The organism is Luteibacter sp. NPDC104163 (assembly GCF_055584245.1).
Map to the genome: position 1 here is coordinate 1 of NZ_JBVJMK010000005.1, position 230,686 is coordinate 230,686.

A 230,686-nucleotide genomic window follows, 5' to 3' on the forward strand; every position below is an offset into this window, starting at 1 on the left:
GTTTACTTTGTTTTTGACCAATGTGGTTGTTTGCACCCATGTTTTTTGGGTCGCTTGGTTTTGGGGGGGGGGGGGGGGGGGGGGGGGGGCTGGCCGCCCCCCCCCCCCGCCCCCACCCCCGCTCCCACAATCAGGTCTTCCCACAACCACGTCTTCTCACCATCAGGTCTTCTACAGTTCTGCCTTTAGTGTGTGGAAGGGGTGGTCGAGGCGGATGCCATCGGCGTCCCAGGTGGTCGCGGGCTTGCCATCGACGGTCACGCTCTTCGGTTTCGTCCGGCCTGGCCAGAACACCCGCACTGCCGTCCCCGCGCGGATGCCCTTGTCGAGCGTCACGGTGAGCGTATCGCCCTGGCGGCGCGCGGACAGGTTGAGCACGCCGTACGCGACAGGCAGTTTCGAAACCTTCAGGCCGGTGCCCGCCACCCATGACGGCGGTGCGCCCGGCAGCAGGTACAGGCCGTCGTCCGCCTCGCGCATCAGCATGCCGAAGATCAGCCGGGCATATTCGGCGCCGATCCACGTGTGCGGCATGTCGCCGAGGTAACCCGGGTGGCGCAGGCGCGAATGGACGACCTCGGCCCACATGTTCCACTCGGGCGGCCGCCGGTCACGCACGATGGTGCCGAGGAGCTCCGCGGCGTCCGCGGGCCGGTCCAGGTAGACATAGGTCAGGACATTGCGCAGTTCGTAAGGCGTGTACGCGAAGAGTTCGCCCGGCTGCTCGCGCTTGCGCACGTCGGCCAGGTAGCGGTCGAACGTCGTGACCAGAGCGTCATGCGGCAGCACGTCCATCTGCCCGGCGGGATCGAGGGCGATCGAAATACTGGTCGGGTCACCGTCGCCGAGGTCAGCCGCCGCCGGGATCGTGTCCACGCCTTTCCACGCCATGGTGGCGCGGATCGAGGCACCGACGGACTCACGCAGCGCCGCATATTGCGTGCGCGCATACGCGGCCAGTTCCTTGTCGCCCCACCGGTCGGCGAGCCAGGCACCATCGTGCCAGCCCTTCAGGGCCCACCAGTCGTCCCAGTAGCTATGCGTCGGGCTCGAATAGCCCTCGTGGCTGATCGAAGGGGCGATGATGCCGTGGAAACGCTGCGGGGCAGGCTGGTCGGCGAGGTAGCCGGGCACCATCGTGCGCTCGCGCAGCTCCTGCATGAAGTGCATCGCGGCGCGCACCTTGGGCAGGTAAGGGCGAACCGCCTCGGGCCCGCCACCGAAGCGGGCGACGTCGGCGACCAGGTTGATGAATTCGCCCTGGCTGTCGTACTCGATATCCGAGCCAAACCCGCGGTTGACCGTGCCATCCGCGTTGAGGATCGGCGAGACCAGCCCGTTCTCGTGCACCGCATGGCTGGCGTACCAGTCCAGGTAATCGCGGGCCGTCTTCACTTCACCCATGCGCAGCAGGATCGAAGCGGTGGCGGCGCCGTCGCGGATGAACGAGCGGTTGTAGTTGCGCGGGCCCGCCTGCATCGCATGGCCCGTCTGGTTCACCAGCATGTACGCGGCTTGCGAGCGCAGGATGTCGACCAGCGTTTCGTCGGGCAAGGAAAGGCCGACGCTGCCCAGGCGTGCCTGCCATTCGGCGGAGACGTTGCCGGCAAGTGCGTCGAACGCAGCCGCGGTGATCCGCGTGCTGTCGATCGCGGGTGGTTCGGGAAGCGATCCATCGGCATTCGCCGGCGTCGTGCCCAGTGGGAAAGCCACGACGACGTCGCGGGTTTCACCCGGCGCGAGATGCACGTCGTAGGCGAGCGCCCCCGCGGCGAGGCCCTGCGGATCCTGCACTGATACAGCCTGTGGCAGCTGGTTCGCGGCGATGGCCGAGGTGATCTCCGTGGCGCCGTGGTCACCGAAAGGTGCGGCGCCCATCGCGTCGGGCTTGCCCAGCGGCACCAGCAGCGTGCGGCCGTTCACATCCACCTTGGCGGCGCCAACGCTGAGCGAGCGGATGGGCGACGGGCCGCCGTTCTGCCAGGGCGGATTCACCTGGATCGGCCGCACCACGAGGAACAGGCGGCCATCGATCGCCGTCGTCCCCTGGTTCGCCAGGCGGTGACGGAGCAGGATGACGGGTTGGGCGCCGTCCTGCACGGCGAAGGTTTCCGCCGTCACGGCGAGCCCGGGCGCGGCCGTCCAGCCCACCGATGGCATCGGCTTCCACCGGTCGCGCAACGCATGCGTCCGCTCACTGTTATCCGCGATGCTCGCCTTACCATCCGTACCGCGCCAGATCGCCTGGACCAGCGGGCCGCCCTTGAACGGCTCGATGTCGCCGTACTCATCGAAGATGGCCTTCTGCAGGCCCGCTGGCACGCCAACGTCCGTCCAGTACACCTGCTGCATGTGCAGCGACGACGGGAACAGCGCGGCGTTCGCACGCGACGCAGCGATCTGGTATCGCTTCATCGGTGTCATCACCCGTGGGGGTGCAAGGAAGCGGAGGCGCGCGATCGTCGGCTCACTGCTCCCCGTATCGAGGGCGAGACGCAGCATGGTCGCCTTGAACGGCGCATCGGCCGCCAGGTAGGACACCTCGCCAGCGTTGCCCGGGTCGCTATCGATCGTCTTCCATGCGCCGGACGCATCCTTCGCCTGCAGCGTGGCCGCCGGGCGTGGCCCGGTCCACGTCACCTCGATGCCAGCGATGTCGAGCGGGCGCGGCAGGCGGATATCGACCTCGCGCTTCGCGCCGGTTCCACCGACCTTGCGTGGGTGTCCGTCCGCCCAGAGCGAGGCGGCATCGCCGTCGCCGGCAAGGCCCGTGACCTGCGCGGCATCGCTGGCGGCGATCGGTTCGAATTCGAACACCGAGACGCCCCAGTCCGCGGTACGCGCCGGTGCGGCCAGGCGCACGTAACGCGCATCTTCCGCCGGGAAAACGAGGTATTCCTCGCCGCCGGGTGAGTCCGTGACCGTGTAGACCGGATGGAAGGCCTTGCCGTCGGTCGACACCTGGATCGAGTAGGAGGCGGCGAATCCGCTATCCCAATGGATGCGGACGCCACCGACGCGCGCCACCTTGCCCAGGTCCACCTGGAACCACTGGCCGGGGCTGAAGGATCCGCCCCAGCGGGTCGTTTCATCGCCATCGATCGCATGGGCGGGTGCGAGGGCGGGAACCTGCTGGGAGGAACTGCTCGCCTGCCAGCTGCTGCGTCCCGGCAGGCTGGCGGAAAGTGCGGGCGTCGCAAGCAGGGCCGCGACGGAGAAGCAAAGCATCAAACGCATGGGGTACCTCCGGGGAGGTTTCACAGCCTAATCACGTAACGCGATGAAACACAGCCCTCGCGCGTGATGGGGTTCTCGCTCAGCGCCGCGTGCCGTACACGCCGTCGAGCACCGGCTTTGCGGTGAACCCCGCCTTCTCGAGGCGCGCAGCGACTTCGCTGGGCACATCCCGACCCGTGGTCAGCTTGTTCGGGCTGCCGGTGTAATGGAACAGCCGGCCGCCGCGCCGGAGCACACGCGCCAGTTCGTTATAGAACACCTGCGAATAGAGTTCACCGGCGATGCCGAAGCGCGGCGGGTCATGCAGGATGGCATCGACCGAGGCGTCCGCCAGAGCCGTGATCCGTTCGGACACATCGCCGTGGGTCAGCTCGAGCCGCCCGCCCGCGCTAGCGGCGTCGGGGTCGGGCGACCACGGGTTGATCGTGCGCAACCACAGCACATCCGGGTTTTTCTCGAACGACACCATCCGCGCGACGCCGGCGTCGAGGCAGCAGGCGGCGAAATAACCGAGCCCGCCACAGGTATCAAGCACGATCTTGCCGCGCGGCTCAACCAGTGCGACCTTGCGCCGTGCGTCGTCGAGCGGTGATTCCTTCGAGGTGGGCAGCATCTTGATGCCATCGATCTCGAAGGTCGGCACGCCCCATTCGGTGGGAACGAGCTTGATCAGCGAGCCCGAGAAGCGCGACACCGGCTCAAAGGACGAGCCGTCCCATGCGTAGATGGTCCGGGCCTTCACCTTGCCCGGGTACGGATACGTTTCGCCGCGCCAGGTCCAGCCGCTGTCATCCAGCGTGGCCGTGCCGTCACTGCGGCCGAGGTCGAGCGATCCCTGCCACGTGCCGGCGCCGGCCTTATGCGCGGCAAGCAGGGCCTGGGCCGTGGGTTCGGTAAGCAGGGGGCCGGTGTAGTGCGCCAAGGGAGTGCCAGGAAGGAAGCCAGCCATGCATGATAGCTGGCCCGGACTGGCCACGCCGCCGGTCAGGCCGACGGGTGCGGGTGCCCGTGGAACACGGCTTCGATATTGTGCCCGTCGGGATCCAGGACGAATCCGCCGTAATACCCCTCGTGGTAATGCGAGCGCGGCCCCGGCGGGCCGTTGTCGCGGCCACCGTGGGCCAGCGCCGCTTCGTGGAAAGCGTGGACGAGCTGGCGGGACGCCACCCGGAATGCCACGTGCACCGGCGGGCGATTCGGCTCGCCCTTGTAAATCCAGAAATCCGACTTGCCGCCTTCGCCGAAGCCCGCGACATCCGTGCGGCCGGTCACCGTCGCGGGGAATATCGCCAGCAGTTCATACCCGATCGAGGCGAGCACCTTCTCGTAGAAGGTCTTGCTGCGTTCGAAATCGCTGACGGTCACGCCAGTGTGGTCGATCATCGGGCTTCTCCTGCGGAAGGGGCAGGGCCGGACTGTAGCGCAAGTCAGGTGCCGCAGGTGTCGGTCGTGTTGAGCTTGGTGCCAGCCGAGGCGCCGAAGGCACTGATGCCGATGCGCGAGCCCGGCACGCGGGTCGTGTTCTGCCCCGGGAGCGCGCTACCGGTGGTGACGGCGCAGAGGATGAAATACATGGGCTGCGTGGCGTTGGTCCGCGTCCCGACCGGCTCTAGCTGGCCCTGCTGGCCGAAGGTGACCACGCCGGTATCGAACGCGCGCGCGGACACCTGGTTGAGCGCCGTCCCCACGCGCAACAAGGCCATGCCCTTGGACGTGTCAGTCGTGTAGACATCCGTCGCCGTGGTGGTCGCCACCGGGTGCGCGTAGACCAGCCAGCCCGTTTCGTAGGTTTTCGTGCCGGCGCACGTAGCGCCATCCGAGCTCGCGCATACCGAGACATAGGTCGCGCGCAACACGGCCTCGGAGCGCGCATAGTCGATGGCCGCCTGGAGGTTATCGGTCGCGCTGCGCAGGCGATGCTTCTGGATCGTGGTACGGAACGAAGGCACGGCGATCGCCACGAGCATGGCGCCGATCACCAGCGCCACCATCAGCTCCACGAGCGAGAAGCCGCGCGCTTTCACCAGCAACTCCCGTTCGACGTGATTCCGGACTGGCCCTTGACGCCCGTGTTGGTGATCGTCAGCGAGGCGCACGCGTCCTTCTCCTGCGCGCCGCCCTTTACGGGCGCGGCGGTCGCCGTGAAGCCCTGCGCAGCGAACGTGTTCACCGTGCTGACTGCCACGGTGGCCTTGTAGTAGCCGCTATCGGAAACCGCGGTCGTGGTCGTGGAGAAGCCGATGGTCTGCAGGTCCGCGTACTTGTTCTGCTGGGCGTAATAACGCTCCTCGGCGTTGGCGATCGCCATCAGCAGCTTCTGCCCATCCGCCCGTCGCGCACGAAAGCCGTAGCGGTTGTACTGCGGGTAGGCGATGGCGGCGAGGATGGCCATCACGGCCAGCGTGATCATCAGTTCGACCAGGGTGAAGCCGCGCCGGCGCGGGCGGTAGAAGGGCATGTCAGTTCTCGCTGTTCAGGACGCGCCATCCGCGGCGGCGCGCGGTGGGAATCGCATTGCTTGGGGTATTGCCACCGATCGCCGTCGGCTGGCCCGGGATGTACGAGCGGCCGCCGGAAAGGCTGGCCGCCGTGCTGAGCGCGCCCGAGGTCGCCGCACCCGTGACCCGTGCGCCCGCGAGGGTGAAGCCGTTGCCGAGGTTGTACGACGAGGTGCCGATCGACGCACCGTACGCGGCACCGCCGGTGGTGCCGTCGACCGACAGCACGGAGCCCGAGCTCGATGTCGTGCAGGGATCATTGGCCGTGGGGATGAGCGTGCTGAACGTCACCGTGCCGGAGCTGGCATCCAGTGCAGGCGTGACGACGACGCGCTCACCGGCTGGATTGTTCAGGCTGATGGTCCAGCCCGATTTCGTGGTGGGCACGGCGTTGCTGGTGAGGCCGATGGCGCCGGTCGTCGCATCCACCGACATCGTCTGTGCCACCAGCGAGGCCACGCCGATCGGCGTTGTCACGTTCGCCCCGGGGTCGCGGACGCCATAGATCGCCTGCGCCGTGGTGTCCGCGGTATCCGCGGTACTCAGGAACCGGCCGGTGCCGAACACCACCATGAAATAGGCGGAATTGGGATCGGCCACCAGCCGTGGCGCGGTGGTGATCGACTGGGCATTCGCCGTGGCCGGCTTGAACAGCAGGCTCACGCCTTGTGACTGCGTCGTGCTGCTCAGCGAGGCATTGGAGAGATCGATGCGCCACAGGTTGCCATCGAGGTCGCCGGCAAACGCGACGTCCGCGACCTGGTCACCATCGTAGTCGCCCAGCGTGGGCGTGGTCAGTCCGTGGCTCGTGGTCGCGCCAGCCCCCGTCGGCGTGCGGATCTCCTTGAGCAGCGTGCCGGTCTGCGCGTCCAGGATGAAAAGCGAACTGTACGCGTTGCTCGCGGCCGTCACGGTACTGTCGTCGGGGAAGTAGCCGCCAGGAACGAGGACCACCCAGCGGCCGACCGTCTTGTTGGTATCCGCATTGCTCCACGCGATGCGCGCAATGACCGGCGTGCCGAAGGTGTATCCGAGGTTGGCCGGTGTACCGGCGGTGGACACGCTATCGCTGTTGAACTCCCACAGGACCTTCGACGCGACCGCGGTGGGCGTACCGAGTGTCGTTGCGGTCGGGTCGGTGATATCGATGCCGAACACGCCGCGGCCACCGTAACGCAGCGAACCGACGAGCAGCGTATGCCAGCCCTTGGTCGTGTTGTTCGTCATATTGGCCGCATTGAAGAACACGTCCCCGGTCACCGGGCTACCGTCGACAGTGGGAGTGAACGTGTAGCCTTTGAGCTTGCTCTGGGCTGGCAGGTTCGGGTAAACGCTCGCAGGCACATAAGCCCACATCTCACGGCCTGGTGTCGCGTTGGCGTCGCTGGCCAGGCGCGCATCGAACGCGTGCAGCATGCCGTCGTTCGCGCCGACGTAGACCATGGCCGGGCGCGCTGCCCACTTGGTGAGGAACGCGAGATAGCTGTCGGTGCTGACCGCCGCGGCCTCGGGTGAGCCCGTGGGGAAGCTGTCGCTGTAGTTGCCGGTGGGCTGCGCCACGTAAGCCGGCTGCGATCCGAAGACCGCCCCCATGATCGAGCCGCGCGTACGGAAGGTGCTGCCTTCGCCGGTCCGCGTGCCACTGAGCCAGGCGACGCGCTGCTGGCCGAGCGTATCGGTGGTTGCCGTGGAACCCGTGCCATCGGTCGAGTTCAGGATCGCCTTTTCGTTCGTGCTCAGGTTCGCCCATGCGAAGGGCGTGCCGGTGCCCGTGCCCGGCCCCGTGCTGGTGGCGATGAGGCGGGGATCGCTGGCAAGGGCGCGTTTGTCCAGGGTATCGGCGGTGGTCCACAACGTGGCGCCGACGACACCCGCGGCGCTGACGGTCTTCGCCTGCAAGGTACCGCCCCAGGTCGTCGTGTCGTAGCCCGCGTAATAGGCGACGGCATTGGCGGTCAGCACGTTCGTGCTCAGGCTCAGCGTCAGCGCGGTCGAACTGCTCGCGATCACCGAGGAGAGGATGCTGCTCAGGCTGTTCACCAGCGACGTCGGATCGGCAGCGCTGAAGTAACCGCCACGGCTGTTGACGGCCGCATGCCAGGTGTCATCGATGTTGACGGCGCCACCACTGGTATCCGGCGTCGGCCACGGCTTCGTGCCCTTGCGTAGTGCGGTGTAATCGGCATCGTAAGCCAGCGTGCCGGAGATACCCATGGTCACCATGTATTGCGACATATGCTGCCAGGTGGCCGGGTCATTCGAGGGGTTGAAGTAGACCTCAGGCGTCGCACCCGGCTTGGTCGGGTCCACCGTGGCGCTGGTGGCGGTCACGCCGGTCGTCAGGTCGGGCCAGTACGCCGGCACGTTGTTGGTGAGGTCGGTGCGCAGGTCGGTCGCCCAGTAAGCGAAGGCGATATCGGCGAGTGACGGCGACGTCGTGCCGCTCTGGTTCCAGTAAATCTTCGAGTTGTTGTCGGTGATCGAATACGCGACGTTGTCCGGCAGCGTGATGGACTTGTTGTCCGGCGGGGTTACCGTGCCTGGCGAATCGCCGTTCCAGTACCCGTCGGTCACCAGCATGTGGAAGTTCTTGCGGCATGCCAGTTCGCCCGGCGTGCTGGTACTGCCGTTCCAGTACGGATCCTGCGCGGTCGGCGTGGTCGTGCTCAGCTTGCGCTTGAAGAATTCGCCGGCCGCGATCGTGGCGACGCGGGTCGGCGTGCCGCCGCTTGCAGGTACGCCATAGATCCAGTTCATGAACTGGCTCCGCCAGCACGTGTCCGACGTGCTGGCGGCGGTGCAGCTGCTGCCGTTCGCCAGTTCGAGGATCTTGCTGGATGTAGCGAGCGGCCCGTAGGGCAGGCCGGCGTAAAGCAGGGCGCTGGTGTAATAGCTGCCGCTCCCGGACTGGCTTTGCAGCGTCTGCCAGCTCACCCGGACTGCATTATCCGCAATGGCGCCGAACACGCGGCCCACCGCCGCGCGTGCATTGAAATTGCGGGTGCGGTAGTAGCTGTACCAGATGGCGAAGTTGGCCTGGGTGGCGGCCGATTCGTTGGCGACCAGGTGGTACGTGCACTTGCTCTCGTCGGTGCCGTTGGTGCAGACGTAGTAGAAGGCACCGGTATCGTAGGTGGTGACCTTGTTGATGCCCGTGCCCGTGGTCTTCGATCCACGCACGTTGGTCGGTATCTCGAGGACACCACAGTTGATGTTGCTGCTGTACCAGCCAGGTTCATTCGCATCGCGCGGGCAGGGCGAGTTGCCGGCGAGGGTATTGGTCAGGAAATTCGTGCTGAATGCGCTGCCGAGGTTAACGGTGACCGGATCCTTGTACACCGAGGCGCCCAGCAAGCCGCCCGACGGGGACCAGCACTTCTTGCTGAGCGTGTTGGCGCAGTAGCCGTCGCGCCACGCGGCCGCGAAGGTCGGCGTGCCCAGTGGCTGCCCGAAGGCATCCGGAGGCACGACATAGGTGACCGTCGGATCGAAATAGATCGGGTTGCCACCGGCGGAGTAGTAGTACTTCTTGTCGTACGAGCTATCCATCGCGTCCGGAATGGACGTCGAGTTCATCGAGCCGGAATCGTCGAAGGTCACCACGATGTTTGGCGCCACCTTCGAGGTGACGCCGGGCGGCGTACGGCTCAGGGTCACGGTGCCGGCCTGCGCCGCCGTGCCTATGAGCAGCGTCGCGAGGCAGGAGAGCAGGGCGCGCCAGGAAAAGGAGGGGCGAGGCATGGCGGTGTCCTTCAGCTCAGCGTGCACGCGAGGAGGTTGGGCGTGACGAAGGTGGACTCGACGACGCGGATGCTGTTCGGGCCCCCGCCGGTGGCGCGGGCGGTGATGCGGTAAAGGTAGAAGCGCGCGGTCGTACTGCCGCCGGACCCGGCTTCAACGGCCCGGCTGGTGGTATTCGGCGGCGCGCGGTCCTGGCCGAGCAGCTCGACGATATACCGGGGGTTCGCGGCGAGCTGGGCACTCGCCAGCGTCGCGTCGGTCGGCGTGGCCATGTAATTGATCGCGACGGCGGCACCCTTGTACTCGGTCGCGCCATCGGTAACCCAGGTGGACGCGTTGCGGAACGCAGTGGCCTTGGCGCTTACCGTCGCGGGGTTGCTGGAGTTGTAGCAGCCCAGGCTGGTATCACCGGAGAAGATCCGCCATTCGACGCCGCGAAGGGCGCTCTCGGCCGCCCAGTCGGCCTGCTGCGCGTTGCGCAGGGCACCCGCGAGGCGCTCCTGCAGCAGTGACCGGCTCGAGCTGGTGATGGCGACGATCGTCAGCAGCAGCAGGAAGATCAGGGCGATGACGAGGACGGCGCCGCGTTCCTTCTTCATGGGTTGTAGTTCCTCACCGAGACCAGCGTGGTGAACTCGCGACGCAGCATGTGGTTATCGAAACCCTGCTGGCTCGGCTTGACGACGCGCTTGGTGTCGTCGGGCGATGAGAGCCCGGTAATCGCGGTATCGCCGTAATACTGGTATTGCATGTCACCGCTGTTCAGGGCGTATAGCGGTTTCTGTCCATCCATCAGCAGGTGCACTTCGATGCTCTGCACGGAACGCCAGAGGCAACCGGGGTCCGTCCCCAGCGTGCCCGGGCTGGACGATGCGCAACTGGTCGCGCTGTCGATGTCGGCGGCCGAACGGAAGCTGGTGTTACCGGTGGCGTCCATCACGCCATAGAGGAAGTCAAGTCGCTCGACGCCGCGCACGACCTCCGAGCTGACACCGTTGAGTCGGCGCATCAGCGCACCGGTCTTGTTGCCGTTGTTATCGTCGACGACCTGCAGGTAGTAGGTGACGGTCTGGTAGTCGCGGTTGAAATCGAAAAGGCGCGGCGAGACGCCCGTCGGTTGCGACAGGGTGGTGTAGTTGGAATCCGCGGTGACGGTGGTGCCCGATACCTTCGCGCTGAACACCTGGGAGGCATTGCAATCGGCAAGCATCATCAGGTCGCCGCTCTTGATATCGCCGGCTGGCGGCTCACCCGTCTTCGGAGACAGGGAGATGCTTGTCACGACCTGCGAGGCGGTGGTCATCTTGCTGCCCGTCCCATCGAGGGTCCAGCCGCGCGTACCGTTGAGGTAGCGGATGGTAAGGATGTCGCTGCCCAACACGCGGTTGCCGGTCGCGGTGCCCTGGGCCGGGATCACCCCCGTGCTGGTCGAGGGACCCTTGGGATCCACCGGCGTGCAGGCCGTGGCGGTGCAGTCGTAGCCGCGCATGCCGTACCACGAGGGCAGGATGAACGGCGCGGTTGGCGCCGCGGGGTAGGTGTTCGTTCCACTCGTCGCGCCCCAGGACGTCGTCACATCCTGCATGGCGGATTGCAGCGTGGCACCGGAGAGGATGACCTTCGGCGCGCGCAGGTAGCGATCAAGGGTCAGGGCGCCATTGGACAGCGCCGCCGAAGCGCCACCCATGTTCGAACAGTACTGCGCGTTCGCCATGCGCAGGTCATTGGTGAGCGCGGTGATGGCGAACCGGCCGCCCTCCTGGAGCCGCGCGAGTTGCGCCTGCACCAGGCTGCTGCTGGACGTGGTCGTGAAGATGTTGACGATCCCTATCGCGACCAGGATGCCGAGCGCCATGGCCACCATCAGTTCGATGAGGGACATGCCACTGGCTGGTCGGCGGCGGGTGGCCTTGCACTGGTTCATGGCTGGAAATTCCAGGCGTACGTGCGGGTCACCACGCTACCCGTGCCGGCGCCACTGTTGGATGCCGTCGCGGTGCTGTTATCGGTGGCGGATCGCTCGATCCAGGTGATCTTCATAACGCAGTTGCCAGCGTAGGGTGGCCGCATCTGCAACTGCGTGGCATTGGCCGTGACGCCTTTCGTGCAGGCGATGGAAGCGCCCGGGTTGGGCAGAAAGGTCTTCAGCTGCGCGCTCCACTGGGCCTGGTCACGCTTGGCGAGCTGAGCCGGCGTACACGCGGCGGCCTTCGTACAATCCTGGGTGACGGTGAGCGGATAGCTCGTGGAATCGTAATTACCCGACCAGACACCAAGTGGGTTGGCCCGCATGCGATCCGCCATGCCCATGGCGACGAATTCCGCCTGCGTGCGCAGGTAACCCATCTGGTTGGATCGGAATGAGATAATCAGAAGACCCGCGAGTCCGACCACGCCGATGCCGAACACCAAAACCGCTATGAGCACTTCGATCAGGGAGGCGCCGGTGGCTCTGCCTCGTGATGACATACAACCCCTTGCTTGCTTGTGTGTTCTTTGCATAACGCCCCCGAGCAGGCACCGAGGCGGCGAGCGCATGGTATCGATCGTCGGGTTTCATCATCCTGCACGGAATGGGTGCGAATGCTGCAAATCCGGCATTTCAAAGGCCGCTGATTACAACGTAACGCGATTAGCGTGATCAAAACATCACAAATGTGATTCGCATGTCTTTCACACGCGCTTGATTCAACGATTACATCAGCCGCGCGTTGACGCGACACGCGTCGATAGTTGCTACGACATGCATAGGATGAAGCAACAAATGATTACGAAATATCTCATTCGCAAAGCGACACCCGATGATCGTGCGCCGCTGCTTGCACTCTGGTTACGCTCGGTACGCGCGACTCATGCCTTCCTGTCTGAAGCGGACATCGAAGCACTCGTGCCCGCCGTGCGCGATGGTGCGCTTGTCGCGCTGGAGGTCTGGGTGCTGCACGGTGAAGAGGGCACGCCGGTTGGTTTCATGGGCCTGGACGGCCCGAAACTCGAGGCGCTTTTCATCGATCCGGACTACGCCGGCAAGGGCGGCGGTTCACGGTTGCTCGCACATGCGCGCGCGCTCAAGGGCGCGCTGACAGTGGACGTAAATGAGCAGAATCCTGCGGCGCTGGCTTTCTATCTTGCGCGCGGGTTCGTCGTCACCGGACGTTCCGAGACCGATGGCGACGGCAGGCCGTTCCCGCTACTGCATTTGCAGGAGGCGTAATAGGAACAAGACTTATTGTGGGAGCGCGCTTGCGCGCGATAAGCCAAAACAAATCGCGCGCAAGCGCGCTCCCACAGGGTTTCGTCTCGCGTATTACTCGAGGCCGGTCCAGCGATGCCGCTCGGCCATGGCCAGGGCCAGCTTCGGGCTGCGGCGGGCGACGCGCTCGTTCTTCTCGCGTTCGGCGCGGATCGCCGGCCACGCGGCAAGGTAGTCCGCGAGTACCTGCGGATCGCAAACGTAGCGCTGGAGCGTCTCGGGATTCGCCGAGCGCAGTGCCACCGCGCCGTTGTAGCCGCCGAAGCCCTGGGTGGCGCAAATCGCGCCGCCGTTGGCGTTGCCCGGCGAGGGCTCCGCCTGCAGGTGGAAGTGCCCGGCGACTTCCGCCAGATCCGGATCGATGCGGCGCAGGGTCGGTACGCCCGGTGCCTTCTGGCCCAGCACGTACTGCAGCGCCTGCGACATCGCCTTCAGGCCGGTCTCGCCCATGGTGTGGCCGTCACCGACGGCCTTGGGGGTACCGACGAACAGCTTCGGCAGCTCGCCCTCGCGCTTCTGGCGCTCGGCGGCGCCACGCAGGCCCGCCAGGGCGGTGCCCAGGTCGGTCTTGGAGTTCGTGCGCGTACCGGTCGCGTGCGCAGCCAGGTACTGGAAATCGTCGACGGTGTAGCCGTGGGCCTGATAGGCCATGTCCAGCGCCTGCACCAGGGCGTTCTCGCCGCCGAAACCGACGCCGGCGAAGTGGGCCTTGCCGCCGGCCTCGCCGCTGGTGCCCCAGCCGACGATGATCGAGGTGATGTCGAGCTGGTTGCGCAGGGCGAACTCCAGCGTCGTCACGAGCAGGCCGGAGCCGCCGTGGCCGACCACCGTACCGTCGGCATCGATATCGAACGGCGCGAGCGAGTCGTGCACGCTGCGTTCGGAACCGTCGCCGTGCGCCGCGTTCTTGGTGGCCAGCTTTTCGCCGGTCATGAGCGCGCCGCCGCCGAAGGCCTCGAGGATGCCGTAGCGCGGCTGCAGCGCGGCGTCAGCCGCGGTGAGCAGCACGAGCTGCGGGCGCTGGAAGCCGGGGTAATCGAACAGCAGCTGCGGCGCGATGTCCGACAGCGCGATGAGGCTGGAGGCGCAGGCACCGACCGCCGTGGCGGGCGCCTGCGGCACGCGCATGAAGCCGACATCGTCAGACTTCAGCGACTCGCGCAGATCCGGATTCTTCAGGACGCGGCTGATGCTGTAGGAGGGCGAGAGCATCGTCGACACCAGCGCCGGGCCGTGCGAGCCCAGCGAATGGGCCAGGCGCACCGCGAAGGTGTCCTTGGGGATGCCGCCTTCAGGAAGCGGTGCATCCGGGCGCAGCCACTGGCCCAGGGCGTCGTCGCCACCGAACGCGGTGGCGGAGGCCACGCGGAAACCAAAAGGATTCGGCACGATCTCGGACAGCGGACGCGGCAGGCCAGCCAGCGCGCCCAGCGCGCCGTAGGCAAAGAGCTGGGCCTGGAGGGAGGGGCTCAGCAGCGGATCGTTCTGGAACAGGCCATGCATTTCCTTCAGACCCGACGCGCGGATGTCTTCGTAGCGCAGGCCGGCCAGGCGGCGCAGGCCCACGGTCTCGAGGTCGTGCGGCAGCGGCGCGGCGATATCGGTGACGACGCGCGGCGCGAGATCACGCACGCCTGGCACGTGCCGGATGCCCATGTTGGCGCGCAGTTCGGCACCATGCAGGCGCTTGAGTTCCGCCAGCGACACCGGCTGGCCGGCGTGTTCACCGGTGGCCCAGCGCATGCCCTCGGAGGCATCCACCGTTTCGGGGTCGAGCTCCACCAGGCCAGCGTCGAACGCGGCCAGCGCCAGGAATTCCTCGGATTGGGCCACGAGGGCCTGGTAGGTTTCGGTCGAGCCCACGGCGGAGAGGGTGCAGGCAGTACCGACCGTCACGAGGACCTGGTCGCTTCTCAGGGAGCTTTTCGACATTGCGCGTGGGTATCCGAACAGATCAAACGGGAATTATAGGCGGAGTGACCGCTTCCGGCGTGGTGTCCGGCAATACTACCGGGTAAAAATCCATGGGCGCCATCGTGGGCGCCATCTGCCCACCGATGTTAGGGTGGGCCAGTCCATATGGAAGGGGTGCCGGAACGTGTCCATGCGTACGCCTGCATTTGTACTGCTGATGCTTCTTTCCACCCCGGTCCTTGCCCAGGCGCCGGGCTCCCCATCAACCGGTCACCGTACCGAGGCCACGTCCATGATCGTCAGCCAGAGCCTTACCGATGTTGCGACGACGGTTGCCCGCGTACGGGCGACGCTCGAGAAACTGAAGGTGCCGGTGTTCGCCACCTTCGACCATGCGGCGAATGCGAAGGAAGCCGGTTTGGAACTGCGGCCGACGACCGTGCTCGTCTTCGGGAACCCTGCGGTCGGCACGCACCTGATGCAGGACCAGCAGGCGATCGCGCTCGACCTGCCGCTGCGCCTGGCGGTCTGGGAGGATGCGCAGGGACATACCCAGGTGGGCTATCACGATGTTCGGCGAATGGCGGACGAATATCATGTGACCGACCACGAAACGGTCGACAAGCTCACCGGCTTCATGGCGAATCTGGTCAAAAACGCCACGGCTGGTACGAATTGATCAGAGCCGGGGCGTTGCCTTGCGTTGGTAAGTGCACTGCATAACGCCCATCGCGCGCAAGCGCGCTCCCACGGGGCTTCGTCGGCCTTGTGGGAGCGCGCTTGCGCGCGATGGACTCAACCGCCGCCGAACGCCCACGATTCATGAAACGCCCCAACTGTAACGTTCGGGTTTCCATGACAATCCGCCGACACCGTAGCCGTTACTCTCTCAAGGCGTGCGATACCCACACACCCGCCGGCATGAGGGCAGCGCCTTGGTTACGACCCACGATCTGAACGTCTCCCGCCGCGGCTTCCTGAAGCTCACGGCCGTCTCCGCCACCCTGGTTGCCACGCCGCCGCTGGTCGCAAAGGCCGCCGCACCCGCTGCCGTCAGGCCGCCGGCCATGCAGAAGGTCGCGTTCGAGGTCAACGGCAAGGAGACCAGCCTCACGCTCGACACCCGCACCACCTTGCTCGATGCCTTGCGCGAGCACATGCACCTCACCGGCACGAAGAAGGGCTGCGACCACGGCCAGTGTGGCGCCTGCACGGTCCTGCTCGATGGTAGGCGTATCAACAGCTGCCTCACGCTCGCGGTCATGCACCCCGGGGCGAAGATCACGACGATCGAGGGGCTCGGCACGCCGGACAAGCTGCACCCACTACAGGCTGCCTTCGTCAAACACGATGGTTACCAGTGCGGCTACTGCACGCCGGGCCAGATCTGCAGCGCGGTGGGCGCGCTCGACGAAATCAAGCGGGATATCCCCAGCCACGTAACGGCCGATATCACCCGCAAGGCCAGCTTCAGCGCGCCCGAACTGCGCGAGCGGATGAGTGGGAACATCTGTCGTTGCGGTGCCTACTCGAACATCGTCGAGGCGGTCAGCGAGTACGCGGGGGCCAAGGCATGAAGCCCTTCACCTATGAGCGTGCGACGTCACCCGCCCAGGCTGCAGCGGCTGCGGCGCGCGAACCGAAGACAAAATTCATTGCCGGTGGCACGAACCTCCTCGACCTGATGAAGATCGAAGTGGAGGCACCCGACCACCTGGTGGATATCAATGGCCTGGGGCTCGATAGCATCGAAGCCACCGCGGACGGTGGCCTTCGCATCGGGGCGCTGGTGCGGAACACCGATCTGGCCGCTGACAGCCGCGTGCGCCGTGACTATGGCTTGCTCACGCGTGCCCTGGTTGCGGGAGCGTCCGGCCAGCTGCGCAACAAGGCGACGACAGCTGGCAATCTCCTGCAGCGGACCCGTTGCCCGTATTTCTACGACACGCACCAAGCCTGCAACAAACGCCTCCCGGGCAGCGGCTGCGCAGCCGTCGGCGGATTCAGTCGTTCGCATGCCATCGTTGGCGTCAGCAACGCGTGCATCGCCGTGCACCCGAGCGACATGGCGGTCGCGATGCGCGCCCTCGATGCCACCGTTGAAACGGTGCAGCCCGATGGAAAGACCCGCCGCATCGCGCTGGCCGAGTTCTACAAACTCCCCGGCGCCACGCCGCACATCGAGAACGTGCTTGCGCCGGCGGAACTCATCACCGCGGTGACCTTGCCGAGGCCCGTCGGTGGCACGCACATCTACCATAAGGTGCGCGACCGGGCGTCCTACGCATTCGCACTGGTCTCCGTCGCCGCGATCATCCAGCCCGATGGTTCGGGCAGGGTAGCGCTGGGCGGCGTCGCGCCGATGCCCTGGCGGACCGAAGCGGCCGATGCGCGCATGGGTGATGGCGCGAAGGCCGTGACCTCGGTGCTGCTCGCCCAGGCGAAGACCACCCCGCAAAATGCCATGAAGGTACCGCTGGTCGAGCGCACGCTCGCGGCGGTCCTGGCGGAAGCGAGGAGCTGACCATGAAGTTCGACACCCCCGCCACCGTCAACCCCATCGACCGCCTCAAGGTCGTCGGCAAGCCCCAGGATCGCATCGACGGCCCGCTCAAGACCACCGGCACCGCCCGCTACGCCTATGAGCAGCACGAGGCCGCCCCCGCCCATGCCTACGGCTACATCGTGCCCGCCACGATCGGCAAGGGCCGCGTCCTGTCGATCGATACCGCACGCGCGAAGGCCTCGCCAGGCGTGCTCGCTATCGTTACCGCGAAGGAGGCGGGCAAGCTCCAGAAGGGCAAGTACAACACGGCGAACCTGCTCGGCGGCCCCGATGTGCAGCATTACCACCAGGCGCTCGCCGTCGTGGTCGCGGAGACCTTCGAACAGGCCCGTTCCGCCGCTGCGCTCGTTCGCGTGGATTACGCTCGCGGGCCCGGCATGTTCGACCTGGCTGCGGCGAAGGCCAGCGCGGTGAAACCCGCCGACGGCGACCCCGACACGGCCGTGGGCGACTTCGCGGGCGCCTATGCGGCGGCTGCGGTGAAGCTCGATGCTACGTACACGACGCCCGACCAGTCGCACGCCATGATGGAGCCGCATGCGTCGATCGCCGCGTGGAACGGTGACAAGCTGACGGTCTGGACCGCGAACCAGATGATCAACTGGAGCAAGAACGATCTCGCGACGACGCTCGGCCTGCCGCCGGACAACGTGCGGTTGATATCGCCTTATATCGGCGGCGGCTTCGGTGGCAAGCTCTTCGTTCGCTCCGACGCCGTCCTCGCCGCGCTGGGTGCGAAGGCCTCGGGCCGGCCGGTCGCCGTCGCGCTGCCACGCCCCGTGATGTTCAACAACACGACGCACCGCCCGGCGACGATCCAGCGCATCCGCATTGGCGCGACGCCCGAGGGCAAGATCACCGCCATCGGGCACGAGAGCTGGTCCGGTGACCTTCCCGGCGGCGGCCCCGAGACGGCCGTCAACCAGACGCGCCTGTTGTACGCCGGCCCGAATCGCATGACCGCCATGCGGCTTGCGACGCTTGACCTTCCCGAAGGGAATGCCATGCGCGCGCCAGGCGAAGCGCCCGGCCTGATGGCGCTGGAAATCGCCATGGATGAGCTCGCCGAGAAACTGAAACTCGACCCCGTGGACTTCAGGGTGCTCAACGACACGCAGGTCGACCCGGAGAAGCCCGAGCGGCCGTTCTCACAGCGCAACTTCGTGCAATGCATGCGCGATGGCGCGAAGCGCTTCGGCTGGGAACAGCGCTCCGCAGCGCCGGGCGCACGACGCGATGGCCGGTGGCTGGTGGGAATGGGTGTCGCTTCCGCCTTCCGCAACAACCTGGTGATGAAGTCCGCGGCACGGGTGCGGCTAGGTAAGGACGGCCGCGCGACGGTGGAAACCGACATGACGGATATCGGTACGGGCAGCTATACGATCATCGCGCAGACCGCCGCGGAGATGCTCGGCTTACCGCTCTCGGCGGTGACGGTATCGCTGGGCGACTCCTCGTTCCCCATATCCGCAGGCTCCGGTGGACAATGGGGCGGGAACAGTTCGACCGCGGGCGTGTATGCCGCGTGCGTCAAGCTGCGCGAGGCCATTGCCGGCAAACTCGGGCTCGATCCGGCTGCGGCGGTATTCGAGGAGGGAAGGGTGTCGGCCGGCGGCAAGAGCGTGCCGTTGGCGAAGGCCTCCGCCGATGGGGAACTCATAGGCGAAGACACCATGGAGTACGGCGACCTGGAAAAGAAGTTCCAGCAGTCGACGTTCGGCGCCCATTTCGTCGAGGTGGGCGTGGACTCGGCGACGGGTGAAATCCGGGTGCGGCGCATGCTCGCCGTATGCGCCGCCGGCCGTATCCTCAACCCGAAAGCCGCGCGCAGCCAGGTGATCGGTGCCATGACCATGGGCGTCGGCGCGGCCTTGATGGAGGAGCTGGTGGTCGATAAACGGCTGGGCTTCTTCGTCAACCACGATCTCGCAGGATACGAAGTGCCGGTCCATGCGGACATTCCGCACCAGGAGGTCGTGTTCCTCGACGAGGCCGATCCTGTGTCGTCCCCGCTGAAGGCCAAGGGTGTCGGCGAACTGGGTATCTGCGGCGTGGCCGCCGCCGTCGCCAACGCCGTGTATAACGCCACGGGTGTCCGCGTGCGTGACTACCCGGTCACGCTGGACAAGCTGCTGGATAAGCTCCCGGCCGTATGAAGTCCTATGGCGAATTACGTGAACTGGCAACGGCATGGCGCGCGCTCGGGGATTCCCCCGAAGCGCGTGCCGCGCTGGTAACGATCCTGCGGACCTCAGGCTCTACGTTCCGGCGGGTCGGTGCCGCGATGTTCGTGCGTGACGACGGTAGCGTCATCAACCCGCTCGCAGGCGGCTGCCCGCAGCGCGAGCTGGTCGCGCGTTCGCTGGATGTCATGCGCGAGGACCGCATCGCGTACGTGGCGTACAACGCGGAGCAGGGGCTCGACCTGCTGCTCGAAGCGGGCTGTGGTGGCGAGCTGGAAGTCGCGATCGAACCGTTGCGACACGGGGTGCCGGGATTTCTCCGCCAGCTGGACGCGATGCTCGCCTCAAGCCGGGCCTTCCACATGATCACGCACTTTCCCGGACCGGATGCCCCCGGACACGCGACGCGCTCGCTGGCCCTTGCTGACGTCGCGGACGCGCCCGTCGCCCGGGACGGCGCTACGAGCGCGGAGACGGCGGGCGGCATCCGCCTCGTCGAAACGTTCGACGCCCCGGTGTCGCTGGTCGTCGCGGGCGCCTCCCACGAAGCGCTTGAGTTGGTCAGCGCGGCCGCGCATCTCGGCTGGCGTGGCGTACTCGTCGACACCTCCGCGGAGCGCCTGGCGGCGATGCCTGTCGCCGCGGCTGGCTGGGAGACCATCGCCGTGCCGCCGGATCGACTGACCGCCGTCGTGCGCATGCACGCGTCCACCGCCGTGGTCAGCATGACCCACAACCTGGAACAGGACGTTGCCTACCTCCGCGCCGGGCTCGCGTGCGGCGCGTTCTACCTCGGCGCCCTGGGTTCACAGCAACGCGCCCGCACAATCGCAAGGGCCATCGCGTCCGAGGCGCTCCGCGTACCGGCCGGCCTGGATATCGGCTCGAACACCAGCCGCGAAATCGCGCTATCCATCGTCGCCGAAATCATGGCCGCCCGGCATGCACGCGATGGCCGCGCGCTAAGCCGCAGCGGCGGCCCCATCCACTAACCCCTGGAATCTGTGGGAGCGCGCTTGCGCGCGATCAAGGCCGCCGACCGCCGCCAACCCGTTAGACTGGCCCGGAACGATCGCCACTCCATGGCCGGGGGAAATGCATGAAGACTTCTGGAACTACCGCGTTGCTCCTGGCCGGGTGCCTCGCGGCGCTGAGCCTTCTCGCTACACCGGCCTTGGCCGGAGACGCACCGGCGCAGGGCACGGCTGACCGCGCGTCCATGCAAACCATGCAGATCCCCAGCCACGGCGACCTGCTCAACGCGCTGGTCTATGTCGCGGAAGGTCCGGGGCCGCACCCCGTGGTCATCCTGCTCCACGGCTTCCCGGGCAACGAGCGGAACCTCGACCTAGCCCAGGACATGCGCCGGGCAGGGTGGGATGTCCTTTACTTCAACTACCGCGGATCATGGGGCACACCGGGCGACTTCTCGTTCGCGCACTGCATCGAGGACGTGGCATCCGCGCTCGCCTACCTGCGCAAGCCGGAGAACGCCGCGAAGCTGCGCCTGGATCCGGCGAAGATGGTCCTCGTCGGTCACAGCATGGGCGGCTTCATGGCCACCCAGGGCGCCGCGGCAGATCCGGCCATCAAGGGCATCGCCCTGATCTCCGGCGCCGACATGGCCGGCATGTTCCAGCAGGTGCGTGCGAAAGAGCCCACGGCCGCCAGCGCGGTGAAGAAGGTGGGCGCATCGCTGGCCGAAGAAGGCCTCGCGCCGCTGCACGGCGTTACACCGAATGGCCTCGCGCAAGAACTGTCGGATCATGCTTCGGGTTGGATCTTTCCCTCGACAGCAAAGGCTCTGGGGAACCGACCGGTCTTCGTCATCACGTCGGATGATGGTCTCGCACCGCTCGCGGACGCTTACATCGAGGCGCTAAAGAAAGCCGGTGACAGCCAGGTCACGACTTTGCATCTTCCGACCGATCACTCCTATTCCGACCAGCGCACCGAGCTATCACAGGCGTTGCTGAAGTGGCTGGCGACGCTGAAGTAGTGTCCGCCGCTGTCCGCGCCCATGTGTCCGCGGACAGCGACACCTTGTAGGAGCGCGCTTGCGCGCGATCGCGCGCAAGCGCGCTCCTACAGGGGAATGGAGTGGCACGAAACTTGATTGCCATGGTGCGGGAACGGGGGAAAAGGGACGGTATGTGGGGACACTATGTGGCACTGGCCTTGCGCAGCACGAAGCGCAGCAAGGCCCTGACGGCGCTCGTCGTCATCCTTCTGGCGTTCGGAGTCGCGGCCTGCATGGTCTCGTACGCGGTCCTGCGCGCAACCAACAGCGATCCCATTCCCACCCGCTCGTCGATGCTTTACGTGCCGCAGATCGACAATGCGGGTCCCGGGCATGCAGAGCCCGGGCGACTCCCGGACATGCTGAGTTACCCCGACGCGATGGCCCTATGGGGTGAGGGAAAGGCGAAGCGACAGACGCTGGTGCTTCCTACGAAGTGGGCCGTCGAATCGGATGACAGGACGAAGCCCGGCTGGTCGATGACCGGCGACGCGGTCACCGCGGACTTCTTTCCGATGTTCGACATCCCGTTCCTGTTCGGCGGCGCGTGGTCCGCCGACGACGATCACCGCCATGCCTCACTCGTCGTGATCAGCCGCGCGCTGAATGACCAGCTGTTCGGCGGTCGCAACAGCGTGGGGCATGCGATTCGCCTCGACGGGCAGGCGTTCCAGGTCGCCGGTGTCCTGAATGACTGGAGTCCGAAACCGCGCTTTTTCGACGTGGCGGCCCGCTCGACCCACGATGCCTACGACGACGTCGGCGACGTCTATATCCCGTTCACGCGCGCCACCGACATGAAGAAGGACATTCGCTTCCCGAACTGTCCGACGGATAGCTCGCCCGATCCCGCGACCGCCTGGGATGCGTACCTGCACAGCGAATGCCAGCGCATTGCCGCGTGGGTCGAACTCCCGACCGCCGCGGATGTAGCGAGCTACCGCGACTTTCTCCACGGTTATGCGCGCGAGCAGCAGCAGCTTGGACGGTTCGCCTGGTCCCCGGAGGTCGACCTTCACGACCTGATGGGCTGGATGGACTACCAGCGCGTGACCCCGCCGGCGGCCTCGTTGTCGATCCTGGTCTCCGTGAGCTTCCTGCTCATCGTGCTGGTCAATGTCGTGGGTCTCATGCTGGCTCGGTTCATGCGCCGGGCACCGGAGATCGGCATTCGCCGTGCGCTGGGTGCGTCGCGCGCATCGGTCTATCGCCAGTTCCTGATCGAGGGCGCGAGCATCGGCCTCGCCGGTGGCGTGCTTGGCGTGACCCTGACGCTGCTGGGCTTGTGGGGCATCGGCGGCCTGTTCGAACCAAGGATTGCCCGCCTGGTCCATGCCGATGCATCGCTGGTGGGGCTCACCCTGCTGCTTTCGGTCGCGGCCACTGTCGTGGCCGCCCTCTATCCCACCTGGCGTGCCGCGCAGACCGAGCCTGCATGGCAGATCAAAGTCAATCCGTGAGGTCGGCGCCATGGCACTAGGAAGGGCACTCATGCAGATGCGGCCGATTATCGCGGCGCTAGGCCGGCACAAGGTGGCGACCTGGCTCATCATCCTGCAGGTGGCCTTGACGCTGGCGGTCACGACGAACGCGTTGTACATCGTCGCGACACGCGTCGTGCATTTCTCACGCGTGACCGGCACCGATGAGACGCACATCTTCACGATCCGCAACGGCTGGAAAAGTGGGTTGGCTGCGACCGATGTCGAAGCGCATGTCCGGGCCGACCTGCAGACGTTGCGTAACGTCACGGGCGTGAGGGACGTGTTCGCCAGCCAGACGTACCCGTTGGCCGGCGCGAACGGGATCATCCTGGCTGGGTTGAAGCTGGAGCGCGACCAGACCGCACAGCCACCGCGTGGGGTCGTTTACCTCGCGGATGATCATGCCATCGATACCCTGGGCGTGACGCTGGAGGAAGGGCGGAACTTCCACCGCGAGGAGATCGGCAGCCTCGGCCCGGACGACAAGCCAGCGGCGGCCGGCATCATCATCACTCGCTTCCTTGCCGACAAGCTGTTCCCTGCGGGTGGCGCGCTCGGCAAGACGGTGTATTTGCCGGGTGGGCCGTCGGTCATCATCGGTATCGTCAAGCAGCTGCAGTCACCGCTACGGGCCTCCGCCACGCTTGATCAGGCGAGCATCCTGCTGCCAGCGCTTCCACGTGATCCCGAGGGCCTGGTGTATCTGGTACGAGCCGCAACGCCTGAGTTGGCACCCGTGATGGATGCCACATTGAAATCGCTGGAAGGGCATGGCGGCGATCGCATCATCGACGCGCAGCATGGCATCGTCAGCATGCCGCAGGCTCGCGAAGACGCTTACGACTCGGATCGCAGCGTGGCGATGTTGTTGAGCGCGGTATGTGGCCTGCTGCTGCTTGCTACGGCCGGTGGCATCGTGGGGCTAAGCAGCTTCTGGGTCAGCCAGCGGCGCACCCAGGTCGGCATTCGCCGCTCGCTCGGCGCCACTCGCGGCGACATCCTGCGTTACTTCCACGCTGAGAATTTCCTGATCGTGGGCGGCGGGGTCGGCCTCGGCCTTGTCCTGGCGGTGCTTGGCAACATCGGGCTGATGAAGGTCTATCCGCTGCAGTTAATGCCGCTGTACGTGCCTGTGCTTGGCGCCGTGGGGCTGTGGGTCCTTGGTCAGCTTGCGGTATGGGGGCCAGCCGTCCACGCGGCGAAGGTACCCCCGGTCGAGGCCATTCGCAGCAGCTGATCAGTGCGACGGCGTACGTGCCTTCACGCCGCTCACCGCTACGAGCCCCGCCACGATGAACGCCATGCCCAGCCACTCGTTGGCTTTCGGCGCCTCATGCAGCACGGCCCACGCCATCAGCACGCTCAGGACGGGAACCGCGAGCGACGATACGGAGGCCACCGCGGTCGGCAGCTTGCGTACGACCAGCAGCCACAGGGTCCATGCGAGGCTCGTCGCCAGCACCACGGAATAGGCGAGGCCGGCGATGAACTCCGCGCTCCACTCGATCGGGCGCTGCGGCACGAGGAAGGCGACGATACCGAGGCCCGCGGCACCGAACGCCATCTGCCATGCGGTGAAGGTCAGCGGATCGGGCGCGTGGCGCAGGAACATCTGCTTGCTGGTCACGGTGCCCAATGCCCAGCACATCCCGCCCACCAGCGCGAACAGCGTGCTTACCGGATTACCGAGCCCGTGCCACGGGGCGATGACGCAGGTGAGGCCGACGGCAGCCAGCGCGAGACCGATCCAGTGTCGTGCGACGGGACGCTCGCCCAGGATCGCCCACGCGAGCAGCACGGCCCAGAACGGCATGGCATAGGCGAGCAGTACGACGCGGCCGGTGCCGCCCGCGGTCAGCGCGAACTGGCCCAGCCCCTGGAAGGCCGCGGTCTGCGCGAGTCCGGTGACGATCGTGCCCGCCAGCGGCGTCGGCGCGAGCGGGCGCCGCATCACGATGAGCACCACGAACAGCAGCGCGGCGCCCATGGCATAGCGCATCGCGGAGAAGTCGAACGGCCCCGCGTAACGCAGCACCAGCTTCATCACGATCCAGCTGAACGCCCAGATCACGACGGTTGCGCCCAGCGCGGTCATGGCGCCCGCGGACGCCTTGCCTTCGTTCATGCCTGCTGACCCACCGAACCAAACGCACATAGTCGCGCATTACCGGAGGCGAGTGCACGTTCTTGCGGCTCGTAGCGCAGGGCCTGTCCGTCGTGATCAACCCGCCGGGCAGGCCGACCGCTTCGGCTGCATCGCATGGAATTCAATCGACAGGCCGAGATCGTCGGTGGTCGGGGCCAGCACCGATTCCCCGCCAGGCCCTTGGTAGGTGTCGAGCTTCCGCTCGTACCCACGTTCCACCCACCGCTGTGCGCGCCCGAGATCGCTGACCCCGAGGCTCACGCCCAGGACGCGCGGGCCACCATGGGTCATGGCATCCGACGCGAGGCCGGCACCGTCAGGCTGTAGTGCGTAAAGCGCCGTCGGCCCCACCGGCACGCAGAAGCCCTTCGCGCCCACGGCGGGCAGTTTCACCGGCACGGCGTGGCCGAAGCCCATCGTTTCCAGCTGCTTGCGATCCGCATCCGCATCGCCCGATACGAGCCAGATGGACGAGAGTTCTCGTGCGCCATTGGGGTGCTCGCGCGTCACGCGGTAGTCCTCCTTGTTCGCCGGATCGAACTGGTCGGGTGCGTAGTCGGCGGCATAGTCGATGAAGAAGGTATTGCTCGAGAGCGGCGGCTTGTCGAGATCGAAGGCGAACAGGTGCCAGCCGGGCCGCGCGCTATCGGGGCCGGAAAAAACCTGGGTGACGGGGTAATGCAGTGCCTGCAACGCGCCGCGCAGCGTATCCAGCGATGAGGTGCGGAAGCCAAACGTACGCGAACCGGGCCCACCTTTAAGGGCCTGCTGGTCTTCCTTCATGCCGGGATCGAACGTGGGATCCGGCTTCGTGATGCCGAGCAACTCGATGAAGCTCGTATCGGCGAAGCGGATGTAGCGATTCGCGACGCCGCCGGGATCGCGCCCCGGACGCACCTGGAAACCGAGTTTCACCGCCATCACCGAGGTGGCCTGGTCGATACCCTTGCCCCACAGCAGGACGTGGTCCAGCCGCGTGGTGGGTGCGACAGGCGCGGCGGCGTGTGCGTCGGCCGCGGCCAGGCACAGCAGGCTTGCCGAAATAAGCGAGATAAGGCGCATTCGAATCCTCAGGCCAGTGGTGTTCGGGTGCGCTCATTTACCGGCGCCGGGGCTACCACCCGCAAGGACAATTTCCGGGCGAAAACAGCCAGCGGCGCACCGGTTGATCAGGCGCCCGCGCTTCGGCGCAGGTCCTGCGGCGAGGTGCCGAACGCGCGCACGAACGCGCGACGCATCCGGCTCGCATCGCCGAAACCGGTGGAGCTCGCGATGTGCTCCAGGTGCAGGTGGCTGGTTTCCACGGCAATGCGAGCTGCCTCGAGGCGAAGCCCCTCGACCACCTTCGCCGGCGTCGCGCCGATTTCGGCGGCGAACGCACGCGCGAAGTTGCGTGGACTCATCGCCGCGCGCTCGGCCAGCCGCTCGATCGGCATTGGTTCGGCGAGCCGCGCTTGCATCCAGCCGATGAGGTCCCCGAAGCGACCGGTGCGGCCGCCTTGTTCCACCAGCACCGAGTACTGCGACTGGCCGGCATGCCTGCGCTGGTGCACGACGAGCTGTTGCGCGGTACGCCGTGCGATGCCCGGACCCAGGTCGTCCTCGACCAGCGCAAGCGCGAGGTCGATCCCGGCGGAGATGCCCGCCGAGGTCCAGACCTTGCCATCGCGGATGAACATCCGGTCCGCATCGAGCCGTACCTGCGGATACCGCAGGCGGAAACGTTCCGCGGCGGCCCAATGCGTCGTTGCCAGCCGGCCGTCGAGCAATCCGGATTCCGCGAGGAAGAACGCGCCCGAGCAGACACCGGCTGCGCGTCGCCAGCCATCGCCGGCGAGGACGGCGGCGATGCCGGGCTGGCCGGCTTCCACCTGGGCCAGGTTGCCGCCCGCGACGATCACGGTATCGAAGCGTCCGCCGTCCAGCGGCTCCGCAGTGAGGCTCACGCCGGACGAGCTGCGGATCACGCCGCCACCGGGCGCCACCACCCGGATGGCGTAACTCTCCGGGCGGAAACGTTCGGCCATCTCGAACACGGCGATGGGACCCGCTGCGTCCAGCAGCTGGAATCCGGGGAACACGACGATGGCGATATCGCGGCGCATGCGCGGAAGGTGGCGCATGCGGGTCGCGGGCGTCAACCCAACTTAAGGGCCCCAAGTTAGGGGCTGGCCGTGCGCAATCTGGGGGATATCCCCGATGGCCGGAAAGGCCCGTCTACGTAGATTGGACTCGCAGCCCGCCGTTGGGCTGCCCCCCACGGAGAACCTCCCATGCCTCGTTATATCGTTGAACGCGCTTTCCCCGGTGGCCTCGATCTGCCCACCAATGAGACCGGCGACCGGATGTGCCGGAACATCGTCCGCACCAATGCCGAGGAAGGCGTCACCTGGGTGCACTCCTACGTGAGCATGGACCGCACCCGCACGTACTGCCTGTACGACGCCCCGACCCCCGAGGCGATCCGCGAGGTCGCGCGGCGGAACCAGCTGCCGGTCGGCAGCATCACCGAGGTCTCGGTGCTGGACCCGTACTTCTACCTCGGGGTGGGCCACTCGGGGAACGCATCGGCGGCACGCTCGCGGCTGCGTACCCCCTGGCTCCCTTTCAGCTACCTCGCTGCCTGAGGCATGAACGTGCAAAGGCCGCATGCGGCTTCACTTGGCCGGAACCTGCCTGGTGCCAGAATAGGGCAGGTTCCGGGGAGCCTGTACGGTGGAACTCATCGAACGCGATTACGCCCTGCAACGCCTGCACGAAGCGGTCGGGCGCGCAGGGCAGGGGTCGGGACTCACGGTCCTGGTCAGCGGCGAGGCGGGCATCGGCAAGACGGCCCTCGTCCGCAGGCTCGTGCGCGATCGGGCCGTGGATGGTGACCGGGTCCTCTGGGGCAGTTGCGAAGCGCTGTTCTCCCCACGCCCGCTGGGCCCGATCTATGACATGGCCAGCGCCTTCGACGCGGATGTGCACGACATGCTGGGCGTCGATGGCCATCGCGCACGGCTGTTCAGCGCCGTCCTGGGCGACCTGCAGCAATCAGCACGCACGACCCTGCTGGTCCTGGAAGACCTGCATTGGGCCGATACCGCGACGCTCGATCTCGTCAAATACCTCGCGCGGCGGATCCACCCGTTGCGCGCCATGCTCCTGCTTACCTATCGCGACGATGAAGTCGGTGACAAGCATCCGCTGAAGCTCGTCCTCGGCGACCTGCCTGCGGATGCGGTGGTGCGGATTCCCCTGTGGCCGCTCTCGGAGGAAGGCGTGGCCAGCATGGCGCGCGAGTCCGGCTGCGTCCCTGACGGCATTTTCGCGACCACCGCGGGCAACCCGTTCTTCGTCACCGAGGTGCTGCGCGCCGATGGCGTGCCGGCGAGCGTGCGCGATGCGGTGCTCGCCCGTGCTGCCAGGCAGACGCCTGCCGTCCGTGCGCTGCTCGACATGGTGGCGATCGTGCCCGCGCGCATCGATGTCGCAACCATCGATGCTGTCCTCGCGCCATTGGCCGAAGACGTCGCGGCGGCGCTCGCGTCGGGCCTGGTTACCGTCAGCGACGGCTGGTACGCGTACCGCCATGAGCTGGCGCGTATCGCAATGGAGGATGCGCTCCCGGCGCCACACGCGACGACCCTGCATGCGTGCATGCTCGCCCACCTCGAGGTGGAAGAAGACGTACCCACGGCGCGGCTGGTCCACCACGCGGCCGGCGCGGGCGATGTCGCGGCCGTCCTGAAATACGCGCCCGTCGCGGCCGCCGAGGCGCTCTCGCACAACTCGCATTGCGAAGCGGCGAAGCTCTACGGCGTCGCGCTGGCCCACGGCGCCTCGCTGTCACCCGCGCTACAGGCGGATCTGCTCGCCCGGCGCTCTTACCAGTGCTATCTCACCGACCAGTCCGAAGAGGCGATGGCCGCCAGCCTGCGCGCGCTCGCGATCTGGCGCGAACTGGGCGACCTCACGCAGGAGGGGCGCACGCTGCGCTGGCTGTCGCGCCTGCACTGGTTCGCCGGTTGCAACCGCGAGGCCGAGGCCCATGCGGACCAGGCCATCGCACTGCTGGAGCCGCTCGCCGAAGACAGCGAGTTCGCCTGGGCGCTGAGTAACCGCTCGCAACTGGACATGCTCGCTGGCCGCACGGGCGAGGCAGTCGCATGGGGAACCAGGGCGATCGAACTGGCGAAGCGCATCGGCGACACCGAAGCGCTCAGCCACGCCATGAACAACGTCGGGACCGCGATGTACGCACGCGGCGACGACGAAGGCCGCACCCTGCTCGAGGAGAGCCTGGCGATCGCACTCGAGCATGGCTACGCCGAGCAGGTCGCCCGGGCCTACGTGAACCTCTGTTCCACCGAAGTCACCGTGCGTGCCTATGACCGCGCGATGCTTACCATCGACGACGCGAATCGATACTTCGCCGATCGGGACCTCGACGCGTGGGCCAATTACACCCTCGCCTGGAAGGCGCGTGTCGACTTCGAGCAGGGCCGTTGGGATGAAGCCGCGCGCCTCTCAAGCCAGTTGATCGTTCGCGATGCGGTCGCGCCGGTCACGCGCATTCCTGCCATGGCCGTGCTCGCACGCATTCGCCAGCGGCGCGGCGACTCGGGTGCCGACGCGCTGCTCGATGAGGCACGTGGCCTTTCAAGCGACACCGGCGAACTGCAGCGCATGGGCCCCGTCGCCACCGCGCGGGCGGAGGCCGCCTGGCTCCGCGGCGAAACGCGGCTGGACGACGCGTGGGTGCGCGAAGTGTGCGAGATGGCCCAGGGCGTGGGCGACCGCCGCGAACTCGCCGAGCTCAGCTTCTGGTGCTGGAAGCTGGGCGAAACACCGGGCCCCCAGCAGGTGGCCGATGACCCCTACGCATTGCAGTGCGCCGGTGACTGGCAGGCCGCGGCCGATGCGTGGGAACGCCTCGGCTGCCCGTACATGCGGGCGATGGCCCTGTGGGATGGCGACGAGGGCGACAAGCTCACCGCGCTGGCGATCTTCGAGGCACTCGGCGCCACAGCCACGATCAAGCTCTGCCGCGAGCGCCTGCGGCAAGCCGGCGTACGCGGCGTCACCCGTGGGCCGAGGGCCGCCACGGTCGCCAACGCCGCCGGCCTCACGACCCGCGAGATGCACGTCATGGGCCTGCTCGCGAAAGGCCTGTCGAACGCCGAGATCGCCCAACACATCGTCCGCTCCGAGAAAACCGTGGAACACCACATCTCCGCGATCCTCCGCAAGCTGGATGTATGTTCCCGCGGCGAAGCCGTAGCCATGGCGAGCCGCCTGGGCCTCCTCACCGACCGCTAACCCCCCACTTGTGGGAGCGCGCTTGCGCGCGATGTCGCCGCGACAACCAACCCCCATCCACCACACTACGCATACTGCGCAACCCCATTCCCAAACGACCAGTTCTCCTTCGCCGTTTCCACCAGGTTGATCAGCACATCCTCCGGCCGCAGCCCGGGGCTGGCCGTCAACTGCTCAACCACTGCCGCGTAAAACGCTTTCTTCTGCGGAATCCCTCGGGTGTTGTTGCAGGTGACCTGGATCATGACCAGGTCATCGGTGCGATGGATGCCCAGGTAATCCGGGTCATAGTCGAACTCCTCGGCATCGTGTTGGTGCACGACGATGAACCGGTCCGCCTCCGGCACCTGGAAGCTCTGGTGCATGGCGGTGTAAATGCCGTCACGAATAGCCTTGATGTGCGCGGCTGGCTTGCCGCGACGAAGATCGATGCGAACGAGTGGCATGTAAGCGTCCTCGGAATGGGTCACATTTGGTTGGGTTGGGAGATGTGGCCGACTGCATAGGCGTCGGCCATCGGAATGCTTCGCGCATCCTGGGGATCGCGCCATAGCGCAAACCGCAACAGCGTCCACTGGCCAGGATCGAATGCCGACACCGCCGCCTCGGCACCTTGGGCAAGCACGTTCTCAATGTACGCCTGCTCGGCGTCGCGGAGCGTCGCCAGATCGGTCCGTGGCGAAATCGTCGTGACGTCCTGAGTGGCGTGAGTGGCGACTGAAAGATCGTGGTTGAACCTGGCCTGCCATACCGACCAGGTCCGCACTGTGGGACGCCCGAACGAAGCCACGACACCAGCGAATCCCGGGCCGCTCAGGAAATCGCTCATGCCTTCCGGCTGCCGCCATATGTAGAACGGTGCGTAGACATTCTGGCTCCCGGGCACCGAGGGATCATGGTTACCGTGCAGGTAGGCCTTGAAGGCAAGGCCACTGAGCTGGTCGGTGAGGTGGCCACGCTCGGCGATGCGACGGCGGATGATCGCCATGTCGTAGTCGGCGGGCAGGGGAATGCGGTACTGCATGGCGATCACGTCGTGAACTCCGGGCGCCGCAGGGCGGCTTGACGGGTACAGCTTAGGCTCGGATGATCGTTCTGAAAATCGGAAAGTTCTGGATTAACGATCCCGAAAATCAGGACTGTAAGCATGAGCCGTCTCACCTTCGATCTCGATGTGATCCGCAGCTTCGTCACGGGCGTCGAACTGGGCAGCTTCGCCAAGGCGGCCGAACGGCTGGGCCGGTCGACCTCCGCGGTAAGCGCCCAGCTGAAGCGCCTGGAAGACCAGATGGACGCGCCACTCCTGAAGAAATCCGGTCGGGGCCTGGCCCTCACTGAATCCGGCGAAATCATGCTGGCGTACGGGCGGCGGCTGCTCGAGCTGAATGACGAAGCGGCCACCGCGATGCAGGGCGCGCACCTCGCCGGGCGCGTACGCCTCGGCCTGCAGGAAGACTTCGGCGAGAGCGTCTTGCCCGAGGTGCTTGGGCTGTTCCGCCGCGCGCATCCGCGTCTCCAGTTCGAGGTGGTCCTGGCCCGCAACACCGCGCTCCTGGATGCGTTGCGAGGCGGCCGTCTCGATATGGCCCTCGCCTGGGAAACGGAAGGGAACCCGATCCGCGGCGAACACATCACCACGTTGCCGATGCGCTGGATCGCTGCGCGAGACGTCCCCTTGCCCAATGCGGGCGAACCGACGCCCCTCGTCGTGCTCGACGCGCCGTGCCTCATGCGCGCGGCGGCGATCGATGCACTCGATTACGCGAACCGCCCGTGGCGCATCGCATTTACCAGCCCAAGCCTCGCGGGCACGTGGGCGGCGGTGAAGGCAGGCTGGGGCCTCAGTGTCCGGACCCCGCTTGGCCTTCCCCCAGGGTTGCAGGCGCTGGATGCAGGCACACATGGCCTTCCGGCACTTCCCACGCTGGGCCTTGCGCTTTATTCCGGAGGGGGCGAGAAAAATCCCGCGGCGGATCGACTGGCGGCGCTCATCAAGGAGAGGTTGGGCGATGTCTTGGGCGCGCTCGGTCTTTCCGGCGCCACGTCGGCGGCCATTACGAACAGTCAGTGAGGTGGACGATTCATGGTTCAAGCGTTTGCAGGCGCCATACCCCGGCTCGAGACCGAACGTCTTCTGCTACGCGAATATCGCGCGGAGGATTTCGACGGGTTCGCGGAACACACCGCTGATGCGGAAAGCATGGTCCATCTGTCGGTGAAGGATCGCCAGACCGCTTGGCGCATCTTTGGATCGCATGCCGGCCTGTGGCTATTGCACGGGGCAGGGTGGTGGGCGGTCGAGTTGCGGGAAACCGGGCAGGTGGTCGGCACCGTGGGCGCATTCTTCCGCGAGCAATCCACGGAGATGGAAATCGGCTGGAATACGTATCGTGAGTTCTGGGGGCGCGGCTTCGCGAGAGAGGCTGCCGCGGCGATGGTCGAGCACGCGTTCAGCGCACGGCAGGAGCCGCATGTGCATGCGCTCATCTCAGCGGGCAATCTCTCGTCGATACGTGTCGCGGAGCGGCTAGGCCTCACGTACCGGGAGGAAACCTCGCTGTACGGGAAGGTGATCGGCAAATACGTGCTTGATCACCGGTGACGCACTGAGTCGAGCCGGCTGCTTCAGCTATCCCGCCCGCTGACCTCAACCCACTGCGCACGCCACGCCGGCGCCTCGAACGGATCCGAGAAGTACTGCGTTTCGTGCGCGACCTTGTCGTCCCTGAACTCCATGATGCTGACGGTGAAGGCGACTTTCCCCTGGTAATGGATCTGGTACTCGGTCACCCAGACCGAGCCGTCGCCCGTGATCGCGCGAATCTGGAAGCCTGAAGGCTTGCCGGGATGATGGCCACGCAGTGCCTGCAAGTTAGCCCGGCCGCGAATCACCTCGCCGGACTGCGGGTACTCGCACACCGCGTCCTCATGGTAGATCGCATGCTCGGCCGCGAGATCGCCCGCGGCTGACGCAGCCCAGTGCTGATCGAGTGCCTGGCGGATGGCCTGCTCATCGCTCATATCAGGAGCATGATTGACTTACTGGCTGTCGTATTGGAGGGAATGGCCCCCTGCCCAAGCAGGCCCGGTACCCCTGCCAGTCCAGGCCTACAACCTAAGCGATAGGCGTTTGGTTCTAGGTAGTTTCAGCCATGACGATCGACATTCACTGGCGCATGCTTCCATCCGCACCTGCCACGGGAGTCGTCGCATGCCTGCGCCTTTCCAACGCCTGTCCATTGCCGAGTTCGCTGAACTCCTTTCCCGATTTCCCTTCACTCGGCGCATCACCGAAGTGCACATGCACCACACGTGGCGACCGAACCATGCACAATTCCGCGGCCACGATTCCATCGTAGCGATGTGGCGCTTTCATACGGAAGAGCGACATTTCTCCGATATCGCCCAGCACGTGACGATCGATCCGGAGGGCTGTATCTGGACGGGCCGGAACTGGAACCAGCCGCCGGCAAGTGCGACCGGATTCAACGGAAACGTCCACAACGGGCCATTCATGTTCGAAACTGTGGGGGATTTCGACCGGGGTATGGATACCCTGACCGGAGCACAGCGCGACGCAGTCCTGGACGTGATCCGCCTGGTACAGGTGAAGTTTGGCCTCCAGCCGGATCAACTGCGCTTCCATAATCAGATGTCCGCCAAGAGCTGTCCGGGAACCGGTATCGACAGGCAAGCCTTTCTCCAGGACGTGGCCGCCCACGCGCCCCCTGTGCATCCATCCGGCCAGCGCAGTACAGCCTCAGGCCCCTTTGCGGCTTCCTACCTTGCGTCCAACGACGCCGTGGATCGCGCCCTGGAACTGCTTACCCAGCCATCCGTCGGACGGCTGGTTGACTCGCCCGATGCCGAACTTCACTACGGTGACGGGGCGCGAGACACGGCGCCACAAGGCGGCGCAACTCGTGGCCCGGACGATAAGCTCAGTCCGGACGAAATTGAGGAGCTAAGGCCACACGTCGTAAACCTCCGCATGGGAACATTCTCGGCCGATGGTTTGATGACTACGACCCAGGGCGACGTGGACGCGCTGTTCGATACACATCTTGCGCGGTGGGTGCGCGCCCATGCGTCCGCCGAAGGGCGCGCTCGCGTGGTCTTCTATGCACATGGCGGCCTGGTCAAGGAATCTGCGGCACTGGCCTGGGCCAACAGGACGCGACAATGGTGGCTGGACAACGACGTCTATCCCATTTTCTTCATCTGGGAAACCGGTCTCTTCGAGACGCTGGCTGATCTCTTATTCAAGGCGCACGGTCGGGCAACCGCCGGACGACGCGACCTGGCGGACTGGATAACCGATCCCGCGATCGAAGCACTGGCGCGTGCTCTGCAGGCGCCGCGAATATGGGGCGCGATGAAGGCATCGGCAGCGCTCGCCAGCGCGGAAGGTGGAGGCGCCCGCTATGTGGCCCAGCGGGTGGGCCAATTCATCAAAGAGCACCCGGACCTGGTCGAGCTCCATGGCGTCGGTCACAGCGCGGGTTCGATCTTCCAGTGCCAGTTTCTGCCGGTGTGCGCGGAGAATGGAGTCAAGTTCAAGACGCTGCAGTTCCTCGCGCCCGCCATCACTTGCGAGGATTTCAAGCGTTACACGACCAGCATGGCAGCCTCGGGCGCACCGCTGCCATTCTTGACGATGTATACGATGAGCCGGACATGGGAGCGAGCGGACAACTGCGCCACCATCTATCGCAAGTCATTGCTTTATCTTGTGTCCGAAGCATGTGAGCCGCAGCCGACGACCCCCATCCTTGGCATGGAGGATTTCTTGCGCAAGGACCCGGCGCTGCGGGGTTACTTTGGGCTGGGGAAGGCATCGACGCAAGGAGAGGTGGTATGGTCAAAGACTATCCTCGATTCCGGACGGAGTGCTTCCTGTTCGACATCGCACGGCGGGTTCGACGATGACCCGGCCACAATGGGCAGCGTCGCGCGACGCATCTGCGACATCCAGTCCACGGTACCGGTACCTCCATTCCCGCCCGAGCCCTCGGGCCGTGGTGCACGCGACTGGGCCACGGAAGTCGATTGGCCAGAACCGTTTGATAGGGAGCCGACTCCGTCATCTCCCGTCACCCCCGGCACAGCGAACGGCTTTACCTCGGCGCCGGCTTCGTCCATGGTCTGGAAGGGGCAGCGCCGGGCGGTCTGTTTCGGGATCAACCGATATCCCACCGCGCCGCTCAGCGGCTGCGTCAAGGATGCTCAGGACTGGCACGCAACCTTGACCTCCCTGGGTTTTGACGCGGGGAGAGCGCCGATCAACGAACTCGAGGCGACGCGCGCACGCATGGTCGATGAGCTGTCCTCGCTGATCGCGCGAAGCCGGGCCGGCGACACCCTGGTGTTCCAGTATTCCGGCCACGGCACCCAGGTGGACGACCTCGACGGAGACGAGGCAAGCGGCGATTCACCAGGCCTGGATGAAGCGCTGTGTCCTATCGATTTCGATCAGGGCCATTTCCTGATCGACGACGATATCGCCGAGCAGATCGCCCTGTTGCCGGCGGGCGTGCAACTCACCTTCCTGCTGGATTGCTGCCACTCAGGCACGGGGACGCGTTTTGCCGCCAGGTCCACGCCGGCTTTGCCCGCAGGCGGTGTTGCCCGCTATATCGTGCCGACCGAGGCGCAGTTGCAGAGCCATCGTACGTTCCGCGACCAGATCAGCTCCGGCTTCAAGGGGCGCGCGTCCTCCTCCCCAGCGTCCGCTGTGGGCATGCGCGAGGTATCGTTCGCTGCCTGCCGCTCAAAGGAAGTGGCCTGGGAAAGCGGGGGACAGGGCGAGTTCACCCGTTGCGCGCATGCGGTCCTCAAGAATGGTGGCGCACAAGGCCTGACCAATGCCGGCTTCCTGGAGGCCGTGCTAAAAGCCTTTGGTTCAGGAGCGCGGCAACATCCCCAGCTCGATTGTGACGTGGCCCAGCGTGATGCCCGCTGGCTAGGCGTCTGAGCCATGCGATCGCCCCTTGACGGTTGGGTGGCCGGAAAGGATCGACCATTCGCCCATGGGCAGCTCGGCCGTCGTTATCAACTGGGAAAGCGCATCGGTCAGCAGGTGGTCGGTGCCTATCAGCCCGTTCCCGGCGATCCACTGGTGCGCCACCTGCGAATCTTTGCCATTGATCCCGCAGCGGCATCGCTCGAAGGCAAGATGGCCACCGCAGGCGTTCTCTTCGAGCCATTGCTTCCCGGACCAACCGGTCGCCTTATCGAAGTCGACTCAAGCGACGATCGCAGCGGCTCGTGCTATGTTCGGGCGGACCTGGACGACCACGCCATCCTGCTCTCCAATGGCATTTCGCCTACGGAGTCAGATCCCCGGTTCCACGCGCAGATGACCTATGCGGTGGCTAGCCTCACGCACGCAACATTTCGGCGGGCACTGGGCCGTCAGATCGCGTGGCCGTTCGGATCACGCGATGGCTTGCCGCCGCGGCTACGCATCCGTCCGTTTGCGGACGAGTGTGAGAACGCATGGTACGACCCATCCGATGGGACGTTGAACTTTGGTTACTTCCATGCCGCCGACAGGATCGCTTCCGGCAGGATCCTGCCGAAGGGAATCATCTTCACTGCGCTCTCGCACGACATCGTGGCGCACGAGATGTCGCATGCCATGCTGGATGCACTCCGAACGCACTTCTCGGAACCCAGCAGTACGGACATGACGGGGTTCCACGAGGGTTTCGCCGACCTGGTCGCGCTATTCCAGCACTACCAGTATCCCGATCCGCTGCGCGCTGCACTGGTTTCATGCCGGTGTAGGCTGCGTGGCGCCGAATACCTCCACAGTATCGGTCAGCAGTTCGGTCGGGCGCAGGGCGGGAGCGCAGCACTGAGGAGCGCGATCGACACGGACGCGCCGCAGCAGTATGCGGAGAACATGGAGGCCCATGATATGGGTCGACTTTTGCTGGCGGCTGTATTCGACGCCTTTGTGAACGTCTTCGATCGCAAGGTTGCCCCCCTCATTCGCATCGCGAGCCAGGGCACGGGGGTGCTTCCCGAGGGGCAGCTGCCCGAGGGGCTGCTCACCGAGCTGGCGCGTAAGGCCGCCGAGGTGGCCCGACAGTTCCTTTCGATGCTGATCCGGGCAGTCGATTACCTCCCGCCTGTGGACGTGCGGCTTGGGGAATACCTGCGCGCGATCATCACGGCCGATACAGTCCTGGTGCCGCAGGATAACTGGGACTATCGAGGCGCGCTCATCGATGCCTTTCGGCAGCGAGGCATCTATCCGCGCGATGTCGCAAGCCTTAATGAGGATTCCCTGCTTTGGAATAGCCCGGACGTTGCGCTGGAGCGACTCAAGTCACTCAGCTTCTCCAGGATTCGTTTCTCTGGCGATCCGGGCCTGCCTGTTTCGCCTGGCGAACATATCGCGCAAGCGTGTGAGCTTGGCGAATACGTGACTCGTTCGCCTTCGCATTACCGGGCCTTTGGACTTGCCGAACCTGATGACCCCGCCTTGGGTGGTGACACCGTGTCGCTGCCGGTGATCGAGTCCATTCGAACCTTGCGTCGTCCTGGCCCGGATGACCGTATCGTTTTCGATACCGTGGCCGAGGTTGTCCAGGTGCGTAACGTCAAGCCGCGCGGAATGATGCCCGGGTATGAGCTGCGTGGGGGTGCCACGATCATACTGAACTCACTAGGTGAGCCGCGCTACGTCATTCGAAAGGGCGTGCTTGGCGCGGGCCGCACGGCGAGGCGCGAAACCTACCTGACGAGCCCGCAAGGCCAGCTTTTCTGGCGTGTCCAGGGGCATAGACATGTATTGAAGGGCAGCATGTTCCTCGGGCTCTGCGCACCTCGCGAGAGATAGGACGGCGGTCGAGAATAAGGTTCACTTCGGCGATGGTGCTATCGGCCGCTTGTTGCAGCGCAACTTGCATCGATCGATTGCAAGCTGAACTGAGTTGCGACGCAGGAGATGGCCACGTCGATGCGCAGCCATCTCCTCGATCGGCTTGGTTCGGATTACTTCGGCGTCAGGTGGAACAGGCCACCCGGCTGTGCATCCTGCAGGATCCACAGCGAACCATCCGGTGCTTCCTCAACATCGCGGATGCGCTTGCCGAGGTCCCAGCGCTGGACGGCGGTGGCGCCGCCCTTGCCATCAAACGTGACGCGGATGAGCCCCATGCTGACGAGGCCGCTGATCAGGGCGCTGCCCTTCCACTTCGGGAACAGTGTGCCCTTGTAGAACATGAGGTTGCCCGGCGCGATCACCGGCACCCAGTAAATCACCGGCTTCACCAGATCCGGGCGGGTGTCAGGGCTGGGGATTGGCACGCCGTCGTAGTTCATGCCGTACGAAACCAGCGGCCAGCCGTAGTTCTTGCCACGTTCGACCAGGTTCAGCTCGTCACCGCCGCGCGGGCCGTGCTCGAGTTCCCACAAGCGGCCATCCGGCCCGAAGGCGAGGCCGTACGGGGTGCGGAAGCCGGTGGCCCAGATCTCGGCGGGTGCCAGGTTGGGGCCCGGGAACGTGTAGGTGCTGACGACCGGAGCCGTCTTCGCCGCCTCGGTATTCTTCGGCGGATCGATCAACGGCACCGAGCGAGCGCCTTCCTTGCCGGCCCCGGGATTACCTGGCGCGGGTTTACCGTCCAGGGTCAGCCGCACGATCTTGCCCAGCGTCTGGTCCGGATCCTGGGCGGGCGTGAAGCGCTGGCGGTCGCCGACGGTCAGGAAGATGTACTTGCCGTCGGGCGAGAAGGCGATCTGGGCGCCGGCCTGGCCGCCCTTGCCAGTCGGCAACTGGCGCCAGAGCACTTCGAAGTTCTCGAGCTTCGCCTGGTTGCCTTCCGTGACGAGCTGCCCCCGGCCCATGGCCAGACCGCCACCGTAGTCGCCGGGCGCCACGTAGGTCAGGTACACGTTGTGGTCGCGGGCGTAGTGCGGCGAAAGGAACACACCAAGCATGCCGTTCTGGCCGCCGAAATCCACCGGCGGCACGCCCTGGACCTCGGTCTTGGCGCCCTGCGGGGTCACCAGCTGCAGGCGGCCCACCTTCTCGGTGATCAGCATGCGGCTATCGGGCAGGAAGGCGATGCGCCAGGGCAGGTCGAACGTGGCGACCTGCGTCACGTTGAAGGGCAGGTCGGGATCGGACTTCTGATCGCCTGCGTTGGTCTGCGCGTGGGCGGCGCTCGTCAGCAGGGCCGCGACGAGGACTCCGTTCACCAACTTCTTCATCGGCATGATTTCCTTCCGTTCTAGGGACCCCTCACATCGTAGCGGTCCGTGAAGCCTTTCTGTGTGACGGTTTCTTAAGGATTGCGCAGCCCTGTTGCCGGCCGCCACCGCGTCAGGCCCGGACGGGATGCGAAGGGCGGAGGTTCGCCAGAAATGCGGACACGGCCGAGGCGACTCGTTCAGGCGTGTCGTAGGGCATACCATGACCCGCGCCGGGCAGCAGCTCCACGCTCAGCAACGCATTGGAGGCCTGGAGTTCGCTGGCTGTTTCGAGCGATACTACGCCACGTTCGCCGATCAACAGCAGGGTCGGCACGCAGAGCTCACGGACCAGCTCTCGCCAGTCCGGGTTGGGAGGGGTGAGCACTTCAAAGGCGTCCGGACTGGTACTTAAGCGCGCGTCGACCAGATATTCGATCAGCTCAGCACTACGTCCCGGGTGCTTTTTTCGCGCCTCGGCCAACAGGCTTTCCCTGCTCGACTCGATCGACTTGCGGTGCTCCGCCGAAACATCGCTTTCGAACACCTCTCGCTGCCATGCCGGGCTGATAAACGTGGGATCGATCAGCACCAGTGCAGTAAGGCTCGAGCCCAGGGCACGAGCCGCCACCGCTGCGGTCAGCCCGCCCATGGAATGCCCTACGAGCACGGACGCTTTCAGCGCCAGGGCGCCGAGGAGGCCGACGACGTCGCCGGCCAGGTCGTCATACGCGTAACCGTATGCCGGGGCAGACGACCCGCCGTGACCGCGCGCATCTGGAAGGAGGATGTCGTACCCGTGCAGCATGCGGGCCATCGGCAAGAGGCAGCCGCCGCTTCCCATCAGGCCGTGCAGGGCGACGAGCGGTAGCTTAGTGCCACCCGAGCGCCAGAAATTGATATGCAAGTCGTTGACGACGCATGCGCCGCGCTGCCAGTTCTGGCCTGTTTCTGGTGGGGTCATCGGTAAATCATGTCATACAGGGCCCCGGGCTGGGCGAGTGGCCCATGTCGCCCCATGCACGTAACACTGACAAGCCCTCCACCGGGCAGGGCGAACGATCAAGGCTCTGTCCGGGAGGACACCGCCATGAACCTGCGCAGCTTGACGATCCTGCTCTTCGTACCGGCCATTGCATGGGCCCAGTCGTCCTTCGACGACGTACGCAACCAGCGGTCCACTGACCCGTTTGCTGTCAGCGCGTGTCGTGACAGCGTTGCTACCGAGGTGCGGTCGCGGCAGCCGATGGCGGGAAATGTGCAGGTTACCGATGCGGATGCTTCGTCAGCGGGCTCGACGAGGACGGATGTTTCCGGGAAGGGAACGTTTAGTGGCACCGCAGGGGCGGCGCATGACTTCACCTTCAGGTGCAGCTATGACTTGCAGAAGCAGGCGACGACGAATGTGTCGGTAATCCTCTAGTTTCCTCCGTGGCCAACGCCTTCGTACCCGCCGAGAGATGAGCGAACCCGATCTCCTCGCGCAGAGTTCCTGGCCCGACATATCGCCCCGAAAGCGGAGCGGACTCCCGAAGGCTTGCGTGCGATCGACATCGACTATAGTTTCAACGTATCGTTACGGCAGTTCACCACGGCAGCAGAACTCAGGCATGCGATCGAGTCCTAGCACGTAGGTGGTGAGTGGCCATCTGTCTGGGGAATGGCCGTGGTCTTGGACTTACTCGTGAACACCATCGCGACTGACTTACGATCAAGGAAGACATGAATATCATCCCGAATCTAGTACTGGTCGTGGCCATTTCGGCACTGACTGGCTGTGCTGCGTCCGCTTACAAACCCCCTACGCAAGGTCCGTCCGCACGACTGCGTATCGTCGACTCACAGGTTGGGTGGCGTGGGAACCTGAAGACCATGATCTACCCTTCCGGGCAGTGTGACGCGCCGGGTTCTCTGGGTATGGTGGGTGGTATCGGGCGTTTGGGCACCCCTGCGACTTTAGGCATGCCAGATAATCCTGGGATCGACCCCAAGGATGCGCTGGAACGCGTCATCCCAGCCGGGCATCCCATCCTCCTCACCTTCTTTCTCAATAGCATGGATGGCACATGCATCACGACCGGGCGGCTCACTCCCAGGGAGGGTGCGAACTACCAGGTCGATGTCAAACTGAGTGCCATTGGTTGCAGCATTAAAATTGCCGCAATTGGGGTATCCAAAGGTGAGATATTCGAACTTTCAAAAGACGGGCTTCAACAAGCACCTTTGTGCACGAAGGGCTTCTAATTGTCATGGATTGGGGGGATGAGGGATGAAGAGACTGCTTTTGGTATCAGCGATGGTCGGCGCTCTTGCCGGCTGCGCCCACGCACTTCCGTACGACACCGACCCTTTTGCCGAGGCTCGCAGCGAGGCGCCGGCCAAGGCGACCATTGTCGTAGCGGCGGATGATCGCGCAATGTATGGCGCGGGCTGGTGGAAGAACGTCAAGGTCGATGACAAGAAGGTCGGTGATCTGCGTGACCAGACCTACGTACGCGCGAATATTACGCCTGGAACCCATGTGATCGAAGTGGCCTTTCCGCCGCTAACGATGACGGCTTCTCCCGTTTCAGTTCAGGGCGATTTCAAGGCGAATATGACGTATTACTTCATATGGGAAACGAGACCGGGTGGCGATGTAACCTTCTCCCGGCTTCGTCCTTTGATGCCAGCGGAAGGGCACGCCACCCTGGTCGGGAAGAAGGACAGAACCAAGGGAGCCTGAGCGTCCGGCCCGCGTAAAACTGCGCCACGGCCCCCAGGAGGTCGACGACCTGCTTTGAAGCAGCCACTGTCGTCGAGTCGGTTCCTTCCGCTACCGTGCACGCGATGACCGAGGGGCCGATACTCCTAGAGCGCACCGCCGCCGTGGCGGGCGACGTTCGTAGCTACCTGACCAGAGCCCGGTCGATAGTCCTGGCGGGAGAGCGCGGGGCCGGGGCCGCTGCAGAGGTGGAGGCCGCTAACGGTTCCAAGCACGACAGCCGTTGATACGTCGTTGGCGAGCGGTCCTGATGCTTCTGCGATTCGTGCCCGTGTCCTGAACAACATTGCTGGCAGTCAGGCTGCGCGAGCCTTCCAGTATGAGGTCATACAGCCAATTCCTGGCGTAACGCAGGCCAAGGCATTGCCTTGGTTTGGGCAGCCTGGCAGGGGTACCCAGTTCCAGGTTCCAAATTCTTACAGTGGTAGTTGAAGAACGGATATTTGAAGGTGATTCATCCATGACGCGCGATCAGTTGATATCTAAGCTTTCCGAGCTTGGTGTGCGCCCAAATAGCTATTCATTGGGAGCTCTTCGCAAGAACGAGTGTGTTTCTGTTGTTGAGGACGGCGATAAATGGAAGGTCTATTACGTAGAACGTGATAAGCCCGATGAGCTCGCATCTTTCAATGCGGTGGATGCTGCTTATGACTTCGTGTACACCACGTTTTGCCAATGGCTCGGCGTAGAGGCAACGAGCTGATGACTGTGTCGGAAACGCCTGTCTTGTGCGGGCGTTTCTTTTTATGATGCGCTCGGGTTCATCGATGGAGTAGCGGTGCGTCGATCACCGAAGATCCGCTTGTGGAGCGTGTCTTGCAGGCTGTCGATATGACGCGCCCCGCGGTTTTGTTTGCCCCGGAACCGATGCCGTCTCGGACCCGTTGTACGGCGATTTGCTCGCGCACCTCGACGCCGACCTGACCGATCATCCTTCACTTGAGGACATGTTGCGGAAGGCCGTTGTCATGCTCAAGGGGCGTTGACAGCGTCGTCGACCGCGGTCATGCGAACTCTCCCGTCAGTGCTTGCTTCGACAGCGCGTCATAGTTGACGTGACCGTCCCGGCTCCGGCACATAAAGCGTACACACCCCCGCAACAAGCAGGCTAATCCCACCTAGCCCAAGCGCCCAGATCGGCTGGTTGTGGAAGCACAACCGCAGCAACATCCCCAGGATGCTTGCGGCGAGTACCTGCGGAATCACGATGAAGAAATTGAAGATCCCCATGTAGACGCCCATCTTCGCCGTCGGCAGGTGATCGGAAAGCAGCGCGTACGGAAGCGAGAGAATCGAAGCCCACGCAAAGCCGACGCCTACCATGGAAGCCAGCAGCCACCGTGGATCGCGGATGTACAGGAACGAGAGCAGGCCGGCGCCGCCGAGGCACAGATTCACGAGGTGGCTCATGCGCAACCCCCACCGGCGAACCATCAGCGGGATGACGACGGCCGCCAACGCACCGAAGCCATTGTAGGCGGCGAATAGCACGCCCACCCAGTTGGCGCCTTCGTTATAGAGCGCGGAGCCCGTGTCGGACGTGCCATAAATCGTCTGTGTCACACCTGCCGTCGCGTAGATCCACATGCCGAACAGCGCGAACCACGAGAACAGCTGCACACCGGCCATCCGGCGCATCGCCTCAGGCATGCCGTACAGATCGCCAATCACCTCGCGCAGCATTCCGTGGCTGGTCGTGCGGCTCAGCCAGGTCAGCAGCAGGCCGAACGCGATCAGGCCGCCGGCAAGCAGGTAGACCTCTTTCTCCAGCGAAAAATATCGGATCGCGCACAGCACCACGACACCGGCCAGCATGAGCACGCGTCCAGGCGTAACGGCTCGCGATACGTCGACCGGCGGCCGCTCGGGCACGGCATCGGCGAACGAACGTAGCTGCGCCGGCGTGTACTCGCGGGTGGTGAACATGGTCCAGAGCACCGCACCAAGGAGCACCGCGCCGCCCACGTAAAAGGCGTACTTCACCGTGTCCGGGATGCCACCGTCGGCTGCCACGTTGGCGACGCCGAGGCGTGCCAGACCCCACGGCAACAGGGAAGCGACCACCGCACCGGCGCCGATGAAGAAGCTTTGCATCGCGAAGCCGGCCGGGCTCTGCTGCGTCGGCAACTGGTCGCCGACGAGGGCGCGGAAAGGCTCCATCGAGACATTGATCGAGGCGTCCAGGATCCACAGCAAGCCGGCCGCCATCCACAGCGCCGGCGTGTTCGGCATCCACAGCAGGGCCAGCGAGGCGAACACCGCGCCGGCAAGAAAGTACGGCCGGCGTCGACCGAGCCGGTTCCACGTACGGTCGGAGTAGTGCCCAACGATGGGCTGGACAATGAGCCCTGTCAGTGGCGCGGCGATCCATAGCGCAGGGATGTCGTTCAAGTCGGCGCCCAGGGTCTGGAAGATCCGGCTGACATTCGCGTTCTGCAGCGCCAGGCCAAACTGGAGGCCAAGGAAGCCGAAGCACATGTTCCAGATCTGCCAAAACGAGAGCGTGGAGCGCCTCGTCACCGCGGCCTGCGCTGGTTCCACGCCGTCCCGTACGGGGTAGGTACACCCGTCAGGGGCACGCTCAGCGTGCACGTGGCTGGCCCGCGCGGGGGTTGATGCAGCTCATGGGGTCCTCCTCCGCGCACAGTTATGTCACGCCGTGGCGGATCTCGCATGCTGCAATCGCAGCATCGGCGCCGGAGGCCGCGCTTGAAAAGCGGACGATCCTGACGGCATAGTCATTCGACAGTGCAAGCACAGCGGAGAATCCATGCGGGTACGCCTTGAAGATGTGGCGCGTAAGGCGGGTGTATCGCCCAAGACGGTGTCACGCGTACTCAATGACGAGGCCAACGTCACCGATGCCACGCGCGAGCGCGTGCGCGCCGCCATGGAGGCCATGGATTACCGCCCGAACCCCTCGGCGCGCAGCCTGGCGGGCAATCGTTCGTTCGTGATCGCGATGCTGTACGACAACAACGACAACCCGGCATCGACCTACCTGGCCGAGATCCAGGACGGGGTGCTCGAGGCCTGCGATGCACAGCGCTACAGCATGATGCTGCGCCCGCTGCGCATGCGTGACAGCGACTTCATCCGGCGCGTCGATGCCCTTATTTCCGACCACCATCCCGACGGGGTGGTGCTCACCCCACCCATCACCGACTACGCACCCCTGTTGAAGCGCCTGCGCGAGCTCAACGTGCCGTACGCCAGTGTGTCGCCCGTGCGGCGCGGCAAGACCCTGGGCGTCACGATGGACGAGCAGCGCGCGGCACGTGCGATGGTCGAGCACCTCATCGGGCTCGGCCACCGGCGCATCGCTCACGTTATCGGCATCGCGAACCATGGTGCCAGCCGCTGGCGGCTGGCGGGGTATCGCGAGGCGATGGAGGCAGCGGGCCTTCGCGAGGATCCCGCCCTGGTGGTGCAGGGCGCCTTCACCTTCGCCTCCGGCGTGGAGGCGGCACGGCAGCTGTTTTCCTTGCGGAAGCGGCCGACGGCAGTCTTCGCCGCCAACGACGACATGGCCACCGGCGTCATGTGGGCAGCAGGCGAGTACGGCCTGAAGGTGCCCAACGACGTATCGGTCTGTGGTTTCGACGATACGCCGCTCTCACGCCAGCTCTGGCCGGCGCTCACCACCATCCAGCAGCCCAGCCGCGAGATGGGCAAGATCGCCGCGGAGCAACTGCTGACCGACCTGCGCGGGCAGGGCACCGGGCGGCTGGTGCAGATACCTTTCTCCCTGCAGGTTCGCGGCTCGACCGCGGCCGCTCCATAGCGAGACATACCGGGCCCGGCTCGAACACGGCCATGCTGCATAGCAAATTGACAGCGCTGTCATTCGTGCCAGTATCCGGTCCGGAAGCGTGCCATGGGTGCGCACGCAAGGAGCCTTGCCGTGCCATTGCTGCAGTCGTTGGGCTTGTTTTCGCGAAGGATTCCCGTGGCGCTGGCGATGGCCGGCGCCTTGCTCATGACCGCTCCAGCCACGGCAGACGACATGGCCACTGCAAACCCGGCCTCGTGGCCCAAAGCCGCGTCGCCGTTGCCACGCGATCCCGCAATCGAGTCTCGGATCCGCGATCTGCTCGCGAAGATGTCCGTCGAAGACAAGGTCGGCCAGATGATCCAGGCCGACATCAAGAGCGTCACGCCCGAGGACGTCCGCGAGTACCGACTGGGCTCGGTGCTCGCCGGTGGCAACTCGAAGCCCCGTGGGCATCCGTTCCCGGACGCGTCGCACTGGCAGGCGCTATCGGACGCGTTCTACCGCGCATCCATGGATACCTCGCAGGGACGCCTGGCCATACCCGTGCTCTTCGGCATCGACGCCGTGCATGGGCACAACAACCTCGTCGGTAGCACGCTCTTTCCGCAGAACTCCGCGCTGGGCGCGACGCGTGACCCGGCGTTGATCCACGAGATCGGCGAGGTCACCGCAAGAGAGCTGCGCGCGAGCGGCATCAGCTGGACCTTCGCGCCGACGCTCACCGTGCCGCAGGACGTGCGCTGGGGGCGCGCCTATGAAGGCTATTCGCAGGACCCGGCGCTGGTCGCGAAGTACGCTGCGGCGGTGATCGGTGGTCTCGAAGGCCAGCCAGGCACGCCGCAGTTCCTCGACGCCGCCCATGTCATCGCCACGGCCAAACACTTCCTCGGCGATGGCGGCACCCACGAGGGCAAGGACCAGGGCGATGCCCGGATCAGCGAGGCCACGCTGCGCGACATCCATGGGGCAGGCTATCCGCCCGCGATCAACGCTGGCGTGCAGGTAGTCATGGTCTCGTTCTCCAGCTGGAACGGGGTCAAGATGGCGGGCAACACGTCGCTGATCAGCGGTGTCCTGAAGGAGCGCATGGGTTTCGATGGGATCGTGCTGGGTGACTGGAACGCCCACGGCCAGGTGCCGGGCTGCACCAACGAGAGCTGCGCTCCTGCGTACAACGCCGGACTCGACATGCTCGAGGCACCTGACTCGTGGAAAGGGCTCTACAAAAACACCCTGGCCCAGGTGAAAGCCGGCCTGATACCGATGAGCCGCGTGGACGATGCCGTCACCCGCATCCTGCGCGTCAAGCTGCGCCTGGGTATGTTCGAAGCCGGACTGCCTTCAGCCAACGCACTGGCGGTGCGATCGGCCGAGGTGGTCGGAAGTCACTCGCACCGCGCGGTGGCTCGTCGCGCCGTGCGCGAATCGCTCGTCCTGCTGAAGAACAACGGCAGCGTCCTGCCTATCGATCCGCGCAAGCGCGTCCTGGTCGCCGGCGATGGCGCCGACAACATCTCCAGGCAGAACGGTGGATGGACGCTGGGATGGCAGGGAACGGGCCTTACCAACGCAAATTTCCCGGGAGCGACCTCCATCTGGGCTGGCCTGCGCGCCCAGATTGAGACCGCCGGTGGACACGCCGAACTCGCTCCGGAAGGCGACTACACGCAGAAACCCGACGTCGCCATCGTGGTGTTCGGCGAAGACCCATACGCCGAGTTCCAGGGCGACCTGCCGAACCTCGCCTACCGTCCGGGCAACGATCGCGACCTCGATCTGCTCCGCAAGCTCCGTGGGCAGGGCATACCCGTGGTGGCCGTGTTCCTGACAGGCAGGCCGCTGTGGATGAATCGCGAGATCAACGCCGCCGATGCGTTCGTCGTGGCGTGGCTCCCGGGCAGCGAAGGGGAGGGCATTGCCGATGTCCTGCTACGCACTCGCGACGGCCGCGTCGCACACGACTTCCACGGCAAGCTTGCCTATACGTGGCCGCGCAACGCGCTGCAGGTCACGGGTGCCATTGCCCAGGGCGATCGACCGCAGTTTCCCTACGGCTTCGGGCTGACGTACGCCGCCACCAAGCCGACCCCGCCGCTGCCCGAGGATCCCGGCGTCGAACTGAGTTCCGCCCAGGCGGGCGTGTACTTCACGAGGGGCAAGCCGGCCCACGATTTCGCGGTGAGCCTCATCGGCGCCAATGGCATTGCCACGCAGGCGACCGCGATGCCGGCCGCTACCGCCGATGGCAGTCTTCGCGTCAATGCGCTCGATTACAAGGCGCAGGAGGATGCGCGCAGCCTCAACTGGTCCGGTGCCGGCAGCGCCCCCTCAAGCATCGCGCTGGTGGCGCCCGCGCCGCTCGATGTGGATCGTGAGACGAATGGCGACGTACTCCTGGTCACGACCCTGAAGGTGGGCCAGGTTTCGGCGGACGATACATCGACCATTGGCGTTGGCTGCGGCACCGGCTGCGTCGGCCTTGTGCCGGTCGGCAAGCAGCTCGCAGCCTTGCCGCGTGGACAGTGGTTGCGCGTGGGGATCCCGTTGAAGTGCTTTCGCGACGCCGGCGCGAACATGAGCAAGGTCGAGCGGCCTTTCGAATGGGCGAGCCACTCCGCGGCGCAGATCGCGATCACGGATGTGTCGTTGGGCACCGTGGTGGATCGTACGCTTGATTGCCCGGCGCAAGGCGGTAAACCGTGACGTGGTTCCGCCATGTCACTGCGACACGTACCGGATGAGCGATCTGGGCGCCCAGACGTCCATTTGCCCTGCAACATTGGCAGGGTAGTGAAGGGTTGGAAACGCGCCACAGGGCGCTGTGCGAAGGGGTTTGGATGACACGGTAAGCTTGCTGCCATGCGGCAAGCTTTCCCGGCAACAGAGTTCTATGATCGAGCAATGACAGCGCTGTCATTTCGACACGGGATGGCGCCGGGGGGCATGGGGAAATCGTGTCATGGCCGTCGCGCACGACGGACCACACAGATCCAGGTGATCGAGGGAGAGCCAGATGAATCTGCGTCACAAGCTGATGTATGTCGCCGTATCGCTCGCATTCGCTCCCGGCACGCTGCTCGCGGCGGACCAGGACACAACGGCGCAAGCGCCGTCATCCAGCAACCAGCAAGCCGCCGATAAGGCGGACAAAAAGGTCCAGAACCTGGATGCCATCTCCGTGTCCGCCACCAAGCGCGATACGCCGCTGCAGAAGACGCCCGTCGCGGTAACGGCGATCGCCGTGGACACGCTCGACAGGGAGCGGGTCATGACGGTGCAGGACCTGACTAAACTGGTCCCGGGCCTGCAGGGCACCTCGCAGGGCGACCACGGCGTCGTGACGCTCACGCTGCGCGGCATCGGCAACGACAGCGCCAAGACCGAGTACGCCGATCCCGAAGTCGCCACGTTTGTCGACGGCATCTATGCACCACGCGCCGAGGCGGCATCGGGCTTGCTGCTGGACATGGATGGCGTCGAAATCCTGCGTGGCCCGCAGGGCACGCTGTGGGGCCGCAACTCGACCGCGGGCGCGATCAGCTTCCAGACCGCCAAGCCGGAGATCGGCGCGGGCTTCTACGGCAATGCGCAGCTGGGTGCGGGTAACTATCACCAATTCGGCTCGCGCGCCGCCTTCAACCTGCCCATCAGCGATACCTTCGCGATGCGTGTCGCCGTGGTTCATGAGCAGCACGACGGCTATGTCGATTACCAGAAACCCTCAGGTCAGCTGCCCAGCCTCGCCGACCAGCAGGCGGCCTATCTCGCTTCGCCGGTTTCCGGCGGAACACTGGCCGGCTTCAAGCCCATCGACCCGGGCCAGTACGTGCAGGGCGGTGACAAATACAACTCGCAGGACCAGTCGGCAGCGCGTGTCAGCGCGCTGTGGCAGCCCAGCGATGCGTTCAAGTGGAATCTGTCGTACGAGTACTTCATTGATCGCGGCACGCCCAGCATGAGCCTGATGCAGACGCCACGCGACGGGCAGAAGTTCTGGTCGGCGCTGATCGATACCGCGCCGTACCTGCACCGCACCTCAAGCACGGTGCGCAGCCGCATGGACTGGAACATCAATGACGGGATGCAGCTCAGCTACATCGCCGGTTACAACCACTACTCCGGCCAGAGCGATTTCGACCAGGATGTGGGCGTCAGCGTACCGACCAGCTTCACGACCAACGGCGTGTACCAGGACGATCGTACCAACAGCTCCACGTACACGAACTGGAGCCAGGAGATCAACCTGAAATCCACCGGTCCGCAGACCGTCGACTGGATCCTCGGTGCGTACTATGGCTACGAAGACAACAGCATCCGCTTCGATATCCCCATCATGAACGGCACGCGCTACGGCACGGTGAGCTGGCAGGGATCGTTCATCCAGCCGAAGGAGACGGTCGAATCGTATGCCTTGTTCGGCCAGGCCACCTGGCATCTCAGCGATCACTGGCGCCTTACCGGCGGCGCGCGCTGGTCTCATGACGACAAGGAGAACAAGGGCGGCATCAACTGGGGCTGGGCGTATGACCCGGCCGTGCCGCAGGTGCCGATCTCCCCGGACGTCTATCCGGATCCGTCGAATGGCTTCAGCATCTCGCAGCGGAACACCGCCAAATACAGCAAGGGCAAGCCTACGTGGCTGGTCCGGGTGGATACCGATGTCAGTGAGAACGGGCTGCTCTACGCCAGCGTTTCCACCGGCTACAAGTCGGGCGGCACGCAGGATGCCGGCACGCTGTACAAACCCGAGACACTGACCAACTACGAGGTCGGCAGCAAGTTCGTCTTCCTCGAGGGCCACCTGACCTGGAACTCGGCCGTCTACTACGAGAACTTCAAGAACTTCCAGCTCTCTGCGCCCATCGTGTATCCCGATGGCAACCACGGCCTGGGCTTCTCCAACGTGGGCGGCAGCACCAAGGTCTTCGGCATCGAATCGGAACTGGCGTACCAGCAGAAGGGCGATCGCTTCAACCTGATCTTCTCGGCCATCCCAAAAAAGGAGCTCGGCAAGCTCGTCTACGCCGGCTCCAACGACTACCAGGGCCTGCCCGCATGCCCGCCGGAATCCAACCTCGCCAATTGCGCGAACGTCACCGGCAATGACCTGCCGCATGCACCGAACTTCTCGCTCACGGCCATCTACGAGCACGATTTCCAGCTCGGCAACGGCGGACGCCTGACGCCACGCCTCAGCGCGCAATACCAGAGCGCGCAGTGGCTGAGCTACTTCAACCTGGGTTCGGGCGACCGGCAGAAGACATACACACGTGGCGACGTGGCACTGCGTTACAGCGAGCCGGGCGACAAGTGGTGGGTCAATGGCTACGTGCAGAACGTCTCGAACGGGAAGATCCGGACCAGCGCCGGCCGCTTCCTGATGTCCGACGGCTCGCTGCAGTATGTGTCGCAGTACCTCGCGCCACGGACCTACGGTATCCAGCTGGGCGTGTGGCTCTGACGTCATGGCGCGCCTGAAGAAGATACTGGTCGTGGGTGGCGGTACGGCCGGCTGGTTGGCGGCGTGCTACCTCGCAAGGGCCGTTCGCGCCATCGATCCGCTCAGTGTCCAGGTGCATCTGCTGGAGTCCCCGGACATCGGCCTGCTCGGGGTGGGGGAGGCGACGTTTCCTTCCATCCGCGGCACGCTGGCGGCGATCGGACTCGATGAGCGCCGTTTCCTGGTCGGTGCTACCGCCACGTACAAACAGGGGATCCACTACCGCCACTGGGTGCGGCCACCTGGCACGCCGGGGGCCGCCCACTTCTTCCATCCGTTCAATGCCCCCAGCCAACGGCCCGGTGGCCCCGAGCTACTGCCGTACTGGCTGCTCGGCGCCGCCGCACCCGGCATGGCGTTTGCCGATGCGGTGTCGATGCAGGGGACGGTTGTGGATGGTTTCCGAGCTCCGAAGCGCGTGAAGGACGGCGACTACCAGGGCCCGATGAACCACGCGTTCCACTTCGATGCCGCGTGCTTCGCACGGGTATTGGCGGAGCACGGCCAGGAGACGCTCGGCGTTGTGCGGCATGTCGCCACGGTGGAGCGCGCCGAGCTCGACGAACATGGCGCCATCGCGCGCGTGGTCACGAAGGAGAAAGGGGAGTTCATCGCCGACCTCTACGTGGATTGCACCGGGCTGCGTGGGCTGCTGATCGGCAACGTGATGCAGTCCCCATTCCGCAGCCGGGCGGACGTGCTCTTCGCGGATCGCGCGGTCGCCATGCAGGTGCCGTATGACACGCCCGATGCTCCGATTCCGTCGTACACGATCTCCACCGCCCAGGAGGCCGGCTGGATCTGGGACATCGGCCTGCAGAAGCGGCGTGGGGTGGGCTATGTGTACTCGTCGCGACATACCAACGACGACCGGGCCGAAACGGTGTTCCGGGAATACCTGGGCAAGGCCGGGAAGGACGCCAGGGCCATGCACATCAAGTTCGAGACCGGCTACCGGCCGGAACACTGGCGCAAGAACTGCGTGGCGGTGGGGCTGGCTGGCGGCTTCGTCGAGCCGCTGGAATCCACCGGCATCGCCCTGATCGAACTGGCAACGTACCTGCTGACGCACCTGCTGCCGGGCGACACACATGACATGGAGGGCGCCGCGCGTCACTTCAACGACATGATGGTCGCGCGCTACGACCGCATCATCGACTTCATCAAGATGCATTACTGCCTGAGCCAGCGTCGCGATTCCGCGTTCTGGATCGAAAACAGCGACGCCGCGAGCATTCCGCCTACGTTGCAGGACAAGCTGGCGAAGTGGAAGTACCGGCCACCGCACCGCCTGGACTTCATCACCGACCTGGAGATGTTCATGCCTTGCAGCTGGCAGTACATCCTCTACGGTATGGAGTTCCAGACCGACCTCGAGCCCATGCGCAGCGCTTACCCCCACATGGAAATCGCGCGGGAAGAGTTCGCGATGATCCAGCAAGCGGCGATCCGGGCGCTCGCGGATCTGCCGGATCACCGATCGCTGGTGGAGCAATTGTGCGGCGAGCACGTGGCGCGCCATACGGGGCCAACCATGGCTGGCCGCATCGCCCTGTGACTCGAGTCAATCGCCTCAGTTAGCGGGTTCGATCTGGAGCTCTCCCAACGCAATCGTGACGTGGTCGATCTTGCCCGTGAAGGTGAACGGAAGCGTGTACGTGAAGTCGATCGGCGACCCGGCGTCGGTGCCGATATCCAGCCCTTCACCTAGTGAGAATTGAATGGGGATCGTGCGTTTGACCCGCGTCTTCGCCACGACGTGTCCGTTGACCGTCAAGGTGAACTCACCTCCCTTACCCATGCCACCACCGTCATAGCGGAAGTCGACGACCACGGTGGCACGTCCCGCGGGTAGCGCCAGGTCACCGGAAAGCGTTGTCCGTTCGACACTGAGGAAGTTGTAGACGAAGAAAGGCTTTCCGTCACGGAGATAAAGACCATAGCCGCCCTCGAGGCCGCCGTGCGTCACGATCATGCCGCTTGTCTCGGTGGACGGAAGGTCGACCTCCGCCGTAATGGTCCAGGAGCGGTTGCACATACGCGGGGATGCCGCGTCGGGTAGACCGAAGGTGCCAGGGTAGTAGGTCATCTCGGTCCGTTTGCCAGTGAGGCTGGGGCGTCCCATGAGCTCACTGTCCATCCGGATGACCGCCCGCCAGTCGAGAGGCAGGACATTATATTTCGCTGCCTCCACCCACCACATGTCCTGTAGCGCGCGCAGCTTTTCCGGGTGCACTGACGCAAGGTCGTTGGCCTGCGAGAAATCCTCGTCGAGGTTGTATAGCTCCCACACGGCCTTGTCCGGGTCCCACTGCTGTCTGTTGGGGTCCCACGGTACGAAAGACGGAGCGGAGGCCATCCAGCCATCGTGATACAGGCCGCGGTTGCATCCCAGTTCGAAGTACTGCGTTTTTCTTGGTGCGGTCGCGGCGCCGTCGTCCAGGACAGCCGCGAAGCTCCTGCCCTCGATGGGCTTCTGCGCCACACCGTTGAGCATGCTCGGTGCGTGGATTCCGCACAGTTCGTACAGCGTGGGCACGATATCGATCGTGTGGAGAAATTGATCGCGGAGAGCGCCCTTATCCCGGATCCGGGCTGGCCACGAAATGATCATGGGGTTGCGTGTTCCCCCGAAGTGGCTGGCGACCTGCTTTGTCCACTGGAAGGGCGTGTTCATGGCGTGCGCCCACGCCGACGGGAAATGGTTGAAGTGGCGCGGACCGCCGAGTTCGTCAATAGCCTTGATGTTGTCCTGCCATTTCTCGGGGAATCCGTTGAAGAACATGTTTTCACAGAGCGACCCTTCCAGCCCGCCTTCGGCGCTCGATCCGTTGTCGCCTGCGATATAGACGATGATGGTGTTATCCGATCCGGCAAGTGCCTTGCACGCCTCTATGACCCGGCCCATCTCGTGGTCGCAATGCGCTCCGTAACCCGCGAATACTTCCATCATGCGCGCGTAGAGACGCTTCTGATCGCTATTGAGTGAATCCCAGGCGGGCAATCCCTTTGAGCGGACGGTGAGTTCGGTGTCCGGGGGTACCACGCCAAGTTTCTTCTGGCGCTCGAGCACCGTCTCCCGATAAACATCCCACCCCCCATCGAACTGGCCTTTGAACTTCGCAATCCATTCCTCTGGCGTATGGTGCGGGGCGTGTGTCGCACCCGTCGCCACGTAGAGGAAGTACGGTTTGTCGGGCGCAATGCTCGCCGCCTGGCGCACCCATTCGATCGCCTTGTCGGCCAGGTCGGTGGTCAGGTGGTACTTCGGGTCGGTCGATGCCGGAACGAGGTCCCGATTCCTGTAGAGGATCGGGTTCCAGTGATTCATGTCGCCGCCATTGAAACCATAGAAGTAGTCGAAGCCCAAGCCATTCGCCCAGCGATCGAATGGCCCGGCGGCGCTGGTCTCCCATGTCGGCGTATTGTGGTTCTTGCCTATCCACGCGGTCATGTAGCCGTTCTGGCGAAGCACTTCCCCAATCGTGCCGCAGCTCCGTGGAAGAATGCAGGTATAGCCGTCATAGCCGGTGGCCAGCTCGGTAATGCCGGCGAATGCAGCCGAGTGGTGATTACGGCCGGTGATCAGGGCGGCACGCGTCGGACTGCACAAGGCCGTAGTGTGGAACCTGTTGAATCGCAGCCCCTCTTTTGCCAGTGCGTCCATCGTGGGCGACGGTACGCCGCCTCCGAACGTACTGAACTGCCCGAAGCCTGCATCATCCAGCAGGATGAGGAGGATGTTGGGCGCCCCGTCGGGTGCCGTATCCGGCTTGGGAAACCTCGCCGGGTCGGACTCCAGGAAGGTGCGGCCGATTTCGCCTGGAAAGTGGAAGTCAGGACGCGGGAGTACATCGGGTGTGTCCATCGCCACGTGGGGAGCAGGGGACTTACCGGCCATGACGCAGATCTCCAGACCAGAGATCCGAAGGGTCGCAATGGGCGCGCAGGTGCGCGACCGTAAAACTGCGCTCGTTCACCGAGTAAAAGTTCTGACCGCCCTTGGACGCGCCGAGCGCATACCTGGCCACGATACGCGTCACTAGCTATCCGCACCGGGCACTGCGGGGCCAATAATGCCGCGATATTCACAGGTCTTAACCCATAGTTCCTGACCATGGCCTTCCAGTGATGCAACTCGATGAATCAAGGCAAGTGCCTTTGCGGTGCCGTGACGTTCGCCGTCGAAGGGGAGCCATTGCGTTGTGGCCTTTGCCACTGCCTTGACTGCCGCCACCGCTCTGGCGCTCCGTTCGTTATGTTCGTGGTATTTCCGTCCGTTCGCGTCGAGCTAAACGGGCCACGTATCCCGGTCGAAAGCGTCACCGGCCGCAGGGAGGCTTGCGCACAGTGCGGCAGTGTCGTCCTTTGGGCGGACGATAAGGCTGGGGAGACTGAGCTCTATGCGGGCCACTTCGACATGCCGGGTTTGTTCGAACCTACCTACGAACTGTGGATAAAGCGACGTGAGCCCTGGCTGATGGCACTGCCGGTTCCCCAATACGCAGAAAATCGTCCGGCAAACGACTGACCGTCGGCTCCAGCGTGCCCACGGATTGGAACCCAGCCAGTACCGCTCATCACGTCGTGTCTCCCCGGGTTAGACGGGCAGGCACCAGCGCCATGACCGTCCAGCCAGGACGCGGCTCGAGAGGGCTCCGTCCCGTCGCTACACGCAAAACGCCACGTGCATCGATGCCGAAAAGCAGGATCGCATGGCTTTCGTTCTGCGCAACCAGCGCGTCCCAGTCGAAGGTCTCAGTCAGCCGCGTGGTGGCGATGCGCCACCCGTCCTGAAGCAGGTCGTCAAAGCGGGCATGGGTCATGTCCTCGGAAAAGAGGGCAGGGGCCACGAGGCTGCCGGCGAGGGAGGCCCGGCCATGGCTTTCCTCAGGAGACAGGTTGCGCAAACGGAACACCTTATCCCGCCCAAACTCCTCCCGATAATGGACGCTCACCAGGGAATTGAGCTCCCGATGGGTCGACATGGCCAACAAATGGCCGATGCCGGACAGGTCGAGGTTGCGGTCGGCTGCCTGCGAGACGGGATTTCCGAAGAAGGTGGGAATGCCTTCCATGCGGGCCGTACGAATCCCATGCCAGTCGTCGTCTGCCACCACCACACGCAGCGCGCCCGTCGCATGCAGCGCACGCGCGATCTCCAGGGCCACCCGATTGGCACCGTAGACCAGGATGCCATCCGGCTCCGGTTCGGCCACCCGCAGCCATCGCGCGAGCGGGCGGGCCGTCGCGCTCTGGAACACCACGGTTCCGATGATCATCAGGAAGACTAATGGCACGAGCCGGTCGGCCCCGGTCATGCCGGTCTTCTCCAGTCGCAGCGCGAAGAGCGCAGAGACCGAGGCGGCGACGATGCCTCGCGGCGCCACCCAGCCGATGAGTGCACGCTCCCGCCAGGTGAGGCCACTTCCCATACTTGATACAAGCACTGAAAGTGGGCGGATGAGCAGCTGGGCAAGGGCAAAGATGACAATGCCCGACAACAATGCGCCATCCGGCAACGGCCACGGGAGCCGAGCAGCGAGAAGAATGAAAAGCGAGGACACCAGGAGGGTCGTCAGGTGCTCCTTGAAGTCCATGATGTCTTCGATATGCACGTCCTTCATGTTGCCCAACGCGATACCCATGAGCGTCACGGCCAACAGCCCCGATTCGTGCGCGAGACTATTGGAGAGGCTGAAGGTCAGCAACACGGCGGCGAGGGTGCCGAAGTTCTGGAGATACTCCGGAATCCAGTGGCGGCGGAGGAGGTTGCCGTGGATCCAGGCGGCAACGCCACCCACCGTGGCGCCCGCGAGGACGGTGCCCAGGAAGACTCCCAGCGAGTGGCCCTCCCGATGGGACACGATGGCTTCAAACACGAGCACGGCGAACAATGCACCGATCGGGTCGATGACAATGCCCTCCCAGCGCAGCACGTTGGCAATACGGGCATTGGGCCGAACGGTACGCAGCATGGGCGCGATGACCGTAGGGCCGGTCACACAGGTCAGCGCTCCAAACAGGAACGAGAGTTCCCAGCCCAAGCCTCCAATGAAATGCGCTGCCGCCGCCAGCATAAGGAGGGCCAGGATCGCCCCATACGTGACGAGGCCGCGCACGGCCTTGCCGATGCCCTTCAGCTCATGAAAGCGAAGGGTCAGGCTGCCTTCGAAGAGAATGACGGCGACGGCCAGGGACACGACCGGAAAGAGAAGATCACCCAGGACGCGATCTGGCTGCAGGCTGCCAGTGACGGGACCGGCGATGATGCCGACCAGCAGCAGGAAAAGGATCGCTGGCAGCCGCACGCGCCAGGCAACCCACTGGCAGAGAAAGCCGATGCCAAGCATCAGCGTTAGCAGCATCCCAAGCTCGATACCCATCACACCCTGCTAATCAATGCACCGAAACGGATGCGGCGACGATCGTAACGGTAGCTTTGTGAAGGCGGCTCGTGGATATTGTCGGTTCAGGGGAGCCATAGGGGGTGCCATGAAAGTCAGGTCCGTTCTTTTCTGCGCGCTGAGCGCCGTAGCCTTCGTCGCCGGCGTCTCGGCTGAGACGCCAGCCGTCCCGGCCGCCCAGGCCATCCAGCAGACACTCGACGCGAGCGCAGCCGCCTGGTCGGCGGGGGATCTGAAGACCTTCATGGGGTGTTACGAGCACTCGCCGGCCACCCGCTTCGTGGGTGCCAGTGGCATGGTCGTTGGCTATGACGCGATCGAAGCCATGTATGCGTCGACCTATAAGAAGCCCGGCGCGAGTCTTGGCAAGCTCAGGCTCGAAGTGCTCGACGTCAAGAACCTCGGGAGCGAATACGCCTATGCGATTGCGCGCTACCACCTCAAGCCAGATACGGGCGCCGAGGTGACCGGCCTTTCGACGCTGCTATTCCACAAGGTGGGTGGTCACTGGCTTATCAACAGCGACCATAGTTCCTGACGATGGCGTCCACTGCAGGGACTGCAACGCATGTGGGCGCGAGGCTGCTGGCCTTCCTGATGCTTATGATGATAGGTGGCGGGAGCTATGCAGGTGAGCCCGCAAGGGAGGCCGCGCAGAACGCTTACCTTCAACCCAAGCAGGCGGGCCGGCTCGCGAGCGTGCCCTATGTTGTGGAACACCAGAGCGGCACGAAACATTTGATCGTGTTGGGCACCTATCATCTGCTCGATCCCCACGCGCCCATGTACCAGCGCATGGCCGCGATCTTCGAGGGGTTCAAACCACAGTTCGTGCTCCATGAAAGCCACGCACCGGACGATCTCGCCACCGAAACCCGTGACCAGGCCATCCGGCGCGGAGCGGATCTCGGCTTTACCGTGCAACTGGCGCGACAGCTGGGTATTCCCACGGAAAGCGCAGACGCGCCCTCATCGGTAGAAATACACGAGCTCCTGGCACACCATCCCGCGAAAGACGTGTTCGTCTATCTCGTCGCAACGCGCCTGGTGGGAAGTTATAGAAACCCTGACCTGAAAGAAGCGGCCTCCGAGTACCCATCGTTTTTCCGGACGCAGGTCATCGGGAATGGCGTGCCCGTGGAGCCGGGCTGGGACACCTGGGAAGGCTTCCTGCTCCAGTACCGCAACGTCACCGGACAGCCGGTCACTACGAAGACGTGGAATCCACAACGTCTTTCTCCGACCGTGCAGATGGGAACCCTCAACGAGGTTGCCCGGACCTCGGATTCACTCCGCGATCAATACGTACTCGCGGCCATACGCAAGTCGCTGCAAAAGTACGATCGGGTGCTCGTCGTTTTCGGGGGCGCGCACGTTATCGCGCTGGAGCCGGAGCTCGGGGGCGTGTTCAACGGCGAGCCTTGATCGCCTATGGTTCGATACGCGCGGAAATGTGCTGCGGATTCAGACCTGCAAGGATGAGATCGATCCCCGCCAGGAACTGCTGCCGATCGTCGTGCCCTGGAAGGTGGCCGGCGATTTCACGCAGGAACGGATATTGCTCAGCGTCCAACTCGCCCCACCTTTCGGCGATTTCCGTCAGAAGCCCTTCGCGAGTCGTTCCCTCGTGGACGCGGCGCGCATTGGCCGCGTTCTGGGTGGCGACGCCAAAGATGTAGTTCACCAGCGCCGACCAGGCATCGAAGCGATCCTGTTGTGGGATGCCCAGGGCGACGAGGCTGCCGCCGATCGCTTCGAACACTTGCATCATGCCCACGCGCCCGGGGGAGAGCGAAAGCTGGATGCCCACCCATGGATGCGCATCAAACGCGTCGAACACCGCCAGTGAAACTGCGCGAATGAACTCCCGGGGCTCGGTGGCCGTGAGCTGCGTCGTTTCCACGGCAGCCGACACGACATGGTCCGCGGCGGCCGCGAGCAGCGCTTCCTTATTGGCCACGTGCCAATAGATCGCCCCGAATCCGGTTGAAAGACGCGCCGCAAGTGCGCGGAACGTAAGGGCAGCCTCGCCCTGTCCGTCGAGGATCGCAATGGCGGCCTCGATGATCTGCAATCTCGACAGGGCTTCGGTGCGCCGTTCGGTACGGGGAGCTTTGTTGGCCATGCGCCATGTTGACACGAATGGAACGCTGATCCAATAATTCGCCCTCACTGGATCATTGTTCCATTCTTGGGAGTCGTGCATGACAGCGTCGGTTACGATCATCGGGGCAGGCCTTGGCGGGCTCGTGCTGGCCAGAGTCCTCCACGTCCACGGCATCCAAGCCACTGTTTTCGAGGCAGATGCGTCTCCGACCGCCCGGATGCAGGGCGGCATGCTCGACATCCATGCCGAGGATGGGCAGGTCGCGCTGGCGGCGGCTGGCCTGACGGGCGCCTTTGAGGCGCTGATCCTTGAGGGCCGGCAGGCGTTCCGCCTCCTGGATCCGGAGGGCAGGGTGCTGTTCGATAAGCCGGACGACGGCACAGGTTCCCGCCCTGAGGTGCAGCGGGGAGAGTTGCGCCAGATGCTGCTGGAGTCGCTGCCGGAAGACACGGTCCAGTGGAATCGGCGCGTCAGCGACGTACGCCGGCTTGCCGATGGCCGGCATGAAGTGCGATTCACGGACGGGACGACCATACATGCCAATCTGCTGGTGGGCGCCGATGGGGCCTGGTCGAAAGTCCGCCCGCTGGTTACCGACGTCGTTCCGACGTACACCGGTACCGGTTGCATCGAGACCTACCTGTTCAACGCCGACAGCAAGCACCCGGCGACAGCTCGGGCGGTCGGCGGTGGCTCGATGGGAGCTCCCGCGACGGGCAGGGCGATCATGGCGCACCGCGAACGGGGCGACACGCTGCACGCGTACGTCATGCTCGATCGGCCGAAAGAATGGTTCACGAGCGTCGACTTCGCTGATCCGGCCATGGCTGCAAATCGGGTCGCGGAAGAGTTCAAGGACTGGGCTCCTGCATTGACGGCACTCATCACCGACAGCGATACCGCCCCCGTTCTCAGGCTGTTCCATGCGCTGCCTGTCGACCATCGCTGGGAACGCGTACCCGGCGTCACCCTGATTGGCGATGCCGCCCACGTAACGGCACCCAACGGCGACGGCGCAAACCTCGCCATGCTCGATGGCGCGGAGTTGGGCCTGGCACTTGCGGCTCATCCCAATGATGTCGAACAGGCGCTTTGCGAGTTCGAACATGCCATGTTCGTGCGTAGCGCTAAGTCAGCCGGGCAGGGTGTCGGGTTCTACGAGATCCTTGCTAGTGAGGATCCAGCTCGGGGGTTGATCGGGATGCTGGATGAGGACGTCGCGGCTTCCTCATAGCGTCAATCAGTCCCAAAACGCCTGCACAATGCGATCGCCGGCACCGAGGACCAGCGTAAGGCGATTCGGATCGCTGTCGAGCTTTCGGATGCCTTCGTTCTCCCGAACAACGCGTGTTCCTTGCGGAAGGTCCTCCTCGCGTACGGCATCTTTACTGGACGCGGAACCGCCCTTAGCCACATACGTCTTTCCCACGCAGCTGGAGCAATCGATGCTGTGTTTGGACGCCTCGACATAGCCCGGAAGCTGCGTGAGCTTAAGGGTGTTGGCCACGCCCCTCACCCGGATGCCCTTGTAGGGGTGGCCGGGCTCGATGACGAAAATGGCTTCCATCGGCCCGTATTTGGTCACATTGGATGCATCGTCCGGTGCCCGCGCCACGAACATGAGGTCGAGCATGCCGTCGGCCGAGGGACCGCGGGAGATCGCCACCAGCTGGGGATCACTCCAGTTATCGGTACTGCTGAATCCCCGAGCCCGGACGATGTCGAGCTCCGGCGCATGGGTGCTCCGGATCAGTTCGACACTTGTCACTTCCAGCAACGGGCTCAGCGAGTCCGGACCTTCGCCCGACTGCGACGCCTCCGCGGGCTACGCGCCACTGGCATCTTGTGGCGGAGCGGCGGATTGAGCCGACGATGCCATGCTTACGCACCCGAACAGGACCAAGGCGCCCACTATGGCGGCGGCCAGGCGATTTTTGGCGTTCATACCGCACTCCTCAAAGGCACGTCATGTTCGATGGTTCGCTCAAGATCGCTCAGCGCATCAAGGATGATGTCGGTAGGGACTTTCTCGATGAGATCGCAGAAGCGAGTGCGCGTGGTTGAAAAGCTACCGTTCTCGGTAAGCTTGTTGATAGGTGAGCCGCCGCCGCATACGGAAAAATAAGCGCATTCCGCTTTGCAGGCTTCGACTCCCGCCGATATGTCACGCTGCATGGTGCGCATGGACGAGCTTTTGAGCATGTCTTCCAGCGAGTCATGGTGGACATTACCCACGATGAAGTTGTCGTAGTCGGCATGCTTCATCCCGAGCAGCTCCGGGGAGAAGCTCGACACGTTGCCCTTGCAGTCGACATTCACCATGCCAAACGGATTCACCTGTGCGTTCTCTACGCTCGCATTCGTCGGGTCCATGATCCGCTCAAGCATGCTGTCGATTTCGCGCAGGAACCGTACGCTTTCGTCATGCCGGGATCGGTGCCAGAACCTGGTGAGGAATTCACTGAACTGGCTCCTGGCGGAGCGTTCCGCGAGCAGGCTCGAGACGTGATCTCCTTCCGACTCCTCGACGTTGAAGCAAATGTCGGCGATGCCGTTTTCGACATAAAACGCGAGCATCCCCTCAGGGTCGGCGAGCGAAGGGGCCGACAGCACGGATATGACATGGAACGGGACGTCCTCCGCTTGCAGGCAAGCTATGCCTGCGAGCGTTTTATCGAACGTGCCTCGCCCCTTCCTGTTAACCCGATTCGCGTCGTGTATCTCACGCGGCCCGTCGATGCTTACACCAACGCCTACATCCCAGCGCCGAAAGAGGGCGCACCATTCGGGAGTGATCAACGTGCCATTCGTCTGGAATGCGTGTCTTACGCGTATGCCTTGCGGGCGTAGCGCGTCGATGAGCTCGAAGGCCTCCTGGTACCAGGCGGCTGGGACGACCAAAGGCTCTCCGGCGTGCCAGATGACGGTCAGGTCCGGGAGCGACCACCCGGATGCAAACACCGCTTCAAACGTGGCTCGCACGGTGTCGAGTGACATCCTCGCCGTACTGTCCCTGTCCGGCAGGTAGCAGTACCGGCAGGCGATATTGCAGAACGGCGTTGGCTGCACGACCACGGTGGTGATGCACGGCGTCCGGTCAGCGACTGGCGCTTCGGGCAGGGGCATGGCGCTCATGGCTGCCGGCCTTACCAGTTGTGCCAGAAGTTATGCCAACCCCCGTTCCCCCAGTTATGCCAGCCATTGCCCCAGTTGTGCCAACCGTTACCCCAGTTCCGCCAGCCGCCATTACGCCAGCCTCCGTTACGCCAGCCAAACCCGCCAAAGTTCATCCACGCGAGGATGAGCTTGGAGGCCTTGGTGCCGGCTGGCTTGGTCTCGGTCAGATCCGTAGCGAGGGTCGATCGGATATAGGCAAGGCGATTGGCGACGTCACGCTCAACGGCTGCGTCTCCCGTGGCGGTCGCCGCCGGTCGCACAGCGGTGGCGTGCGCTGAGGCGAGGATGGTCGAGGCGCCAATCAACCCCGCGGGAAGGAGCAGGGCGAGCGCGCGGTTAGTACGGTTCCGGCTGTGCATGAGGCTGCCCTTATCGGTCGCGGTGATCGTCCCCAGGCTCGCGTCCACGAAGGGACGCTGGAGCTCCGCTAACGACGCTACGCCTGTCCCGGGCAGCCACGGACCCGTAAAACTACTTAGGGCCGTCTCATGGTCGTTCGAATTGAAAAGCAACTGCGAATTGGAAATGAGGGGTGGCTTTAATTGACACCACCGAGCGCCCATGCTAAGACCCCAAGGGTCAAGTTGCGTCCTTTCAGGGAGGCATGTCGTTCATGGCACCTATCCATGAAGCGGGGCGACCTTCGCTGCAGCTTGCCGGCGTGCCTAAAACGCCACTGTTCTTCACTGGCCCCCCGCACGCGCTCACCGGCCTGATTCCCCTGGTCAACCACACCGACGCGAAGCTCAAGCTGCGCAGCATCGGGCTGTCCTCGTCGTCATTGAAGGGCTCTGCCAGGCTGCCCCTGGGGACGATGCCGTTCTATGCCAGGCTGCACCCCGGCCAGCAGGCAGATGTTCCCAGCACCTTGATGCTCGATTCGAGCACGCCTCCGGGCAAGCACCAGTTCGAGATCACCGTCGGTGACACCACGGTGGCGGCCGAGGCGCTTGTGGAGGAACTGGTCGACCTGCGGATGAGCCCCGGGCAGATCACGCTCCTGGCCGGCAGCGCGGCCAGCTTTACGCGCACGCTCGTTGTCGAGAACGCCGGTAATGTCGACCTTCCCACGGGCGAGTCGTGCGAGACCCCGATCATCGACTCGAACGATCTGATCACGGCGATGGTTGCCGGGATTAACGATACCGACAAGTCGACCGTCGAGACCATGGTCAAGGGCATCCTGCTGAAATGGGGAGAGATGACCGCCGGCATGCTCATCACCCGCCGCAAGGCGATGGTCCTGCACCCCGGCCAGAAGCTTGCCGTCGAGATCGAGTTCGAACTGCCAGCCACGTTGAAGCCGATGCGCCACTACTGGGCGAATCTCCAGCTGTACAGCGCAACGCTGTCGGTCGACATCTACACCACCGCCAACTACGGCCGTAAAGCGGAAAGTCGCGGCCGAAAGAGGGAGAACAGCAGATGAACAAGGGCGGATCGACCCCCACCATCCCGGATCCGTGGACGTTCCGGCTCGGCAGTGACGGCTCGACCATCTCTGTCGATGCCGACCTGGACAACATTCGCATCGCCGAGATCGCACCTATCACCACGACCTCGACGGTGAATAGCGATTCCAACGTCGGCTTGAAGGTCGAGCCGCTGACCGTCACGAGCAACTCCAACTCGACCTCCTCCGTCGACCTCAAACCGGTGGTCGTGGATTCGTGCCAGACGATCAAGATCGCGCCATTTCCGCCCACGCGTATGGAGCAGCCATACTCGCAGCACTTCGGATTCGTCGTCATGGGCGTGGAAGTATTCGGGTTCAACACTTCGGGCAACTACGAAACACTGCTGAACCATCCGGCGCGCGGCGCGTCGTGCTGCGGGCATCATGCCGAGGGCGAGCACGGGCGCTCAGGCGACCGATCCGAATCCACCGTGACTCGCAACGACCGAGGGCTTCGCGTTCGTATCGGTCGATAGCCGCGTGCGTCTTTCCGCCAGGAGTCCATCATGCAGTCCTATCGCTACGCCAACGATCCTGCGCCGGCCAAGGGACCGGAAGTCTTCTACGGCTACTGCCACGACAGCGGCAGGATGCGGATGATGGATTACAACGATTTCATGAGTAACCTCAACACGGGTTACTCCAGCCTGTACCAGCCCCCGGCAGGGATGGATGCAGTCCTCGGTACCGCGCGCCCCCACCACCACGGCTGCCACTGTCATGAGCAGGAGGATTGCAGCTGCAACTGCTGCATCCAGTGCGCCGATGTCGTCGAGTACGCTTACTGCGGCGAGACCCGCAAGGTGCCGATCACCTTCGACAATGACTCGAGGCGCGAACGCCAGCTCAGTCTGCAGATCAGCGGGTTCAATACCGAAAGCGGACGCGCGCTGCCGTGGAAAGCCTCGTTGTCTGATGCAACGTTCACCCTGGGTCCGTGCAACCAGAAGAACCTCCTGGTTACGATCGACATCGAGTGCGGGCAGGGCAACTCCAGTGACGCCGCAGCCAACGCCGCCGCCGCTCGCCAGGCCCGCGGCACGGTCGATTCGTGCACGGTGGGCTACGCGCGACTCGCCGCAGACGGCTGCCTCATCCGCCCGCTGATCATCGCGGTCGCGGTATTGCCCGACCACTGCCGGGCGCATAGGGTGAGCTGCCTTTGCGGATGCTGTTGACCGCTCAGGCGCGCTGCGCGCGCAAGATCCGGTACTGCCAGGCGCCGCTGTCCATCTGTTCGTAGACGGCGGAGCCTGGTACCGCCAGGAAGTTGTCGATCATGGCGTCGTGGCCACCGAACGCCTGCGCCCGCGTGGCCGCCACTTCGTCGCACGAGGCAATGACGTTGTGCGTGATATCGCGCTCGCTCAGGATGACGAATCCCAGCGGGGGCAGCATCGCGCGGACTTCCAGCCATCGTTCCACCGGCAGGAGGTCGGTGTACAGGAACACGCCGCCCTTCCGGATGACCCGGGCAACCTCGGCATAGAACGCGCGCAGGTTAGGGTAGGTATGGGACGACTCGACGTTGGTGACGACGTCGAACGTGCCTTCCTTGAACGGCATGTTCTCCGAATCGCCGACCTCGAACCGGGTGCCGTTCACGTGAGTGCCGCGGCAGAAGGCGATCGCCTCGGGCGACAGGTCCATGCCGACGGCCTTGGCGTTCATGGTCTCGGCCATCAGCGCCACCATCCCACCGCGCCCGCAACCCACATCGAGTACGTGCTTGCCCTTCAGCGCCGTCGCTCCGATCAGCTCGTGCACCAGCCGCACCGAATTACGATTGAACACCCGCTCCGGCACCTTGGTGCGCGACTCATCCTCGCCGGAATCCTTGCTGACATAGCCATAGTTGAGGAAGAACGAGGCCTCGCCCACACCGGACTGCCGCAGCCGCCGCGATACGTCGTCGTAGAAGTCGCGATAACCCTGCTTTGCCGCTATACCCGGGGCATCGCCCTTGAGCTCCGTGGCTTCCAGCTGTTCAAAGGGCAGACCCGCAGCCTTGTCGTCCACCTCGCCGGCCTGCGCCTTTGCAACGATGACGGCCAGCTCGGCGATCGTAGGCGCCTGGAAGATCTTCAGCACCGGTAGTTCGATCTGGAAGCGCTCGCAGATCTCCGCTGCCACCTGTGCCGCCAACAACGAGTGCCCGCCAAGATCAAAGAAGCGGTCGTGGATCCCCACCGCATCGATGCCCAACTGGCTGCCCCAGATCTGGGCAAGGGCGCGTTCCACCTCATTCCGCGGCTCGGTGTAGGTCGTCGCGAGACTCGGCCGCGGATGCAACTCGGTGCCCGCGCCACCGGTCGGTGTGGCCTGCTTGTGCTGGACCCATGCCTGCAGACGCTCCTCGAGGTTCACCGCGACAATCACGCGCGAGCCTACGGGCGAGGCCAGGAGGCGCAGCAATGCATCGCCTCCTTCAGGCGGGTTGATCGCGGACCCGATGCTCGAGCTCTGTGCCTCAGCGGCGTTGTCCCACGCATCCCAGTCGATGCTAAGCCATTGCTTGCCGTGCTTCAGTGCAAGCAAGTCCAGTAGCGCATTGACGCCCGAGTACGCCGCGAGACCAAGGCCGCCCAGGATCGAGGAGACCGACGAATGCAGTACCCATCGCGCCGGTTCCCGGCCGCGCATCGCCGCCATCATGTGGTAGAGACCACGGACCTTCGGCGAGTACTGCGCTTCGACTACTTCAGGGCCAGTATCGGCGGCAGATGCAAACGCAGCCGCATCGATGCGCGCCGCGCCGTGGATGACCATGTCGATCTTGCCGAAGCGTTGAACGGCGAGGTCGACGGCCTCCATCACATCGGACGCTTTGTTCAGGTCGGCTCGCAGCACCATGACGTCGTCGCGCGTTTCGCGCATCGCCGCAAGCCGCTTCAGCATGGCCTGCTGGTCTGCCGAGACGGACGAATCCTCGCTCGCTGCGGCCCATTCCGCGGGGATCGGCAACGTTGTCCGGCCGACCAGCGCCAGGCGCGCGCCGATGCCAGCGAACATGGCTTCGGCAAGATGGAGCCCCATGTGGCCGAGGCCGCCTGTGATCAGCACCACTGGTGACTCTGGCAGATCCAGCGGCGTTCCCGGCGGCCTGGTTGCCACGCTGGCGAAGGCCTCGACGAACCGCTGGCCGTTACGCATGGCGATGGCCGGATCCGGCAGCCCCGCCGCCAGTTCCGCCACGAGCATCCCGGCCGTCGTTGGGTTCGCATCGATATCCACGTGCGCAACGCGCAAGCCGGGATGTTCCTGCGGTAGCACGCGAGCCACCCCGGCAACGAGGCCCCGCGCTGGATCGATGGCATCCTCCGGGTCCAGCGACGCCGTTCCCCGCGCCACGAACAATAAGGGCAGGGGGCGCACGGTCTGCTGACGGCTGAGCGCGTGCGCCAGTTGCATCGGGCCAAGCAAGGCCACTGCCGTCGCATCGTCCAGCGCGGTGTCCGCCGGGGGTGTCGCGTTCCAGCAATACACCACGCCCGACAGCTTATCCTCGCCGGCACACACCTTGTCCGCCAGCCGGTGGTAGTCGTCGACGTTCGCCGCGTTGATCACATAGCCGCCCCGCGTCGACTTGAATTGATCGCCCCGGCGCACCGCTATCGGCTGCGCACCCGCGGCCCGGAGCGCGGCGAGCACCGCCGATCCGGGCGTCTGCGCGTCATCGAAAACCAGGATCTTCCTGCCGGCGAGGACGCCTGATTCCAGCTTCGGGGCAGGGGCGGCCTTCCACGTCGCCGTGTACATCCACTTCGAGGTGTCGCGTAGCTCCGCCGCATTGGCCTTCGCGTCGGGCAATGCGCCCACCCAGTAGCTATCCCGCTCGAACGGATAGGTCGGCAGGCTCAACCGCCGGCGCTGCTCGGTTTCGTGGAACCCGTTCCAATCAACGTGGACGCCAACGCTCCAGAGCTTCGCTAGCGCTGTCAGGATGGTCCGCACGTCCGGCGTCGAGCTCTCCGCGGCCGGCAGTGAATTCAGGCACTCAATCTTCCTGCTCGCGGCTTTGGCCGCGGCGCTGGCAAACGTCGTCAGCGCATTGCCCGGACCCACCTCGATGTAGGCCGGCTCCTTGCCGGCGAACGCATTGTCTTCGGCGACTGTCCTCAGCCCGTCGCCGAAACGCACCGCGTGGCGTAACTGTGCGATCCAGTATTCCGGCTGCGCTACATCGTCGCCCGCAAGCGTTCCCGTCAGGGTCGCCACGTAGGGCGCCGTCGGCGCGTGCAGCTTCACGCCGTCGAACGCAGACCGGAACTTCGCGAGGATCGGATCCATCATCGACGAATGGAACGCGTGGGAAGTGTGCAGCCGGCGGGCGGGAATCGATTCCTTCGCCAAGGCCTTCTCGACGCGAGCGATCGATTCGGTTGGGCCGGAGAGCACCGAGAACCCGGGCGCATTGATCGCCGCGAGCGATACCTTGCCCTTGGCGAACCTGCCCACCACGTCCTCGCCCGCCATCACGCCGAGCATGGATCCGCCCGGCAAGGCGGAGATGAGCTGCCCTCGCGTGGCAATGATGCCCAACGCATCCTCAAGCGCTATCACGCCGGCAAGGGTCGCCGCGACATACTCGCCGACGCTGTGGCCAATCATCATTGAAGGACGGATACCCCAGGACATCCACAGCTTCGCCAGCGCGTAGCTGGTGGTGAACAGCGCCGGCTGGGCCCACCGCGTGTCCTTGAGCGCCTCCGCCGCATCGGTGCGGGAACGCTTGATCGGGAAGATGAACTTCCTGATGTCCTGGCCAAGGCGCTTCTTCAGGTGCCTCGCGCAGCGATCGATGGCCTCGCGGACGACGGGCTCACTGTCATACAGGCCCCTGGCCATGCCCGGATACTGTGAGCCCTGTCCGGGAAACATGAAGACCACGGGACGCTCGGAGGGGCAGGTCGTGGCTGGTTGCTTCGCCGTGGATCTCAATGCGGAAATCGCACCGGCGAAATCATTCGTCGCCACGACCACGGCCTTGCGAAAGACGAACGCCCTGCGCCCAAGGTGCAGCGTGGCGGCGGCATCGGCGAGCTCGATCTCAGGATGCCGCTCCAGGTGGTCCGCCAGCCGTTCCACCGCTTTCGACAGCGCCAACTCGCTGCGTGCGGACACCGTCATGGCCTGGAATGGCCGGGCGCCGCTAACCTCGGCGGGCGCCGGCGCCTCCTCGATCACGACATGCGCATTCGTGCCGCCGACCCCGAACGAGCTCACGCCCGCCCGCCTCGGGGTTCCGTTTCTTTCCCAGCGGGTCAACTCCTGCGTTACGTAGAAGGGGCTTCCGGCAAGGTCGATGGCGGGATTGGGGGACGTGTAATGCACGGTCGGCGGGATCGCCCCGCGCTGTATCGTCAGGACAGCCTTGATCAGGCCCGCGACACCTGCCGCACAGGACAGGTGCCCGAAGTTCGACTTCACCGAACCGATGCCGCAATAACCGCGCCGTTGGCTCGCTTCCCGGAAGACCTCTGTCAGCGCAGTGATTTCGATCGGATCGCCGAGGATCGTCCCGGTTCCGTGCGCCTCGACATAACCGACTGTCGCGGCGGAGATGCCCGCCCTGCGGTAGGCAGCGCGGATCGCCGCGGACTGCCCGTTGATGCTCGGCGCGGTGTAACCAACCTTGTCGTGACCATCATTGTTGATGCCCGTGCCGAGGATCAGCGCACGGATGTTGTCGCGGTCGCGCAGCGCATCGCTCAGTCGCTTGAGCACGACCAGGCCCACGCCGCTGCCGACGATGGTGCCTTGCGCGCTCGCATCGAACGGCCTGCAGTGCCCGTCGGGGGACAGGATCGAGCCTGCGGTGTAGAAGTAGCCTCCGCGCTGCGGAACACGGACCGTCACACCGCCGGCCAGGGCCATGTCGCAACGGCCGCTATGCAGGCTTTCGCAGGCCATCGACACCGCCACCAGCGAGGTGGAACACGTCGTCTGCACGACAACGCTCGGACCCTTCAGGTCCAGCCGATACGACACCTGGGTGCACAGATGGTCCTTGTCGTTGGTCACCATCAGCTGCATGCCATCGACGTAATTCAGGGCTTCCTGGTTCTGGTAGAGGTTGTAGAGGTAGGTGCTCTGCTCGCACCCGCCAAACACGCCGATCGGCTTTCCGAAACCGTCCGGGTGGTATCCGGCATCTTCCAGTGCTTCCCATGCGGCTTCGAGGAATAGCCGGTGCTGCGGATCGGTCAGCGTGGCGTCGCGCGCGGAGAATCCGAAGAACTGCGCATCGAACTTGTCCACGTCGTCCAATGTCGGCGATGCGTTCACATAGCCGGGCAATCGCGAGATGTGGTCGGGCACGCCTGCAGCGCGCATGTCTTCCGGGTCGAGCACCGAAATCGATTCGATGCCCCCGGCAAGGTTGTTCCAGTACTCGTCGAGGCTATTGGCGCCGGGGAAACGTCCGCGCATGCCGACGATGGCAATCGGCTCCGCGTGCGCGTTGCTGCCGTCCGGAGCGGCGGTTGACCCCTTGGCGGCACGTGCGCGGGTCATCGCAGCGGCGCCTCATTCTTCCTGTTTCGCGGCCGCCGCGCTCGCGACGATCCGCAATTGCAGGTCGACCCGGCGCTCACCCTCGTCCATGACGTAGAGGAAGCCCACATAGGGGACATCCACCTCGAAGCGATCTGCCTCCAGGAGCATCGAGAGCCTGATCGTCGCCGCTTCTCCCGGCGCGAGTTCGAGCACTTCCGGGGCGATCGTCACCCTGGGTGCGAACGCCTGGCCAACGCCATCCATGCGGCGCACTTCGGTCGCCAGGTATCGCACCGGCATCGGCGCGTCCGTGGTGTTTTCTATGATGAATGACTGGAATGCGACGCCACCGGCGGGCCCCTCCAGAACGACTGCCGTCACCTCGGCCTTCGACGGGTCGGCGGCGAGCGCGAGGATCCCGGCCAGGTACTCCGCCTCGAAACTGCCCCGCAGGCCATCGAGTTCCAGCAGCAGGTGGAGATAGAGCTGCCCGGCGTCGCGCAGGGAATGCTCAAGCCCGCGCGACATATCCTCGGAAACCTTGTGCTGGACTTCCTCGGGAGACAGTGCGCCCTCGGCGACCTGATCCAGTTGCCGCCGGTAGGCCTTGACCGCCTTTGCGTTGAGCTTGCCGGCGTACTCGGCATACTGTTCAAGCCAGCGCGCGGGGTCTCGCGCATCAAACACAGGCGGCGAAACCGGGTCATCGCCATCCGCAGGGAACGCCGCATTGCGTTTGTTCAACTCGGCGAACCGGCCCATGAAACCAGCGAAAAGCTGCGACAGGCGTTCACCGTACGCGGCGCCGTGGCGCTGCACGAAGCGTGGGTAGTATTCCTGGAAGATCGTGGTCGGCAATCGCCCGGCGGCGACGCATTCCAGCGACTGCTGGTAGAGCTGCAACGTCTTCTGGGCGTTCGAAAGCGAACCGGAAAGAAACCGGGCATAGGCGTCCGACCAGCCGGGATCGCTGCCGTCAGGGCCTTGGGCCGCATAGTCGGCCCGCCGCGTGGCGCTTGTCGTCACGGTTCACCTCCACCCCGAAGAGTCGGCTACCGACTGCAACCAGCTACGAAAATCCGCCCCCCCTGGTCGAGCTTGGTGACGGTAGCAAAAGGGCGGTCGGCAGGCAAACGGGGGGACGGGGGCAGGGACCCGTAAGACTACTTAGAGCCGTCTCAGGGTCGTTCGAACTGGGCCATTTTTCACGTCGTAGGGTTCGCCCTACAACCAATGGCCAAGTTCCCTCGACACAACCTCATGTTTAGATAAGCAACGGAACTGGAGGAGGACGAATGCGCCGCTTTATCGCGGATAGGCTTACGCGCCCCCCATGGATAAACACGCATACGGATTTGAGACGACTGAAACAAATGGCCAGGCGCGGAGAGCAAGGCCGATCCTCCTGGCCGGAGTACACCCATCCTTCGACGGCGCTCGGCTAGGCTAGCCCCGGAACTTCCTTTTCGCGAGCCGGTTCACTCTTCAATTTAGTACGTTGTAAGAGGGGTAGTCGTCATGGACTTCAAGCAGGACTTTTTTATCTCGCATGCTAGCGCTGATAAAGACGAGTTCATACAGCCTCTCGCCGAGTCCCTTTCTACAAAAGAAGTCACTTACTGGCTAGACTCCGTAGACCTGTCATGGGGAGATAATTTGGCGACAAAGATAAATGATGGGTTGCGCGAGAGTCGCCACGCGGTGATCTGCCTTTCTCCTTCATACATCTCGCGCCAATGGACAGAGCTTGAACTGAGCGCAGCATTCGCTAGACGAACGGACGGAAGTTCCCGAAAGGTTTTGCCACTTATCCTGAAAGAGACAGCTTATGTCTTGGACCACTACCCGATAATGGCTGGCGTCTTTTATAAGGAGTACGACACTCCAGATAACGTTGCAAATTCATTGCGCGCGATAGCCGGAAAGGTGGATGTGCCACCTGATCACATCAGAATTTCTGTCGAGTCGGCGCACTCGAGAAAACTGTCTAACATTGTGGCGTCGCGCAAAGCAAGCGTCGGCTGGCTTGCGGCACAGGCTAGACTGGGTGCCGGACTCAAAGACAAACTTGATACGGGGGGATTCCAAGAATTTCCGATTCGCTGGGTTCTGGTAGACACAAGGGCAGAGCCTGAATGGCTGCAAATGGATCAACGTTCGAGAAGCCAGATTAGGGCACTTGTTCAAACCAACTATGGCATCCACCGGGTCACGAATGATTTCGCAGGCTTGGGTGAATCGTTCATCAAGGACGGAATCGTGTTCCATCTGTATGCGGTGCAGGACGACCAAAGAGGCCCAGAAGGCGGGCGCGGAGGTCACGTCGTATATCACACCCGGTGAATTTCGCTGATGTTCATTCCACATATTTGCGCATTGGAAGGAGCTGACCTATGCATGCGGCGAGCAACCTCGGTGCAGGTATTGAGTATTTCGCTACTTTGTCGCGCAGCGAACAGAACTGGGTTACAGCAAAGCTTGTGTCCAGCTTGACCGAATATGAGCTGAGTGCGCTTGATGATTTCATGGCTTCGATGTCCGCAGCTCGGAACGCCCGCCTGGGTGGCTTGACCGTGTTCCTTAGCCACAGCAGCAAGGACAAGCCCTTCGTTCGATCTCTAAGCAATCAACTTAAACGGCACGGCATCAGCACGTGGCTAGATGAAGCCGATCTTTTGGCCGGCCAGCCCCTCGCCGAAAGGCTCTCGTCGTCAATTACCACCTCATCACTGCTTTTGGCAGTCCTCTCCAAGCACTCGGTTCGATCCGAGTGGGTAAGGAAAGAGCTAGCACAAGCCATGAGCCAGGAAATAGACGACCACAGGGTTAAAGTCATACCAATTGTCAAAGACGACTGCACAATACCCGTAGGACTCCAGCATAAACTTTGGATGGATTTCCGCAGCCCCCACGCACGACGCAAGAACCTTCCAGTCCTCACAGACACACTATTCAAACTTGCGCCGCAAAGTCCGCGCACGATCAACCCTGGACACCCAACCCCGTCGCTTCATCCGTGGCTTTGAGAGATGAGTTCTGCCCGCGCTCTATGGCTCACATATGCGCTACGACCCGATCGATGTGAAAGCACTATGAGGCTTGGATTCGGAGTTTAAAATGATGATTGAAGAGTCGCAGCACGAGATCACTGCCGAAGTGCAGAACGCAGCTAAGACAAATCCGAATGGATGCCGTGGATAGTGGCATCAGCGGCGATGCCCGGCTTCGCGAGCTGTTCCGGAAGGCCGTCATCAGCCTGCGATCGGCATAAGGCGCTTGGCATCATTGCAGGGTATGAGGCGGTTGAGTATTTCTACTGAGCCGGTTCGCGTGTTTTGTCCATAGCTTTCCGTGGCAGAAGATTCTGTACTTCTGGTGGAACCCGGTGTCCACATCACCAGAAGAAGGAATGTCATGTCGAAGCGACTGTTCGCCGAATTCTTTGGAACCTTCTGGCTCGTACTTGGCGGCTGCGGAAGCGCAGTACTCGCCGCGGCGTTCCCAACGCTTGGCATCGGCTTCCTGGGAGTCGCACTGGCCTTCGGGTTGACCGTGCTCACGATGGCGTACGCCGTGGGCTACATCTCCGGGGCGCACTTTAATCCGGCGGTGACCGTGGGCTGCTTCGCCGCCGGCCGATTCCCAGCGCGCGACGTGGTCCCCTATATCGTTGTCCAGGTGCTCGGCGGCATCGCGGCCGGCGGCGTGTTACTGATCATCGCGAGCGGTAAGCCGGGCTTTGACGTTGCGTTGGGTTTCGCGACCAACGGTTACGGTGAGCATTCACCGGGCGGATTCTCGCTCGGTGCGGCGGCGGTGACCGAGTTCGTGCTGACAGCCTTCTTCCTCGTTGTGATCCTTGGCGTCACCCATAAGCGCGCACCTGTCGGTTTTGCGCCGCTAGCCATCGGCATGGCGCTGACCCTGATCCACCTGATATCGATCCCTGTCACCAATACCTCGGTAAACCCCGCACGGAGCACCGGCGTAGCCGTGTTTCAGGGTGGATGGGCACTGAGCCAGCTATGGCTGTTCTGGGTAGTGCCGCTGCTCGGAGGCATCGCGGGCGGGCTGGCCCATCGGGCATTTCTGGAACTGGCGCCCGAGCCGCGCGAGAACATCGAGGGGACGGACGAAAGGCCGCGTTGAGCGAGCAAGGTTGGGAAAGGTCTGCACTTCAACGTTCAACGGATGCGCACGCAAGTGACGGCCGCCTGGTCTGAAGGACGGCTCCGGACATCACCGCTTCAAAGTGAACATCATAATTCGTATCGCTGCGAAGCTGGTCTAATGGCAAGATCTCCCATGCGTAGCATGAGACTTGACCATCCGCAGACGACATCGCCGGACGTGCGACGTACTTCGTTTCCGCAAGGGCAGGGTGCTTCAGGGCCACATTCCAATCGACAAGCTCCGGCGACGGAAGATGTAACGAAAGAAGATTAGTCATCATCCGCTGCACTTCAAACTCCGCCAAATGGCCTCGTAAGCCCTGGGCGGAATCGATGATTTGCGCCAGTGCACGATGTGGGATCTCGTGGACAAGTAGCTGAATGACGCGAAGCCGATAGGCATTGGCTTCAAGTGCCGGCATAGACCAGCTCCCCAGGCGAAACCTTGAAGAAGGATTCCGGCACATGGCATAGGTCGGCGATCTGGCGGACCTTAAGGTAGCTCCAGGCAGGACTATCGCCGTGAAATCTGACATACGCGAAGGTCTCATCCCCGCCGAGGCTGGTGCCGGCTGGGTAATGCTCAATCCAGGCGAGACGCTCGTACACGTTATAGGGATAAGGCGTTTGCCTTGGCGAAGCCACGCCCTTGAATTGCGCGAGCTCGCCGGACGCCTTCAAGTCCGTAATCAGGGAATCCCGGATAGCTTCGAGACCGTTGGTTATCGACGTTCCGTGATAGTCGATCAGCTGTGCGCAGAGGACCACGATGGAATCTGGGCGGATTCGCGCCTTGAGGTAACAATGCCCGGTCGACCCGAACCCCGGAAAAGAATATCGCGGGCGCTCGACGTCGATATATGGCGATGAATCGTCCATGCTGGCCTCTGTCCAAGAAGAGAGGCGCATCATAGGGGAGTCGCCTGTCGGCGTGCTCTTAATGGCGTCGCGAACGCTCCGTCCTCGCCAACCGCATGAGACCCTTGGAAAATTAAGCTAACTGAGTCGCGAACCGCAGGGGTGGCCTTGCATGTTCGCGACACTATTAAGCGTTCACCCGACGGTTCGCGACGCGATTACTACCGCGAGCAGCCAGGCCATGTGACACCCGGTCCGGCGCCTTACCTGCCGCTCCGAGGTCCGCGAGGCGAGCGTGTCCGGTGCTCGCGACGAACGCTCACGTGTTGAGCACGAGCTAGATGACTGAGCCCAAAGCCGCAAAGCTAATTGCGGGAGCGTCCATATCGCGTGCCACGAAACGCGTGTTACTTCTAGTGGCGCCTAGGCGGCTGGTACCTAGAGATGAACACACTTATTCTTTTTCGGTGCCGTGATGGGGCGCCCAAAGCTCCCTGCGGCCATAGACGGACCGCTCGCCATCCCGCCCTACGACGTCAAGGGATACCGGTGCCGCCGGCAGCACCGATCACTTGGCCTGTCTCGTAGCTCGCCTCGGTCGATGCGAGGTGTACGTAGATTGGTGCGATTTCTGCGGGCTGGCCGGGGCGGCCCATGGGCGTGTCGCCACCAAATTTCTTCAGATTCTCGGCAGTCTGCCCACCGGACACCTGCAAGGGCGTCCAGAATGGGCCAGGCGCCACTGCGTTTACACGGATGCCCTTCTCCACCAGCTGTTTCGCCAGACCCTTGGTGAAGATCATGATCCCACCCTTCGTCATGGCGTAGTCGAGCAGGTACTTCGAGGGGTTGTATGCATTCACTGACGCGGTGTTGATGATGGTTGCGCCCGGCGCCAGATGAGGCACCGCAGCTTTCGTGATCCAGAACATCGCGTAGAGGTTGGTCTTCACCGTCCAGTCGAAGTATTCGGTGGTGATATCGAGGATCGAATCGAAGCTGTGCTGTCGCCCGGCGTTGTTCACCAAGATATCGAGGCCGCCGAGCCCCTCGACGGTTTTCTGAACCAGCGACTGGCACCAGGCCTCATTGCGAATGTCTCCAGGCAACGCTAATGCCTTGCGGCCCGCAGCGCGGATGAGCTCGATCACCTCCTTTGCATCGGCTTCTTCATCCGGCAAATAGCTAATGGCGACATCGGCGCCTTCGCGGGCGTAGGCGATGGCGACTGCACGGCCGATGCCAGAGTCACCGCCTGTAATCAGCGCCTTCCGCCCGGCGAGTCGCCCGGTTCCCTTGTAGCTCGTCTCGCCGTGATCCGGCCGCGGGTTCATTTTGCTGGCCAAACCGGGCCACGGCTGGCTTTGTGCGGAGAAAGGCGGTTTTGGATGACCTTGGCGCGGATCGCCTAAGGGTCGGACGGGTGCGTCATCGGCGGCGGCCGCGCTGGGCGTGAAAAACGTGGAGCCGGCGATCGCCGCGGCGGTGACGCCGAGCGATACGTTCTGCACCAGGCGGCGGCGTGCCGGGGAGAAGTCGACGGGCATAGGAGGCTTCCTCGAGTTCGACGAGGGGTCAAGACTGCCTCCCGATAAGTCGACGAGGCGTTTTCGTCACGCGAAATATGTGAAGGCGGCGTCGGCCCGTGATCGGTAGCGCCAAGGGGACGTGGTGGGCAGCGCTGTCATGCCGGAGCCCATCGGTGCGGGATCATGATGCGCGTGGAAAGGTAGTCGCCCCAGACATGGAAACGCCTGTCTTGGCGGCTAGCCCTGCGTCGCGGCCGCCTGAGGCCGATGCGGTCCTCGCGACGGTTCGCTGCGCGTTGCACGCCGGGATGCACGAGGACATTGCTCTGCCAGAACGGGTCCGAAAGGCGACCACCGCCGCACCTGAAACCCTGGACGATTTTCTGGCACTCGCCGATTTTTGCCGACACGCTCAGCGCCTGGCTGAAGGGCAGGGTGCGTGGGCAGCCTCGTGGTGTCGTGATGGGACGCAGGCGCGCCGCTCGCGGAGGTCATGGGCGAGGACGCGTCGTAAAGCTCGCCATTGTCCATCTTGGCCAAGACACCTCTTACCTTAAGCACGCCGACGGACTCCGGTCGCCCACTCGCTGCGCAGGTATACGACGGATGCGGGCGTCGGCGGCACGTGGCCGATCCTGGCGCGTGCTGCATGGTCCCCCGCTGGGTCAGTACCTCGCCGGTCCCGCGCAGCTGACGTACAAGTAACACTCATGGCGTATGACCCGTGGGCATGGCAATCCGAGGCAGAACTGCGACTGAGGGCCAGTCCCGTGCTGCCTAGATGAGGCAACCATCTCTATTTGACTACGGTGATGGCCCGCTCCCTGAAGTGCGAGGCGAATCTTGGCCCCAATACGCGTGCTGGTCTTGCTCGCCCCCCCCTTACGGCTCGACGGGTACATGCCGTGATAACCCGCTGGACGATCGAGCGCGGGCCTACTTCGCGGATTGCGGTCGGAACCGTTTGCTTTGCGAACAGCGTCTCTTTTCCCCACCGCCAAGGCTGTGAGACGCTTTCCGCGTTCCCGGCTTTCGCTGTTTTCCCGTCGATCCCGGGGGCAAGCTGGTCCGCTTCGCCGAGAGGCGTGGGCGGCTGGTGACTTACTTAGGGCACGTCCGCCATGCGGTCGTTCGCGCGGTCGTGTGGGTGTCCGAAGGACCGGCTGACATCAGCGGGGGCGGGGACCGGTTTGCAGCCGATCCTCGCCAGTTCGGAGCCTCGCTGCGGGGTTCAATGAACACTGCGCCGACGCCAACAACGGTGCCGTCGCGCGGTTAATGCGGTCCGCGTCTGCATATCGTGCCTGTGAATGGGTCGCGACCCGATGGCGCCCGGCGATCTGTTTGCCGACCAACTAGATTCACGCTTAAGTGAGCGCGCCATTAGGTCTCGTTGACAGGGACATCATACGGCCAATGCGATTTGAACGGTTTTCCGACACGGGGAAGGCCATGACGATGCGGGAGTACGCGAGGAAGCGCGATTTCGGCCGCACGCCCGAGCCGCAACCGGACGATATCGCCAGAACGTCCGGTTGCGCCATTTTTGTCGTTCAATTGCACCATGCATCGCGGCGACATTACGATTTCCGATTGCAGGTCGGCGGCGTGCTTCGATCATGGGCCGTTCCCAAGGGCCCTAGCTTCGATCCGTCGGTGAAGCGGCTTGCGGTTGAGGTCGAGGGCCATCCCCTGTCCTACGCGTCGTTCGAAGGCGACATACCCGACGGTTATGGAGCGGGTCATGTCGACCTGTTCGATACGGGCACGTGGGTGTGCCTGGGCGACCCGGAGGCCGCAATCGTGAAGGGACACCTGCAATTTGAGCTCTTCGGAGGACGCCTGCGCGGCCGGTGGCATTTAATTCGGGGACATAAGAAGGAGCGGCAACCCAACTGGTTTCTCGTCAAGGCCAAGGACGCTTATGCTGGCGACGTTGAAGCGGATGACCTTCTCAGCGCAAAAATGATCCGCAGCACGCAGCGCGCGGCAGGCACAAGCGGTGGCGCCAGGGCAGTGGCTCAGAAACTGGCCGGCTCGTCCAAGTCGCCGCCGAGCGCAAAAGCGTACCGCGCGCCGTCGCAGGCCACGCCCGATCGCCCGAAGCGCGCGACTAAGAAAACGCCCAGCGCCGGCCCCCGGTGATTGCACACCCGAGCGCCTGGTGTTCGATTTCGATCCGGGTCCGCCGGTGGGCGGGGCGCGGGTTAAGAGCCACTTTGCGTTCGAGGCGCGATACTAGCAAAGCTAAACCTAGAGGGCTTCATGCGCTCCACCGGGGCTAAGGGCTGCACGTGGTCGTGCCCTCGACCGGGCGGGGTTCGCGGACGGGCTGAAGGTGCTTCACCCCTCGAATTTGCTTCGGCGACCTCGAAGGCCGGTCGGGTCGGTCTGGCCGGCCGGGTCGATGTCGGTCACCCGCCCAACGGCTGCGTGGCCACGGCGGTGGCATTCTATTCCCTGGCCGGACGGTCCAGCGCATCAGTAGCGATGCCGGTCGGCAGGACTAAGTTGGACCAGGGTCCCGCCTGCCTGTCAGGGCAGGCGGGAGGACCTGTCGTCCGCGATTACAGGGACAACAGCGCAATCGGGGGGAGGTACCGGGGCCGTGCGATGCTCACGCATGCCGACGCGAGGGCAGCGGAGACTGTGAGATCTGCCAACGTGATCCCGGCCAATCTGCCGCTCCGCTGCAGATGAGATCGGAATTTTAGCCTTCCTCGTCGGGGTCGTGCGCGACGTCGATCAGCAGCGCGATCTCGTCGGCGAGCACGATCATGGCCAGGCCCAGGTCGCCCTGTTCAGTCGGGTCTTCCGATAAGGCATCAACCACGCGCTGCGCCGCCTGCGCTACCGTTTGGAGTTCGGCGCTCCCAGCGAACTTAGCGACGTCGACGGCCAGCCGGCGCGCGTTCCTATGGTCGCCCGCTTCGACCGCGGCGGCCAGGTGCGTCGCGGTAGCAATCACATCTTCGAGCGTCATGACCGAGTCCCGGTGCCAAGTCCCAATCCTAGTCCGCAACGTGGACCGCGGCCACCGCGCCCCGAAAAGGCTTGCCTTTCCAGGCGCCGGCCTTGTTCCCACTCGACGGCGCACCCACGGTCCAGTTCGCGCGGAAGCCGCGTCGTTGACGAGCACGTGACGGCGCATGCGCGACGTTAGGAGGTAACGATGCTTCGACCGCCACCGGAGTCATGAGCATGCCGGAGAAAAAGATCAGGACGAAATCCCACGCCGCCAAGCGAGCTGGAAAATCAGGCAGTACCCAGGCCGGCGAATATGTCCATGAGGAAATCGAGCACGTCAGGAAGGGCAAGCACGGCGCCAAGTCCGCCAAGCAGGCCATCGCCATCGGTCTCTCGAAGGCTCGCCGGGACGGTGTGAAGGCCCCGGCGAAGAAGACCGCGAAGAAAGCGACACGGAAGAAGGCCGCGCAGGATACGGCCGCCTCCCATCGCAAAGCCGCTGCGAAGAAGGCTTCCAGGAAACGCTCGACGGCGACCAAAAAGGCCCTGAAGAGTGCCAGCAAGACATCGACGAGCAAGACCGCCTTGTCGCGTCAGGGAAAGTCGGCCGCACGCAAGCGGCCCGCCGCATCGAAGAGTGCAGCGGCGAAGAAGGCCGCGCGGACGAAAGGCGCCGCCGGTCGGAAGACCGCTGCGAAGAAAGCGGCACGGACGCGCGCAAAATCCTGATCGAGCGGAGCTAGGCGCGTTACTCGCGCCGGATTCGATCATTTCCCTTTACCGGGGACGGGGGCCGGTCGAGCTGCCCGTTCCATGTTGAGCTGACCTATGAAAGCTATCGTTTTCCACGGCCCAGGCGATATTCGGCTGGACGAGGTATCCGAACCGACGCTTGAGGCGGACACCGACGCGATCGTTCGCCTCACGAGTTCGGCGATCTGCGGCACGGACCTGCATTTCATCCGCGGGACCATGGCCGGTGTCGAGCCGGGCACGATTCTCGGCCATGAGGGTGTCGGCGTTGTCGAAGCTGTTGGCCCGGGTGTCCGTAACCTGAAGGTGGGCGACCGTGTCGTCATTCCATCGACCATCGCCTGCGGCTATTGCGCGTATTGCCGGGAGGGCTATTACGCGCAGTGCGACAACGCGAACCCGAACGGGCCGGGCACGGCCTTTTACGGTGGACCAAAGGACGCTGGCGGATTCCATGGGATGCAGGCCGAAAAGGTCCGTGTGCCTTTCGCGAACGTCAATCTGGTGGGACTGCCGGACGAAGTCAGCGACGATGAGGCGATCCTGATTTCCGATATATTCCCGACCGGCTACTTCGGTGCCGACCTCGCAGGAATCAAACTGGGCCATTCCGTGGCGGTGTTTGGATGCGGCCCGGTCGGCCAGTTCGCCATCACCTCCGCCAAACTGCTCGGAGCCGGGCGCGTGTTCGCCATCGATCAACACGAGGACCGGCTGGAAATGGCACGCAATCAGGGCGCCGAGGTCATCAATTTCGCCAAGGAGGACCCGGTCGCGACCCTCAAGGAGCTGACCGGCGGCATCGGCGTGGATTCGGTGATCGATGCCGTGGGCGTGGACGCGGAGCATGCCCATAGCGGTCCCGCGCAGGGGACGAACACGCGTGAAACCGCCCACGACGCGTCGCCCGGGGCGCGTGATCATGCCGGTCGCTTCCAGGCCGGCGATGGCCCCATGCAGTCGTTGGCGTGGGCGGTCGATGCGGTGGCGAAGGCCGGCACGGTCGCGATCATTGGAGTCTATCCGCCGTCCGATAACCTGTTCCCGATTGGCGCGGCGATGAATAAGAACCTCACGATCCGCATGGGTAATTGCAACCACCGGAAGTACGTGCCCATGCTCGTGGAACTGGTGCGCAGCGGCCAGGTCACGCCCACCCTTATCCTCACTGACCGGGAGCCACTTAGCGACGCGATCAGCGCGTATGAGCAGTTCGACAAGCGCCAACCGGGATGGATCAAGGTGGAACTCGAGCCTGCGCAGTGAGGGTGTCGCCGCTGACGAAGAGAAAGGGAAGGGGGGACGAGACGCCCACGGCAGTCGGCGTTTCGGTTCTGGGCAAGTTAGCGGTCGCAGTGTTGATTGTCGCCCTCATCGCCGCGGCGGCGATTGGCGTGGCGTTCTGGGCCGCGAGGGCCTAGCCGTTGACACATCGGAGGTCCAGCTGGCTTAGGCGGACGGCGCAAAGCGGCGTCGGGGCAAGGACGGGACCCGGTCGTAACTGCTTGTCGGCAGCGTGGCGGCGTCGGGAGAGGTATAGCTTGCTTATCACCCGGCCGCGCGGCTCTTACAACTCGACTTAACACGGCGTGCCTGCACACGCATCTCGCGTGGCCCGCGCCTCGGGACGGCTACGGACGACGCGTCGGCTCCCGCGACGACCGCCCTCACGAAACGATGACCTTGCGATTGTAACGATGATGGCGTGGTACGGCCCCTCCCACCCCCCGCCGTTCCACACTCATGCCCCTGTCCATCAGGGGCTTTTTTCTGTGCAGGGTCCCTCGCGCTTGGGCCTTGAGCTTCGGAGTGTTTCATGGCGCAGGTACGCATTTACATCATGTATCCCGCCCACAACTCGCGGTCCTGGCATGTGTCGATCAACGGCATGGATGGCGAGTCGTACACCGACGGTCTGCTTGCGCTGCATGCGGCCTGCAACCGCGCACGGATCATGGAGGACATGGGCGACGAGGTCACCGTCCTTCAGGAAGATGCGGCTGGCAGCTGGCACGTGGTCCGCGAATAACTCACCGGCCCGGAGGAAGATCGGGTCGCACAGCGACCTTTACGGACCAGTGCGGGATGGCGTCCGTATCCAATTGCCTCGGCGCTGGACGCCGAAGCGGCGCTCGCGCGAACCCGTTCCCAGCCGTACCGGCGGATGTCGACCCATCCCTCGCGTCGGCGGTGTGTCGCTCGCGAGCGGGGTGGCCGCACACGAAGGTGGTGCTCATCCCGCGCCGCCATCGCGCCGGACTGCCAAGCTGAGGGAGCGCAACGCGCCGCTGGCCTCCCCGGGCGAGCGCCGATAGCTGCTCGCGGTCCACGACCGCCTCTGTTGAACGAGGACGCTGGCTAGACGTCAGGCTCGTTGGCTCCCCGGTCGAGCCAACCACCGGGCCGGTGCATGGCCCATTCGAGTTCCCGAGCCATCGCATCGGAGATCTCCGCCCCTTTATGCAGTTTTGTCAGGACGCCTGCGCGAAGGCCGAGCACCTGGTGGATCATCAGGGTGGATTCGATACCGTCCGCTTCGAGTTCGGCGAGAAGCCGACGCAGATTGGCCCAACGGCGGGCCTGCAGGGTAACGGACACCGAGTCAGAGGGGACGGGGCCTGATGTTGCCCTCACAGCTGCACCGCGAGCGCTTGCTCGATGGCCAACTCCAGTTCCCCCGCCGTGAACGGTTTCAGCAGACGGATGGCGCCTAGAGGCGCCTCGGTGGCATCCTCGTCGGGATCGGAGAGCATCACCACAGTGCGCAAGGCAGGGTTGATCCGGCGGGCATCGGCAAGGTAAGCCCCGGACCGGTCTTCGCCTGGGGCGGGGACGGCGGCGATCAGGAAATCGACGGCAGCGTGGGCAAGCGCGGAGTGGGCACCGCCGGTGTGCGTGGTGGCGACCAGCACCTCGTAGCCGCGCCGCCGGAGGGCGTCGGCCACGGTGTCGGCCAGGACCGCATGTGGTTCGACGACAATAGCGAGCGGAGCAGCTGGGTCGGTCATGGGTCTTTGATACGCTCAACCTCGTCGGGGGGCAACCTTGAGCCGCTTCCTGCCGACGAGCCCGGGGGCCGGAGGTCAGCTATCCGCATGGCTTGCCCGCCAATCCCCATCCCTGGAGCAAGCTCATGGAACAGCGTATCGAAGTCGTCGACGAGCACGGGAAGCGGTTGGTGGCCATCGTCACCCATGCGTGGTTCGGCCGCGAGATTGTGTGGTCCGCGGAAATCGAAGGCATGGTGCTGTCCGTCCCTATCACCGGAACCGCCGGCGATGAGCGGAGCATCACGGCTGCGCTTCAGGCCACTGTTTTACGCTGGGGCATCGCAGCGAGCCCGGCGCGGCCTTAGGCGCTTCCGTGGCGCACGTCGGGACTGCGGAGCGCGTACAAAGCATCCGCATCGACGCATGGGCGCGATGGCTCACCGCTCGGGCAGGAGCGGGGCTTCGACGAGCACCTCGGCCGCCTCCGCGGCATGACGAGGGATCTCCGTCCGTAGGGCCTTCTCGACCAGCAGATGACGGGCCGCTTCCCGCACGTCCGCTTGCCGCTCATCGAGCCAGTGCCAGGGGACGCACATGACGTGTTCCAACGAACGGGCCAGATAGTCCGGCATCACACCACCGCCCAGGATCAGGCCCACGCGTTCGGGGCGCATGGACGGACCGAACGCGGCGGCGAGGCGGTGGGGATCGCGAAGCCCTTGCTGCTCAAGCACCCGGCAGAGCGCTCGGAAATTGGCAACGCGGGCCGTTAGGGCAGGTGTTTCAGCATCGGTCATGGCACAGGAGAGCTTTCGATTCGCTACGGCCCTTTATCGGCGCGAGGCTCTGTTTCTTGAAGTGGGCCACGCCACACACACGCCACGAAACGGCTGTGCGAGTCTGGCTGCCGCCTTGCGGCCACAGCCTTGCCGGAAGCCGCCCAGGGCGGCTGGACCTTTCCACCGGCTGGCGTCGGAGGCTGGCGGCCGCGACGGAGACCTCCGAGGTTGGCGACGCGTCTGGTTTTCGCCAACGAATCTCCGGGGCGTTCGCCCTCCGCACGGCGCGAAGCGGAAGGCGGGATGGCTACATAGGCCATCCCGCCAGTCTTTGGGGCCGGTCGACAGAAACTCTCGGGACTCGCGGGAACGGACACCCTGCCGTCCAGGCCAAGACGGGATAGGAGGCGCGGAGGCTTGCCAGGAATGCGGACACAGCCGAGGCGACACGTTCGGGCGCGTCGTAGGGCATACCGTGGCCCGCGCCAGAAAGGTGCTCGATGCTCAACAGGGGATTGGAGGCTTGGAGTTCGCCCGCGGTCTCGGGCGATACCACGCCACGCTCGCCGATCAACAGCAGGGTGGGAACGCAGAGCTCACGTACCAACTCTCGCCAGTCCGGGTTTGGAGGGGTGAGCACCTCAAAAGCGTTTGGGCTGGTACTTAGCCGCGCGTGGACCAGATATTCGATAAGCGCAGCACTACGTGCCGGATGCTTTTTGCGTGCCGCAGCCAACAAGCTTTCCCTGCTCGACTCGAGCGACTTGCGGTGTTCCGCCGCAACATCGCTTTCGAACACCTCTTGCTGCCATGCCGGGCTGATAAACGTGGGATCGATCAGCACCAGTGCAGTAAGGCTCGAGCCCAGGGCACGAGCCGCCACCGCTGCGGTCAGGCCGCCCATGGAATGTCCCACCAGCACGGGGGCTTCCAACGCCAGGGCGCCGAGCAGGCCGACGACGTCGCCGGCCAGGTCGTCATACGCGTAACCGTATGCCGGCGCAGACGACGCGCCGTGACCGCGCGCATCTGGAAGGATGACGTCGTACCCGTCCAGCATGCGGGCCGTCGGCAAGAGGCAATCGCCGCTCCCCGTAAGGCCGTGCAGGCCGACGAGCGGCGGCTTCGGGCCGCCCGATCGCCAGAAATGGATCTGTAGCTGGCCGACGAGGCATGTACCGCGCTGCCAACCCCGGCCTGTTTCTGATGGGGTCATCGGCACATCATGTCATACAGGACCCTGGGCAGGGCGCGCAGCCCATGTCGCCGCGTGCGACGTAACAGTGACAAACCAGAGCGCTTTATTCCCCGAGGCAAAGAGATCGCAAAGCAAGCCTCCGGCTAGGGTGGGCGGAGGCCTATGGCTCACGCCGACACAAGGCAACGCCTCTCCGATCACATTTGTGAATTCGTCACTCGCCAGTAACGCCGGTGAGGCGGCGCCCTCACGCTCCGCGGCGAAGGATGGATTCTCCACCTCCGGAGACGCGCTATGAGCACTCAGAATGAACGCGATACCTCGTCCGCGAATGCGGCCCAACAGGGTACGGACGAGGGGCAGAAGAAATCGAATCAGCCCGGTTCCCCCCAGACGCAGCCGGGCAAAGAGGACCCATCCCGGAAATCGGGCGGTGACCAACCGGGGCAGCCCGGCAAGGGGGCTGCGAGCCAGCCGGACAAGTCACGTCAAGACGATAATGAACGGCAGGGCCAACCCGGCCAGGGCGGTAATGATCAACGCGGCAAGCAGCAAGAATCCCAGGGCGGCCATCAGTAGCCGTGCGTTGCTTTTGGCCTGCTCCAGGCAACCAGCGGCTCTGCGGGAAGGGTAGAGTCGCTGGCCTTTTTATCCCCGAGGCGGTTCCGACTCGCGCCCCGTCGCCCGGGAGATACGGTTCCGACGGAACGCGACCGGGCCGGGCCCATCGGCCCGCACTACGGCGGCCCGCGATAGGCCAACGAGTCAATGCGGCCACGTAGGCTCCCCACCTCACAAGCCGTCCACGGGCTTCTTGAGCCGCTGAATAGGATCGTCGTTCGCCAACGATGCGACGCCACGCGACGCGAACTGCTCTCCACGCCGCTTATCACATCGCTGATACCGCTTGTCACACCGATGCCGCCGGGCGTACCGGCACGCGCGACGGGGTGCGCGCGCGCGGATACATTGGATCCACCAAAGCCCTGGAGAGACAACCCGTGAAACGTATCCTGTTGCTTATCTCGCTCGCCATCGCCGGTTTCTCATCGGCCGCCAGCGCCCACGATGCGTCTTCTGCGGATGTCGCAGCGTGCATAGGCGTGCGCCTGAATGCGAGTCACGCGGTTCACGTGGCCATCCTTCACGACGAAAGCGGATGGGACCTCGACTTTGGCATGGGCAAGGGCCCTGCATGCAGCTAAAAAGGCCAAAAAGGGCAGGAATTCACCTACCCATACCGGTGTCACCGCCTCAGACTTGGCGGTGAGGCCACATCGGCCGGACAGAGACAACCAACATGGCAGTGCGCGCAAGGGCGTTCCTCGGAAGAGGACGGTGGACGATTTTCGGTGCGTGGACGGCCCTCGCCCTGTTTTACGTGCTCACCAGTGCGTTTACCTCGGTTCTGGAGGGGGAATCGCCCTCGTGGCGCCGCAGCCTGGTCTGGAGCCTGACCAACGGCTACCTGTGGATGGCCATCACCCCGGTGGTGAACTGGGTGTCATCCCGCTTCGGACAGACGCGCAGACGCTTCTGGTCGGCGCATTTTGTTTCTAGCATTATCATCAGTCTGCTTCAGGTGAGCGTCGTTCTTGCGGTTTATTGGTGGTTGTGTGGTCCACCCCAGGTCCGTGCCGACATGTCCATCGCCGAATATATCCGGACGCAGTTCGCCTACAACGCACGGCTGAGTTGGTTCACGTACTGGGTGTTGCTGGCGATCGTGCGGTCGATCGAGTTCCAGAGGGGCCTGCGCGAAGAGCGGCTGCGCTCCTCGCGCCTGGAAACTCAACTCGCGCAATCGCATCTTCAAACTCTGAGGATGCAACTCCAGCCTCACTTCCTCTTCAACACGCTCAACGCGATCTCTGCGTTGACGCTGGCCGATCCGATGAAGGCGCGCGTGATGGTCTCACGCCTGAGCGATTTCTTCCGCTTGACGCTCAAGGAGCGCCACGCCCAGACGGTCCCCCTGGTGAGCGAGTTGGAATTGCTTAAATGCTACCTGGGTATCCAGGAGGTGCGGTTCGAGGACCGCCTCACGACAGAGTTGTCCGCCGCAGACGACACCCTGTACGCAGCGGTTCCGAGCATGATCCTTCAGCCCATCGTCGAAAACGCCCTGCAGCACGGTCTGCTCGCCAAGCTCGACCGCGGCACGCTGCAGATCGCATCGCGTCGACTGGGGGACGTTCTCGTGCTGACCGTGGACGACGATGGCGTCGGGTTACCGGCAGGTGGACCTAGTGAGGGCGTGGGGCTGTCGACTACCCGCGCGCGCCTGAGCGCACTGTTCGGGGACGAAGGGACGATGCGGTTAGCACGGCGGGCGTCCGGCGGCACGCGCGTCGAACTGACCTTTCCGTTCGTGGAGGTGAGCGCGTGAGCTCGCCGGTCATCCGGGCCGTCCTGGTCGACGACGAAGTGTTGGCGCGCTTGGCGGTTCGCCAGGCGCTTGCAAGCCACCCTGACGTGCAAATCGTCGGCGAATGCGGAAGCGCCATGGATGCCAGGCATGTCGTCTCCGCACTCGAGCCCGATCTGGTCTTTCTCGACATCGGCATGCCGGGCATGACGGGCTTTGAGTACTTGCAGGAGCTGGATCCGTCATGCATGCCCATGGTGATCTTTACCACGGCGGACAATGGTCAAGCCCTGCAGGCCTTTGACGCGAACGCCCTGGATTATCTGCTCAAACCCCTTGACCAGGCCCGCTTCGATCACGCCATGCGCAAGGTTCGGCAACACCGCGGCGTGGGACCGGGCGCCCACGCGATGCAGGCGCCCGCTTTGGAACGCATCAGCGTCCAGATGCGCGAAGGCATCCGCGTCATCGCTGTGCCGGATATCGATTGGGTCCGGGCGGATGGAAACTATGTCCGGATCCACGCAAATGGAGCCGAAGCGCTCCATCGGGAGACCCTTTCGCAACTCGCCATCGCGCTGGACTCCAGGCAGTTTCTTCGTATTCATCGCGGCACCCTGGTCAATATCGATCGCATCCGCGAGCTTCACCCGACGTTCCACGGCGGCGCGGAGGTCGTCTTGCAGGACGGTACGCGCTTACAGTTGAGTCGGCGGTTCAGCGGCCAGGCGCGGCGAGCCTTGGGGATGGGTTGACCGTGCATCTCCCAACAGGCGTCCCTGTGTCAAGGTGCAGCGTTAAGGAAAGGATTCACGTTGGCCGACAGCCGAGTGCCTGCCTTGCGCTCGCCTCCTGGCCTTCAATCCGACCGCCTGTAAAAAACCTTCATGTACTTCACGGAATGCGCCGGCAACGTTCCTGCAGCTGGGAGCCCGTGAGAGGGTGGCCAAATGGCCAAGCGTGCATCGCGTCTATGGCCGGCCACGAGAAGAGCCACGAACGAAGGACAGCCGTCTCCGGTTTTTTTTCGCGCCGTGACGTGGAGCGCCTGCCGCCATCAACGCAGGTCGGGATTTGGCTGAAACGATTTCGGTCCCCAGGGATGTGGTGCGCAAGGCTCAAGCGCGTGTCGCGGTTTTTGTTCAAGACGGTTTGAGCATGTCATGCGACGGTTGGAGCGTCTCCGTCCGGAAATTTGCGAGAGAGCGCCATGAAGACTTGCTCAGTGTGTGCTGCGGCGATTTCGTCTGACGAACGTTGTGGTCGTTGCGGCGCGATGGAGGGTTCCATGGATTCGCAATCGAAGGAAACACCCCGGCAGGATAGGCATCCTAGAGGCGCGGACGCCAAACTACACGTCGCGTTAGGGGTATCGGCGGCCATCGGCGCCATCATCGCTTGGTTCTTTCGGCCGGAATCCATTCTTATCCCTGCCGTAGTGCTCGCCATCACCGCGCTGCTGTATTTTCGCAACAGCGGCCGCAAACCGGCGCGAGTGGCGAAATCCGATTGGGTGGCGCTTCTCGGCGAAAGCACGCTTGCGCTGCTATGCGCGGCCGCCGGTGCTCCTGCATTCGAAGCCATCTTGCTGGCGATCGTCGCGGCGAGTGCTTTTCTTTTGCACGTGCGCGCCCACACGACCGCGTAGCGTCCCACCTGCGTGACGTTTCGTTGCTGACCGTCCGTCATCCACGTGCTATACGGTTGGCTGTCGCAGCCCGGAGCGGCCCAGTCGCACACTCCGTCCAGTCCGAAGTCGTATAACTGCATAGCCCCGGGGACATGGCGCCGACAACGGCCGTACTCAGCGATTCAGCGGGGCAGGGCGAAAGCCTGCACCGCATCGCCGCTGCGGGTGCGTAATCCGCCATGCCCTCCGGCGGCGATGACCACGTACTGACGGCCGTCGGCACCGATGTAGGTGATGGGCGTGGCTTGGCCGCCCGCGTCCAGGCGACCCTTCCACAGCTCCTTGCCGTCCCGGACGTCGAATGCGCGCAGGTAGTCGTCGGCGGTCGCCCCCATGAAGATGAGTCCGCCAGCGGTGGCGATATTGCCGCCCATGGAAAAAATGCCTGTCGGAAGCGGTGCATTGGTATGCAGGCCAAGCACGTTCATGTCACGCGTGGTCCCCACCGGCCGCTCCCAGACGATGCGGCGGGTCGACAGGTCGATCGCAATGAGTTTGCCCCACGGCGGCGCGGCGCATGGCGCATCGAGCGCGGAGAGCCACGGTTTGACCACCGTGACAAACGGCGTGCCGTGCTGCGGGCCGACCGAAAAATCCTTGGGCTTTGGATACGGTCCGTCGTTGTCCCAGCCCTTCCAGTCTGGAATCAACTTCCTGGCCAGCGCATCGGCACGAGGCATTGTCTCCATGGTGAACGGGATATAGCTGGTGTTGGCGATCAAGAGGTGTCGCGTGGGATCGACGGTCGCGCCATACCAGTCGACGACGCCGTCGAAGGCAGGGTAGGCGATGGCCGTGCCCAGGGCCGGCGGGGTGAACTGGCCCTGGTAGCGCGCGCGTCGGAAGGCCAGGCGGCAGAGCAGGTGGTCCACCGGAGTCGCGCCCCAAGCGTCGGACTCCTTCAGATCCGGCGGCGCGAGGCTTGGAAAGCCGGTGACGTACGGCTGCGTCGCGGACAACCGGTCGCCGGCAAGATGGGGCTCCGTCGGTACAGGTTTTTCAGTGATGCCGGTCAGCGGGCGACCGTCGCGACGGTCCAGCACAAAGAGCTGGCCCATCTTGGTGGTCTGCACCAACGCAGGGACCGAACCGCCCGGCGTGGGCAGGTCGACAAGGGTTGGGCCGATCGGCACGTCGTAATCCCAGACATCGTGGTGCACGGTCTGGAAATGCCAGCGCTCCGCCCCCGTGGCGAGGTCGAGCGCTACGATGCTACTGGAGTACGTCTCATCGAACGGGCGGCGTTTTGCGCCGTAGTAGTCCGGCGTGGCGTTGCCCAAGGGGAGGTAGACCAGGCCGAGCGCGGGGTCGGCGGTGTACGTGCCCCACGCATTGGGGGTCCCGCGGGTATAGGTCTGTCCCTCGGCAAGCGGCGCATTCGCCGGCGAACGTCCCAGGTCCCACGCCCAGGCGAGGCTTCCATCGTGCGGATCGTAGGCGCGGACCACGCCCGAGGGTTCCCCTTCGGCCTGGTTGTCGTAGATCCATCCGCCCAGCAGCAAGCGGTTACCCACGACCAGGGGCTGGGAGGTGATGAAGTGGAATCCGGCCGGCACCTTGCCCAGATGGTCGGTCAGTGACACGTAGCCCCGGTCGCCGAAGTCCTGACACAGTGCGCCGGTGCGGGCGTCGAGCGCAAACAGGCGGGCGTCTGCGGTTGTGGAGATCACGCGCAGCGGGCAGATGCTCGAATCGGCATCCGTGTAGACGGCCACGCCGCGGCAGGCCAGATACTCGTTGGCGTCGGTGTCGTTCTTCGGATCGAAACGCCACAGCTCCTTGCCCGTGGTGGCATCCAGAGCGATGACCTGACGATGGGGTGTGCACAGAAAGAGCTGGTTGCCCACCTTCGTCGGCGTGACCTCGTCGTTGAATTCGCGTCCTTTCCGATCCTCGCCCTCCCGCATGACATCACCGGTGTGATAGGTCCATGCCGGTGCGAGTTGGGCGACATTGGCCGGCGTCAGCTGCGCCGCGGGCGAATAGCGCTGACCGGCGGGCGTGCGCCCGTAGTAACGCCAGTCGTTGTCCGCATCGCTCGCGGGCGACGCGGCAGCGACAGTGGCGTCCTGGTGGAACCGCTCGCGGGTAATGCGCCAACCCAAGCCGAACATGACGACGATGAGCACGACCGAGGCGCCGCCGCAGATGCTGGCCAACCGCCAATGCCCGGTTCCAGCACCTGCCGTCCATGCCAGCCAGATTCCCAGCACGGCAAAGCCGAGCAGCCGTGGCATCCACTGCCAGCCATCCCACCGCACCTCGGCGATCGTCCAGAGCAGCGTGGCGATCAGAAACAGTTGGAACACCGCTAGCGCTAAACGCGGCCAGGACAGTGTTGTCAGGGCGACAACGATCAGTGCCAGGCCGGCGGCCGCGTAATACCAGCTGCCGCCGAGCGCGCCCAGCCAGAATCCCAAGCCCAAGTAGGCCACACCAAGGATTGCGGCCACTACCGCGGCGATCCACCCCATCCACCGGAATTCGCGCATGGTTCGCCCTCACGTTCACCTGGTCCCATTCGAGCGCATGACGCGTCGCGCGTTCGTGCACGTACCCGACGGCGTAAATCCTTGCGATCACGGACGGCGTGGGAACGCGACTGAGCCGATGACTCATCGTCGCGATGTACGGCGAGGCAATTTAACGGGCGAGCATGCCAAGACGCCGTCGAACCGGGGTGCTTGGGAGGTGGGTCAAGGGTGGCATCGCCCGGTAAGATCAGCGCGCCCAGCCTGCTATCGCCCTCCTGCGAGCGCATTGAGGCGATATTCGGCCAACGCGCGCGGTCCACTGACGGGATACGCTCGAGCGTAATCCGCAAGAAGACGTCGACGGCCTAGAGCGTGGCGTTCCACCGCTCAGCAGCGAGTTCTTTCACCATCGCTGCAAAGGTCGCGATCTGCAGTCGGAAGTCGCTCGGCGCTTCAAGCGGGAGCAAATGCCCGACCTGCTCCATGACCATGGTAGCGACGATCGTAGACTTCACCGGCTCGGCGATCAGACGCTTGTGGGGCGACCGCTCGCCGAACACGAGGCCGGTGGGTACCTCACGAGTGACGGTGGTGACCGCTAACGCATAATTGGGCGTCACGCTCTCCAGGAGCACGGACCTGGCCATACGATGCAAGGCCTCGGCCTCCTGATGGTGCAGCCAGCTATGCATCCGTGTCAGGGTCGTCGCGTTGACCGGCACCCCGTCGGCGGCGAGCAGGCGCGCCGGATCGGCCTGCATGGTGTCTAACCAATGTTCGACCTGAGCCACGCTCATCGGTCCGAGCCGTGCGGCCAGGAAGGCATCGCTGGCGGCAAGGTTGCCCTCGGCGATCAGCAGGCCGCCGATACGCGCCGGATAGCGCTGCGCCAGACGGATCGCCACCGTGGCACCGGCGGAATGCGCCACGAGCAGGACCGGTTGCCTGGGCCCTACCCATGCGTTGATTTCGGTGATGAGGTGATCGACCTGCCCGAGCACCGTGATGGCTTGAGCATCGCAGTCGCGACGCTGGCCGTAACCCAGCAGATCGGGCGCCAATATTGCGCCATCGCCGGTGAGTTCGGCGAACTGCAAGTGACCGATGAACCCGTGGATGAGCACGATCGGCAGGGGTGGCGCGGAGACGGTCATACCGCTGTATCGGCAGCGCTGCGCGCACTTTAACCAGCATCGGGAAATTCGGCGGTCGCCGCCCCAGGCGCCTACGTACCGCCGAAGCGCCACTGGCGGTGGGGCATGCCCGATCAATACAGGCCGAAGGAGGGCAAACGGTCCATGGCCAACGCGAGCTCGTTCAGGCAGCTGTCCAGCCGGGCGGCGCCCGGAGCGACCAGACACAGACAGCGTGCGGCCTGCTTCGCCGCGCGGGTCACCTCGCCATGTCCGAGGGCTTCGGCCACCGACGCAATCCGCGTGGCTCGGAACAGGGCTTCCTCACTGTCACCAGCGCGTACGGACGTCGCCAGCATGCCGGCCTCGTGGACAATACTTTCTAACGACACGCGCCTGCTCCCGATGAGATTCCAGGTCACCGGACACCCCCAAGCCACTCTAGTCGCCGACGAGCCGGCCGATGTGTATCCGGGTTTCACGGACGTGAGGTCGCAAGGCACGGCGACGATGGGCGTCTGGCGACGACCGATCCCGGCTGGCCCACCCAGCTCGCGAATGACGTTATTGCTGAAAGCGGCAGATTCAACGCGCGGGAATGCAACCACCGTCCGCCGGCGCGTACATGCGCCCTGCAAGGCGCGACGGCGGTGTACGCTCCGTCGTACGGCGAGCCGGCGTATGGTCGATGGGTCGGGAGCGCGATGTTTTCAGAGGAACTCCAGCGGTGCCGGCATCGGCAGCTTGCGCGAGTCCTGGACGACCTCCGCGCATCTGGCATCGGCGGAACCGGCGAGCAAGCCCGCGCCCTGCATGTGGGTAGCCGGTTTCTTCGCGACATGAGCGATGGCGTGCCGATCCCGGACATCTTTGCCCGGGAAGTCGAACACGTCATGCGTAAACCTGCCGGCTGGATGGACCGCGCGGAGGAATAGCTCGCCGCACCGCAGCGAACGTCTCGCGTCACGCCGCCGCCTGACGCCCAGCACTCAGGGCGGGAGGGCGATGTAGCTTACGCCCCGGGGCAGGTCACTTGGCGCGAACGCGCGGTTTCGAGAGGCCCACATGATGGAGCATTTCTGCGCGCGGCCGGTCGATCACGGCGAAGCGCACGCTCGCACCGTCGTCAGTGGGTGTGCAATGAATTCGGAATGGACGCGCGCCCGGATGCGCGGGGATCACGATGGCGTTCGCGATCCCCTCGCCACTTTTTCGCGGCCATAGCTGGCAGTTAGTGAGTCCATTCCCGCCTTGACAGCGAAGTAGGGCAAGGCACCCACGTGGGTAACGACGCGGGGAAATGCCGTCTGAAGAAGGCGGCCACGGCGATCTTCGCAGCCAAAGGCGGACTTCGGCTGCCCTTGCACGACGGGTTAGGGCGGTATGGTCTGCCCGTACGACGCGCGGACGCATCGGCTCGCCCCGACGCTCTCCCGATGTCATTGCTCGAGGACGCAGCGGTGCGGTCGATCGAGCCAGCCGCAAGGACGATGCATGATCCACTCGATTTCTCGTGCAAGGCCATCGGCGAACGGTGCGCCGGCGAGCATCGTGTCCAGACGGCTTGCCGAGAGCACGCCCATGGCCTCCGCCTGAACGTCCCGGGTCTTAAGACCCTCGCGTCGCAGTTCGGCGATGAGCCGTCGGAGGTTCATCTGGCGATGCAACTGCGAAGAGCAGGGGACGAGAGCATAGGAGGAGGCCGCGCGCATCCGTCCGTTTTACGTGGGGCATGGTGCCCGCGCTGCCGCAAAAACGGCACGAGCGTCTTGCCGCTGGGCATAGGCCGTTCGGCATCGGTGATCCATCTTCGCCTGCGCCCGAGCGAAACGACGGCGCACGAGCTTCGACGCGCCCTGTCCGTGATAGCGCAGGCGCGTTAGGGTAGTGACCGAGTAACTTGCTCGTTCGCCCGTTCGTTTACGATTAGTCAGGTGGCCGGAGTCCTGCGCGATGACCCTGGCGTTTTTTGCAGCGTTTTCCGGTGTATCGAGCGTAGATAAGCCGACGCCCCGGAAAGGCGGCCTCCTGTTCGGACAGGGCCGCTCGATATCGTGAAGTCGGAGGTGGTCACCATGAAGCGAGGCAAGTGCCGATGTGGCGGGGTGTCGTTTGTCGTGCATCGGGATCCGATCCGATGTGGGTTGTGCCACTGCACCGACTGTCGGCGGCGGTCTGGGGCACCATTTGTGATGTTCATGGTGTTCGCCGCCGAGCATGTTGAAATTCGCGGTGGGCGGGTCGCGGTCGACAGCGCCACCGGGCGGCGCGAAGCCTGTGCCACGTGCGGCGCGGTGGTCCTATGGGCGGATGATGCGGCGCAGGAAATTGAACTGTACGCCGGTCATTTCGACTCGCCCGGTCTATTTGCCCCAACGTACGAGCTATGGGTCAAGCGACGCGAACCGTGGATGGTGGCGCTGCCGGTGCCCCAATACGCCGAGAATCGCCCCGTACAACAGGCGCTTTGAGCCGGCCACGTGAGCCTCGGTGCTCCTCGACGGATCGATGTTGTCTTGCAGGCGTCGCAGCAGCTGGCCGTTAGCGCGTCGAGGTCGTTAGTACGTGGCGAAGCGCCTCTTCCAGCGCTCCACGGTCAAAGGGTTTGGCCAGCCGCACAACGCCCAGTGCGGGGTCGATCGCGGCCTCCGCGTAGCCACTGGCCAGGACGGCGGCGAGCTGCGGGACGCGCTCGCGCGCGCGGGCGATGAGTTCGGTGCCAGTCATCCCGGGCATGGCGTAATCGGTCACTAGTACATCGTAGGGCGTACCCTCGTCGAGGCGGGCCAGGGCGTCGGGCCCCGAGTCGGCCGAGACGACCCAATGGCCCATATCTTCCAGAAGCGCCGCGACCGTCACGCGCACGAGCGGATCGTCGTCGACAAAAAGAATGCGTAGCCGCAGACCAGATACCGCGAGTGGCGTCTGGGCCGGCGCGCCACTGGCCATCGCGTTGTTCGCGGCCGGCAGCCAGATGGTGGCCGTGGTCCCGCGGCCTTCGACGCTTTCCATGACCAGACGCCCGCCGGATTGTTCGGCCAGCCCATGGACCATGGACAGGCCCAAGCCGGTACCTTTCCCGATGCCCTTGGTGGTGAAGAAGGGCTCGGTGGCCCGCGCCAGGGCTTCCGGGCTCATGCCATGGCCTTTGTCGCGCACCGAGACGCCGAGGTACGTGCCGGGGCGCAGCCCGAGCGCGTTGTCGCGCTGGTAGGTGACGGACGTGGCGGCGACGTCGATACGTCCGCCCTCCGGGGTCGCGTCGCGCGCATTCACGATGAGGTTAAGCACGGCCAGTTCCAGTTGGTTGGCGTCCACCAGGGCCGGTGGCAGGCCGGAAGGAAGCGACCCAACGAGATTAACTGACGCGCCGAGCATCGGCTGGATCAGATCCGAGAGGCCGTGGACGAGAGCGGTGATGTCCACGGCCGTCGGCGACAACTCCTGACGGCGTGCAAAGGCGAGAAGGCGTTGGGTAAGCCGCGCGCCGCGGGCAACGCCGGCAAGGGTCGTATCAAAAATGGTTCGCGTGCGCTCGTCGTCCGGCAGGCGCGTACGCAGCAGCTCCACCCCACTTTGAATGGTCATCAGAAGGTTGTTGAAGTCGTGCGCGATGCCGCCGGTAAGTTGTCCGATCGCTTCCATCTTCTGAGACTGCGCCAGTTGCTCTTTGGCCTCTGCCAGTTCGCGCTCGGTCTGGCGTTGTTCGGTCACATCGCGGGTGACCTTGGCGAATCCCAGTAGCGTGCCGTCCTCGTCGACGATGCGGTCGATGATCACGTGCGCCCAGAAAGGCGTGCCGTCGCGCCGGATGCGCCAACCTTCATCCTCCACGCGGCCATCCCGTGCCGCGCGGGCGAGGTTGCGCTCGGGAATACCCGCGGCGCGGTCTTCGTCGCTGTAGAAACGCGAGAAATGCGAGCCGATGATCTCACCGGCCTCGTAGCCCTTGATCCGCTGGGCGCCCGAATTCCAGGTCTCGATGATCCCTTCGGGATTGAGCATATAGATGGCGTAGTCGGCGACGCCCTGAACCAGCCTTTCAAACTGGGCGGCGCTTCCGCGTAAGGGATCAGGCTCGCCGGGCGACCGGCGCGGGGAGGGAACATTCATGAGGGGTCGCAGAAAGGTCGGACAAAAACGTCGGTTTATACACCGGCGAGGCTTCGACGGTACATCGACAGAGACGGGTCAGGGTGCACTATAGCGATGTGGGTGGCTCCGGATTTCCTCCCAAAGATGCCACACATTCGGCCCAACCCGTGCCGCAGCTCGCCGCAGCGCAGGCGAGTCCACCTGCATGACCAGCGCCCACATCGCCGTATCGTGCTCGTCGGCTAGGTTCACAATAGCGTCGGCCGGTGGGCGGTGGTCGTCGAAAGTAGCCATCGAACGGGGGGTGAGGTGGAAAGGTGGCCGCGGCCAGAGTTGATCAGGCTATGTATGGTTTCAGTGGAGATTTCGCCGACACACTGCATACCACCGTGAATGCCCGCGGCTCTTTGCGGGTTAGCGCCAACTCCGCAGCTGCCACGCCAAGCGATGTGCAAGCACTCGCCGCCCCTGATCGAGCCCCGTGCGTGCCTGGCGGAGGCGATCACCGAGTGCCTGGGCTTAGGCAGGTTTAGCTAGCTCGTGGCCAGTAGCCACGTGCACGCGGCGCGCCAACCCCGGCATGCCCATCGTCGTCATGTTATTCGACCGGGCTGAGCCGACCGGACAGGCAGCGCCCGACGCGCGCCGGCGATGTAAGCCGCCCGCTTACATCACGCGGGCGGAGGCCATGGGTTGCGCTAGCCTAGGCGGCGCCCGGCACCTACCGATCTGACCGTCCGCCCACGGGGATCGGCGCGATCTGGGCGTCGTGCCTCACGTGCCTGTCTTGCTGTCGGGCTCGTCAACGGCTTTGGACTGCGGCGAATCCTTCTGGCGCAGAAAAATCGACAGCACGACCAGGGAAAACACGGCGAGGAATTCGCTCTGCCAGTTCTGGAAGGATTCGAACCAGAACGACGGATCCTGCGCGTAGTCGGCCAAGGTCGGGGCGAGTTGGTGGTGCATCGCGGCCTCGGCCAGCACCTTATGCCAACTGCCGATAAGGTGGCCGGTGAAACACAGGGCGAACAGCAGCAGGAAGGCGATGGACAGGGAGTTGGCGTAGAGCCGACGCGCCACGCCGCCGAGGCGGCCGGCGGTTGGGCAGTGGGCGTGGGCGTGGGCGAGGGACCTGCCTCTTCCTCACCGGGCATCGGACGCGATTCGGCCGACCCCTTTTGCCGAAGCCATACGGTCAGGAGGACATACACACCCATTTGCAGGAATTCGCTTTCCCAGTTCTCGAAGGTCGCCGACCAGAAGTCACCGCCGGTCAGGTAATCCCCCCATCCCTGGGAGGCCAAACCGTGCTCGAGCAACGTATCATTGTAGACGGCGTGACCGGTGATCGCCTGCGCGGTCCAGGCGGCGATCATCATCGCGAGCACCGCGATGCTCAGTCCGTTGCGAAAGAAGAAGGCGCGCATGGGGTCCTCATCGGCGGCGGCGGACACAGCGGGTCGTCCGCATTCCGCGCAAGGCTACGGGGCAGGGTCGTGACGACGATGCCAAGGATCACCGCGACTGCCGGGCGGCGCTATCTTTCCAGCGGGTCGTGGCTTGGCACGTCCATCCAGCCAGACGGACGCTGCACGGCCCACTCCATCTCCCTGGCCAGCACGTCGCTAATCCGGCCATCGCGGGTAGCCGCGCGCAGTGCCGGCCCACTCAGATTGCACAAGGTGTGCGCCATGGCCGGCCACGTGCCAAGCCCCTCGCCGACCAGCTGATCGATCAGGCGCAAGAGGTTGCGCCGGCGCACCCATTGAACGTTTGGTATCGGCAAAGGACTTAGGGGCAAGAGCATGGCCCGGACCTCCGGATCGGACGATAACCGGGCATGCTACGCCCCCACCGGGGTGCGAACGTTAAACAGCCGGCGGTGACCGGGCGTGCGGAAAGGGCGCGTGTTCGTTCCTCGACCTCGTTCGGGTGGAACTGAAGCTGGAGCAGCCATCCGGGGAATGGGATTCGGTGGTGGGCTACGATCCGGTGGCGGACCGGAACCGCGTTGGTGGATAGAGCCGCGTCGGCAGAAGCGCGGCGGCCGGGGCCTTTGCAGTGGTTTGACGCCGGCGGTGAGAGCCTCCGTGTTGGTCTTAACCGGAGTAGCCATGTCATGAGTGATGACACGAAGCAGCGCGGCCCGGCCGACGGCAAGCGGATCAGCCTGTCGGAAGATTACGAAGTGCGTTACTGGACCGAGGCGCTCGGTGTAACCGAAGAGAGGCTGCGCGCCGTGGTCGATCGGGTCGGTCCGATGGCCGAGGACGTCCGTCGCGCGCTCGACAAATCCTAGGCCAGCTCGCGCAGGATGAGACGCCCAGTCGCTTGACGGATTCGGAACGCGCAAGTACGCGCTTAGCATGGATCGCCGATCGTGACCAAAGAGGCGCCGACCGGCGCCCTCGACGTCGGCGGCCGGGGCATGCCGGGGACTTTTCCAATGACGCCATTCCTCGTTCACACCCGCTCGGCGAACGTGGGCTTAGGGTCGAAGTCTCACGATCGAGGGCTGCCCTATGAAAGTCGCGTTCCTGGTGCCGTGTCTGAATGAGGAGCGCGCCCTCGCGCGAGTGCTTGCCGATCTGGCGAGTTTCGGGCTGCCGATCGTTGTGGTCGACGATGGTTCGACCGACCGCACCCTGGACATCGCGCTGGCCAGCCACGTCAGGGTGCTGAGCCATCCGGAGCGCCAAGGCAAGGGCAGAGCGCTGCGCACGGGATGGGAGGCGCTTCGCGCCGCGGGTTACGACGGATTGATCACGCTCGATGGGGATGGACAGCATCGGGCCGAGGACGTCGCGGTTGTGCTCCACGCCGCTGAGCAGCAACCACGCGCGCTGGTCGTCGGAGCGCGCCTGAAGGATCGTGACTCCCAACCCGCGCTGCGCCGCGCGGCGAATCGGCTGGCGGACTGGTCGGTTTCGCTGGCCGCCGGCCAGCCACTGCCCGATACCCAGAGCGGACTTCGTTACTACCCGGCCGCGGTGCTGAACCTCGACGGCGTACCCGCGGACCACTTCGTCTTCGAGACCGCCACGCTGGTGGAGGCATCGCGACGCCTGGGCACGCGCATTACCTTCGCGCCCATCCGCGCGCGCTATCAGCCGACCCTGCGGGCTAGTCACTTTCGTCCCGTGCGTGATCTGTTACCGATTGTGGGCTACGTGGTCGGCGCGATGGTTCGCTTCGGCGTCCGCCGTCGGCCCGACGAGCCGCCACCCTCCACGCCCGAGCGGGGCGCCCGTCCTGGACCGGCCGTGGAGCGAACCCGGTGACCCCGGGAAGTGGTTCATTGCTGCCGGCGGCGCCGTCGCACGTAGATCACCTGCCCGGTGACGCCGGCGATCAGCAGCGCCGCGTTGCTGGCGATGAACACCGGGTTTGCAACGAGGACGCTGTAGGTGAGGTACAGCGCTGACGCCGTCATCTGGCCGATGAAGAGCCATTTGGACACACCCTCGACAGTGGGGGCGTGGGCCTGTCGCCAGATCTGTCGGGCAATCGTCGATAACAGAATCACCGAGGCGATCCAGCCCAGCGGCTCGGGACTGCGCAGCTGCGCCATCAGATCCATGTGCAGGTCTTTCCGTCAAACTGGAGGCTACAGCTTCGACGACGGGCGATCATGGCAATGTGGAGGCAGGGGATTGAGCGCGACACCCTCGTTGCCGCGGTCTTGTGTCATCATCGCTTGAGGCCTGCCTCGCGGCACACTTCGCTTTCCTGATGCTTGTCTCGCCTCTGCCTCGCCCGAGCTACCCATGCCTTCTGCCTCCGCCCCGCGCATCCTCGGTTTCGACGTGCCGGTGCTCAAGTCTGCCGTCGACACCGTGACGGATGCGCCGCTGAGCGCCCTGCTGGAAGGCGTGCCTGACGACGCATGGATTGCCGCCGTGGCGGACGAGGTGGTGCGGTCCGGAGAGTCCCTGCGGCGTTCCCGCCTGAGCGTCGAAGGCGGGCGCATCCTGTTCTTCGCTTCCGCCGATGAGGCGCGGGACCTGTGCAACCAGGTGCGCGCGCTGGTCGACCGGGTCAACCTGCGTCCGGCCGGCGACAGGCTGCAAGCCCCCGTGGCGCCGGCTGCTGATGAAGCGGTCCAGCCGATCCGGAGAGTACTGGTCGTCGAAGATGATCCGGTCTTGCGCGAGGTGGTGTGCGAGTTGCTCGAGGGCTCGCAGTGGACAGCCGTCCCTGCGGCGGACGCGGTCGAGGCCATCGCCGTACTGGAGAGGGACCTGCCCGTGTGCGCGGTCTTCACCGACATCCACATGCCCGGCGCGCTCGATGGCGACGAGCTCGTGCGCCTCGTGCGCGAGCGTTGGCCGCAGCTGGGCGTCGTGACGACCTCCGGCCACCATATAAGCCCGTCGTTGGGGTTACCCGAGGGCGTTGCGCTGCTGCAGAAGCCCTACCAGAGCCGGCAGTTGATCGCGTTGCTGGAACGCTCTTGCGCCGGTAAATAAGCGAGCGCCGCCCCAACCCTGGGGTGGCTGACGGGCCGTGGCCGCCCGTTCCGGTGTGTCCCTAGCTTTCGTCCAGCGGGGGAGGGGGCGTAGACGGCAGATCACGCAGGGCCTGGGCGTGCCGGCGGATGAACGCCATGGCCTCACCGCGGAAGCGGATGGCTTCCGCCGGCAGGTTCAGTCCCAGCTGACGGGCGATATCCGTGGCGTAGCTCAATTGCGCCGCCGTGGGCGGTTTCAGGTCCGCGTCCAGGCACTCGACCAGGCTGATGGCAAAACGTTGCGCCAGACGGTGCTTCAGCCGCTCCAGCGCGCCGGCGCCCTCGGCGCGTCCGCACTGGACCAGCCAGGCCTCGCGCGTCGGGGCATCCAACGGCAGCGGCACGTCCGAATCATCGTCCAGTAGGAGTTGCAAGGCGGCTCTGAGCCTCGGCGCAGCGGTGGTTGCGTCCGATACTACGAAACTCGTAGTATCGGACGCAAGGCAAAGTTACGAGTCTCGTAGTCCCATTGGACTGCCGGCTCGCCACCATGCCCCGACCCCTTGCCCTGCATGAGGTGTTCCCACACCGCCTGAAGGCCGCCCGCCAGATGAAAGAGCTATCGCAAAAGCAACTGGGGCTGGACGCCGGACTCGATCCCTTCGTTGCCAGTACCCGGATCAATCGCTACGAGCAGGGAATCCATCAGCCGGATCTGGGGACGGTCGAGCGGCTGGCCGCGGCGCTGGATGTACCCCCTGCATACCTGTTCGCCGGGGAGGAGCGTCTGGCCCGGATGATCCTGGCCTTTGCCAAGTTGCCGGTCAGCGAAAAAGACCGTTTGCTGCGCGAAGCCGACGGCTAACCTCAAGGAGACGTATGCACGCAGTGCCAGCGGACGATGAACTGGCCTTGGCGCTTGCGGGCGCGCAGGCGGATCCCATGCAGCGCGAGCCCTTTTTGGCCCGTCTGGCGGTGGCGCCGATACGCGCATTGCTCTACCGACCGCCGGGCGAAGGCGCGGCGGCACCGTGGCTTAACCTGGTGCGATGGCAACGCTCGGTCACGGGGCAGGCGTGCGTGCCGCTATTCACCCATCCGGGCCAGTTCCCTCACGTGCTGCCGCCGCCTGCGGTGATGGTGCGGGTGGCCATGCGTGAACTGCTATCGATCACGCCGGCACTGCCCTTCGTGGTCAATCCCATGACCGCGAAGGGATGGGACATCACCGCGGCCGATCATGCGCTCATGCGTGACGTGCTGTGGGCAAAGGGGCTGGCCCGTGAGCAACCCAGTCTGACGGCGCCCTGGGCCTTTCGCGCCGCTTTGGATGAGACCGCGCCGCTTGCGCGCGCCTTGACGCCCTGGTGCGACCTTCATGGCATCGCCCAAGCGTACCTGTACCGGCTGGACCGGAATGATGACAGTGGTGAGCAGATGGTGCTTGGCCTCGTGCACCCGGCCAACGCCGTGTTGCGTGCCTCGGCCATCGCCTGTGCGCAACACGCCGGATGGCCCGTGCCGCTGGTGCGATTCCTGCCGGACGAACCGTCCCATACCGCCGGGGTGGCCAGTATGTCGCTCGTCCCGTTTTACGACCGCGCCCTACCTCGGCGTTAGCGCGAGGCGGCCCATGGGTCGCCGGGAAGCCCGGAGGGCCTACGGTGTCGGCGCGCGAGGCAACACGTCGCAGCGGTAATACGGTGTACGTCGACACGTCCAATGCGCTGACGGCACCCGTGATCGAAAGCCCTCGGCCGCCGCATCCCCGGAGAGCGGATAATTGGTCATGCCGGTCCAGTGAACCAGGACCAGGTCCGCCTGCGGCGCGCACCGCTGCAGACGATCGGCCAGTTCATCAATGGCGGGCAGGGTGAGGTAGTAGAGCACTTCCGATAGCACCACCGCGTCGTAGGCCGCCTCCCAGGGTCCGCCGGGCAGGTGGGCCTGCACGAAGTGCACGTGGGGATAAGCCGCGCAACGCGCCCGGGCGATGTCGAGGGCGACGGCAGAGGTTTCCACGCCCGTCAGCCGGTCCGCGCAGGGGGCCAAGAGCGCGGTCAGTTCGCCGATCGAGCAGCCGAGTTCGAGGAGGTGGCGGTAGCGCCCAAGCGGCAGGGCCTGCACCGTGGCGGCGTACTTGGCACGCTCATAGGCGCTCGTACGGAAATCCCATGGATCGGCGTTGTCACGATACAGCGCGTCGAAATGCGCGGCGTCGAAGTTCACCGGGGCCACAGCAGCGTCTCGGTCGGGCCGGTAAAATGGTCGAGAAACGCCGGATCGAGCACGAAGGCCTCGCTCGCATCATGGATCAGCTGGCCATGCTGGGAGCGATGCGCGGCGATAGCGGCGCGCTTGCAGGGCGAGTGCGGGTCGATGGCGACGCGCACGCCGAGGGGTGGCGTAGCGGGCAGTTCGTGTACGGGGCGCGTCCACGTCCATACCGGGTAATGCATGATCTCGACGCCCGCCGGCCACGGTGCCTCTTGGACCAAGGCCGCCGCGATCTGGTGGTCGCTGTGCGGATCAGTGGGGGCGGTAACGCACACCAGCGTGTCGGAGGTGGCGAATGCGGCGAGCTGCCAGGCGGCGGCTTTGCATTGGTGGCTGTCGAGGTCCGCCAACTGGGTGTCGCCTAGACCCAGAAAGTGCGCGCCCGCCTCATCGACGCCCAGTATCGCCAGGGCGGCGAACGCCTCGGCTCGGCGCTGTGCGGCCAGTCGCGCGACCGGCCAGGTGGGTGAGTCGACGTGCGAACGCTCCCCATCGGTCAGGAAGACAACGACCACCGGCAGGCCGAGGGTTCGCGTGGCCGCGATCAACCCGCCCAGGCCCAGGCTTTCGTCATCCGGATGCGGCGCGACCACCATCAATCGCCGGCGCCTCAGCAGCGCCTCAGGGGTCACCCGGGGCAGGTGCGCCAGGGCGCTATGGTAGTCCTCCAGGGGGCGCACCGGCCCTTCCGCCCTCACGACCAACGGTCCAGCTGGGCGCCCTTGGCATCGAGCGCGGCCTGTGCACTGGCGTCGCGGATGGCATCCGGCACCGGCTGGCGAAGATAGGTCGCAAGGTCGCGGCAGATGCGCTCGGCCGGGTGAGCCTCATGCAGGGCGCGCAGGCCGATCGAGCGCTGCACGAGGGCGATGATGGCCATCGCGGCCTCTTCGACAACCAGGCGTGTCATGCCAACGTAAGCGACCACATCATCCGGTGTCTGGCTGGGATCTTCGGCGCGATGCGCGGCCGCATAGGTCCACAGGCGCGCCGTCTCCAGGCGCATCGTGGCTTCGGCCAGTCGCGCGCGCTGGTGCGGATCGCCATCGCGTTGGGTATCCACCAACGACTGCCGCAAGGCATCCACCAAGGCCCCGGCGGCGCCCAACTGCGCGGCGACGAAGCGCCATGCGCCACCGGCGAAGGCCGGCTGCCGATGATAGTCCTGATCGCTGCCGAACAGCTCGTCGGCGGCGACGATCACGCCGTCAAGCCGTACGGTCCCGGTCGCCGTCGCGCGCATGCCATGCACTCGCCAGCCGGACAGGTCCACCGCCGCCGCGCTGACATCGCACCAGAGCATCAGCAAGCGGCCATCATCGGTCGTCGCGGTCAGCAACGGCCGCCGGATCGCACCGGCTCCCGAGGCATAGGCCTTGCTCCCGAGCAGCCGGAAGTGCTCGCCATCGGCCGTCAGCTGCAAGGGTGCACCGGGCAGGGGCGCGTTCCACACGCCGAGTAGCCCGCCCTCGCGAATGTAGCGCATGACGCGCACGCGCTGGCTCGAGGTGCCGTACTGCCATAGCAGGGCGAACGCGTTGACGTGCCCTTCGAACAAGCGCGCAAGCGAAAGATGCACCGCGCCCAGCCGGATCAACACCGTCAACAGGGTAACGGTCGCATGGCGCTCGACCCCGAGGCCCGCCCCGCCTTCATCGACCGGCAGCACGCTGGTCAAAAGGCCGCCTGCGCGCAGCCGTCCCATCGCTGTCGATGGGAAACATCCAGCTGCATCATCTTCCCCCGCCAACAATGCCAGCTCGGCCATCGCCCCATCGAGCACGCGAAGCACGTTCTCGCGCGCCGTGGATCCATCGCTATGCAGCGCATGTACGCTCATGCGGCCGCTCCGCAGGGGCCGGCGCTAAGGCGCGAAGCCGCCAGCCAGGCCTGGGCCGCTTCGATTTCCGCAGGCAGCGCATCGGCGCACAGCGGGCACCGCGCCAGAGCGGGGACGAGTCTCTCCAGCCTCTGCCATGCCTGACCAAAATAGTGACACGGTCCACCGGCGGCTGCGGGGCCATCCAGTTCCAAAGCCTGCCCGAGCGAAAACGCGGACATGCCTGGGCGAAAGAGGCCTCGCGCCCGGGCGCGTCGTTGCGCGCGGAGGATATGCGCCGACACCGGTTCCAGCGCCATGTCGCAGGGCTGTGCCGGATCATGCACCTGGTGCCACAGCGTGTCGGCCATGCCGCCGCTTGCCCGACCGTGCAGGCGCGCCGAGGTCGTCACCCGCATCGTCAACTCGTGACGCACGCGTAGGTCCTGCGCGTGGCACGCCTGAATCAACGCGCGATCCTCGCCGCAGGAAGGCATCGGCAGTGTGGGCAGGCAGCGCAGCGCGGAGGCGCGGAAGGCGAGATTGGCACCCGATGCCTGACGATGCGTTGGCCACGGATTGTGGGTTATCGGATCGCAGAGGGCATCGATTTCATCCAGCAGCCGATGCAGCCGGCGCTCGATTGCCTGACGTTGTCGGACGTGGACGGGCCAATGGCGGGGCGATGCGACGTGGGTCATGCCCGCCACGGCATCGTTACCCTCGTCCAGCGCGCGGTGGGCCCGGATGAACCAGTCCGGCGCCACCTGCGTGTCGGCGTCAGTCGTGAAGATCCGCGCCGCCGGCCGGTCGCCGCCGGACTCCAGGGCAAGCCGTAACGCCGCAGCGCGTGCGCCGCCGGCGTGGTTGGCCGACGGTACCAGAGCAATGTCGGCGACGGTTACCGGCAGGGGGTAGCGTTCCGCATGACGGTTGGCCACGGCCCAGGTGCCGTCGGTGCAGCCGTTCAAGGCCAGGATAATGTGTGCTCGCATGCCGTGGGCCTGCGCGGCCCCCGCCAAGGCATCCAGACACCTCGTGATGCGCCGCGCCTCGTTGCGTACCGGAATAGCCACGGCAGCGAATGACGCACCGCGCGTCGCCAGAGGGACGCCATGGGTGCGGACCCGCAAGGTGCAGAAAGGTTCCAAGGCGGCCTCCTGACAGGTCCGGTAGCTAACCTCGCCGCCCGTGAACGCGCCGCATCGGGCGGGTCCTCGGCGTTACGACCCTAGTCACGCTGCCTCACCAGCGTGATCTTCCCGTTCGGCTCGAGACGACCCAGGACGATGTCGCGCTCGTCCTCCAGGCCAACGGCGTGCAGCGCGCGGTCCAGCGCGGCGTCGGTCAGGTTTTGCCGCCGAAGCGCCTTCGGATCGCGCTGCCCTTCGCGAATGAGGACGGTGGGGAAGCCCTCCATCACGCGATTGAACCAAGGGGCGCGGGCTGACGCCCAGGCGATGGCCTTGTCGGCCAGCAAGATGCCGATCACGCCAAGAAACGGTCCAGCCAGACCGTGATCGTCGCCAATGATGGCCGTGCGTAGCGTGCCGCCGGCCAGTGCGATGACCACGACATCGAAGGCGGACAATTCGCCGAAACTGCGCTTGCCGGCCAGGCGCATAAGGATCAGCAATCCGAGGTAGGTGATCGCGCCGCGCACGAGAAATGTCCACCACGGCGCCGAAAGAGTAAAAACGTCTTGCATCGTGAGACCCTGAACAGTCCGAAGGCCACCACAGTGCACACGACCGTGCCGGCAACGCAACCGCGAGGCGCGGGTCCGACCGTAACCGCGCCTTGGGCACGCCGCGTGCGCCGTGGGAGACGCAGACGGTCGTCAGGGCTTCCGACGCGACGGTGCCCGCACCGGATCGCGATGTCCGAGCGCACGGCGGGAGCGGCGGGGCCGCTTATCGGGCGTCCGCGCCACGCCGGTCCAGCGTGCTCCCTCGCTGTCAACGAGCCGTGAAAGCATGCGCGGCCAGGCTAGGGCAGGCTAGCGCCCGGTATGTGTCACGGCGATCTCGTGAGTAGGCTTCCCCGGCTGGACGGCCACCGCATCCCGGTGGCGGAAGATAACGACATCATGGCCGAGCTTGGGGCATCCGTCCTTGAAGGCGAAGGGGCCCAGATCGTGGCCCCGGTGACCGGGATCACACAGGCGATGAGAGCGATCGAGCAGCATGTCCCCCATGCAGCCGTGCTCGACGTTCAGTTATCCGACGGCCTGTCGTTTCCTGTGGCTAGCGCGTTGTTGGCACGCTCGATCCCTTATGCGTTCGTCGCATCCTTCGACAGCCGTGACTTGCCAGCGGACCTTGACCGAAGCGTAATGCGGCCTAAGCCGACGTCGGTGGCGTCCCTGATCGACGCCGTGGAAGGCCTGATTCGCGGGAGTTGCGCATCGGGTGCGCCAGACACCTCGGACGCCATACGCTGCGCACACCCGCCACAGCGCCAGTGCCCCGGAAGGGATTATCAGGGCCAGGGAGTCGGTCAAGCTGCGAAACCGCAGCGGTTGCGCTGTGCGTTGTGCTGCGCTTCCCACGCCGAGTTCACGGGATGACCGGGATCCTGAGCCGGTCAAGGCGACGCTGGAACGATCATGCAGGAAAAAGCGGGCAAGCTTTACATCGTCCGGCACGGGCAAAGTGCGGGGAATGTGTTGCGCGATCACGCTGAAGCGGCTGGCGACGAGCTGATTGCGTTGAACAACCGCGATGCGGACACACCGCTGTCGCCGTTGGGCCACGCGCAGGCGCAAGCCCTGGGCGAATGGCTGGCAAGCTTGCCGGCCAACGAGCGTCCCGACACCATCCTGTCCTCGCCGTTCGTGCGCGCCCATCAGACCGCGGCGGCGCTCGCACAAGCCCTGGCGCTCGACGCGTCCGCTATCGAGGTCGATGAACGCTTACGCGAGAAGGAGTTCGGCATCCTTGATCGCTACACCCGCAAGGGCATCGAGACGAAGTACCCGGAGCTGGCCGCCCAGCGCGGCCTGGTTGGCAAGTTTTACTTCCGGCCGCCAGGCGGGGAGAGCTGGTGCGACGTCATCCTTCGCCTGCGCAGCGTGGTCGACGGCATTCGCCTGACACGGCCGGATTGCCGCGTGGTCGTGGTCGGCCACCAGGTCATCGTCAACTGTTTTCGTTACCTGCTCGAGGGTATGCGTGAGTCGGACATTCTGGCGATTGACCGTGAAGGTGACTTTCCCAACTGCGGCTATGCCGAATATGACGTCGTGAAAGACCCCGCGGTGACCTTTCGCCTGCGGCACGGACGCGTCGTCCCGCCGCCGGTGCGCGAGGTCGCCGTCACCGGCGAAGCCGACGTTCCGGCGGGGCCGCGTTGATGGACGCGGCACGGCTTACCCGCGCGACCCTGCGCCGCTGGCCGCTGCCGTCGGCCGCGGATAGCACGAGCAAGGAAGACCGGGGCAGGGTGGCGGTCGTCGGCGGCTCACGCGCCGTACCTGGCGCCGTGCTCCTGGCCGGTGAGGCGGCCTTGCGCGCCGGTGCAGGCAAGCTGGTGACGCTGACGGCGATGTCGCTGAGCGAAACCATGGCTCTGGTGATGCCTGAGTCGGCGGTCATCGGGGTAGCCCTCGATGCATCGGGTGAGCTCGGCGCGCTGGACAGCGGGGCGGTCGACCGCCTGCGCGATGCGGCGGTCGTGCTTGTGGGGCCCGGCATGGCGACGGGCGCGTCGCCCGCCTCGGCGCAGGTCGCCCGAGCGGCCCGCGTCGTCGTCGCGGATGCCGGGAGCCTGCATGCCGACGCCTTAAAGCCAGCGCACGGGCGGCTGGTGATTACGCCGCACGCGGCCGAGATGGCTGACTTGCTCAACCTGCGCCCGGATGAAGTCGTGCGGCACAGCCCCGAGCTCGCCTGCGAAGCGGCGGTCGAATTCGGCGCGGTGGTAGTACTGAAGGGCGTCACGACGTGGATTGCGACGCCCGCCGGCGAGCTGTGGCGGCACGAGGTTGACGCGCCGGGGCTGGGCACCTCGGGGTCGGGCGATGTGTTGGCTGGCGTCCTCACCGGACTCGTTGCGCGCGGGGCGAGCCTGGCGCAAGCGGCGTGCTGGGCCGTGGCGGTGCATGCGCGCGCCGGCGTGATGGCGTCGCGCCAGATCGCCCCGGTCGGCTTTCTCGCGCGGGAACTCCTGCCGCGCATTCCCCAGATACTGGCTCGGCTCGAGGCGCGTTGACTATGACCGGTCCGACCGCGCCGACGGTGTATGACTGCGTCATCGTCGGAGCCGGGCCGGCGGGGCTGACGGCTGCCACCTATCTGGCGCGTTACCACCGGCGCATCCTGATCATCGACGCTGGCCAGTCACGTGCCCGCTGGATCCCTATCAGTCACAACTGTCCGGGCTATCCGTTCGGCGTCGCCGGCAGCGAACTGCTGTCGCACTTCCGCGCCCAGGCCGAACACTACGGCACCCGCGTGCGCGAGGCCGAGGTGACGACGGTCGAGCGCCATGACTCAGGCTTTGTAGTGCGGACGACCCATGAAGCGTTGGTCGCGCGCACCGTCCTGGTGGCCAGTGGCATTGTCGACACCTTGCCGGAAATCTCGGACGCCGCCGCGGCGATCGCCTCGGGCGCCATGCGCCTGTGCGCCGTGTGTGACGGCTATGAGGCGCGCGACGAGGCGATCGCGGTGCATGGGCCAATTGACCAGGCACTTCAGCACGCCCGCTTCCTGCGGACCTTTTCATCGCAGGTCACGGTCATCGGTGGCCCGGGCGACAAGGCAACCGAACGACAGATCGACGATGGCGCGCGGATGGGCGTGGCGGTCCTTCCACCCCTGGCACGTCTGGCCTTCGACGACAGCGGATGCACCGCGCACACGCGCGATGGCGGCACCCACCGATTCGACACGCTGTATCCGGTACTGGGCTGTACGCCGTCGACTCGGTTCTTGCACGCGCTTGCGCCGCGCCTCGACGAGGATGGCAAGCTCGTCACCGACGCGACGATGCAAACTAGTGTGCCCGGCCTCTACGCCGCTGGCGACGTAGTGGCGGGACTGAATCAGGTCAGCGTGGCGGTCGGCCAAGGCGCGATCGCCGCCACGCGCATCCACCACTGCCTGCCGAGCAACCTGCGCGAAGCCAGCGCAGATGCCAAACCGGTCTCGCGCTAACGTCGTTGGACAACGTGGGGCGGGGCGCCGATGCTGCGAATGTGCGCGCCGCCTGCGGGCGTTCCGTGCGCCCCGGCGGGGTCAGAAGGCCTTATTCCACCCCAGCGTCAGCCATCGATCATGGCGGGCCAGACTGTTGGCTCCGCCCAGCAGATCGATGCTGCTCTTGCCTGCGATCCAGCGAATGCCCGCCTGAGAGACCGACGGGCCCTGGGACGAGCGCAGGTGTTCAATCAGCAAGGTGATGACCTCGCTGGCTTTCCACTCCACACCCACTCCCGCCAGCGGGCGGAAGTGGCTTCCTTGCCGTCGCAGTTCGCCCAACTCCGCGTTGAGGCTCCAACGTTTGGCCGCATCCAGGACGAAGGTGGCCGCGCCGTAGGTGCTTTGAGTCAGTACATGCCCGTTGCTGTAGGTGACATTGGCCTGCAGGGCCAGGCCCCACGACGCCTTGTCCGGATCGCGGAGCATCCATTTGACTGCCGGGGCTTCCTGGTGCTGGAACGGATGCGCTTGTGCTGCGACGCCCACGGTCCATTCAACGGGCCCGATGCTGCATGCCGGATTCGCGGTCAGCAGCGACTGGCCACCGGCCAGGGCCTGGACCCAGGACTCCAGCTGACAATGCCCGGCCGGCGTGACCGAGGCGTCATCCACCAGATAGGCGCCGCCGGCCCCCCGCGCCGGCATACCGACGCCCCCGCAGAGGCCGGCGATCGCGATGAGCCTGAGATATCCGGCGGATCGATGAACGGCCCGCGGCGGCTTGCGCACTAGCTCCCCTTGCCCATGGTCGCGAACATCACGACCGCCGCCGCCAACATCACGAGCGTGGCGATCCATCCGAGGATCTGCAGCCCGCGGCCTGGGCAATGCTCGCCCATGGTGGCGGGCCGACCGGCGATGATCATGATGGCCACCATCATCGGCACGGCGCAGACGCCATTGACCACCGCGCTCCAGTACAACGCCCGCACCGGATCGATCGGGGTGAGGTTGAGCAGGGCACCGAACAGCATGGCGCCCACAAGCACCCCATAGAACACCTTCGCCTTGCCCGGCCTGTGCTCCAGCCCGTACGGCGCATGCAGGGCACCGGCGACCGTGAAGGCGGTAGCACCGGCCAGTACCGGTACGGCGAGCATGCCGGTGCCGACAATGCCCATGGAGAAGAGGGCGAACGCGAAGCGCCCGGCGACGGGTTTGAGCGCCTGGGCCGCTTCCGAGGACGACTTGATATCGGTCTTGCCGTGCGCGTGCAGGACCACGGCCGCGGTGAGGATGATGAAAAAGGCCACCACATTGGAGACCACCATGCCCACGGAGGTATCGAAGGCGATCCGCCGCAGTGCGTCGGGCGCCTGGTGGCCGGCCTGCTTCAATGGCTCCCGCTCGTCGCTCTCGCGGATCTCCTCCACCTCCTGAGCGGCCTGCCAGCTGAAGAGGTAGGGGCTGATCGTCGTGCCCAGGATGGCCACGATCGCGGTGGCGTATGCGGCGGTGCCCTGGAAGGCCGGCACAATGGTGCCTTTGAGCGCCTCGTCCCAGGGCACCTTAACTGCGAAGACCGTGGCGACATAAGTGAGCAAGCTCAAGGCCAGGAATTTAAGGATCGGCGCGTAGCGACCGAAGGGGACATAGACCTGCAAAACGGTCGATACGACGGCCAGGACACAGGCGTACACCAGGGTAGGCCCGCCGACCAGCAGGTTGACCGCCGCACCCATCGCGCCCAAATCGGCGCCGATGTTGATGACGTTGGCCACGACTAACAAGACCGCGAGGATCCAGACCCAGAAGGCCGGGAAATTTCGCGTCATGTTGTCCGCCAGTCCACGCCCGGTGACCCGGCCGATCCGCGCGCTGATGAGCTGAATGCCGATCATCAAGGGCAGGGCGAGTAACAGCGTCCACAGCGTGGCGAAACCATACTTCGCACCGACCTGCGAATAAGTCGCCACGCCGCTGGGATCATCGTCGGCCGCCCCCGTGACCAGTCCCGCACCCAGACGTTTCCACCACGGCGTGTTCGACGAAGAAGAGGTCTGGGTCATGGCACGCTCGATCCGAAATCAGGCGGAGCAGGAAGGGGTAATCGGCATAGCCGTGCCGAGCAAAGCCAGGATCCCGGCACGACAGCGTGCCGGGCGTTTCGTCAACCTACTGCGAAGGGCTCCTGTCGCTGGTCGCTTGCACCGCGGTGTCCTTGCCCACGCCGCCGCGTGCGTTCGCCGCCTTGCGTACATAGGCCTTGCGCAGTTTGTCGAGCGTGGCCTGGTCCAGCCCCTCCAGGTCCATTACCTCATTGTTGGCGTGTTGCAACGCGCCGATGATTTCGTCCAGCTTCAGATGCACGGCGCACGCGTCGCGGTTTTGCGAGCTCTGGATGAGAAACACCATGAGGAAGGTGACGATCGTCGTGCCGGTATTGATGACCAGTTGCCAGGTTTCGCTGTAATGGAACAACGGACCGCAGGCAGCCCACACAGCGACCAGCGCAGCCGCACCAATCGACGCGGTCGGAGAACCCGCGGCGCTTGCTGCCCAGGTGGTCAAACGATTGAAAAGTGAACCCTTGGCCACGCGCCATCTCCCAATAAACATCTAGTGTATAGACGCCTTGTACCTTTCTTGCACCTTTCATGCCCCCCCCCCTGCACGGCGGAGCGTGGTCGATTTTTTGCCACCGGCCGTCGCGTGGCGTGAGCTGGCGGTGCGCGGACAATCGAGCCACCGATAGCCCACTGAGCACGTGGTACCGTAAGGGGTTGCCCTTGCTAGCGATCCTCATGAGCTCCTCAACGACGACCTTCTCCCGCACGTCACGCGCCGATGGCCGCACCTGGCTGGCTCTGGGTACGGTGATCCTGTTTTTTGTCGCCAGTGGCTGGCTGGCGGGCAGCAACGTGCAAGCCATCCAGATCGGCAACGCCAACGTCATGCGCTCGCGCGAGGCGATCGCGGCACTGACCAACGTGCTGTCCAGCTTGCAGGATGCCGAAACCGGCCAGCGGGGGTATCTGCTGACAGGCAACGAGGCCTACCTGGAACCCTACCGCGCCGCGATCGACGTCATCCCCGGCCGCCTGGACGTCGCGCGCGCGGCGCTGGCGGACGATCCCGCGCAACTGGCCCGGCTGGTGGAGTTGAAGGCCCGTGCCGAGGACAAGCTGGCCGAACTGGCCCAGACCATCGCCCTTCGCCGCGACCAGGGCCTGGACGCCGCGCTGGCCGTGGTCAATTCCGACCGCGGCAAGGCGGCGATGGACGATATCCGGACGCGGCTCGGCGCGATGGGTGCGGCCGAAGCTGAGCAGCGCGCTCGGCGATTGAATGAGATGGAGCGCGCGTACACTACCGCTTTGGTCTCCGGTGGCGCGAGTGCGTTGCTTGGCATTGGCCTTACCGTGTTCGTTGGCGTGCTCATCCGGCGTACCAGCCGTGCTCGCCAGCGTGAGGCGTGGCTACAGGCAGGACGGCTGGAGCTGGCCAACGTGCTGGCGGGTGAGCAATCGGCCGAGCAACTCGGCCACGCCGTGGTATCGCTGCTAACCCGGCTCACCGGCGCGCAGGCCGCCATAGCCTTCGCCACTGATCGAGCACGGCTGGTCCCGCTTGCGAGTGCCGGCCTGGCGAACGCCGCCGCCCTCCACGATATGAGCACTGATGCCAGCCTGCTCGGTCGCGCATTGGCCGACCAACGCCCGCTGCTGATCCATGACGTGCCTGAAACGTACTTCAAGATCGGATCGGGGCTCGGCGAGGCGGTGCCGCGCCATCTGGTGATCGCCCCGGCGGCAAGCGATGGTCAGGTCCTGGGCGCGGTTGAGCTTGGCTTCTTCCAGGCCGTGGGCGAGGAAGTCATGGACTTGCTTACCCAGGCGTCAGCCGCTATTGCGGTGGCGCTGCGCTCAGCCGCATACCGTGCCGACCTGGCGCGCCTGCTGGAGGAAACCCAGCGCCAGGCCGAAGAGCTGCAGACCCAGAGTGAGGAACTGCGCGTCTCCAACGAGGAGCTCGAAGAACAGAGTCAGGCCTTGCGCACCTCGCAGGCCGAACTGGAAAGCCAGCAAGCCGAACTGGAACAGACCAACGTCCAGCTTGCCGAACAAGCCGACGAGCTGGAAGCGCAACGTGATGCGCTGGCCGCGGCGAATCTGGCAATGGACGCCAAGGCCCAGGAAGTACAGAAGGCCAGCCAGTACAAAAGCGAGTTCCTGGCCAACATGTCGCACGAGTTGCGCACGCCGCTGAACTCCGCGCTGATCCTCTCGCGGCTGCTGGCCGACAACCCAAAAGGCAATCTGACGGATGAGCAGGTGAAATTCGCCCAGACGATCCATGCCTCCGGTACCGATCTGCTGGTCCTGATCAACGACATCCTTGACCTGTCCAAGATCGAGGCCGGTCATGTGGAACTTCACGTGGAGCCGCTCACCGTCGAGCGCTTGCTCAGCGACCTCGTGGCACTGTTCGAGCCGATCGCCCAAGACAAAGGCCTGACCTTTTCCGTGGTCGCGGATCCGGACTGCCCACCGGTGATCGAGAGCGACCGCCAACGCATCGAGCAGGTCCTGAAGAACCTGCTCGCCAACGCGATCAAGTTCACCGAGACGGGCGCTGTGGGTGTACGAGTGCGGGCCGAGCGCGGCGGGCGAATCCGCTTCGATGTCACCGATACCGGCATCGGCATCCCCGTCGATCAGCAGGGCCGGATCTTCGGCGCCTTTCAGCAGGCGGATGGATCGATCAGCCGACGCTTCGGTGGCACCGGCCTGGGGCTGTCAATTTCACAGGAGCTCGCCCACCTCCTGGGCGGCGAGATCGCCGTAGCCAGTGAACCGGGACGCGGCAGCACCTTCAGCCTGTCGATCGCAACTCGTCTGGAGCCTCAGACCGCGCCGCGGGCCGCCGCGCCCAGCTCACCGCCGGAGCCAGCCATGCCGGCACCGGCGGTGTCTGTCCAGCCCACGCCGGCGGCCGGTACGCGACCGACCATGCGGCGAACGGACGAGCGACTGATCCTTATCGTCGAGGATGAGCCGGTGTTCGCCGATATCGTGGGCGAACGCGCGAAAGCGTTGGGCTTTGGTACGCTCGTCGCCGCTTCCGCGGCCGAGGGTATACGCCTGGCCCGCGAGCATCTGCCCGACGCGGTGGTGTTGGACATCGGGCTGCCGGATCAGTCGGGTCTTTACGTGCTGGATACCCTCAAGCACGACATGCGTACGCGGCATATTCCCGTACACATCGTTTCGGCGGCTGATCATACCCACGCGGCTCTGTCGCTGGGTGCGATGGGTTACCTGGTCAAGCCTGTCACGCCCGAAGCCCTGACTGAGGCGCTTACGTCGCTCGAACGCCGGCTGTCGCTGCGGCCGCGGCGCGTACTGGTGGTCGAAGACGATGCGGTGCAACTCGATGCGGTCCGCCGGCTGCTGAACTCGGCCGAGGTGGAGACCGTCGGCGCGCGCAACGCGGCCGAATGCCTGGAACAGTTGACCCACCACACGTTCGATTGCATGGTCCTGGACCTTTCGCTTCCGGACACGTCGGGCTTCGCGCTGCTGGAGACGTTGAGCACGAGCCAGACCCACGCGTTCCCGCCGGTCATCGTCTATACCGGCCGCGAGCTCTCGGCGGCCGACGAGCAGCGCCTGCGCCGGTATTCGCGCTCAATCATCATCAAGGGCGCCCGTTCGCCCGAGCGCCTGCTCGATGAGGTGACCCTGTTCCTGCATCGCGTGATCCAGGAACTGCCCGAGACCCAGCAGGGAATGATTCGCCTCGCCAAGGACCGCGACGCGGTTCTCGAGGGCAAGCGGATCCTGCTGGCCGAGGATGACGTGCGAAATGTGTTCGCCCTGATGAACGTACTCGAGCCGCATGGATGCACCGTGTCGATCGCCCGAAACGGGCAAGAGGCCGTCGATGCGCTAACCCACGCTCCGGCGGACGAGCCGGTCGACGTGGTGCTGATGGACATCATGATGCCCGTCAAGGACGGCTTCACGGCGATGCGGGAAATCCGGCAAAACCCGCGCTGGGCGAAGCTGCCCATCATTGCGCTGACAGCGAAGGCGATGGCCGACGACCAGGCCCAGTGCCTGGCCGCGGGGGCAAATGACTACATGGCAAAACCGCTGGATGTGGATAAGCTGCTGTCGCTTTTACGCGTATGGCTGACCGGCTAGATGTTGGCTGACCGCGCCCGTGCTATTTCATGGGCGCCGACGTGAGGGTCAGGGTCAGCCGCGCTTGAACTCGGCCAGAAGCTCTTGCTTGCGGGCGAGCATCGCCTCGCCCAGTTCCCCGAGCTGCGTTTTACTAAGCAATTTCTTTGCGTCCTTGAACATTTCCGACTCCTCTTCCTCAATGTGGTGTTCAATGAGCTCCTTGAGGACCTTGGCACGACCTGAGAATTGCTCCGTCGAGGGGTCGGTGTTGAGCAGATCCGGCAGGACAAGGTCCTCGGCAGCACGGTGCTCTTCGAGGGCCTCGAAATACATCTTGGCCTCCTCCTTCTGGCCCGCCGCCTTAAACGCCGGGTAGAAAATCTCTTCCTCGATAGTGGTATGCGCTTTCAGGTTCGTGGCAATCTGACGAAGCAGCTCGCCGCGTTTCTTGACGGCGCGCGTGGTCGACTCGGCAAGGCTGCCCAGCAATTCCTTCACGAGCACATGGTCCTGCTTCAAAAGAGCGATAGCGTCCATTGGGCATCTCCGGGCGGTGGCTGGGAGAGGCGAGGGTGGCAAGCGAGTCGTGACGCCCGTGTCGAGTAGATCGCTGCGGCCAAAGACAACGCGCGCCAGCGCGGCACGCTGCACGAGCCCGTGACCGTCCCGGCGACGCCAAGGCGGGGGGCTGGCGTGGCCGTCACTGCGTAGCCTCAGCCTTTTTCTGGTGGCTAAACGAAGGGTGAATCAGGCCCCTTGAAGACGCGTGGCAAAGCCCTATCTGCCTATCGCCGGCAGCTGCCGGCCTGGCCTGGACGACAGGCGAGCACCCATTCCATGTCCTTGCACTCTCGGAGGATCTGCCATGCGTACTCATTTCGACATCGCCCCGCTCAACCGTGCAGCCACGGGTCTTGACCGCGTCTTCGACCTGCTGGAGGCCACGGCACAGCGGCAGGGAGATGACTTCCCGCCCTTTGACTCCATCCGTCTTTCCGACGACCGCTTCCGCCTGACGATCGCCGTGCCCGGGTTCACCGACGACGAGGTAGCCGTGACCGTCCACAAGGGCGCACTCATCGTTAGCGGTGAGCGCAAGTCAGAACCCCAGGGCCACTACCTGCACCGAGGTATCGCCGCTCGGGTGTTCTGCCGCCGCTTCCAGCTCGCCGAACACATGGAGGTGACCGGAGCGACCCTTGCCCACGGCTTGCTTACCATCGATCTGGCGCGAGAGCTTCCCGAGGCCGAGAAGCCGCGGACCATTCCGGTGAGCGTCGCGCCGGAGCGGGGGGAATCATTGCGTCACATAGAGCGCAACGTTGCCTGATAGAGAGGCCCGCCTCCCGCCCGGGAGGCGGGATTTTTTGATGGCAAAACCGACGGACTCGAACCCGCAGTGGTGCGTCACCGCCGACGACCTCGCATGGGTGGATTCCCGGCGCCCCCCGCGTCGACCCACCCGCCGCGAGTGCGTGGCGTGTCGTCACTACCTGCCAGACACGGTGAATCCGCAAGGCGGCCTTGGCCGATGCCGGAAGCGAACCGGCCTGAGTGTTTTTCCGGGCGTCGATATGCACTGTGGGTTCTGGGCCCACGCTGCCGTGCAGCGTTCGGATGGCCCGGGAAGAGGTCCCCGAGACGGGCGAGCACCGCGAACCCCGTCCGAAGCGCAGTGACTGCGACGGAGGGGCCGTGGCCGCTACTCGGCGCTGGAGCCGACGATCACGCGCTTGATCGTAAACACGCCACCGATCAACAGGTCACCGTTCTGCATGATGGTGGTGATACCGCCCAGTGCATTCCAGCGCCGGCTATCGTTCGGAAACGGCCAGCGGGCCTTGATTCGGCCATTCATCCAGTCAATGCCGACATATTCGTACACACCATTTTCTTTGTGGGCGGCATACATGAGGCCGGTTGCGGCGGATACCACAGGGACCATGATGTCGGTATTGTCGATCCTGGGGTTGATCCATGCTTTCTCGAAGGCGTGCGTGGAGGGGTTCCAGGTAAACTTTTCGATGCCGAGCGGGGCAGGGCGCGTCACGCCACCGGTGAACGCGTTTCCCGGGCCGGCGGGCAATGGCTTGGGATAGGTGCTGTTGAGGAACGCCACGCCATAACCGAGCACGTTAGGCGATGGCTCGATTGTGAGCCTGCTGATCTCGATCCGTGCCTGATCGGCAATGCGCCGGGACTTCGTTCCAGGCTTTTGCTTAAAGTCGGTAGGGATCGCATCGCGCCAGAAGGCGACCGCATTTGCGCCGCCTTCGGCCGCGTCGGCGATAACCACGAGCTTGTCCGGGTCGTTGCCGAAGCCCATCAGGCTTGGCGTGGTTCCCGAGCCACGCGAGATGGCGCCCATCGCGAGGGCTTGCTCACCCGGCACGCTGTCATACTCGCTGGACCAGGCGCCATCCTTCTCGTCGGTCGATAACTTCTGACCATTCCAGACCACTTTAAGCATGCGCTTTGACGTGACCACGTAGATGCCATTCTTGTCGTCGATGACGATGCTGTTGTCGACGGCTTCGTCGCCAAAAACTACGTACGATTTCACGTTCAGGTCGCGATCGAGCATGATCAGTGCGCCTGGCGCGGCGGCCGCCAGGTAGCCGTCATAGGTCATGTTGAGGCCAATGATTCGAGTCACCCCCTTTGCCACATCCGCTGGCAAAGCCTTGGCCACGTCGGCGGTCTTGACCGTGCGGATCGGTCCCCGCACGACATTATCGTCCGTGCTCTTCAATACCTTCGTGCCACCGAACACGCAGTAATGAAAGCCGTCCTTGTCGAATAGGTTGTACACGCCGTTGATACCGCTTTGCATATTGAGTCCAGCCTCACCCAGGGACGTTAGGCCGCGGAGGATGGCCTTTTCATCTTTCGCCCGGTATGCGGCATCCAGCTTCGCCAAGGAACGCTCGAGCGCAGCGGGCGTCGCTTTCTGCGCCGCGGATTCAAAGCCAGGATACGGTTTCAACGTCCCGATAGGTTCAAATGCGTTTCCTGTCACCAGGATCTTTTGCACGCCGATCGCGCCGCTGGCAAAGGCAACAATATCCGTGCCTACGTGTTTCATCGTGGGGTTCGAGGTGATCAGTGTCGGCACGGTTTTGACATCCGACGCCGTGAGCTTCTTGCCGGCCGTCGGTCCGGCGATCCCTACCGCATCGGTGGCCGCCGGATTAAAGTGCGAAGTGGGATAGACGCTATCGGCGAGCCAAGGGTTCCTGGCGGGCATGTTGGGTGCGTTCTGGCCCATCGCTACCGGCGACCCGCCCAAGGCGCTCGTGCCCAACACCAGCAGCGCCGGCCATATCCGGAACATAGTCATAGCACTCTCCCGATATATTAGCGGCCAGGACCTTTCGCCGCCGCATCCATAATCTTCTCAACGACGTCGTCAACGTTGAAGCTCGCCGACTTCTGCCGAGGCGGAAATTCGTTAAACGACTGCAACCATCTGGCCACAACCGCTTGGGCGGGGACAATGAAAAACAGTTGATTGGACGTCTGGAACGGCAGACCGGTCTCGTCCGCTCGCTCGAAAGGATCCGAACGGAGGTTATAGGCGCGTGGGATGCGGTAGTTGGTGAATTCGCGCGTCCAGACGTCGAGCCCCTTGTGCAGCTGCTGAAGAAAGTTCAGTTTGATGTTCTTCAATCGTATGCCGCACAGTTGGCCATCGTCGTTCCAATAAATGAACTCCTGGCGCGGCCAGTGTTCCGAGAAACTCAGCCCTGTCGCGGCACCTTCTGCTTTTTTCACCGGGCCATTGCGGTGCGCCTGTAGCGCGTCCTTGAGGTTGTAGCCATCAAGGTGAACATGAAAGGATTTGTCGCCCAACGACGTGCCTTTGAGCAGACGCTCCTTCACCGTGGTGTCACCGGCCGCAGCGGCGAAGGTGGGCAGAAGATCTTCGTGTGCGCAAATATCATTGATGACCGAGCCGGGTTCGATCACGCCCGGCCAGCGGATCACCATCGGCACACGAAAGGCACCCTCCCAGTTCGTGGCTTTTTCACCGCGGAAGGGCGTTTGGCCACCATCGGGATAGCTGAGCACCTCAGCGCCGTTGTCGGTGGTGAACACGACGATGGTATCCTGCGTAATGCCAAGTGCATCCAGTTTGTCGAGGAACTGGCCGACGAATCCGTCCAGTTCGACCATGCCATCGGGATACAGACCCAGTCCCGTCACGCCCTGTGAAGATGGTTTCAGGTGCGTCCAAACGTGCATGCGCGTGGTGTTCATGTAGCAAAAGAACGGCGTCCCCGCTTTCGCCTGCCGCTCTATGAAATCCAGCGCACCGGCAACGAACTCCTCGTCGACCGTCTCCATGCGCTTTCTGGTCAACGGACCGGTGTCCTCGACGACTTGCTTTCCGACGGTGCCCCGCCGCGGCTCGTCGGTTGTATCCTCCTTGTCGGTGGCCCTCGCCCTCAGGACGCCGCGCGGTCCGAACAAACTCTTGAAACGCGGATCCTTTGGGTATTGCGGATCCTCAGGTTCTTCTTCGGCATTGAGGTGGTAGAGGTTGCCGAAGAATTCGGCGAAGCCGTGAACGGTGGGTAGGTACTTGTTCTTGTCGCCCAGATGATTCTTTCCAAACTGTCCGGACACGTATCCAAGCGGGCCGAGCACGTCGGCAATCGTTGGATCCTCTGCCTGGATGCCGATGTCGGCGCCCGGCAGTCCCACCTTGGTCAAGCCCGGGCGTATTGGACATTGCCCTGTAATAAATGCCGCGCGTCCCGCGGTGCAGCTTTGCTGACCGTACCAATCGGTGAACAGGGCGCCCTCATGGGCTATGCGGTCGATGTTGGGCGTCCAGTAGCCCATCATGCCGCGGTGATAGCAACTCGGGTTCATCCAGCCGATATCGTCACCCATGATGACCAGGATGTTGGGTTTGGACTTCGCTTCCATGAGAATATCTCTTCTGCGTGGTTGGAGACGCATGATCCATGGCGTCCGGGCCGCTACGCATCGGAAGACACAGCGGTAATTCGTAGGTAGAATTACGGTCCCGCGCGAACAGCGACGACTATTTGCGGGGTACGGGCGAGGCGGCAACGCGGCCGAAATTGTCTAAGTAAATGTTCGGCAGACGCGCCGGATGAACGCGAGGCACGCTAGCGCCCGTTGCGGCGCGAGCAGAGGGGGCGCATGTACTTCAATGGCGGGGAGCCGCAAATAGAGGCAGTTCTGCCGCGGGCCGTTCTTGCCGATCATCACCGAATGGTCAGTGAGGCATTGTCCCGACTCCTTGACCGCACCGTCCAGGTGGCCGCCCTGGCCAACTCGGTGCGGGCGCTCGCCGACGCGGTCAGTACGCATGTGCCGGATATTGTAGTCTCGGAGGTTGCAATGGCCGATGGCAGTGTCATCGACGCCTTGGCCAGCCTTCGCGATGCGGGGAACCAAACCCCGTTCGTGTTTGTGAGCGGACAGAGCGAACCGTCGCTGGTAGCAAAAGCGATCCGTTCCGGAGCCTCCGGCTACATAGTGAAAAGCGGCAGTAGCGCCGAATTGGTCGCGGGCGTCGCGCAGTGTCTTGCTGGCGGCGCATTCGTGAGCCCCTGCGTCCCCTCAGCGGTGGTGAAGGGGCAGATCAAAGACATCTACCAACTCTCTCGGCGCCAGTCTCAGGTGCTCGGGCTGCTTGCAAAAGGCCTCCGGAACAAGGTGGCTGCCGCGGAGCTAGGGGTATCGGTCCGAACGCTTGAATCCCACCGCTTTCAACTGTATCAGCTGTTCGACGTACACAACGCGATTGAACTCGTCCGCAAGGCCGAGGCCGTCGGTGCTCTCGTTCGCCATCCGGCGCCCAACGGGGGTAGCACTGCTTAGGGCAACACATACGTGCTTACCGGTTGCGGCGCATGGCGACGCTGCCCTCGCTAGCATCACAGCTCACGCCTAACCCGCATTGATATCACTGTGTGGCGTAAGCCGAGACGCCTAGGTCAAGTTGCCACCTTGTCGGCGAATGCGGGTACCGCTGATGGCCTGCAATGACCGGGGGCCGATCCGCGCTAGCCACCGCATGCATTTGGTGATCCAACGGATCAACGCGGGTAAAGTCGCCCACCCATCCGGTGTTCGCCGCTGTTTAGGTCTTGCTGCAGTGAGGAGAGAAAAGTGGACTGGCCGCTGGGGGAAGGCCCGCCCTGGCGTTGATGCGGAGCCATTGTGGACGGTCCATCTGGCACGCCGAGACCATTGCGACACCGGATCCTTCTTTCCGGCACGTGATTCTGACCCGCCAAACACAAAGCTCTTTCCGCCTTGGCCTAAGGGGAAATTCAGGCCGGACTACGGTAAAGTCAAACGGACCATTGCAGCACCCCAGGGGAGCCTTCCGGCCCTGCATTGCGCGATGGCGCGCGCTAGCTGCGAACCTCCCATGGTGCCGAGGATCCATCATGACGGACCACCCTGATAAAAATCGCGACGTTAGCCTGTCGGCAATGACCCAGCGCAACCGGCGGGCAAATCTTGAACTGCTTCTTCGCGAACTTGACGGCGACGGTATCGAGTCGAAGGTACTGGTCGATCAGTTCCTTGGCTTGCGCCTCGGTACCGTCGCCCTTATCCGCAAGGGAGAAGCCATGCCCGATAAGATGGCCCGGGAAATCGAGTGGGCGATGAATCGCCCCCATGGCTGGCTCGACCGCGGGCCGGAGGAGCGAGGCGTCTAGGCATCTAGGCGGCTATCTACCTCAGCCGTTGCCTGAACCTTTAGCTTGCTTCGTTCAGGCGCTCGGCGAGGAATTCAATGAGTGGCCGCGCAGCCGGGACCAAGCCGCGGCGCGACGGAAAGACCGCATACACGATGCCGACTTTCGGCGACGATCCTGGCAGAACATTTCAACTCGCCCCTTTGTAGCTGATCGGTCACGATTATATGGGGCAACGGCGACCAGGCAATTCCTACGCCACAGACGGCGGCTTTGCGTAGGGTGATCATATCTTCGGTGACCGTCCGGCCCCGAGTGTGGGACCCGAAAGCGCGGTGGGCGCGGTAGGCGCTGGGCCGAGTGAAGAGGGCCATCCATTTGCGCGGGACGCCGCTGGACATGACCATCAGGGCCGCTCGACGTGCGCAGGTCGTCCACGTCGATTCATGACGAAAACCAACCTGCGCATCGCATCAGGCGGGGCGTCCTTTGCATCCAAAAGAAGGAGCCCTGCGGCGGAAGACCGGAGAGCCAGGCAACGTGCATACATGAACACGTAGGTATTTATACGCAGACCTGTTGCCGCCCGACTACCGTGGCGCGCATCTGCTTTCCGCACGCTAATTGAGCGTCACGTCAGGGGAACTATGGAGCAGCGCTGATGGGCAGGCGACAGATCAAGGAGGCGTCCCGGAGCTATCGCCTGAACTCCGTCATGTCAGGTTGTCTGATCGCGTCCCTTGTGGGTCTTAACGCGACCGCGCAGACGACGGTAGGCCCTGGCAGTTACGACGCGACGCTCAATGTTAGTTCGGGTACGACGACGGTGGTCGGCAACACCACCATCGCAACGACAGGCGCGAGCCCTGCTGTCCAGGTAACCGCCGGAACCCTCGTCGTGAATATGCAAGCAGGGCCGCAGCCCGGCACCATCTATTTTGGTACCGTCAACGGTAATGGACTCTTCGTCAATGGTGGCACTGTCAATGTGCTCCGGGGCATCAACGTGTTTACCACGGGCGGCCACGCGGTCATTGCGAACGGCGCGAACAGCCTGGTGGACCTGACCGGCGGCAATCTCGGTACGACAGGGGTGGGCGCCGGGCTGGTCGCCATTGGCGGTGGGATCTTGAACGTGAATAGCACGCGCGTGACCAACATCGCGACGGCGTCGGCCAATGTTACCGCCGGCCATGGTGCGATCGCCGAATCCGACGGTGTGATTCATTTGTCCGGGGTCAACCGAATCAGCACGGCGGCGATCAACGCAGTGGCCTTGGGCGCGTCGGGGGCAGGCAGCCGCATTGACACAACCCTCGCCCCCTTCGTAACGATGACGGGGTCGGGCTCGATGGGTATGTATGTCTACAACGGTGGCCAGGTGGCGTTGGCGCCGTCCACCACGCTTCAGATGAACGGACCGAGCAGCATTGGCGTGACGGCCGACAACACCGTCATCGCGGCGGGCGTCCTCGGCTCCGGTCTCGTCGTGCGTTTCGACGGCACGCAGACGTCCGGGGCTTCCGGTACCGGCATCGTTGCCATCAAAGGCAGCAGCGTGGCGCTCGACAGCTTCTCCGTGTTGGGCAACGGCGCGGCCACCGGGGCATGGGCCCGTGACGGCAGTATCATCACGCTCACCGGCACCAACACCATCAACGTCGCCGCTTCGACGAATGCAGCGTTCTACACCCTGACCAGTGGCCGGCTTGTAAGCACGTCCGGTTCCGTCGGCTCCACCTTCAGTGTCACGGGCTCATCGCTCATCGCTGGCCTTAAGGCAGACGGCGGGTCTATCTCGAGTACGGGCACGACCGTTAACGTCAGCTCAACGAACGGTGTCGGCGCCTACGCTGGATTGAACGGTACCGTTCCCAGCCGCATTGACCTTTTCGGCAATACCATTACCACAACCGGACCCGGCTCGTTCGGGCTCGAAGCCTTTTCCAACGGCACGATTACCGGCGCGGATTCGACCGTGACGACCCAGGGCGGAAATGCTGCCGCATTGCTATACACTTTTGACAATCCGCCCACCTCGACCGCACTGACCCCGGCGACCATTGCACTGGCGCGGACGACGGTGACTGCCACCGGGAGCAGCACCTCCGGTGTGTTCTCGCGGAACTGGTCGACCGCGCTCACCAACCAGTTCTCAATGAGTGGCGGGGTGCTGTCGACCGAAGCCACCGCCATCGACGCTGAAGGCCCGCTCCGCGTGGATCTCGATGGGGGCGCACGAGTGAGCGGCCAGGACGCTTTGCTTTACGCGTATCGCTATCCGAACGCCGTGCAAAAACAGCCGACCGTGGCCGATGTATACGCGAACGGCGGCGTCGAACTCAATGGGCTCGCCGAGGCGGACAGCAACAGCACCGCCAACCTTCATCTGGCGGACCAATCGCACTGGACTGGGCAGGCCTACTACGCAAGCAATGTTGACGTCGATGGCACGAGCACCTGGACCATTCCCGCCGATTCCCTGTTAACCCAGCGGTTGACCAACGCCGGTCTCGTCGAGTTCACGACCCCGACTAACGATGTCTATAAGACGCTTTTTGTGCGCAATTATGAGGGCAACGGCGGCACGCTGAGTATCCATACCTTTCTGGGCCTGGACAATTCACCGTCCGACAAGCTCGTCATCATCGGTGGCACGGCCAGTGGGACGACCCACTTGAGCGTTACCAACGCCGGCGGCGCCGGCGCGTTGACCACGGCCGACGGCATTCCGGTGGTCGAAGTCGAATCCGGCGGAACCACCGCTCCGGGCGCGTTCTCCCTCGCGGGGCGCGTGGCTGCGGGCCCCTACGAGTATCGACTTGCACGTGGCGGTAGTACGGGCGACGTAGGGGATTTCTGGTTCCTGCGCAGTGCGCTTGACTGTTCGGCGGCGGGTGCGCCCTCGCCCCCGTGCCCCGGTCCCAATCCACCCGCCCCGCCCGAACCGCCCGCGCCCCCGGCGCCGCCTCCGCCGCCGACGCCCCCAGGGCCAATACCGGACCCGGATCCGGCAGCTCCCCCTGCGCCGACGCCGCCTGCGCCGACCCCGGACCCACCGGCGCCCGTTCCCACACCGCCGGGCCCCCAGCCGTCACCGCTTGCACCACCCGAGTACAGGGCGGAGGTCTCGCTGTACACCGCGCTGCCCGCTCTGGCGCTCCGCTACGGCTGGGCAACCCTCGGCAATATGCATGAGCGCATCGGCGAGGAGGAGCAGTTACGCGACCGCGATGACCTGCGCTCCCGGACCACCCTCAACGGTGCATGGGTCCGCGTCGTTGGGGAGAGCGGGGACGCGGACGGCGATCGTCGCGGCATTTATGGAACTGGGGGCCCGCACTACGACTACGATCTCCTCGCCCTGCAAGCGGGCCTGGACGTCTATGCCGAGGAGCATGACAACGAGCAGCGCGATCATGCCGGCTTCTATGCGGCGCAGGGGCGCATACAGAGTGACGTCACGCATTTCAACGGCGTGTATGCCGGCAGCGACGCCGTCAAGGCCACGTCACTGGGTCTGTACTGGACTCACTTCTGGCAGGAAGGACCGTACCTCGATGCCATCTGGCAGGGCACTTGGGCGAAGGCGACGGCGCGCTCGTTGGGCGATTACACGCTCCAGCGCCAGGGATTCGGCTGGGCTGCTTCATTGGAAGGCGGTTACCCGTTCCACGACGAGACTCGTGTCCTCGAGCCGCAGGCGCAAATCGTCTATCAAACAGTGGATAGCGATTCGGCATCGGACCCAGCGGCCAACGTTCGCTTTCGCAACATGGATTCACTGGCGGCACGCGTCGGTCTACGCTGGGCCAACACCTGGACGCTCGAGCCTGATCGCGGTGGCATAAGGCGCCTGTTCACCGGTTGGCTGCGGGCGAACCTGTGGCGAGAACTCCGCGGACAGCCGGTGACGGAATTCTCTTCAGCGGAGGGATACGTGCCTTTCAAAGCCGACCTCAAGGGCAACTGGTGGCAGCTCAACGCCGGCTTGACCTGGCAGCTCGACGCGAACTTCTCCGTCTATGCGAACGTCGGCTACCAGCGCGGCTTCAATGTGAGCTTCGATGCCTGGGATGGCAAGGTGGGACTTCGGTGGAACTGGTGATGCGACGGCAGTCTTCGCAGCACAATGGTCTACGCAGAATAGATTGTAGGCCAAGGCGCGAGATCGGCACCTAGACCTGTTCGGCGTCTACTGACGCGCCTTTCTCACCCTCCAGAAAGTGACCAAATGCCGCCAACGGCCGTATGCCATCACAGAGAATCTTCGTGATCGCCAGCATGGGCACCGCAAGGATCGCCCCTGGCACGCCCCACATCCAGTCCCAGAAAAGCAGCGATATGATCACAATCACTGGATTGAGGGTGAATCGTCGCGCCAAAAGCATCGGTGTGATTGTTTCGCCCTCCAAGATATGGATGGCCCCGTAAAGCACCATGGGCATGAAGGCCTTCCACAGCGGATCTAACGCGAGCATACCCACACCCAGGAAGGTCACTACGCCAACGAGGGGCCCGAGGATAGGAACGTAATTAAGAAGGAATGCCACCGATCCCCAGAGTAGTGGGTCCTGCAATCCGAGTGCCCACATCGACACTCCCGTGGCCACCCCCACCAGAAGGTTCATTACTGTGATGGTGACGAGATAAGACGACACATCGCCTTCGACCTTCCATGCGATGTCGATGACTTGGCGCTTGTCTCGAAAGCGGGGCATGACCTCGACCAAGCGGCGTAAAAACGTATCCCCTGAGTTGAGCAAAAAGAAAAGCACGAGAAACATCGTGAGGAACTCGGACGCGAATGTCTGGACGCCAGCAACTATGGCCCCTTGCATGTCTGCGCCCGAGAGCGCCGTGTTCGCCGCGGCTTCGGGCGATGATGCCCCGAGCATACCTTTCGCGTGCGTTAGCATGTCCTTCATGCTGTCTAGCGGGCCGCTGATGAACTTGACGCGTTCTTGGAGCCGGGGAAGACTCTCCGGGAGACGACTTGCCCAGTTCTGCGCGGGGCCGCTCAGGATACTGCCAACGCCTACTAGCAATGCCCATAACGCCAGGATCAACAAGAGCGCCGCAACGGGGCGAGGCACTCGCAATTGAGCGAGCAAGCGCATCAACGGCTGAAGCAGTAATTTGAGCACGAACGCTAAGACGATTGGTAAGAGGAACTCTCGCGCAACGTAGGCGCAAGCCAGAGCAGCCATGACCGTGAGAGCTCCAAGAAAAGCTGTCTTGGGGTCGGTTGGAAGCGGCATTTCCTCCGGCGCTGCTTCCGATCGTGGCGGAATATCCAATTTGGGCGTTGGCGGGGCATTTCCGGGCATGCGTAGCTCTCCCCTCCATCAGCCGGCCCAGCGGGTGCTCGGCCTTGACGTACTTTCTCCTCCCCTGCGTGACAGCGATGTCTGGGGCGTGAATTCATGTTTCACGCCGTGGTTCGTGCGTACATCGATGCAACGAGCAGGTCTCACGCATTCTTGCGGCTACGGCCGGCATCGGCGCGACTTTGACTGCCGCACTATGCCGACCGTTCTGATGGATCGAACTGGGGCTTAACAACCTCATGACCGGAACGCCTGGTAGGGCTCGCTACTCGAGATGCGGCCGCCGTTGGAGCGCGCGTTGTCGCCATATCATCAGCGGCGTGGTGGAGACTCCGTGGGTGACCACACTGAGGGCGACAGCCGTCAGGACAATGCCCGCGATAGTCGTTCCTATTGGACCGTCAAGGCCATGGGTCAGCGCGTAGGCCAGATAATTCAGGCTCCCAAGCCCGCGAATTCCGAACCACCCAATTAGCAAGCGACGTTCCCAAGGGATCATCAGTCCGACAGTCGAAATCCAAACGGAGAGCGGTCGTATGACGAGCAATAGGGACGAAGTAACGATGACGCCGACCCACGTGAATGCCGGGATGGCGGCTATACCGACGATGAAAACCAGCGCAGCGCCAATCAGACGCTCTACAGTATCTCCGATCGACAGTGCATCCGATACCATCCATCCGACGGTTTGTGCAGGGTCGGCATTGTGTGCACTGCTCCGTTCGTTCGGCCGCACCTTTTGCTCCGCCGGCGCTGCGGGATGCACCATAAGACCATGCTGGTCGCCGTCCTCCTCCATGTGGCTCGCCCGGACTTCGATCAGGCGCAGCCCAACCCCTGCGGCAAATGCAGCCAGAAATCCCGAGGCATGGGCCATCTCGCTCAACGCGTAGGCCATGGCGATGATCCCTAAGGCCAGCGAGTCACTCGGCGCTACGTCCTTGGCGGCATGCCTGAGATGTGTACCAATGAAGCCTACGGCCGCACCGACGGCGAACCCCACTACCGTACCCGCCAAGCACTCCCAAAGGACGTCGATGCCAATCCATTGCAGCCACGAAGTGGCCCGTTGACCAGGACCGCCCGCTAGTAGCGCGAGACCCAACACGAGAAACGGCAATGCCGTACCGTCGTTGAGCCCGGCTTCGCCGGAGAGACTGACTCTCATCGCGTCGTCGTCGCGGGCATCATCCACAGACACCAAGCTGGCGAGCACGGGGTCCGTCGGGGCAAGCATCGCCGCCAGGGTCAAGGCAGCACCCCATGACCATTCGAAGCCCAGGTGCAGCAGCACGGCGAGGGCCCCGACGGTCAACACCATCGCCGGCATGGCTAGGCACAAGGCTGTACGCCATCCGATGTGCCGAAAGGGCACACGGATTTTAAGCCCGGTTATAAATAACGAGACAACCAACCCTGTTTCCGTTGCAATGCGCAGCCAACCGGCATTGAAGGTGTCGAAGGTCAACCGAGCCACCCCGAGTAGGGCCGGCCCCGCTATCACCCCGGCGATGAGATAGACGGCGAACGCCGTAATTGGCCCGCGCCGTATCCACCCCGACGCTACCGAGGTAATGACCAGCAGAACACCGACGGCGAGGAACCATGGCATGAGACCCATGGGCTGATGGTCGGTATGTCGCGATGAACCGCGCGCGAAGTCCTGCGCATCGCACTGCAATACCAGGCGGTAGCGGCTCAACGGCTGCGGCGGATTATCCCGCTTTCACCGCCCCTTAACACCACGCGGTCAGTCGCGACCCACCTGACGTCAAAAGCGAAGTGATCCCTTCAGACAGAACGCCATTTCGCCGGCCTCCCAGGGCGTGGTCGCCGGGCAGTAAGTGCGCCGGCCTCCACGACCTTCGGACCATCGCCGAGGAACATTTGCTTGGCCAAGCGTACACGCGCGTCGCAAGTCGTCGCTGACATCGCGCAGGAGCCACGCGAAGTCTTGCCGTGGAATATTATCGAGAGGCATCCGCACCGTTGGATCGCGGGCAGGCATGACGAGAAAGTCTCCGGGCCGGTGCCGGAATGCGCGCTCCGCGGCACGGAGGCTTGGCTACATTCATGCCGAAGCCACCGGCGGCAGCGACAAAGCGCCCTGATCTTCTCAGCCGTCGCGAGCACTCGTCGTCGCTGACCGTATGGTCGACGTTGCGTGAACGGCAACCGCCTCAGACTCAACGCGATCCATGCGTCCCGAGGTCCATGGTCGCCGCTCAGTCTAAGGAGAAGGCCATGAACCGGGAAAACCCGAAGACGAAAACCGATAAGCCGGGCGCGGCCGACACGTCGCCCCTTCGCTACGACGAAGCCACGGCTAACCGCGTGGAAAAGAAGCCCGCGCCAAAGGAGTCGCCGCAGCAAGAGCATGACAACGAAGACCAGGGCTGAGGAGATAGACATGGCTGACCAGAAGCACAAGGTGCAATCGGGCGATCGCAATCTCAATTATGTCGCCAAGCAGGACAAGCCCCAGCAGGACAAACGCGACGCAAAGATTCAGAAAGGCGAGGAGAAAATGGACAAGGCATCCAAGCGCGACGAAGGCGTGCGCTAGGCAGGGGATGCCGATGACGTCCCGCACTGATGATGTCGCCGCCATCCCGCCCGAGGAAACTGCCGGCGGATGGGGTTCTGTGTCCGGCATGGGCAAGGTCTACGCCAGGGAACACCCAGACGGCGCTCTGGCGACCCTGCGGCGGCAAAACAAGCCGCGGGGCTTCATGTGCACCTCGTGCGCCTGGGGCAAGCCCGCCAGCCCGCACCTTTTCGAGTTTTGCGAGAATGGGGCTAAGTCGACGATATGGGAGCTGACCACCGATCGCTGCACGCCGGCGTTCTTCCAGGCTCACACCGTCAGCGAACTACGCACCTGGCACGACCATGACCTCGAAATGGTTGGCCGACTAACCGAGCCGCTACGCTACGACGCGTCGGCCGACCGGTACGTGGCCTGCACGTGGGATGAGGCCTTCCAAGGCATCGGTCAGGCACTCAAGCAGCTGTCGCCCCCGGAAGCGGTGTTTTATGCATCGGGGAAAGCGTCGCTCGAAGCATCGTACCTTTACGCGCTCATGGCGCGCGTCTATGGCAACAACAATCTTCCCGACAGCTCGAACATGTGCCACGAGACGACATCGGTGGGCCTCAAAAAGGTGACCGGCTCGCCCGTGGGGACGTGCGTCCTTGAAGATTTTGAACATTGCGATGCCATCTTCTACTTTGGGCAGAACCCTGGCTCCAATAGCCCACGCTTTCTTCATCCACTGCAGGACGCCGTGAGGCGAGGTTGCAAGATCATCACCTTCAATCCGGTCCGCGAAGCTGGCCTGCTGCATTTCATCAATCCGCAAAATCCACTGCAGATGGTGACCCAGACACCGACGGACCTGTCGCACATGTACCTACAGGTGCGGCCCGGCGGTGACATTTCTGCCCTGATGGGCATGTGCAAGCACGTGTTGGCGCGGGACGCTGCGCTACGTAATGCAGGCGGCGAAGGGCTTCTCGATCGCGCTTTCATCGAGGAACACACCTCAGGCTTTCATACCTTCGCCGAGGCCGCCGCGCAGGCCTCGTGGGACGACATCGAACGGCACTCGGGACTCAGTCGGTCCGACCTCGAGGCCGCGGCGGATGTCTACTGCGGGGCCCGGAACGTCATCGGTGTCTATGGCATGGGACTGACCCAGCATGTCCATGGCTCGCAAAGTATCGGCATGCTCGTCAATCTTTTGCTCCTGCGCGGGAACATCGGGCGCCAGGGCGCCGGGATCTGTCCCGTGCGCGGCCATTCCAATGTGCAGGGACAGCGCACGGTCGGCATTTCCGAAAAGCCCGAGCTGGTGCCGCTGGATCGCCTCGCGGAACTATTCGCGTTCGAGCCGCCGCGCGAAAAAGGGCGGACCACGGTCGAGGTGTGCGAGGGCGTGAAAGACGGGTCGGTCAAGGCGTTCGTCAGCCTCGGCGGCAACTTTGTGCGCGCGATCCCCGACCGAGATTGCATGGAACCGGCCTGGCGCGGCCTGGACCTTACCGTCTACGTCGCCACCAAGCTCAACCGTAGCCACGTGGTGCACGGCAAAGCCAGTTACCTGCTGCCGTGCCTCGCCCGCTCCGAGACCGACGTCCAGGCGGGTGTTCCGCAAGCCGTGTCCATCGAGGACAGTTTCAGTCACATCCACGGTTCCATGGGACACGCCACACCGGCCAGCCCACACCTGCGTTCCGAGACAGCCATCGTGGCCAGCATCGCGAACGCTGTGCTGCCTGCACATCCGAAGCGCCCCTGGCTGGACTGGAGCGGCGATTACGCGCGTATCCGGACGTTGATCGAGGCGACCTACCCGGATATGTTCCGCGATTACTCGGCGCGGATGTTTCACAACGGTGGCTTCTACCGGGGCAACCCCGCCCACGAGCGCCAATGGAAAACGGAAAGCGGCAAGGCGGAATTCACCACGCCCACTGTCCAGACTGCCCTGGGCATCGGTGATGCGGAAGGCAGGCTGCACCTCATCACCATGCGTTCAAACGACCAGTTCAACACCACGATCTATGGATTCAGCGATCGCCTGCGTGGGCTGGAAGGCTCACGCATGGTCCTTCTGATGTCGCCGGACGATATCGCCGGTCAGGGCCTGCGGCCCGGCGACCTAGTGACCCTGGTCACCGATGCGGGTGACGGCGTGACGAGGGAGGTGGAGGGCCTCACGGTGACGGCGTTCAATCTTCCCAGGGGCTGCGTCGGCGGCTACTACCCCGAGATGAATCCGCTGGTCCCGCTCTGGTATCACGACGAGGCGTCGAAGACGCCGGCGGCGAAGGGCGTGCCGGTACGGATTCGTCGCGCCGGCTAATTCGTCCGGAGCAGGAAGTCACTGAGCGTCAGCATGATCAGGATGCCGACCCAGGCGATGCCAAAGGCGAGCGCGAAGCGGGCGCTCGGCCCACCTTCGCCGGGGCGCATGAACACCATGACCACGATCGCAGCCTTCGCAACGGCGATCCCCACCGCCAGCACGGGATTCCATGGTCCCAACCGCATGCGTGAGAGCACGACGCTGGCCGTGAGCAGAGCCGCCAGCGCGAGAAGCGCGAAGACGAACCTCCGTTCTTTGGGCGCGGCCGCGCTCACGAGCGACCCACCTGGTAGTAGAGCGGGAAGACAAAGATCCACACGATGTCCACGAGGTGCCAGTACAAGCCCACCACTTCGAGCGGCGTGTAGTATCCGGGGCCGAAGGCGTTGCGCCGGACGCGGACTGCCATCACCGTCACCAGCACGACGCCGATGAAGACGTGCAACCCGTGGAAGAGGGTGGTCACGTAATACAAGAGGAAGAACAGTTTCTCGTGCGCGCCGGTGACACCGGGTTCGTCATAGCGCACACCCGGGATGACGCCCGCGTGGTAATCGTCGATGTACTCGACGCCGTGGATGACGAGGAAGGCCACCCCAAGCAGCGCGGTGGCGAGCAATAGCATCGATGCCCCACGCGGTTGCGCGAGCTGCACCGCCCGGATCGCCATCACCATGGTAAAGCTGCTCACCAGCAACATGCCGGTCTCGATGGTTCCTAGCCACAGGTCCGTATGCCGGCTCGCGGTGGCGAACGCTTCCCCCCACAGAAGGCGCATGACCGTGTAACCGGCGAAGAGCACCCCGAAGAAAAGGATTTCCGTTGCCAGGAACACCCACATGCCCAGCGTCGACGCCTCGCGTTGCTGCGAGGCGTCGTCGAACTGCTCGGCGAGGTGGCTGGGACGGGGTGTCATGGATGCGTATACGCATAGGGCCCGTCGGTAACGACGATCGGAATGTCGAAGTTGTGCGTGGGCGGCGGTGACGCTGTCTCCCACTCCAGACCCGCCGCCTCCCAGGGGTTCGCCGTGGCCTGCTCCCCGTAGCGCAACGACCACAGGAAATACCCAATCGGCAGAAGGTACGCCGCGGCCAGCAACACGGAGCCGGCGGACGAGAGCACGTTGAGCAGGGCATACTCGGGCGGGTACTGGTAGTAGCGCCGCGGCATCCCTTCGGCGCCCGCGATGAACTGCGGAAAGAACGTCAGGTTGAAGCCCAGGAACATCAGGATCGCGGCGAACCGGGCCCACGCCTCGGAATACATCCGACCGGTGATCTTTGGCCACCAGAAGTGGATGCCACCCAGGTAGGCCATCACCGCGCCACCGACCATGATGTAGTGAAAGTGGGCCACCACGAAGTAGGTGTCGGTCAAGGTGACGTCGAGCGCGGTGGCCGCCAGGAAGAGACCCGTGAGCCCGCCGATCATGAACAGGCCGACGAAGCCCAGGGCATAGATCATGGGCGCTCCAAAGGCGATATCGCCCTTGTAGAGCGTCGCCGTCCAGTTGAACACCTTGATGGCGGATGGCACGGCAATGATAAAACTGAGGATCGAAAACACGATGCTGGCATACATGGACTGGCCCGCAACGAACATGTGGTGTCCCCAGACGAGGAACCCGACTACGGCAATGCCGATGATCGAGTACACCATGAAACGGTAGCCGAAGATGCGGCGGCGCACGCTGGCGGTGATGAGTTCGCTCACCACGCCCATGGACGGCAGCACCATGATGTACACCGCCGGATGGGAGTAGAACCAGAAGAAGTGCTGAAAGAGGACCGGGTCACCCCCGAGGGACGGGTCGAATATCCCGACGCCGAACAGCCGCTCGGCCGCGAGCAGGGCCAGGGTCATGGCGAGCACGGGCGTGGCCAGCATCATGACCAGGGACACGCCGTACATCGACCAGACGAAGAGTGGCAGCCGGAACCAGGTCATGCCCCGGGTACGCATCGTATGGATGGTGACAATGAAATTCAGACCCGTGAGGATCGACGAGAACCCCACGATAAACACGCCGACGACGGCTAGAACGACATGGGAATTGGAGAACAGGGTCGAGAAGGGCGTGTAAAACGTCCAGCCGGTATCGACCCCGCCCAAGAGCAGACACGCGACGGTGAACAAGCCGCCGACCATATACAGGTACCAGCTGAACAGGTTCAACCTCGGGAAGGCGACATCGCGCGCACCGATCATCAGGGGCAGGAGAAAGTTTCCCAGCGTGTTGGGAATCGAGGGAATCAGGAAGAACCAGACCATCACCACACCGTGGAAGGTGAAGGTCTTGTTGTAGGTTTCCGCACTGATGACATCGCCCTGCGGCGTCGCCAGTTCCAGGCGAATCAGCGCGGCGGCCAGGCCACCGAGGATGAAGAAGAACGTAATCGCCACCGCATAGAGGATGGCGATGCGTTTGTGATCATGCGTAAAGAGCCACGAGCGCAAGGTCGATCCATCGACCAGGTAGCTAGGTGCAGCGTGTTCAGCGGGCATGGGCAGGCTCCTGGTCCGTGCCGCGGACTTTGAGGTACGCGATGAGGGCGAGGATGTCTGCCTCGCTGATGCGGTTCTGATAACTGGGCATGATAGGCGCATAGCCTGCCGCCACCTCGCTGGCAGGCAGGGTAATGCTGTCGTGCAGGTAACGGTCGTCGGCACGGACCTGGCGGCCATCGGCAAGCGGCACGGTGCTGCCGAACAGGCCGTTCAGTGCCGGCGCATGCACGGTTGCCCCTTCATCGTGGCAGCCGGCGCAGCCATAGCGCATGAACAGCGCGCGGCCCTGCATCGCCAACGTCTGTGATCCGTGGCCAGCCAGCCAGGCGGCGTGATCCTCGGGGCTTTGCACGACCACGGTCCCGCCCATGTGCGAATGGTCGGTCCCGCAATATTCGGCGCAGAACAGGTCGTAGGTTCCGGCGCGGGTGGGCGTGAACCACTGGTCCGTGTACCGCCCGGGCAGCACGTCCTGTTTGACGCGAAAGGCCGGAATGGACACGTCGTGGATCACGTCCTGCGAGGTCATCACCAAGCGGACCGGCTGGCCACTGGCCAGATGCAGCGTATTGATTTCCCGCTGGCCACCGGGATGTTCGAACTCCCACATCCACTGTTTGCCGATGACGTACACCACCTCGGCATCGCGGGGCGGTGTGCGCAAGTCGACCCAGAGCCGAATGCTCCAGACGAAAATACCGACGAACAGCGCGAAGGGGATCAGTGTCCAGGCCAGCTCGATGCCCAGCTGGCGGTGCGACTCGCCGCTTCGATCCACGTCACGGCCCCGTCGGAATCGTACGGTGAAGACGAGCATGGTGATGAACACAGCCAGGATGACGACGACGCTCAGCCCAAGCAAGGCATTAAACAGCGAATCGATCTCCGTGCCGAAGTTGGATGCACGCGGCAGCAGCATCATGCAGATCTCCTGCGCAACTGCCACCACAGCCGGGCCATGGCGATGACAAACCCGGAGCCCAGCAGCATCATCAACCGTGACACCAGCAGGCTATAGCGACCCGTCGCGGGGTCATACCCGCAGCAGAAGAGCACCAGCTGGTCGATGACCGTGCCGAGCTGGCCTTGCGAGGCTTCGATCAGAGCGAGCGACAGCGAACGCGGCGGGTAACTCACTCCGAAGAAGTACTGTGCAATGCGCCCCTGGCCTGTAAGGATGATGGCCCCCGCAGGGTGGGTGAACTGCTCGTTGCGTGCGTCGTAGAAATAGCGAACGCCGGCGGCATCGGTGAGCTGGCGGATCGCTGCGTCCCCTGCCGTGGCAAACGTCCAGTTCTCGACGTGACCACCGGGCCCCATGGCGGCGAGCATGTTCCGCGCCTTGCGCGCGTCAGTTGGCGTTTCACGGGGATCGATGCTGATGAAGACGATACGATAGTCCTCAGCCGGTGATAGCTGCATTCCTGCCACCGCGTGAGCGAGGGCATGCAAGGTGACATCGCACAAGTTCGGGCAGCGGTAGTAGCCGAAGGCCACGACAAGTGGCTTACCGTCCGCTATCGCGGCGAGATGAGTGGGGTGTCCATCGGCATCGACCAGTGGCGCATCGACGGGCATGCGGCTCCCAAGGTGCTGCTCGAAGGCGACGCGCTGTTTGAGGTCCGCCGGCGGCGGCAGCGAGGGCACTGCGTGGGCGGCGAGGGCCGCTAGAGCCGTCAGAGCGAAAACGCCCCAAGCCAGAACGCGAAAGCCGATCATGGCTGTTCCTCCCTGGCCATGATCGCCATGGCGCGCTCCACCGGAACGCGCGCCACCGTGTGCTGCGCGTTGACCCAGCCATAGCCATCCGCGCGAGCCTGATTCGCCCTGACCGCCGCCAGGTCGGCGGCCGGATGGGCTTGCAGCCGCGGCGAAGGGACGGGGGGAATGGGTTGAAACGGCGCCTGGGCGTATTCGTGCCAAAGGAACCAGCAGAGCGTCATGACGACCAGCACCGCTGCGCCGAGGGCGCCGCCGATCACCGTCAGCGAGCGGGCAGCGATGCGATTGGGTTGGTGATTCATGGCAGGACCATCCAGGCGACGTAGCAGGCCTGGCCTAATAGCATCGATGTGGCGGCAAGACGTAGTCCTGGGGCCTGCATGCGCCACCGGGCCGGAAGCACGGCAAGGATCGGCAGGATCACGTAGAGCACGAGCGCCGCGATGATGAGGGTCGCCCACGGCCCTCGCGTACGCGGAAGGTACCAGCGCGCTTCGTCGGGAAGGTCGGCCACCCAGGCGGTGAGGTAGTCCACGCCGGCAAGGTAGACCCAGGCCAGCGCCAGGCAGACCATGAGGCCAGCTGCATCGGTTGCAAGCGCCTTTCCGCACTCCCTCGTCCTGGGCAAAACGCTGACGACCGACAGGGCGAATGCCGATGCCAATTGAGCCGTCGCCACGGTCATCCCGCTTGCCGTGGATGACCACGGTGTCTGGGGGCCCACGATCCAGTCGGTCGCAAAGAGAAGGCAAGCAAAGCCCCAAGCGATCAGGACAGGTCCTGGCATGCGAGACGCGAACACCGCGCCGGCACCCCACACGACAAAGACACCGACCGTGCGAATTATCAGCCACGTCACGGAGACGTGCGCCTCCGCCGGGAAGAGTCGGCCAGAGCACACTAGGCAGGCCGCCGCCGACACGGCGCCGGGGAGTAGCAGCCATGCCATTCGCCGCCATGCGTCGTTAAAGGAGGCGCCCCAGGCGCCGCCCGTTAAGGCGGCGATTGCCCGCCACGCCACGCTGCCAGCGCCCACGCCCGCGAAGAGCACCATCGCAACAATGAGCACACGCTCGATCATCGGCGGGTCTCCGCGGCATCCAGGGCCTTGAGCCGTTGAAGATCTTGCGGTTCAAGACGGTCCACGGGTACCTCGCGACTGAACTGCAGTGCGCGGATGTAGGCAACGATCGCCACGCGGTCCGACGGCTCGACGCGATCGCCGTAGGGATACATGATGCCCCACCCGTGCGCGATCACATCCTCGAGATGCTGATCGTCCGCTTGGCGAAGCCGGGCTTGGTGATACGACGGTGGGGCGGGGAAGCCGCGCCGCACCACCATGCCGTCACCGTCACCCGCGGTGCCGTGGCAGGGCGCGCAGTAAATCGTGTACCGCTCGCGCCCCCGTTCCAGTCGTGCAAGCGGCGACGGCACCGGATCGGATGGCTGACTCACCGGAACGGCGCCCGCCGGCACCTCTCGCGCCGCGACGGCGTCCTTAAAGAGCGGCGCCTCGCCACCCCGCTTATAGCGAGGCTGGTCATACATGTCGTGCATGCCGCGTTCGCAGCCCCCCAGTGCAAGCAGTACGCCAAGCAGCATCAGGCGAGGCGCAGTCATGCGGGCACCAGCGCGTAGCGCAACGGCTGCAACGCGGCGATGTCCCGGGCGCAGCGATGCTCGTCCCATAGCGGGTCGTTCGCACGCACGAGCAGGAGAAAGCCGGCACGGCTGGCTTCGTCGAACCAAGCGACGTTGAACTCGGGTCGATACAGCCGTGGAAGGCCGGTGCGAAGGCAGAACGTTGCCAGCGCGGCCAGCGCGGCGAAGAGCATGCCCACTTCAACGGCCGCGGGCGCGAACGCCGGCCAGCTGGCCGGCGGCCGGCCGCCGACATCGATGGGGTACGCGTGCACGGCAGCGATGTACTGCATGCCCAATCCCACCGCGATGCCAGCGATGAACGCGACAAGCACTGCGCGTGACATGGCGTCCGTGCGCCGCACCGGCGCATCGTCGACGGGCCACGGGGTAAACGATTCCAGGGAGCCATAGCCTTGCGTCGATAGGGCGGCCCGCGCCGACCGTAGCGCGTCGACCGTCGGGAACTCGGCGAGCATCCCGTAGGTTTTCATGACGCCCGTTCCCTGCGCAGTTCGGCCAGCGATACCACTGGAAGCAGGCGCATGAATACGAGGAAGAGCAGCGCGAAAAGCCCGCATGAGCCGAACAGGAAGACGAAGTCCCAAATCGTGGGATGGAAACTGCCCCATGCAGGCGGCAGACCGCTCCGATAGAGCACGGTGACGATCAGCATGAAGCGTTCCATCCACATCCCGACCAGGACAAGCGCCGACACGGCCCCCAGCGTCCACGGCGAACGTCGCAGGCGCCGCGACCACAGCACTTGGATGGCGAGCACGTTGCACGCCATCGTCAGCCAGAACGTCCACGCGTACGAGCCCGTCATACGGTTGTGCATCACGGCCAGCTCGTCCGGGGCGCCTCGGTACAACGCGAGGAATATCTCGCTGGCGTAGCCGTAGATGACGACCCAGCCCGCCGCGAGCAGCAGTTTGCCCAGCTTGTCCAGGTGATCATCGGTGATGACGTCCCGCAGGCCGTAGCCATGGCGCAATGGCAGGCTGAGCAGGGCGACCATCGCCGTGCCGGAGAAGAGGGCGCCGGCGATAAAGAAGGGCGGGAAGACGGTAGAGTGCCAGCCCGGCAGGTAGCCTTCGGAGAAATCCAGCGCCACCATGCTATGGACCGAGAACACCAAGGGCACCGCGATGATCGCGAGCAGTCGACTGAGCTGGCCGTGCACGCGCCATTCGCGTGCCTCGCCACGCCAGCCCATGGCCAGCAACGCGTAGAACACCTGTTTGCCCCGTGTGGTTGCCCGATCGCGCACGGCCGCGGCATCGGGCACCAGCGAGACAAAGAAATAGATCACCGAGACGATCACATACGTGCCGATGGCAAAGAAGTCCCACGTGAGCGCGCTGCGCCACTGCGGCCACAGGCCCATCTTGTCCGGGTAGGGCGCGATCCAGTAGGCGAAGTAAGGCCGTCCCAGATGCAGCACCGGGAACAGGCTGGAGACGAAAAGCGCAAACAGCGTCATGGCCTCGGCATGCCGAGCCAGGGCGGCGCGCCACGGTTGCGAGGTAAGGTAAAGCGCGGCGGAAATAAAAGTGCCCGCCATGGCGATGCCGATCCACCAGACATAGTTGGTGATGTCGAAGGCCCACGCCACGGGCATGTTATTGCCCCAGATGCCGACCCCTTCGTGCAGGAGGACGACAATGCCTGCGACCAACGCCAGAGTAAGGGCGAGTGCCACGGCAAAGACCGACCACCACACGCGCCCGGCGCGTCGGCGTAGAAGCAGGCCGGTCACGTGGTCGGTAAGAGCGGCGGGGCCCATGCATGCGAAGCGGCTCATGTCGCGGGCCACTCAGGGTGACGCTGCCGGATGGCAGCCAGATACGTGGTTCGCGGGCGCGTATTGAGTTCCTCAAGCAGCACATAGTGGCGGCCCGACGCGCGTGCCCCGGCCAGCTCGGGGTTGGGCTTCTCCAGATCGCCGAAGCTGATTGCGCGCGTGGGGCAGGCGTCCTGGCAGGCCGTCGTCACCTCGGCGATATCGTGATGATCGCGGCTTGCCGCAGCATGGGCGCGCTCGATGCGCTGGACACAGTACGTGCATTTCTCCATCACCCCTTTATTGCGCACCGTGACCTCCGGATTGCGCATCGCCTTCAGGCTTTCGCTGACGAGGTCTGCATACTGTAGGAAATTGAACCGACGGACCTTGTACGGACAGTTATTCGCACAGAAGCGCGTGCCGATGCAGCGGTTATAGACCTGCAGGTTGAGGCCCTCGCTGTCATGCACGGTGGCTTCCACCGGACACACGACCTCGCACGGCGCGTGCTCGCAATGCATGCACGGCACGGGCTGGTGGAATGCCTCGGGCGCGACAGCGCTTCCCTGGAAGTAGGCGTCCACGCGAATCCAGTGCATGCGTCGTCCACGCGCCACCTCCGCCTTGCCCACGACGGGAATGTTGTTTTCGGCCTGGCAGGCGACCGTACAGGCATTGCACCCGATGCACGCGGCGAGGTCGATGGTCATGGCCCATCGATGCCCGGCCGGCGCGGCGCCGGCGTACAGCGTCGGTGGCGTGTGTGCGGGCTCGGTGGCTTCGCCGTAAGCGACCGACCGGATGGCGTCGCGGGTTTCCATGTCCTGCAGCACTTGCGTGACCGCCAGCAAGTCACGCCGGCCCACTTTCTGCAATGAGGCACCTGTCGCTTGCCACCGGTCATCGCGCCCACGGAACGCGAAGCCGTTATATCCGTAGCCACTTCCTAGCCCCTCCGTGCGCCCGTTACCCAGCACCACGGTCACCGTGCGCGGGGCCTGGCCAGGAACGACGAGGACGGGCCCCTCCAGCGATCGACCGTCCAGGCTCAGACGGATCACATCGCCATCGCGGAGGTCGCTCGCGGCGGCGAGCTGTGGCGAAACGAGCAGCGCGTTGCCCCACGTGATCGTGGTGATGGCGCGTGGCAGCTCCTGTAGCCAGGCGTTTCCCGCCTGGCGGCCATCCCAGAGATTGGGGTCGGGGCGGAAGACAACGTCAATCGAGGTGTCGCTCGACGCACCCGGTGACGGCATCGACGGCCCGGGAGACAACGGTTCGTCAGGAGGCGCTGGCGTGCTAACCGTCTCCAGCGCAATGACACCGTTCTCAAGCGATTGACGCCAGGTCGCATCGTCGAGGCCGGGCCACGTCTGCTTCACCCGCATCAGGGCGTCGGTGGCCACCGCGCCAGTCATCAGATCAAGCACATCATGGATGCTTCGCCCGTCGACGATGGGTGCAATGACCGGCTGCACGATGGTTGCCGTGCCATCAGCGGCGCGCAGGTCAGACCAGGTCTCCAGCGGATGGAGCGCCGGAAGGTGCCATGCCGCCAGTCCGGCCGTTTCGTCGCGGTAGCGGCCCAGGTGAATGAGGGTGGCAGCTCGCGAGGCAGCGTCAGCAAAACCGGGTAGCGTATAGGCGGGGTTGCCATCCAGGACCAGCAGGGTGTCCACGAGCCCGGCGTGCAGGTCGTCAACCAGCGACGGCGTCACGGCGGCGCCGGCGGAAGGCAGGATGGGCTGGCCGAGTGCGGCGCGTATGAGCTCGACGTGCCGGCGCACGTCGGGGCTCGCCCATGGACCGGCGATGACCAGCGAACAGTCGCGGTGCGCGCGCAGGTCGTCGGCCATGACGTGGATGCGTTGCCGATCCGCTTCAGCCAGGCCAGGCGCCTTTTCGCCTGTCAGCGCCGCGAGTAGCGCCGCGCTTATCGACGCCATGGCGGACACGTCGACGGGCCAGGCATGGTCAGCGTTGCGGCCGGTCAGCGAGGGCGTGGACTCGATGGCGTATACGCGCGCGCCGCGCTTTCGCGCCGCGGCGAAATCGCGCGCGACGCGAATGTGGCCGGGCAGCGTGCCGAGGACATCCGCGTCGAAGGCAACGACAATGTCACGGTCGGCGAGTGAGAGGGGTAACCAGGCATTGTCCACGGGTTCGTGGATGTGCCATGTGGCAGCCGGAAATGCGCGCATGAAGGCATCGCGTTGGCGTGACAGCGTCGGTGAGCCAATGCGACCGGTAACCACGTGTAGCCCATGGGCATCGCTTGCAAAGCGATCGCGAAGACCCGCCATCGCCTGTTCGAAAGCACTCCAGTTTCCGGGCACGCCATGCCGCCGCGGCGCGTCGGATCGCTGGGGATCCCACAGATCGAGGATCGCCGCTTGCAGTCTCGGGCTGCTTCCTCCGCGCGTTAGCGGGTGGCGCGGATTGCCGTCCAGCTTGATGGGCCGGCCGTCGCGTAGGGTTGCCATCACCCCGACGATATCACCGCCGATGTCGAGGGCCGTGGCATAGCGTGCTTCCTCCGGTACGCGCCTGCCATCACGGTCCGGCTCGGCCACGATGTTCTCCGGCGGCGGCCCCGAGCAGGCAGCCAGTCCGGCGAAGGCCAGGGAGGCGCCGAGCAGCCGCAGGAATCCGCGACGATCCATGCCCGGTTCCATGAGCGCAAACTGGGGGAGGGCATCCGCGAGCCGCTGCCGCTGCACCGGATCGCCAGCGAGTTCATCCAGCGCACGCCAGAAGCGTGGGCTTCCTGCTGGCGGCAGCGCTATTCGCGATACGTTCCCGTCGTTCATCGGTGGCAAACCGAGCAATCGGTGAGGCGCTGCCGGTCGATTCGGAACGCCTCCACCAGGTGCATTCCGAGCCTATCGTCCCTCGGATCTACCGGCTGCATGGCGAACACCAGGCCAGGGGCCCGGACAGCGCGCTCAGGATGGCGGTGGCAATCCAGGCACCACTTCATGGTGAGCGGTGCTTCGCGACGCATCAGCGGCATGTGCGCCACATCGCCATGGCACGAGATGCAGCCGACGCCGTTGGCCACATGCGCGGCATGATTGAAGTAGACGAAATCCGGCAGGTCGTGGACGCGCGTCCAACGCAGTGGAACGCCCGCCTGCCACGCATCACGGAGCGGCGCGAAGAGGGGCTGGTCCGCAAATAATTGCGAGTGACAGGTCATGCATGTCGATAATGGCGGCATGCCGGCAAACGCGGAGGTTTCAACGCTTGCGTGGCAATAGCGGCAATCGAGTCCGACCTCGCCTACATGATGTTGGTGACTGAAGGGGATCGGTTGTTCCACGGCTTCGTCTATCGCATTCGGTTCGGCGATGATGCCCCGCCAGAGGGCGGCGCCGGCGACGATCACCACGACCACCGCCAGGCACGCCAGCACCGCGTAGAGGCCAGAGCGTGGGTGGAAAACCTGGGCCATGTCCCTCGATGCATCGCCTGAACAGATTCACGCTAGCGGCCACCGCGTGCGCTACGCGTGAAGCCATCCGTCACGCTCGTCCTCGCGCGTCCGTCCCAAACACGGCCGCCGTCCCGAGGGCGGGCTGATCGCCCATCGACGGACATATCGCCGCTAAACCTGTGAGCCGATCTTCTGAAGGCCCGCGTGCATTTTGACCAGGCAGCTGAACCGATTACAGCACGATCGCAGCGTTCTGCCGCGGACGCTCGCGTGTTTCATGCCGCGGATGCCCGACGTTCGCCCGACAGAACGCGGGGCTTCGCCTGCGCCTCCGCCACGAGGCTTGACGTTGGTCACCGGGGGTATACAGCTCATTGGCAAGGCTACGCTCCCCCGCATTATACCGAGTGGCGGACGCGTGGCCGATACCCAGTCACTGCTGCCATGGCGCGTGCGTGGGCCACCGGTCAGAAGCGGCAGCATGTTCGTCCTATGGACCACCATGCTGCACAGCGACCTGATGCCGGGCCAAACGTCCTTCGCGGCTCGGGCACCTCGCAGTGGCTCCGTAGGCGCATTGCAAGAATGGCCGGGCTACGGGGTAAGGACGACCTTTCGACAATCTTCTTCCTTCTTGTCAAAGACCTCGTAACCGCGGGGCGCGTCGGCCAGCTTGAGACGATGCGAGATGATAATGTCAGGGTCGAGGCTGCCCTCCTCGATGAAGTCGAGCAGTTCGGGCAGGTACCGCTGCACGTGGGTCTGGCCCATGGCGAGGGTCAGTCCTTTATCGAAAGCGTCACCAATGAGGAAAGCATGGATGAAGCCGGCATAGACGCCGGGAATGCTGACGGTGCCGCCGCGGCGCGTCGCGGTAATGCACTGGCGGATAACTTCGCCCGAGCTCGTCTCGAGCTTCAACGTGCTCAGCACCGTCTCTGTCGTGCTCCCCTTTGCCTCGAAACCGACGGCATCGATGCTCGCGTCGACCCCACGCCCGCCGGTGTTACTCAAGATGAACTCGGACGGGTCCACGCTGCTGAAGTCCACGGGGATGACGTCGTACGCGCTGACGGCAAACTCGAGTCGATACTTCTCCGAGTCGATCATGTAGATCCGTTCCGCCCCCAGCATGCGTGCGCACGCGGCGGCCATCAGGCCCACGGGGCCGGCGCCGAAAATCGCCACTGTCGAGCCTTCACCGACCTTCGCGTTGAGGACGGCCTGATAGCCGGTCGGCAAGATGTCCGAGAGGAACAGGACCCGCTCATCGCTCAGGCTTCCGGGAATCACAAAGGGCCCGACGTTGGCCTTCGGGACCCGGACCAACTCCGCTTGACCGCCGGGCACCCCGCCGTACAGGTGCGAATAGCCAAACAGCGCGGCGGGCGGAGTCATCTGCGGGCGCTTGCGCAGGCTCGCCCCGGCGTCGGGATTGGTGGTCTCGCACGCCGCGAACTGCTCGTGCTCGCAGAAAAAGCATTTGCCGCAGGCGATCACGAAGGGAATGACGACGCGATTGCCCTTCTTCACATTCGTGACGGCGGGGCCTGCGTCTTCGACCACCCCCATAAACTCGTGGCCAAAAATATCGCCGTGCTTAGTTTCCGGGATCTTGCCGTGATAGAGGTGCAGGTCGGAGCCGCAGATGGCGGTCGCCGTTACGCGCAGGATGATGTCGTCGTCCTGCTCAAGGATAGGGTCGGACACGGTTTCAACGCGCACATCTTTGGCGCCGTGGTAGGTCAGTGCTTTCACAAGCTGCTCCTCGCCGAAAGACCGACCATCCCATGCAGGCACTCAACGGGCGGTGAGCACAAGGCGTGGGAAATTAGACGGAGCGGGAACGAGAGCGCGTGTAACCTTACTTTTTTTCGCAGGAGCAACCCATGAACGACGCAACGAGCACGCCGTCCCTCGTCGATCCGACCACGCGCTTTCCGGGCCCTCCCTTCGACACACCGAAGCAATCCGCGCCGGGTACCGTGCACAAGCTGAACCCTCCCGCCGATCACGGCGAGACGAGCTACAAGGGCAGCGGCCGGCTGAAGGGTCGCCGTGCCCTGGTCACTGGTGGCGATAGCGGGATTGGCCGCGCCGCCGCCATCGCATTCGCCAAGGAAGGCGCCAACGTTGTGATCAACTACCTGCCCGAAGAGGAAGAAGACGCCCGGGAAGTGGTGGCTTTGCTCGAGAAGGAAGGCGTCGTCGCCAAAGGCATCCCGGGTGACCTGAAGGACGAAGCGTTTTGCCGTTCGCTGGTGAAGCAAGCCAGCGAGGTGCTCGGGGGCCTCGATATCCTCGCCAACGTGGCGGGCAAGCAGACCCACCAGAAGACGATCGACGACATTACCACCGCCCAGTTCGATGCCACTTTCAAGACGAACGTCTACGGGCTTTTCTGGCTGTGCAAGGCCGCCCTGAAAATCATGCCGGCCGGCAGCACGATTGTGAACACGGCCAATATCCAGTCGTACGACCCCTCCGCTATCCTGCTCGACTACGCGTCGACCAAAGCGGCTATCGTGGCTTTCACCAAGGCACTGGCCGGCCAGGTTGCCGAGCGCGGCATCCGCGTGAATGCGGTTGCGCCGGGCCCGGTGTGGACCGCGCTGCAGCCTTCGGGCGGCCAGCCCATGGAGAAGCTCAAGGATTTCGGCTCGCAGGTACCGCTCAAGCGCCCAGGCCAGCCCGTCGAATGTGCGCCGGTCTATGTGCTGCTGGCGTCGAACGAATCGAGTTTTACCACGGGCGAAACGTATGGCGTGACGGGCGGCAACCCGTTGCCATGATACAAGAGCTTCCACCGCAAGATTTGCGCCGTTCGATTCCGCCGGCCGAGACGGACGCCGGTATCACGATACGAAAATGGCGCTGGATGCCATTGGCGTCCGGCACCGCCAGCGACGTCCGGCCACCGTTGCTTGACCTGTCCCGTCTGAGCGTAATGATCGCTTAGGCGGGGCCGCATGAGCACCAAGGTAGGGATCGCGACTTTGCCAGGCACCGAAGGCTTGGATGCTCCGGCTTGGGTACTCCGCGCCCAGCGACACGAAGGTAATTCTCCTGATGATTGGCAACTTGCCTGGGGATGAGCTTGGGCCGCAGGCACCGCGCACGGTGTCCCGTGGCAGAGCGTTTGTTTACGTGCTCCCGTGCCGCGACCGCGATCTGGTGAAGGTGGGCTTTGCCCGCGATCCCCTGCGCCGGTTCGTGGATCTGCATCGCCGCTTTCATGCATTTTTTGACCTGGAGAGGGGCCTTCTTGTCGCGGTTGACACCGTGGCTCAGGCGCGGGCGCTTGAGCGCACATTGCAGGTTAGTGTTGCGCCCTCCCGCGCTGCCGCACCGCTTGAGACCCGAGCGGCGGCGGCCGGAAAAACCGAATGGTTTGCGGGCATTGATCCGCTTGTGACAGCGCAGGCCCGTTTACTGGCCACCGCTGGGGGACACGAAGTGATCGCGCCCCTGCGGGCATGGCTCGCCAGGCGCCTGGGTGAACATGCCGATCGCGCCTACGACTGGGCTGCGCGGCTTTACGAAGCGATGATTGAGGCTCAGACCTATGGGCAGGACGCTCGTGGCGTGGAAGATATGCTGTCGCTCGCTATCGCACGTTACGCCGCGGTCGGTTTGCCGGTAAGGACGCTGATGCCCGACGAGGTTTTGCGGTGGTATGAGGAACGCTACGAGCTTTTGGACTGAAGCGACAGCGATGCGGCCCCAGATGGCCGGATCTCGCTTGGTTCGACCTGGTAGGGCGCCTTTCAGGCAGCTCGCCGCGCCGGACTGCCGTTGCGCGCCGGGTTGTCCGATGTCTATATCCGCGAGCCTAAACGGGGATAGGAGACCCCTTCCATCGACCGCCAACCGAGCGACGAGAACGGGTATCGAGCGCGTGAGGAGACTCTCCCCGTCGGCGATCCTCAGCTCTCCGTTCGGTCCCCCAAGGATGCTGACATAACCGCAATTGATCCGCGCTGTCCATCTCGCCATAGGCTGCCCATGGCACGCGACAGCACCTTATTCCCGTCCTTCAAGCTGATGTCGTACCGGTGCCGTCGCCAGCGCGATAGAACGCGTCATCAATGAGCGGTCGCTTGTGCCGCGTCACACCCGCTGTGGCGCGGCGCGCCCTCGATCATCCCGGGGCTGAGGTGCTCGCGCCACTCGTTACCCTCGTGGAAGCCACGGAGGCGCGAATGCCGTTACCGCTAGCGGCGACGGTATTGCTAGACGGCGTGACGACTCAATATCCGCACCGGGTTGACGTCGAATTACGGAGAGTTCGTCGTGTATTAATGCAAGGGGAACGCCGATGTTCAAGCGCCTGTTGAGAGCGACCATTGCCGGGTTTGGCGACGACGAACTCATGACCCGGGCGGCCGCGCTGGCTTTTTATGCAGCGCTGTCAGTGGCCCCCGTCCTTCTACTTCTGGTATGGACACTCTCGTTGCTGCATCCGGGCCTCGAAGCCCAGCTGACCGATGCACTGCGGACGACGGTGGGCGACAAGGCCTCCGCATCACTGGAAACCGTGATCACCAGCGCCCACGAACACCCGAAGCTAGGCCACCTGGCCGGCGTCGTCGGCCTGGGCGTGACCCTCTTCAGCGCCTCGGCCGTGTTCGCACAGCTGCAAGGCACACTCAACCGCGTTTGGCGAGTGAAGCCGAAGCCGGGCGAAGCCGTCGGGACCTGGCTGCGCGCCCGCGCGCGTGCCTTCGCTCTGCTCGGCGGCGTGGCTTTCCTGCTGATCATTTCCTTTGTGGTCAGCGCCATCATTCAGGGATTGCTTGGCGGCGAGGGCGCGGTGTGGACGGCCGCCAAGTACCTTGTCTCCGTGTTCGTCTTCGCCGGTGCGTTTACGTTGATGTTCCGCGTCCTGCCGGACGCGACGATCGACTGGAGCGACGCCCTGCTGGGCGCCTGTCTTACTACCGCCCTGTTTCTTGCCGGTGAGGTCGGCATTGGGCTCTACGTGGCTCATAGCGACGTTGGCGGGGCCTACGGCCCCGCAGGCGCGTTCGTGGTGCTACTGACCTGGACGTATTATTCCTCGATCATCGTGCTGCTCGGCTCGGAGCTCACCCGCGGCATCGCCGAGGTGCGCGGCAAGCCCATCAGACCCGATGCACACGCTGTACAGATCGAGCCGGCGCCCGCGGAGGTGGGAACGCCCGGCGAACCGGGCCGGCCACGTGAGCGTCCGGGGCACCGTCGGACCCAGCGGGTCACTGCAAGTACGCTTATCGTCGCGGCGACGGGCTTGTCGATCGGAGTTTGGCTGGGTAACCGGAAGGCCAAAGGCCGTCTACGGCGGGCATAGACCCGTGTCGTTCGGGATGCCCGCGCTCAGAGGACGGTTACGGGCCAGCCTCCGCCGCCTCTGCAAGGTGTCGGCATTCGACATGAAGACCTCGCCGACCGGGGCACGCCGCTTCATAGATTGGGTGCACCGCCCGCAATGGTCAACATGGCGCCGCTGGTGAAGCTGCTCTCGTCACTGGCGAGGTAGACGTAGGCCGAGGCGAGTTCCACGGGCTGACCCGGCCGTTGCATCGGCACTTGCTTGCCGAAGTCCTTGACGGCATCAGGCTGCATCGTCGATGGAATCAGCGGGGTCCAGATGGGACCGGGCAGCACGGCGTTCACCCGGATACCTTTTCCCCCCCACAACCCGGCAAGACCCGTGGTGAAGTTGGTGATGGCGCCCTTCGTGGAGGAGTAGGCTAGCTGCCCCACCGGCGGTCGCTTGGCGTTGATCGAGGCGGTGTTGATGATCGAGGCCCCGGCCTTGAGATGGGGTTCGGCAGCGCGGAGGATGAAGAACATGGCGTGTACGTTCACATCGTAGTGCCGTCGCCAGTCCTCATCCGAGATTTCCTGCAGGCTCTGCGCTTCCTTCTGGAAAGCCGCGTTGTTCACGACGATGTCGAGCTTGCCAAACCTGCCCAGCGTGTCGTCCACCAGTTTTCGGCAATGGGCCGGCTCTGCGATGTCGCCCGCGATAAGCAGGGGATCCCGGCCGGCCCCTTTGCAGACCTGTGCCGTGTCGCGCGCATCGTCGGACTCGGTCAGGTACGAAAGCACCAACTCAGCCCCCTCCCGTGCAAAAGCGATGGCCACGGCGCGGCCGATGCCACTGTCCGCACCGGTGATAAGGGCGACCTTACCCGTCAGGCGGCCGTGACCCTCATAGGAATCCTCGCCATGATCCGGGCGCGGCGTCATCTTCTGGAAGCTGCCGGGGTAGGCCTGCGGCGGCGTATCGAAGGGCGGGCGGGGGAAATGGCGCATGGCGGCGCTCCTGGCAAAAACGCAAGGTGATACCAGGTGCGTCATGGAAGCGTTTGTGCGATGTGGACGGCATGGCACATACGTCCGTTGCACGTTGGAGCTGGTGTCATCACCACTCTCGATAAGGAGTCGCCATGCCGCCAGCGTTCTTTCAGCATGCCCGCGCGGATGGCTTCCTACCGCTGGAGGCCTACGGCGTCCTTGGCGATGGCCGCACGGTGGCCCTGGTCGGTGCCGATGGAAGCATCGACTGGTGGTGTGTCCCCAACATGGATTCGCCCCCGTTGTTCGATCGCCTGCTCGACCCGGATGAGGGGGGCTATTTTCTGCTCGAACCCGAGGAGCTGCTATCGGTGGAGCGCGCATATCGCGATGCCAGCAACGTGCTGGAGACCACGTTTCGCACAGCCACCGGCGTTGCGCGGGTGACGGAGTCACTCAACAGCGGTCACGCCGGGCGGCTGCCATGGGAAGAGCTGGCACGGCGCGTTGATGGGCTGGAAGGCGCGGTGGCATTCCGTGTCCGCTTTCGGCCGGGGCGCCAGGCAGGCAAGGTCAACCCCTACGTCAGCGAAGCCAGCATGCAGCGCGTCTTCCATGTTGGCCGTGTGCTTGGAGTGTTCATCTGGAGTGGCGGCGTCGCCATAGACACGGAAACAGATACGGGTTTGCGTGGCCATTTTTTCGTCGAGCAGGGCGACCGTGAAGTGCTGGCGATCGTTGCGGGTCGCGACGAGCCGCTCGTGGTACCGTCGATCAGCGATATAGACGCGCGTATTGATATTTCCGATGCCGAGTGGCGGCGATGGAGCGAAGAGGTGCGCTTCACAGGCCCACGGCGCGAGGCTCTGGTGCGCCACGCGTTGTCGCTGAAGCTGCTGCTGTATTCCCCCACAGGTGCCATCGCTGCAGCCGGGACGACGTCGTTGCCGGAAGCGATCGGTGGCAAGAAGAACTACGACTACCGCTTCGCCTGGGTCCGCGACGCGGGATACACCATCAAGGCCTTCTTGCGCATTGGCGCGATGGCCGAGGCCAAGGCGGCGTTCACCTGGCTGATCACGCGCCTGCGCGAGAGCGAAGACGATCTTTTCTACACCTTACGCGGCGACCCGCCGCCGGACGTGGAAGAAGTGGACGTACGGGGCTATCGTGACTCACGTCCGGTGGTCATCGGCAATCGGGTCACACGGCAGCACCAGCACGGAGTCTTCGGTGACATCCTCGAAACGGCGGCCAGATTCGTCAAGGGCGGTAACGTCCTCGACGCCGAAACGGCGGCCACGCTGTCGGGTCTGGCCGATCGCTGCGCCGATACCTGGCGGCTGCCGGATTCAGGTATCTGGGAACTGCCTGAGCCGCGCCACTACACCATGTCCAAGGTGAGCGCTTGGCAAGCGCTAGCGCGTGCCGTTGACCTCGCTGACGGGGGCCACTTGCCCACCACCTGCCGTGATCGATGGGCACGTGAGCGCGATCGCATTGGCCACTGGGTGGAGGAGCATTGCTGGTCGGCGGCGAGGGACGCGTTCGTGTTCTTCCCCGGTAGCAATGAGCTGGACGCCTCGCTGGCCTTGGCGGTCCGCTTTGGCTTCGATGGCCACGAGCGGTTACGGCGTACCATGCTCGCCATCGATCGTGAGCTTGCCCACGGACCGTTCCACTACCGCTACTCAAGCGCGCGCGGTCAGGAGGGTTGCTTCCTTGCCTGCACCTTCTGGATGGCCGAGGCCTGGAAGCTGCTTGGCGATCAGGCCAAAGCCGAAGCGACGCTGGCCGACGCTCTGGCGGGGCTGGATGGCGGTCCCGGCACGCTCGCGGAAATGGTGGACGGCGACACGGGCGCTTGGCTCGGCAACCTGCCGCAGGGGTTGAGCCACCTCGCGGCCGTGCATGCCATCGTCACGGTGGCAGGCGGCGAGCTTTAGGCTGCTGAACAGTGGGACCGGGTGGGTGCCCCGTCGGCGTCGCCGAAGACGCCTCGCTTTGACGCGGCTCTTGGGCCTGGAGCGATGGGTCATTCGGAGACGTCGTCCTCGAGCAGCCGTGCTCCCGCGCTCTCAATCAGGACGCCCGAGCGGTGGTAGCCCACCACGCTGACGACACTGCGGTGCCCGGACAAGGCCATGACGTCGGCCAGGGGCACCCCGGCGCGGCCCGCCTCCGTGATGAACCCCGCGCGCAGGCTGTGCCCGCCGATATCACCCTCCACGCCCGCCGCCCGCGCGCGGCGCTGGATGACCGCCCCGATGGCGGCCGGCGAGAGACCGGGGCCGACGCGACCGCGCCAAAGACGCCGGAACAACGGCCCGTCACCGATGCCCGAGGCACTGAGCCAAGCCTCCAATGCGAGTGCCGCGCGGCCCACGACGGGCTTACCGCCCGCCGCGACGGACGCCACACCGGCCTGATCGGTTTTGCTTGCGCCCATCTGAAACACGTACTGCGCCTCCGCCACATGGTGCAACTGCGCGACCTGCGCCTGGGCGATCTCACTGCGCCGACGGCCGCCGCTGGCAAACCCGAACAACAGCAGGGCGCGGTCGCGCAACCCCTCCAGCGAGTCGTCGCACGTCGCCAGCATGCGCTCGAGCGGCGCCCGGGTCAGGGCGGCTTTCTTTCGCGGACTCTCCCCGCGCTGAGCCGAGGCTCGCCGCGCCCGCTTCAACAGTTCACGCACCGCAGCGGCCTCACATGGGCTGGGCAACTCGCGCAGGCGGTGCACGCCAGACAGCACGGACAGGCGATGCTCGACCGTAGCGCGCTTCCACGGCCCGAGCGCCGCTTTGGTCCCGGCCGCCACCAGCGCGGCGTCCAGCGCTGGGGGCAATTCGTGCCGCCAAGTGCCATCGGCGCGCGGCCGGGCCAAGTGATCGACGACGAACTGCAGCACGACGGCCTCGGGGGCGGGCAGGGCGATCGGACGACCGTAACGACCTAAGTACCAAGCGGCCCAGTAGCGCAAGGCGCCGCGGTAGCTACGAACGGTGTTCGCCGAGGCGCCCGCAGCGAGGATTTCGCGGATCGCTTCGGCCGCACCCTCGGCCAGCCGCGCTGGGTCGACCAAGGGGTGAGGGCGGGGTGCAGGCAAGTAAGGATCGGTTTTCATATGTGCGACATATGTTTTGTTACGAACGGGAGGATGTACCGGCGATAATTATCCCTTATCGCCGGTAGGATGGCGAACAGGGACCCGTCGAAGCGGGAGCAAGCTTTACCCTGAGAAACGGCGAATTGCGCCAGTGTTAGCGGGAAAACCCGATGCCGAACGGCCAAAGGGGCGCCGCGACGCACTCTGGGCCCTCCGAGGCTGCAGCCCCATTGATGGCGCGCCCGGCCACGGACGCAGCTTGCGCGCTTGGTCCGCGCGAATGCCGCTGCGCAGCCGGATCAATCGTTCGCGCGAGGGAAGACCTGGCGCCGAGTGACGTCCGTTCTGGAGAGTCCGACATGTCGGCCCACACAGTAGCCCTGAATGCTTGGATCGCATGGCTCGTGCCAGATAGGTGCGGCGAAACTCGCACGCCATCCGCAGGCACCGGACTCGGACGCCCCCGTCCTGACTGCTAAAGAAGTGGCTAGCGCGAATAGCCAACGAACCGAGCCAGACCATTAGGTGCATCAAAGCGCGCGACCAGACGCTTGCTGTCGGAGAGGGGATCAGCCTTCCGACGGTCGCCGGCTGCTAGGCAGTTCGCCGTGATGAGCGCGGCCGGAAACGAGCACGAAAGGGCACCGAGCGAGGGATTCCTCGTGTGCCCACCCCGTCGAGCCTCGAAGTCAACACACGCCCTCCAAAGGGGGCGGACGACTGCCGCGCGGGCATCGTCGGCACGGAAGGCAATGATATCGTCGACGCAGGCGCCGCCCTGATGAGATACCCCACTGAATCCACACCGGATTGCGGTCAGTTGGTGTAAATTTACTGCGTCTTTAATGGGGGCGGTATGGTTGGCGAATCACTTGGCAGGCGACGAGACGTACTGGGGCGTTACTACACCAGCGATCCCGTCAGTGCGCTCCTCGTGAAAGCGATGGAATTGGCTACCGCTCACACAGTTCTGGACCTGGGATCGGGCAATGGCGCGCTCACGGCCCATGCATCGCTGCAGTGGCCAGAGGCACGCTTCCACACAGTCGACGTCGACGAGCTCGCAGGGTGTAGGCGTTTCGCCGACGTCAATGCCAACACCTTCAAGCATCACGTTGGCGACGCGCTGGACTATCGCTTGCATGATCAGATTGGCCTCGGATTGGGGACGGCCTGTGCGGCCGTGTGTAACCCGCCGTACATCCGGCCAAAATGGCAGGCGCATTTCGGCACCATTCTTGAGGAAGCCGGGTTGAGTGGCGTGCTCCCCAGGTTGGGCGACGCCTCGGCCGACCTATTGTTCATTGCGCAGAACCTTCGATACATTCGCCCAGGCGGCAAGCTTGGCCTTATCGTTCCCGACGGGCTTATTTCCGGAGAGCGCTACAGAGCGTTCCGGGCTCGCTTGCTTGCGCAGCACACTGTGCACGAGGTCATTGAGCTACCAATCTCGGTATTCCGGTACACCGAGGCGAAGGCCCATATTCTCGTTGTCTCGAAGGGCGCGCCCACCTCTCCTCGGACGTCCGTGCGCCGTCTGGACGGAAAGGGGCAGCTATCGGCACCGATCGACGTGCTTCCTGACGAAGGGGCGCGCCGCCTGGACTACTCACACATTTGGGCGGCGAATCGCGCCAGGCGATCAGAAGGCTCCTCATCAGAGCTGCGAACGCTAGTCGATGCGATCTCTCGCGGCACGTACACCTCGTCGATGCGGCGAGAGGTCGAGTTTCCGGTGTTGCACACCACAGATTTTCGAAACGACGGCAAAGCCGTCAAGCCAGCCATAGCGTTAAAGCGTGGACAAGCCAGTGGCGTCAAAGGCCCCATCGCCCAGCCTGGAGATATCGTCGTTGCTCGCGTCGGGCGGAATCTTCACGACAAGGTCGCGTTAGTCGTCCGAGGGCGATTCGCTATCAGCGACTGCCTCTTCGTTATCCGACCGAAAGCCGGCCAAGAAAAGCGCGTACTCAACTTCCTCCAAAGCCAGTCCGGAGCGGAGGCTCTCGCTGCCGCGGCCCATGGGGTGGGTGCAAAGTTCATCACTGCATCAGCGCTCGGAGAGCTTCGGGTGCCGCAAGCATGACCTCGGTTTCACGCGATGAGGGCCTCGAACTAACCCTCCAGCAACGCGCAGACTACATCCCACTCGAGGATCTTCTTGAAGAAACCTCGTCAGATGGCGATCTGTTCAACAAGGTACATAAAGAGCTACTTAATCGGGCGCTTCGGACCATCGTCGGCCCAAGAGGATGCGGAAAGACGCACATGATGCGATACGCCTGGCTGAAGTGCAGCCAGACAGCGCAGCTCCCCTTTGCTGTGTACGTATCCTTCAATCGATATTTTCGGCTGGAGCCCTTGCTGTCAAGCAGATCTACCGCCCTCAACCAATTTCACTCCTGGGTCCTCGCCCGAGTTGCTCTCGCCGCGTGGGAGGCAGCGACGGCGTGGAAGTTGGATGGAAACGATGTCGCTAGCATATTCGCCACGCTCGACCTTTCGCCCGAAGGTCTAAAGATCTTCGTCACCAAGATCGAGCGAAATCAACCGTTGGAGACAACTTACCAAGAGCTGGCTGACTCGCTATCCATTGAGCGTGTACAGACACTCATTGATTCGGTGCGAGAGCTAGCGGGACGTCGATCAACCATCCTATTAATGGATGACGCAGCGCTTACGCTGACGCCTGATTACTTGCTCGAATTTCTCGACATTGTACGGTCGATCAAGTCAGTCAGCATTGCTCCAAAGGTCTCCGTTTACCCTGGCACGACAGAGGTCAGCCCGAAGTTCCACCAGGGACAAGACGCGATACCAATCTCGGTGTGGCTGTGTGTCGAGGATCCAGCCTACGCTGCGGTAATGGACGCCATTGCGGAGAGAAGGGTGCCTGGCTACGCCAGAATTCCCAAGGATGTACGTGCGATGCTGCGCTTCGCAGCTTTCGGCATCCCCCGTGCTTACCTGACGATGCTTGATGAATACAACCGCGGCGGGTTTCGCAGTAGCCAGCAGGGTACGAACCAAATTGTCAGCGAGCACCTTAAGGCGCGAATCGATGAATACCGTTCTCTCGGCGTCAAGGTCCCAAAGCTAGACGCCTTGGTCATAGCAGGCGAGGCGGTACTCGACGGCATGGCGAAAGAGTTGAAGACTCAGAATGCTCAGTTAAGCTCTAAAGGTCATAAACAGCTAACCTACGGCGTGCAAGCCGAGGAACTCACGCCCATGGTTGATCGCATGTTCAAGCTTCTAATCGAAGCTGGACTGGTCTTCGAGAATGGTGACGTCAAACATGGAACGCCTGAGCGCATTTACCGTCGTTACATTCCCCACTCAGCAAGCCTGCTAGCCATCCGCGCATTCGGCGCCACAGGGACCGGCGGCAGCATCAAACAGACCCTCGACGGCATTGCCTTGCGATCCGCCAAGCACCCGATCAGAAAGAGTCTCGCACGAGCAATACCCGGCCTTGACCTATCTCAGCTAACGCTATCGCTACCGAAGTGCGGGGCCTGCCAAACACGCCGACTTTCCGATTCGCAGTTGTTTTGCCACAACTGCGGACAACAGCTCGTTGATGCCTCAACGTTCACCAAGTGCCTAGCCAATCCCATTGGCGAGGTGCCTGGGCTGACGACCTGGCAGCGCGAACAGATCGCCACCCACCTGCCGACTCTTCGGACAATTCGCGATTTCCTGGCCAAGCAAGATCCGGCTGCAGACTTGCTCTCGGTAAGAGGTTTCGGCACCCGACGCACGGCGCGAATCGTCGACGTTCTCAATAGCTTCGTTGATGACTATCTCTCATAGCCATGGCTGGTAACCCTACGATATCAACTGATTTCGCGGCAATCGTGTCGGTTCGCGCAACAGCGTTCGATCTGGATACGACGACTCTTTTCAACTCGGATCACGACGACTCCGGCGTATCGCCGATAGATCAGTTCTTTGAGAACACACTGAGCCTGACCAAGTTGTGGGCAGTCCAAGCTCCTGGCTTCGAACTGCGTCCGGAGGTAGGCATTCTCTTGCTTCTCGGATACGTTTCCGCTGTTGAAAGCTACATGCGCGCACTCATTCGACGCGTTGTCGCGGTCGACCTGTACTCTCAAGCTCATTGCGAGAAGCAACAGCTCTCTTTTGCAGCTGCGATGCATCACGACTTGACCATGCTTCCCGAAGCATTACTGGAGGAAACAAACTTCAGCGGAAAAAGGGAAATCGTTGCCGCAGTTCCAAAATTTCTCAGCATCAAAGTCGAACAAAACGGCACACTAGAGCTTCTAGATCAGTACGATGCCGTTTGTGAACTTCGCCACTGCTGTGTCCATCGGTTCGGAAAGCTCGGAACAAAAAACGCGATATCCCTCGGCTTACATGGGCACAAAGAGTTTATTGAGAAACCGATTCGCCTGACGGTGCACAACATCAGCGCGATCGCTGACATGCTTCTTACGCTCGTTCGTAGCATAAATAACGATGTGTTTAAGGCTGTCATGGATCGTACGGCAACGAGCAAGCTCAGCGGGCGAAGTGGTCGTGGCCTAGGCTGGACTTGGAAGAAGCACAAAGACCGACGTCTGTATCAAACTTACTATTCGATTTTTGCATCCGTGAAGGATGCCCAGCCTTCACCATCCGCAGATGAGTTATACGAGCGCTTCCGCGCGGTGTTCCGGAACGTGACGGCGTGAGTAGATCTCGGCATCCCCGTGAGCGGTATCGGGCAAATCCGCTCTGGTTATGAGGGACGATCGATTTTTTTTGCCGCAAGCGCGCCAAATGAGACGAGATCTAAGGCTTCTTGATCGACCGCCCGATCCTGACAGGCCGCCGCAAGTCCGTCGAAAAGTTCGTCGCCCGTTCTAGACCAAGGGGCCTGCAAGGCCTTGCCGCTCATATCCGAATACGGATGAGATGATTCGCGGACCGCAACCATTTCGCGCATGGGCTCATACAAGGCACTCAACGTCAGCGCCGGGAGTCGCTTCCTGATCCCAAGGGCGATGCGTAACCCCTCTCTATCGAGATCCCCCCAGAAAAAGAGATTGCGATGAGCAAAGAGACCTGAAATGTCATGGTCTTTACCGGACCGGCTCAATACTTGGCAACGGCCGTGCGCCACACTGTCCAGAAGGGCCAAGCCCGCACTGCTGTCCGACCGAATGTTCAGGCCGTAACCATACGCGGCGACGAGCGCGAGCTCCTCATCCAGTCCCAATTGAACTGCAGTTTCAAAACTGGTGGGGTTCTCAATCAAGAGCACGGCTGAAGGCGCCTTCGGTCCGGCGACCACGATGTATCTAGGCGACGGCAATAGCTCACCGACGCCCAAAAACCGATGAACAGAGCGGGGAAGTTGCCCCAATACCTTGGACGATCCCAGTATGGCTTGAGCGCTGACATTGAACATGAAGTCAGTCGATAGCCAGGTTCCAGCTGCACGGAGCTGTAACAGCCCACGCACGGCTTGCCGCATGTCGGCGCCGTCTAAACCTTCAAAAACGCCGTAAATGGACTCAAGCGCTGCCGAAAACTCGGCGTCAACCGACTCCAATGCCATCGCCTCGTGCCAGGCGGCCGCAGTTGCGCTCGGGGCAGGGCGTACGATCGTGATGTTAAGGTACCCCGCAAAGGGGATCCCGATGGTATCTGGCGCGTACGTCACCTTCCCGGTATGCCGCAACTCGCGAAAGGCGCCGTAGATCGACACCGGATCCTCTGCAAGCGCCTTGATCGCACGCGCGGCAAGGCCCGACGCCCGGAGTCTGCGCTGATCGCGACCGGCCATCCTGACAAGCCAGGCAAGGAGCGTCTCGCTTAGATCAGTCACTCGCAGGCACCCCAGGTTCGGCCGGTCGCTTGACCATAAAGGTAGCGACCCCCATGGTGCCGTCCTCTCGCCCGTCTTCGAACCGCACAAAGCTGCGTTCACCCTCGACATCACGGCGTCCCACGCGGCGACCAATGGCGAGCGACGGAAAGATCGCGAAGTTGTTGCGGTACTCGGGATTGTGGATCAGCCCGATCAATTGCAGGTTGCTATCCGCCTCTCCCAGTCCCTTGAATGCTTCGTCGATCAGCCCGCGATCGGTGAGGTTGCTAAACAGTCCGTCGAAAAATAGCGTACGTTGCGCACGACTACGCAGTTTCTTCTTCGATCCCCCTCCCAGGTGGCGACGGATGGCGCATTCGAGATGGTATTCGGATTCCTTGATAAGCCAGAGCATCTGAAGCGCGGACTTCTGACCCTCGGAGAATGATGGTTGGACAGCGCGCTGGCGTCCATCAAACATCCCGACATGGCGGAACTGCACCGAGGGCTGGGTAAAGATACGATCGATCAATGCGCGACGGATATCCGCACCAAATTGGAGATCGACGGTACGGCGGGTTAATGACTGACGGGCCTGGGCCTCGCGCTTACGCGCCTCGATGTGGTCGCGAAGCTCCTCCATGAGACGTTTAATATCATCGGTGGAAATGACGTCAGCCTGGATTATAAATCGCGCCTTTGGATTCCGCTCCATCACTGCGTTCAAGGTCTGCAGATTGCCTCGCGACGTCTCCGCAAGGCGAGAGAGCGTCTCAATGCTTGCTGTTTCCACGGTCGCTGCTGAGAGCTCCAGCTCTTCAAGTACCGATTGCTCGGAACGTAGTTGCTCGCGTAGCCGATCACCAATGGCAGCTAGGTTCTCGAGCTCCTTAGCGCTATTGGCCCGTTCGATGGCATCGATCTCTGCACCCGAAAACCCGCCATCTACTGCGCCCCTGGCCTTGGTGCAGAAAGCACTTCGCGTGCTTGCAAAGAATTCATGGGCGCGCACGGTCCTTTGCTTGGTTTCGCCGACGTCCTTGCCCGTTCGTTCGACGTCGATACCTTGGATATCATCGCGAAGGCTCCCGATGGCGGCCCTATCAAGTGAGCCATCGCCCTGGCGCCAGTCGACGAGTTGGCGACGCAACGCTTCAGCTGCCGGATAAACGGCGTGTGCCTCTGCTGGCGAATCACCGAACTCCCGATCGCCGAGATCCTTCTGGAAAGGCGTGATCGCCCGATACTGCGAACAAAGGAAGTGCGCAAGCTCATGCAAGGACTCAGTCAGCTGCCGGGCGACGATCAGCTGGCCGTCCAGTTGATCTTGCTGCTCATTAAGTGTCCGTGACCGATCCGCTGCATGCTCTCGCTGGGTCCGTGCCTCACCGATCTGCCGATGCAAGCTGGCGTCGTCTTCATCTTGATGGTCATGGAACGCCTGCGCACCTTGGTAGTTGATCGACCGTAAGGGGTCGAGCTGCTCGCGTGCGGCTTCCAGTTCCGCACGTGTGACCTCACTGGCACGCATGAAATCCGCCATTCCATCCGCCTCAAACGCAGCGACGCGCTTCAGCTGCTCAATCTCGGTGTTATATGACAATACAAACTTCTGCTCGTCAGCTTGTGCAGACCGTAGCTCGCCTGCAACCCCGGCGTACCGTTGCTGGAGGCCATTCGTCTCCTTCGTCCGGTCGGACTCAATACCAGCCAGTTCGCGGTGGCGATCACTCAAGGCCTGTAGCACCTCCGGCCCGCCTCCTTGCATGAACTTCCTCGCGCCCGAGTGGGCGACAATTGCATCAGGCGTCAGCAACGGCGCGAGCATCGCCAGCTGACGCTCTAGATCAACCAATAGATCGTCAAGCGCCGTCAGAGCTTCTTCATGCCTCGTTAACGCCTCGCGACCACCGGATGTCACGAACTGGATGGCCCCATGGAGTGCTGCTATCGCCTCCGGGACCAGCAGCGATCTAGCCCGTTCAAGTTGTTCCTCGATGCGGACGAGCTCGTCCTCCGCAACCGCAAGCGTGGTTTCGGAATCCTCATGGACCGCGTCCAACGCCCGCAGCGCGATGCGATAGTCCTCCGTGTCCGGGCTGTGGAGCAACACCGCTTCATGAGCGGCTGTCGCTCGGCTCGCTTCGGCATCCCGCTTGAGTCGAAGAGCGTCGCGCTCCTCCTTAAGGGCTTGCGGATCCAGGATGGCGCGGACACGACGCGACTTCGCGCCGGCAATAAAGTGGACTGACGCTGCCGCAACACTTTCATCCGTAGGCCCATGCATGAGCGCATCGAGAAGGGGACCACGAAGCAGGAGTGGCCCATCAAGATCCGCGGCCTTCAGCAACACCAGCGCCTGCTCGGCGACGGTGATATCTAGCACCACTGGTGCGTCGAGCAGCGACCCGAACGCGGCCAGTAGGGGAAGGGCAAGATGGTGAGGTAGATCGAGTCGAAGAATCAGGTCACGGACACGCTCTGCCTGGATCCCCGCGCGCTGCAGAACGTCATGGACGCGGGCCAAGCCGGCACTGCCAACCGCATCCAGATTCTCAAGCGACAGCAGCTCGCGATCTATTAACGCCAACGCATCCCTAGCGGCACGTTCATTTGCCTTGGCATCCTCGCGCGCACGATCGGTCGCGCTGATCCAGTCATTCGGGCTCATCGACGTGGCGGCGAGGTGCGCCTTCAGGCTCTTTACCAAAGGGCGATGGTGAGTGATGCATGCATCCACGCGGCGACGGTCATCTACCAGCCGGTCGTGGTCAGCTTGGGGAGTCGTATCCTTGGGATCAATGTCGCCAAAGATGCGACGGAAGGTGTCATACCTCGCGCCGAGCGACCGCGTCGCTTCGAGTGCGCGAATGCTGCTGCCGCGCCGACCTTCCGTATCTTTGACTTGCTGGTCCAGGCGGGCCTTCTCATCGGTAGGCGGCCCGACCTCGAGGGGATCCACATCGCCGAAGATGTCCACGAATGCCTGGTGGTCCTTCGCACGTTCAAGAAGAAGAGTGCGCCGGGTATCAGTTCTCGCACTTTCAGCCTTGACCTTGTCCAACTCCGCGATCGCGTCTTCCAGCCGACGTCCCGTGCTGTCCATCTCATCCTGCAAAGCCGCCGTCATCGAGCTAAGGCCCTCGCGCGTTCTGGTCAGTTCGGCAATCCGTTCTGCCACCGGCGTCAATCCGAGGTTCGCGCGGACCGCTTGTACTTCCTCCCAGCCTGTCGTCAATGCACCCACGCGCGTGGCGTGGCCGCTGACGGCATCGTTGCGCACTCTGATCTCGCGCTCCAACCAAGCACTCACCCGCGCCGGAGCTTGGTGGTACTCCGCGGGCACGATATTCAGATGCGCACAGAACAGCTCATAGGCGCCTTGGTTTTCCCTGCGGTCCTTGACCTGCTGTTCCAAGCGTTCCCTGGCAGCCTCGGCATCCGCGGCGGCGTCCCGGGCTGCCGCCATCTCCGCCCTGACGCCGACCTTCGCTGCCTCAATGCGGCGCGCTTCATGGCGGAATGGGTTGGTGTCGACGGTCTGTCGGGCCAGCGCGAAGGCCTCGACGAGCACACCCCGGAGGTCGCCGCTCTGGTCCGCGCGGCGCTGGGAGAGCTCCAGGGATGCCGCTTCGTCGTAGTACCGGGCCTGTCGCCGGTGGCGCCCACGACCCTCAAATTCTTTTGGATCGCAGCTAAATTCAATGACTTGCGAACTCACTATCGCAACCTCGACCGCTGCCCTGGCGAGCGATGAGCGCCGCGCGAGTTCGTTCAGATGCCCGGTATCCATCCCGAAAAGCTCAGCCAGACCCCGGCTTTCGATGAGAACGGACCCATCGTTGTCCAGCACCATACGCTCTAGTATCGATCGCGTCCGCCCTGCGACGTTCAGCTCGCCAAGGGATTTAGGGACGCCCGGAATCCTGCCGTCTCTTGAGTCGGCGAATCGGTGAAGGAATGCCGCGTCCACGGCCAGATCCTGGAGGCGAGCGCGGTAGGCAAGGTCAGCGGCGTGGATCTTGCTGGCCGCGTCGATCACGGGCCGGAACTCCGCCTCGAGGGCCTCGCGCTGGGCAAGGTAGGCGTGTTTCTTCTCCACCTGTAGCTTGGCGTCAATGAAGCGGTTCATCGAATTGAGGATGGTGTCCTCGATATTCCGCTCGCTTTCATCGCCGGCATCGCCCATGACGTTGGCCAGCAACTGGGGCGCGACGATCTGGCGGAAATAGGCCTCGTCAAACCGCTCTCCGGGGCCTGGCGTGACCTTACTGAACGCGGCCGATGCATCGCCTGCACCGTTGCGATGAAACATAACATTTTGCAGGACCACTTCCGGACTCATGAACATACCGACGGCCCGACGCCAATCCGCGATCGTGTCCCAAGCATCCCATTGCGCGCCGCGGATGCCCCGCACCTGCGCTCGCAGGGTCTCGGCCGGACTGAAGTCGATGGTCGTTCCGGTATAGCTAGCGGCAGGGGCGTCCTCGAAGACACCTGGATATCGATAGAAGCGCAGGCGGTCGTCGCCGCGGTTGGCACACACGCCGATGACGTAAAGCTGTGCCAACGATTTCCGCGGATCGGCCGTCATGAGGTCGCGTTGGACCAAATCTTCGTCGGTGATCAGGGCGAATTCAATGCGAATGTGGGTCGGCGCCATGCCTTGCGGCGCACACCGATCCAGGAACTCGCGCCTCAGCACCTGATCCCTGCTGAGCAAATAGAGGATCGCACTGGTAACCGACGTCTTGCCGCAGCCATTGGGTATCTGAATGGCCGTGGAGGCCCCACACAGGCTAATGACGCTGGCCGGCCACAAGGGGCGCCACACAGAAACACCCAGCGAGGGTTGCCACCCCTCACTGAGATAGTTTACGACCTCAATGCGATTAATCAGTGCCATGTTTCCCCCTAGAGATCATCCTGGTCGACAATACGTACAAGCAGCTCATGGCCAGCCTCGAGCGGACCGGCCGCCTGCAGCCATGGTTCAAGCCCCTGCAACTGGTTATTCTTGATCTCCACGGCAGCCAGAAGCGACTGTCGGTACCGGTCTTCACCAAGGGTATCGACGAGCGCCCCGTCAGCCATGAGAGCCAAAAAACGTTCTACGTACTTGTTGACTTGCGCGCCGCTCTCCGAGACCAAGCAGTTGTAGACCACGTCGTCCTGGATGACATCTTTTCCCAGTTTTCGCACGACGTCATTGATGTACTCATGCATGGCCTCGACGAGGTCCGCGCGAGTGAAGATAGTCTCGACATACCGTGACACCTCCGTCGCTACCCGATTGCGCCGCGTGTAAAACAGAAACTGCAACACGAACCAAAGCTGCGTGAACCAAATACGCCGCGCGGTAACGGTGTCGTTCCGTACCTGCATTCTTGCGTCGATCCATCGTTCACTGAAGATCGCGCTGCTTTCGTCGAGTCGACGAATGAGAAGAAAGATTTGACCACCCGGAGCGAGGCCTTGCGTCTTGAAGTCGTCAAAATGCGCAAGGTCAAATCCCAGCCCCTGCAACAGGCCTTCGAATTCTGCGCGTGCGACCGAATCTGCTTCGCTCAGAAGCCTAGCCAGTTCTTTCTCCTCGGCACGCCCCTTGCCACGCGGCAGTGTCTCCAACTGACGATGGCGCAGAAGAAATGCCAGGACCCGCCCCATATCTAACCGATTCATTCTCGCGTCTCCGCGTTGCGAGTCGCCAGCGCAAGGTCCAAATAAATCAATTCGCCAAGCACGGCATCCTGCTTCACAGTCAGCTCTTTGGGCGCCCACAACTCGATGGGTGCCTCGTGACCAATCGCCCAGGGCGCGGTATACAGCCCGATCAATTCAGGGAGGGCGGGCGTTCCCTCTAGAAAGCACCATCCCGCGTCCAGAGCCTCTGATAGTCGAAGGGGGCCTTCGGTGAGTCGTGCCCTGATCGCTTCAGCAAATTGCGCGACGAACACCAAGCGAGTGTCAACACGGTCAACGGCATCCGCCGTGGCGTCGAAGGACGTTATCGCCAACTTTGATCGGGGCGCCACCCTAACCTTGCCAGCGGCATCAGCAGGCGACGGGAATATCCCTGCCAGCTCCAAGGGACCAAACTGTTGTAAAAATCGGATCGCAGATGAATCCGTAGGAGGGCGCTTGACCAGTTGGAGCGCCATGTCTAAAAAATCTGCTGCCGCGACCGTCGATACCCGCTGCTTCGCCGCCACTTTGGTCAGCTCGGACAGGTCCCGACCGAAGGATTCTAAAGCTTGGTAGACCTGTACGACCCGTTGCTCCAGTTCGAACACGTCACGGGGGAGGGTGGTATCGAGTTCATCGTTATCGGACGATCGCCAGGTCCGTAGCCTTGCTTCTGCCTGCCTTAGCAACTGTGTAGTGTTTACAATGACATCGCGAAACCGTGGCATCCGAACCTTGAACGCGTCCGACTGGCTATCGACCTGGCCACGCTCGACCTCTTGGCGAAGATCCACGCTGGCGAAACGGATTGTGTCCAGCATACCCGTACATAAATCTGGCACCACGTCAAAATCGCCGGACTCAAGGGCCCTGAGTAGCTTTAACGCATCACCCTCGGCGTACATGAAGCCGGTCACCTGCGACGCGAGATTCACTGCTGCCCGGCCCACGGCCGTTAGCCGGTAGTCATCCGCATAGTGTGTCCGTTCGACGAGGTTGGTCTGCTTGTCACTTACCAGATCCTCGCCGCTTCGTGACCGATCGATCGTCCAAAGCTCCGTTGGGCGCGCCAACACGTTAAGAACGTAGCGCAGGTCGTCTGGATCCACCCCGGTCGAGTGCTCGCTAACGGCAATAAACACCGTATCGAACCCTGTGAAATCATTTCCCGACTCGTGCGCCGCATCACGAAGGACATCAAGGGCCAGGCCAGCTAGGTCGACGTAACGCCCGTCACGCAAGCCCGGACGATCTTCTTGGGTGTAGCTCGGCGGATTGCCTGGGAGCCGCTGGGCATCGTGCAGGTCAAGCAACCTGGCCGATAGGCGCAATAGGGGAAGGCTATCCATGTAGCATCCGAGCCGTGCCGATCCATTCCTTTTGACCCATAGCAAACGACCTTTGTTCGAGTGTGGTTAGGACACGGTGACTGCCTGACCCAACGTATCTGCGAGGAATCGCATAACTTGAGACTTTCCGCAATCCGTCGCACGGCTAGTTGGTCCGATGGAGAATTGACTGCACTACAAAAGGTCGGGCAACAGATCCATTGCGCGGCATAGTGCACGGCCCAACGTTTGCGAACCAAGCGGTTGTTGTCCCGCAGTTCAATGTAAGCGTTGCTACCGCTTTCTGCTGGTCGGTACCATGCGAACTACGTCCTGCGTCGTTGGCTTGCCGTTTTTTCATAGTACGCTGTGCATTCATACTGGAATTCTCGTCGTCGCCGGATCTGCCATGACTCGTGGAATCACTCAAGACGCGGTCTTCGCTGCCGCCGACCGTCTTCTCGCCAACGGCGAACGTCCCACGGTAGAACGGGTCCGAACGACCTTAGGGTCTGGCTCACCTAACACGGTGATCCGCTATCTCGATGCCTGGTGGGCCGACGCCGGCCGCCGACTCAAAGCAAAGGCCGACCTACCTGACATACCACCGGATGTCGCCGAGCTGGCCAGTGCGTTTTGGGCCCAAGCGATCACTGCCGCGGCCCAGCTCGCAGAGGCCGATGTGGCACAGACCCGGTCTGAACTGACCACGGAGCGGGAGCAACTGGAGGCCCGGGAAGCCGCACGAACCGCCGAGGCCCAGCGCCTTACCGATGCTCTGGGCAGAGCGGAGCAGACGGTGACCACGCAGGCGACCCAGCTGGAGGCATGGACCGCCCGTGCAAATGACTGGGACAGCGAGCGCGACCGGATGCTGGCTGAGGCAGCCCGCTTGGTCGCCGTCAGCGGCCAGGATCGCGCGGCCCTGGACGCGCTGCGTGATCAACATGCCAGACTTCAGCAGCACCTTGAGCAAGAGCGCACTGCAGCGGCCGACCACATTCGCACGATCGAAGATCGTGCCCACACTAACGTAGATGCGGCGCGCCAGGAGGCCAAGGCTCTAAAGCAGCAGGTAGCCGCTCTACAGCGCGCCATGTCCGCTCAGGACACAACGATTTCCCGAGAGCGCGCCGTGCACGCCAAGGCGCTCGCAACCGCCGAGCGAGATCTCGCCGCGGCGCGCGCCAAAGCCCAAGCTCTCGACGGAGCCCTGGCCACCTTCAAGGCGAGCCTGCGCAAAGCGGCACCCAAGAAAGCCGCGCGTCGCTCGCGGACGACGCCGACGAAACCCAAGACGCCCTAGCGAAAAGATCAGTCTGCGCCGGACTAAGCGGGTCCGGTGACGATGGCACTTCGATCATGTCGTCTGCGGACAAGCGCATCGTAGAGACGCGTTGCTACAAATTCTGACGTCACACGACACCAAGCGTAACTACGTTAATCGTAGTATCACGTCGTCTCTCGACATGGAATGTGACGCCGCACGCGTGTCGCGACCGCGCACATGCGCGGACAAAACCTGTTCTAACTTTTTCTATGGCGCGAGTGCGCTGTCGTGATCACGCGTCGCCTGCACGGTGGCGTTTGGAAGAGTGTGCTTGACGTGCTAGCCGAGCCGCTCGATCAGCAACCTAGAAAGAGGAAGCGTCCATGACTTTGCACATCTCATTGCACGGGCCCGCCCCGTGCTGGCCGAAACCGTCGTGTACGGCTGCACTGCCGGAGCAGGGGAGGGCGATATGAAGCTGACCCCAGGGGCTGTGTGCTACGCCAATGGCACGACCTACCAAATCGACGGCAGGCATTCGCCCACACACGTGGCTGCTCGCGACTGCGCGTCCGGCCAAATGGTGCACTTGGCGATCAAGGACCTTCGCGAGCCGCCGCGCCCGGCTGGCACGGCGCTAGATAGTCTCATCGATCCTCTGGCCTGGCAGCGAGCAACGCGGTTGGCGGCCGACCTGACCCCGTGGCTGGGCCACCAGCGAATCCCAACCCTCGAGCTTGCCGGGCTCAGCCGGCGGCACGGTCTCAGCCAACGGCAAATTCAGCGATTGCGCGCTCGCTTCGAGGACGACCCGCGCACGACGTCGCTTATTGGCCGTCCGCCAGGACGCAGTGCTGGCAGTCGCGTGCTGGACGAGCGCACCGAAAACGTGATCATCCACGCCATACGACGCCATTACATGGAACGCGAGCTACGTTCGATCGCCCACTTGGCCGATCGGATCGGGATGTTATGCCGGCGACTCGAGCTCATTCCGCCGGCGCGTGCCACGGTGCTCCAGCGGGTAAAGGATCTGGAAGGCTATGAGATGGACCGGGCACGGCGTGGCACAAAGGCCGCCAAGCAGACCTGGGAAGCTCGCACGGGCGGACTTGAGGCCGATCGGCCACTGCAGATTGTGCAGATTGATCACACCCGGGTGGACGTGCTCCTCGTCAGCGATGATCGTCAGCGCGTGCTTCCGCGACCCTGGATCACCCTGGCCATCGATGTGTACACCCGTTGCGTGGTGGGCTGGTACCTGACCATGGAGGCGCCATCGTCCGTGTCGGTGGCGTTGTGCATCGAGCATATGGCACTGCCCAAGCCCGAAAACGAAGCCGACCCCGGCATCTGGCCCATGTATGGAAAGCCCGAGGTCATCCTGGTCGACAATGGCAAGGATTTCCGGGCCGAGGCGCTCAAGACCGGCTGCGAGCAGCACGGCATCGAGCTTCGTTGGCGTCCGGTCAAGAAGCCGCACTACGGCGCCCACATCGAACGCCTCAACGGCACGCTGATGCGGATCGTCCATCGCCTGCGTGGCACGACGTTCAGCAATACCCGCCAGCGCGGTGACTACCCGAGCGAGCAGCGGGCCACGTTGACCTTTGACGAGCTAAAGGCTTGGTTGGTCCAGAGCATATGTCGCGAATATCACATCAAAGCCCACCGGGCCCTGGGCATCTCGCCGCAGCTGGCATGGGAGCAGGCGTGGCATACGGACAGTGGTGGACGCCGACCGGTACCGCAGGTGGCACGACCGGTCGATTTTCGCATCGACTTTTTGCCTCGTGAGTTTCGGCGTATACGCCGCACCGGCATCGAGTTCGCCTGCTCGCGCTATTGGCACGACGATCTCACCCCGTTCCTTCGCCAGCGCGAGGATGCAGAGCTTCGGTACGACCCTCGGGATACCTCTCGAATCTGGGTGAGGGCAGGACGGCTCGGCTTCGTTGAAGCGACAGCCAAAGCGGGCAGGGCGCTGGGCGACACGACGTCCGCCCGTCGGATGTCGGCACAGGACAAGGTACGCATGGACCGCAGCTTCGATCAGGGGCTCGCACAACGCGATGCGATTGAAGCAGCTGCCTTGAAAAAGACCCGCGCTGCACGCCAGGGCAAGAAGGTGTCGGTAAAAGTCGACCGTCGAGGTGACACGCACCCGAGCGAGCCGCCGATTCGGTCGGCTCTGCCTGCTCCATCGTCCGCATCGGTGCCGGCGAAAGAACCGACGTTGGCTCTGCCTGCACCGCAACCGGAGCCGGCCATCGCTGCCCCCGTCGCCGCCGCGGGGGCGACGCCCGCACCGACGCAGGCACCGTTCCCAGTACCCCCTCCCGCCGCACCGGTCTCACGCCCGGTCCGCCCGCCGTCCATCGCCTTCGAAATCTGGAGCTGACCCATGCACACCTACGACCACCTTGTCCCTCAGGTCCAGGGGGAAATGACGTTGCCGGACGCCATGCGCGCACGCCGTATGCTGCAGGAACGTTTTCTGATCCACGACCATCTGGTACCGCTACTTTCGCGGGTGGACTTTCTCATGCGGCGTCCAGCGCAGAGCAGGGCGGCCGGGCTGGTAATTTCCGGGCCACCGGGCTCTGGCAAGACGATGATCGCCAAGGCGCTCGCCCGCCGCTATCCAGGCCATGCGCCCAATGAAACCCAGCCGCCATCCCTGCCGGTGCTGGGCATCAGCATGACCAACGCCCGTGAGGCGAAGACGTTGTTTAACCGTCTACTCGCCGCGCTACGCGTACCGGATGCGTCAAGCTACGTCGGGAGCGACCGGGAGAAACTCGTGCTTCGCGTCTGTCGGCAGGCGAACGTGCAGTTGATCATCGTCGATGAGATCCAGGACATCCTGACCTCGACGGCTCGTCAGCAGTCCATCGCGCTGGACACGATCAAGTTCCTGATGAACGAGCTGTGCATCCCCGTGCTGGCACTGGGAACCGCCAAGGCGCCCGCCGCGATGCAGGTAGACGAGCATCTCAACGCGCGGTTTACCTACCGCGCCTTGCCGACGTGGCGTGTCGACGCACATCTGGAAAACCTGCTGTCGACGCTCGAGCAGACCTTGCCGCTCAAGCAGCCTTCGGGCCTGGGCTCCGTGGAGATCATGAAAGTGCTGATCGAAATTTCCGGCGGTATCCTCGACCCCATCATGAAGGCGGTAACCTACGCCGCCGCCAACGCGATCAAGGATGGAAGCGAGAGGATCACCGTGCCGCTCCTCGAACGGGCGCTCGACGATCCGCCGGCATGGGCACTGGACAACGACGAGTCGATGGCCGCATGACACAGCAGGTGACCCGCGTGTCCACAGACGAGGAGCGCTATCTCATCCCGACACCGGGTCCGGACGAGACCCTCCGATCAGTATTGATGCGTGTTGCGGATCTGTACCAGTGGAATCCCAGCCGGCTATGGGCGCTGCTGCAGGAAGCGCAGGGTGGGGCGCACTCGACCATCGACGATCCGTCACCCGCGGACATGGAACGCCTCGCCTGCCGCCTGGCGGTGGGCCGTGGCCGCTTGGAGCGGCTGCGGCTGTCTGACGGTGACACGTTCCTTGCGCCTGAGGCACGCTGCGCCTATTGCCCACAATGCTGGCGGGAGGATGACCTGGCGGGCCGACCGCGGCACTTTCGACGACGGTGGGCGGGCGTCTTCGCGATTCGCTGTGCGCAGCACGGGATGCCGCTGTTTCTGTGGCATCGTGCTCGCGGTCGTTTTGCACCTGGCACGCACGACGACATCTCCATGCCAGAACTGGTCTGGCAGGCGACCACGGCGGTACCCGAAGCCCTCGACGCCCTCCGGGCCCTCGTCGATTTCGCCGACACTGTGAGCGCCTGCCTGAGCGACAACGGTGTGTGGCCGGCCAATTGGTTGGGCGATGCGGGACAGGCGCGCGAACTGCTCGCGGAGGTCATGGCGGTGGACGCGCTTGGAAACCCGCCACTGATCGTCTCGGCTCAAGCACCGCTTACCATGCGCACGCTAGTGCACTCAGGCCGCGCCTTGGCGGACGCGGGTCTCAAGGACGGATGGAGGCGCCTACGGCAGGCTGGCGACCCGGGGGTACGCCGCATGGCACTGTGGTTGGTGGGTGCGTGGCTTGTCCCCACGTGGCCCGCGCATTTCCAACCGTCCGTACGCATGCCCAAGCGGCCATAGCCGCTCCGTCCAGGACGGCGCTAAGGCGGGGGGCGACACACCATCTCTACTTGACTACGCCGATGGCCTGGCTCAATCACCGAATGAGGTTGAGCCAAGCCGTGAAAGACCGGTGTGACGTCTGCACTGTGCGAAAGCCTTGCTAGGCTGAGTGCCCGCAAGGCCATTCACGAAGAAGTAAAGTGGATTCAGGCGGCGAACGGAAATGCAAACTGCTGCTGTGGCGCCGGGATCTCAGTGGGGGCGACCTGAGGTCGCGGCCACGTCAATCGTAACGGCTCGCGCGAGGCGCGCACTCCACGGCGCAGGGTCAGTCCCACATCCAGCGCCCAAGCAAGCCGACCCGCTGAGCTCCAACGTCCGGCCTCAGCAACTTGCGAAAGACTGTAGCCCGCATCGAGCATGGCGACGGCACGACCTAATCGTAACGATGAGGCGGTCAGACCTTCGCCGGGAATACCATGGCGAGCCGCGAGTTCCTGGAACTGTTTCGGCCCACGCCACAGCGTACGTTTGCCTGTACGAGCCAGCACCTTGTAGCCGCTTCCCTCGGGCGGCCAGAAAGCCAGCAGATGACCCGATCGAGGGCCACGCATCGCCAGCCAGTGGCGGATCCATGCCGTCGCATCCGACGACAGCCGTATCGTGCGTCCTGCATCTTCGGGGCGGGAAGGGTACAACCTCAGAAGACAGGTGCCGCCAGCTTCGAATCGAAGATCCGTGATCATGGTGCCGACGTCCAGGCGCGAATGCGGCACGTCCATACCGACCAGCTCTTTGAAGGTCGCCATCCCTTCGTAAAGGATAAGGATGGCCACCACGTTACGTACGTCCTTCGGACTGTGGGGATCGGCGGCTAGTATGAGTCGACGCAGATCTGCAGCGAGCATAGGAATGGTTTTAACGCGCTCGCGTCGATGTTTCCGCTCGGTGTAAGGGCTGCGCGCTTTGCGTAGTGCAACCCGGAGCTCCGGGCTCACTAAGCCGATACAGTGGCACGCCACGTAAATGGCCGACAGGCGCTGAAGTACCAGGCCCGTCGACAAGCCTTCGTCCAGTAGCGACGCGCCATAGCGCGAAAGGCCTTCCTCCGACAGTGGATTGACGTCGCCGCTGAACGAGAGCCAGTAACGGCCCCAATATGCCAGGGCAGTGAGCGTCGTCCGCAGCGCCTTAGGCTTTTTGTCGGCCGCCCACGCCGTCAGCCCAGCGGCGATTCTGATGGCGATTTCAGACTGAGGTACCGGACACCAGGGCGCAAGAACCTGGGCCAGTCGAGCAAGTGACACAGAGGCTTCTTCGGGGACCTTTCCGCCAATACCGCGCTGACTCATCGGGTGCTCCTACATTGATAGTAAGAGGCACTACACCAACCATAACCCGTATCCAAAAGTTAGACCGAGTTTTGTCGCGGGGCAGGCGACGTGCAGCGCGTCTCAAGACGAGCCTGTTGGACGTTAATGGCGGCGCGGACCAACTGGCCGACACTTAGAGATGTCGTGAATCGGCAAGAGGTCCCTTAAGCGCGTCGCAAAGCACCGATGTCCGTTCGCGACTCGGTTAAGCGGAAGGCGATTGTGGGTTCGCGACATGATTAGCCAGATAAAACGGCTGTTCGTGACGCGGTTAAGGTGCGAAATCGAAGTCGGTTCGCGACGCGATTACGGTTCGCGACGCGATTAGGCTGTTTCATAGGGGCTGAGGGAGGCCGCGTGGCAGGGCCAGCGTTGCGCTAAGTCATTGAGCGGACGGGAGCAACGTGCAGGTTCGCGCCAACAAAGGGCTCCACGACACGTTTAAGCAACACGCGACATCATTAAGGGCATGCCGACATCGCCGATGGATCTGCCGTAGGCGCACGCTGATTCTCGTGTAATCCATATCTTACATAATATACATTATGCGCACATGCGTACGTATGTGTACGAGGCTTGCTGCCCGGTTCGGCGGCCCTATTTCGCCCCGATCCCAGCCCTGGCCAGGTTATCCAGGATCACCGGCAGCAGCTCCGGTCCCATAGACATCGCCTCAAGACACTGCTTCAGGTATGCGGCGTCCGAAACAAGCGCAAGGCTCTTATCCCAATACCTTGACACCGCGGTGCCATACGCTGCTTCGGCCTTCGCTAGCGACTCAGGCGGCACGGGCCCCCATGAGCCAACCATCATCGCAAGATCGATGATGTCGCGGCTCATCGTGGACCGATCCAGGCCGCGGTCAGTGTTCGCCATCAGCTTCTCCGCATAAGCATCGACGTGCGATAGAACTGGCACTCCCTCGATATCCAGCGTGCTGGGTTCGAAATCTATGCGAGCCTCTCGTACGAGCTCAAACCGGATATTTACGCCGTCCACATCGAGGTACGTGGATATCTTGTCCCGATTGGTACGAACGTCGCGGGCATGCTTGATTGGCTTGCGTAAAAGCCGCCCGAGCGTTGGCGGTTCAATGGCTTCACGTAATGTTCGATATCCGGCCGCATCTGCGCAGAGGAAATCGATGTCGACAGATTCCCGGAATTCCCCGCATTCGAGGACAATCGCGGTTCCACCACCGAAGTAGCAACGGGCCGACTTGAGCAATGATCCGTCAAGGGCCCGCAGGACATGAGCGATCCGTTGATGGTGGGGTCTCTCAAACATGCAGTACTCCGTTGCCATAGCGCGTCACCAGATCTTCGAGCAAGCGGCGCTCGTGTTCATCCATCGCATCACGATCCACGAGATCCCAGTTTCGCTCATACAGCGCAAGCGCTTCCGGCTCGGCGATGGTGCGAATTCCCGGTCGATTCCAGGCAAGCCTTTTCAACTGGGGAAACGCGTCGATCGCCACCATCGGCTGGCCTGCTGTCGGAACGAGATTCAGGGCTCGCATCACCGCGGCATAAGTACCCATGGCCACCGACGGCCTTCCCTGCTCTACCTCTATGAGCTTCTGTCGCCCGACGCCGGCGGTTCGCGCGACAGCGGCCTGGGTAAGTCCCAGCCGGGCGCGCTCGCGCCTAAGTCGTTGACCGAGCTCCAAAAGCGGATCGAGTATGGGATCTTGAGTGACCATGTCCCGAATATACGACATCTGCGAGAAATGTCACGTAAACAGGACATGCGGCACTTCAGTCGTCCTGCGGACACCCCGTCGAAGGCATAGACCGGCCGACCGATGCCACCGCCAAGCAATCAATCGTAGGCTGCGCCCATGGCCCACGTCGATGAAGAACTGCAGCTATGCCGCGCCCGGTTGGCAATGGACGCGATGGAAATTGGTCGCGCGCTTCTCGAAGGCGATGTCGAGGAGGCGCGCTTCCGGACGCACCTGGTCCAGGGCGACGCGTCACGTCACGACCTCGTCGAAGTAACGAACATGGCCGAACGTGTCATGCGGCTGCTCATCGGTGCGGATACCGCCGTGGTCCCTGGCATCGGGCGAGCGCTCTTAGCCCTCTTGGGGTCAATCGACCGCATGTGATCCGTTGGCTGGGCGCCCCAGCCATTGCCTCACTTTGATTGTGCCGCATGAGCCACGTAAGCATGGCCGCTGCTGCCGGCCGCATGAGGCTAATGTCACCTGTAGGTTTGTGATGTAACCCTCTGTTTGCCATAGCGTGAATTCTTTCAGTCAGTCGTAACGGATTACGAAGCTTGAGTATTTCCTTGCGGACGGCATACGGCTCGGATAGATTTCACCCGGCCGTCGTGACAGGGGGCGGCGCAGCCTGCGTCGCCGCGATGGCCAGAGGCAAGGATGTGATGGCTCGCAAGGAAGGAGCGCGCAGTGCGCGCCCAGGGGACCAGCTTCATTCAGGGAGTCGGCGGGCGTTCTTCGCTTGCCTGGGACTCGGCTGCGCAGCAACGGCGCATGCCGCTACCCTGCCCCTGCCGGCATCCTACGACTGCCTGATCGAACCCGCGCAAACGATTGAACTCGGCACGCCTGTGAGCGGCATGGTCGACAAGGTCCTCGTACAACGAGGCGACCGGGTCAAACGCAACCAGGTGTTGGCCATCCTCGAGTCGCATGCCGAGCAAGCCGCGGCCGACCTGGCGAAGTACAAGTCGCAACTGAGTGGCCCCAGCCAACTGGCAGAGGCCAAGATCGAGTTCGCTGATCGCAAGTACAGCCGGCGCCGCGATATGGCTGCCGAGAAACTCATGTCACCGCAGGATCGCGACGACGCCGAAGCGGAGCTGCGCAGCGCGAAGGCGGAGCTGCAGACGGCCAAGGAAAACCGCGAGGTTGCCCGGCTTGAATTCAACCAGCAGAACGCGCAGCTCGCGTTGCGAACGATCCGAAGCCCGTTCGACGGCGTCGTCGTCGACCAGATGATCTGGCCGGGCGAGATCGTCGAACCAGGTGCCACCAAGCACGCCATCCTCAAGGTCGCCCGGCTCGATCCGCTGCGCGTCCGCGTCGTCATGCCGTTGCGGGCCTTCGGCGAACCCAAGGCCGGCGCAACGGTGCGCGTGACCTCCGAAGTCCAACCCGATCGGCCGTATGCGGCCCGGGTGGCAAACATCGACCGCGTGGTCGACCCGGCCAGCGGCACGTTCGTCGTTCTACTCGATTTGTCCAACAGCGCGCTCGACCTTCCGTCGGGCGTGAAGTGCAAGGCCCAGTTCCCAACGCCGTGAGGCGCCATGCGCCGGTGAATGCCGGCGTGCACGACAACAATCCGAACATCCATTTCGTGTGCCGTGGCGGGCAGCCAGGGCGCAGCACACAGAGGAAGTCAGTATGGAAACGTCGAACCGTTCGTCCAGCAAGGAAGTCAGCAGCGAAGCCGCCGCAGTGGAACATGCGCCGGCCTCCATCCGATTCGAGGCGATTGAACCACGCGTCCTCCTTTCCGGTGACGTGAATCCGGCCGCGATCGCGATCGACGGCACGCTCAATACGCCGGGACAAGAGAACCACTTCCAGTTCAACCTGCAGGACGATCGCAAGGTCGTCTTCGATAGCCTGACGAACCGCACCGATATCAGCTGGAGCCTCAGCAACGCGCACGGCACGATCGCGAGCTCGGCATTTGCGTACACCGAGAGCAACGGTGGCGTGTACGACCTGGGCGCTGGCAACTACACCCTGACGGTCAGTGGCAACGCGGACGCCGTCGGCGCGTATGCACTGCGTATCGTGGACGCAAAATCGGCCGCGCCGATCGCGAACGGCCAGGACATGACCGGCACGCTTCAGCATGGCAACGACAGCGCGGTGTACGGCTTCGACGCATCGGCCGGCCAGAAGTTCTCTTTCGCGACGACAGCGCTGGCGGCCAATGCCCAGGCCAGCTGGCGCCTGATCGATCCCAACGGGCAGATCGAACTCAACGGCGGCAGCATGAATGCCACCGCGTCCGGATTCACTACCCGGCTCAGTGGTCAGTACCTGTTGCTCGTCGACGGCCCCCAGTCGAACACCGGGCCGGTCGATTTCGGCTTCAACCTCAAGCGCATCGACGACATCGATGCCGCGCTCACGCTGGACCAGACGACCTCCGTCGCCGCGCCGGTGTCGAGTCAGTACCTGCGCTACCACTTCGATGTGGATACGCCGCGCAGCGTGATGTTCGAGAACCTCGGTGATACCGACTACTACTGGACACTAACTGGTCCCAACGGTTTCTCCACCAGCCGCTATGGTGGTTATGCCAGCTTCGATGCGGGCAGCTTCGCGCTGGGTGCAGGTGCCTACACCTTGACGCTGGAGCGCGCATACAGCGACATCGCGTCCATCCAGTTCGCGCTGCATGACCTCGGCAGCCTGCCGTCCGCTACCGATGGCCAGGCTACCACCGGAACCCTTGACCCCGCCGGCTTGTCGCAAATTTTCCGGATGTCGGTACAGCAGGGGCAGAGCTACGATATCTCGGCATTGACGGCCAGCACCTCCGGGGCGCGATACCGTATTTTCGATACGCGCGGCGAGTCGGTGCTGGGATCCACGAGCATTCCCTCGGCAGGAACCCGTTTCACTGCGAATGCCAGTGGCGATTACATCGTGGTCCTCAGCGGAGGATCTACCGATCCATCGGCGCCCACGTCGTTCGGCTTCCGTTTCCAGGCCGTCCCGGATGTGGTGAAGACGCTCGATGCCGGTTCGTTCGGCGCCGCCGCCACCGTGGCCGGCACGATCGCCCTGCCCGGCCAGCGCACCCTGTATCGTTTCCATCTCGACAAGGCCACGACGCTGGCTTTCGACGGTCGCCTTGGCGCAAACGCGTACTGGGCGCTTAGCGGCAACGGTGCGGTCACGTTCGGGCAAACGCAACTGCTCAATGGCAACGACAGCCTTGTTCGTTTCCTCGACGCAGGCGATTACACGCTGACGATCACCGGCAGCAGCAACAGCATCGGCGATTTTGGTTTTGCGCTGGTCGACCTGGGTGCCGTGCCCCCGATCACGGTGGGTGCGCCCACCAGCATCCACAACGACAGCCCTAACCAATCCCGCGCGTATCGCTTCAGCGCGCTTGCGGGCGACCACTTCACCGTGGCCTCGTCCATCAATAGCTACGACGCGTCGTGGCGTGTCGTCGATACCTACGGCAACATCGTGATCGACACGCGTTACCTTGGCTACAGCACCAATACCTTCGACCTGGCGGGGAGCGGCGATTACACCCTCCTCGTCGATGCGGGAGCGGTGAACGATTTCACCCTCACGCTGCAGAAGGGCGCGAACACGCCCCCCGTCGCGCCGCCAGCCGGCGATACCATCGGATTCGGATCCGTTGTCTCCGGCACGTTCGGCAGCTGGAATGAAACGCGGACATTGCATTTCACCGTCCCGTCCGATGGTCTGTACATCCTGGACAACCAGGCCGATTCCAGCAGCGCCACATGGACGCTTACCGGACCGGGTGGTATCGCCCAGGCCACCCTGCCCATCACGTCCTACGGTGACCGGAAAGTCTATCTTCGCGCTGGCGATTACGCCCTCACCGTGCAGGGTGCGCAGTCCAGCGGTAGTTTCTCGCGCAATGGCGCTTACGCGTTCCGCGTGGTCGATGCCTCGGCGTCCCAGCGGGTCGTGCTTGGCCAACTCACCCAGGTCACCCACCCGGGCAACGCATCGACGCCGCTGCGCATCGACGTGCCTGCCGCGGGCGGGATCGTCGTCTTTGCCGATAGCGGGAATTTTGCGCTCTACGATGCCTACGGTCGCCTCGTCCCGGGGGTGAGCGACAACTTCCTCGGCGGCGCGACGTATGATCTTGCCGCGGGTGCGACTTATTACGTCCAGAACCAGAACAGCGGGTCCGGAAGCATCACCGACAAACTGACGGTCGCACTTCGCACGAGCACGACCACCGCCCTTCCCATGAACGATGTGGTCGCCGGCACGCTCGTTAGCCGCGCGGACGTTGACAGCTACACCTTCACGATCGATCAGCCACGTTTCGTGCATTTCGACACGCTGGCCGGCGGCACGAACGCCAACCTGCGCTGGTCAATCACGGACAGTTACGGCCAGAATGCCCGCAACCAGGCGCAGGCCATTAACGACGCCAGTGGTATCTGGCTGGAGGCAGGCCAGTACACGCTAAGCCTGCATACCATCGGTGCCACGGCGCAGGATTACCGCTTCCGTCTGCTCGACGGTTCCGTCGCACCGCCGGTGGAGCTGGGCACCCCCGTGACGTCGACCGCGCCGGGAGACCAGATGAGGTTGTTCCGCGTCCAGGGCGTGGCCGGCCAGCACCTCTATTTCAACCCCGCCGCCAATGCCAGCGTCGGCAGCTGGGCGCTTTACGGACCGAACGGCACCGTCGTCGTCAACTCGTATAACGGCTTCAATACCGTCGCCGACATTGCATTGACGAAGACCGGCGAGTACACGCTCGTCCTCGCGCCGTTCTCCGGAACTGTCGCGCCGGTCGCCATGGCCTTCACGCTTGGGTTGCGTACGCAATCGACCGCGACCGCCGCGCTCAACACCGACATCGCCGGCGCGCTGCCGTCGATGGGCAGCGCCGTGAGCTATGGATTCACGCTCGAGGCCCAACAAGTCGTGTCGTTCCTGAGCACCGCGGGCAACTACGGTACGCGATGGACGCTCACTGGTCCCGGTGGCGCGGTGTTCTCGTCCCGCGATCTCGGCGACCAGGCGACCCAGCTTCTGGCAGCCGGAAACTACACGCTGACCGTGCAGCGCGCGGACCTTGATACGGACGATTTCACCTTCCGCATCGTCACCGCAAGCGGCCGGACCGCACTGGGTGCCGGTACGAGCGTGCAGGAAACCCACGTCGAACCGTCGACGCGCGTCTATTCCCTCGACGTTGCCGATGGCCAGTATGCCGTCGCACTCACCGGTAACGGGGGCGGGTCCTGGTGGCTGTATGACCGCAAGGGCAATCAGGTAGCCAGTGCCTACGGCGGCTACGTACCCAACACGCTTTCCCTGGCGGGGGGCAACTATTCGCTCGTGGTGAGTTTCGAGGGTTCGGCGGATCAGCCGGACATGACGCTCAACGTCATGCCGCTGACGACGGTCAATCGCGATCTCGTTCCCGGTACGCCGGTTCAGGGCATCCTGGATGTCCCGGGCCAGTCGATCGTGTACCAGTTCTCGATCGACGCGCCGGATGTCGCCTTGATGGACGCGCTACAGATCGCTCCCGGCGTGCGTTGGACGCTGACCGGACCTACCGGCGTCATTCGTAACGACGATGCGCTGGACCACGGTTCGCAGCGCGACGTGCTGCAGTTGCTTGCGGCGGGTACCTACCAGCTCATGTTGCGCTCACCTTTCGGCGCCATCAGCCCCTTTGCCTTCGATTTCCGGCTGTTGAGTGCCCTGCCCTCCGTCGGTTTCGAGGCCGAGCAGCCGCTGACCCTTTCTTCTGGCGAAGGCTCGCAGGTATTCCGTGTCGATGCGGGCGATCTCGACGCGTTCCGCTTGCGCGCGGGCGACGCGTTCGGGCTCACGATGAGCGTATACGATGCGAGGGGCTACTACGCCAACATCAACGGCAGCATCAATGCCGGCGAAAGCGCTTCCTTCCTCCTGCCGGGCAAAGGCATCTGGTACGTGATATTGAGCGGCGACGGTGACGATACCGTCGTCGACGGCGATGCCGGCAGCATCTACTTCGATCACCGCCTGCGCGGCCACGCCACCGTGGGCCAGGTTGTCTCGGGCAGCACCACGACGACGGACTTCCCCGCCGAGTACACGCTGGACCTCGCCACAGCCACCCGGCTTGTCGTTCGCGGTGCCGACGCCGGCACGCAGTGGACGATCCGTCTTGGCGATGGCACCGTGGTCGCGAACGGCACGGGCGCTGACGCGATTCCCGTTTCCCTTGGCAGCGGCCACTACCTGCTCGACATCACGACGTCGACGCCCGGTGCGTTCTCGCTGGATGTAACCGAGCTTGTCGCGATCCCGGCGTTGCCGGGCAGCGGAAGCCAGAGCGGCGACCTCGCTGCCGATGGTCTGGCGATCCTGCGTGTCATTGCCACCGAAGCCATGTCGGACCTCGACCTTTCCATCGATGCCCAGGTCATGGTCTCCGTGTATGACGGGGCGGGTCACATCGTGTTCCAGGGCCAGGGGCCACTGGCGGCGGCAGCCATCGCACGCGGTGTGTTGGCCGGCACCGACCGGACGATCGTGCTTCGTGGCGCGGCGGGTGCGCATTACACGCTGACAAGCGTGGAGCGCGCGGGCGATGTCCAGGTCGTGCCGACCGCGTTGCCGCTTGGCGGCACGCTTGATGGCGTGCTGGCGCACGCGAACGACAGTGCGACCTTCCGGCTTTCCGTCGGCTATCGGCAAACCCTTCCGCTGGCCGAACTGTTCCGCGACGCGGGATCGAGCGGCATCCATTGGCGGTTGACCGCTCTCGACGGCACGGTGGTGGCCGACTGGAACGATGTATCGCCGGATACGTCGTCCGTCATCCTTCCGGCAGGCGAGTACCAGCTCACGATCGCCGCCCTGATCGATAACGCCCATTACGCTATCGCCACCCGCGACACCAGCCACGCTCCCCTGCTGGTACTGGGCGGCAGTGACGTCACGATTCCCGCACAGGCCACGGCGACCGTCGTCCGCTTCGACCTGCCCGTCGCTCGTGCACTGGACCTGGCTTTTGCCGCCGACGGTCTTTCCAGTTGGAAGCTGTTCGACAGCCAGGGCCGCGAGGTTGCCTCCGGTAGCGGTGCCGGTTCGATGCACACCGAAACGCTCGACGGTGACCTGTACACCCTGGTGCTCGAGCGTGCCGCCGCCGGCGACTCCGATCTCGACGTTGCGGTCCGGATCGATCCTGTCACGCCGTTAGTCCTCGTGCCGGGAATGCCCCTGGCAGGACATTTGGACAATGCAGGCGATCTGCTGGTCACCAGCGTGACGCTGGCAGCGGGCACCTACCTGCACCTGGGAGGCTCGTCCGGCCTGGAGGTGCGGCTCGTGGTGGACGGCAACGCGGGCGACTGGATGTCGCTCGATGCCCTGAGCGGTGTTGCCGACTACTTCGACGCCGGCACGTACGAGCTGCAGTTCCGCGCTACGGCGGATGATGTCGACTACGCGGTCGATATCGTCGATCTGGATGCCACCGCGCCTGTCGGAAGCGACAACGACGTTACTCTTCCGGCCAGCGGATTCCTGGCCCTCACCCTCCCGGTAACGGCCGTGGAAGGCACCACGATACACGTCGGCGCAGCCAGCGAAGGCACTCGCTGGGCATTGCTCAACGGCGCGAACATCGTGGCCCAGGGCTATGGCGACGGCGACGTCGATCTTGGCGCCCTGACGCCGGGCACGTACGCCCTGTTGGTGCAAGGCGAGGCAGGGACCACGGTCGCGCTGGGCGTCACGCATGCCGCCCTGCCTACCGCCGTCGCGGGAGGCACTCTCGCAGGCACCACCGGCGATTCGAATACGGCCGAATACCTGTTCCATGTGGATGGACAGAGCCCTTACGCCGCCTTCTCCATACTGGGCAATCCCGATATCGAGCTGGTCGATGAGCGCGGAGACGCGATCTACCTGGGCGCGTCGCCCAAGTGGCTGGACGCCGGTGACTATGTGCTACGCGTCAGCACGTCGGAGCCAATGACGGCGTACGCCATCGTGCTCGTGTCGGTGGAGCCGGCGACGATCAACCAGGACACCACGATCACCCTGGACGATACGGTGTCGGCGGCGGTGTATGCCCTGCCCAGCACCACCTCGATTGCCTCCCTCTCGTTGAACATCGAGGGCGACAACGCGGACGACATCTATTGGGTCGTGCTCCGCGACGGCGACATCGTCAACGATGGCTACGGACCATTCGACAGCAAGCAGCGTACGGATGGTGGCGACTTCCAACTGATCGTGGTTCGCCTGGCCGTTGGCGGCAGCCTGACCGGCCATCTCGCCATCGCACCGTATGTCACGCCAGTCCAGCCTATAGTCCCGGGTTCGACCGGCTCGCTGGACCTCAACGACGATAACGGCTACGAGCAGGCGTATGGGTTCACGCTTGATTCCCCGCGCACGGTCTATCTGGCCTTTCCCGACGGATCGACCAACGGCACGTATGACATCACCGATGCGACCGGTGCCACTGTTTTCGTGGACGACGAGTACATCGGCAATGACGTACTGACTCGCCTCACCGCGGGCAGCTACATCATCCGCTTCCACGAACGGCTCCGCTCCGGTGGTGGCGAGTCTCGCGAATCGCGCGAGACCGGCGAAGGCGTGACCTTCCGCTTTGACAGCCTCGAAGCGGCACCGTCGCTCAGTGCGGACGGCAGTGTCACCGTCGTCCCTTCAGGGGACGGCGATACGCGGTATGTCCGCCTCGATGTCGTGACGGGTACGGAACTGACGCTTCAGCAGACGAGCCATTTCCAGAATCTCAATTGGGGAATCATCGGTCCCAACGGCGATTACGTTTACGGCGGATATGGAACCTACGCGGCAGACTTCACGCTCATTCAACCGGGCACCTATTACCTGCGGATCGGGAGCTACGGTACCGACGGCGAAGCTATCACCTTCAAGTCGATAACCACGGCTGCCGCCCCGACGCCGCCCGCCGATATCGCCCTGGTGCTCGACCATTCCGCAACGGTTACCATCCCGGCCGGAAGCGCCGCCGGTTTCACCTTCCACCTGGCCAAGGACGATTTCGTCTGGCTCGCATCTGACGTCGACCAATACAGCCTGAACTGGCAGATCGTGGACGCTAGCGGCGCCGTGGTCGCCAGCGACACATGGTTACCTTCTCGCGGGACGCACGTCGTCGCGCTGGCTGCCGGCGACTACCGCCTTGTCTTCGTCAATGGTGGCAGTGCGCGGACGCTATCCCTTGATCTGCTGACGTCCGCTTCGGCCCCCGTTCTCGCCGCCGACGCTCACGACATCAACGGCACTGGCCTGTTCGCGCTGCATGTGTCCGCGGGTCAGTCGTGGTTGATGAAGCCGACCTACAGCGCCTTCGTCACGCTGTATCGTCCGGGCCACGATCCCGTCTACTTCAACGGCGACGGCGAAAATGCGTCCGATCCGCTCCTGGTTACCGCCTCGTCCGATGAGACGTGGTACTTCATGGTCGACAGCGCCGGATACATCGGTGCCGGTCTTTTCTTCGCGGACGCGCCGCCGGCGCAGCTTACCGCGCCGGAGACGATCGACTATCGCGGCTTCGGCGATCTCTACTCACGCTCGCTCCACGTCGGAACGGAAGGCGCGTGGTACATCAGCCTGAACTATGTACCCGCAGACCTGCGCGTACATGTGTCCGGCCAGGGAATCGAGCGTGACTTCTTCCTCGCCAACGGAGACGCCAGCGGCGTGCTGCTCACGCTTCCCGTGGGCGACTATCGCGTCGATTTCATATCGGCTTACGGCGGGTATGGCTGGGGAAGCGCGTTTGACCTGTCCTTCGCCGATCTGAGCGCCGCCGCCCCACTGACTGCCGGTCAACCTGCGACGGTGACGGTCTCGCCTGGTCTGGATGCGTTCGTCACGTTTGAGGGGCGCGCGGGTGAACTGCGTTCGTTGACCATGCCGTCGTCGGGGCTGGACTGGATCCTTCTGGGGCCCGATGGCGAGGAATACGCATCGTCCGATGGCCATGTGGGCAATCTGTTGCCGCCGCTTCCCGCGGACGGCATGTACGTGCTGCGGTTGATCAACACGTATGACAGCAACGAGCCGAGCGACTTCACCGTGGAGATCAGCGGCTCGCTTGCGCCGACGCTGCCGGCGGTCGCACCGGGCGACATCATGCTCGTTCCAGCCACCGGCAACGATGCCTTCGGCGCCATCTATCAATTCGACCTGTCCGCGCCCTCATGGCTCCTCCTCGGGACGTCCGCGGCGGGTTCGGGCTACGGTCGCTGGACCCTGACGGGCGACGATGGTTCGGTCACCTCGGGCGAGTGGAGCCAGGACGGTTCGTTCCAGCCCCTTGACCTGCGCGCCGGGCACTACACGCTCGCGTTTACCAATGAGGGCGGGGACGCCGGCCTGCAGCTGTACGACGGCACATCGACCCTGGCGCTGACGCCCGACATGCCGTTGCGACTTGCCGGCGGCACGAGCATGCCGCAGGTCGTTAATCTTCCGGCGCCCATCTACGGGCCGTTCAACCTTCATTTCTCGAAGGCGGGCGCGGGCAACTGGACGGTTTACGACAGCAACGGAGGCATCGCCGCCTCTGGCGCCCTGGGCGAAGACGCCACGCTCAATCTTTCTGGCGTCTACCGTCTCGTGGTCACCAGGTTCGACACGACGGCTTCCGACGTGGAGATCACCCTCCAGCATCGCCCGCGCGCACCGGATGTCACGGTGGGCGACTACTCGCCGAGCGACCTTGCGTTCACCATCGCTGCTCCGACGCAGATCCTGCTCGATGTCACGGCTGTCAGTAATAGCCGATCGTGGACGCTTCTTCGCGATGGCCAGGTCGTCGCCAGCGGGGTATTCGACCAGGCAAGCCTTGTCCATGGCGTTGTTCTCGGCGTCACCGCAGGCGTTTACCACCTTCGGATCGACGATTACGGTTCGTTGAGCGCGACCGTGCGCGATCTCGCGCACAACACGATGACCCTGAGCGGTACGACGCTCAGCGAGGAGGTTTACTCCGGCCAGTCGTCGTCCTACGGCTTCGACGCCGAGGCTGGGCAGGTCGTATCGATCTCTGATCGCGGCGACGGTTCGTCGTGGCGGATTTACGATGCATACGGCGTGCTGGTCGCCGATCTGGGCAGCGGCGGTGTTTCCGGAGCCCTGCCCTCCAGCGGCCACTACTACCTCGTCCGCGATGGCGGCTATGGCGGCTGGGCCACGTTCTCGAACAGCTTCAGCCTGGCGGCAGCCACCCGTCCGCTCACGCTCGGCATCCAGGTTGTCGCATCGTTGCCCGCCACGGGATCTGCCCTATACGACTTCGACGGTAGTGCCGGCCAGGTCCTATGGCTTTCCTCGACGACGTCCTTCGCCGCGTCCATCGAAATCGTCGACGAACATGGCGTGCTGGTGTATTCGCGTTCGTCGCAGTACATGCCGGTGCAGGCGATCACGCTGCCCGCGGATGGGCATTACACCCTCCGCCTGACGGCACTCGGCGGCTATGCGCACACTGTCGGCTTCCGTTTGGATGACATCACCGCGGCGCCGGCGCTCGCCAGTGGCGAACTGGTATCCGGCGTGGTGTCGTCATCGACAGGTGCGCAGGCCTGGAAGGTCGATGTGGACGCGTCCGGTTCGTTCTGGCTGAACGTCGTAGACAGCGACTGGCCGCTGCGTTTCAGCTTGGTATCGATGGCGGGCGATGTGGTCGCCAGTGGCGACGGCACCACGTCGCGCGGCTTCTTCGGACTGGCACCCGGTCAGTATTACCTCGTGTTCGACCTCAGCTCGGACTACTCGGCGGGTTACGCCTTCTCCGTCGGCAGCACATCGCACCCGCTTGCGGCGAACACGATCACCCAGGGGCAGTTGCCTGCAGGTGGCGGTGCCGTTCGCTACGACGTGCATACCGACCACGACACGACCATCGTCATCGACGGCCTGGCCGGCGACAGTTCCGTCCGCTGGACGCTGGTCGGGCCCAACGGGGCGATCAACTACGGCTACATCCACAATAACGACAACGCCACGGATTTCGCGGTCAGCGTACCGGCCGGCGACTATATGCTCGTGCTGTGGAGCACGAACGGCACAGCCGGGAATTACAGCTTCCGCCTGCTGGATACCGCCGCGGCCATTCCGCTGGCAGTCGATACGACTGCCGTGGCGCATATCGATCAGCCCCGTGGCATGGCGATGTACGGTTTCGACCTCGTTGCCGGCGAGACGTATTTCCTCGACGCGTTGCCCGGCGAACAGCTCGAAGCATTTGCCAGCTCGATGACCTGGCAGCTGATCGACCCGACCGGGCATCCGATCAACTATATGTCCGTGATTGGCTCCACGAACAGCTTCCTCGACGCCGACGGCAAACCCCACTATCGCTTCGACGGTAGCGGCATCGACCTGGGCAAGCTCACGTTGGGCGGCCATTACACCCTGCTGATCGAGCGGACCGGCGCCGACACGCGCGTCGTTGCCGACGCCACCTTCCGCATGATCCACGTACCGCAGCCGCCCACGGTCGATCTGGGCACCCTGAGCACGGACCCGACGCCCGACCTCGCGATCAACCACGTCGAGCTGACGCCGGCGAGCGGCTTCGAGACGGGGCAGACCGTGCAGCTGTCCTGGGTCGAGGAGAACCGCGGCACGCTCGATACCCAGGGTGGCTGGAACGACCGAGTCGTCGTCCGCAACATCGCCACCGGGCAGATCGTTCTCGATGTCACCGTGCCCTACGAGGGCACCGCGGGTATCCCCCGTGGCGAGGCCATCACCCGTCTCCTGACCCTCCAGCTGCCCGGCGGCGCGGCCGCGGCGGGTGAGTTGTCGATTACGGTCATCGCCGACGTCGACAACCTGGTGAATGAAAGCAATGAAACCAACAACAGCGCCACGCTCACGATCGACGTGGCGCTGGCGGCGCACGCGGATCTCACCGTACAGGGCCTGACGCTCTCGCCCGCCACCGGCTTCGTGGCCGGACAGCAGGTAGCCGTCGACTGGACCCTGGTGAACGCGGGCGACCGCGATGTGACCGAGCCGTTCAGCGAAACGGTCGAAATCCGTAACACCGCGACCGGGCATGTGGTCGCCACGGTGACCCTGCGTGATCTGCTCGACCAGGGAGCGCTCGCCGCGGGCGGCACCCGCAATCGCCACGCGACCTTCACCTGGCCCTCGGGCGTCGATGCCGCGGGTACGTTCTCGATACGCGTGATCGCCGACGTACTCGGCGAAATTGACGAAGCCAATAGCGCGGGCACGGGCGAGACCAACAACACGGCCACGGCGTCCGTGGTCGCCGGCCCCGACCTCACCGTGCGCAACCTGACCATCGTCAGCACGGAGATCCAGGCCGGCGGTACCGTCACCATCACCTGGGAAGACTGGAACGACGGCGCGAGCCCCACCGCCGCCGCCTTCCTCGACCGCATCACCGTCGCCCGTGCGGATAACGGCCTGGTGCTGGTCGATACCGCTCTCGCCTACGATCCCGCCGGCATCGTCGACGGCCACGCGAATGGACCGATCGGTGCGGGCGAGCATCGCCTGCGCAGCTTCACCTTCCGCCTGCCTGACGGCCTCAAGGGCGCGGGCAATCTCTCGATCACGGTGGCGTCGGACCAGAATACGGCCGGCAATGGCGTGCTCTTCGAGGCAAACCTCGCCGGCAATGCCGAAGACAACAACACGGCGTCCTCGTCGCTGGTGTCGGCCACGACCCAGTACGCCCACCTGCAGGTTTCCGGCGTTACCTCGCCCTCGCAGGCGACCACGGGCCAGACCGTCACCATCGGCTGGACCGTGTCGAACAGTGGCCCAGTGACCACTTCCGATGCGTGGACCGACGACATCGTTCTCAGCCGGGCCGGCATGCCCGACATCGTCATCGGCAGCGTCAGGCATGCAGGTGCCCTCGCCAACGGCCAGAGCTACGCGCAGAGCCTCAGTGTCACGCTGCCCGTCGTCGCCGATGGCTACTACACCCTGAGCGTGCACTCCGATTCGCATGGCGAAGTGTTGCTGCCCGATACCCGTGCCGATACCGTATCCGCGCCCCGCGGCATCAGCATCAGCGCCGCCTATGCCGACCTCGGCGTGTCCGCCGTCACGGCTCCGTCCGACGCACTCAGCGGCGAGAGCGTCCGCGTGACCTGGACCGTCACCAATACCGGCAATTCGCCGACCGACCTGGCGCTCTGGAACGATCGCGTAGTGCTTGCGCGCTCGCCGACGCCGTCGGCCGGCGATATCGTGCTCGCTGGTTCCGTGGTCCATGCGGGCGTGCTTGGCATCAACGGAAGCTATACCGGCACCGCCACTGTCGTGCTGCCGCGCGATCTCGTCGGCACCTTCTACATCCTGGTACTGACCAACCTCAACAATGCCGTCACCGAACTCGGGCGCACGGGGAACAACCTCGCGGCGTCCCAGCCGGTGTCGATCACGTTGGCACCCATTGCCAACATCGTGGCTTCCGCGGTGACCGGTCCGGCCTCCGTCCGCCCCGGCGACATGGCCAGCGTGGGTTACACGGTAGCCAACAGCGGCAATGCGGCCGTCACGGGCGCGTGGCGAGACACGGTGTACCTGCGCGCCGCCGATGGCACGCTGACCGAAGTCGGCAGCCGCTTCTACACTGACGGGCTCGCGGCCGGCGCCACGGTGCCGCGCAGCATCGACGTGTCAGTGCCGTCGTGGTTCAGCGAAGGTAACTACAACTGGGTCGTCGTCACCGATAGCGACAACGTCGTGTACGAACGCGACAACGAAGGCGACAACACGGCCGTGGCGGCGGCAAGCGTCACGATCAGCCGGCCGGACCTCTCGGTCACGTCCGTGACCGGTCCGTCGCTGGTCCAGTCCGGCACGAGCCTGCATGTGTCATGGACCGTCGCCAATGGCGGTGGCGTCGCCACGGGCGGCTGGGTGGATCGCGTCTATCTGTCGCGCAATGGCCAGCTCACCCAGGTCGCCGAGATCGCGCACGGTACCGACCTTGCGAACGGCGGCTCGTACACTGCCTCTGCCGACATTGCCATTCCGCTCGATGCGCGTGGCGATTACGAGATCGTGGTGGTGACCGATGCGCGCAACGTGGTCGACGACCGCGCGCGTGCCGACAACACCCGCAGCGCGGGCTTCACTGTTCAGTTGGCGCCCCACGCCGATCTTGTCGTGAGCGCCGTGCAGGCGCCGGCCACGCTGATCGCCGACCCAGCCACCCTCGCGGTGAGCTGGACGGTGACCAACAGTGGTACCGGTGCCGGTGACACCTCCGGCTGGGTCGATCGCATCATCCTGTCGACCGATGACATCATCGGCAACGGCGACGACCGCGTCGTGGGCGAAGTTCGCCACGAAGGCGCGCTCGCGGTGGGCGGCAGCTACCAGGGCGACTTCACCACCTTGCTCCCGCCCGGACTGACCGGCCGCTACAAGCTGTTCGTGGTGACCGACGCCACGAAGCAAGTCTTCCAGGATGGCGCGACAGCGAACGATATCGCCGCGGCGGATCACACCGTTGATGTGATGCCCAAGCCGTACGCGGATCTCGTCGTTGACGCCGTAAAGACCCAGGGCAATGCGACCAGCGGCCAGCCGCTGACGGTGAGCTGGACGGTTCGCAACCAGGGCATCGGCATCACCGATTCCGCGGAATGGTCCGACAACGTCTGGCTCAGCAGCTCACCCGATGGCACCGGTACGCTTATCCAGCTGGCCAGCGCGAACCATATCGGCCAGCTTGAGGTGGACGACCATTACGTGCGCAGCGTGGTCGTGACGGTCCCCAACGGCCTGTCCGGCACCTGGTACGTTAACGTGCGCACCGGCGGTCCGTTCGAGTTCGTCTACGGCGATAACGACGTCGGCCACAGCGCCGCCGTGCCGGTACAGCTGGCACCGTCGCCCGACCTGCTCGTGCAATCCGTGAGCATGCCGGCCAGCTCCGTGGAAGGGGCGGTGGTGGATATCGCCTGGACGGTGGTGAACCAGGGCGAGGCCATCGCCAATGGCCCGTGGGTCGATACCGTCAAGCTGGTATCCACCCAGGGCGGCCCGGACATCGTGCTGGGTACCTACACGTACGATCGGCCGCTGGAAGCCGGCAAGACCTATACCCGGACGGAGCAGATCCGCCTGCCGGCGAAGATCGAGGGCCTTTATCGCCTCGAGGTCATCACCAACAGCAACCTCGGCAAGGACGGTGCGCAGGTCTATGAGTACGGCACGGCGCGTGACAATAACCTGACGATCGCTTCTTCCGCGTCGCAGATCGTCCTGCAGGCGCGCCCCAACCTGCTGGTGGATACGGTCACGGTACCGGGGAGCGTCACCGCCGGCACACGCGTCGGCATCCAGTACACCATCGTCAACCAGGGCTCGGTGCCGGCCAGCGGACATTGGCGCGACAAGGTCTACCTCTCGCTCGACGGCACCCTCACGGGCGACGACGTGCTCGTGGGCATCTTCGATAACGGCAGTGCCCTGTCTCCGACCGAACGCTATACGAATGCCAGCGGTTCGATCGACATCCCGATCACCTACCGCGGCGACGTCTACCTGATCGTGGTAGCCGACGGCGACAACACCATCGACGAATACCCGAACGACGCCGATAACCAGAAGGCGGTTCGCTTCCACGTCGACCCGGTGCCGTTCGCCGACCTCGTGACTGACAACGTAGTCGCGCCGGACCAGGCCGTGCACGGGGCGACCATCCAGGTCGACTACCGCGTGACCAACAAGGGTAGCGCCGCGACGCGGGGTGTCGACGCGGCGACCAACAGCTGGACGGATACCGTCTGGCTGGCGAAGGACCCTCGCCGCCCCGGCGCTAACCGTGGCGACGTACTCCTGGGCAGCGTCACCCATTCCGGCAATCTCGCGGTCGGCGAGGATTACCTCGGCAGCCTGCGCGTCGCCATTCCGAACGACACCCTCAGCGGCCAGTACTACATCACCGTCTGGAGCGATGCGTACGACAGCATTCTCGAGGACACGCTGGCGACGAACGTCAATCCGGACGACCCGACCCAGCTGGACAACAACAACTACAAGGCGCGCGCGATCTCCGTGCTGGGCATCACTCCGCCGGACCTCACCGTCACCCAGGTGACCGTGCCGCAGACCGTCGATGCCGGCGGGAACCTAAGCTTCAGCTATTCCGTACAGAACCAGGGCGACCTGTTCACCGGCAGCTGGACGGATACCGTGTACGTCGCAGACAACCCGGACCTGTCCAAGGCTACGAAGATCTGGCTGATCGGCAACTACACGCAGAGCCGCACGCTGAACAATGGCGAGAAGTACACGGTCGCCCAGACTGTGCAGATCGCCCCGTCTGTGACGGGACGCTACGTCATCGTGGTATCAGATGCACTCAGCCAGGTGCGCGAGACCAGTGAGACCAACAACGCCGCGGCGACGGCATCGAACGTCGTCACCCATCCGGCCGACCTCCAGGTCACCTCGGTGGTTATCCCGGCACAGAACTATTCGGGTGAGCCCACGCCGATCACCTGGACCGTCACCAACCTCGGCGAGGCGGTATGGGCCTCGACCCGTGCCTGGGTCGATTCGGTCTACATCAGCACCGATCCGACCTTCATCCCGTCGCGCGCGACGGCGCTCGGTGCCTTTACTCACTACAACACCGGGGGTCTGGCCGCCGGTGGTAGCTACACGGTCACGGCCAATGTGACGCTGCCGCCGGGTACCGACGGTCGCTATTACATCTACGTGATCAGCGACACCGGGGCGACCCAGGATACCCTGGCCTCGCCGCAGCCGAAGACAAAGCCGCAGGACGAACTCAACGCCGGCAACCGTAACGACTGTGCCGTCGGCTATTACGGCCTGTCGGTGTTCGAAGGCCTCAATGGCGCGAATAACGTCGGCGGCGGCGGTATCGACATCACGTACCGCGAGGCCGACCTGCAGATCGACACGGTGTCGATCTCCAACCCGACGCCGCAATCGGGCGACCTGGTGACGGTGACCTGGACCGTGACCAACCGCGGCGACCGCGCCACGCGCGCCACGTCGTGGTCGGACGGCGTGTACCTGTCCGTCGACGACACGCTGGATGCCAGCGATACGCCGCTGGCCGAAGGTGACCGCTACAGCAACCCCGGTCGCGTCAAGGGCATCACCATCCTCGACGCGAACGGCAAGCCGCGTTACCTCCAGCCGGGCGAGTCGTATACCGCCACCCTCACCTTCCACCTGCCGCAATCGATCAGCGGCAACTTCCATGTCATCGTCAAGGCGGATACCTCGACCACTAAGGATTTTGACGGTGGCACGCCAAGCTCGATCCGCGACGGCCTCGATGTCATTCGCGGCAGCGGCCCGGGCGCCGTTCTCGAATTCCGTGACGAAGGCAACAACGTGGCCTCGCTGGCGTTGCCCATCACGCTGGCCACGCCGCCGGACCTGACCGTTTCGCATGTGGACGCGCCGACCCATGTTGTTGCCGGGCAGTCGTTCACCGTGGACTACTCCGTCCTCAACGCCGGTGGTAACACGCCGTCCGACCAGGGCAACTGGAACGACCTGATCTACCTGTCGCGCGACCGCTTCCTCGACGTGAACCAGGACCGTTACCTCGGTTACCTGTCGCATAGCGGCGGCCTTGCCGCCGGCGGCACGTACGACGGGAGCTTCACCGTCACGGCACCGGGCGACCTCGACGGCCCGTGGTACGTGTTCGTCGTTACCGATCCCGCGCGGGCCTTCGGTGCCGGCGCGAATGGCGCCGTGCTCGAGTTTGGCAAGGACCAGAACAACGCCACAGCGGCCGACCAGCCGATCCTCGTGGAAATCCCGCCACCGGCCGACCTCAAGGTCGATACGGTTACGGTGCCGCCGCAGGCCCAGGTTGGCCAGCCGGTGACCGTGGACTACACGGTCACCAACGATTCGGACAACACCGCGCACGGCACGTGGACCGACGCGATCTATCTTTCGATCGACAATACCTGGGGCCTGACCGATATCCTGCTTGGCAAGGTCGTGCACAACGGTGACGTGGCCGGACATACGAGCTACAGCGGCACCCTTACGGCGAACCTGCCGCCGCTCAAGGACGGCAGCTGGCGGATCATCGTCCGTCCGGACCTCTACAACGAGGTCTATGAAGGCGCGATCAGCTACGGTGCCACGGGCCTGGTGATGGCGCCGGGCGAGGCGAACAACCTCACCGCGTCCGCCGCGACCATCAAGACCACCGTACCGGCCATCCAGGTGGCCAGCCCGACAGCCATCGTGCTCGACGACGGCGTGACCCAGCTTTACAAGGTGAGCGTCGCCGCGGGCCAGACCCTGCGCGTGCTGCTTGATGCGATGGCCGTCTCGGGCGACAACGAGCTGTACATCCGCTACGGCGATATCCCGACCACCTACGCCTACGACGCCTCCTACTCGAACGCATCGTCGGCGGACCAGCAGGCGATCATCGCCAGCACACAGGCAGGCGATTACTACATCCTCGTGCGCAGTCGCGGCGGCCACGGCGTTGCAGCGACCCTGCGCGCCGACCTGTTGCCGCTGTCGATCACCCAGGTGACGCCGGACCATGGCGGCGTGAGCGACGACGAACACCGCTGGGTCACGCTGGACATCTACGGCTCAAACTTCCAGCCGGGCGCCATCATCAAGCTGAGCCGTCCGGGTGTGTACGAAGCGGAGCCGGACCGCTGGCAGGTGCTCGATGCCACGCACATCCGTGCGATCTTCGACACCCGTGCCTTCCCGCTCGGCCTGTACGACGTGACCGTGATCAATCCCAACGGCCAACGCGTCACCGAAGCGAACCGCTATCTTGTGGAACGCGGCATCGAAGACGATGTCACCATCGGCGTCGGTGGCCCGCGCAATCTCGAGCCGGGCGATAGCGGCACCTATACGGTGTCGCTGCAGAGCCTGACCAATGTCGACACGCCGTACGTGCGCTTCGACATCGGCGCGGTGGAGATGGGCTACAACCAGTACCTCGTCGACGGCCTCAACCTGCCCTACGCGCTGTTCGGTTCCAACGTGGGCGGCTCGCCGTACGGCAGCTCCGCCAACGCGGCGGCTAATACCCAGGGGTACGGCCAGACACCGTCGAGCCAGCAGCGCACGGACATTCCGTGGGCGTCGCTGGACGGCACGTTGAACACCGCCGGCTACAACCTCGCGCCGGGCTATGCCTTCGACGTCGGTGCCGAGGGTTTTGTAGGCATGACCTTCCGCCTGCAGACCTACCCGGGCCTGACGGCGTGGGTGAACCGCGATTTCGCGGGCCTCCGCGATGCGCTGTATGCGGTGCACCCGGACTGGAAGGCGGACGGCATCCTCGACGGCGGTATCGACGGACTGGATACGATCTCGCAGGGGCTGGCGGCGCGCTTCCGCTCGACCGAACCGGATGACATCCTCAACAAGATCGAGATCCTTTCCGAATCGTTCGAAATGAACCTCGTCGCCGCGGCGACGGCCCTGACCCGGGCCGAGTTCGTGGCGGAACAGACGGCATACGCGCTGCGCCTGCGCACGGCGATCCTCGCCGACCCGAAGGCACCGGCGAACCTTGCCGTGCTCGCCGCCGATCCGTCGACCTGGGTCAATGGCTGGCTGGCGGCACTGGAAGCCGGCGGCATGCTGCGCCCGGACGACCAGGCCGCTCCCATCACCACGAACCCGCAGGTGGTCAGCCTCAATGCCACGCTCGCTGCCGGCATCCTTCTATCGCGCGCCGGCGACAGCTATCGCACCCAGGCCGACCTGCTCGCCTTCTTCGCGAAGGTGCAGCAGTGGTACGGCGATACCGCGAAGTACAGCGGCGACCCGGATGCCACCCAGGGACCGATCGATCACTTCGAAACGCGTCACACAGAGAGCGGCGAAGAGGTCATCGTGCCGGTGCCGTCGCTCGCGAACCCCGCTGACTACGACCAGCACGCCGGTCGTACCCTGCAGTTCGAGAACTTCCAGATTTTCGTCGGCGGCACGGCCGAGCTGGAATACCTGCGTGCGCAGGGCCTGCTCGACGCGACGTTCAATCCGCTGCCAGGCAAGTCACTCAACCTCGCCCAGTACCTGCAGCTGATGGCCCAGCGTAGCGGCGTTGACGATACCGCCATTGCCGTGCAAGGCCCGCAGGGGCAAGCCACGGCGACCGACGGCAGCGTCTACGTGCCGTCGGCCACACCGCTGCCCTATTCGTTCGCCTTCTCCAACCCGACCACGCAGGGCGTCGGCCAGATCCGCATCGTCACCCAGCTCGATCCGAACCTCGATACGCGATCGCTGCGCCTTGGGGACCTGAAGCTCGGGGACATCAACATCCACGTGCCGGCGGATCGCGCCAACTTTCAGGCCGACTTCGACTTCACCGCGACGAAGGGCTACGTGCTGCGTGTCAGCGCGGGCATCGACATCGAGTCGCGCATCGCCACCTGGCTGATCCAGGCGATCGATCCGGCCACCGGCGAAGTGATGAAGGACCTCACGCGCGCCCTGCTCGTCCCGACCAACGGTGCCCAGACCGGGGGCTTCGTGACCTATACGGTGTCGGCCGCGCCCACTGCGGTCACCGGCACCACCATCGGGGCGACGGCACGGATCTTCTTCGACGATACGCCGCCGATCGACAGCGGCACGCTCAACGTCACCCTCGATGCGGGTGTGCCGAAGACCACGGTCACGGTCACCGGCCTCGGCAACGACGCGGCGGGCGCTCCTTCCTACAGCGTGAAGTGGAACGCCCAGGACGATGCCAGCGGCATCCGTTACGTCACCGTGTATGTCGCCATCGATGGCGGCGACTTCCGCATCTGGCAGCGCCAGGTCGGTCCGGACGTGACCGAGGCCGTGTACACCGGCGAAGCCGGGCATACCTACGAGTTCCTCGCGGTGGCAACCGATCTGGCCGGCAACCGCGAAGCAGCCAGCGTCACCAATGCCGTGCTGCCGGACGACGGTGGCCGACAGGATGTGCTGGACGGCCTGGGTGTCACACCCGGACTGGAGCAGACACCCAGTACCCCGGCGGCGGCCCCCGATCGCGACTACCCTGAAAGCACCCTCTTCCAGCAAGCCTCTCAACTGCTGCCGGGTGTGGTCGCAAGCACCCAGCCGGGCGATTACTCGAACGTACTTTCGCCGTTCACGGCGCGTGGCTTCGCGGATGGGTTCGCGGTCGGCGATGCCGACATCGGTGCGATGGCCATGGTCGAACTCGCCGATCACAGCGTGCTGTTCAGCGCCGGTGCCCAGCGTAACGAAGTGTTCAAGGTTGGCAAGACTGGCGGCCATTCGGTGACGCCGCTGTTCGTCCTCGACAGCCCCGTGCTCGACATGGCCGTCGACGCCTTTGGGCAGCTGTGGGTCATGACCGGTAACGAACTGGTCCAGGTAGATACGGGCAGCGGCGCGATCCTTCGCCGCCTGCAGGGGCCGAGCGGCCAGCCGCTCACCCATGCGCTGGCAATCGCTTCCAACGGCGACATCTATGTGTCGTCCGGTGGCGGCATCGAGGTATTGCACCCGAACGAAGCCAACGCCGCCAAGGCGTGGCAGCACTTCAGCAACACCCGCGTCGGCGACCTGGCGTTCGGTCCGGACGGGCGCTTGTGGGCGGTCCGTTGGACCGGTAGCCAGATCACCGCCGCCGATCCGAACGGCAGCACGGAGATCGTGAGCTTCCCCATGTCGGGCAAGACCGTCGGCCGCGCGGAACTCGAGTACCACCTGACGGGTGTGGTGACGTCCATCGCGTTCGGCGCGGCGGACACGCCGCTGGCTGGGCTGTTGTTCGCCTCAGGCGCGCTCGCGCAGCACATCACAGTCGACGGAGTCACCGACACCACGCATGGCTCGACGACCTGGATGATCGAGCTTGAATCCCGCCGCGTGTTGCAGCTGGCGGGCGGCGGTACGCAGGCGGAGGCGATTGTCGCTACCAGTGACGGGCGGATCCTTGTCGCGCAGACGAACCATATTGACGAGATCGCGCCGGCGCATGCGCCGAAGGTGGTGGCGACGAGCGTTCCGGACGGCGCGTTGGTGCCGTTGCCGTTGGGTGAGATTGCGGTGGTGTTTGATCAGGATATGTATACGGGCAGCGGCGAGGGAAGCGTGCTGGACGTCAGCCGCTACGCCTTCGTTGCACCGGAGAACGGCGGCAACCAACTGTATCCCTCGACGGTTCGCTGGGACGCCTTGACCCACACTGCGTATCTCGGCGTGGCTGGCCTCGGTGCCGGCAGTTACACCCTTACCGTCGACGCTGGCGTGCGCTCCGCCACGGGCTTGGTCATGGGCCAGGAGGCGGCCACGCATTTCGTCGCCCTGCTCGAGATGAGTTCGAGCATCCAGATCGTATTCAGCAACACGCGATCCGATCGCGCCACCGGTGCGATCAGCTACGACGTGACCCTCACCAATGTCGGCGATCAGGATATCCACGGTCCGCTTACCCTGCTGATCGATCCGGGTCAGTGGTTCCCCGGTGTCGTCGCAGGAGCGGCCCACCCATCCGGTATCGCGGGCGACATGTGGGTGATCGACCTGACCCAGGCGCTTGAAGCGCTTGGCGGCAAGCTCGCTCCGGGCGCTTCGATCGTCGACCAGACGGTGACGATCATCCCCGCGTCAGGCGCCCACGCGGAAGGCACCTTGGCGGATATCGTCAAGCTCAACCTGGGGCATGGTATTTATGCAGTGCCCACGGTCAACGAGCCGCCGCTCATCCGACCTGTGAGCGAAGTACCGTCAACTCCGTTTACCTTTGACAACGTCGCAACAAAGGGCAGCCAGTGGACGGCGACCATCGACGGTCGCGACCGCGACGGCACCGTGCTCTATTGGCAGCTGATCGATGGTCCCGCCGGCATGACGCTGACGCCGCCGGACGGCTACACAACGTCCCCGGACGGCGCCTATCATTCCGCCGCCACCCTGGCCTGGACGCCGGGTGCCGACGCAATGGCCGATACCGTGGTCGTGATTCGACTGACCGATGCCCGCGGCGGCAGCTGGCTGCAGACTTTCCACGTGAACGTGGACAAGGGCAACCGCCCCCCCGTCATCGACGCTATCGGTCAGGTCACCCTGACCGAAGGCCAGTCCCTGTCGCTGTCGTTGCATGCGGCCGATGCGGACGGCGACATGCTCACTGTCACCGTCGCAAACCTGCCACCCGGCGCGACATTCGACGCGCGCACCGGACGCCTGAACTGGACGCCCACATACGATCAGGCTGGTATTTACCGGAACGTGACTGTGTCGGTCACGGACGGAAAGACCACGACCACCCGCAGCTTCGACATCACGGTGAACCAAGGCTACGCCGCACCGGTACTCGCAAACGTTCCGGAACAGGTGTTGCGCGAAGGCGACACCTACGGTCTGCAACTGGCCGGCAGCGTGCCTGGCGGATTGAACCCGGCGGATGGCAGCACTGTCTCGCTGGCCTACAGTTCGACTTCGCTGCCGTCAGGCATGACGCTGAATGCAGATACCGGCTGGCTCGCCTGGACGCCTGGATTCAATCAGCACGGAACGTTCCAGGTCACGGTCGTGCTCATGGCCACGACGACGTCGCCGCAGGGCAAGGTTGTCACGACGCGCACCCAGACGACCATTGCGTTCAGTGTGCTCAACGCCAATGGTGCCCCAGCCTTCGACGCCAACTTAGGCGACAGCTGGAACCTGCTCGAAGGCCAGGCGCTTGATATCAGCGTGTATGCGTTCGATGCCGACAACCCTGGCTTTGTGCCGAAAGTGCGCCCGACGCCCGACAGCGCCGCCATATCGCCCGACGGAAGCAGTTCGGTTTCGACCGTCACCTATCAGGTGCTCGGTCTGCCAGCAGGTGCGACATTCGACAGCGAGACGCTGCGGATCCGTTGGACGCCAGGCTACGACCAGGCAGGCACCTATTACGTGACCGTCATCGCCACCGATGACGGCGACGGCACGGGTAAGCCCGCAAGCAGCTCGGTGACGATCCCGATCGTTGTCGCGAATAGCAACCGTGCGCCGGTCATCGCGCCCATTGCGAATGCGACGGTTGATGCGGGCGCAGTGCTAGAAATACCGGTAGACGTGGCCGATATCGACGGCAATCCGGTGACACTGACATTTGCCGGTTTGCCGGTGTTCGCCACCTGGATCCAGGACGCGAGCAGCGCCCCGGGCCACGTGACGGGTAAAATCCGTTTCGTCCCCGGTGCCAGTGACCGCGGCGACTACGCGGTGACGATCACCGCGACCGACAACGGCGATGGCGAAGCAAGCCGCGTGCTCAGCCAGACCATCGGCTTCGTACTCACGGCGCGCTCGCTGACCGCACCGCCTGCGATCCAGGTGCCTTCGCAGGTCGTTGCGGTGGCAGGTAGTGCGATCAGCCTGCCGATCAGCATCAGCGATGCCGACCAGGATTCGCTCTCCATCGTGGCGAGCGGGCTCCCCGCAGGTGCGACGCTGGAGCTTCTCGCTCAGTATGGCCAGGCTATCCTCCATTGGACCCCGGGTGCAGACGATATCGGCGCGCACGATATCGTGCTCACCGTCACCGACAGTGGCTTGCCGCCACGCGACCAAGGCTATGCCGATCCGGAACATCCGGTCCCGAACGTCGTCACCCGGACCATTCGCATCGTGGTGCGTGCAGCGAATACAGCACCCGAGCTGCTGGGTCTTCAGGTCAACGGAAATGCCGTCTCGACTGGCGATGCGGCCACGCCGATCGCCCTCACGGCGAACGAAAGCGTGCCGTTGGCGCTCGACCTGTTCGCCCGGGACGCGGATGCCGATGTCCTTACCTGGACGACTCATGGCCTTCCCACAGGGATGGTTCTCTCGATTACCGACGGTGTAGCAAGCCTGCGCTGGACCCCGAGTTACTTCTCGGCCCAGGGCGGCGACAGGGGCATCTACCGGTTCAGCGTGACCGCCAGCGATGGGGCCGCGACCTTTACCCGAAGCTTCGTGCTGAGCGTGAAGGACGTTAACCAGGCACCGGTGATCCTTCCAATGCCGCTGCAGCTCGTAGACGAAGGCAGCACGCTCGGCTTTGATCTGCGCACCGCGGACGCCGACGGCAACGTCGTGCAGGCGAGCCTCGTGTATGACGAGAACACGCCAGCGGGTGTCAACTTCGATACCCAGACCGGCCATTTCGAATGGACGCCCGGTTACGGCATCGTCGATAACGCCGTCGAAGGTAGCCGCGATTTCACCTTCACTTTCCGCGTGACCGACGGTTTGCTGACTTCGACGCAGACCGTGCACGTTCGCGTGTTCGACGTAGACCGCACGCCGGTACTTTCCGTTGGAAGCCATGCCGTGGTGGTGGGACAGAGCATCAGCCTGCCCGTCACCCTCGGCGGCAGCGATGATCACACGGGCGTCCATGCCGATGATCCGGATGGCGGGGTGCAGACGAGCGCGCTGACGGTCGCCTTCAGCGGACTTCCGGAAGGTGCGGTATACGACGCAGCGAAGGGACGTCTGGACTGGACGCCTGGCCCTGGCCAGACCGGCGATTTCGTCGTGACCGCGACGGTCAGTGACGGCTTCCGTCAGACGCAGAGGACCTTCACCCTACGCGTCGTTGCCGACGCCGCGGCGAACGCGCCGGACGTGCTGATTGACGCGGTGCCATCCACGCCTGCCCTTCCCGGTCAGAGTGTGCTCGTCACGGTCCGCACCAGCGCCTTCTCGCCGGTCACGTCGGTCGTGGTGGAAGTTCGCGGTCAGGGTATCGGCAGCGACGTATGGCGGACGGTGACCATGGACAGCAGTGGTCGCTTCCGCTTGCAGGGCTCCCAGCCAGGTCTCGTGGACATCCGCGTGACCGCAACGGACGCGGACGGATTCCAGACCCAGGTCACACGTCAGATCGGTGTTCGCGACCCTGCGGATACGGAAGCTCCCGTGCTTTCGTGGGCGGGTGCGTTGACTGGCGCGACCGCGACGGGAAAGCCGGTCGACGTCGCCGGAATCACAGCACTCGCCGCGGCCGTCCGTGAAGCGCAGGCAATGGGTTATCGTCTCGAGATTGCAAGCGAAGGTAGCCAGGACTGGCGCGTCCTTAGCGCGCAGTCGTGGGACGACGCCCGCATCGATCAGATCCTGGGCTTCAGCAGCCTTGATCCGACCAACTTCGCTAATGGTGTGTACCGGCTGCGCCTTACGGCATGGGACTTGCTTTCGCGGACCTCGCAGATCGAGGCGCGTATCGTCATCGACAGCACTGTGAAGCTGCCGCCCGTGGCCGCAGCCACCGACGGCGCGTTCTCTCTCGGCGGTCACCCGCTCGGATTGAGCCGCAGCGTTACCGACGGCGGCGGCGCGAGCCTTGGCAACTGGTCGCTTGATGGCTTCGACACGCGCCTGACCACCGACCAGATCGCAACCACCTCGACTGGCGCGATTGCCGGGTGGAACGAAGGTGCGCGCGTTTGGCTTAGTGTGGGTGGCGCCAATCTTCGCTTTGACCTTTCCACGACGGCCACACGTCTCCCAGGCGATGCTGGCGCACCGGTCGTCTATCGCCCCGCGTTCTCCAGCGACAACGGGTGGACGCTCACCGCGCCGGGAAGCACCACCCTGCAACGCATGGGCGGTCACCTCTATGACAGCGTTACTGGCTTGCCGTACGTCCCGGGTGGCTATGTCCTCACGGCGCCGGACGGCACCGCATACACGTTGGCCGCCGACGGCAAGGTTAGCCAGATGCGCTTCGAAGATGGCACCACCTGGCTTATTAACGACGCGGGCATCGCGCTTCAGGGCGGGAACGCTCTCCAGCGTGTCACCTTCGAGCGCGATACCGCCGGGCGACTCACCCGGGTAACCGGACCTGGCATCGACGGCGCGTTGCGCTCCATCGCCTATCGCTACGATAGCGCCGGGCGTCTGATTCTTGCGCGCTGGCTGGACGGCATCGATCCGGGTACGCCGTACGGTTACGACACCACCTCGAATCCTTACACCGATACGCTCACGGTGAGCCTCGGTACGGCGGCGACGTGGGTCGGCAACGACTCGGCGAATCATTGGAATGGCGAACTCAACGGTGGCACCACCACCATCGGCTTCCAGGTCCGCGAATCCGAACTTGCCTCGACGGTAAAGGCCCCGGGAGCACAGGGCAGCATCATCCTCGCGATTTCCGCCCGCTTCGGGGATCCATCAACGCAGCTGAATCTCGTTGGCGCCACCATCATCGGCAGCACGCTGCACGACGGCATCCAGACATGGCTGGTCCGCGTGAACAGCGCCGGCTTGAAGCTCCTGCGCCTCACGGGTTCCGGAAGTGCCTCGGTCACCGTCACGATTGCGGGCGACCTAAACGATGATGGAAAGGTTGACGGTGCGGACAGCGCTGCCTGGAACACCACGTCGAGTGCCGGATTGTCGGACCTCGACGGCGACGGCAACGTCGATGCCCTCGACCGGCAGATCCTTTACGCAAACTATGGCTGGCGTGCCAACCTGCCGCCGGTGGCAGGTGCACCGCTCAACGTGTTGACTCACACCGATCTTTCGGTAACGGTTGGCCTGGGAAGCGTCGCGTCGGACCCCGACGGGGATGCGCTGTTCTGGCGCATTCTCGGCAGCACCCACGGCACGGCCACACTTTCGCCGGACGGCAAGAGCATCATCTTCCATCCCGAGCCGGGCTATGTCGGCGCGGCCGATATTGCCGTGCAAGCGGACGACGGCTTTGCATCCAGTGCACCGATCCATGTGCTCGTGAATATAAGCGGCGCCCAGTTGCTGCAGATCGATGTCACCCGCCTGGCCGGAATGGCCAGTGGGGATAGCCGTGACCTGGTGATCAAGGGCACCTTCGCCGATCAGGCGGATGTGATGCTCGACGCAGATTATGTCGACATCCACTCTACGCAGTCGTCAATCGTGGATATCCTTGCGGATGGCTCGGTGCATGCCGTGGGCACGGGGACGGCGACGGTCGAGGTCAGTTCGCATGGCATTCGTGCGGTCGATGCCATCGAGGTGGGCACGACGGTACCGAATGTACCGCTCAACGCCGATGGCTTCGAGGTGGATGTATATCCGCATGCCATTGACCTGCCCGAGTACGTCGGCGAACGCCAACTAAAGGTCACTGCGCAGGACGGCACGGCGATCTCGGCAGCGAGCAGCGGCGTGCGCTATTACATCAGCAACGACGCTGTCGCGAGCATCACGCCGGACGGGCTGATCATTGCCAAGGCGTCCGGTTACGCGACCGTATCGATCATCTATGGCGGCCGCCAGCACGACATCCTGCTCTATGTGCAAGCCCCGTCGACCGGCCCTACCGTCATCGACGCGAGCAAGGGCGCTTCGGTGCAGGACGACGCCGGGAACCTGATCATGGTCCCGCCGGGCGCCTTGCCTGCCAACTCGACCGTCTCGGTCAGCGCGATCGATGCCGGCTCGTTCGGCATGCCGATGCCGGCGCCTGATGTGCTCCAGGTGGTCGGCGCGTTCCATGTCGACGTGGGTAGCACGAACAGCACGTTGCCACTCCAGCTGGCCCTGCATGTCGCCGACGCTGGCGGCAATACACCGGCCGTAGGTACCCAGGTATTCTTCTGGCGCAGAGGCACGCTGCTCGACAGTTCGGGCGTCACTCACGACACCTGGTTCCTGGTGGACAACGGCGTCATCGGCGACGATGGCCTGGCCCACACGTCAAGCCCGCCGTACGGTGGCTTCGCCGCCAGTGGCGACATCCTGGTCACCACGAGCGACAGGGACCTGCGTACCGGCCAGACCACGGTAACCGTCGCCACGCTCGACTGGAACCTGATGTGGTCGCAGTCCGGCAACATCGCCATGGGCGTCGCGCCGTCCATGGCCAACAGCGCCCTGGACATCTTTACCTTCGGCCCGCTCTCGGTCGTCCGTTATACCCTAGCGGGCGCGTACCAGAAAGACGTGCCTGTCACGCGCGATGGCGCTGGCACGGTCGATGTAAAGTTCCCCTTTGCCGACTCCACCACGACAGAGAAGCCGACAGTTACCGGGTACTCGCTGGATACGGCTACGGGCGAAATCACCCTCGATGGGGTGGGCTTCAAGCCTGCCGATGCCGCCGCGGAGACGGTCGCGATCAAGGTATGGATCACGCCGCGAGGCAAGGAGCTCGCAGCACCGAGTTCGGTGCCTGATCACGGCCTGGTCTGGATGTCGATCGATGCCACCATCGGTACCGACGGCAAGATCAAGGTGAAGCTGCCGGAGGGCATCCTGCTCTCCCAGCACCAGATCATGATCGAGCGCTTGACAAAGACCGTCGACGACCAGGGCAATATCGTCATACCGAAGACCGGCATCCTGAGCGATGCGGTGAATCCGTATGATCCGACCCAGGTGATCGACGCGACCATGGTCACCAGCGCCACGACCATCAATTACTTCGCCAACGGTTCGCAACTGGCACTTATCAAGCAGCAAACTGTCGACGAGCAAGGCCGTGCGTTGAAGTTGCTTGGCAGCATGACCAGTCAGATCGCGTACAACACGGATCAGTCGCTTGCCTTCGTGGCCGGCGGCGATGGCCGGATCTACGTCGTGGATACCATGACGCTCACCATCGGCTACACGATCCAGGTACTTAACTCGAGCGATTCGATCAGCAGCATCGTGGTCGTCGGCAACTGGCTCTACGTCGCCGAAGGAAGCCGCTACGGCGGCGCTGGTCGGCTGCTGCGCATCGACGTGTCGCCCGCCTCGGCAGGCTTCCTGAAGACGCAGCAGGTCATCACCCTGCCAGGCGCCGTCACACCCGACGGTTTCCTCGGCATGGCAGTCAACGAAGGGCGGTATCTTGGCCTGACGGCTCCGGTCTCCACGATCGGCGTTTCGAACAACAACCGGGCCGGTTCGGGGAATGTCTACGTCCTCGACCTTTCGCTGATCGGTGCCGACGGCAAGCTGGCCGACGGCGCGTTCCGCATGTTGCCGCTGAGTGCCCTGCCCTCGTCGTTCGCGCTCAAGGGTCCGCAATACATCACCGCAGGCAGTCAGCCGGGACAGTTCATCGTTGCCGACGCCCTCGACCACAGCAAGGGCCTCGCGATTATCAGCTGGCCAGCGGATGCGAAGGGGAAACTGGGCGACACGCCGGTCGTGACCCAGCCGAGCCTAACGCCGACCTCGGATTCGAGCTGGCTGACCGCGAAGTACCAGCAGAACATCCAGCGAGCGGACGGCGTGGTGGTGTTCGAATATAACGGCGTGGAGTACGCACTTGTCGCCGACTACAACTTCATCTTCAACGACGCACACTATGGCAACGACGATATCGTCGGGAAGCAGATCGGCGGAAAGATCGGCATCGTGCAGGATCCGTTCGGCAAGCAAGGTGGACCGCACTATCTCGGCGCCACCACGCCGATAGTTGGCGGCGCGATCGACCACCTCGTGCTGGGAAACGATGGCCAGCTCTTCGCCGACGTGTTCGTCGATGAAATGAGCGACGAACCTGGCGTCTATTCACGCGACTTCAAGGCCCTCCTGGTCTGGAACGATATCGGCACGCTCATCGATGCCGCCATCGCCGCCTACCAGTCGGGCACTTCCCTGACGCAACCGATCGACCTGAACCAGCCCGTCCTGCAACCGACCCGGTACGACGGTCCGACGGCAGGAAGCTATTTCGGCTGGATTTACGGCATTGCCACCGGGCCTTCAACGCAGTCCGAGATGACCACGGTCGAGGTGGATAACCAGCTTTACGGCGACGTCACCAAGGTTGACGTCAAAGCATTGCTTGCCGCGCAAGGCATTTCCGTCGGAGGCGACTTCTCGATGGAGCAGCAGCAGGGCCCGAACGGCGGCAGCTACACCGACGACATGATGAAGTTCGGCTGGTTCAACCAGGGCCATGTCTTGTCCTACCAGTACGGTGACACCTGGCAGGTGTTGCAGGACGGATCGACCACGAATTCCGTGGGCAACACGACGTTCGCGGACACGGGTACGTTCTACTTTGCCGCGGACTTTGACTTTGAATCCTTGCAGGATGGGAATCCGCTCGCTGCCCAATCGTCGGTGGGCTACGTGCGCGTTTTCGTGCACAGTGTCAACGGCGAGGTGGTCGACGAATACCGGACCTACCGCGTCTTGATCAAGTTCAAGGGCAATACGCTGAAGGATCCGGCGGACCCCGGCTATTCGACGCTTGTGCTCAAGGGTGGTGTCGGTGACGGCGAGAAGAACAATCCGCTCGACGTCGCCTCGGTGCAACAGCGCCTGAAGTTCCTTGGCTATCCATCTATATACGGTCCAGGTCCCTTCACCTCAACGACGGAGCCTGAAGAGATCCGCGTCGATGGCAAATGGGACGATGCGATCACGACCAGTGTTGGAACACTCAACCGGACTGAAGGCGCGTTGGATCGGTTCCAGACGGTCACTCACGCTGCGGTTACGGAACAGCCGGCGCCGTCTGTGGTCACCACGGAAAATGACCTCGTCTTCGATGAGATGAAGGGTAATCAGTTGATGCCCGTCACCGAGGCCCTGCTCGATCGGGCCGAGGCCATGCTCAAAACCGGAAATCGCGCGGGCGCGTACATGCTTCTTTACAGGAGCGTAGGCGCATCTATCCTGCTAATTCAGGCGCAGATAACCACGTACTCAGGATTCTTCGGCGCGGGTGGTCTGATCGGTAATGCCTTCGCCAAGGCCGACAATGGTCCGGGCGCCTACTCCGTGAACCTCGACCAGTTCTCGATGGATATCGATGCGGGCAACATCCGTGCGATCCGCGATGATCTACGCCATGGCGGCACCGGTCGACTGACGGACGGTCAACTTCTGGACGCCGATCGTGGCGTTTGGGAAGCCAAGGGCCTTGGAGAGTATTTCCCGGGCAACGCGCTGTTCCTGACGGCTGGCAGCGGGATTAAGACGCTCGACATCTCGGATATTCCAGGTGCACTCAACATCCTGAGCGCCATTTTCTCAGGCGGCGCCTTAAACTCGTTCAATGTCGGCATAAACGAGAGCTATGTCCTGCTTGGACATCGGCCAGAAGAATTCCGCAACCAGAGTGCTTTCACGGTCTACGACCAAGGCGGGAAAAGTCGTTTCATAACTGTCGTTGAAAACGCCACTGGCAGGATCGTGCTGTTCTTCGACACGAAACCCGAACTCCCCCAGCTCGTGCCGAATTTCAAGGACGGTGAGCCGAGTCTCACCCCCGCCAAGCAGATCGTCGACGAGCTGACCGGAGACAACGAGAACGTCACATATACGGTCACTGTTCGGGATCCGGAAGGACACACTTCGACCACCTTTGCGTCTACGTACTTTGACGACCTGAAATCACTTGTCCTGGCGATTACGGGCCTCAAGTACGTCGATGACTATCCGGCCTGGTTAGCCACATTCGAGTCCAGTTCGCCTGGCCAGCAGCCGAACGTCATCCTGTGGGCGCGAGATCGCATTGACACATTCGTGGGCGCGGACAAGCACTTTGCAGTCGGCGCGCGCACGCCGGGGGCCGAACCTGTGTACACCACGATCATCGAGGACACACTGGACGTAGCCGACACCCTGGATCGTTCCGGGAAGATCACCGCCAAGAGCGACGACCAGACCCTGGCATGGCTCAACAGTGCGAACGCTCCTCGCTGGCAGCGCATCGTCGATGGCGACCACGTCGCTGTCGACCCCGAATCGGGCGGACACGACCACGGCAGCAGTTGGGAAATCGATGTCATCAAGAATGCGGCGGACGCGGCCGCAGGGTACATCGCCGGGAACAAGATCGACGTACTCAACCTCACGACGGATGGCTGGTCACCCATTGCGATTCCGCATAATCCGAACCAGGCCGATTGGGTGCGCGAGTATACAGACGGGTTGTCGTTCGACATCAGGTTCGACGAATCGCTGAAGGATTTTACGAGCCCGATTTACGCGTTTGTGAACCTCGACCAGGTTGGGAAGGACCTCGCCGCGCTGGGGACTAACGTGCAAGCCGAACTGAATTACGTGCTTGGCATGAGTGGGCTTACGCAGGCTGAGAAAGTGGCTATTGTTGAAACTGCGGTGTTGCGCCAGAGCGCGGGTATCGCCTGGAACGGCGCGTATCTCGGCGACGTCGAATACGGACATCGCAATAGCATGATCACCGCCATCCTGGGCATGATCCGCATCGAGACCGGACTGAACAACGACGATCCGCACAGCGCTGCATACGGTATTCACGACATCCAGACGATGGAGGGATATGGCGGCCTGTTGCACGTCAAGCTGAAGCCGCAGGAAATCGGCAAGCTTCAGGCTGCCGGCGATGGCGCCGCGGCGCCCCCCGCCGGCGCGACGGCTTCCACGCCCGCCGTTCAGCAGGCTGTCGATACGATTCTCGAAAACGCGCTTTCGGCGTGGGGCATTTCCCACGCGGACCTGGCCGCAGCGGACGTGGCCGCTCCCGCCGCCGTCGTGGCCAATCTCTCGAACGCTATGTTGGGTGTCACGACAGGCAACTCCGTCAGGATCGACGATGACGCCAACGGAGCCGGCTGGTACATCGATCAGGATCTGTTCTCGAACGAGGATTTCCTGCCAACGTCCGACCCCGGCGTATGGGTAGCGAAGGCTGGAAGCGCTGCGGAAGGAAAAGTTGACCTGTTGACGGTCGTGTTGCACGAGTATGGACACATACTCGGACTGGACGACGTTGGCAGCGACGGCGGCATCATGTCGTTGCAACTGGGTCCTGGCGTGCGCCGGCTACCTTCGCCGGCCGTGATTGCCCAGGTACGTGCCCTCCTGGCCGGGAAGATCGCCGCACTCGCGCAGGCGGTCGCGACCGGCCAGACGACCGTGACGGTCGGTATCGGTGGCGTTGTATCGTCGCCCATCCAGCCGACCTCGCAGGGCGAACCCGCGCAGGCACAGGTCCAGGTGAATCCAACGATCCTTTCGGGCGGGTTCCGGACGGGTTCGGGCTGGTCGACGACGGGCACCGTGGATATTGCGAACGGAACGGCCACCCTCGTCGAGGGAACGACGACGCAAACCCGGCTGGCGCAATCGTTCCTCGTTGGGGACACGGATCGGTTCCTGCGTTTCACCGTGGATGGGATCGACCTGCAGAACGGCAGCGGTATGCCGGGCGATGCCTTCGAAGTCGCTTTGCTCGATCTCATGTCGGGAGCATCGCTGGGCGGGTCCATGTCGCTCTCTCACACCGACGCATCGGTGAACCTGCAGGCCGACGGTCATGGATTCTTCGGGAGCGGAGTCACCTGGATTGCCAATACAGACGGCAGCCGTACCTACCTGATCGATCTGCGTGGTATTTCCGCGGGCACCGCTGTTACGTTGTCGTTCGACCTGATCGGCTTCGGGCCGGCGGGTAGCCGAGTCAGCATCCGCGACGTGGCTACGATCGGCCTGCCGGCCGCAGTCGACGATAGCGTCAAGGGCGACGAAGACGCTGCCCTCGAAGGTTCGGTCACCACCAACGATGTCGATGCCAACGGCTTCGCCGCGATGCTCGTGAATGGCCCTGCTCATGGCACCCTCACCCTGTCAGCCGACGGTCACTTCGTCTACGTGCCAGATGCGTTGTGGTTCGGCACCGACACCTTCAGTTACGTGCTCGACAACGGCCACGCCAGTTCCAACGTTGCTAGCGTGACTTTGACGATCGACAAGGTGAACCACGCGCCCACGACCGGCGATTTCGAGGTGTCGCTGGCCGAGGATGGCACCACGCGCGTAGACCTCATCGGGCACGCGAGCGACCTGGACGGGGACGCCTTGACGGCGCGAATCGTGCAGGGTCCGGCCCACGGCACGCTGATGACCAACGCCGATGGCACGGTGAGCTACGTTCCGGCGGCCGGTTTCCACGGAGCCGACACCTTTACCTTCGTCGTAAACGACGGTACGGCAGATTCGTCGGTGACAACCGTCACGCTCAACGTCGAACACGTCAATCATGCCCCGGTGTCCCAGGATGCGACGATCCAATCGCAGGAGGAACAGGCAATCGCGGGCAATGTGCTTGCCTGGGTCACCGACAGCGACGGCGACGCACTCGCCGTCGAGCTGGTTGGCGGCCCCGCGCATGGCACGCTTACGCTCAATCCAGATGGCAGCTTCAGCTATCGCCCGGACGATCTCTACCGCGGCACGGACAGCTTCAGCTATCGCGTCAGCGATGGCTCGCTGACCTCGGCCGTGGCAACGGTCACGATCGTGATGGCACCGGTGAATCATCTGCCGACGGCGAGCGATTTTGCGGCTACCGTGGCTGAGGATGGCTCCATCGTTCTCGATCTGCTGGTCCATGCGGCGGATGTGGACGGGGACACGCTTATCACTGCCATCGTCGATAGTCCGCGGCATGGTTCGCTGGTCAAGGGGGCGGATGGCAAGTACAGCTATCGACCCGATGCTTACTATGCCGGTGGAGACAGCTTCACGTTCACCGTGAACGACGGCCAGGGAGGTTCCAACCTTGCCACGGTGACGCTGACGGTCACGCCGGTTAACCATTCAGCTGTCGCCGTCAATGACACGGCAGCGACGGATCTGGGCAAGGCCGTAGTCATCGCGGTGCTCGCTAACGACACCGATATCGACAACACCACGGGCGTCAACGCCGGCTCGCCGCTTCCGGCCAATGCTGGACTCACGGCGCGCATCGTCGGCCAGCCAGCCAATGGCACAGTCGCGGTGAACGCCGATGGGACGCTGACGTACACCCCGAAGAACGGGTTCTTCGGCACGGACAGCTTCACCTACGTCGCAAACGACGGCACGGTCGACTCGGCGGTCGCTTCGGTGACGGTCACGGTACGTCAAACCAACCATGCACCGGTTGCCAACGACGATGCGTACACGGTTGGTCAAGGCAGGTCCATCACTGTCAAGCCGCTGGCAAACGACACCGACGCGGATGGTGATGCGCTTTCCACCGTCATCGTCGCCGGCCCGCAGCACGGCACGTTGACCCGGAACGCGGACGGCTCGTTCACGTATACGGCTAATGCGACCTGGTCCGGCGTCGACACCGTCACCTACCAGGCCAGCGACGGCAAATCGTTGTCGAACGTGGCGACGATGCGCCTCACCGTGACGGCGGGCAACCATGCGCCCGTGGCGGTCGACGATGTCTTCACAGGACGCCAGGGAACGAACATCGTTCTCGACCTCCTTGCGAACGATACCGACCAGGATCAGGACCCGTTGACGATCGCCAAGCTCCTGATGCCGTCACACGGAACGCTGACGATGAACGCGAATGGGACCGTGACCTATCATCCCGACGCCGGCTGGTCGGGGACGGACATGTTCCGGTACGTGGCCGCCGATGGTAAGACGCTGTCAAATGTCGCCGTGGTTCACATCACGGTGCTTCCGTCGAACCCCATCGCGATGCCAGATACGTTTACCGCCGGTGAGAATTCGTCGACCCGCCTCGACCTCCTCGCCAACGACATGAGCGCCAGCGGTACCCAGATCGTCACCCGGCCGTGCCACGGCTCCCTGGTGGTGAACATCGATGGCAGTTACACGTATACGCCCAACAAGGGTTGGTACGGCACGGATAGCTTCACTTACCGGGCCACGGACGGCAGCGCTCGATCGGGTGTGACGTCGGTGAGCATCGTGGTGCAGAAGATCAATCGCGCGCCGACCGCCCGCGATGCGACCTTCCAGGTGCAAAAGGACGGTAGCGTGCGGATCGATTTCGATTGCCTCGTGAACGACCCGGACGGCAACGCCCTGACGCTCAACCTCGGCAATCCGTCGAAGGGATCACTGACACGCAACCACGATGGAAGCTATACCTACCGTCCAGGAAGCGGGTTCATCGGCACCGATTCCTTCGTTTACTCGGTCAACGACGGAAAGGTGTCGGCGTCGGCGACGATCACCCTGGTGGTCTCCAGGAACGCCCCCTGCGGAGACGCGTTGAGTCTCATCGTCAATGCCTTGGCGGACCTTGGAAACATTCACGCCGGCGGCTATATCGTCGTCAACCAGGGAGCCCAGAACGAACCTGTGATCGACTGGGCGGGATCGGCCGGGACAAGCGACTCGGTACTATCGGCCAACTGGTGGGCCGGCTTGCTGGGCGGGTCATCATCCGGCATCGATTTGCTGGCGATTCAGACAGGGCTGGTTGTTCGACGGGACTGACGAAGATGAAGATGTATCCACTCGTTGCCACGGTTGCTATGGCGTGCCTTGTCGTATGGATGGGCTCAAAGCTCATCCCGGCGGCATTTACCCCACATCCGGGAGGCTCGGGGTCTGGAGTCGTCCGACCCCTTTGTCCCGACCGGCGGGTGAGTCCGATCAAGGTGCCGGGCATCGAAGATGCGAAGGCAGTAGCCTTTCACGATGGCCGGCTCGTGACGCTGGACGGTAGCGGGCGGTTGTGGTCCTACTATGTCGAGGATGCGACAACCTGCGACGGGCATGTCGTCGAAATGAAGCCTGCCCGCTACGTAACGGATAGTGGCGACGCTGTCTCTGGAATGGCTCGCATCGTCAATTCGGGCTATGGAGCTGTCGGAATCACCGGCAACGGCACGCTTGTCACATGGGAGCCGTCCGAGGGCGGGCATATGTGCGGCTCCGGATTCACTGGAGGGATCTGCGGCGCCTTTCTGAAGCAAAAGATCACCGACGTTTTCGATGCCTCGGAAAGCGCGTCGCATTTGCTCGTGGTCACGAACGACGGACGTGTTCTCAGTGGCGGAATGAACGATTGCGGACAGCTGGGTCGCGTAGGACATGGTTCCCCGCCGCACGGCCTGTCTATGGGTACGATACCGGGGCTCAGCTATATCGTTGCCGTGGCTACCGGCAAGCGAAGCAGTATGGCGGTCGCCCGGGACGGCAAAGTCTGGACATGGGGCAATCTCTCTCATCCCCTTATAGGGTCCCCGGCCCCTTCGGCACCAACAGCAGACTTCATCTACTGTGGTCGACAGCTGTCAGGCCCTTCCGAAGCTGCGAATACAACGCCAGCGACGGTGCCCGGTCTTCCTCCCATCGTTGCGATTTCCAGCTTCCACGGATTCGATCTCGCGCTAGATCGGCAGGGGCGCGTATGGGGCTGGGGCTTCAACGACTGCGGACAGATCGGGGACAATCCATCATCACTGGGGCATTTCCAGGAGAAACCTGCATTGATCGACGGCTTGCCGCCCATCGCAGCCATAGCCGCCGGTGCAAGGCACGCGCTCTACCTGAGCGTGGATGGAAGTGTCTGGGGGACCGGCGACAACGAATTCAGTCAGTTGGCCATGCCCAAGGGCCTCCCAACGAATCGTCCGATCTGCATCTCCAGCACGCGACGCGCCGGAGTGGACGGTTATTTCGAGAAGCCGCACCGCATCGAAGGCTTCGGTCGCGCAATAGCGGTAGCGGCCGACGATAGTCATAGCGCTGCCATCGACGCCGAAGGTCATGTGTGGACGTGGGGCCGCTCGCCCTGACCGTGGGCAGGAACCTGAGGCTGCCGCATGCGTACCCGTCGATTACCCCTGCTATCTTGGCCGACACGGCCGCCCTGGCCAAGGTGCGGCAGCGGTTGGGGGGTGAGCTTGCCCGTGGTTGAGACGCTGAAACCGTGATGCCAAGGTCCGCCTGCCTCCGGAGTTTGCTGATCAAGCGCGTATGCGATAGCACGCAACGCGTCTATGCCTGCATGCTTGACGACCGCGGATTTCTTGGCAAGGCGGCGGTGTTTAGTCGCCTGCCTGAATCCATCGGGTGCTTCCCGGTACGTCGTCGGACGCGATGACGTCTGCTCACTCGGGCTGCGTCGGCTTGATCATGCCGTATGAGGTTCCATCGTAAGACACGATGCGCGTCTCGACGGATGGAGGCGAACATGATTTCGGAGGGAACGCTTCTGACCAATCGCAGTCGTGGCAGCGTGGAAAGTGAATGTTACGCACACCGAAGGCGCGTACACCTTCGGCTAAGGTGTGGTATTCCATATGATGAGCTCGACATCAAACCACATAGTGTCGGCATCGGTACTTCCTGCTGAAGGAGACAACAGACTGACAATCCATTGGTCGGCTTGAACTGGATCGCGTTGGCACGACGATCGAGAAAGATCGGTATCCGTCTTATGGATGGCTTCCGCCACGGTATCGATCACAGATGAGTCGCAAGCGAGAGGATCGTCTCCCTTATTGGACGAATTCGCTGACGAAAGCGCCGCGTAGAACACGACAGCCAGAAGTGCCCAACGGAAAGAATTGACCGATATCTTCGGCGTCCCCTCAGCGCAACACCGGATCAATCACCACCGAATGCAGCCCATCCCGCCGCACGTAACCCGGCCCGTACTGCACGACCTTGCCATCCTTCAGCACCACGGCGTAATCGGTATGTCCGAGCGACATCCGCGTCCGGTGGCGGTCGAGATAATTGAGGACTTCGAAGTCACTTACCGTACGGATCGAATCCGGACGGCCCAGCATCGCCATGACATCGCCCCGGCTGGCCCCTACGTCGATCTTCGTGATCTTGTGACCGGTCGTCTGGCAGCCGGTCGCCACGACCGCAAGCACGGCCGCACCTATCATCCGTTTCATAGATTGTCCCCTGTTTGAGCCATTGTAGCCTTCACGGCGCGCACTTGGCACGCGTTAAAGGGGGTGCGAGAATGCAAGCCGTACAGGGGGAAATTCACAAAACGCCCGATCCATCGCCGGCTCGCTCCGGTGGTGGGTTCGCGTCGTCAGGCCCAAGGCGGGCCGCCTCCCCCTGCGCCTGGCGAAGGGATTTGAGGTGCAGGTCGAACGTTCGGTAACTCTGGCGACAACGTCGTCCGTTGCTGCGGCTCGTAGGGGCCAGATGTTCCTATGGCACAGAGCGTTTCGTCAGTGCTTACACATCGTCCTGGGCCTGCTTGCCGTGCTGTGCGCGCATGCCGCGCACGCGTCACAGGTGGTCTCCCTGGGCCAGTTGTTCGCCCTCGCCCATGACAGCGAGCCCGGCTACGACGCCGCGCGCGCCAACCTGGCCGCCGCCCGGGCGCGGGAACGGCAGGCCTATGGCGCCATGCTGCCCCAGATATCCCTTACCGCGAGCAGCAACGGCAATGGACGCCGCTACAAAACGCTCGATACCCAGACCTCCACCTTGCACGACCGCTACCACGCCCATACCGGCCAGGTGAGCCTGAACCAGCCGCTTTGGCGGCGGGCGAACGTCGTCGCACTTGAACAGGCCGGGAGCGCTGCCGAGCAGGCCGACTGGCAGCTGGCCGATACCGAGCAGCAGCTTTACGCGAAGCTCGCCAGCAGCTGGTTCGACCTGATGGAAGCGCGCGACGCGGTCGACTTCAACGCGGCGCAGCGTGACGCGCTCAAGGCGCAGTGGGATATCGCTCGGCGGTCCGCCGAGCTGGGCGCGAAATCGATACCCGAAGCTGACGATGCGCGGGCGAAATACGAGCAGGCCGATGCGGACGAACTCTCCGCCGAGATGGACGCCCAGACCAAGGTCGCAGCCATCGAACCCTGGATCGGCAGCGCCGACGGATTGGTGCAGCCCTGGCTGCGCGAGGACGCGCACATTCCGGATCTGCTCGGCGACGATGAGGATGCCTGGGTAGCCCAGATCGACGACCATTGCCCTGCTCTTCGCGCCGCCACGGCAGCCATTGCCGCCGCCGATGCGGAGATCGCCAAGCAGCGCGCCGGGCACCAGCCCACGCTTGATATCGTCGCGACCTATGGCAATAACGATCAGGACGTCGGCAACTTTCCCGGCCAGCCGGGTTATCGGATCCGGACGCTCACGATAGGCCTGCAGCTGAACGTGCCGCTCTACTCCGGTGGCACCCAATCGGCCAAGGTCGTCGAGGCGCTCGCGCTGCGCGATAAGGCCCGCGACGATTACGAATCCGCCCGCCGGCAGGCCGTGCTGAACGTGAAGACGGCTTTCCTGAGCTGGCGTGCCGGGCGCGCACGTGCGCTCGCCGCGAAGACGGCCATCGACGCCTCCCGGCGTGCGCTTTCGCTCGCCACGCGGGGTACCGCCCATGGCGTGCGCACGGAAGCCGATGTGCTTTCCGCGCGTCAGCAACTTGCGGCGGCACGGCGCGACAGGCGCAAAGGCAGCTACCAGCAGCTCACGGCCTTCATCAAGCTCAAGTCCACGCTCGGCGACCTTACCGGTACCGATATAGACGAACTCGATGCGCTGTTCGTTGGCACCCGGGACGACCGCGACGACGTCACCGCGATAGCGGCGGATACGACACCATGAATGCCCTTCCCGAAACATCGACGCACGTGGTTTCCGCCTGGGACCGGTTCGTCACCGCCCGTTCGTCGGATGTGTTTTGCGATGCATGGCTCACGCTAATCTGCGAGCGCTTCGCCGCGATCCGGCATGCTGCCGCGCTGGTAGAAGCGGCCGACGGGAAGAACTACGTGCCGATTGCGGTATGGCCGGAAGCCGATGCCGATATGTCGCGCATGAGCGCGGCCGTCGGCCAGGCGCTGGGCGAACGGCGCGTGGTGATCGCGCCGGATCCGGAAGCGGCCGAACGTCTCCATGTGGCCGTGCCCGTGTCGTCGAACGAGCGCGTGGCTGGCGCGGTCGTCTTCGAGATCGTGTCCGATGCCGGCATCGTGCCCATTCTCCTGCGCGAGGTGCACTGGGGCAGCGCGTGGCTGTCGAACCTGCTCGGCAAGCGCGACCACGATTTGGCCATCGAGGCCGGCGAACGGGCTACCGGCATCGTGCATACGCTGGCGGTCACCTTGCGCCACGCGCGTTTCCAGCAGGCCTTGTTCGACCTGGTCAACGAGCTCCGCCGGCGCTTTGCCGCCACCCGCGTTGCGGCCGGTATCGTTCGCGAGGCCGAGGTTAGCCTGGCGACCTTGTCCGAGGCTGCGACGTTCGAGCGTTCGTCTCCCGTGGTGCACGCCTATCGCGATGCCATGGCCGAAGTGCTCGATCTTGCCCAGGCTATCGCCGCGAGTGGCGATGCAGGTGGATACCGCGCCCACGCCGCCCTTCTGCGCCGGACCGGCGCAGCCCATGTGCTTTCGGTGCCGATCGTCCAGCAGCACCGGATCGTGGCCGTGCTGACCTTCGAGCGCGAAGAAGCGTTCGCCGAAGACGAGCGCCGCTGGATTGATACTTTCGCGGCACTCATCGCGCCGGTGGTGGAGCAGCGCCTGCTTGCCGAACGCAGTTCGGTCGAGCGCATGAAGGACGAAGCGCGGCGCGTGTGGGGCGCTGTCGTGGGACCACGCCATCTCGTCTGGAAGGCAATTGCCGCCCTGGTAGCGCTGGCGATCGTCGTGCTCGTCGCCGTGCCCGTCGACTACCGGATCTCCGCGAAGACCGTGACGGAAGGTCAGGTCCAGCGCGTCGCGGCGGCTCCCTTCGAAGGCTTCCTCGCCGAAGGGCTGGTGCGTGCCGGCGACACCGTTAGCAAGGGCCAGGCACTCGCGCGCCTCGACGACCACGATCTGCGCGTCGAGCGGATTCGCTGGGCCAGCGAACGCGACCAGTACGACAACAAGCTGCGCGAGGCGATGGCACAGCACGACCTCACGGCGATCCGCGTCACCGGCGCCCAGCTGGCGGAAGCGCAAGCGCAGCAGGATCTGCTCGACGACAAGATCGAGCGGGCCACGATCCGCGCGCCTTACGACGGCGTGGTCGTGTCGGGCGATCTGGCGCAGCAAGCAGGAACGCCGGTCGAATCCGGCAAGAAGCTGTTCGAGATCGCGCCGCTGCACAGCTACCGCATCATCCTCGAGGTGGACGAGCACGACATCGCGCCGCTGCGCGACGGCCAGTCCGGGCGGCTGATGCTCAACGGCCTCGCCGGCGGTGCCCTGCCCATCCGGGTCATGAAGATCATGCCGGTGGCCACCACGAAGGACGGGAAGAACGTCTACCGTGTCGAGGCTTCGCTCGTAGATCCCGACAAGCGCCTGCTGCCCGGCATGGAAGGCGTGGCCAAGGTGGGCGTGGGTCGGCGCCAGCTGGGCTGGGTGCTGCTGCATACGGCGATCGACTGGCTACGCATGCAGTGGTGGAGCTGGGGCCTCTAGCGGTGACGCGCACGCCCTTCAGCCCCGGCTGGCACAGCGTCGCGGAACTGAAGCCGCGCCTGATGCCGTACGCCACGGTGCAACGGATGGTGTTCCGGGGCCGGCCTTGGTACGTGGTCCAGGACCAGACCGGCGGCAAGGTCTATCGGCTTACGGCCGCCGCGTATGCTTTCCTCGCGGGCATGGACGGCAAAACCACGGTGCAGGCCTTGTGGGAACAGGCGAACGCATCGGATGCGCGGGACGCCTGCACGCAGCCGGAAGTGGTCGATCTCCTCACGCGCCTGCATGCCGCGGACCTGCTCCAGGCCGACGCGATGCCCGATTCGGCCGCACTGCTCGACCGGCACCGCAGCAAGCGCACCGAGACGATCAAGCAATGGCTCATGAACCCCATGAGCCTGAAGATTCCGCTGCTCAATCCCGATCGCTTTCTCACCCGTTTCGTACCATATGTGGGCTGGTGCTTCGGTCCGTGGGGCGGGGCGCTGTGGGCGATCGTGGTGCTGCCCGCCCTGTTCCTTGCCGGTGAACACTGGAGGGACCTCACGGAGAACCTGTCCGACCGCGTCCTCTCCGGCAGCAACCTGATGGTGATGGCCGCCGTGTACCCGGTGGTGAAGCTCTTGCATGAACTCGGCCACGGCTTCGCCACCAAGCGTTGGGGTGGCGCCGTGCGCGAGCTGGGCCTGATGTTCCTGATTTTCGCGCCCGTGCCCTATGTCGAAGCCTCGTCATCCTCCGCCTTCCCTTCGAAGTACCAGCGCGCCCTGGTCGCCGCCGCGGGCATGCTGGTGGAACTCTTCCTGGCTGCATTCGCCTTGCACGTCTGGCTTGCCGCCGAGCCGGGCATCCTCCGTGGCGTAGCCTTCAATGTCATGGTGATCTGCGGCGTTTCCACTTTGGTGGTCAACGGCAACCCGCTGCTCCGCTACGACGGTTATTACATCTTTTCCGACCTGATCGAAATCCCGAACCTCGCCCAGCGTGGACAGGCGTGGTGGACCTACCTCATCGATCGTTACGGCTACGGTTCCATCGAGGCCCTGAGGCCCGACGAAACGCCGTCCGAACAACGCTGGCTCACGGCGTATACGCCCCTCGCGTTCTGCTATCGCTCCATCGTCACGGTGTCGGTGATCTTCGCCGTTGCCAACAAGTATTTCGTGGTGGGTGCGATCATGGCCATGTGGAGCGCCTGGGGCCTGTTCGGTGCACCCCTGCGCAAGGGCTGGAAACACCTGTCCACGTCCGGCTCGCTGCATCGTGTGCGTCAGCGGGCGATGCGCCGGACCGCCTTTTTCATCGGTGGCCTGGCCGTCCTCCTGGTCTTCGTACCGGTGCCCATGCACAGCCGCTCGCTTGGTGTGGTGTGGCTGCCGGACAAGGCCATGCTGCACGCCGGCGGCAACGGGTTCTTCGTCCGCTGGCTCGTTGCCCCGGGTGCGGCCGTCCATCGTGGTGAACCCCTATACCGCCTGGAAAATCCGCAGTTCCGCGCCGATGTCGCCGTGGCCCAGGCGAAGCTGGACCAGGCGCAGGCACGCTACGACGCAGAACATTTCACCGACCCGACCAAGGCGGCCATCTCCGGTCGCCAGCTCGAAGAGGCGCGCGAGAGCCTGACCCGTTCCGAAGAGCGGTTGGCGCGGCTGACCGGGTATGCGAACGATGACGGCACGCTCGTGGTGGCGACGCCCCAGGACATGCCCGGGCGTTACTACAAGCAGGGCGAACTGCTCGGGTATGTCCTGCAGGAACGCGAGCTGATCGTCCGCACCGTGGTCCAGCAGGACGATATCGATCTCGTCCACGGCCGCCTTTCTGGTGTGGCCCTGCGGCTCGCCGATTCGCTCGACGACACCTGGAGCACGCGCATGCTGCGGTCGTTTCCCGGCGCGGTCGATGAGCTCCCGACGGCGGCCCTCGGCCTCAATGCCGGCGGCACCATCGCGACCAACCCGAACGACACCAACGGCGTGAAGACGATCCAGCGCGTCTTCATCGTGGACCTCGAACTCCCCCAGGGGGCGGCGCCGCAGTTCGGGGAGCGGGCGCAGGTGCGTTTCGATCACGGCAACGAGCCGCTGGCGATACAAGGCCTGCGCCGATTGCGCCAGGTATTCCTGAGTCATTTCAATGTCTGACGTGCGCGCCTTGCTCGCCGGGCGCGATGTGGAGCTTGGCGACGGCCCCTATCTCGAGCGCATGGATGCCAAGCGCTCGGCGTGGGAGGAGCGCCTGCGCATTTGGCTGGCGAAGTTGCCGCGCCTGGACGGCCGCGCGACGCGCCGTTTTATCGCGGCGACCAATGCGAAAGAAGACGCGACGCGGGTGATGGATGACGACACCCTGCGCGCGCAGCTGGCCGCCGAGGCGCACCGAATGCACCATGAAGGGTTCACCGACGAACGGTTGGCTGCCTCGTTCGCGCTGATTCGCGAGGCGTCGCGGCGCACCCTGGGCATGCGCCATCACGATGTCCAGTTGATGGCGGGCCGAACCCTGCTGCAGGGACGCCTTGCGGAAATGTCCACCGGCGAAGGCAAGACGCTGGCGGCAACGCTTGCGGCCTGTTCGGCGGCCGTCACCGGCGCGGCTACCCATGTGGTCACGGTCAACGACTACCTCGCCGAGCGAGATGCGGAACACAACACACCCCTGTTCGACTATCTGGGACTCTCCGTTGGCGTTGTCCTGCAGGACATGTCTATCCCCGATCGCCGCACAGCGTATGCCTGCGACATCACCTACGTGTCGAACAAGGAACTCACGTTCGATTACCTGAAGGACAGCATTGCCTTGGGCGATTCCTCCCGCACGCAGCAACGCCTCAGGGAGTTTGCGGGCGGTCGCGCCGCCGAGGCACCCATCCTTCGTGGCCTGCATATCGCCATCATCGACGAAGCGGACAGCGTGCTGATCGACGAAGCGAGTACACCGCTGATCATTTCCGAAACGCTGCCCGACGACCTGGATCCGAGCGTCTATACCCGGGCCATCGAACTGGCCGGAGCGCTCGAGGAAGGCATCCACTTCCGGCGCTCGCAGCACCGGGATGTCTGGCTTACTCCCCTTGGCAAGACCGAAGCCAAGGCCAGGGCCTCCGAATGGGATGGCTTGTGGCGGTCGACCATGTGGCGCGAGGAATTCATCCAGAAAGCGCTCTCCGCCATTCACTGCTTCCATCGCGACCAACATTACATCCTTGCCGAGAACAAGGTGCAGATCGTCGATGAATCCACGGGCCGTGTCATGGCCGACCGCACGTGGGAGCGCGGGTTGCACCAGATGATCGAATGCAAGGAAGGCTGCGAGATCACCGGACAGCGGCGCACCCTCGCTCAGATCACTTACCAGCGCTTCTTCGGCCGCTACCTCATGCTCTGCGGCATGACCGGAACGGCCCAGGAGGTCGCGAGTGAGGTCAAGGGAAGCTACGACCTCTCGATTACGCGTATCCCCACGCACAAGCCGAGCCGCCGCCGGCGGCTCGCCGATACCGTGTGCCGTCAGTCGGAGGAGCGTTGGCAGGCCATCGCGTCGAGGGCAGTGGAGATGGCGGCCCAAGGGCGTGCCGTGCTCGTCGGAACGCGATCAGTGGAAGCGTCTGAACGGCTTTCTGCGTTGTTCGAGGAACTGGGCATAGACCACGCGGTGCTGAACGCACGGCAGGACGCCACCGAGGCCGAGGCCGTTCGCGCGGCCGGTGCCGCCGGAAGAATCACGGTCGCCACCAACATGGCGGGCCGGGGCACGGACATCAAGCTGACCAGCGAAGCCGAGGCGGCGGGCGGCCTTCATGTCATCCTCACCGAGTTCCATGAATCGGCGCGCGTCGACCGTCAGCTGTTCGGGCGATGCGCACGACAGGGTGATCCTGGCACCACGGAGGCGATCGTGAGCCTGGAAGACGACCTCTTTCAGCGTTTCGCGCCGCTCGCGCATCGTGCAGCGCTTGAACGCCTCGCGCCTGCGCGCGCGGTCAGTGGCCAGGTGGTGCGTCGCTACGTCACCTGGCTTCAGGACCGCGCCGAGCGTCACTATCGCCACCAGCGCGTCGCCACGCAGAAGCGCGACGCGGAATGGGTGCGATCGCTGGCCTTCGTGGGCAAGAGCAAACGCTAACGCGCGCGCGGTATCCTCACTCAAACACCACATCCCCATCCACCCTACCCTCATCAATCCGCCCAAACCGCATGATGAGAATCCCAGTGGCAATCGTTGCAATCGCAGCGCAACTCAATGTCGCCGATAGCCCGACCGAGTCCACGGCGCGGCCGCCGACGAACGCACCGAACGCAAAGCCCATCTGGAGGATGGAAACGAACATGGAACTGGCGCTTTCGAGCTCTTTGGCCGCGGCACGGGCCATGAAACCCTGAGTCGCAATAGGCAGCGCACCAAAGGCAAAACCCCATGCCAGCACGGCGATGGACGCCACGGTTTGAGACTGTCCGCCCAGCGTGAGCGCAAGCACCGAAAGGCCCAGTGCCGCGGCAGCCCCGGCGTAGGTGAGCCGCGGGCCGCGCTGGGATAATGCCCCGCCGACGAAGTTGCCAACGAAGCCTGCAACGCCATACCCGAGCAACAGCGAAGAGAGCACCGCAGGCTGCATCTTCGTCACGTGCTCAAGGAACGCCCCCATGTACGTGTACGCGGCGAACTGGCCGGCGAAGGCGAGGAAGCACGCCAGCAAGCCGAGACGTGCACTGGGGATACGAAAGATGGCGGCGAGGTGCCGCATGGTGACCACTTCCGAGGGCGGTAGCCGCGGCAGAAGCGTGACCTGGGCGACGAGCACAAGCATGCCAAATGCGGCAACGCTTTCGAACGCAGTACGCCACCCAAAGGCACTGCCGATCAACGCACCCGCCGGCACGCCGACCACGGAACCCAGGGAAATACCGGCAAAGATGATCGAACTCGCCCGCCCCACCGATGCCGATGGAACAATCTTCCCCGCGACGATGCTACTGATCGCCCAGAAGGCACCGACATCGATACCCAGCAGGACGCGACCGAACAAGGCGACGCCCAGGTTGGGCGCATAACCGACGACCAGATTCGAGATCACCAGCAGCGCACTGAGCAGGCATAGGATGATGCGCCGATCCATGCGCCGCGCGCCGAGCATTACGGCTGGGGCCGCGATGGCCGCCGCGAAGGCAGGCACGGTCATCATCAGGCCGGTGGCTCCATCGGATGAGCCGAAGTCGGCCGACATCCTGGTAATGAGCCCGACCGGGATGAATTCGCTGGTAACCAGGGCGAACGTTCCAAGGGCAACCGCCCCTACCGCCATCCACTCGCGCGTCGTGGCGTGCGGCCCGGTGGCGGGCCGACCAGCTTCAGAAGACATGGTATTTCCAGCAAGAGGCCCCAGCTGGGGTAGCCGCGGACCTGTTATGTAGTAAGAGCTACATAATCTATGCCCGGCTCAGGTGCCGGTCAAGAAAAATCTGTATTATTCGCTACACAACCTATTGGAGGCGGTTATGGCTGGCGGCAGACCGCGCGGCTTCGACATCACCCAGGCGCTCAACCAGGCCATCGACGTATTCATGGCCAAGGGTTACGACGGCGCCACCCTGGCGGACCTGACCAGCGCGATGGGTATCAATCCGCCGAGCTTCTACGCGGCGTTCGGCAGCAAGGAGGGCCTCTTCCGCCAGGTCGTGGCCAGCTATGGCGAAGAACGCGATATCTTGCTGGAAAGCGCCCTGTCCGCTCCTACCGCCACGGAGGCCGTGGAGCGCTTCCTACGCGAAAGCGTCGCCGACCAGACCCGCTCCGACCGTGCCCATGGCTGCCTGTATATCCAGGGCGCCCTTGTGTGCGGCACCCAGGGCGAGCAGGTGCGTGAACCACTGACCAAGGCCAGGCTCGCGGGATACAAGCCGCTCGCGGCACGCTTCAAGGTGGCCCAGTCCACCGGAGAGATCGCGCCCGAGGTCGATCCGGATTCGCTTGCGCGGTATGTCTGCGCGCTGGTGCACGGCCTGGCCGTACAAGCGGCCAGCGGCGCCACGCGTAAGCAACTGTGCTGCGTGATTGAGATGACGATGAACACATGGGCGGCCACGATCGCTGGCACCCCGGGAAAGAAAGCGCGCAGCAGCACCTAGTCGCGTCACTGCGGCAGCGGCTCCGCCATGGCTACGGGCCGGAATCCATATCGCGGCAGATCTGCCTGGGCGGCTGGGCTCATGGCATACAACGCAAAGCGATACGCGGAAGCCAGTCGCACCGGATCGTTATCCCGCAGCACCACGCTCATTCCATAGTCGACCGGAATGGCGAGGTCGGACGGTACCTCGACCTTGGTCAGTGCCGGATTAGGCGTCGCGTTATGCGAGCTGCAGTAGCCGAAGAAGACGTCCACCTGGTGGTGTTCCAGGAAGTAAGTCACTGCATCGCCGCCTCCCGGCACCTTGGTCGGCACGGCACCGCCCACAAGCTTCTGCGCGCGGGACTCGAGCGCCGCCTTCGCGCCCGGACGAACGGTCTCGGCCTTCGCGAAGAATGCCCAGGCGTAGTCGCCACCCGGATCCGCGCCGGGTGTGGACGTACCGATGCGAACACCGGGCGCCATCAGGCGATCGAGCAGATTGGCGCTCGTGTAGCCCGCACCGGGCAGCGTGGTGACGCAAAGGGAGTTGCGGGTGAACACCACGGGAAGGGTAGCTTTCCCCTCCCCTGCAAGCTTCGTGGGATGCGCCATGTTGGCGGAGACATAGACATCCACAGGCTCACCCTTCTCAATGCGCTCCCGTAACACGCCAGCCGGGCCGTTGACGATGCGTACCGGTTCGCCAGTTGCCTGCGTATATGACTTCGCAATATCGGCGAGAACGCCTGTGAGGCTGCCCGCGGCGTAAACCGTCAGCGTCCGGGGCGCCTCGGCGGCGCCGGTGACGAGCGGAGCGAATAGCATGGCGGCGGCAACCGTGACGACCATCGTTCTCATAGGAGATCCACTTGTACGGAAGCGCGGACGGTTCGCGGTGCGCCCAGGGTACCGGTCGCGCTGCCGGCTGCGTTGTAGCCGTTCTGGCTGGCCGGGGTGACATTGGCCCAGTAATGGCGATTGGTCGCATTATCCACGGCGAGGCGGAACGTGACCGGCCAGCCCTGGAATCGCGTCTGGTATCGGCCGCCAATATCCGTGACCGTATAGCCCTTGACGAAATACGTGTTCGGGAAATCACCGGCGCGCTTCGTTGCGTGGTTCACGTTGAGCGTAAACGTTAGCCCCTGCACCCACGGCATCCGGTATTCCAGCAAGGTGTTGTAGACGACGCGCGATAGCCCGAGCACCTGTTTCCCTTCCGTGGTGGTCGAACCGGTGTGGTACAGGCGCGGGTCAAGCAGCTGGGCACCGGCAAATACCGTGAGGTCACGGGTAATGTCGCCGTTGGCGGTGAGCTCGATGCCGCGATTCACCTGCTCGCCGCGGTTCGCATAGACATTGTCCGCGCCGATATAGGCGTAGGGCCGTTTGATCCGGTACAAGGCCACGCCAAGGTCAATCGTGGTGACGCGTGCCTTGTAGCCCGCCTCCCACTGCTTGCTGCGGTAGGGCGAAAGGCTTTCATTGACATTGGCCGTGCCGGCCGGCGCGATATCGCCTTGCTGCAGGCTGTCGGCATACGTCACGTACGCCATCTGCGTCGGCGTCGGCTTGAACATCACGCTGGCCGTGGGGCTCATGCCATGCGCGTCATACGACGACGTGGTGGCGCCCTGCTTGCTGTAGTTCCGCACATGCAGCCAGCTCTGGCTGCCGGCGACCAGGGCGGACCACTGGTCGTCAAAGTGGATCGTGTCGCCAAGCGTGACGGACTGCTGCTTCGTATTCATCGAACGATAGCGGTGTGCGAAATACGGGAAATTCGTCGGCTTCGCGAACGCCGTGGGCTGGGCGAGGCTCGCCCGTCCCACGGTTACCGCACCCGTATTGAGCGGCGTGTAACGGCTCCAGTAGAAACCGTTGTTGGCGATCAACAGGTCGTGGGTCCACGGACCCGTTTCGACCTTGCCGTTCAGGGCGACCATGTTGCTGACGATCATGTCGTAGCTGTACGTGGTGGTCGCCGCGGTAGTCGTGTAAGCGCCTGCCTGGGTGGTGAGCGTATTGGTCGGCACGGTCGAACGGCGATCGTTCGATTCCTTCAGCACCCCTGCCCTTAGCGTCCAGTTCTCGCTCAGCGCGCTGCGTAACCGTGAGCTCAGGATACGCGTGATGTTGTCGTCACCGCCCCAGGTCTGCCCATAGCCGTCGCGCTTCGCATCCGGCGCCGACGGCAGCGTGACACCCCTGCCCAGCGCGAACGTGCCGGGGAATCCCGTCGAGGTGTAGTGGTAGTAACTGGCATCGTTCTCGAGCACCGTATGCTCAGCCAGCTTCACGTCGAAGCCCACCGTACCCATGCGGCGGGCCAGGCGGCTGCCCTTCACATAGCCCGGGCCGTTCTGGTCCAACAGGTTGATGCGGTAGCCGTAGCGGTCGTCCGCACCGAAATGCCCGCCCAGGTCGGTATGGACCAGGCCCGAGGCGCGCGAGTTATAGCGCACATCGAACTCACGGAGTGGCGCATCCGTGGGGCGCTTGAAGACGTAATTGAACGTTCCGGCCGGGCTGGCCGGTCCATACAGCGCGCCCGCCAGGCCATTGAGCACCTCGATCTGTTCGAACTGTTCGATCGGGTAATCCGTCGTGGCGGCGATATTCAGGCCATCGATTCGGGTGTTCTGGACGACGCCGGCCTGCATGCCGCGGGTCTGGGGGCGGATGTTTTCGCCTTGCACCGTCGGCAGGAACCGGAAGGCCTCGCGCACGCTTTGCAGCTGCTGGTTGCGCGACAGGTCGTTGTTCACCGATTGCACGGAGTAAGGCGTATTGAGCGGAGCAAGGTCACCCAATGGCCCCATGCCCACCGACTCGGTGCGGTACGAGGCCTGCCCTGCTTCAACCGTATACCCCTCCAGATCGGTCTTCCGTGGCGCCTCCTGCGCACTGACAGCGCCGGCCGCTCCCGCCAGCAGCAGCGGCCATGCGATAGCTTGATACGACTTCATGAACTTACTCCGGCTTAGACGACCCAGGCCCAGCATCCCCGGGCCGGGAGGCTCGCCGCTTGCATGGTCCGGGAGGACGTACGTGCAAGTCTTGCGGAATATAGTTCGGTATATAGCGATTCGTGAACCCCGCCGCCGACCCGAGCGCTGGCCCGGTTGAGGAACTCCTGGGCGCCATAGGCATCCATTGGATGGAACAGGAGCCACAACCTCGGGGAATCAGGGATGACAGCATGGCGACAAGACATATCCTCCCGGCGGATCGCGGCTACGGCGACAGCCATTGCATTACACCTGGCTGCGCTGCTCATCCTGTTACGGCCCGGTACCGCCCACGTGCTGCCGGCGTCCACAGTCGATACGGTGCCATCGCCCCTTCAGGTAACGCTCTTGCCGCGCCCGCGACACGTTACGTCGCAGCGATCACGGCACGACGTAGGCAAACGGTCACCTGACGCTACTCCGACCGCCCGACGTAACCGGCCAACTCCGCCGGCAGCGTCGGTCGTCGCGTCTCCCGCTATTCCCTCCCCTGATTCGCGTACCGAAGAACACGAATCAACGAATGCCGTCGAACACATGGGCGATGGCGGCTTCGCAGCCCGTCTCCAGGACGCGCAACAAGCGCAAGGCCTACA

At 64.0% G+C, this 230,686-nt stretch carries 163 protein-coding genes and 2 pseudogenes; 82 read left to right on the forward strand and 83 right to left on the reverse strand.

From position 1 onward, the window contains the following. Positions 1–171 precede the first annotated feature (171 nt). From ACZ6YI_RS07920 to pilV, 9 genes are all read right to left on the reverse strand, one after another. Positions 172–3,237, reverse strand: coding sequence for a discoidin domain-containing protein (locus ACZ6YI_RS07920; RefSeq protein ID WP_465778140.1), 3,066 nt, complete (start codon positions 3,235–3,237; stop codon positions 172–174). 79 nt (positions 3,238–3,316) lie between these two features. Next, the gene (locus tag ACZ6YI_RS07925; RefSeq protein ID WP_465778141.1) at positions 3,317–4,186 is read right to left on the reverse strand and encodes a class I SAM-dependent methyltransferase; all 870 of its coding nucleotides are present in this window, start codon (positions 4,184–4,186) and stop codon (positions 3,317–3,319) included. A gap of 35 nt (positions 4,187–4,221) precedes the next feature. Continuing rightward, positions 4,222–4,620 (reverse strand): VOC family protein, encoded by a 399-nt coding sequence (locus tag ACZ6YI_RS07930; protein ID WP_465778142.1) that lies wholly within the window; start codon positions 4,618–4,620, stop codon positions 4,222–4,224. A 44-nt stretch (positions 4,621–4,664) separates the two neighbouring features. After that, positions 4,665–5,261 carry a GspH/FimT family pseudopilin gene (locus tag ACZ6YI_RS07935; protein WP_465778143.1) on the reverse strand — a complete coding sequence of 199 codons (597 nt, stop codon included), beginning with the start codon at positions 5,259–5,261 and terminating at the stop codon, positions 4,665–4,667. Further along, positions 5,258–5,695: a type IV pilin protein gene (locus tag ACZ6YI_RS07940; protein ID WP_465778144.1), complete on the reverse strand. Its 438-nt coding sequence runs from the start codon at positions 5,693–5,695 to the stop codon at positions 5,258–5,260. Before ACZ6YI_RS07940 ends, ACZ6YI_RS07935 begins: the two co-directional genes overlap by 4 nt. A 1-nt stretch (position 5,696) precedes the next feature. Then, positions 5,697–9,476: a pilus assembly protein gene (locus ACZ6YI_RS07945; RefSeq protein WP_465778145.1), complete on the reverse strand. Its 3,780-nt coding sequence runs from the start codon at positions 9,474–9,476 to the stop codon at positions 5,697–5,699. A gap of 11 nt (positions 9,477–9,487) precedes the next feature. Beyond that, positions 9,488–10,075, reverse strand: coding sequence for a pilus assembly PilX family protein (locus ACZ6YI_RS07950; RefSeq protein ID WP_465778146.1), 588 nt, complete (start codon positions 10,073–10,075; stop codon positions 9,488–9,490). Next, on the reverse strand, positions 10,072–11,400 hold the full coding sequence (locus ACZ6YI_RS07955; protein WP_465778147.1) for a PilW family protein: 1,329 nt from the start codon (positions 11,398–11,400) through the stop codon (positions 10,072–10,074). The genes ACZ6YI_RS07950 and ACZ6YI_RS07955 overlap by 4 nt, the downstream gene beginning before the upstream one ends. Then, positions 11,397–11,945 carry a type IV pilus modification protein PilV gene (gene pilV / locus ACZ6YI_RS07960; RefSeq protein WP_465778148.1) on the reverse strand — a complete coding sequence of 183 codons (549 nt, stop codon included), beginning with the start codon at positions 11,943–11,945 and terminating at the stop codon, positions 11,397–11,399. The genes ACZ6YI_RS07955 and pilV overlap by 4 nt, the downstream gene beginning before the upstream one ends. Before the next feature lie 295 nt (positions 11,946–12,240). Between pilV and ACZ6YI_RS07965 the strand changes: the two genes are divergently transcribed. Next, positions 12,241–12,687 (forward strand): acetyltransferase, encoded by a 447-nt coding sequence (locus ACZ6YI_RS07965; RefSeq protein ID WP_465778149.1) that lies wholly within the window; start codon positions 12,241–12,243, stop codon positions 12,685–12,687. Positions 12,688–12,780: 93 nt separating this feature from the next. Here ACZ6YI_RS07965 and ACZ6YI_RS07970 read toward each other — a convergent pair whose 3' ends face one another. After that, positions 12,781–14,658: a hypothetical protein gene (locus tag ACZ6YI_RS07970; RefSeq protein WP_465778150.1), complete on the reverse strand. Its 1,878-nt coding sequence runs from the start codon at positions 14,656–14,658 to the stop codon at positions 12,781–12,783. 172 nt (positions 14,659–14,830) lie between these two features. On the opposite strand from ACZ6YI_RS07970, the gene ACZ6YI_RS07975 reads away from it, so the two are divergent. The 8 genes from ACZ6YI_RS07975 (at position 14,831) to ACZ6YI_RS08010 (ending at position 24,130) form a co-directional block, all read left to right on the forward strand. Continuing rightward, entirely contained in the window at positions 14,831–15,319 is a 489-nt protein-coding gene (locus ACZ6YI_RS07975; RefSeq protein ID WP_465778151.1) for a DUF302 domain-containing protein, read from the forward strand. A gap of 256 nt (positions 15,320–15,575) precedes the next feature. Beyond that, positions 15,576–16,217: an aldehyde dehydrogenase iron-sulfur subunit PaoA gene (gene paoA / locus ACZ6YI_RS07980; protein WP_465778152.1), complete on the forward strand. Its 642-nt coding sequence runs from the start codon at positions 15,576–15,578 to the stop codon at positions 16,215–16,217. Next, positions 16,214–17,164, forward strand: coding sequence for an FAD binding domain-containing protein (locus ACZ6YI_RS07985; protein ID WP_465778153.1), 951 nt, complete (start codon positions 16,214–16,216; stop codon positions 17,162–17,164). The genes paoA and ACZ6YI_RS07985 overlap by 4 nt, the downstream gene beginning before the upstream one ends. 2 nt (positions 17,165–17,166) lie before the next feature. Beyond that, positions 17,167–19,362: an aldehyde oxidoreductase molybdenum-binding subunit PaoC gene (gene paoC, locus ACZ6YI_RS07990; RefSeq protein WP_465778154.1), complete on the forward strand. Its 2,196-nt coding sequence runs from the start codon at positions 17,167–17,169 to the stop codon at positions 19,360–19,362. Next, positions 19,359–20,381 carry an XdhC family protein gene (locus tag ACZ6YI_RS07995; RefSeq protein WP_465778155.1) on the forward strand — a complete coding sequence of 341 codons (1,023 nt, stop codon included), beginning with the start codon at positions 19,359–19,361 and terminating at the stop codon, positions 20,379–20,381. The genes paoC and ACZ6YI_RS07995 overlap by 4 nt, the downstream gene beginning before the upstream one ends. A 107-nt stretch (positions 20,382–20,488) precedes the next feature. Next, a complete protein-coding gene (locus ACZ6YI_RS08000) occupies positions 20,489–21,388 on the forward strand; it encodes an alpha/beta hydrolase family protein (protein WP_465778156.1) in 900 nt (299 codons plus the stop codon). 152 nt (positions 21,389–21,540) lie between these two features. Beyond that, positions 21,541–22,869, forward strand: coding sequence for an ABC transporter permease (locus ACZ6YI_RS08005; RefSeq protein WP_465778157.1), 1,329 nt, complete (start codon positions 21,541–21,543; stop codon positions 22,867–22,869). A gap of 31 nt (positions 22,870–22,900) precedes the next feature. Beyond that, positions 22,901–24,130 (forward strand): ABC transporter permease, encoded by a 1,230-nt coding sequence (locus tag ACZ6YI_RS08010; protein WP_465778158.1) that lies wholly within the window; start codon positions 22,901–22,903, stop codon positions 24,128–24,130. Here ACZ6YI_RS08010 and ACZ6YI_RS08015 read toward each other — a convergent pair whose 3' ends face one another. From ACZ6YI_RS08015 to ACZ6YI_RS08025, 3 genes are all read right to left on the reverse strand, one after another. Beyond that, the gene (locus ACZ6YI_RS08015) at positions 24,131–25,018 is read right to left on the reverse strand and encodes a DMT family transporter (RefSeq protein ID WP_465778159.1); all 888 of its coding nucleotides are present in this window, start codon (positions 25,016–25,018) and stop codon (positions 24,131–24,133) included. 96 nt (positions 25,019–25,114) lie between these two features. Further along, positions 25,115–26,101 carry a VOC family protein gene (locus ACZ6YI_RS08020; RefSeq protein WP_465778160.1) on the reverse strand — a complete coding sequence of 329 codons (987 nt, stop codon included), beginning with the start codon at positions 26,099–26,101 and terminating at the stop codon, positions 25,115–25,117. Positions 26,102–26,208: 107 nt separating this feature from the next. Next, positions 26,209–27,162, reverse strand: a complete 954-nt coding sequence (locus ACZ6YI_RS08025) for a GlxA family transcriptional regulator (RefSeq protein ID WP_465778161.1) — start codon at positions 27,160–27,162, stop codon at positions 26,209–26,211. 150 nt (positions 27,163–27,312) lie between these two features. Between ACZ6YI_RS08025 and ACZ6YI_RS08030 the strand changes: the two genes are divergently transcribed. Further along, positions 27,313–27,666 carry a DUF4242 domain-containing protein gene (locus ACZ6YI_RS08030; protein ID WP_440326758.1) on the forward strand — a complete coding sequence of 118 codons (354 nt, stop codon included), beginning with the start codon at positions 27,313–27,315 and terminating at the stop codon, positions 27,664–27,666. An 88-nt stretch (positions 27,667–27,754) separates the two neighbouring features. Further along, a complete protein-coding gene (locus ACZ6YI_RS08035; RefSeq protein ID WP_465778162.1) occupies positions 27,755–30,343 on the forward strand; it encodes an ATP-binding protein in 2,589 nt (862 codons plus the stop codon). A gap of 65 nt (positions 30,344–30,408) precedes the next feature. On the opposite strand, the gene ACZ6YI_RS08040 is transcribed toward ACZ6YI_RS08035, so the two are convergent. Together ACZ6YI_RS08040 and ACZ6YI_RS08045 are read right to left on the reverse strand one after the other, a co-directional pair. Next, the gene (locus tag ACZ6YI_RS08040) at positions 30,409–30,789 is read right to left on the reverse strand and encodes a tautomerase family protein (RefSeq protein ID WP_465778163.1); all 381 of its coding nucleotides are present in this window, start codon (positions 30,787–30,789) and stop codon (positions 30,409–30,411) included. 20 nt (positions 30,790–30,809) lie between these two features. Continuing rightward, complete coding sequence (locus ACZ6YI_RS08045; protein WP_465778335.1) at positions 30,810–31,367, reverse strand: DUF4865 family protein; 558 nt, start codon at positions 31,365–31,367, stop codon at positions 30,810–30,812. Positions 31,368–31,490: 123 nt separating this feature from the next. Between ACZ6YI_RS08045 and ACZ6YI_RS08050 the strand changes: the two genes are divergently transcribed. Then, positions 31,491–32,414 carry a LysR substrate-binding domain-containing protein gene (locus ACZ6YI_RS08050; protein WP_465778164.1) on the forward strand — a complete coding sequence of 308 codons (924 nt, stop codon included), beginning with the start codon at positions 31,491–31,493 and terminating at the stop codon, positions 32,412–32,414. Between the two features lie 12 nt (positions 32,415–32,426). Further along, complete coding sequence (locus ACZ6YI_RS08055) at positions 32,427–32,945, forward strand: GNAT family N-acetyltransferase (protein WP_465778165.1); 519 nt, start codon at positions 32,427–32,429, stop codon at positions 32,943–32,945. 23 nt (positions 32,946–32,968) lie between these two features. Here the strand turns inward: ACZ6YI_RS08055 and ACZ6YI_RS08060 are convergent, their stop codons facing one another. Then, a complete protein-coding gene (locus ACZ6YI_RS08060; RefSeq protein WP_465778166.1) occupies positions 32,969–33,364 on the reverse strand; it encodes a nuclear transport factor 2 family protein in 396 nt (131 codons plus the stop codon). Between the two features lie 190 nt (positions 33,365–33,554). Between ACZ6YI_RS08060 and ACZ6YI_RS08065 the strand changes: the two genes are divergently transcribed. Beyond that, positions 33,555–36,317: a caspase family protein gene (locus tag ACZ6YI_RS08065; RefSeq protein WP_465778167.1), complete on the forward strand. Its 2,763-nt coding sequence runs from the start codon at positions 33,555–33,557 to the stop codon at positions 36,315–36,317. A gap of 3 nt (positions 36,318–36,320) precedes the next feature. Next, positions 36,321–38,192: a hypothetical protein gene (locus tag ACZ6YI_RS08070; RefSeq protein WP_465778168.1), complete on the forward strand. Its 1,872-nt coding sequence runs from the start codon at positions 36,321–36,323 to the stop codon at positions 38,190–38,192. Between the two features lie 155 nt (positions 38,193–38,347). Here the strand turns inward: ACZ6YI_RS08070 and ACZ6YI_RS08075 are convergent, their stop codons facing one another. Both ACZ6YI_RS08075 and ACZ6YI_RS08080 read right to left on the reverse strand, forming a co-directional pair. Further along, complete coding sequence (locus ACZ6YI_RS08075; protein WP_465778169.1) at positions 38,348–39,568, reverse strand: PQQ-dependent sugar dehydrogenase; 1,221 nt, start codon at positions 39,566–39,568, stop codon at positions 38,348–38,350. A 112-nt stretch (positions 39,569–39,680) separates the two neighbouring features. After that, the gene (locus ACZ6YI_RS08080; protein WP_465778170.1) at positions 39,681–40,511 is read right to left on the reverse strand and encodes an alpha/beta fold hydrolase; all 831 of its coding nucleotides are present in this window, start codon (positions 40,509–40,511) and stop codon (positions 39,681–39,683) included. A 126-nt stretch (positions 40,512–40,637) separates the two neighbouring features. Here ACZ6YI_RS08080 and ACZ6YI_RS08085 point away from each other — a divergent pair, with 126 nt between their 5' ends. From ACZ6YI_RS08085 to ACZ6YI_RS08105, 5 genes are all read left to right on the forward strand, one after another. Then, the gene (locus ACZ6YI_RS08085) at positions 40,638–40,970 is read left to right on the forward strand and encodes a hypothetical protein (RefSeq protein WP_465778171.1); all 333 of its coding nucleotides are present in this window, start codon (positions 40,638–40,640) and stop codon (positions 40,968–40,970) included. A gap of 299 nt (positions 40,971–41,269) precedes the next feature. Continuing rightward, positions 41,270–41,791 (forward strand): hypothetical protein, encoded by a 522-nt coding sequence (locus tag ACZ6YI_RS08090; RefSeq protein ID WP_465778172.1) that lies wholly within the window; start codon positions 41,270–41,272, stop codon positions 41,789–41,791. A gap of 25 nt (positions 41,792–41,816) precedes the next feature. Further along, entirely contained in the window at positions 41,817–42,272 is a 456-nt protein-coding gene (locus tag ACZ6YI_RS08095) for a hypothetical protein (protein ID WP_465778173.1), read from the forward strand. A gap of 273 nt (positions 42,273–42,545) precedes the next feature. Beyond that, a complete protein-coding gene (locus ACZ6YI_RS08100) occupies positions 42,546–42,743 on the forward strand; it encodes a glycohydrolase toxin TNT-related protein (RefSeq protein WP_465778174.1) in 198 nt (65 codons plus the stop codon). A gap of 28 nt (positions 42,744–42,771) precedes the next feature. Next, positions 42,772–43,014, forward strand: coding sequence for a hypothetical protein (locus ACZ6YI_RS08105; RefSeq protein WP_465778175.1), 243 nt, complete (start codon positions 42,772–42,774; stop codon positions 43,012–43,014). A 341-nt stretch (positions 43,015–43,355) separates the two neighbouring features. Here the strand turns inward: ACZ6YI_RS08105 and ACZ6YI_RS08110 are convergent, their stop codons facing one another. Then, positions 43,356–44,789, reverse strand: coding sequence for an MFS transporter (locus ACZ6YI_RS08110; protein WP_465778336.1), 1,434 nt, complete (start codon positions 44,787–44,789; stop codon positions 43,356–43,358). 292 nt (positions 44,790–45,081) lie between these two features. Between ACZ6YI_RS08110 and ACZ6YI_RS08115 the strand changes: the two genes are divergently transcribed. The 4 genes from ACZ6YI_RS08115 to ACZ6YI_RS08130 all read left to right on the forward strand — a co-directional run bounded on the left by ACZ6YI_RS08115 (position 45,082) and on the right by ACZ6YI_RS08130 (position 53,144). Further along, a complete protein-coding gene (locus ACZ6YI_RS08115; RefSeq protein ID WP_465778176.1) occupies positions 45,082–46,095 on the forward strand; it encodes a LacI family DNA-binding transcriptional regulator in 1,014 nt (337 codons plus the stop codon). A 195-nt stretch (positions 46,096–46,290) separates the two neighbouring features. Then, on the forward strand, positions 46,291–48,789 hold the full coding sequence (locus tag ACZ6YI_RS08120; RefSeq protein ID WP_465778337.1) for a glycoside hydrolase family 3 protein: 2,499 nt from the start codon (positions 46,291–46,293) through the stop codon (positions 48,787–48,789). A gap of 310 nt (positions 48,790–49,099) precedes the next feature. Further along, positions 49,100–51,547, forward strand: a complete 2,448-nt coding sequence (locus ACZ6YI_RS08125; RefSeq protein ID WP_465778177.1) for a TonB-dependent receptor — start codon at positions 49,100–49,102, stop codon at positions 51,545–51,547. Between the two features lie 4 nt (positions 51,548–51,551). Then, positions 51,552–53,144: a tryptophan halogenase family protein gene (locus tag ACZ6YI_RS08130; protein ID WP_465778178.1), complete on the forward strand. Its 1,593-nt coding sequence runs from the start codon at positions 51,552–51,554 to the stop codon at positions 53,142–53,144. Between the two features lie 15 nt (positions 53,145–53,159). Here the strand turns inward: ACZ6YI_RS08130 and ACZ6YI_RS08135 are convergent, their stop codons facing one another. Beyond that, on the reverse strand, positions 53,160–55,487 hold the full coding sequence (locus ACZ6YI_RS08135; RefSeq protein WP_465778179.1) for an arylsulfatase: 2,328 nt from the start codon (positions 55,485–55,487) through the stop codon (positions 53,160–53,162). A 240-nt stretch (positions 55,488–55,727) separates the two neighbouring features. On the opposite strand from ACZ6YI_RS08135, the gene ACZ6YI_RS08140 reads away from it, so the two are divergent. After that, a complete protein-coding gene (locus ACZ6YI_RS08140; RefSeq protein ID WP_465778180.1) occupies positions 55,728–56,117 on the forward strand; it encodes a GFA family protein in 390 nt (129 codons plus the stop codon). Positions 56,118–56,166: 49 nt separating this feature from the next. On the opposite strand, the gene ACZ6YI_RS08145 is transcribed toward ACZ6YI_RS08140, so the two are convergent. Next, complete coding sequence (locus ACZ6YI_RS08145; RefSeq protein ID WP_465778181.1) at positions 56,167–57,972, reverse strand: cation:proton antiporter; 1,806 nt, start codon at positions 57,970–57,972, stop codon at positions 56,167–56,169. A gap of 109 nt (positions 57,973–58,081) precedes the next feature. Between ACZ6YI_RS08145 and ACZ6YI_RS08150 the strand changes: the two genes are divergently transcribed. Then, positions 58,082–58,531: a YybH family protein gene (locus tag ACZ6YI_RS08150; RefSeq protein ID WP_465778182.1), complete on the forward strand. Its 450-nt coding sequence runs from the start codon at positions 58,082–58,084 to the stop codon at positions 58,529–58,531. Between the two features lie 2 nt (positions 58,532–58,533). Next, entirely contained in the window at positions 58,534–59,418 is an 885-nt protein-coding gene (locus ACZ6YI_RS08155; protein WP_465778183.1) for a hypothetical protein, read from the forward strand. Between the two features lie 4 nt (positions 59,419–59,422). Here ACZ6YI_RS08155 and ACZ6YI_RS08160 read toward each other — a convergent pair whose 3' ends face one another. After that, positions 59,423–60,118 carry a TetR/AcrR family transcriptional regulator gene (locus ACZ6YI_RS08160; protein WP_465778184.1) on the reverse strand — a complete coding sequence of 232 codons (696 nt, stop codon included), beginning with the start codon at positions 60,116–60,118 and terminating at the stop codon, positions 59,423–59,425. A gap of 79 nt (positions 60,119–60,197) precedes the next feature. On the opposite strand from ACZ6YI_RS08160, the gene ACZ6YI_RS08165 reads away from it, so the two are divergent. Further along, positions 60,198–61,334: an FAD-dependent oxidoreductase gene (locus ACZ6YI_RS08165; RefSeq protein ID WP_465778185.1), complete on the forward strand. Its 1,137-nt coding sequence runs from the start codon at positions 60,198–60,200 to the stop codon at positions 61,332–61,334. Between the two features lie 6 nt (positions 61,335–61,340). Here the strand turns inward: ACZ6YI_RS08165 and ACZ6YI_RS08170 are convergent, their stop codons facing one another. The 3 genes from ACZ6YI_RS08170 to grrA form a co-directional block, all read right to left on the reverse strand. Further along, positions 61,341–61,877 (reverse strand): hypothetical protein, encoded by a 537-nt coding sequence (locus ACZ6YI_RS08170; RefSeq protein WP_465778186.1) that lies wholly within the window; start codon positions 61,875–61,877, stop codon positions 61,341–61,343. Between the two features lie 164 nt (positions 61,878–62,041). Then, positions 62,042–63,235, reverse strand: coding sequence for a cyclophane-forming radical SAM/SPASM peptide maturase GrrM/OscB (gene grrM, locus ACZ6YI_RS08175; protein WP_465778187.1), 1,194 nt, complete (start codon positions 63,233–63,235; stop codon positions 62,042–62,044). 11 nt (positions 63,236–63,246) lie between these two features. After that, positions 63,247–63,684, reverse strand: coding sequence for a GrrA/OscA1 family cyclophane-containing rSAM-modified RiPP (gene grrA, locus ACZ6YI_RS08180; RefSeq protein ID WP_465778188.1), 438 nt, complete (start codon positions 63,682–63,684; stop codon positions 63,247–63,249). Between the two features lie 206 nt (positions 63,685–63,890). Between grrA and ACZ6YI_RS08185 the strand changes: the two genes are divergently transcribed. Genes ACZ6YI_RS08185 through ACZ6YI_RS08195 form a run of 3 tightly spaced genes read left to right on the forward strand, consistent with a single transcriptional unit; the run spans position 63,891 to position 65,911 of the window. Beyond that, positions 63,891–64,706 (forward strand): COG1470 family protein, encoded by an 816-nt coding sequence (locus ACZ6YI_RS08185; protein WP_465778189.1) that lies wholly within the window; start codon positions 63,891–63,893, stop codon positions 64,704–64,706. Beyond that, positions 64,703–65,209 carry a hypothetical protein gene (locus ACZ6YI_RS08190; RefSeq protein ID WP_465778190.1) on the forward strand — a complete coding sequence of 169 codons (507 nt, stop codon included), beginning with the start codon at positions 64,703–64,705 and terminating at the stop codon, positions 65,207–65,209. The genes ACZ6YI_RS08185 and ACZ6YI_RS08190 overlap by 4 nt, the downstream gene beginning before the upstream one ends. Before the next feature lie 30 nt (positions 65,210–65,239). Next, on the forward strand, positions 65,240–65,911 hold the full coding sequence (locus ACZ6YI_RS08195; protein ID WP_465778191.1) for a hypothetical protein: 672 nt from the start codon (positions 65,240–65,242) through the stop codon (positions 65,909–65,911). Positions 65,912–65,915: 4 nt separating this feature from the next. Here the strand turns inward: ACZ6YI_RS08195 and ACZ6YI_RS08200 are convergent, their stop codons facing one another. Together ACZ6YI_RS08200 and ACZ6YI_RS08205 are read right to left on the reverse strand one after the other, a co-directional pair. Further along, entirely contained in the window at positions 65,916–71,249 is a 5,334-nt protein-coding gene (locus tag ACZ6YI_RS08200) for an SDR family NAD(P)-dependent oxidoreductase (protein ID WP_465778192.1), read from the reverse strand. 12 nt (positions 71,250–71,261) lie between these two features. Continuing rightward, positions 71,262–72,257 carry a hypothetical protein gene (locus tag ACZ6YI_RS08205; RefSeq protein ID WP_465778193.1) on the reverse strand — a complete coding sequence of 332 codons (996 nt, stop codon included), beginning with the start codon at positions 72,255–72,257 and terminating at the stop codon, positions 71,262–71,264. Positions 72,258–72,749: 492 nt separating this feature from the next. Here ACZ6YI_RS08205 and ACZ6YI_RS08210 point away from each other — a divergent pair, with 492 nt between their 5' ends. The 3 genes from ACZ6YI_RS08210 (at position 72,750) to aqpZ (ending at position 75,380) form a co-directional block, all read left to right on the forward strand. After that, positions 72,750–73,574, forward strand: coding sequence for a toll/interleukin-1 receptor domain-containing protein (locus ACZ6YI_RS08210; RefSeq protein ID WP_465778194.1), 825 nt, complete (start codon positions 72,750–72,752; stop codon positions 73,572–73,574). 50 nt (positions 73,575–73,624) lie between these two features. After that, on the forward strand, positions 73,625–74,257 hold the full coding sequence (locus tag ACZ6YI_RS08215) for a toll/interleukin-1 receptor domain-containing protein (RefSeq protein WP_465778195.1): 633 nt from the start codon (positions 73,625–73,627) through the stop codon (positions 74,255–74,257). A 388-nt stretch (positions 74,258–74,645) separates the two neighbouring features. Next, entirely contained in the window at positions 74,646–75,380 is a 735-nt protein-coding gene (aqpZ, locus tag ACZ6YI_RS08220; protein ID WP_465778196.1) for an aquaporin Z, read from the forward strand. A gap of 28 nt (positions 75,381–75,408) precedes the next feature. Here the strand turns inward: aqpZ and ACZ6YI_RS08225 are convergent, their stop codons facing one another. The 3 genes from ACZ6YI_RS08225 to ACZ6YI_RS08235 form a co-directional block, all read right to left on the reverse strand. After that, a complete protein-coding gene (locus ACZ6YI_RS08225; RefSeq protein ID WP_465778197.1) occupies positions 75,409–75,825 on the reverse strand; it encodes a hypothetical protein in 417 nt (138 codons plus the stop codon). Next, positions 75,812–76,282: a hypothetical protein gene (locus ACZ6YI_RS08230; protein ID WP_465778198.1), complete on the reverse strand. Its 471-nt coding sequence runs from the start codon at positions 76,280–76,282 to the stop codon at positions 75,812–75,814. Before ACZ6YI_RS08230 ends, ACZ6YI_RS08225 begins: the two co-directional genes overlap by 14 nt. Before the next feature lie 515 nt (positions 76,283–76,797). Then, positions 76,798–77,808, reverse strand: coding sequence for an SDR family oxidoreductase (locus ACZ6YI_RS08235; RefSeq protein ID WP_465778199.1), 1,011 nt, complete (start codon positions 77,806–77,808; stop codon positions 76,798–76,800). Positions 77,809–79,242: 1,434 nt separating this feature from the next. Between ACZ6YI_RS08235 and ACZ6YI_RS08240 the strand changes: the two are divergent. Then, positions 79,243–79,749, forward strand: a pseudogene (locus ACZ6YI_RS08240) (DNA polymerase ligase N-terminal domain-containing protein); the annotation flags it as partial. Between the two features lie 751 nt (positions 79,750–80,500). Here the strand turns inward: ACZ6YI_RS08240 and ACZ6YI_RS08245 are convergent. Then, positions 80,501–80,773, reverse strand: coding sequence for a hypothetical protein (locus ACZ6YI_RS08245; protein WP_465778200.1), 273 nt, complete (start codon positions 80,771–80,773; stop codon positions 80,501–80,503). A 218-nt stretch (positions 80,774–80,991) separates the two neighbouring features. Here ACZ6YI_RS08245 and ACZ6YI_RS08250 point away from each other — a divergent pair, with 218 nt between their 5' ends. The 3 genes from ACZ6YI_RS08250 (at position 80,992) to ACZ6YI_RS08260 (ending at position 83,539) form a co-directional block, all read left to right on the forward strand. After that, on the forward strand, positions 80,992–81,486 hold the full coding sequence (locus ACZ6YI_RS08250) for a DUF6496 domain-containing protein (RefSeq protein ID WP_465778201.1): 495 nt from the start codon (positions 80,992–80,994) through the stop codon (positions 81,484–81,486). A gap of 99 nt (positions 81,487–81,585) precedes the next feature. After that, complete coding sequence (locus ACZ6YI_RS08255) at positions 81,586–82,776, forward strand: zinc-dependent alcohol dehydrogenase (RefSeq protein ID WP_465778202.1); 1,191 nt, start codon at positions 81,586–81,588, stop codon at positions 82,774–82,776. A 550-nt stretch (positions 82,777–83,326) separates the two neighbouring features. Then, positions 83,327–83,539, forward strand: coding sequence for a hypothetical protein (locus ACZ6YI_RS08260; protein ID WP_465778203.1), 213 nt, complete (start codon positions 83,327–83,329; stop codon positions 83,537–83,539). 329 nt (positions 83,540–83,868) lie between these two features. On the opposite strand, the gene ACZ6YI_RS08265 is transcribed toward ACZ6YI_RS08260, so the two are convergent. After that, entirely contained in the window at positions 83,869–84,108 is a 240-nt protein-coding gene (locus tag ACZ6YI_RS08265; protein WP_465778204.1) for a hypothetical protein, read from the reverse strand. 32 nt (positions 84,109–84,140) lie between these two features. Next, positions 84,141–84,518, reverse strand: coding sequence for a hypothetical protein (locus ACZ6YI_RS08270; RefSeq protein WP_465778205.1), 378 nt, complete (start codon positions 84,516–84,518; stop codon positions 84,141–84,143). Positions 84,519–84,643: 125 nt separating this feature from the next. Here ACZ6YI_RS08270 and ACZ6YI_RS08275 point away from each other — a divergent pair, with 125 nt between their 5' ends. Further along, positions 84,644–84,865, forward strand: a complete 222-nt coding sequence (locus tag ACZ6YI_RS08275; RefSeq protein ID WP_465778206.1) for a hypothetical protein — start codon at positions 84,644–84,646, stop codon at positions 84,863–84,865. Positions 84,866–84,937: 72 nt separating this feature from the next. Here the strand turns inward: ACZ6YI_RS08275 and ACZ6YI_RS08280 are convergent, their stop codons facing one another. Both ACZ6YI_RS08280 and ACZ6YI_RS08285 read right to left on the reverse strand, forming a co-directional pair. Further along, entirely contained in the window at positions 84,938–85,297 is a 360-nt protein-coding gene (locus ACZ6YI_RS08280; protein WP_465778207.1) for a hypothetical protein, read from the reverse strand. Positions 85,298–85,586: 289 nt separating this feature from the next. Further along, positions 85,587–86,495 (reverse strand): alpha/beta fold hydrolase, encoded by a 909-nt coding sequence (locus tag ACZ6YI_RS08285; protein ID WP_465778208.1) that lies wholly within the window; start codon positions 86,493–86,495, stop codon positions 85,587–85,589. A gap of 983 nt (positions 86,496–87,478) precedes the next feature. On the opposite strand from ACZ6YI_RS08285, the gene ACZ6YI_RS08290 reads away from it, so the two are divergent. The 4 genes from ACZ6YI_RS08290 (at position 87,479) to ACZ6YI_RS08305 (ending at position 90,493) form a co-directional block, all read left to right on the forward strand. After that, positions 87,479–87,682 (forward strand): hypothetical protein, encoded by a 204-nt coding sequence (locus tag ACZ6YI_RS08290; protein WP_465778209.1) that lies wholly within the window; start codon positions 87,479–87,481, stop codon positions 87,680–87,682. A 95-nt stretch (positions 87,683–87,777) separates the two neighbouring features. After that, positions 87,778–88,866 (forward strand): sensor histidine kinase, encoded by a 1,089-nt coding sequence (locus ACZ6YI_RS08295; RefSeq protein WP_465778210.1) that lies wholly within the window; start codon positions 87,778–87,780, stop codon positions 88,864–88,866. Beyond that, positions 88,863–89,600 (forward strand): LytR/AlgR family response regulator transcription factor, encoded by a 738-nt coding sequence (locus ACZ6YI_RS08300; RefSeq protein ID WP_465778211.1) that lies wholly within the window; start codon positions 88,863–88,865, stop codon positions 89,598–89,600. Before ACZ6YI_RS08295 ends, ACZ6YI_RS08300 begins: the two co-directional genes overlap by 4 nt. Before the next feature lie 533 nt (positions 89,601–90,133). After that, positions 90,134–90,493, forward strand: a complete 360-nt coding sequence (locus ACZ6YI_RS08305; protein ID WP_465778212.1) for a hypothetical protein — start codon at positions 90,134–90,136, stop codon at positions 90,491–90,493. Between the two features lie 164 nt (positions 90,494–90,657). On the opposite strand, the gene ACZ6YI_RS08310 is transcribed toward ACZ6YI_RS08305, so the two are convergent. From ACZ6YI_RS08310 to ACZ6YI_RS08330, 5 genes are all read right to left on the reverse strand, one after another. Further along, positions 90,658–93,027, reverse strand: a complete 2,370-nt coding sequence (locus ACZ6YI_RS08310) for a membrane-bound PQQ-dependent dehydrogenase, glucose/quinate/shikimate family (RefSeq protein WP_465778213.1) — start codon at positions 93,025–93,027, stop codon at positions 90,658–90,660. 347 nt (positions 93,028–93,374) lie between these two features. Further along, positions 93,375–94,163, reverse strand: a complete 789-nt coding sequence (locus ACZ6YI_RS08315) for an alpha/beta fold hydrolase (RefSeq protein ID WP_465778214.1) — start codon at positions 94,161–94,163, stop codon at positions 93,375–93,377. A gap of 113 nt (positions 94,164–94,276) precedes the next feature. Then, entirely contained in the window at positions 94,277–94,534 is a 258-nt protein-coding gene (locus tag ACZ6YI_RS08320) for a hypothetical protein (protein ID WP_465778215.1), read from the reverse strand. Positions 94,535–94,852: 318 nt separating this feature from the next. Further along, positions 94,853–95,032: a hypothetical protein gene (locus tag ACZ6YI_RS08325; protein ID WP_465778216.1), complete on the reverse strand. Its 180-nt coding sequence runs from the start codon at positions 95,030–95,032 to the stop codon at positions 94,853–94,855. Between the two features lie 549 nt (positions 95,033–95,581). After that, positions 95,582–95,797, reverse strand: a complete 216-nt coding sequence (locus ACZ6YI_RS08330) for a hypothetical protein (protein ID WP_465778217.1) — start codon at positions 95,795–95,797, stop codon at positions 95,582–95,584. A gap of 420 nt (positions 95,798–96,217) precedes the next feature. Here ACZ6YI_RS08330 and ACZ6YI_RS08335 point away from each other — a divergent pair, with 420 nt between their 5' ends. Next, complete coding sequence (locus ACZ6YI_RS08335; protein ID WP_465778218.1) at positions 96,218–96,613, forward strand: GFA family protein; 396 nt, start codon at positions 96,218–96,220, stop codon at positions 96,611–96,613. Between the two features lie 70 nt (positions 96,614–96,683). Here ACZ6YI_RS08335 and ACZ6YI_RS08340 read toward each other — a convergent pair whose 3' ends face one another. Continuing rightward, positions 96,684–98,255 (reverse strand): ATP-binding protein, encoded by a 1,572-nt coding sequence (locus ACZ6YI_RS08340; RefSeq protein ID WP_465778219.1) that lies wholly within the window; start codon positions 98,253–98,255, stop codon positions 96,684–96,686. Between the two features lie 756 nt (positions 98,256–99,011). Next, positions 99,012–99,664 (reverse strand): annotated as a pseudogene (locus tag ACZ6YI_RS08345) (DUF6766 family protein). Between the two features lie 692 nt (positions 99,665–100,356). Here ACZ6YI_RS08345 and ACZ6YI_RS08350 point away from each other — a divergent pair. Next, positions 100,357–100,536, forward strand: a complete 180-nt coding sequence (locus ACZ6YI_RS08350; protein ID WP_465778220.1) for a DUF3606 domain-containing protein — start codon at positions 100,357–100,359, stop codon at positions 100,534–100,536. Positions 100,537–100,759: 223 nt separating this feature from the next. Beyond that, on the forward strand, positions 100,760–101,518 hold the full coding sequence (locus tag ACZ6YI_RS08355) for a glycosyltransferase family 2 protein (protein ID WP_465778221.1): 759 nt from the start codon (positions 100,760–100,762) through the stop codon (positions 101,516–101,518). 14 nt (positions 101,519–101,532) lie between these two features. Here the strand turns inward: ACZ6YI_RS08355 and ACZ6YI_RS08360 are convergent, their stop codons facing one another. Beyond that, positions 101,533–101,817, reverse strand: coding sequence for a hypothetical protein (locus ACZ6YI_RS08360; protein ID WP_465778222.1), 285 nt, complete (start codon positions 101,815–101,817; stop codon positions 101,533–101,535). Positions 101,818–102,004: 187 nt separating this feature from the next. On the opposite strand from ACZ6YI_RS08360, the gene ACZ6YI_RS08365 reads away from it, so the two are divergent. Then, positions 102,005–102,706 carry a response regulator gene (locus ACZ6YI_RS08365; RefSeq protein WP_465778223.1) on the forward strand — a complete coding sequence of 234 codons (702 nt, stop codon included), beginning with the start codon at positions 102,005–102,007 and terminating at the stop codon, positions 102,704–102,706. Between the two features lie 61 nt (positions 102,707–102,767). On the opposite strand, the gene ACZ6YI_RS08370 is transcribed toward ACZ6YI_RS08365, so the two are convergent. After that, positions 102,768–103,121 (reverse strand): hypothetical protein, encoded by a 354-nt coding sequence (locus tag ACZ6YI_RS08370; protein WP_465778224.1) that lies wholly within the window; start codon positions 103,119–103,121, stop codon positions 102,768–102,770. A 116-nt stretch (positions 103,122–103,237) separates the two neighbouring features. On the opposite strand from ACZ6YI_RS08370, the gene ACZ6YI_RS08375 reads away from it, so the two are divergent. Both ACZ6YI_RS08375 and ACZ6YI_RS08380 read left to right on the forward strand, forming a co-directional pair. Beyond that, entirely contained in the window at positions 103,238–103,552 is a 315-nt protein-coding gene (locus ACZ6YI_RS08375; RefSeq protein ID WP_465778225.1) for a helix-turn-helix domain-containing protein, read from the forward strand. A 14-nt stretch (positions 103,553–103,566) separates the two neighbouring features. Further along, positions 103,567–104,307, forward strand: coding sequence for a hypothetical protein (locus ACZ6YI_RS08380; RefSeq protein WP_465778226.1), 741 nt, complete (start codon positions 103,567–103,569; stop codon positions 104,305–104,307). 39 nt (positions 104,308–104,346) lie between these two features. On the opposite strand, the gene ACZ6YI_RS08385 is transcribed toward ACZ6YI_RS08380, so the two are convergent. The 5 genes from ACZ6YI_RS08385 to ACZ6YI_RS08405 form a co-directional block, all read right to left on the reverse strand. Next, positions 104,347–104,916, reverse strand: coding sequence for a class I SAM-dependent DNA methyltransferase (locus tag ACZ6YI_RS08385; RefSeq protein WP_465778227.1), 570 nt, complete (start codon positions 104,914–104,916; stop codon positions 104,347–104,349). After that, the gene (locus ACZ6YI_RS08390; RefSeq protein ID WP_465778228.1) at positions 104,913–105,644 is read right to left on the reverse strand and encodes a PIG-L deacetylase family protein; all 732 of its coding nucleotides are present in this window, start codon (positions 105,642–105,644) and stop codon (positions 104,913–104,915) included. Before ACZ6YI_RS08390 ends, ACZ6YI_RS08385 begins: the two co-directional genes overlap by 4 nt. A 14-nt stretch (positions 105,645–105,658) precedes the next feature. Next, on the reverse strand, positions 105,659–106,732 hold the full coding sequence (locus tag ACZ6YI_RS08395) for an acyl-CoA dehydrogenase family protein (RefSeq protein ID WP_465778229.1): 1,074 nt from the start codon (positions 106,730–106,732) through the stop codon (positions 105,659–105,661). 68 nt (positions 106,733–106,800) lie between these two features. Beyond that, positions 106,801–107,934 (reverse strand): glycosyltransferase, encoded by a 1,134-nt coding sequence (locus ACZ6YI_RS08400; RefSeq protein WP_465778230.1) that lies wholly within the window; start codon positions 107,932–107,934, stop codon positions 106,801–106,803. An 80-nt stretch (positions 107,935–108,014) separates the two neighbouring features. Then, positions 108,015–108,446 carry a DUF421 domain-containing protein gene (locus ACZ6YI_RS08405; RefSeq protein WP_465778231.1) on the reverse strand — a complete coding sequence of 144 codons (432 nt, stop codon included), beginning with the start codon at positions 108,444–108,446 and terminating at the stop codon, positions 108,015–108,017. Between the two features lie 366 nt (positions 108,447–108,812). On the opposite strand from ACZ6YI_RS08405, the gene ACZ6YI_RS08410 reads away from it, so the two are divergent. Genes ACZ6YI_RS08410 through ACZ6YI_RS08425 form a run of 4 tightly spaced genes read left to right on the forward strand, consistent with a single transcriptional unit; the run spans position 108,813 to position 111,942 of the window. Continuing rightward, positions 108,813–109,352: a response regulator gene (locus tag ACZ6YI_RS08410; protein ID WP_465778232.1), complete on the forward strand. Its 540-nt coding sequence runs from the start codon at positions 108,813–108,815 to the stop codon at positions 109,350–109,352. A 39-nt stretch (positions 109,353–109,391) separates the two neighbouring features. Further along, positions 109,392–110,138 (forward strand): histidine phosphatase family protein, encoded by a 747-nt coding sequence (locus ACZ6YI_RS08415; RefSeq protein ID WP_465778233.1) that lies wholly within the window; start codon positions 109,392–109,394, stop codon positions 110,136–110,138. After that, positions 110,138–110,995, forward strand: a complete 858-nt coding sequence (locus ACZ6YI_RS08420; RefSeq protein ID WP_465778234.1) for an NAD(P)H-hydrate dehydratase — start codon at positions 110,138–110,140, stop codon at positions 110,993–110,995. The genes ACZ6YI_RS08415 and ACZ6YI_RS08420 overlap by 1 nt, the downstream gene beginning before the upstream one ends. A gap of 2 nt (positions 110,996–110,997) precedes the next feature. Then, positions 110,998–111,942, forward strand: coding sequence for an NAD(P)/FAD-dependent oxidoreductase (locus ACZ6YI_RS08425; RefSeq protein ID WP_465778235.1), 945 nt, complete (start codon positions 110,998–111,000; stop codon positions 111,940–111,942). An 81-nt stretch (positions 111,943–112,023) separates the two neighbouring features. On the opposite strand, the gene ACZ6YI_RS08430 is transcribed toward ACZ6YI_RS08425, so the two are convergent. From ACZ6YI_RS08430 to ACZ6YI_RS08440, 3 genes are all read right to left on the reverse strand, one after another. Then, positions 112,024–112,716, reverse strand: coding sequence for a hypothetical protein (locus ACZ6YI_RS08430; protein ID WP_465778236.1), 693 nt, complete (start codon positions 112,714–112,716; stop codon positions 112,024–112,026). Continuing rightward, the gene (locus tag ACZ6YI_RS08435) at positions 112,716–113,996 is read right to left on the reverse strand and encodes an NRAMP family divalent metal transporter (protein ID WP_465778237.1); all 1,281 of its coding nucleotides are present in this window, start codon (positions 113,994–113,996) and stop codon (positions 112,716–112,718) included. The genes ACZ6YI_RS08430 and ACZ6YI_RS08435 overlap by 1 nt, the downstream gene beginning before the upstream one ends. Positions 113,997–114,102: 106 nt before the next feature. Continuing rightward, entirely contained in the window at positions 114,103–114,525 is a 423-nt protein-coding gene (locus ACZ6YI_RS08440; RefSeq protein WP_465778238.1) for a low affinity iron permease family protein, read from the reverse strand. A gap of 191 nt (positions 114,526–114,716) precedes the next feature. Between ACZ6YI_RS08440 and ACZ6YI_RS08445 the strand changes: the two genes are divergently transcribed. After that, the gene (locus tag ACZ6YI_RS08445) at positions 114,717–118,136 is read left to right on the forward strand and encodes a response regulator (RefSeq protein WP_465778239.1); all 3,420 of its coding nucleotides are present in this window, start codon (positions 114,717–114,719) and stop codon (positions 118,134–118,136) included. 54 nt (positions 118,137–118,190) lie between these two features. On the opposite strand, the gene ACZ6YI_RS08450 is transcribed toward ACZ6YI_RS08445, so the two are convergent. Further along, positions 118,191–118,655: a hemerythrin domain-containing protein gene (locus ACZ6YI_RS08450; RefSeq protein WP_465778240.1), complete on the reverse strand. Its 465-nt coding sequence runs from the start codon at positions 118,653–118,655 to the stop codon at positions 118,191–118,193. Positions 118,656–118,983: 328 nt separating this feature from the next. On the opposite strand from ACZ6YI_RS08450, the gene ACZ6YI_RS08455 reads away from it, so the two are divergent. Continuing rightward, positions 118,984–119,448 carry an Hsp20 family protein gene (locus ACZ6YI_RS08455; protein WP_465778241.1) on the forward strand — a complete coding sequence of 155 codons (465 nt, stop codon included), beginning with the start codon at positions 118,984–118,986 and terminating at the stop codon, positions 119,446–119,448. A 372-nt stretch (positions 119,449–119,820) separates the two neighbouring features. Here the strand turns inward: ACZ6YI_RS08455 and ACZ6YI_RS08460 are convergent, their stop codons facing one another. Beyond that, entirely contained in the window at positions 119,821–121,458 is a 1,638-nt protein-coding gene (locus ACZ6YI_RS08460) for a hypothetical protein (RefSeq protein WP_465778242.1), read from the reverse strand. A 17-nt stretch (positions 121,459–121,475) separates the two neighbouring features. Then, positions 121,476–123,053 (reverse strand): arylsulfatase, encoded by a 1,578-nt coding sequence (locus ACZ6YI_RS08465; protein ID WP_465778243.1) that lies wholly within the window; start codon positions 123,051–123,053, stop codon positions 121,476–121,478. A gap of 240 nt (positions 123,054–123,293) precedes the next feature. Between ACZ6YI_RS08465 and ACZ6YI_RS08470 the strand changes: the two genes are divergently transcribed. The 3 genes from ACZ6YI_RS08470 to ACZ6YI_RS08480 all read left to right on the forward strand — a co-directional run bounded on the left by ACZ6YI_RS08470 (position 123,294) and on the right by ACZ6YI_RS08480 (position 128,915). Next, positions 123,294–123,977, forward strand: a complete 684-nt coding sequence (locus tag ACZ6YI_RS08470; protein WP_465778244.1) for a response regulator transcription factor — start codon at positions 123,294–123,296, stop codon at positions 123,975–123,977. Positions 123,978–124,552: 575 nt separating this feature from the next. After that, a complete protein-coding gene (locus ACZ6YI_RS08475; protein ID WP_465778245.1) occupies positions 124,553–124,828 on the forward strand; it encodes a hypothetical protein in 276 nt (91 codons plus the stop codon). 640 nt (positions 124,829–125,468) lie between these two features. Further along, positions 125,469–128,915, forward strand: a complete 3,447-nt coding sequence (locus ACZ6YI_RS08480) for an autotransporter family protein (RefSeq protein WP_465778246.1) — start codon at positions 125,469–125,471, stop codon at positions 128,913–128,915. A 70-nt stretch (positions 128,916–128,985) separates the two neighbouring features. Here the strand turns inward: ACZ6YI_RS08480 and ACZ6YI_RS08485 are convergent, their stop codons facing one another. Together ACZ6YI_RS08485 and ACZ6YI_RS08490 are read right to left on the reverse strand one after the other, a co-directional pair. Further along, positions 128,986–130,137: an AI-2E family transporter gene (locus ACZ6YI_RS08485; protein WP_465778247.1), complete on the reverse strand. Its 1,152-nt coding sequence runs from the start codon at positions 130,135–130,137 to the stop codon at positions 128,986–128,988. Positions 130,138–130,402: 265 nt separating this feature from the next. Further along, positions 130,403–131,749, reverse strand: a complete 1,347-nt coding sequence (locus ACZ6YI_RS08490) for a cation:proton antiporter (RefSeq protein WP_465778248.1) — start codon at positions 131,747–131,749, stop codon at positions 130,403–130,405. Between the two features lie 632 nt (positions 131,750–132,381). Between ACZ6YI_RS08490 and ACZ6YI_RS08495 the strand changes: the two genes are divergently transcribed. From ACZ6YI_RS08495 to ACZ6YI_RS08505, 3 genes are read left to right on the forward strand one after another with little or no spacing between them, the layout of a single operon-like run. Beyond that, a complete protein-coding gene (locus ACZ6YI_RS08495) occupies positions 132,382–132,537 on the forward strand; it encodes a hypothetical protein (protein WP_465778249.1) in 156 nt (51 codons plus the stop codon). A 10-nt stretch (positions 132,538–132,547) separates the two neighbouring features. Then, positions 132,548–132,703 (forward strand): hypothetical protein, encoded by a 156-nt coding sequence (locus tag ACZ6YI_RS08500; protein ID WP_465778250.1) that lies wholly within the window; start codon positions 132,548–132,550, stop codon positions 132,701–132,703. A 13-nt stretch (positions 132,704–132,716) separates the two neighbouring features. Further along, entirely contained in the window at positions 132,717–135,005 is a 2,289-nt protein-coding gene (locus ACZ6YI_RS08505; protein ID WP_465778251.1) for an FdhF/YdeP family oxidoreductase, read from the forward strand. Here ACZ6YI_RS08505 and ACZ6YI_RS08510 read toward each other — a convergent pair. The 5 genes from ACZ6YI_RS08510 to ACZ6YI_RS08530 are packed head-to-tail and all read right to left on the reverse strand — an operon-like array spanning position 135,002 to position 139,040. Further along, positions 135,002–135,283 carry a cytochrome C oxidase subunit IV family protein gene (locus ACZ6YI_RS08510; RefSeq protein ID WP_465778252.1) on the reverse strand — a complete coding sequence of 94 codons (282 nt, stop codon included), beginning with the start codon at positions 135,281–135,283 and terminating at the stop codon, positions 135,002–135,004. The genes ACZ6YI_RS08505 and ACZ6YI_RS08510 overlap by 4 nt on opposite strands. Next, positions 135,280–135,924, reverse strand: coding sequence for a cytochrome c oxidase subunit 3 family protein (locus tag ACZ6YI_RS08515; RefSeq protein WP_465778253.1), 645 nt, complete (start codon positions 135,922–135,924; stop codon positions 135,280–135,282). Before ACZ6YI_RS08515 ends, ACZ6YI_RS08510 begins: the two co-directional genes overlap by 4 nt. After that, positions 135,921–137,516 carry a cytochrome c oxidase subunit I gene (gene ctaD, locus ACZ6YI_RS08520; RefSeq protein ID WP_465778254.1) on the reverse strand — a complete coding sequence of 532 codons (1,596 nt, stop codon included), beginning with the start codon at positions 137,514–137,516 and terminating at the stop codon, positions 135,921–135,923. Before ctaD ends, ACZ6YI_RS08515 begins: the two co-directional genes overlap by 4 nt. Continuing rightward, entirely contained in the window at positions 137,506–138,441 is a 936-nt protein-coding gene (coxB, locus tag ACZ6YI_RS08525) for a cytochrome c oxidase subunit II (RefSeq protein WP_465778255.1), read from the reverse strand. Before coxB ends, ctaD begins: the two co-directional genes overlap by 11 nt. Next, complete coding sequence (locus ACZ6YI_RS08530; RefSeq protein WP_465778338.1) at positions 138,438–139,040, reverse strand: SCO family protein; 603 nt, start codon at positions 139,038–139,040, stop codon at positions 138,438–138,440. Before ACZ6YI_RS08530 ends, coxB begins: the two co-directional genes overlap by 4 nt. On the opposite strand from ACZ6YI_RS08530, the gene ACZ6YI_RS08535 reads away from it, so the two are divergent. After that, complete coding sequence (locus tag ACZ6YI_RS08535; RefSeq protein ID WP_465778339.1) at positions 138,966–139,190, forward strand: hypothetical protein; 225 nt, start codon at positions 138,966–138,968, stop codon at positions 139,188–139,190. The two genes, ACZ6YI_RS08530 and ACZ6YI_RS08535, sit on opposite strands and share 75 nt — an antisense overlap. A 44-nt stretch (positions 139,191–139,234) precedes the next feature. Here ACZ6YI_RS08535 and ACZ6YI_RS08540 read toward each other — a convergent pair whose 3' ends face one another. From ACZ6YI_RS08540 to ACZ6YI_RS08575, 8 genes are all read right to left on the reverse strand, one after another. After that, positions 139,235–139,543 (reverse strand): hypothetical protein, encoded by a 309-nt coding sequence (locus ACZ6YI_RS08540; RefSeq protein WP_465778256.1) that lies wholly within the window; start codon positions 139,541–139,543, stop codon positions 139,235–139,237. Then, a complete protein-coding gene (locus ACZ6YI_RS08545) occupies positions 139,540–139,815 on the reverse strand; it encodes a hypothetical protein (protein WP_465778257.1) in 276 nt (91 codons plus the stop codon). The genes ACZ6YI_RS08540 and ACZ6YI_RS08545 overlap by 4 nt, the downstream gene beginning before the upstream one ends. Before the next feature lie 503 nt (positions 139,816–140,318). Continuing rightward, positions 140,319–140,864: a c-type cytochrome gene (locus ACZ6YI_RS08550; RefSeq protein WP_465778258.1), complete on the reverse strand. Its 546-nt coding sequence runs from the start codon at positions 140,862–140,864 to the stop codon at positions 140,319–140,321. Beyond that, complete coding sequence (locus ACZ6YI_RS08555; RefSeq protein ID WP_465778259.1) at positions 140,861–141,379, reverse strand: DUF3341 domain-containing protein; 519 nt, start codon at positions 141,377–141,379, stop codon at positions 140,861–140,863. The genes ACZ6YI_RS08550 and ACZ6YI_RS08555 overlap by 4 nt, the downstream gene beginning before the upstream one ends. Then, positions 141,376–142,692, reverse strand: a complete 1,317-nt coding sequence (nrfD, locus tag ACZ6YI_RS08560; protein WP_465778260.1) for an NrfD/PsrC family molybdoenzyme membrane anchor subunit — start codon at positions 142,690–142,692, stop codon at positions 141,376–141,378. The genes ACZ6YI_RS08555 and nrfD overlap by 4 nt, the downstream gene beginning before the upstream one ends. Then, positions 142,689–145,484 carry a TAT-variant-translocated molybdopterin oxidoreductase gene (locus ACZ6YI_RS08565; RefSeq protein ID WP_465778261.1) on the reverse strand — a complete coding sequence of 932 codons (2,796 nt, stop codon included), beginning with the start codon at positions 145,482–145,484 and terminating at the stop codon, positions 142,689–142,691. Before ACZ6YI_RS08565 ends, nrfD begins: the two co-directional genes overlap by 4 nt. Then, positions 145,481–146,128 carry a cytochrome c3 family protein gene (locus ACZ6YI_RS08570; protein ID WP_465778262.1) on the reverse strand — a complete coding sequence of 216 codons (648 nt, stop codon included), beginning with the start codon at positions 146,126–146,128 and terminating at the stop codon, positions 145,481–145,483. The genes ACZ6YI_RS08565 and ACZ6YI_RS08570 overlap by 4 nt, the downstream gene beginning before the upstream one ends. 576 nt (positions 146,129–146,704) lie before the next feature. Next, positions 146,705–147,868: a zinc-dependent alcohol dehydrogenase gene (locus ACZ6YI_RS08575; protein WP_465778263.1), complete on the reverse strand. Its 1,164-nt coding sequence runs from the start codon at positions 147,866–147,868 to the stop codon at positions 146,705–146,707. A gap of 131 nt (positions 147,869–147,999) precedes the next feature. On the opposite strand from ACZ6YI_RS08575, the gene ACZ6YI_RS08580 reads away from it, so the two are divergent. The 3 genes from ACZ6YI_RS08580 (at position 148,000) to ACZ6YI_RS08590 (ending at position 151,439) form a co-directional block, all read left to right on the forward strand. Next, complete coding sequence (locus ACZ6YI_RS08580) at positions 148,000–148,902, forward strand: SDR family oxidoreductase (protein ID WP_465778264.1); 903 nt, start codon at positions 148,000–148,002, stop codon at positions 148,900–148,902. 277 nt (positions 148,903–149,179) lie between these two features. After that, the gene (locus ACZ6YI_RS08585) at positions 149,180–149,815 is read left to right on the forward strand and encodes a GIY-YIG nuclease family protein (RefSeq protein ID WP_465778265.1); all 636 of its coding nucleotides are present in this window, start codon (positions 149,180–149,182) and stop codon (positions 149,813–149,815) included. Positions 149,816–150,428: 613 nt separating this feature from the next. Beyond that, on the forward strand, positions 150,429–151,439 hold the full coding sequence (locus ACZ6YI_RS08590) for a YihY/virulence factor BrkB family protein (protein WP_465778266.1): 1,011 nt from the start codon (positions 150,429–150,431) through the stop codon (positions 151,437–151,439). A gap of 113 nt (positions 151,440–151,552) precedes the next feature. Here ACZ6YI_RS08590 and ACZ6YI_RS08595 read toward each other — a convergent pair whose 3' ends face one another. Further along, positions 151,553–152,410 (reverse strand): SDR family oxidoreductase, encoded by an 858-nt coding sequence (locus tag ACZ6YI_RS08595; protein WP_465778267.1) that lies wholly within the window; start codon positions 152,408–152,410, stop codon positions 151,553–151,555. 134 nt (positions 152,411–152,544) lie between these two features. On the opposite strand from ACZ6YI_RS08595, the gene ACZ6YI_RS08600 reads away from it, so the two are divergent. Continuing rightward, positions 152,545–154,338, forward strand: coding sequence for a glycoside hydrolase family 15 protein (locus ACZ6YI_RS08600; RefSeq protein WP_465778268.1), 1,794 nt, complete (start codon positions 152,545–152,547; stop codon positions 154,336–154,338). Positions 154,339–154,427: 89 nt separating this feature from the next. Here ACZ6YI_RS08600 and ACZ6YI_RS08605 read toward each other — a convergent pair whose 3' ends face one another. Next, complete coding sequence (locus ACZ6YI_RS08605) at positions 154,428–155,519, reverse strand: site-specific integrase (protein WP_465778269.1); 1,092 nt, start codon at positions 155,517–155,519, stop codon at positions 154,428–154,430. Between the two features lie 838 nt (positions 155,520–156,357). Here ACZ6YI_RS08605 and ACZ6YI_RS08610 point away from each other — a divergent pair. Genes ACZ6YI_RS08610 through ACZ6YI_RS08620 form a run of 3 tightly spaced genes read left to right on the forward strand, consistent with a single transcriptional unit; the run spans position 156,358 to position 160,201 of the window. Then, positions 156,358–157,587, forward strand: coding sequence for an N-6 DNA methylase (locus ACZ6YI_RS08610; protein WP_465778270.1), 1,230 nt, complete (start codon positions 156,358–156,360; stop codon positions 157,585–157,587). Continuing rightward, the gene (locus tag ACZ6YI_RS08615; protein ID WP_465778271.1) at positions 157,584–159,317 is read left to right on the forward strand and encodes a hypothetical protein; all 1,734 of its coding nucleotides are present in this window, start codon (positions 157,584–157,586) and stop codon (positions 159,315–159,317) included. Before ACZ6YI_RS08610 ends, ACZ6YI_RS08615 begins: the two co-directional genes overlap by 4 nt. Positions 159,318–159,319: 2 nt before the next feature. Further along, on the forward strand, positions 159,320–160,201 hold the full coding sequence (locus ACZ6YI_RS08620) for a hypothetical protein (protein ID WP_465778272.1): 882 nt from the start codon (positions 159,320–159,322) through the stop codon (positions 160,199–160,201). Between the two features lie 47 nt (positions 160,202–160,248). On the opposite strand, the gene ACZ6YI_RS08625 is transcribed toward ACZ6YI_RS08620, so the two are convergent. The 4 genes from ACZ6YI_RS08625 to ACZ6YI_RS08640 are packed head-to-tail and all read right to left on the reverse strand — an operon-like array spanning position 160,249 to position 168,359. Then, positions 160,249–161,298 carry a hypothetical protein gene (locus tag ACZ6YI_RS08625; RefSeq protein ID WP_465778273.1) on the reverse strand — a complete coding sequence of 350 codons (1,050 nt, stop codon included), beginning with the start codon at positions 161,296–161,298 and terminating at the stop codon, positions 160,249–160,251. A 34-nt stretch (positions 161,299–161,332) separates the two neighbouring features. Next, on the reverse strand, positions 161,333–166,231 hold the full coding sequence (locus ACZ6YI_RS08630) for a hypothetical protein (RefSeq protein WP_465778274.1): 4,899 nt from the start codon (positions 166,229–166,231) through the stop codon (positions 161,333–161,335). Between the two features lie 8 nt (positions 166,232–166,239). After that, positions 166,240–167,007 (reverse strand): hypothetical protein, encoded by a 768-nt coding sequence (locus ACZ6YI_RS08635; protein WP_465778275.1) that lies wholly within the window; start codon positions 167,005–167,007, stop codon positions 166,240–166,242. Then, positions 167,004–168,359, reverse strand: a complete 1,356-nt coding sequence (locus ACZ6YI_RS08640) for a hypothetical protein (protein WP_465778276.1) — start codon at positions 168,357–168,359, stop codon at positions 167,004–167,006. The genes ACZ6YI_RS08635 and ACZ6YI_RS08640 overlap by 4 nt, the downstream gene beginning before the upstream one ends. A 388-nt stretch (positions 168,360–168,747) precedes the next feature. Here ACZ6YI_RS08640 and ACZ6YI_RS08645 point away from each other — a divergent pair, with 388 nt between their 5' ends. The 4 genes from ACZ6YI_RS08645 to ACZ6YI_RS08660 all read left to right on the forward strand — a co-directional run bounded on the left by ACZ6YI_RS08645 (position 168,748) and on the right by ACZ6YI_RS08660 (position 173,793). Next, on the forward strand, positions 168,748–169,644 hold the full coding sequence (locus ACZ6YI_RS08645) for a DNA-binding protein (protein ID WP_465778277.1): 897 nt from the start codon (positions 168,748–168,750) through the stop codon (positions 169,642–169,644). Between the two features lie 382 nt (positions 169,645–170,026). After that, positions 170,027–172,009: a transposase gene (locus ACZ6YI_RS08650; RefSeq protein ID WP_465778278.1), complete on the forward strand. Its 1,983-nt coding sequence runs from the start codon at positions 170,027–170,029 to the stop codon at positions 172,007–172,009. 3 nt (positions 172,010–172,012) lie between these two features. Continuing rightward, complete coding sequence (locus ACZ6YI_RS08655) at positions 172,013–172,912, forward strand: TniB family NTP-binding protein (protein WP_465778279.1); 900 nt, start codon at positions 172,013–172,015, stop codon at positions 172,910–172,912. Beyond that, positions 172,909–173,793 (forward strand): TniQ family protein, encoded by an 885-nt coding sequence (locus ACZ6YI_RS08660; RefSeq protein ID WP_465778280.1) that lies wholly within the window; start codon positions 172,909–172,911, stop codon positions 173,791–173,793. Before ACZ6YI_RS08655 ends, ACZ6YI_RS08660 begins: the two co-directional genes overlap by 4 nt. 188 nt (positions 173,794–173,981) lie before the next feature. Here ACZ6YI_RS08660 and ACZ6YI_RS08665 read toward each other — a convergent pair whose 3' ends face one another. The 3 genes from ACZ6YI_RS08665 to ACZ6YI_RS08675 all read right to left on the reverse strand — a co-directional run bounded on the left by ACZ6YI_RS08665 (position 173,982) and on the right by ACZ6YI_RS08675 (position 176,850). Beyond that, a complete protein-coding gene (locus tag ACZ6YI_RS08665; RefSeq protein ID WP_465778281.1) occupies positions 173,982–175,127 on the reverse strand; it encodes a hypothetical protein in 1,146 nt (381 codons plus the stop codon). Between the two features lie 618 nt (positions 175,128–175,745). Beyond that, entirely contained in the window at positions 175,746–176,435 is a 690-nt protein-coding gene (locus ACZ6YI_RS08670; RefSeq protein ID WP_465778282.1) for a nucleotidyl transferase AbiEii/AbiGii toxin family protein, read from the reverse strand. Continuing rightward, entirely contained in the window at positions 176,428–176,850 is a 423-nt protein-coding gene (locus ACZ6YI_RS08675; protein ID WP_465778283.1) for a helix-turn-helix domain-containing protein, read from the reverse strand. The genes ACZ6YI_RS08670 and ACZ6YI_RS08675 overlap by 8 nt, the downstream gene beginning before the upstream one ends. A gap of 138 nt (positions 176,851–176,988) precedes the next feature. Between ACZ6YI_RS08675 and ACZ6YI_RS08680 the strand changes: the two genes are divergently transcribed. From ACZ6YI_RS08680 to ACZ6YI_RS08695, 4 genes are all read left to right on the forward strand, one after another. Beyond that, positions 176,989–177,258 carry a hypothetical protein gene (locus ACZ6YI_RS08680; RefSeq protein WP_465778284.1) on the forward strand — a complete coding sequence of 90 codons (270 nt, stop codon included), beginning with the start codon at positions 176,989–176,991 and terminating at the stop codon, positions 177,256–177,258. A gap of 173 nt (positions 177,259–177,431) precedes the next feature. Beyond that, positions 177,432–178,421, forward strand: coding sequence for an efflux RND transporter periplasmic adaptor subunit (locus ACZ6YI_RS08685; protein WP_465778285.1), 990 nt, complete (start codon positions 177,432–177,434; stop codon positions 178,419–178,421). 103 nt (positions 178,422–178,524) lie between these two features. Next, positions 178,525–215,058, forward strand: a complete 36,534-nt coding sequence (locus tag ACZ6YI_RS08690) for an Ig-like domain-containing protein (protein WP_465778286.1) — start codon at positions 178,525–178,527, stop codon at positions 215,056–215,058. Positions 215,059–215,207: 149 nt separating this feature from the next. After that, a complete protein-coding gene (locus ACZ6YI_RS08695) occupies positions 215,208–216,365 on the forward strand; it encodes an RCC1 domain-containing protein (protein WP_465778287.1) in 1,158 nt (385 codons plus the stop codon). A 798-nt stretch (positions 216,366–217,163) separates the two neighbouring features. On the opposite strand, the gene ACZ6YI_RS08700 is transcribed toward ACZ6YI_RS08695, so the two are convergent. Further along, the gene (locus tag ACZ6YI_RS08700) at positions 217,164–217,478 is read right to left on the reverse strand and encodes a hypothetical protein (RefSeq protein WP_465778288.1); all 315 of its coding nucleotides are present in this window, start codon (positions 217,476–217,478) and stop codon (positions 217,164–217,166) included. A 196-nt stretch (positions 217,479–217,674) separates the two neighbouring features. On the opposite strand from ACZ6YI_RS08700, the gene ACZ6YI_RS08705 reads away from it, so the two are divergent. From ACZ6YI_RS08705 to ACZ6YI_RS08720, 4 genes are read left to right on the forward strand one after another with little or no spacing between them, the layout of a single operon-like run. Further along, on the forward strand, positions 217,675–219,159 hold the full coding sequence (locus ACZ6YI_RS08705) for a TolC family protein (protein ID WP_465778289.1): 1,485 nt from the start codon (positions 217,675–217,677) through the stop codon (positions 219,157–219,159). Continuing rightward, positions 219,156–220,967: a GAF domain-containing protein gene (locus tag ACZ6YI_RS08710; RefSeq protein ID WP_465778290.1), complete on the forward strand. Its 1,812-nt coding sequence runs from the start codon at positions 219,156–219,158 to the stop codon at positions 220,965–220,967. Before ACZ6YI_RS08705 ends, ACZ6YI_RS08710 begins: the two co-directional genes overlap by 4 nt. Before the next feature lie 2 nt (positions 220,968–220,969). Next, on the forward strand, positions 220,970–223,114 hold the full coding sequence (locus ACZ6YI_RS08715; protein ID WP_465778291.1) for a hypothetical protein: 2,145 nt from the start codon (positions 220,970–220,972) through the stop codon (positions 223,112–223,114). After that, complete coding sequence (locus ACZ6YI_RS08720; protein ID WP_465778292.1) at positions 223,107–225,095, forward strand: preprotein translocase subunit SecA; 1,989 nt, start codon at positions 223,107–223,109, stop codon at positions 225,093–225,095. The genes ACZ6YI_RS08715 and ACZ6YI_RS08720 overlap by 8 nt, the downstream gene beginning before the upstream one ends. 16 nt (positions 225,096–225,111) lie before the next feature. Here ACZ6YI_RS08720 and ACZ6YI_RS08725 read toward each other — a convergent pair whose 3' ends face one another. Continuing rightward, entirely contained in the window at positions 225,112–226,329 is a 1,218-nt protein-coding gene (locus ACZ6YI_RS08725) for an MFS transporter (RefSeq protein WP_465778293.1), read from the reverse strand. 136 nt (positions 226,330–226,465) lie between these two features. On the opposite strand from ACZ6YI_RS08725, the gene ACZ6YI_RS08730 reads away from it, so the two are divergent. Beyond that, positions 226,466–227,095 carry a TetR/AcrR family transcriptional regulator gene (locus ACZ6YI_RS08730; RefSeq protein WP_465778294.1) on the forward strand — a complete coding sequence of 210 codons (630 nt, stop codon included), beginning with the start codon at positions 226,466–226,468 and terminating at the stop codon, positions 227,093–227,095. 5 nt (positions 227,096–227,100) lie between these two features. Here the strand turns inward: ACZ6YI_RS08730 and ACZ6YI_RS08735 are convergent, their stop codons facing one another. Then, the gene (locus ACZ6YI_RS08735; RefSeq protein WP_465778295.1) at positions 227,101–227,937 is read right to left on the reverse strand and encodes a substrate-binding domain-containing protein; all 837 of its coding nucleotides are present in this window, start codon (positions 227,935–227,937) and stop codon (positions 227,101–227,103) included. After that, positions 227,934–230,048 (reverse strand): TonB-dependent receptor, encoded by a 2,115-nt coding sequence (locus ACZ6YI_RS08740; RefSeq protein WP_465778296.1) that lies wholly within the window; start codon positions 230,046–230,048, stop codon positions 227,934–227,936. Before ACZ6YI_RS08740 ends, ACZ6YI_RS08735 begins: the two co-directional genes overlap by 4 nt. Positions 230,049–230,686 lie beyond the last annotated feature (638 nt).

Coding starts and splice junctions, on each gene's coding strand:
- ACZ6YI_RS07920 (WP_465778140.1), bottom strand. CDS start 3,237: ATGCGTTTGATGCTTTGCTTCTCCGTCGCGGCCCTGCTTGCGACGCCC.
- ACZ6YI_RS07925 (WP_465778141.1), bottom strand. CDS start 4,186: ATGGCTGGCTTCCTTCCTGGCACTCCCTTGGCGCACTACACCGGCCCC.
- ACZ6YI_RS07930 (WP_465778142.1), bottom strand. CDS start 4,620: ATGATCGACCACACTGGCGTGACCGTCAGCGATTTCGAACGCAGCAAG.
- ACZ6YI_RS07940 (WP_465778144.1), bottom strand. CDS start 5,695: ATGCCCTTCTACCGCCCGCGCCGGCGCGGCTTCACCCTGGTCGAACTG.
- ACZ6YI_RS07945 (WP_465778145.1), bottom strand. CDS start 9,476: ATGCCTCGCCCCTCCTTTTCCTGGCGCGCCCTGCTCTCCTGCCTCGCG.
- ACZ6YI_RS07950 (WP_465778146.1), bottom strand. CDS start 10,075: ATGAAGAAGGAACGCGGCGCCGTCCTCGTCATCGCCCTGATCTTCCTG.
- ACZ6YI_RS07955 (WP_465778147.1), bottom strand. CDS start 11,400: ATGAACCAGTGCAAGGCCACCCGCCGCCGACCAGCCAGTGGCATGTCC.
- pilV (WP_465778148.1), bottom strand. CDS start 11,945: ATGTCATCACGAGGCAGAGCCACCGGCGCCTCCCTGATCGAAGTGCTC.
- ACZ6YI_RS07965 (WP_465778149.1), top strand. CDS start 12,241: ATGATTACGAAATATCTCATTCGCAAAGCGACACCCGATGATCGTGCG.
- ACZ6YI_RS07970 (WP_465778150.1), bottom strand. CDS start 14,658: ATGTCGAAAAGCTCCCTGAGAAGCGACCAGGTCCTCGTGACGGTCGGT.
- ACZ6YI_RS07975 (WP_465778151.1), top strand. CDS start 14,831: ATGCGTACGCCTGCATTTGTACTGCTGATGCTTCTTTCCACCCCGGTC.
- ACZ6YI_RS07985 (WP_465778153.1), top strand. CDS start 16,214: ATGAAGCCCTTCACCTATGAGCGTGCGACGTCACCCGCCCAGGCTGCA.
- paoC (WP_465778154.1), top strand. CDS start 17,167: ATGAAGTTCGACACCCCCGCCACCGTCAACCCCATCGACCGCCTCAAG.
- ACZ6YI_RS07995 (WP_465778155.1), top strand. CDS start 19,359: ATGAAGTCCTATGGCGAATTACGTGAACTGGCAACGGCATGGCGCGCG.
- ACZ6YI_RS08000 (WP_465778156.1), top strand. CDS start 20,489: ATGAAGACTTCTGGAACTACCGCGTTGCTCCTGGCCGGGTGCCTCGCG.
- ACZ6YI_RS08005 (WP_465778157.1), top strand. CDS start 21,541: ATGTGGGGACACTATGTGGCACTGGCCTTGCGCAGCACGAAGCGCAGC.
- ACZ6YI_RS08010 (WP_465778158.1), top strand. CDS start 22,901: ATGCAGATGCGGCCGATTATCGCGGCGCTAGGCCGGCACAAGGTGGCG.
- ACZ6YI_RS08015 (WP_465778159.1), bottom strand. CDS start 25,018: ATGAACGAAGGCAAGGCGTCCGCGGGCGCCATGACCGCGCTGGGCGCA.
- ACZ6YI_RS08020 (WP_465778160.1), bottom strand. CDS start 26,101: ATGCGCCTTATCTCGCTTATTTCGGCAAGCCTGCTGTGCCTGGCCGCG.
- ACZ6YI_RS08025 (WP_465778161.1), bottom strand. CDS start 27,162: ATGCGCCACCTTCCGCGCATGCGCCGCGATATCGCCATCGTCGTGTTC.
- ACZ6YI_RS08030 (WP_440326758.1), top strand. CDS start 27,313: ATGCCTCGTTATATCGTTGAACGCGCTTTCCCCGGTGGCCTCGATCTG.
- ACZ6YI_RS08040 (WP_465778163.1), bottom strand. CDS start 30,789: ATGCCACTCGTTCGCATCGATCTTCGTCGCGGCAAGCCAGCCGCGCAC.
- ACZ6YI_RS08045 (WP_465778335.1), bottom strand. CDS start 31,367: ATGCAGTACCGCATTCCCCTGCCCGCCGACTACGACATGGCGATCATC.
- ACZ6YI_RS08050 (WP_465778164.1), top strand. CDS start 31,491: ATGAGCCGTCTCACCTTCGATCTCGATGTGATCCGCAGCTTCGTCACG.
- ACZ6YI_RS08055 (WP_465778165.1), top strand. CDS start 32,427: ATGGTTCAAGCGTTTGCAGGCGCCATACCCCGGCTCGAGACCGAACGT.
- ACZ6YI_RS08060 (WP_465778166.1), bottom strand. CDS start 33,364: ATGAGCGATGAGCAGGCCATCCGCCAGGCACTCGATCAGCACTGGGCT.
- ACZ6YI_RS08065 (WP_465778167.1), top strand. CDS start 33,555: ATGCCTGCGCCTTTCCAACGCCTGTCCATTGCCGAGTTCGCTGAACTC.
- ACZ6YI_RS08070 (WP_465778168.1), top strand. CDS start 36,321: ATGCGATCGCCCCTTGACGGTTGGGTGGCCGGAAAGGATCGACCATTC.
- ACZ6YI_RS08075 (WP_465778169.1), bottom strand. CDS start 39,568: ATGAAGAAGTTGGTGAACGGAGTCCTCGTCGCGGCCCTGCTGACGAGC.
- ACZ6YI_RS08080 (WP_465778170.1), bottom strand. CDS start 40,511: ATGACCCCACCAGAAACAGGCCAGAACTGGCAGCGCGGCGCATGCGTC.
- ACZ6YI_RS08085 (WP_465778171.1), top strand. CDS start 40,638: ATGAACCTGCGCAGCTTGACGATCCTGCTCTTCGTACCGGCCATTGCA.
- ACZ6YI_RS08090 (WP_465778172.1), top strand. CDS start 41,270: ATGAATATCATCCCGAATCTAGTACTGGTCGTGGCCATTTCGGCACTG.
- ACZ6YI_RS08095 (WP_465778173.1), top strand. CDS start 41,817: ATGAAGAGACTGCTTTTGGTATCAGCGATGGTCGGCGCTCTTGCCGGC.
- ACZ6YI_RS08105 (WP_465778175.1), top strand. CDS start 42,772: ATGACGCGCGATCAGTTGATATCTAAGCTTTCCGAGCTTGGTGTGCGC.
- ACZ6YI_RS08110 (WP_465778336.1), bottom strand. CDS start 44,789: ATGTGCTTCGGCTTCCTTGGCCTCCAGTTTGGCCTGGCGCTGCAGAAC.
- ACZ6YI_RS08115 (WP_465778176.1), top strand. CDS start 45,082: ATGCGGGTACGCCTTGAAGATGTGGCGCGTAAGGCGGGTGTATCGCCC.
- ACZ6YI_RS08120 (WP_465778337.1), top strand. CDS start 46,291: ATGACCGCTCCAGCCACGGCAGACGACATGGCCACTGCAAACCCGGCC.
- ACZ6YI_RS08125 (WP_465778177.1), top strand. CDS start 49,100: ATGAATCTGCGTCACAAGCTGATGTATGTCGCCGTATCGCTCGCATTC.
- ACZ6YI_RS08130 (WP_465778178.1), top strand. CDS start 51,552: ATGGCGCGCCTGAAGAAGATACTGGTCGTGGGTGGCGGTACGGCCGGC.
- ACZ6YI_RS08135 (WP_465778179.1), bottom strand. CDS start 55,487: ATGGCCGGTAAGTCCCCTGCTCCCCACGTGGCGATGGACACACCCGAT.
- ACZ6YI_RS08140 (WP_465778180.1), top strand. CDS start 55,728: ATGAATCAAGGCAAGTGCCTTTGCGGTGCCGTGACGTTCGCCGTCGAA.
- ACZ6YI_RS08145 (WP_465778181.1), bottom strand. CDS start 57,972: ATGGGTATCGAGCTTGGGATGCTGCTAACGCTGATGCTTGGCATCGGC.
- ACZ6YI_RS08150 (WP_465778182.1), top strand. CDS start 58,082: ATGAAAGTCAGGTCCGTTCTTTTCTGCGCGCTGAGCGCCGTAGCCTTC.
- ACZ6YI_RS08155 (WP_465778183.1), top strand. CDS start 58,534: ATGGCGTCCACTGCAGGGACTGCAACGCATGTGGGCGCGAGGCTGCTG.
- ACZ6YI_RS08160 (WP_465778184.1), bottom strand. CDS start 60,118: ATGGCCAACAAAGCTCCCCGTACCGAACGGCGCACCGAAGCCCTGTCG.
- ACZ6YI_RS08165 (WP_465778185.1), top strand. CDS start 60,198: ATGACAGCGTCGGTTACGATCATCGGGGCAGGCCTTGGCGGGCTCGTG.
- grrM (WP_465778187.1), bottom strand. CDS start 63,235: ATGAGCGCCATGCCCCTGCCCGAAGCGCCAGTCGCTGACCGGACGCCG.
- ACZ6YI_RS08185 (WP_465778189.1), top strand. CDS start 63,891: ATGGCACCTATCCATGAAGCGGGGCGACCTTCGCTGCAGCTTGCCGGC.
- ACZ6YI_RS08190 (WP_465778190.1), top strand. CDS start 64,703: ATGAACAAGGGCGGATCGACCCCCACCATCCCGGATCCGTGGACGTTC.
- ACZ6YI_RS08195 (WP_465778191.1), top strand. CDS start 65,240: ATGCAGTCCTATCGCTACGCCAACGATCCTGCGCCGGCCAAGGGACCG.
- ACZ6YI_RS08200 (WP_465778192.1), bottom strand. CDS start 71,249: ATGACCCGCGCACGTGCCGCCAAGGGGTCAACCGCCGCTCCGGACGGC.
- ACZ6YI_RS08210 (WP_465778194.1), top strand. CDS start 72,750: ATGGACTTCAAGCAGGACTTTTTTATCTCGCATGCTAGCGCTGATAAA.
- ACZ6YI_RS08215 (WP_465778195.1), top strand. CDS start 73,625: ATGCATGCGGCGAGCAACCTCGGTGCAGGTATTGAGTATTTCGCTACT.
- aqpZ (WP_465778196.1), top strand. CDS start 74,646: ATGTCGAAGCGACTGTTCGCCGAATTCTTTGGAACCTTCTGGCTCGTA.
- ACZ6YI_RS08225 (WP_465778197.1), bottom strand. CDS start 75,825: ATGCCGGCACTTGAAGCCAATGCCTATCGGCTTCGCGTCATTCAGCTA.
- ACZ6YI_RS08230 (WP_465778198.1), bottom strand. CDS start 76,282: ATGGACGATTCATCGCCATATATCGACGTCGAGCGCCCGCGATATTCT.
- ACZ6YI_RS08235 (WP_465778199.1), bottom strand. CDS start 77,808: ATGCCCGTCGACTTCTCCCCGGCACGCCGCCGCCTGGTGCAGAACGTA.
- ACZ6YI_RS08245 (WP_465778200.1), bottom strand. CDS start 80,773: ATGACGCTCGAAGATGTGATTGCTACCGCGACGCACCTGGCCGCCGCG.
- ACZ6YI_RS08250 (WP_465778201.1), top strand. CDS start 80,992: ATGCCGGAGAAAAAGATCAGGACGAAATCCCACGCCGCCAAGCGAGCT.
- ACZ6YI_RS08255 (WP_465778202.1), top strand. CDS start 81,586: ATGAAAGCTATCGTTTTCCACGGCCCAGGCGATATTCGGCTGGACGAG.
- ACZ6YI_RS08260 (WP_465778203.1), top strand. CDS start 83,327: ATGGCGCAGGTACGCATTTACATCATGTATCCCGCCCACAACTCGCGG.
- ACZ6YI_RS08270 (WP_465778205.1), bottom strand. CDS start 84,518: ATGACCGACCCAGCTGCTCCGCTCGCTATTGTCGTCGAACCACATGCG.
- ACZ6YI_RS08275 (WP_465778206.1), top strand. CDS start 84,644: ATGGAACAGCGTATCGAAGTCGTCGACGAGCACGGGAAGCGGTTGGTG.
- ACZ6YI_RS08280 (WP_465778207.1), bottom strand. CDS start 85,297: ATGACCGATGCTGAAACACCTGCCCTAACGGCCCGCGTTGCCAATTTC.
- ACZ6YI_RS08285 (WP_465778208.1), bottom strand. CDS start 86,495: ATGACCCCATCAGAAACAGGCCGGGGTTGGCAGCGCGGTACATGCCTC.
- ACZ6YI_RS08295 (WP_465778210.1), top strand. CDS start 87,778: ATGGCAGTGCGCGCAAGGGCGTTCCTCGGAAGAGGACGGTGGACGATT.
- ACZ6YI_RS08305 (WP_465778212.1), top strand. CDS start 90,134: ATGGATTCGCAATCGAAGGAAACACCCCGGCAGGATAGGCATCCTAGA.
- ACZ6YI_RS08310 (WP_465778213.1), bottom strand. CDS start 93,027: ATGCGCGAATTCCGGTGGATGGGGTGGATCGCCGCGGTAGTGGCCGCA.
- ACZ6YI_RS08315 (WP_465778214.1), bottom strand. CDS start 94,163: ATGACCGTCTCCGCGCCACCCCTGCCGATCGTGCTCATCCACGGGTTC.
- ACZ6YI_RS08330 (WP_465778217.1), bottom strand. CDS start 95,797: ATGAACCTCCGACGGCTCATCGCCGAACTGCGACGCGAGGGTCTTAAG.
- ACZ6YI_RS08335 (WP_465778218.1), top strand. CDS start 96,218: ATGAAGCGAGGCAAGTGCCGATGTGGCGGGGTGTCGTTTGTCGTGCAT.
- ACZ6YI_RS08340 (WP_465778219.1), bottom strand. CDS start 98,255: ATGAATGTTCCCTCCCCGCGCCGGTCGCCCGGCGAGCCTGATCCCTTA.
- ACZ6YI_RS08350 (WP_465778220.1), top strand. CDS start 100,357: ATGAGTGATGACACGAAGCAGCGCGGCCCGGCCGACGGCAAGCGGATC.
- ACZ6YI_RS08355 (WP_465778221.1), top strand. CDS start 100,760: ATGAAAGTCGCGTTCCTGGTGCCGTGTCTGAATGAGGAGCGCGCCCTC.
- ACZ6YI_RS08360 (WP_465778222.1), bottom strand. CDS start 101,817: ATGGATCTGATGGCGCAGCTGCGCAGTCCCGAGCCGCTGGGCTGGATC.
- ACZ6YI_RS08365 (WP_465778223.1), top strand. CDS start 102,005: ATGCCTTCTGCCTCCGCCCCGCGCATCCTCGGTTTCGACGTGCCGGTG.
- ACZ6YI_RS08375 (WP_465778225.1), top strand. CDS start 103,238: ATGCCCCGACCCCTTGCCCTGCATGAGGTGTTCCCACACCGCCTGAAG.
- ACZ6YI_RS08380 (WP_465778226.1), top strand. CDS start 103,567: ATGCACGCAGTGCCAGCGGACGATGAACTGGCCTTGGCGCTTGCGGGC.
- ACZ6YI_RS08395 (WP_465778229.1), bottom strand. CDS start 106,732: ATGGCCGAGCTGGCATTGTTGGCGGGGGAAGATGATGCAGCTGGATGT.
- ACZ6YI_RS08415 (WP_465778233.1), top strand. CDS start 109,392: ATGCAGGAAAAAGCGGGCAAGCTTTACATCGTCCGGCACGGGCAAAGT.
- ACZ6YI_RS08420 (WP_465778234.1), top strand. CDS start 110,138: ATGGACGCGGCACGGCTTACCCGCGCGACCCTGCGCCGCTGGCCGCTG.
- ACZ6YI_RS08425 (WP_465778235.1), top strand. CDS start 110,998: ATGACCGGTCCGACCGCGCCGACGGTGTATGACTGCGTCATCGTCGGA.
- ACZ6YI_RS08435 (WP_465778237.1), bottom strand. CDS start 113,996: ATGACCCAGACCTCTTCTTCGTCGAACACGCCGTGGTGGAAACGTCTG.
- ACZ6YI_RS08450 (WP_465778240.1), bottom strand. CDS start 118,655: ATGGACGCTATCGCTCTTTTGAAGCAGGACCATGTGCTCGTGAAGGAA.
- ACZ6YI_RS08455 (WP_465778241.1), top strand. CDS start 118,984: ATGCGTACTCATTTCGACATCGCCCCGCTCAACCGTGCAGCCACGGGT.
- ACZ6YI_RS08460 (WP_465778242.1), bottom strand. CDS start 121,458: ATGACTATGTTCCGGATATGGCCGGCGCTGCTGGTGTTGGGCACGAGC.
- ACZ6YI_RS08465 (WP_465778243.1), bottom strand. CDS start 123,053: ATGGAAGCGAAGTCCAAACCCAACATCCTGGTCATCATGGGTGACGAT.
- ACZ6YI_RS08470 (WP_465778244.1), top strand. CDS start 123,294: ATGTACTTCAATGGCGGGGAGCCGCAAATAGAGGCAGTTCTGCCGCGG.
- ACZ6YI_RS08475 (WP_465778245.1), top strand. CDS start 124,553: ATGACGGACCACCCTGATAAAAATCGCGACGTTAGCCTGTCGGCAATG.
- ACZ6YI_RS08480 (WP_465778246.1), top strand. CDS start 125,469: ATGGGCAGGCGACAGATCAAGGAGGCGTCCCGGAGCTATCGCCTGAAC.
- ACZ6YI_RS08485 (WP_465778247.1), bottom strand. CDS start 130,137: ATGCCCGGAAATGCCCCGCCAACGCCCAAATTGGATATTCCGCCACGA.
- ACZ6YI_RS08490 (WP_465778248.1), bottom strand. CDS start 131,749: ATGCCATGGTTCCTCGCCGTCGGTGTTCTGCTGGTCATTACCTCGGTA.
- ACZ6YI_RS08495 (WP_465778249.1), top strand. CDS start 132,382: ATGAACCGGGAAAACCCGAAGACGAAAACCGATAAGCCGGGCGCGGCC.
- ACZ6YI_RS08500 (WP_465778250.1), top strand. CDS start 132,548: ATGGCTGACCAGAAGCACAAGGTGCAATCGGGCGATCGCAATCTCAAT.
- ACZ6YI_RS08505 (WP_465778251.1), top strand. CDS start 132,717: ATGACGTCCCGCACTGATGATGTCGCCGCCATCCCGCCCGAGGAAACT.
- ACZ6YI_RS08515 (WP_465778253.1), bottom strand. CDS start 135,924: ATGACACCCCGTCCCAGCCACCTCGCCGAGCAGTTCGACGACGCCTCG.
- ctaD (WP_465778254.1), bottom strand. CDS start 137,516: ATGCCCGCTGAACACGCTGCACCTAGCTACCTGGTCGATGGATCGACC.
- coxB (WP_465778255.1), bottom strand. CDS start 138,441: ATGATGCTGCTGCCGCGTGCATCCAACTTCGGCACGGAGATCGATTCG.
- ACZ6YI_RS08535 (WP_465778339.1), top strand. CDS start 138,966: ATGCAAGGTGACATCGCACAAGTTCGGGCAGCGGTAGTAGCCGAAGGC.
- ACZ6YI_RS08540 (WP_465778256.1), bottom strand. CDS start 139,543: ATGAATCACCAACCCAATCGCATCGCTGCCCGCTCGCTGACGGTGATC.
- ACZ6YI_RS08545 (WP_465778257.1), bottom strand. CDS start 139,815: ATGGTCTGCCTGGCGCTGGCCTGGGTCTACCTTGCCGGCGTGGACTAC.
- ACZ6YI_RS08550 (WP_465778258.1), bottom strand. CDS start 140,864: ATGACTGCGCCTCGCCTGATGCTGCTTGGCGTACTGCTTGCACTGGGG.
- ACZ6YI_RS08555 (WP_465778259.1), bottom strand. CDS start 141,379: ATGAAAACCTACGGGATGCTCGCCGAGTTCCCGACGGTCGACGCGCTA.
- nrfD (WP_465778260.1), bottom strand. CDS start 142,692: ATGAGCCGCTTCGCATGCATGGGCCCCGCCGCTCTTACCGACCACGTG.
- ACZ6YI_RS08565 (WP_465778261.1), bottom strand. CDS start 145,484: ATGAACGACGGGAACGTATCGCGAATAGCGCTGCCGCCAGCAGGAAGC.
- ACZ6YI_RS08570 (WP_465778262.1), bottom strand. CDS start 146,128: ATGGCCCAGGTTTTCCACCCACGCTCTGGCCTCTACGCGGTGCTGGCG.
- ACZ6YI_RS08580 (WP_465778264.1), top strand. CDS start 148,000: ATGAACGACGCAACGAGCACGCCGTCCCTCGTCGATCCGACCACGCGC.
- ACZ6YI_RS08585 (WP_465778265.1), top strand. CDS start 149,180: ATGATTGGCAACTTGCCTGGGGATGAGCTTGGGCCGCAGGCACCGCGC.
- ACZ6YI_RS08590 (WP_465778266.1), top strand. CDS start 150,429: ATGTTCAAGCGCCTGTTGAGAGCGACCATTGCCGGGTTTGGCGACGAC.
- ACZ6YI_RS08595 (WP_465778267.1), bottom strand. CDS start 152,410: ATGCGCCATTTCCCCCGCCCGCCCTTCGATACGCCGCCGCAGGCCTAC.
- ACZ6YI_RS08600 (WP_465778268.1), top strand. CDS start 152,545: ATGCCGCCAGCGTTCTTTCAGCATGCCCGCGCGGATGGCTTCCTACCG.
- ACZ6YI_RS08605 (WP_465778269.1), bottom strand. CDS start 155,519: ATGAAAACCGATCCTTACTTGCCTGCACCCCGCCCTCACCCCTTGGTC.
- ACZ6YI_RS08610 (WP_465778270.1), top strand. CDS start 156,358: ATGGTTGGCGAATCACTTGGCAGGCGACGAGACGTACTGGGGCGTTAC.
- ACZ6YI_RS08615 (WP_465778271.1), top strand. CDS start 157,584: ATGACCTCGGTTTCACGCGATGAGGGCCTCGAACTAACCCTCCAGCAA.
- ACZ6YI_RS08620 (WP_465778272.1), top strand. CDS start 159,320: ATGGCTGGTAACCCTACGATATCAACTGATTTCGCGGCAATCGTGTCG.
- ACZ6YI_RS08625 (WP_465778273.1), bottom strand. CDS start 161,298: ATGGCCGGTCGCGATCAGCGCAGACTCCGGGCGTCGGGCCTTGCCGCG.
- ACZ6YI_RS08630 (WP_465778274.1), bottom strand. CDS start 166,231: ATGGCACTGATTAATCGCATTGAGGTCGTAAACTATCTCAGTGAGGGG.
- ACZ6YI_RS08635 (WP_465778275.1), bottom strand. CDS start 167,007: ATGAATCGGTTAGATATGGGGCGGGTCCTGGCATTTCTTCTGCGCCAT.
- ACZ6YI_RS08640 (WP_465778276.1), bottom strand. CDS start 168,359: ATGGATAGCCTTCCCCTATTGCGCCTATCGGCCAGGTTGCTTGACCTG.
- ACZ6YI_RS08645 (WP_465778277.1), top strand. CDS start 168,748: ATGACTCGTGGAATCACTCAAGACGCGGTCTTCGCTGCCGCCGACCGT.
- ACZ6YI_RS08655 (WP_465778279.1), top strand. CDS start 172,013: ATGCACACCTACGACCACCTTGTCCCTCAGGTCCAGGGGGAAATGACG.
- ACZ6YI_RS08660 (WP_465778280.1), top strand. CDS start 172,909: ATGACACAGCAGGTGACCCGCGTGTCCACAGACGAGGAGCGCTATCTC.
- ACZ6YI_RS08665 (WP_465778281.1), bottom strand. CDS start 175,127: ATGAGTCAGCGCGGTATTGGCGGAAAGGTCCCCGAAGAAGCCTCTGTG.
- ACZ6YI_RS08670 (WP_465778282.1), bottom strand. CDS start 176,435: ATGTTTGAGAGACCCCACCATCAACGGATCGCTCATGTCCTGCGGGCC.
- ACZ6YI_RS08675 (WP_465778283.1), bottom strand. CDS start 176,850: ATGGTCACTCAAGATCCCATACTCGATCCGCTTTTGGAGCTCGGTCAA.
- ACZ6YI_RS08680 (WP_465778284.1), top strand. CDS start 176,989: ATGGCCCACGTCGATGAAGAACTGCAGCTATGCCGCGCCCGGTTGGCA.
- ACZ6YI_RS08690 (WP_465778286.1), top strand. CDS start 178,525: ATGGAAACGTCGAACCGTTCGTCCAGCAAGGAAGTCAGCAGCGAAGCC.
- ACZ6YI_RS08700 (WP_465778288.1), bottom strand. CDS start 217,478: ATGAAACGGATGATAGGTGCGGCCGTGCTTGCGGTCGTGGCGACCGGC.
- ACZ6YI_RS08710 (WP_465778290.1), top strand. CDS start 219,156: ATGAATGCCCTTCCCGAAACATCGACGCACGTGGTTTCCGCCTGGGAC.
- ACZ6YI_RS08720 (WP_465778292.1), top strand. CDS start 223,107: ATGTCTGACGTGCGCGCCTTGCTCGCCGGGCGCGATGTGGAGCTTGGC.
- ACZ6YI_RS08725 (WP_465778293.1), bottom strand. CDS start 226,329: ATGTCTTCTGAAGCTGGTCGGCCCGCCACCGGGCCGCACGCCACGACG.
- ACZ6YI_RS08730 (WP_465778294.1), top strand. CDS start 226,466: ATGGCTGGCGGCAGACCGCGCGGCTTCGACATCACCCAGGCGCTCAAC.
- ACZ6YI_RS08735 (WP_465778295.1), bottom strand. CDS start 227,937: ATGAGAACGATGGTCGTCACGGTTGCCGCCGCCATGCTATTCGCTCCG.
- ACZ6YI_RS08740 (WP_465778296.1), bottom strand. CDS start 230,048: ATGAAGTCGTATCAAGCTATCGCATGGCCGCTGCTGCTGGCGGGAGCG.